222 protein-coding genes, 1 tRNA gene, 1 other RNA gene, 4 pseudogenes and 1 riboswitch (1 of these 229 cut by a window edge) are annotated in these 225,022 nt (G+C 60.3%); of the genes and pseudogenes, 94 read left to right on the top strand and 134 right to left on the bottom strand.

The features are described 5' to 3' along the window. The 3 genes from KX928_RS07245 to proS all read right to left on the bottom strand — a co-directional run. Nucleotides 1-416, bottom strand: partial view of a lipoprotein-releasing ABC transporter permease subunit gene (locus KX928_RS07245; RefSeq protein WP_219500550.1) — the 5' portion only. It extends 871 nt beyond the left edge of the window; the window shows 416 of its 1,287 coding nt (coding positions 1-416); the start codon lies at nucleotides 414-416; its stop codon lies off the left edge, out of view. 51 nt (nucleotides 417-467) lie between these two features. Beyond that, a complete protein-coding gene (locus KX928_RS07240; protein WP_219500548.1) occupies nucleotides 468-965 on the bottom strand; it encodes a DUF2937 family protein in 498 nt (165 codons plus the stop codon). A 69-nt stretch (nucleotides 966-1,034) separates the two neighbouring features. Continuing rightward, complete coding sequence (gene proS / locus KX928_RS07235) at nucleotides 1,035-2,429, bottom strand: proline--tRNA ligase (RefSeq protein ID WP_219500546.1); 1,395 nt, start codon at nucleotides 2,427-2,429, stop codon at nucleotides 1,035-1,037. 253 nt (nucleotides 2,430-2,682) lie between these two features. On the opposite strand from proS, the gene KX928_RS07230 reads away from it, so the two are divergent. The 5 genes from KX928_RS07230 (at nucleotide 2,683) to KX928_RS07210 (ending at nucleotide 8,992) form a co-directional block, all read left to right on the top strand. Beyond that, nucleotides 2,683-3,198 carry a fasciclin domain-containing protein gene (locus KX928_RS07230; RefSeq protein ID WP_219500544.1) on the top strand — a complete coding sequence of 172 codons (516 nt, stop codon included), beginning with the start codon at nucleotides 2,683-2,685 and terminating at the stop codon, nucleotides 3,196-3,198. 172 nt (nucleotides 3,199-3,370) lie between these two features. Further along, on the top strand, nucleotides 3,371-4,438 hold the full coding sequence (locus KX928_RS07225) for an AI-2E family transporter (protein ID WP_219500542.1): 1,068 nt from the start codon (nucleotides 3,371-3,373) through the stop codon (nucleotides 4,436-4,438). Between the two features lies 1 nt (nucleotide 4,439). Beyond that, nucleotides 4,440-5,114 carry a P-loop NTPase family protein gene (locus KX928_RS07220; RefSeq protein ID WP_219500540.1) on the top strand — a complete coding sequence of 225 codons (675 nt, stop codon included), beginning with the start codon at nucleotides 4,440-4,442 and terminating at the stop codon, nucleotides 5,112-5,114. Nucleotides 5,115-5,154: 40 nt separating this feature from the next. Continuing rightward, complete coding sequence (locus KX928_RS07215) at nucleotides 5,155-7,329, top strand: RNA degradosome polyphosphate kinase (protein WP_219500537.1); 2,175 nt, start codon at nucleotides 5,155-5,157, stop codon at nucleotides 7,327-7,329. Nucleotides 7,330-7,423: 94 nt separating this feature from the next. Further along, nucleotides 7,424-8,992, top strand: coding sequence for a Ppx/GppA family phosphatase (locus tag KX928_RS07210; RefSeq protein ID WP_219500536.1), 1,569 nt, complete (start codon nucleotides 7,424-7,426; stop codon nucleotides 8,990-8,992). Between the two features lie 9 nt (nucleotides 8,993-9,001). Here the strand turns inward: KX928_RS07210 and KX928_RS07205 are convergent, their stop codons facing one another. The 7 genes from KX928_RS07205 to KX928_RS07175 all read right to left on the bottom strand — a co-directional run bounded on the left by KX928_RS07205 (nucleotide 9,002) and on the right by KX928_RS07175 (nucleotide 15,472). Further along, a complete protein-coding gene (locus KX928_RS07205; protein ID WP_219500534.1) occupies nucleotides 9,002-9,328 on the bottom strand; it encodes a hypothetical protein in 327 nt (108 codons plus the stop codon). Between the two features lie 37 nt (nucleotides 9,329-9,365). Continuing rightward, complete coding sequence (locus tag KX928_RS07200) at nucleotides 9,366-10,370, bottom strand: endonuclease/exonuclease/phosphatase family protein (protein WP_219500532.1); 1,005 nt, start codon at nucleotides 10,368-10,370, stop codon at nucleotides 9,366-9,368. Next, nucleotides 10,370-11,050 (bottom strand): molecular chaperone DjiA, encoded by a 681-nt coding sequence (locus KX928_RS07195; RefSeq protein ID WP_219500530.1) that lies wholly within the window; start codon nucleotides 11,048-11,050, stop codon nucleotides 10,370-10,372. Before KX928_RS07195 ends, KX928_RS07200 begins: the two co-directional genes overlap by 1 nt. A 52-nt stretch (nucleotides 11,051-11,102) precedes the next feature. After that, nucleotides 11,103-11,582 carry a GNAT family N-acetyltransferase gene (locus KX928_RS07190; RefSeq protein ID WP_219500528.1) on the bottom strand — a complete coding sequence of 160 codons (480 nt, stop codon included), beginning with the start codon at nucleotides 11,580-11,582 and terminating at the stop codon, nucleotides 11,103-11,105. Next, nucleotides 11,579-12,190, bottom strand: coding sequence for a VOC family protein (locus KX928_RS07185; RefSeq protein ID WP_219500526.1), 612 nt, complete (start codon nucleotides 12,188-12,190; stop codon nucleotides 11,579-11,581). The genes KX928_RS07190 and KX928_RS07185 overlap by 4 nt, the downstream gene beginning before the upstream one ends. 248 nt (nucleotides 12,191-12,438) lie before the next feature. After that, nucleotides 12,439-14,568 carry a methylmalonyl-CoA mutase gene (gene scpA / locus KX928_RS07180; RefSeq protein ID WP_219500524.1) on the bottom strand — a complete coding sequence of 710 codons (2,130 nt, stop codon included), beginning with the start codon at nucleotides 14,566-14,568 and terminating at the stop codon, nucleotides 12,439-12,441. Further along, nucleotides 14,531-15,472 (bottom strand): hypothetical protein, encoded by a 942-nt coding sequence (locus tag KX928_RS07175; RefSeq protein ID WP_219500522.1) that lies wholly within the window; start codon nucleotides 15,470-15,472, stop codon nucleotides 14,531-14,533. The genes scpA and KX928_RS07175 overlap by 38 nt, the downstream gene beginning before the upstream one ends. Between KX928_RS07175 and KX928_RS07170 the strand changes: the two genes are divergently transcribed. After that, the gene (locus KX928_RS07170) at nucleotides 15,443-16,093 is read left to right on the top strand and encodes a DUF4174 domain-containing protein (RefSeq protein ID WP_308342258.1); all 651 of its coding nucleotides are present in this window, start codon (nucleotides 15,443-15,445) and stop codon (nucleotides 16,091-16,093) included. The genes KX928_RS07175 and KX928_RS07170 overlap by 30 nt on opposite strands. 37 nt (nucleotides 16,094-16,130) lie before the next feature. On the opposite strand, the gene KX928_RS07165 is transcribed toward KX928_RS07170, so the two are convergent. From KX928_RS07165 to KX928_RS07135, 7 genes are all read right to left on the bottom strand, one after another. Further along, nucleotides 16,131-18,131, bottom strand: a complete 2,001-nt coding sequence (locus tag KX928_RS07165) for an acetyl-CoA carboxylase biotin carboxylase subunit (RefSeq protein ID WP_219500520.1) — start codon at nucleotides 18,129-18,131, stop codon at nucleotides 16,131-16,133. A 110-nt stretch (nucleotides 18,132-18,241) separates the two neighbouring features. Next, nucleotides 18,242-18,448 (bottom strand): hypothetical protein, encoded by a 207-nt coding sequence (locus tag KX928_RS07160; protein ID WP_219500519.1) that lies wholly within the window; start codon nucleotides 18,446-18,448, stop codon nucleotides 18,242-18,244. 298 nt (nucleotides 18,449-18,746) lie between these two features. Then, complete coding sequence (locus tag KX928_RS07155; protein ID WP_219500517.1) at nucleotides 18,747-19,094, bottom strand: hypothetical protein; 348 nt, start codon at nucleotides 19,092-19,094, stop codon at nucleotides 18,747-18,749. Nucleotides 19,095-19,160: 66 nt separating this feature from the next. Beyond that, entirely contained in the window at nucleotides 19,161-19,301 is a 141-nt protein-coding gene (locus KX928_RS07150) for a hypothetical protein (RefSeq protein ID WP_219500515.1), read from the bottom strand. Between the two features lie 214 nt (nucleotides 19,302-19,515). Next, nucleotides 19,516-19,899 (bottom strand): DUF6497 family protein, encoded by a 384-nt coding sequence (locus KX928_RS07145; RefSeq protein WP_219500514.1) that lies wholly within the window; start codon nucleotides 19,897-19,899, stop codon nucleotides 19,516-19,518. Nucleotides 19,900-20,014: 115 nt separating this feature from the next. After that, on the bottom strand, nucleotides 20,015-20,413 hold the full coding sequence (locus tag KX928_RS07140; RefSeq protein ID WP_219500512.1) for a RidA family protein: 399 nt from the start codon (nucleotides 20,411-20,413) through the stop codon (nucleotides 20,015-20,017). A 13-nt stretch (nucleotides 20,414-20,426) separates the two neighbouring features. Then, complete coding sequence (locus KX928_RS07135; RefSeq protein WP_219500510.1) at nucleotides 20,427-21,959, bottom strand: acyl-CoA carboxylase subunit beta; 1,533 nt, start codon at nucleotides 21,957-21,959, stop codon at nucleotides 20,427-20,429. 182 nt (nucleotides 21,960-22,141) lie between these two features. Here KX928_RS07135 and KX928_RS07130 point away from each other — a divergent pair, with 182 nt between their 5' ends. After that, nucleotides 22,142-23,362, top strand: coding sequence for a multidrug effflux MFS transporter (locus KX928_RS07130; protein ID WP_219500508.1), 1,221 nt, complete (start codon nucleotides 22,142-22,144; stop codon nucleotides 23,360-23,362). Between the two features lie 122 nt (nucleotides 23,363-23,484). Next, entirely contained in the window at nucleotides 23,485-24,885 is a 1,401-nt protein-coding gene (locus tag KX928_RS07125) for a helix-turn-helix domain-containing protein (protein ID WP_219500506.1), read from the top strand. A 16-nt stretch (nucleotides 24,886-24,901) separates the two neighbouring features. Here the strand turns inward: KX928_RS07125 and KX928_RS07120 are convergent, their stop codons facing one another. From KX928_RS07120 to KX928_RS07090, 7 genes are all read right to left on the bottom strand, one after another. Next, a complete protein-coding gene (locus KX928_RS07120) occupies nucleotides 24,902-25,516 on the bottom strand; it encodes a thermonuclease family protein (RefSeq protein WP_257883621.1) in 615 nt (204 codons plus the stop codon). 116 nt (nucleotides 25,517-25,632) lie between these two features. Further along, entirely contained in the window at nucleotides 25,633-27,291 is a 1,659-nt protein-coding gene (betA, locus tag KX928_RS07115) for a choline dehydrogenase (protein WP_219500504.1), read from the bottom strand. An 87-nt stretch (nucleotides 27,292-27,378) separates the two neighbouring features. Then, on the bottom strand, nucleotides 27,379-28,836 hold the full coding sequence (betB, locus tag KX928_RS07110; protein WP_219500500.1) for a betaine-aldehyde dehydrogenase: 1,458 nt from the start codon (nucleotides 28,834-28,836) through the stop codon (nucleotides 27,379-27,381). Nucleotides 28,837-28,883: 47 nt separating this feature from the next. Continuing rightward, nucleotides 28,884-30,392, bottom strand: coding sequence for a choline-sulfatase (gene betC / locus KX928_RS07105; RefSeq protein WP_219500497.1), 1,509 nt, complete (start codon nucleotides 30,390-30,392; stop codon nucleotides 28,884-28,886). Then, nucleotides 30,389-30,964, bottom strand: a complete 576-nt coding sequence (betI, locus tag KX928_RS07100; protein WP_219500494.1) for a choline-binding transcriptional repressor BetI — start codon at nucleotides 30,962-30,964, stop codon at nucleotides 30,389-30,391. Before betI ends, betC begins: the two co-directional genes overlap by 4 nt. 77 nt (nucleotides 30,965-31,041) lie before the next feature. Then, nucleotides 31,042-31,947 (bottom strand): DMT family transporter, encoded by a 906-nt coding sequence (locus KX928_RS07095; RefSeq protein WP_219500492.1) that lies wholly within the window; start codon nucleotides 31,945-31,947, stop codon nucleotides 31,042-31,044. 39 nt (nucleotides 31,948-31,986) lie between these two features. Beyond that, entirely contained in the window at nucleotides 31,987-32,583 is a 597-nt protein-coding gene (locus KX928_RS07090; protein ID WP_219502039.1) for a LysE/ArgO family amino acid transporter, read from the bottom strand. Nucleotides 32,584-32,676: 93 nt separating this feature from the next. Between KX928_RS07090 and KX928_RS07085 the strand changes: the two genes are divergently transcribed. Both KX928_RS07085 and KX928_RS07080 read left to right on the top strand, forming a co-directional pair. Next, the gene (locus tag KX928_RS07085) at nucleotides 32,677-33,588 is read left to right on the top strand and encodes a LysR family transcriptional regulator ArgP (protein WP_219500490.1); all 912 of its coding nucleotides are present in this window, start codon (nucleotides 32,677-32,679) and stop codon (nucleotides 33,586-33,588) included. 82 nt (nucleotides 33,589-33,670) lie between these two features. Continuing rightward, nucleotides 33,671-33,928, top strand: a complete 258-nt coding sequence (locus KX928_RS07080) for a hypothetical protein (protein WP_219500489.1) — start codon at nucleotides 33,671-33,673, stop codon at nucleotides 33,926-33,928. A 78-nt stretch (nucleotides 33,929-34,006) separates the two neighbouring features. Here the strand turns inward: KX928_RS07080 and KX928_RS07075 are convergent, their stop codons facing one another. The 4 genes from KX928_RS07075 to KX928_RS07060 form a co-directional block, all read right to left on the bottom strand. After that, the gene (locus tag KX928_RS07075) at nucleotides 34,007-34,747 is read right to left on the bottom strand and encodes a YebC/PmpR family DNA-binding transcriptional regulator (RefSeq protein ID WP_219500486.1); all 741 of its coding nucleotides are present in this window, start codon (nucleotides 34,745-34,747) and stop codon (nucleotides 34,007-34,009) included. A gap of 67 nt (nucleotides 34,748-34,814) precedes the next feature. Beyond that, nucleotides 34,815-34,979: a hypothetical protein gene (locus KX928_RS07070; protein WP_219500484.1), complete on the bottom strand. Its 165-nt coding sequence runs from the start codon at nucleotides 34,977-34,979 to the stop codon at nucleotides 34,815-34,817. A gap of 101 nt (nucleotides 34,980-35,080) precedes the next feature. Further along, entirely contained in the window at nucleotides 35,081-35,485 is a 405-nt protein-coding gene (locus KX928_RS07065; protein WP_219500482.1) for a helix-turn-helix domain-containing protein, read from the bottom strand. Between the two features lie 85 nt (nucleotides 35,486-35,570). Then, complete coding sequence (locus tag KX928_RS07060; RefSeq protein ID WP_219500481.1) at nucleotides 35,571-36,077, bottom strand: hypothetical protein; 507 nt, start codon at nucleotides 36,075-36,077, stop codon at nucleotides 35,571-35,573. A 53-nt stretch (nucleotides 36,078-36,130) separates the two neighbouring features. Between KX928_RS07060 and KX928_RS07055 the strand changes: the two genes are divergently transcribed. After that, nucleotides 36,131-37,903 (top strand): SLC13 family permease, encoded by a 1,773-nt coding sequence (locus KX928_RS07055; protein WP_219500479.1) that lies wholly within the window; start codon nucleotides 36,131-36,133, stop codon nucleotides 37,901-37,903. A 115-nt stretch (nucleotides 37,904-38,018) separates the two neighbouring features. On the opposite strand, the gene KX928_RS07050 is transcribed toward KX928_RS07055, so the two are convergent. From KX928_RS07050 to KX928_RS07030, 5 genes are all read right to left on the bottom strand, one after another. Continuing rightward, nucleotides 38,019-38,183, bottom strand: a complete 165-nt coding sequence (locus tag KX928_RS07050; RefSeq protein WP_219500477.1) for a hypothetical protein — start codon at nucleotides 38,181-38,183, stop codon at nucleotides 38,019-38,021. Between the two features lie 120 nt (nucleotides 38,184-38,303). After that, entirely contained in the window at nucleotides 38,304-40,085 is a 1,782-nt protein-coding gene (locus KX928_RS07045) for an SLC13 family permease (RefSeq protein ID WP_373274791.1), read from the bottom strand. 51 nt (nucleotides 40,086-40,136) lie between these two features. Beyond that, entirely contained in the window at nucleotides 40,137-41,048 is a 912-nt protein-coding gene (locus KX928_RS07040) for a DMT family transporter (protein WP_308342256.1), read from the bottom strand. Next, on the bottom strand, nucleotides 41,045-41,857 hold the full coding sequence (locus KX928_RS07035) for a TIGR00282 family metallophosphoesterase (protein WP_219500475.1): 813 nt from the start codon (nucleotides 41,855-41,857) through the stop codon (nucleotides 41,045-41,047). Before KX928_RS07035 ends, KX928_RS07040 begins: the two co-directional genes overlap by 4 nt. A gap of 62 nt (nucleotides 41,858-41,919) precedes the next feature. After that, nucleotides 41,920-42,444 carry an ankyrin repeat domain-containing protein gene (locus KX928_RS07030; protein WP_219500471.1) on the bottom strand — a complete coding sequence of 175 codons (525 nt, stop codon included), beginning with the start codon at nucleotides 42,442-42,444 and terminating at the stop codon, nucleotides 41,920-41,922. 136 nt (nucleotides 42,445-42,580) lie between these two features. On the opposite strand from KX928_RS07030, the gene KX928_RS07025 reads away from it, so the two are divergent. Further along, complete coding sequence (locus KX928_RS07025; protein WP_219500470.1) at nucleotides 42,581-43,414, top strand: SDR family NAD(P)-dependent oxidoreductase; 834 nt, start codon at nucleotides 42,581-42,583, stop codon at nucleotides 43,412-43,414. On the opposite strand, the gene KX928_RS07020 is transcribed toward KX928_RS07025, so the two are convergent. After that, entirely contained in the window at nucleotides 43,411-43,974 is a 564-nt protein-coding gene (locus KX928_RS07020) for a 5-formyltetrahydrofolate cyclo-ligase (protein WP_219500468.1), read from the bottom strand. The two genes, KX928_RS07025 and KX928_RS07020, sit on opposite strands and share 4 nt — an antisense overlap. Next, nucleotides 43,971-45,362 (bottom strand): magnesium transporter, encoded by a 1,392-nt coding sequence (mgtE, locus tag KX928_RS07015; protein WP_219500466.1) that lies wholly within the window; start codon nucleotides 45,360-45,362, stop codon nucleotides 43,971-43,973. Before mgtE ends, KX928_RS07020 begins: the two co-directional genes overlap by 4 nt. 108 nt (nucleotides 45,363-45,470) lie before the next feature. Between mgtE and guaD the strand changes: the two genes are divergently transcribed. After that, a complete protein-coding gene (guaD, locus tag KX928_RS07010) occupies nucleotides 45,471-46,784 on the top strand; it encodes a guanine deaminase (RefSeq protein ID WP_219500464.1) in 1,314 nt (437 codons plus the stop codon). Between the two features lie 25 nt (nucleotides 46,785-46,809). Here the strand turns inward: guaD and KX928_RS07005 are convergent, their stop codons facing one another. From KX928_RS07005 to KX928_RS06985, 5 genes are all read right to left on the bottom strand, one after another. After that, nucleotides 46,810-47,235, bottom strand: a complete 426-nt coding sequence (locus tag KX928_RS07005) for a CAP domain-containing protein (RefSeq protein WP_219500462.1) — start codon at nucleotides 47,233-47,235, stop codon at nucleotides 46,810-46,812. Further along, nucleotides 47,232-48,572, bottom strand: a complete 1,341-nt coding sequence (locus KX928_RS07000; RefSeq protein WP_219500460.1) for an 8-oxoguanine deaminase — start codon at nucleotides 48,570-48,572, stop codon at nucleotides 47,232-47,234. The genes KX928_RS07005 and KX928_RS07000 overlap by 4 nt, the downstream gene beginning before the upstream one ends. Continuing rightward, nucleotides 48,569-49,387 (bottom strand): histidinol-phosphatase, encoded by an 819-nt coding sequence (gene hisN, locus KX928_RS06995; RefSeq protein ID WP_219500458.1) that lies wholly within the window; start codon nucleotides 49,385-49,387, stop codon nucleotides 48,569-48,571. The genes KX928_RS07000 and hisN overlap by 4 nt, the downstream gene beginning before the upstream one ends. Nucleotides 49,388-49,484: 97 nt before the next feature. Beyond that, the gene (locus tag KX928_RS06990) at nucleotides 49,485-49,856 is read right to left on the bottom strand and encodes a helix-turn-helix domain-containing protein (RefSeq protein WP_219500456.1); all 372 of its coding nucleotides are present in this window, start codon (nucleotides 49,854-49,856) and stop codon (nucleotides 49,485-49,487) included. A gap of 523 nt (nucleotides 49,857-50,379) precedes the next feature. After that, the gene (locus KX928_RS06985) at nucleotides 50,380-51,255 is read right to left on the bottom strand and encodes a LysR family transcriptional regulator (protein WP_219500455.1); all 876 of its coding nucleotides are present in this window, start codon (nucleotides 51,253-51,255) and stop codon (nucleotides 50,380-50,382) included. A gap of 118 nt (nucleotides 51,256-51,373) precedes the next feature. Here KX928_RS06985 and KX928_RS06980 point away from each other — a divergent pair, with 118 nt between their 5' ends. Continuing rightward, nucleotides 51,374-51,589, top strand: coding sequence for a DUF1127 domain-containing protein (locus KX928_RS06980; protein WP_219502158.1), 216 nt, complete (start codon nucleotides 51,374-51,376; stop codon nucleotides 51,587-51,589). A gap of 177 nt (nucleotides 51,590-51,766) precedes the next feature. After that, nucleotides 51,767-52,504 (top strand): Bax inhibitor-1/YccA family protein, encoded by a 738-nt coding sequence (locus tag KX928_RS06975; protein WP_219500453.1) that lies wholly within the window; start codon nucleotides 51,767-51,769, stop codon nucleotides 52,502-52,504. A gap of 177 nt (nucleotides 52,505-52,681) precedes the next feature. On the opposite strand, the gene KX928_RS06970 is transcribed toward KX928_RS06975, so the two are convergent. The 5 genes from KX928_RS06970 to KX928_RS06950 are packed head-to-tail and all read right to left on the bottom strand — an operon-like array spanning nucleotide 52,682 to nucleotide 59,114. Then, nucleotides 52,682-53,263, bottom strand: a complete 582-nt coding sequence (locus KX928_RS06970; protein ID WP_219500452.1) for an amino acid synthesis family protein — start codon at nucleotides 53,261-53,263, stop codon at nucleotides 52,682-52,684. Continuing rightward, nucleotides 53,256-54,101: a UPF0280 family protein gene (locus KX928_RS06965; protein WP_219500450.1), complete on the bottom strand. Its 846-nt coding sequence runs from the start codon at nucleotides 54,099-54,101 to the stop codon at nucleotides 53,256-53,258. The genes KX928_RS06970 and KX928_RS06965 overlap by 8 nt, the downstream gene beginning before the upstream one ends. Then, entirely contained in the window at nucleotides 54,098-55,531 is a 1,434-nt protein-coding gene (locus KX928_RS06960; RefSeq protein WP_219500448.1) for a 6-hydroxynicotinate reductase, read from the bottom strand. Before KX928_RS06960 ends, KX928_RS06965 begins: the two co-directional genes overlap by 4 nt. Next, entirely contained in the window at nucleotides 55,528-58,263 is a 2,736-nt protein-coding gene (locus KX928_RS06955) for a molybdopterin-dependent oxidoreductase (RefSeq protein ID WP_219500446.1), read from the bottom strand. Before KX928_RS06955 ends, KX928_RS06960 begins: the two co-directional genes overlap by 4 nt. After that, nucleotides 58,260-59,114, bottom strand: coding sequence for an FAD binding domain-containing protein (locus KX928_RS06950; RefSeq protein ID WP_219500444.1), 855 nt, complete (start codon nucleotides 59,112-59,114; stop codon nucleotides 58,260-58,262). Before KX928_RS06950 ends, KX928_RS06955 begins: the two co-directional genes overlap by 4 nt. A gap of 68 nt (nucleotides 59,115-59,182) precedes the next feature. Here KX928_RS06950 and KX928_RS06945 point away from each other — a divergent pair, with 68 nt between their 5' ends. Continuing rightward, entirely contained in the window at nucleotides 59,183-59,614 is a 432-nt protein-coding gene (locus KX928_RS06945) for a MarR family winged helix-turn-helix transcriptional regulator (RefSeq protein ID WP_219500442.1), read from the top strand. A 3-nt stretch (nucleotides 59,615-59,617) separates the two neighbouring features. On the opposite strand, the gene KX928_RS06940 is transcribed toward KX928_RS06945, so the two are convergent. The 6 genes from KX928_RS06940 to KX928_RS06915 form a co-directional block, all read right to left on the bottom strand. Continuing rightward, nucleotides 59,618-60,313, bottom strand: a complete 696-nt coding sequence (locus tag KX928_RS06940; protein ID WP_219500440.1) for an ABC transporter ATP-binding protein — start codon at nucleotides 60,311-60,313, stop codon at nucleotides 59,618-59,620. Next, the gene (locus KX928_RS06935; protein WP_219500439.1) at nucleotides 60,307-61,005 is read right to left on the bottom strand and encodes an ABC transporter ATP-binding protein; all 699 of its coding nucleotides are present in this window, start codon (nucleotides 61,003-61,005) and stop codon (nucleotides 60,307-60,309) included. Before KX928_RS06935 ends, KX928_RS06940 begins: the two co-directional genes overlap by 7 nt. Continuing rightward, nucleotides 61,002-61,946, bottom strand: coding sequence for a branched-chain amino acid ABC transporter permease (locus KX928_RS06930; RefSeq protein ID WP_219500438.1), 945 nt, complete (start codon nucleotides 61,944-61,946; stop codon nucleotides 61,002-61,004). The genes KX928_RS06935 and KX928_RS06930 overlap by 4 nt, the downstream gene beginning before the upstream one ends. After that, nucleotides 61,943-62,869 (bottom strand): branched-chain amino acid ABC transporter permease, encoded by a 927-nt coding sequence (locus KX928_RS06925; RefSeq protein ID WP_219500436.1) that lies wholly within the window; start codon nucleotides 62,867-62,869, stop codon nucleotides 61,943-61,945. Before KX928_RS06925 ends, KX928_RS06930 begins: the two co-directional genes overlap by 4 nt. Before the next feature lie 48 nt (nucleotides 62,870-62,917). Next, entirely contained in the window at nucleotides 62,918-64,198 is a 1,281-nt protein-coding gene (locus KX928_RS06920; protein WP_219500434.1) for an ABC transporter substrate-binding protein, read from the bottom strand. 145 nt (nucleotides 64,199-64,343) lie between these two features. Next, nucleotides 64,344-65,720: a hypothetical protein gene (locus KX928_RS06915; RefSeq protein ID WP_373274790.1), complete on the bottom strand. Its 1,377-nt coding sequence runs from the start codon at nucleotides 65,718-65,720 to the stop codon at nucleotides 64,344-64,346. A gap of 29 nt (nucleotides 65,721-65,749) precedes the next feature. Between KX928_RS06915 and KX928_RS06910 the strand changes: the two genes are divergently transcribed. Genes KX928_RS06910 through KX928_RS06900 form a run of 3 tightly spaced genes read left to right on the top strand, consistent with a single transcriptional unit; the run spans nucleotide 65,750 to nucleotide 70,266 of the window. Then, nucleotides 65,750-66,523, top strand: coding sequence for a copper chaperone PCu(A)C (locus KX928_RS06910; protein WP_219500429.1), 774 nt, complete (start codon nucleotides 65,750-65,752; stop codon nucleotides 66,521-66,523). A gap of 48 nt (nucleotides 66,524-66,571) precedes the next feature. Continuing rightward, the gene (locus tag KX928_RS06905; RefSeq protein ID WP_308342254.1) at nucleotides 66,572-68,623 is read left to right on the top strand and encodes a hydantoinase/oxoprolinase family protein; all 2,052 of its coding nucleotides are present in this window, start codon (nucleotides 66,572-66,574) and stop codon (nucleotides 68,621-68,623) included. Continuing rightward, complete coding sequence (locus tag KX928_RS06900; protein ID WP_219500425.1) at nucleotides 68,620-70,266, top strand: hydantoinase B/oxoprolinase family protein; 1,647 nt, start codon at nucleotides 68,620-68,622, stop codon at nucleotides 70,264-70,266. Before KX928_RS06905 ends, KX928_RS06900 begins: the two co-directional genes overlap by 4 nt. A gap of 120 nt (nucleotides 70,267-70,386) precedes the next feature. Here KX928_RS06900 and rpmG read toward each other — a convergent pair whose 3' ends face one another. The 9 genes and pseudogenes from rpmG to KX928_RS06855 form a co-directional block, all read right to left on the bottom strand. Next, nucleotides 70,387-70,554, bottom strand: coding sequence for a 50S ribosomal protein L33 (gene rpmG, locus KX928_RS06895; RefSeq protein ID WP_011454349.1), 168 nt, complete (start codon nucleotides 70,552-70,554; stop codon nucleotides 70,387-70,389). A gap of 173 nt (nucleotides 70,555-70,727) precedes the next feature. Further along, the gene (locus KX928_RS06890) at nucleotides 70,728-71,909 is read right to left on the bottom strand and encodes an ammonium transporter (protein ID WP_219500423.1); all 1,182 of its coding nucleotides are present in this window, start codon (nucleotides 71,907-71,909) and stop codon (nucleotides 70,728-70,730) included. A gap of 185 nt (nucleotides 71,910-72,094) precedes the next feature. Then, nucleotides 72,095-72,280: pseudogene (locus KX928_RS06885) on the bottom strand (SDR family NAD(P)-dependent oxidoreductase); the annotation flags it as partial. A 45-nt stretch (nucleotides 72,281-72,325) separates the two neighbouring features. Next, nucleotides 72,326-72,729, bottom strand: an RNA gene (rnpB, locus tag KX928_RS06880) — RNase P RNA component class A. Between the two features lie 95 nt (nucleotides 72,730-72,824). Continuing rightward, nucleotides 72,825-73,490: an N-acetylmuramoyl-L-alanine amidase gene (locus tag KX928_RS06875; protein WP_219500421.1), complete on the bottom strand. Its 666-nt coding sequence runs from the start codon at nucleotides 73,488-73,490 to the stop codon at nucleotides 72,825-72,827. 5 nt (nucleotides 73,491-73,495) lie between these two features. After that, nucleotides 73,496-74,212, bottom strand: coding sequence for a hypothetical protein (locus KX928_RS06870; protein WP_219500419.1), 717 nt, complete (start codon nucleotides 74,210-74,212; stop codon nucleotides 73,496-73,498). A 39-nt stretch (nucleotides 74,213-74,251) separates the two neighbouring features. Further along, nucleotides 74,252-75,739, bottom strand: coding sequence for an Asp-tRNA(Asn)/Glu-tRNA(Gln) amidotransferase subunit GatA (gatA, locus tag KX928_RS06865; protein WP_219500417.1), 1,488 nt, complete (start codon nucleotides 75,737-75,739; stop codon nucleotides 74,252-74,254). After that, nucleotides 75,739-76,026 (bottom strand): Asp-tRNA(Asn)/Glu-tRNA(Gln) amidotransferase subunit GatC, encoded by a 288-nt coding sequence (gene gatC / locus KX928_RS06860; RefSeq protein ID WP_219500415.1) that lies wholly within the window; start codon nucleotides 76,024-76,026, stop codon nucleotides 75,739-75,741. The genes gatA and gatC overlap by 1 nt, the downstream gene beginning before the upstream one ends. Nucleotides 76,027-76,061: 35 nt before the next feature. After that, nucleotides 76,062-76,712 (bottom strand): ceramidase domain-containing protein, encoded by a 651-nt coding sequence (locus KX928_RS06855; protein WP_219500413.1) that lies wholly within the window; start codon nucleotides 76,710-76,712, stop codon nucleotides 76,062-76,064. 98 nt (nucleotides 76,713-76,810) lie between these two features. Between KX928_RS06855 and KX928_RS06850 the strand changes: the two genes are divergently transcribed. Then, nucleotides 76,811-77,500: a metal-dependent hydrolase gene (locus tag KX928_RS06850; protein ID WP_219500411.1), complete on the top strand. Its 690-nt coding sequence runs from the start codon at nucleotides 76,811-76,813 to the stop codon at nucleotides 77,498-77,500. 134 nt (nucleotides 77,501-77,634) lie between these two features. Here the strand turns inward: KX928_RS06850 and KX928_RS06845 are convergent, their stop codons facing one another. Next, nucleotides 77,635-78,084, bottom strand: a complete 450-nt coding sequence (locus KX928_RS06845) for a nucleoside deaminase (RefSeq protein WP_219500409.1) — start codon at nucleotides 78,082-78,084, stop codon at nucleotides 77,635-77,637. A gap of 62 nt (nucleotides 78,085-78,146) precedes the next feature. Between KX928_RS06845 and KX928_RS06840 the strand changes: the two genes are divergently transcribed. The 15 genes from KX928_RS06840 (at nucleotide 78,147) to KX928_RS06770 (ending at nucleotide 94,674) form a co-directional block, all read left to right on the top strand. Beyond that, nucleotides 78,147-79,007 (top strand): pseudouridine synthase, encoded by an 861-nt coding sequence (locus tag KX928_RS06840; protein WP_219500407.1) that lies wholly within the window; start codon nucleotides 78,147-78,149, stop codon nucleotides 79,005-79,007. A 286-nt stretch (nucleotides 79,008-79,293) separates the two neighbouring features. Beyond that, nucleotides 79,294-80,181: a 5-bromo-4-chloroindolyl phosphate hydrolysis family protein gene (locus tag KX928_RS06835; RefSeq protein ID WP_219500406.1), complete on the top strand. Its 888-nt coding sequence runs from the start codon at nucleotides 79,294-79,296 to the stop codon at nucleotides 80,179-80,181. A gap of 28 nt (nucleotides 80,182-80,209) precedes the next feature. After that, complete coding sequence (locus tag KX928_RS06830; protein WP_219500405.1) at nucleotides 80,210-81,406, top strand: toxic anion resistance protein; 1,197 nt, start codon at nucleotides 80,210-80,212, stop codon at nucleotides 81,404-81,406. Nucleotides 81,407-81,415: 9 nt separating this feature from the next. Continuing rightward, nucleotides 81,416-82,360, top strand: a complete 945-nt coding sequence (locus KX928_RS06825) for a DUF2927 domain-containing protein (protein ID WP_308342253.1) — start codon at nucleotides 81,416-81,418, stop codon at nucleotides 82,358-82,360. Nucleotides 82,361-82,386: 26 nt separating this feature from the next. Next, complete coding sequence (locus KX928_RS06820; RefSeq protein ID WP_219500403.1) at nucleotides 82,387-83,502, top strand: SPFH domain-containing protein; 1,116 nt, start codon at nucleotides 82,387-82,389, stop codon at nucleotides 83,500-83,502. A 70-nt stretch (nucleotides 83,503-83,572) separates the two neighbouring features. Continuing rightward, complete coding sequence (locus KX928_RS06815; RefSeq protein WP_219500402.1) at nucleotides 83,573-84,106, top strand: cytochrome b; 534 nt, start codon at nucleotides 83,573-83,575, stop codon at nucleotides 84,104-84,106. 6 nt (nucleotides 84,107-84,112) lie between these two features. Further along, entirely contained in the window at nucleotides 84,113-85,216 is a 1,104-nt protein-coding gene (locus tag KX928_RS06810; RefSeq protein WP_219500401.1) for a TFIIB-type zinc ribbon-containing protein, read from the top strand. Next, nucleotides 85,213-85,884 (top strand): nitroreductase, encoded by a 672-nt coding sequence (locus KX928_RS06805; RefSeq protein WP_219500400.1) that lies wholly within the window; start codon nucleotides 85,213-85,215, stop codon nucleotides 85,882-85,884. Before KX928_RS06810 ends, KX928_RS06805 begins: the two co-directional genes overlap by 4 nt. After that, the gene (dtd, locus tag KX928_RS06800; RefSeq protein ID WP_219500399.1) at nucleotides 85,881-86,327 is read left to right on the top strand and encodes a D-aminoacyl-tRNA deacylase; all 447 of its coding nucleotides are present in this window, start codon (nucleotides 85,881-85,883) and stop codon (nucleotides 86,325-86,327) included. The genes KX928_RS06805 and dtd overlap by 4 nt, the downstream gene beginning before the upstream one ends. Nucleotides 86,328-86,342: 15 nt before the next feature. After that, nucleotides 86,343-87,452 carry a glycerate kinase type-2 family protein gene (locus tag KX928_RS06795; protein WP_219500395.1) on the top strand — a complete coding sequence of 370 codons (1,110 nt, stop codon included), beginning with the start codon at nucleotides 86,343-86,345 and terminating at the stop codon, nucleotides 87,450-87,452. Between the two features lie 45 nt (nucleotides 87,453-87,497). Beyond that, a complete protein-coding gene (locus KX928_RS06790) occupies nucleotides 87,498-89,489 on the top strand; it encodes a CocE/NonD family hydrolase (protein ID WP_219500393.1) in 1,992 nt (663 codons plus the stop codon). Between the two features lie 114 nt (nucleotides 89,490-89,603). Beyond that, the gene (locus KX928_RS06785; protein WP_219500389.1) at nucleotides 89,604-91,196 is read left to right on the top strand and encodes an ABC transporter substrate-binding protein; all 1,593 of its coding nucleotides are present in this window, start codon (nucleotides 89,604-89,606) and stop codon (nucleotides 91,194-91,196) included. A gap of 15 nt (nucleotides 91,197-91,211) precedes the next feature. Continuing rightward, entirely contained in the window at nucleotides 91,212-92,231 is a 1,020-nt protein-coding gene (locus tag KX928_RS06780) for an ABC transporter permease (RefSeq protein WP_219500387.1), read from the top strand. Further along, nucleotides 92,228-93,040 (top strand): ABC transporter permease, encoded by an 813-nt coding sequence (locus tag KX928_RS06775; protein ID WP_219500384.1) that lies wholly within the window; start codon nucleotides 92,228-92,230, stop codon nucleotides 93,038-93,040. The genes KX928_RS06780 and KX928_RS06775 overlap by 4 nt, the downstream gene beginning before the upstream one ends. Next, nucleotides 93,037-94,674, top strand: a complete 1,638-nt coding sequence (locus KX928_RS06770) for an ABC transporter ATP-binding protein (protein WP_219500382.1) — start codon at nucleotides 93,037-93,039, stop codon at nucleotides 94,672-94,674. The genes KX928_RS06775 and KX928_RS06770 overlap by 4 nt, the downstream gene beginning before the upstream one ends. A 12-nt stretch (nucleotides 94,675-94,686) precedes the next feature. Here the strand turns inward: KX928_RS06770 and KX928_RS06765 are convergent, their stop codons facing one another. Next, the gene (locus tag KX928_RS06765; protein WP_219500380.1) at nucleotides 94,687-95,178 is read right to left on the bottom strand and encodes a thioredoxin family protein; all 492 of its coding nucleotides are present in this window, start codon (nucleotides 95,176-95,178) and stop codon (nucleotides 94,687-94,689) included. Between the two features lie 253 nt (nucleotides 95,179-95,431). Here KX928_RS06765 and KX928_RS06760 point away from each other — a divergent pair, with 253 nt between their 5' ends. Then, nucleotides 95,432-96,268: an alkaline phosphatase family protein gene (locus KX928_RS06760; RefSeq protein ID WP_219500378.1), complete on the top strand. Its 837-nt coding sequence runs from the start codon at nucleotides 95,432-95,434 to the stop codon at nucleotides 96,266-96,268. On the opposite strand, the gene KX928_RS06755 is transcribed toward KX928_RS06760, so the two are convergent. Together KX928_RS06755 and KX928_RS06750 are read right to left on the bottom strand one after the other, a co-directional pair. Continuing rightward, a complete protein-coding gene (locus KX928_RS06755; protein WP_219500375.1) occupies nucleotides 96,269-98,164 on the bottom strand; it encodes an acyl-CoA synthetase in 1,896 nt (631 codons plus the stop codon). Between the two features lie 199 nt (nucleotides 98,165-98,363). After that, nucleotides 98,364-100,175 carry an ABC transporter transmembrane domain-containing protein gene (locus KX928_RS06750; RefSeq protein ID WP_219500373.1) on the bottom strand — a complete coding sequence of 604 codons (1,812 nt, stop codon included), beginning with the start codon at nucleotides 100,173-100,175 and terminating at the stop codon, nucleotides 98,364-98,366. An 873-nt stretch (nucleotides 100,176-101,048) separates the two neighbouring features. Here KX928_RS06750 and KX928_RS06745 point away from each other — a divergent pair. After that, nucleotides 101,049-101,366, top strand: coding sequence for a hypothetical protein (locus KX928_RS06745; protein ID WP_219500371.1), 318 nt, complete (start codon nucleotides 101,049-101,051; stop codon nucleotides 101,364-101,366). 343 nt (nucleotides 101,367-101,709) lie between these two features. Here KX928_RS06745 and KX928_RS06740 read toward each other — a convergent pair. Continuing rightward, a tRNA-Gly gene (locus tag KX928_RS06740) sits at nucleotides 101,710-101,783 on the bottom strand. Nucleotides 101,784-102,741: 958 nt separating this feature from the next. Next, nucleotides 102,742-103,411 (bottom strand): annotated as a pseudogene (locus KX928_RS23965) (transposase); the annotation flags it as partial. Nucleotides 103,412-103,474: 63 nt separating this feature from the next. On the opposite strand from KX928_RS23965, the pseudogene KX928_RS23960 reads away from it, so the two are divergent. Beyond that, nucleotides 103,475-104,486, top strand: a pseudogene (locus KX928_RS23960) (integrase core domain-containing protein). 13 nt (nucleotides 104,487-104,499) lie between these two features. Here KX928_RS23960 and KX928_RS23955 read toward each other — a convergent pair. From KX928_RS23955 to KX928_RS06705, 5 genes and pseudogenes are all read right to left on the bottom strand, one after another. Beyond that, nucleotides 104,500-104,692 (bottom strand): annotated as a pseudogene (locus KX928_RS23955) (IS3 family transposase); the annotation flags it as partial. Nucleotides 104,693-104,914: 222 nt separating this feature from the next. Beyond that, the gene (locus KX928_RS06720; RefSeq protein ID WP_219500364.1) at nucleotides 104,915-105,601 is read right to left on the bottom strand and encodes a S1 family peptidase; all 687 of its coding nucleotides are present in this window, start codon (nucleotides 105,599-105,601) and stop codon (nucleotides 104,915-104,917) included. Nucleotides 105,602-105,758: 157 nt separating this feature from the next. Further along, nucleotides 105,759-107,471 (bottom strand): ShlB/FhaC/HecB family hemolysin secretion/activation protein, encoded by a 1,713-nt coding sequence (locus KX928_RS06715; RefSeq protein WP_219500361.1) that lies wholly within the window; start codon nucleotides 107,469-107,471, stop codon nucleotides 105,759-105,761. Further along, entirely contained in the window at nucleotides 107,471-111,193 is a 3,723-nt protein-coding gene (locus KX928_RS06710; RefSeq protein ID WP_219500359.1) for a beta strand repeat-containing protein, read from the bottom strand. Before KX928_RS06710 ends, KX928_RS06715 begins: the two co-directional genes overlap by 1 nt. 270 nt (nucleotides 111,194-111,463) lie before the next feature. After that, a complete protein-coding gene (locus KX928_RS06705; RefSeq protein ID WP_219500358.1) occupies nucleotides 111,464-113,098 on the bottom strand; it encodes a tetratricopeptide repeat protein in 1,635 nt (544 codons plus the stop codon). 273 nt (nucleotides 113,099-113,371) lie between these two features. Here KX928_RS06705 and KX928_RS06700 point away from each other — a divergent pair, with 273 nt between their 5' ends. From KX928_RS06700 to KX928_RS06630, 15 genes are all read left to right on the top strand, one after another. Next, nucleotides 113,372-115,450: an MBL fold metallo-hydrolase gene (locus tag KX928_RS06700; protein WP_219500356.1), complete on the top strand. Its 2,079-nt coding sequence runs from the start codon at nucleotides 113,372-113,374 to the stop codon at nucleotides 115,448-115,450. Between the two features lie 161 nt (nucleotides 115,451-115,611). After that, nucleotides 115,612-116,451, top strand: coding sequence for an SDR family NAD(P)-dependent oxidoreductase (locus KX928_RS06695; RefSeq protein WP_219500355.1), 840 nt, complete (start codon nucleotides 115,612-115,614; stop codon nucleotides 116,449-116,451). Nucleotides 116,452-116,474: 23 nt separating this feature from the next. After that, the gene (locus KX928_RS06690) at nucleotides 116,475-117,056 is read left to right on the top strand and encodes a hypothetical protein (RefSeq protein ID WP_219500354.1); all 582 of its coding nucleotides are present in this window, start codon (nucleotides 116,475-116,477) and stop codon (nucleotides 117,054-117,056) included. Nucleotides 117,057-117,178: 122 nt separating this feature from the next. Beyond that, nucleotides 117,179-117,619: a group III truncated hemoglobin gene (locus tag KX928_RS06685; protein ID WP_219500353.1), complete on the top strand. Its 441-nt coding sequence runs from the start codon at nucleotides 117,179-117,181 to the stop codon at nucleotides 117,617-117,619. Continuing rightward, the gene (locus KX928_RS06680; protein ID WP_219500352.1) at nucleotides 117,616-118,083 is read left to right on the top strand and encodes a hypothetical protein; all 468 of its coding nucleotides are present in this window, start codon (nucleotides 117,616-117,618) and stop codon (nucleotides 118,081-118,083) included. The genes KX928_RS06685 and KX928_RS06680 overlap by 4 nt, the downstream gene beginning before the upstream one ends. Further along, the gene (locus KX928_RS06675; RefSeq protein ID WP_219500351.1) at nucleotides 118,070-118,828 is read left to right on the top strand and encodes a DUF2189 domain-containing protein; all 759 of its coding nucleotides are present in this window, start codon (nucleotides 118,070-118,072) and stop codon (nucleotides 118,826-118,828) included. The genes KX928_RS06680 and KX928_RS06675 overlap by 14 nt, the downstream gene beginning before the upstream one ends. 4 nt (nucleotides 118,829-118,832) lie before the next feature. Further along, complete coding sequence (locus KX928_RS06670) at nucleotides 118,833-119,126, top strand: TehB-like domain-containing protein (RefSeq protein ID WP_219500350.1); 294 nt, start codon at nucleotides 118,833-118,835, stop codon at nucleotides 119,124-119,126. Next, the gene (gene ccoN / locus KX928_RS06665; RefSeq protein ID WP_219500347.1) at nucleotides 119,123-120,748 is read left to right on the top strand and encodes a cytochrome-c oxidase, cbb3-type subunit I; all 1,626 of its coding nucleotides are present in this window, start codon (nucleotides 119,123-119,125) and stop codon (nucleotides 120,746-120,748) included. The genes KX928_RS06670 and ccoN overlap by 4 nt, the downstream gene beginning before the upstream one ends. A gap of 4 nt (nucleotides 120,749-120,752) precedes the next feature. Then, on the top strand, nucleotides 120,753-121,484 hold the full coding sequence (gene ccoO, locus KX928_RS06660; protein WP_219500346.1) for a cytochrome-c oxidase, cbb3-type subunit II: 732 nt from the start codon (nucleotides 120,753-120,755) through the stop codon (nucleotides 121,482-121,484). Beyond that, nucleotides 121,481-121,642 (top strand): cbb3-type cytochrome c oxidase subunit 3, encoded by a 162-nt coding sequence (locus tag KX928_RS06655; protein WP_219500345.1) that lies wholly within the window; start codon nucleotides 121,481-121,483, stop codon nucleotides 121,640-121,642. Before ccoO ends, KX928_RS06655 begins: the two co-directional genes overlap by 4 nt. Further along, nucleotides 121,639-122,508, top strand: a complete 870-nt coding sequence (ccoP, locus tag KX928_RS06650) for a cytochrome-c oxidase, cbb3-type subunit III (RefSeq protein WP_219500344.1) — start codon at nucleotides 121,639-121,641, stop codon at nucleotides 122,506-122,508. Before KX928_RS06655 ends, ccoP begins: the two co-directional genes overlap by 4 nt. Nucleotides 122,509-122,658: 150 nt before the next feature. Then, entirely contained in the window at nucleotides 122,659-124,761 is a 2,103-nt protein-coding gene (locus KX928_RS06645) for a heavy metal translocating P-type ATPase (protein WP_219500342.1), read from the top strand. Next, nucleotides 124,758-124,952 (top strand): cbb3-type cytochrome oxidase assembly protein CcoS, encoded by a 195-nt coding sequence (ccoS, locus tag KX928_RS06640; protein ID WP_219500341.1) that lies wholly within the window; start codon nucleotides 124,758-124,760, stop codon nucleotides 124,950-124,952. The genes KX928_RS06645 and ccoS overlap by 4 nt, the downstream gene beginning before the upstream one ends. 61 nt (nucleotides 124,953-125,013) lie before the next feature. Continuing rightward, a complete protein-coding gene (locus KX928_RS06635; RefSeq protein WP_219500339.1) occupies nucleotides 125,014-125,190 on the top strand; it encodes a hypothetical protein in 177 nt (58 codons plus the stop codon). 163 nt (nucleotides 125,191-125,353) lie between these two features. Next, nucleotides 125,354-125,797 carry an RrF2 family transcriptional regulator gene (locus KX928_RS06630; protein ID WP_219500337.1) on the top strand — a complete coding sequence of 148 codons (444 nt, stop codon included), beginning with the start codon at nucleotides 125,354-125,356 and terminating at the stop codon, nucleotides 125,795-125,797. An 82-nt stretch (nucleotides 125,798-125,879) separates the two neighbouring features. On the opposite strand, the gene KX928_RS06625 is transcribed toward KX928_RS06630, so the two are convergent. Continuing rightward, nucleotides 125,880-127,271, bottom strand: a complete 1,392-nt coding sequence (locus KX928_RS06625) for a mechanosensitive ion channel family protein (protein WP_219500336.1) — start codon at nucleotides 127,269-127,271, stop codon at nucleotides 125,880-125,882. A 280-nt stretch (nucleotides 127,272-127,551) separates the two neighbouring features. Here KX928_RS06625 and KX928_RS06620 point away from each other — a divergent pair, with 280 nt between their 5' ends. Continuing rightward, nucleotides 127,552-128,529 (top strand): DNA topoisomerase IB, encoded by a 978-nt coding sequence (locus KX928_RS06620; RefSeq protein WP_219500335.1) that lies wholly within the window; start codon nucleotides 127,552-127,554, stop codon nucleotides 128,527-128,529. 98 nt (nucleotides 128,530-128,627) lie between these two features. Here the strand turns inward: KX928_RS06620 and KX928_RS06615 are convergent, their stop codons facing one another. Together KX928_RS06615 and KX928_RS06610 are read right to left on the bottom strand one after the other, a co-directional pair. After that, complete coding sequence (locus KX928_RS06615; protein ID WP_219500334.1) at nucleotides 128,628-129,029, bottom strand: SpoIIAA family protein; 402 nt, start codon at nucleotides 129,027-129,029, stop codon at nucleotides 128,628-128,630. A gap of 61 nt (nucleotides 129,030-129,090) precedes the next feature. After that, nucleotides 129,091-129,888, bottom strand: a complete 798-nt coding sequence (locus KX928_RS06610; RefSeq protein WP_219500333.1) for a PRC-barrel domain-containing protein — start codon at nucleotides 129,886-129,888, stop codon at nucleotides 129,091-129,093. Between the two features lie 607 nt (nucleotides 129,889-130,495). Between KX928_RS06610 and KX928_RS06605 the strand changes: the two genes are divergently transcribed. The 3 genes from KX928_RS06605 (at nucleotide 130,496) to KX928_RS06595 (ending at nucleotide 133,463) form a co-directional block, all read left to right on the top strand. Further along, nucleotides 130,496-130,915, top strand: a complete 420-nt coding sequence (locus KX928_RS06605; RefSeq protein WP_308342294.1) for a CreA family protein — start codon at nucleotides 130,496-130,498, stop codon at nucleotides 130,913-130,915. 112 nt (nucleotides 130,916-131,027) lie between these two features. Continuing rightward, a complete protein-coding gene (locus KX928_RS06600) occupies nucleotides 131,028-132,101 on the top strand; it encodes an AI-2E family transporter (RefSeq protein WP_257883620.1) in 1,074 nt (357 codons plus the stop codon). 186 nt (nucleotides 132,102-132,287) lie between these two features. Next, the gene (locus tag KX928_RS06595; protein WP_219500332.1) at nucleotides 132,288-133,463 is read left to right on the top strand and encodes a DUF2254 domain-containing protein; all 1,176 of its coding nucleotides are present in this window, start codon (nucleotides 132,288-132,290) and stop codon (nucleotides 133,461-133,463) included. Between the two features lie 107 nt (nucleotides 133,464-133,570). Here the strand turns inward: KX928_RS06595 and KX928_RS06590 are convergent, their stop codons facing one another. Then, a complete protein-coding gene (locus KX928_RS06590; RefSeq protein ID WP_219500331.1) occupies nucleotides 133,571-134,299 on the bottom strand; it encodes a Crp/Fnr family transcriptional regulator in 729 nt (242 codons plus the stop codon). A gap of 213 nt (nucleotides 134,300-134,512) precedes the next feature. Here KX928_RS06590 and KX928_RS06585 point away from each other — a divergent pair, with 213 nt between their 5' ends. Further along, on the top strand, nucleotides 134,513-134,755 hold the full coding sequence (locus tag KX928_RS06585) for a hypothetical protein (protein WP_219500330.1): 243 nt from the start codon (nucleotides 134,513-134,515) through the stop codon (nucleotides 134,753-134,755). A 276-nt stretch (nucleotides 134,756-135,031) separates the two neighbouring features. Next, nucleotides 135,032-136,024: an aldo/keto reductase gene (locus KX928_RS06580; RefSeq protein ID WP_219500329.1), complete on the top strand. Its 993-nt coding sequence runs from the start codon at nucleotides 135,032-135,034 to the stop codon at nucleotides 136,022-136,024. A 29-nt stretch (nucleotides 136,025-136,053) separates the two neighbouring features. On the opposite strand, the gene KX928_RS06575 is transcribed toward KX928_RS06580, so the two are convergent. From KX928_RS06575 to gstA, 3 genes are read right to left on the bottom strand one after another with little or no spacing between them, the layout of a single operon-like run. Next, nucleotides 136,054-136,275, bottom strand: coding sequence for a tautomerase family protein (locus KX928_RS06575; protein ID WP_219500328.1), 222 nt, complete (start codon nucleotides 136,273-136,275; stop codon nucleotides 136,054-136,056). Nucleotides 136,276-136,278: 3 nt separating this feature from the next. After that, nucleotides 136,279-136,659 (bottom strand): nuclear transport factor 2 family protein, encoded by a 381-nt coding sequence (locus KX928_RS06570; protein ID WP_219500325.1) that lies wholly within the window; start codon nucleotides 136,657-136,659, stop codon nucleotides 136,279-136,281. Next, a complete protein-coding gene (gene gstA / locus KX928_RS06565; protein WP_219500323.1) occupies nucleotides 136,656-137,267 on the bottom strand; it encodes a glutathione transferase GstA in 612 nt (203 codons plus the stop codon). The genes KX928_RS06570 and gstA overlap by 4 nt, the downstream gene beginning before the upstream one ends. Before the next feature lie 110 nt (nucleotides 137,268-137,377). Here gstA and KX928_RS06560 point away from each other — a divergent pair, with 110 nt between their 5' ends. After that, nucleotides 137,378-138,259 carry a LysR family transcriptional regulator gene (locus KX928_RS06560; RefSeq protein ID WP_219500321.1) on the top strand — a complete coding sequence of 294 codons (882 nt, stop codon included), beginning with the start codon at nucleotides 137,378-137,380 and terminating at the stop codon, nucleotides 138,257-138,259. A 75-nt stretch (nucleotides 138,260-138,334) separates the two neighbouring features. Here the strand turns inward: KX928_RS06560 and KX928_RS06555 are convergent, their stop codons facing one another. The 3 genes from KX928_RS06555 to KX928_RS06545 form a co-directional block, all read right to left on the bottom strand. Continuing rightward, on the bottom strand, nucleotides 138,335-138,877 hold the full coding sequence (locus tag KX928_RS06555) for a carboxymuconolactone decarboxylase family protein (protein WP_219500319.1): 543 nt from the start codon (nucleotides 138,875-138,877) through the stop codon (nucleotides 138,335-138,337). A gap of 67 nt (nucleotides 138,878-138,944) precedes the next feature. Continuing rightward, nucleotides 138,945-139,313, bottom strand: a complete 369-nt coding sequence (locus KX928_RS06550) for an SPW repeat domain-containing protein (protein WP_219500317.1) — start codon at nucleotides 139,311-139,313, stop codon at nucleotides 138,945-138,947. Nucleotides 139,314-139,484: 171 nt separating this feature from the next. After that, nucleotides 139,485-140,417 carry an AraC family transcriptional regulator gene (locus KX928_RS06545; protein ID WP_219500315.1) on the bottom strand — a complete coding sequence of 311 codons (933 nt, stop codon included), beginning with the start codon at nucleotides 140,415-140,417 and terminating at the stop codon, nucleotides 139,485-139,487. Between the two features lie 137 nt (nucleotides 140,418-140,554). Here KX928_RS06545 and KX928_RS06540 point away from each other — a divergent pair, with 137 nt between their 5' ends. After that, nucleotides 140,555-141,082, top strand: coding sequence for a DUF4142 domain-containing protein (locus tag KX928_RS06540; RefSeq protein WP_219500312.1), 528 nt, complete (start codon nucleotides 140,555-140,557; stop codon nucleotides 141,080-141,082). Beyond that, a complete protein-coding gene (locus tag KX928_RS06535) occupies nucleotides 141,070-141,432 on the top strand; it encodes a cupredoxin domain-containing protein (RefSeq protein ID WP_219500310.1) in 363 nt (120 codons plus the stop codon). Before KX928_RS06540 ends, KX928_RS06535 begins: the two co-directional genes overlap by 13 nt. 71 nt (nucleotides 141,433-141,503) lie before the next feature. Here KX928_RS06535 and KX928_RS06530 read toward each other — a convergent pair whose 3' ends face one another. The 8 genes from KX928_RS06530 to gspG are packed head-to-tail and all read right to left on the bottom strand — an operon-like array spanning nucleotide 141,504 to nucleotide 147,642. Continuing rightward, nucleotides 141,504-142,298, bottom strand: a complete 795-nt coding sequence (locus KX928_RS06530; RefSeq protein WP_219500309.1) for a DUF4198 domain-containing protein — start codon at nucleotides 142,296-142,298, stop codon at nucleotides 141,504-141,506. Further along, a complete protein-coding gene (locus KX928_RS06525; protein WP_219500307.1) occupies nucleotides 142,291-142,950 on the bottom strand; it encodes an anti-sigma factor in 660 nt (219 codons plus the stop codon). The genes KX928_RS06530 and KX928_RS06525 overlap by 8 nt, the downstream gene beginning before the upstream one ends. Continuing rightward, nucleotides 142,947-143,537 (bottom strand): sigma-70 family RNA polymerase sigma factor, encoded by a 591-nt coding sequence (locus KX928_RS06520; protein ID WP_257883619.1) that lies wholly within the window; start codon nucleotides 143,535-143,537, stop codon nucleotides 142,947-142,949. Before KX928_RS06520 ends, KX928_RS06525 begins: the two co-directional genes overlap by 4 nt. A gap of 8 nt (nucleotides 143,538-143,545) precedes the next feature. Continuing rightward, nucleotides 143,546-145,444, bottom strand: coding sequence for a type II secretion system secretin GspD (gspD, locus tag KX928_RS06515; RefSeq protein WP_219500305.1), 1,899 nt, complete (start codon nucleotides 145,442-145,444; stop codon nucleotides 143,546-143,548). A gap of 5 nt (nucleotides 145,445-145,449) precedes the next feature. After that, nucleotides 145,450-146,316, bottom strand: coding sequence for a type II secretion system protein N (locus tag KX928_RS06510; protein WP_219500303.1), 867 nt, complete (start codon nucleotides 146,314-146,316; stop codon nucleotides 145,450-145,452). Beyond that, on the bottom strand, nucleotides 146,313-146,687 hold the full coding sequence (gspI, locus tag KX928_RS06505) for a type II secretion system minor pseudopilin GspI (RefSeq protein WP_219500302.1): 375 nt from the start codon (nucleotides 146,685-146,687) through the stop codon (nucleotides 146,313-146,315). Before gspI ends, KX928_RS06510 begins: the two co-directional genes overlap by 4 nt. A 5-nt stretch (nucleotides 146,688-146,692) precedes the next feature. Continuing rightward, on the bottom strand, nucleotides 146,693-147,169 hold the full coding sequence (locus KX928_RS06500) for a prepilin-type N-terminal cleavage/methylation domain-containing protein (protein ID WP_257883618.1): 477 nt from the start codon (nucleotides 147,167-147,169) through the stop codon (nucleotides 146,693-146,695). After that, a complete protein-coding gene (gene gspG, locus KX928_RS06495; protein ID WP_219500299.1) occupies nucleotides 147,166-147,642 on the bottom strand; it encodes a type II secretion system major pseudopilin GspG in 477 nt (158 codons plus the stop codon). The genes KX928_RS06500 and gspG overlap by 4 nt, the downstream gene beginning before the upstream one ends. A gap of 86 nt (nucleotides 147,643-147,728) precedes the next feature. On the opposite strand from gspG, the gene gspL reads away from it, so the two are divergent. The 7 genes from gspL to gspK are packed head-to-tail and all read left to right on the top strand — an operon-like array spanning nucleotide 147,729 to nucleotide 154,386. Next, nucleotides 147,729-148,898 carry a type II secretion system protein GspL gene (gene gspL / locus KX928_RS06490; RefSeq protein ID WP_219500297.1) on the top strand — a complete coding sequence of 390 codons (1,170 nt, stop codon included), beginning with the start codon at nucleotides 147,729-147,731 and terminating at the stop codon, nucleotides 148,896-148,898. Continuing rightward, the gene (locus KX928_RS06485; protein WP_219500295.1) at nucleotides 148,895-149,335 is read left to right on the top strand and encodes a type II secretion system protein M; all 441 of its coding nucleotides are present in this window, start codon (nucleotides 148,895-148,897) and stop codon (nucleotides 149,333-149,335) included. The genes gspL and KX928_RS06485 overlap by 4 nt, the downstream gene beginning before the upstream one ends. Beyond that, entirely contained in the window at nucleotides 149,332-150,795 is a 1,464-nt protein-coding gene (locus tag KX928_RS06480; protein ID WP_219500292.1) for a GspE/PulE family protein, read from the top strand. The genes KX928_RS06485 and KX928_RS06480 overlap by 4 nt, the downstream gene beginning before the upstream one ends. 2 nt (nucleotides 150,796-150,797) lie before the next feature. Beyond that, on the top strand, nucleotides 150,798-151,988 hold the full coding sequence (locus KX928_RS06475; protein ID WP_219500290.1) for a type II secretion system F family protein: 1,191 nt from the start codon (nucleotides 150,798-150,800) through the stop codon (nucleotides 151,986-151,988). Nucleotides 151,989-152,018: 30 nt separating this feature from the next. Further along, nucleotides 152,019-153,086 carry a penicillin-binding protein activator gene (locus KX928_RS06470; protein WP_219500288.1) on the top strand — a complete coding sequence of 356 codons (1,068 nt, stop codon included), beginning with the start codon at nucleotides 152,019-152,021 and terminating at the stop codon, nucleotides 153,084-153,086. After that, nucleotides 153,083-153,571: a PulJ/GspJ family protein gene (locus KX928_RS06465; RefSeq protein ID WP_219500286.1), complete on the top strand. Its 489-nt coding sequence runs from the start codon at nucleotides 153,083-153,085 to the stop codon at nucleotides 153,569-153,571. The genes KX928_RS06470 and KX928_RS06465 overlap by 4 nt, the downstream gene beginning before the upstream one ends. Next, nucleotides 153,568-154,386 (top strand): type II secretion system minor pseudopilin GspK, encoded by an 819-nt coding sequence (gspK, locus tag KX928_RS06460; RefSeq protein WP_219500284.1) that lies wholly within the window; start codon nucleotides 153,568-153,570, stop codon nucleotides 154,384-154,386. Before KX928_RS06465 ends, gspK begins: the two co-directional genes overlap by 4 nt. Before the next feature lie 71 nt (nucleotides 154,387-154,457). On the opposite strand, the gene KX928_RS06455 is transcribed toward gspK, so the two are convergent. Continuing rightward, on the bottom strand, nucleotides 154,458-154,688 hold the full coding sequence (locus KX928_RS06455; protein WP_219500283.1) for a hypothetical protein: 231 nt from the start codon (nucleotides 154,686-154,688) through the stop codon (nucleotides 154,458-154,460). A gap of 25 nt (nucleotides 154,689-154,713) precedes the next feature. Then, nucleotides 154,714-156,321, bottom strand: a complete 1,608-nt coding sequence (locus tag KX928_RS06450) for a DUF4331 domain-containing protein (protein ID WP_219500275.1) — start codon at nucleotides 156,319-156,321, stop codon at nucleotides 154,714-154,716. Nucleotides 156,322-156,553: 232 nt separating this feature from the next. Between KX928_RS06450 and KX928_RS06445 the strand changes: the two genes are divergently transcribed. Then, nucleotides 156,554-157,006: a prepilin peptidase gene (locus tag KX928_RS06445; RefSeq protein WP_219500273.1), complete on the top strand. Its 453-nt coding sequence runs from the start codon at nucleotides 156,554-156,556 to the stop codon at nucleotides 157,004-157,006. Here KX928_RS06445 and KX928_RS06440 read toward each other — a convergent pair. The 5 genes from KX928_RS06440 to KX928_RS06420 all read right to left on the bottom strand — a co-directional run bounded on the left by KX928_RS06440 (nucleotide 157,003) and on the right by KX928_RS06420 (nucleotide 160,310). After that, entirely contained in the window at nucleotides 157,003-157,497 is a 495-nt protein-coding gene (locus KX928_RS06440) for a cupin domain-containing protein (protein ID WP_219500271.1), read from the bottom strand. The genes KX928_RS06445 and KX928_RS06440 overlap by 4 nt on opposite strands. Nucleotides 157,498-157,517: 20 nt before the next feature. Then, complete coding sequence (locus tag KX928_RS06435; protein WP_219500269.1) at nucleotides 157,518-158,060, bottom strand: RNA polymerase sigma factor; 543 nt, start codon at nucleotides 158,058-158,060, stop codon at nucleotides 157,518-157,520. Between the two features lie 105 nt (nucleotides 158,061-158,165). Next, the gene (locus KX928_RS06430; protein ID WP_219500267.1) at nucleotides 158,166-158,705 is read right to left on the bottom strand and encodes a hypothetical protein; all 540 of its coding nucleotides are present in this window, start codon (nucleotides 158,703-158,705) and stop codon (nucleotides 158,166-158,168) included. Between the two features lie 95 nt (nucleotides 158,706-158,800). Then, nucleotides 158,801-159,592, bottom strand: coding sequence for a molybdopterin-dependent oxidoreductase (locus KX928_RS06425; RefSeq protein WP_219500266.1), 792 nt, complete (start codon nucleotides 159,590-159,592; stop codon nucleotides 158,801-158,803). A 1-nt stretch (nucleotide 159,593) separates the two neighbouring features. Next, nucleotides 159,594-160,310 (bottom strand): cytochrome b/b6 domain-containing protein, encoded by a 717-nt coding sequence (locus KX928_RS06420; protein WP_219500264.1) that lies wholly within the window; start codon nucleotides 160,308-160,310, stop codon nucleotides 159,594-159,596. A 160-nt stretch (nucleotides 160,311-160,470) separates the two neighbouring features. Between KX928_RS06420 and KX928_RS06415 the strand changes: the two genes are divergently transcribed. Further along, on the top strand, nucleotides 160,471-161,022 hold the full coding sequence (locus KX928_RS06415) for a fasciclin domain-containing protein (RefSeq protein ID WP_219500262.1): 552 nt from the start codon (nucleotides 160,471-160,473) through the stop codon (nucleotides 161,020-161,022). Nucleotides 161,023-161,107: 85 nt separating this feature from the next. Here KX928_RS06415 and pdxR read toward each other — a convergent pair whose 3' ends face one another. Then, nucleotides 161,108-162,550: a MocR-like pyridoxine biosynthesis transcription factor PdxR gene (gene pdxR / locus KX928_RS06410; protein ID WP_219500260.1), complete on the bottom strand. Its 1,443-nt coding sequence runs from the start codon at nucleotides 162,548-162,550 to the stop codon at nucleotides 161,108-161,110. Between the two features lie 60 nt (nucleotides 162,551-162,610). Here pdxR and KX928_RS06405 point away from each other — a divergent pair, with 60 nt between their 5' ends. Then, nucleotides 162,611-163,264, top strand: coding sequence for a pyridoxamine 5'-phosphate oxidase family protein (locus tag KX928_RS06405; RefSeq protein ID WP_219500257.1), 654 nt, complete (start codon nucleotides 162,611-162,613; stop codon nucleotides 163,262-163,264). A gap of 41 nt (nucleotides 163,265-163,305) precedes the next feature. On the opposite strand, the gene KX928_RS06400 is transcribed toward KX928_RS06405, so the two are convergent. From KX928_RS06400 to KX928_RS06380, 5 genes are all read right to left on the bottom strand, one after another. Then, a complete protein-coding gene (locus tag KX928_RS06400; RefSeq protein WP_219500255.1) occupies nucleotides 163,306-164,601 on the bottom strand; it encodes a TRAP transporter large permease in 1,296 nt (431 codons plus the stop codon). Further along, on the bottom strand, nucleotides 164,598-165,161 hold the full coding sequence (locus tag KX928_RS06395) for a TRAP transporter small permease (protein ID WP_219500253.1): 564 nt from the start codon (nucleotides 165,159-165,161) through the stop codon (nucleotides 164,598-164,600). Before KX928_RS06395 ends, KX928_RS06400 begins: the two co-directional genes overlap by 4 nt. A gap of 96 nt (nucleotides 165,162-165,257) precedes the next feature. Beyond that, a complete protein-coding gene (dctP, locus tag KX928_RS06390; protein WP_219500251.1) occupies nucleotides 165,258-166,250 on the bottom strand; it encodes a TRAP transporter substrate-binding protein DctP in 993 nt (330 codons plus the stop codon). Between the two features lie 76 nt (nucleotides 166,251-166,326). Then, nucleotides 166,327-166,983, bottom strand: a complete 657-nt coding sequence (locus KX928_RS06385) for a GntR family transcriptional regulator (protein WP_219500249.1) — start codon at nucleotides 166,981-166,983, stop codon at nucleotides 166,327-166,329. Further along, nucleotides 166,980-167,843 carry a dihydrodipicolinate synthase family protein gene (locus KX928_RS06380; protein WP_219500247.1) on the bottom strand — a complete coding sequence of 288 codons (864 nt, stop codon included), beginning with the start codon at nucleotides 167,841-167,843 and terminating at the stop codon, nucleotides 166,980-166,982. Before KX928_RS06380 ends, KX928_RS06385 begins: the two co-directional genes overlap by 4 nt. Nucleotides 167,844-167,976: 133 nt before the next feature. Here KX928_RS06380 and KX928_RS06375 point away from each other — a divergent pair, with 133 nt between their 5' ends. Further along, the gene (locus KX928_RS06375; RefSeq protein ID WP_219500245.1) at nucleotides 167,977-168,855 is read left to right on the top strand and encodes a PfkB family carbohydrate kinase; all 879 of its coding nucleotides are present in this window, start codon (nucleotides 167,977-167,979) and stop codon (nucleotides 168,853-168,855) included. A 55-nt stretch (nucleotides 168,856-168,910) separates the two neighbouring features. Further along, nucleotides 168,911-169,807 carry a dihydrodipicolinate synthase family protein gene (locus KX928_RS06370; protein WP_219500243.1) on the top strand — a complete coding sequence of 299 codons (897 nt, stop codon included), beginning with the start codon at nucleotides 168,911-168,913 and terminating at the stop codon, nucleotides 169,805-169,807. A 46-nt stretch (nucleotides 169,808-169,853) separates the two neighbouring features. Here KX928_RS06370 and rbsK read toward each other — a convergent pair whose 3' ends face one another. Genes rbsK through KX928_RS06355 form a run of 3 tightly spaced genes read right to left on the bottom strand, consistent with a single transcriptional unit; the run spans nucleotide 169,854 to nucleotide 172,266 of the window. Next, nucleotides 169,854-170,756 (bottom strand): ribokinase, encoded by a 903-nt coding sequence (gene rbsK, locus KX928_RS06365; RefSeq protein ID WP_219500241.1) that lies wholly within the window; start codon nucleotides 170,754-170,756, stop codon nucleotides 169,854-169,856. A 3-nt stretch (nucleotides 170,757-170,759) separates the two neighbouring features. Beyond that, nucleotides 170,760-171,206 (bottom strand): RbsD/FucU family protein, encoded by a 447-nt coding sequence (locus tag KX928_RS06360; RefSeq protein WP_219500239.1) that lies wholly within the window; start codon nucleotides 171,204-171,206, stop codon nucleotides 170,760-170,762. A gap of 25 nt (nucleotides 171,207-171,231) precedes the next feature. After that, nucleotides 171,232-172,266, bottom strand: coding sequence for an ABC transporter ATP-binding protein (locus tag KX928_RS06355; protein ID WP_219500237.1), 1,035 nt, complete (start codon nucleotides 172,264-172,266; stop codon nucleotides 171,232-171,234). A 217-nt stretch (nucleotides 172,267-172,483) separates the two neighbouring features. Here KX928_RS06355 and KX928_RS06350 point away from each other — a divergent pair, with 217 nt between their 5' ends. Continuing rightward, the gene (locus KX928_RS06350) at nucleotides 172,484-174,112 is read left to right on the top strand and encodes an extracellular solute-binding protein (protein WP_219500235.1); all 1,629 of its coding nucleotides are present in this window, start codon (nucleotides 172,484-172,486) and stop codon (nucleotides 174,110-174,112) included. Between the two features lie 117 nt (nucleotides 174,113-174,229). On the opposite strand, the gene KX928_RS06345 is transcribed toward KX928_RS06350, so the two are convergent. Beyond that, nucleotides 174,230-174,598: an NIPSNAP family protein gene (locus tag KX928_RS06345; RefSeq protein WP_257883617.1), complete on the bottom strand. Its 369-nt coding sequence runs from the start codon at nucleotides 174,596-174,598 to the stop codon at nucleotides 174,230-174,232. A gap of 423 nt (nucleotides 174,599-175,021) precedes the next feature. On the opposite strand from KX928_RS06345, the gene KX928_RS06340 reads away from it, so the two are divergent. Both KX928_RS06340 and KX928_RS06335 read left to right on the top strand, forming a co-directional pair. Beyond that, a complete protein-coding gene (locus KX928_RS06340) occupies nucleotides 175,022-176,128 on the top strand; it encodes a carbohydrate ABC transporter permease (protein ID WP_219500233.1) in 1,107 nt (368 codons plus the stop codon). Further along, nucleotides 176,125-177,039, top strand: a complete 915-nt coding sequence (locus tag KX928_RS06335) for a carbohydrate ABC transporter permease (protein WP_219500231.1) — start codon at nucleotides 176,125-176,127, stop codon at nucleotides 177,037-177,039. The genes KX928_RS06340 and KX928_RS06335 overlap by 4 nt, the downstream gene beginning before the upstream one ends. Nucleotides 177,040-177,252: 213 nt before the next feature. On the opposite strand, the gene KX928_RS06330 is transcribed toward KX928_RS06335, so the two are convergent. The 3 genes from KX928_RS06330 to KX928_RS06320 are packed head-to-tail and all read right to left on the bottom strand — an operon-like array spanning nucleotide 177,253 to nucleotide 180,634. Beyond that, nucleotides 177,253-178,743: an FGGY-family carbohydrate kinase gene (locus KX928_RS06330; RefSeq protein WP_219500228.1), complete on the bottom strand. Its 1,491-nt coding sequence runs from the start codon at nucleotides 178,741-178,743 to the stop codon at nucleotides 177,253-177,255. Beyond that, on the bottom strand, nucleotides 178,743-179,837 hold the full coding sequence (locus KX928_RS06325; RefSeq protein WP_219500225.1) for a M42 family metallopeptidase: 1,095 nt from the start codon (nucleotides 179,835-179,837) through the stop codon (nucleotides 178,743-178,745). Before KX928_RS06325 ends, KX928_RS06330 begins: the two co-directional genes overlap by 1 nt. Continuing rightward, nucleotides 179,834-180,634, bottom strand: a complete 801-nt coding sequence (locus KX928_RS06320) for a BtpA/SgcQ family protein (protein ID WP_219500223.1) — start codon at nucleotides 180,632-180,634, stop codon at nucleotides 179,834-179,836. Before KX928_RS06320 ends, KX928_RS06325 begins: the two co-directional genes overlap by 4 nt. A gap of 147 nt (nucleotides 180,635-180,781) precedes the next feature. Between KX928_RS06320 and KX928_RS06315 the strand changes: the two genes are divergently transcribed. Beyond that, complete coding sequence (locus tag KX928_RS06315; protein WP_219500222.1) at nucleotides 180,782-181,624, top strand: amidohydrolase family protein; 843 nt, start codon at nucleotides 180,782-180,784, stop codon at nucleotides 181,622-181,624. Here the strand turns inward: KX928_RS06315 and KX928_RS06310 are convergent. From KX928_RS06310 to KX928_RS06295, 4 genes are read right to left on the bottom strand one after another with little or no spacing between them, the layout of a single operon-like run. Beyond that, complete coding sequence (locus KX928_RS06310) at nucleotides 181,609-182,454, bottom strand: PfkB family carbohydrate kinase (protein WP_219500221.1); 846 nt, start codon at nucleotides 182,452-182,454, stop codon at nucleotides 181,609-181,611. The genes KX928_RS06315 and KX928_RS06310 overlap by 16 nt on opposite strands. Continuing rightward, complete coding sequence (locus KX928_RS06305) at nucleotides 182,451-183,437, bottom strand: TIM barrel protein (RefSeq protein ID WP_219500220.1); 987 nt, start codon at nucleotides 183,435-183,437, stop codon at nucleotides 182,451-182,453. Before KX928_RS06305 ends, KX928_RS06310 begins: the two co-directional genes overlap by 4 nt. 59 nt (nucleotides 183,438-183,496) lie before the next feature. Continuing rightward, nucleotides 183,497-186,238: a protein-arginine deiminase family protein gene (locus KX928_RS06300; RefSeq protein WP_219500219.1), complete on the bottom strand. Its 2,742-nt coding sequence runs from the start codon at nucleotides 186,236-186,238 to the stop codon at nucleotides 183,497-183,499. Nucleotides 186,239-186,241: 3 nt separating this feature from the next. Further along, nucleotides 186,242-189,205 carry a hypothetical protein gene (locus tag KX928_RS06295; protein WP_219500218.1) on the bottom strand — a complete coding sequence of 988 codons (2,964 nt, stop codon included), beginning with the start codon at nucleotides 189,203-189,205 and terminating at the stop codon, nucleotides 186,242-186,244. A 326-nt stretch (nucleotides 189,206-189,531) separates the two neighbouring features. Here KX928_RS06295 and KX928_RS06290 point away from each other — a divergent pair, with 326 nt between their 5' ends. Then, complete coding sequence (locus tag KX928_RS06290) at nucleotides 189,532-189,933, top strand: YbaN family protein (protein WP_257883616.1); 402 nt, start codon at nucleotides 189,532-189,534, stop codon at nucleotides 189,931-189,933. An 8-nt stretch (nucleotides 189,934-189,941) separates the two neighbouring features. On the opposite strand, the gene KX928_RS06285 is transcribed toward KX928_RS06290, so the two are convergent. Beyond that, on the bottom strand, nucleotides 189,942-190,853 hold the full coding sequence (locus tag KX928_RS06285; protein WP_219500216.1) for an AraC family transcriptional regulator: 912 nt from the start codon (nucleotides 190,851-190,853) through the stop codon (nucleotides 189,942-189,944). Nucleotides 190,854-190,980: 127 nt separating this feature from the next. Here KX928_RS06285 and KX928_RS06280 point away from each other — a divergent pair, with 127 nt between their 5' ends. The 6 genes from KX928_RS06280 to KX928_RS06255 all read left to right on the top strand — a co-directional run bounded on the left by KX928_RS06280 (nucleotide 190,981) and on the right by KX928_RS06255 (nucleotide 197,416). Next, nucleotides 190,981-191,808: a cysteine hydrolase family protein gene (locus tag KX928_RS06280; RefSeq protein WP_219500214.1), complete on the top strand. Its 828-nt coding sequence runs from the start codon at nucleotides 190,981-190,983 to the stop codon at nucleotides 191,806-191,808. A 449-nt stretch (nucleotides 191,809-192,257) separates the two neighbouring features. Then, entirely contained in the window at nucleotides 192,258-192,926 is a 669-nt protein-coding gene (locus tag KX928_RS06275; protein WP_219500211.1) for a cupin domain-containing protein, read from the top strand. Nucleotides 192,927-193,011: 85 nt separating this feature from the next. Continuing rightward, entirely contained in the window at nucleotides 193,012-194,079 is a 1,068-nt protein-coding gene (locus KX928_RS06270; RefSeq protein WP_219500210.1) for a flavin monoamine oxidase family protein, read from the top strand. Nucleotide 194,080: 1 nt separating this feature from the next. After that, nucleotides 194,081-194,647, top strand: coding sequence for a TetR/AcrR family transcriptional regulator (locus KX928_RS06265; protein ID WP_219500208.1), 567 nt, complete (start codon nucleotides 194,081-194,083; stop codon nucleotides 194,645-194,647). 323 nt (nucleotides 194,648-194,970) lie between these two features. Further along, complete coding sequence (locus tag KX928_RS06260; protein ID WP_219500206.1) at nucleotides 194,971-195,633, top strand: GNAT family N-acetyltransferase; 663 nt, start codon at nucleotides 194,971-194,973, stop codon at nucleotides 195,631-195,633. Continuing rightward, nucleotides 195,626-197,416 (top strand): adenylate/guanylate cyclase domain-containing protein, encoded by a 1,791-nt coding sequence (locus KX928_RS06255; protein ID WP_308342249.1) that lies wholly within the window; start codon nucleotides 195,626-195,628, stop codon nucleotides 197,414-197,416. Before KX928_RS06260 ends, KX928_RS06255 begins: the two co-directional genes overlap by 8 nt. A 16-nt stretch (nucleotides 197,417-197,432) precedes the next feature. On the opposite strand, the gene KX928_RS06250 is transcribed toward KX928_RS06255, so the two are convergent. The 4 genes from KX928_RS06250 to KX928_RS06235 form a co-directional block, all read right to left on the bottom strand. Beyond that, a complete protein-coding gene (locus KX928_RS06250; protein WP_219500202.1) occupies nucleotides 197,433-197,930 on the bottom strand; it encodes a pentapeptide repeat-containing protein in 498 nt (165 codons plus the stop codon). A 76-nt stretch (nucleotides 197,931-198,006) separates the two neighbouring features. Continuing rightward, a complete protein-coding gene (locus tag KX928_RS06245; protein ID WP_219500200.1) occupies nucleotides 198,007-199,263 on the bottom strand; it encodes a gluzincin family metallopeptidase in 1,257 nt (418 codons plus the stop codon). Nucleotides 199,264-199,338: 75 nt separating this feature from the next. Beyond that, on the bottom strand, nucleotides 199,339-200,112 hold the full coding sequence (locus tag KX928_RS06240) for a TfuA-like protein (protein WP_219500198.1): 774 nt from the start codon (nucleotides 200,110-200,112) through the stop codon (nucleotides 199,339-199,341). After that, entirely contained in the window at nucleotides 200,109-201,335 is a 1,227-nt protein-coding gene (locus KX928_RS06235; RefSeq protein WP_219500196.1) for a YcaO-like family protein, read from the bottom strand. The genes KX928_RS06240 and KX928_RS06235 overlap by 4 nt, the downstream gene beginning before the upstream one ends. A gap of 218 nt (nucleotides 201,336-201,553) precedes the next feature. Then, nucleotides 201,554-201,641, top strand: a riboswitch (glycine riboswitch). Nucleotides 201,642-201,764: 123 nt separating this feature from the next. Here KX928_RS06235 and KX928_RS06230 point away from each other — a divergent pair. Then, a complete protein-coding gene (locus tag KX928_RS06230) occupies nucleotides 201,765-203,018 on the top strand; it encodes a D-amino acid dehydrogenase (RefSeq protein WP_219500194.1) in 1,254 nt (417 codons plus the stop codon). Nucleotides 203,019-203,099: 81 nt separating this feature from the next. Here KX928_RS06230 and KX928_RS06225 read toward each other — a convergent pair whose 3' ends face one another. The 9 genes from KX928_RS06225 to phnG form a co-directional block, all read right to left on the bottom strand. Next, nucleotides 203,100-204,638 (bottom strand): ankyrin repeat domain-containing protein, encoded by a 1,539-nt coding sequence (locus KX928_RS06225; RefSeq protein WP_257883615.1) that lies wholly within the window; start codon nucleotides 204,636-204,638, stop codon nucleotides 203,100-203,102. Nucleotides 204,639-204,939: 301 nt separating this feature from the next. After that, complete coding sequence (locus KX928_RS06220; protein ID WP_219500193.1) at nucleotides 204,940-206,085, bottom strand: alpha-D-ribose 1-methylphosphonate 5-triphosphate diphosphatase; 1,146 nt, start codon at nucleotides 206,083-206,085, stop codon at nucleotides 204,940-204,942. 64 nt (nucleotides 206,086-206,149) lie between these two features. Further along, complete coding sequence (phnN, locus tag KX928_RS06215; RefSeq protein WP_219500191.1) at nucleotides 206,150-206,695, bottom strand: phosphonate metabolism protein/1,5-bisphosphokinase (PRPP-forming) PhnN; 546 nt, start codon at nucleotides 206,693-206,695, stop codon at nucleotides 206,150-206,152. Continuing rightward, nucleotides 206,695-207,375 carry a phosphonate C-P lyase system protein PhnL gene (gene phnL / locus KX928_RS06210; RefSeq protein ID WP_219500181.1) on the bottom strand — a complete coding sequence of 227 codons (681 nt, stop codon included), beginning with the start codon at nucleotides 207,373-207,375 and terminating at the stop codon, nucleotides 206,695-206,697. Before phnL ends, phnN begins: the two co-directional genes overlap by 1 nt. 4 nt (nucleotides 207,376-207,379) lie before the next feature. Then, nucleotides 207,380-208,150: a phosphonate C-P lyase system protein PhnK gene (phnK, locus tag KX928_RS06205; protein ID WP_219500179.1), complete on the bottom strand. Its 771-nt coding sequence runs from the start codon at nucleotides 208,148-208,150 to the stop codon at nucleotides 207,380-207,382. Then, on the bottom strand, nucleotides 208,147-209,016 hold the full coding sequence (locus tag KX928_RS06200) for an alpha-D-ribose 1-methylphosphonate 5-phosphate C-P-lyase PhnJ (RefSeq protein ID WP_219500177.1): 870 nt from the start codon (nucleotides 209,014-209,016) through the stop codon (nucleotides 208,147-208,149). The genes phnK and KX928_RS06200 overlap by 4 nt, the downstream gene beginning before the upstream one ends. Next, on the bottom strand, nucleotides 209,013-210,095 hold the full coding sequence (locus tag KX928_RS06195; RefSeq protein ID WP_219500176.1) for a carbon-phosphorus lyase complex subunit: 1,083 nt from the start codon (nucleotides 210,093-210,095) through the stop codon (nucleotides 209,013-209,015). Before KX928_RS06195 ends, KX928_RS06200 begins: the two co-directional genes overlap by 4 nt. Further along, entirely contained in the window at nucleotides 210,086-210,655 is a 570-nt protein-coding gene (phnH, locus tag KX928_RS06190) for a phosphonate C-P lyase system protein PhnH (RefSeq protein WP_219500175.1), read from the bottom strand. The genes KX928_RS06195 and phnH overlap by 10 nt, the downstream gene beginning before the upstream one ends. Further along, the gene (gene phnG / locus KX928_RS06185; protein WP_219500174.1) at nucleotides 210,655-211,107 is read right to left on the bottom strand and encodes a phosphonate C-P lyase system protein PhnG; all 453 of its coding nucleotides are present in this window, start codon (nucleotides 211,105-211,107) and stop codon (nucleotides 210,655-210,657) included. Before phnG ends, phnH begins: the two co-directional genes overlap by 1 nt. A 104-nt stretch (nucleotides 211,108-211,211) precedes the next feature. On the opposite strand from phnG, the gene phnF reads away from it, so the two are divergent. Together phnF and KX928_RS06175 are read left to right on the top strand one after the other, a co-directional pair. Then, nucleotides 211,212-211,922 (top strand): phosphonate metabolism transcriptional regulator PhnF, encoded by a 711-nt coding sequence (phnF, locus tag KX928_RS06180; RefSeq protein ID WP_219500173.1) that lies wholly within the window; start codon nucleotides 211,212-211,214, stop codon nucleotides 211,920-211,922. A gap of 67 nt (nucleotides 211,923-211,989) precedes the next feature. Further along, the gene (locus KX928_RS06175; protein ID WP_219500172.1) at nucleotides 211,990-213,183 is read left to right on the top strand and encodes an alpha-D-ribose 1-methylphosphonate 5-triphosphate diphosphatase; all 1,194 of its coding nucleotides are present in this window, start codon (nucleotides 211,990-211,992) and stop codon (nucleotides 213,181-213,183) included. Here the strand turns inward: KX928_RS06175 and KX928_RS06170 are convergent, their stop codons facing one another. From KX928_RS06170 to KX928_RS06145, 6 genes are all read right to left on the bottom strand, one after another. After that, nucleotides 213,184-213,798, bottom strand: coding sequence for an LbetaH domain-containing protein (locus tag KX928_RS06170; protein WP_219500171.1), 615 nt, complete (start codon nucleotides 213,796-213,798; stop codon nucleotides 213,184-213,186). Continuing rightward, nucleotides 213,798-215,087, bottom strand: coding sequence for a phosphonate ABC transporter, permease protein PhnE (phnE, locus tag KX928_RS06165; protein ID WP_219500170.1), 1,290 nt, complete (start codon nucleotides 215,085-215,087; stop codon nucleotides 213,798-213,800). The genes KX928_RS06170 and phnE (KX928_RS06165) overlap by 1 nt, the downstream gene beginning before the upstream one ends. Next, complete coding sequence (gene phnE, locus KX928_RS06160) at nucleotides 215,084-215,905, bottom strand: phosphonate ABC transporter, permease protein PhnE (protein WP_219502021.1); 822 nt, start codon at nucleotides 215,903-215,905, stop codon at nucleotides 215,084-215,086. Before phnE (KX928_RS06160) ends, phnE (KX928_RS06165) begins: the two co-directional genes overlap by 4 nt. Nucleotides 215,906-216,022: 117 nt before the next feature. Further along, complete coding sequence (gene phnD, locus KX928_RS06155) at nucleotides 216,023-216,931, bottom strand: phosphonate ABC transporter substrate-binding protein (protein ID WP_219500168.1); 909 nt, start codon at nucleotides 216,929-216,931, stop codon at nucleotides 216,023-216,025. 52 nt (nucleotides 216,932-216,983) lie between these two features. After that, entirely contained in the window at nucleotides 216,984-217,778 is a 795-nt protein-coding gene (phnC, locus tag KX928_RS06150; protein WP_219500166.1) for a phosphonate ABC transporter ATP-binding protein, read from the bottom strand. 278 nt (nucleotides 217,779-218,056) lie between these two features. Beyond that, entirely contained in the window at nucleotides 218,057-219,154 is a 1,098-nt protein-coding gene (locus KX928_RS06145; RefSeq protein ID WP_219500164.1) for a mandelate racemase/muconate lactonizing enzyme family protein, read from the bottom strand. Nucleotides 219,155-219,489: 335 nt separating this feature from the next. Between KX928_RS06145 and KX928_RS06140 the strand changes: the two genes are divergently transcribed. Genes KX928_RS06140 through larB form a run of 4 tightly spaced genes read left to right on the top strand, consistent with a single transcriptional unit; the run spans nucleotide 219,490 to nucleotide 223,346 of the window. Continuing rightward, nucleotides 219,490-220,785 (top strand): nickel-dependent lactate racemase family protein, encoded by a 1,296-nt coding sequence (locus tag KX928_RS06140; RefSeq protein WP_219500162.1) that lies wholly within the window; start codon nucleotides 219,490-219,492, stop codon nucleotides 220,783-220,785. After that, a complete protein-coding gene (larC, locus tag KX928_RS06135) occupies nucleotides 220,782-221,936 on the top strand; it encodes a nickel pincer cofactor biosynthesis protein LarC (RefSeq protein WP_219500160.1) in 1,155 nt (384 codons plus the stop codon). The genes KX928_RS06140 and larC overlap by 4 nt, the downstream gene beginning before the upstream one ends. Then, nucleotides 221,929-222,702, top strand: a complete 774-nt coding sequence (larE, locus tag KX928_RS06130; RefSeq protein ID WP_219500157.1) for an ATP-dependent sacrificial sulfur transferase LarE — start codon at nucleotides 221,929-221,931, stop codon at nucleotides 222,700-222,702. Before larC ends, larE begins: the two co-directional genes overlap by 8 nt. Beyond that, nucleotides 222,654-223,346 carry a nickel pincer cofactor biosynthesis protein LarB gene (larB, locus tag KX928_RS06125; protein ID WP_219500155.1) on the top strand — a complete coding sequence of 231 codons (693 nt, stop codon included), beginning with the start codon at nucleotides 222,654-222,656 and terminating at the stop codon, nucleotides 223,344-223,346. The genes larE and larB overlap by 49 nt, the downstream gene beginning before the upstream one ends. Before the next feature lie 12 nt (nucleotides 223,347-223,358). Here larB and KX928_RS06120 read toward each other — a convergent pair whose 3' ends face one another. Continuing rightward, nucleotides 223,359-224,051: a DUF899 domain-containing protein gene (locus tag KX928_RS06120; protein ID WP_219500154.1), complete on the bottom strand. Its 693-nt coding sequence runs from the start codon at nucleotides 224,049-224,051 to the stop codon at nucleotides 223,359-223,361. Nucleotides 224,052-224,176: 125 nt separating this feature from the next. Between KX928_RS06120 and KX928_RS06115 the strand changes: the two genes are divergently transcribed. Continuing rightward, complete coding sequence (locus KX928_RS06115; protein ID WP_219500153.1) at nucleotides 224,177-224,500, top strand: ArsR/SmtB family transcription factor; 324 nt, start codon at nucleotides 224,177-224,179, stop codon at nucleotides 224,498-224,500. Next, nucleotides 224,493-224,972: an SRPBCC family protein gene (locus KX928_RS06110; RefSeq protein ID WP_219500151.1), complete on the top strand. Its 480-nt coding sequence runs from the start codon at nucleotides 224,493-224,495 to the stop codon at nucleotides 224,970-224,972. Before KX928_RS06115 ends, KX928_RS06110 begins: the two co-directional genes overlap by 8 nt. The last annotated feature ends 50 nt before the right edge of the window (nucleotides 224,973-225,022 follow it).

The following is a 225,022-nucleotide window of genomic DNA, read 5'->3' as shown; positions in this document are numbered from 1 at the left end:
ATCAGATCCGGTGGTGCAATCCCGTAGACCTCGGCGCCCGCATTGTTGCCCTCGAACGAGGCCATCACCTGACCGCGCACGAGCGGCGCTGCCCGGGTCACGCCGGGTACCTCGGCCAGCCGCGCAGCCATTTCCTGATAATCTGCAATCGTCCGGTCGACGCGCCCCTGCGGCGTCACCTCGCCCAGTGAGTAGACCGTGACATGGGCATTGGCCCCCAGAATCGTGTCGACGAACTCCGCGCGAAATCCCGACCGCACCGCAAGGGTCGCGATCAGGGCAAAGACCGCCAGCGTGATGCCGATCAGGCTGATCCACGTCATGACGCTCACGCCGCCCTCCGCGCGACGCGCGCGCAGGTATCGCCAGGCGATCATCCACTCGAAATAGGCAAAAGGGGCAGTTGAGGTGGCCATAAATCGTCCCGCGTAAACTCGGCTGCAACCTGAGGCTTCGACACGAAAGCGTCAAGCAAGCTTTGGCTTGCGGCGCGCGGGCCAGCGCAGCACCGCAAGGATAAGACCGGACAAGAACGACGTGGCGACGAACCCGGCGATCGCGAAGAGCATTGTTGCCATGGTCAGCGGAAAGGCCGGCTGGAAGGCCTGCCAGGCACCGCGCGCGATCTCAGCATCCGAGAGACGCCGCAGATGATACGCCCGCATGAAAGGTCCCTGGCCCTGCAAGGCCTCGAAATCCGCCCGCAACGTCTCGTAGCGATTGAGCGTGCGTGTCATGTCGCTGCGACGCCGCTCAACAAAGGCCGTGCCGCGCATTTGGGTCAAAGCTTGCTGTCGGCTCAGCCCTTCAGCGGCGGCAGAGGTGTCGAAATCAACGACAACCTGCTCCAGCGCGTCCACCGCGCCGCCAAGCCGTTGCAGATACTGTTGAGAATAGGCAGGGAATTGCGCGGCTGCGAAAGCCCCTGCCAACCCTGCTGTCAGCGCCACTGTGCGAAGGATCATATCCTGCTCCTGCTCGCCCCCCGGCAGCATGGAAAGCAGTGTATCAGAGCGGACCTGCGCCGCAAAGCGTCAGATATAGGTGTGGAACGACCTGTTGCCCATCATCGGCACATGTTCGCTTGCATGGTGCCCGCGATAGATGTCGGCGATCTTTTTGACGGCCTCTTCAGGCGGCACTTCCTCGCTCTCGCCCGTGCGTCGGCTGGTCAGTTCGACCACCCCGTTTTTCAGCCCGCGCGGACCCACCGTGATCCGCCAGGGCAATCCGATCAGATCCATCGTGGCAAACTTGCCGCCCGCCCGTTCGTCACGATCATCATAGAGCGGGTCAAGCCCCAGCGCGGTCAGTCCGGCATAAAGGCTTTCGCATGCCGCATCCGCCTCGGCGTCCCCTTGCTTGAGGTTGACGATTCCGCAGTGGAACGGCGTTACGCCCTCAGGCCAGATAATGCCCTTGTCGTCGTGGCTCGCCTCGATGATCGCCCCGACCAGACGGCTCACGCCGATGCCGTGGCTGCCCATGTGCACCGGCGTCGGCTTGCCGTCCGGCCCTTGAACGGTCGCACCCATCGCGTCGGAATACTTGGTGCCAAAGTAGAATATCTGTCCAACCTCGATGCCCCGCGCCGTGCGGCGGCGCTCTTGCGGCACCTGCTGTTCAAAGACCGTCTGATCATGTGTCTCATCCGTACGGGCGTATTTGGAGGTGAATTCCTCCAGTACACCGGCGCATTGCGCGACGCTGTCGTAATCAATCTCGCGATCGCCGAAAGTCAGATCGGTGACGGCGCTGTCGTAGAACACCTCCGACTCGCCCGTCTCGGCCAGCACAAGGAACTCATGCGTGTCATCGCCGCCAATCGGCCCTGAATCGGCCCGCATCGGGATCGCCTGCAGGCCCATGCGCTCATAGGTGCGCAGGTAGGTGACCAGATGGCGGTTGTAGGCGTGCAGCGCGTCCTCCTTGCTGAGGTCGAAATTGTACCCGTCCTTCATGAAGAACTCCCGCCCCCGCATCACCCCGAAACGGGGGCGCATCTCGTCGCGGAACTTCCACTGAATGTGGTAGAGCGTGAGCGGCAGGTCCTTGTAGCTGCCCACGTGACTGCGAAAGATATCAGTGATCATCTCCTCATTGGTCGGGCCATAAAGCATGTCGCGGTCATGCCGGTCGCGAATGCGCAGCAACTCGTCCCCATAGGCGTCATAGCGCCCGCTTTCGCGCCAGAGATCGGCCGATTGGACTGTCGGCATCAGCATGGCGATATGGCCGGCGCGCGCCTGCTCTTCGTGCACGATGTTTTCGATCTTCCGCAGCACTTTGAAACCCAGTGGCAACCACGAATAGATCCCCGCAGCGTTCTGCTTGATCATGCCCGCGCGCAACATCAGGCGATGGCTGACGATCTGCGCCTCCGCAGGGGTTTCGCGCAATACGGGCAGGAAGAAGCGGCTCAGGCGCATGGGAGGGTCCTTTGGTCAAAAATCCACGTGCTGTCTGATTATGGCAAACGGCTGCGGCCCGCAATCAGGCATTGTGCGCCGGCCCTGGGCGCCGCTCCCGCTGCCATGGACATCACCGCAGGTCGCTTGGTCAGAGTTTCAGAAAACTGACATGCGTTCACGGAAACGCGAGCGATGTGATCCATCGCCCGCGTCCCTCCGTACCTTCTGCACATGTCAAAAGGCATGGATGCACACAACAAAGGTATGAAACATGACAACTTTTCGCAAGATTGCCGCGATCACAGCTACGGCACTTACCTTCGGCAGCGCCGCACAGGCCGCAGACATCGTTGAAATCGCGTCCGGTGACGAACGCTTTTCCACTCTCGTGGCGGCTGTGTCTGCTGCGGGTCTGGTTGAAACCCTGCAGGGCCCCGGCCCCTTCACCGTCTATGCCCCTGTGAACGATGCATTCGCTGCCCTGCCGGAAGGTACTGTCGAGACACTGCTGAAGCCGGAAAACAAGGGCCAGTTGACCGATGTACTGCTTTATCACGTGGATGACCGCAAGCTGACGGCGGAAATGATCCCCAACGGCTCCACCTACTTCAAGCCCGTGCTGGCCTCCGAACGTCTGTGCATCAGCAAGGGCGCGAATGGCGTCTCAATCGCTGACGGCACCGGAGAGACCGCCAACGTGGTCATCGCCAACATCGAAGCCGACAATGGCGTGATCCATGTCGTCGACAAGGTGCTGCTGCCCGGCACGCGCCCCGACTGCCACTAAGGCGCCCCAAAGACCACCACGAGGCCTCGCAATCAGCGGGGCCTTTTTTTTGCAGTCTGTTGACCTTCCGCCCCCCCAAACGGGCGCGATCTGTGCATGGAATCCCTCAATTCACTTGAAAGACCGGCGCGCATGCGCGATGTCACTTTGACACGACGTTCCGGAGAATTTGATGGCCCTGCCCGTTCACAAGCAACTGACCTACTGGAGTATTGCCACCGCGATTTTCCTGATTGTCTTGTGGTTTCTGGGGCATGTGCTGCTACCCTTCGTTCTGGGCGGCGCGATCGCGTATTTTCTGGACCCTGTTGCCGATCGCTTCGAACGCATGGGCCTGAGCCGGATCGCGGCGACCGGGATCATCACCATTGCGGGCATACTGGTGTTCGTCCTGATGGCCCTGCTGGTGATCCCGACGCTGGCCAACCAGGCGCTGCAGCTTTTCAACGTGGCGCCGGACTACGCCAAGAGTGTGACGAGCTTCCTGACAGAACGCTTTCCCTCGTTACTTGACGAAGGCTCGACACTGCGCCAATCGATCAACTCCGTGGGTGAAACCGTGAAAAGCCGCGGTGCCGAAGTGCTTGAAACCGCGTTAAGCTCCGTCGCCTCGCTGCTCAACGTCGTGGTTTTGCTGGTCGTCGTGCCGGTGGTTTCTGTCTATCTTCTGCTGGACTGGGACCGCATGGTGGCCCGCATCGACGAGCTGCTGCCCCGCGACCACGCGGACACGATCCGTGAACTGGCGCAGGAAATCGACGCGACACTGGCATCGTTCATCCGGGGCATGGGCACCGTCTGCCTTATCCTCGGCAGCTATTACGCCATCGCGCTGATGCTCGTGGGCCTGCAATTCGGCCTCGTGGTGGGCTTCGTGGCCGGGCTCGTCACCTTCATCCCCTATCTTGGCGCGTTGATCGGCGGTCTTTTGGCCATCGGCCTAGCGCTCTTTCAGTTCTGGGGCGATTGGGTGTCCATCGGTCTGGTCGCGGGCGTGTTTGTCATTGGGCAGGTGGTGGAGGGCAATATACTCACACCCAAGCTGGTTGGCAGTTCGGTTGGCTTGCACCCGGTCTGGCTGATCTTTGCCCTGTCGGTCTTTGGCGCGCTGTTTGGCTTTGTCGGCATGCTCGTGGCCGTCCCCCTCGCCGCCGCCATTGGTGTGATCGCCCGTTTTGGCGTCGCCCAGTACAAACAGTCGCTGCTGTACCGCGGATTTTCCGGACACGACGAGGGCTGAAATGTCTGAGCAGTTGAGTTTCGATCTGCCAAGTGTCCCGGCACTGGGCCGCGCTGATTTTCTGGTCGCCCCCTCCAACGCCGTCGCGGTCGCGATGATCGAGGCCCCTGAGGTGGACAAGCTTGTGCTGACCGGGCCCGAGGGAGCCGGCAAAACCCACCTCGCACATGTCTGGGCCGCGAGGTCGGGCGCGGCAATCGTTGCGGCGACCGACCTGACCGAAGCCAATGTGCCGGCGCTTGCCGCCCGCCCTGTCGTGGTGGAGGATGTGCCGGAAATTGCGGGCGATACAGCCAGGGAAACGGCGCTTTTCCACCTGCACAACCTCGTCCTTGCCGAAGCCCATGCTCTGCTGATGACCGGTCGGGGGCCTGTGCGCGGCTGGGGCATCACCCTGCCCGATCTGGCCAGTCGGATCGCCGCGGCCCGAAGTGCGGCTCTGGAGACGCCGGATGACACGCTTCTCGCGGCTGTTCTGGCCAAGCTCTTCGCGGACCGGCAGCTTACGCCAAAAGCGGACCTCATACCTTATCTGGTCGCCCGGATCGACCGCTCCTTTGCCGCGGCACGCGACATGGTAGCCCGGCTGGATGCGGCTTCGCTGGCGCAAAAACGCCCTGTATCACGGATACTTGCCTCTGGCTTGCTGGACAAAGACACCGCTGACACGCGATAATTGTCACATATAGTTTACACATCAACGCCACAAGGCCAGCATGACCCAAGCCGATTTCCTGACGTCCGAGTTTCCGCCCGCCACAGAAATGCCCGACCTCGACACGGAGGGGTCCGCGCGTTTCTTCAACCGAGAGCTCAGCTGGCTGAGTTTCAACTGGCGCGTGGTGGAAGAAGCGGAAAACCCCCGGGTGCCGCTGTTGGAACGCCTGCGGTTCCTGTCGATCTCGGCGACCAACCTTGACGAGTTCTACACGGTCCGCGTGGCGGGCCTGAGGGAATTGGCTCAGGCTGGCAACACGACCCCGGCGGCGGATGGGCTGACCCCCGCCGAACAGCTTGCTTTGATCGACGAAAACGCACGCCGCCTGATGGAAACCCAGCAACGCGTGCTGGTGACCCTCTTTAAAGAGATGGAGGCCGAAAACATCTCCGTCCTGCGGCGGGGAGATCTGACGGAGAAGGATAAAGCATATCTCGAAGACGTCTTCCTGACGCAGGTTTTCGCGGTTCTCTCACCGCTAGCGATCGACCCCGCGCATCCCTTCCCGTTCATTCCGAACACCGGGTATGCGCTTGCGCTGCAGCTGGAACGCAGGGCCGACAAACGGCCCCTGCAGGCGCTGCTGCCCATTCCCGCGCAGATCGACCGCTTTATCGCCCTGCCTGCTGAAGACGGGCAATCGCGCTTTCTGCCGCTGGAAGAGCTGCTGGTGCTGAATATCTCGGGGCTGTTTCCGGGTTACAAGCTGACGGCGCATTTCGAGTTCCGGGTGCTGCGCGACAGTGATCTTGAAGTCGAGGAGGAAGCCGAAGACCTCGTGCGCGAATTCGAGGTTGCGCTGAAACGGCGCAGGCGCGGAGAAGTCGTCCGTCTGACCCATTCATCAGGGGCACCCGAGAAACTCAAAGCCGTGATCATGGAAGAGCTGGATGTCGACCAGGAGGAGGTCATCGAAATCGACGGGATGATCGGGTCCGCCGATCTCAAGGAACTGGTGCTCGACAGCCGCCCCGACCTTCTGTGGCCGATGTTCACACCGCGAATCCCCGAACGTGTGACCGACCACGACGGGGACATGCTTGCCGCGATCCGCTCCAAGGACATGCTGTTGCATCATCCCTATGAGACCTTCGACATGGTCGTCCGTTTCCTGCAGCAGGCCGCGCGGGACCCCCAGGTGGTGGCGATCAAGCAGACCCTTTACCGGACGTCGCGCGACAGTTCGATTGTCGAGGCGCTGTGTGAAGCCGCCGAAGACGGGAAGTCCGTGACCGCCCTCGTGGAATTGAAAGCGCGTTTTGACGAGGCGGCCAACATTCGTCAGTCACGCAGGTTGGAGCGCGCGGGCGCACACGTCGTCTACGGGTTTCTGGACCTGAAAACACACGCCAAGATCTCAACCGTGGTGCGCCGCGAGGGCAACCAGCTGGTGACCTACACCCATTACGGCACCGGCAACTACCACCCGATCACCGCGCGCATTTACACGGACCTGTCGCTGTTTACCTGTGATCAGCGGTTGGGGCGCGATGCGACCAAGGTCTTTAACTACCTGTCCGGCTACGCCCAGCCCGAAAGCCTCGATAATCTGGCGATTTCTCCCACGACGCTGAAGCCGCGGTTGCTGGAACTGATCGCTGCGGAGGCGGACCACGCCCGCGCCGGAAAACCGGCGGCAATCTGGGCGAAAATGAATTCGCTGATCGACAGCGAAGTCATCGACGCGCTCTATGCCGCCAGCCAGTCGGGCGTCAAGATCAGCCTTGTAATCCGAGGCATCTGCGGATTGCGCCCAGGGGTCAAGGGCCTCAGCGACAACATCCGCGTAAAATCCATTGTCGGCCGCTTTCTGGAGCACTCGCGCATCGTCTGCTTCGGCAACGGGTTCGGGCTCCCGCACAAGAAGGCGCGGGTCTTCATCTCTTCCGCCGACTGGATGGGGCGCAACCTCAACCGGCGCGTGGAAACCCTGGTGGAAATTGAAAACGCCACTGTCAAAGCCCAGATTGTCAGCCAGATCATGGCGGCCAACCTCGCTGACGTGGCGCAAAGCTGGGTCATGGGTCCTGACGGCGGCTTCGAGCGACCGCCGTTGCCGGAAGGCACCTTCGCCTTTAATTGTCATCGTTTTTTCATGGAAAATCCGTCGCTGTCCGGGCGCGGTTCCGCCGGTGCTTCCGATGTGCCGAAACTCACCCACACAGAAGACTGAGGGCACCCGTGCAACCGCGGATTTCTTCCCACGCATGGATTGACCCATACGTAAATATTTCACAGGGTGTCGCGGCAATAGTCCGGATGTCTGCATGAGCCAATTGAGCGAACGCACCGCCCTCAACCAAGCGGAGGTCGCCCACCCGGATGTGGGCTTCTTCGGCAGGCCCCTTTTCGAAGACCCAAGCGCACGTGCCCTCTCCCGGGTCGGGGTCGTGGACGTCGGATCGAACTCCGTTCGCCTCGTGGTTTTTGACGGCGCCGCGCGGTCTCCTGCCTATTTCTACAACGAAAAGATCATGTGCGCGCTCGGAGCAGGGCTGTCCGACAGCGGCGTGCTCAACCCCGAGGGCCGTGTCAGGGCGTTAAGTGCCCTGCGCCGGTTTCAGCATCTTGCGCGTGGAATGGGCCTGCCCGAGTTGACCGTTGTCGCAACCGCTGCCGTACGCGACGCCAGCGATGGCCCGGACTTTTGCGCCGAGGTGAAACGGGAAACCGGCCTGCGCATCTGGGTCATTGACGGCGAGGAAGAGGCGCGGCTGTCCGCGCAGGGTGTGCTGTTGGGGTGGCCCGGTTCATACGGGCTTGTCTGTGACATCGGCGGGTCATCCATGGAACTGGCAGAGATATCGGGCGGGCGCGTGGGGCGGCGGGTCACGTCCTCGCTGGGTCCGCTGAAGTTGCGAGAGATCAAGGGCGGCAAAAAAGGCCGGCAGGGGCATATCAAGCAGACAATGGCCGATCTGCAGGAAGTCATGGGCCCCCAGCGCGACCGGCTGTTCCTGGTGGGTGGGTCCTGGCGCGCCATCGCCCGGATTGACATGTATCGCCGCGGCTACCCGCTGCATGTGCTGCATGAGTATCGCATGACGGCCCGCTCCGTCAGCGCGACGGTCAAATACATCCAGTATTCGGATATTGACGAATTGCGCAGCGCCTGTGGCATCTCGTCGGCGCGGATGAGCCTTGTGCCCCTGGCCACCGAAGTGCTGAGCCGTCTGGTCAAAACCTTCAAACCCAAAGACATCGCCATTTCCAGTTACGGCATCCGCGAAGGCATGCTTTACGAACAGATGCCGCAGCGCCTGCGTGATCGCGACCCCCTGATCGAATCCTGCCGCTTTGCAGAGGCGAAAGACGCCCGCATGCCCGGGTTTGGCAAATCGCTTTACGCCTTCATCTACCCGATCTTCAAATCCGTGCCCATCGCGCGGCGGCGCCTGATCAAGGCGGCGTGCCTTTTGCATGATGTCAGCTGGCGGGCGCATCCCGATTACCGCGCGGAAACCTGTTTCGACAATGCGACACGCGCCAACCTCGGCGGGCTCAAGCATTCAGAAAGGGTATTTCTGGGGCTTGCCCTGCTGCACCGCTATTCGAACAAACGCAACGGCACCCGTTTCGAAGAGCTGTACGACCTGATTGACGACAAAACTAAGCTGGAAGCCGAGATCCTGGGCAAGGCCATGCGCTTTGGCGCCATGCTGTGGATGACGCAGGACGCGGAACGCGGAACGTTGCGCTGGTTTCCGAAAAAACGGGAACTGCACCTGCGCCTTACCCCGGACATGGTACCGCTTTTCGGCGAGGTGGCGGAGGCCCGGCTAATGTCGCTGGCGTCCTCTCTAGAGGCTGAAGTCACCATCAAAAAAGTGCGCTGAGGCCGGGGATCAGAGGTCTATCTGAGGCTGAACCTCGGGCACCTGCTCTGTCTCTTTATCCGGCTTGCGGCGAATGATGATGTCACCGTTCGGCAGAATTTCCGGCGCTTCATACACCGACCAGTCGTCGATTTTTCCCATCAGGTCAGTCAATGCGGGGCCCATTTCGTCAATGAACCCGCGCATACCCTCCAACGCCGGTTCCATCTCCAGCAACAGGCCTTCCAGAAACTGTTGCGCGCCGCGCTCCATCATGGACGGCGCGTCTTTGTCCTGCGCGGCAACAGGTGCGGCACAGAACAGACAGGTGATCAGACCGGCGGATATGCGTTTCATGGACCCAATATAGGTGAGCCCGCGCGATTCTTCGAGATCAGATGTCCAGGTCAACGGTGACGGGGAAGTGATCCGAGGCGGTCAGCAAGGCGTCCCGCAACGCCGCATTTCCCCAACAGTCCGGGTCATCTGTCGGGTGCCAGATCCGCCATGACGCACCGCGATCCTTCAGGTCCGGGGTGACCATGATGTAATCCAGCATGGCCTGGAGGTAGCGTTTTTCCGGTCTGATCCAGAACCGTGCAGAGGTCGGTGCCGGCCCAAGGCGACGGGTCAGCGCCTGCCGCGCATGGGGATCAAAGAGATCGCCCGCTGCCCCGTTCATCACGATTTCCACAGAGGAGCGACCAAATAATCCCTCGAATTCGTCCAATCCGGGGCCATCGTTGAGGTCTCCCATCACGATCAGCGGCGTTCCTTCGGCAAGGTGCTGATCGATCCGCGCCCGCAGCCATATCGATTGGGCCAGCTGCTTGCGCCTGTTGGCAATCGCAAGCTTCATGGCATGGGACGGGTTGCGGGCACCGTGAGGCGCCTTTGATTTCAGATGTGCCCCTATGATGTGGCAGGCGAACCCGGCCGCTGTGACTACGTCCAGCTCCAGCGGCGGCTTGGAAAAGGTGACCCGGTCCTCGGTTGCGTCGATATCGAGATCAATCTCGTAAACGCCGTCAAATCGCGGCACCTGGGTCGTCCCCGCCCGCGGCGCATGAGTCGCGGTCATCACGTCCGGATCATAGAGCAGGGCGATTTCCTGCTGGGTGTCATTCATGAACCCCATTGTCGCCGCGCGGGTGCGCAAACCGAAGTGCGCGGCAAAATCCTCCAGCGCGGCGACGGTGTTTCGCTTGCCACTGGCGTCAGGCGCTTCGACAACCATCACGGCATCAGCATCGAGGGCGTGAAACACCAAGCCCAGTGCGTCGGCCTGTTCACGCCGTGTGATCTTGTAGCGCGATGACCACTCCCCATCCGACAACAGTCGGCTTTCGTGATCGAACAGGCTGGTGAACCATTCTATGTTATACGTCGCCAGCCGCATCAGGCGTGCGCACGTTCAATTTCGTCCCATGCGCGATTGATGTCCGACATGCGCTTCTGCGCCAGCTGCATCGCTTCTTCCGGGACCCCACGGGCCATCATCGCATCAGGGTGGTTTTCGCGCACCAGCCTGCGCCAGACCTTGCGGATCTCATCATAGGGGGTATCCGGTGCAACCCCGAGCACCGTGTATGGATCCTGCCGCGCCTCGGGTGCGAAGCGCATGCGCAGCCGGTTGAATTCCGCCTGGGGCAGATCGAAGATTTCCGTCACACGCTCCAGAAACGCGTCTTCGTTGGGATGATAGAAGCCATCCGCCATCGCGATGTGAAACAGCCCTTCCAACAGGTCGCGCAGGGTGTCTGGCTGGTTGGAAAACATCGATTTGATTCGCTGGGCATATTCCTCGTATCCCGCGACATCCTGCCGGGCCAGATTGAAAACCTTGGCCGCCCCGGCCTCATCTTTTGCCGCGATATGAAAAACCTCGCGAAAGGCGGTAACCTCATCGCGTGTCACCTGCCCGTCCGCCTTGGCCATTTTCGCCCCCAGTGCGACCACCGCGATGGCAAAGGCCACAGACCTTTCCGGCGGCGAGCGGAGGCGATCGAACAGCTGTGACAGCCCTTCACCGGCAGTGAGCGCGGAAAGCGCTTCGGAAATGCGTGACCATATCGACATCGTGCAGACTTTATCGGTTGCGCGCGGGCATGTCAGGTGACGAAGCGACGCGTCAGAGGATTTTCTGCATCAGGACCAGATCCAGCCACTGGTCAGCCTTGCGCCCTACCTGCGGCAGGCGTCCCACTTCGACGTAACCCAGTTTTTCGTGAAAGCTCTGGGCCGCATCGTTGGTATGGCTGATCCCCGCGATCATCACGTGGATTTGACGGGCGCGCGCGGCATCCTCGGCCGCGGTCATCAACGCGCGCCCAACCCCCTTGCCGTGCGCCTTGGGAGTCACGAGAATCGTATGTTCCGCGGTGGCCGCATATCCGGGGCCGGACCGAAAGGGTCCAAATGTTACGAACCCGGCAAAGCGGCTGTCCCTCTCCGCGATCAGCAGCGCTCCCCGCCGCTCCCTTATCAGGTCAGCAATCTGCGTTTCGGCCTTTTCAACCGACGTGAACGTCGACGTCGTGTCGCGGATCATCACGTTCCATAGCGACGCGATGGCGGCGGCATCCTGCGCAGTGGCCAGACGGATCGTCACCTCAGAACCCTTGAACCATGCGGGGTGCTAAAATCGGCCGTCACCGCAGCTGGCCCGGTTTCATACCGGATGCGGTCGTCATGCAGATGCGGGGCCAGCATGGCCGTCAGGTCGGCCGCATGGGGATGTTGCACGGTCAGGCGCCGCAACCGCACGCCGGAGCGCGCAAGCCGTGTTGCCGGATGCACGCTGGTATCCCACTGGATCAATGCGGGCGCACAGTTACTGAAAGGCAGAATACCCGTTGCCGGTACGGCCATGCGCCAGCGCAGATCACCCCGTTGCAGGGACACAGGCGCCCCCATCCCGTCTGGCAGTGTCATCAGGGCCGCCTCGATATCATCGGTCCGGCAGATCCAGTTCGTCAGGCGGGGCGCGCCGCTGAAACGATCCAGGTCGAACCAGCGAGGGCGGGTCGGTGTCTCTGCATGCGGGTCGATGGCGATGGCTTCCAGATACAACCCTTCCTCAAGCCCCAACAACGCATTGTGGGTGAAGAACACATCGTGCCTGCCACCGGGTTGCAAACTGACACCAAGGCACTTCTCGACATAAGTGCGCGCCTCATCCAGCGTTTCGCCCGCGATCGCTATATGGTCAAACTGCATGACGTCGCCTTTTGTGTTCTCGCATCCTTCCCGCCAAAAAACCGAAGATGGTCAGACCCGCGAGACAAGGTAAGGGATTCCTGCGCCCTCTCATCACATGAAATCAAGACCCTGCGGGTTTTCAAGGCTCTGATCCGCATTGTTTCGCGGCTCAGGACAGCCACGCGAGGCCATGGCGCTGCCTCACCCCGCCCGGTTGTCCAGAGTGATCGGCGAACACCACCCGTCATGCCGGATTGTCCTGACCGTCAGGTCCGGGTTTCACGTATCAGTTTGAGTATATCCTGAGCCGCATTGGGGATGTTCGTACCCGGTCCAAAGATCGCTTTTACCCCCGCGTCATAAAGAAACTGGTAGTCCTGTTGCGGGATGACACCGCCGCAAATCACCAGAATGTCCTCCGCTCCGGCTTCCTTGAGCGCGGTCACCAGTTGCGGCGCCAGCGTCTTGTGACCCGCCGCCTGAGAACTGATACCGATCACATGCACGTCATTATCCACCGCATCCTGTGCCGCCTCCGCCGGTGTCTGGAACAGGGGGCCGACATCAACGTCGAAGCCGATGTCCGCAAACGCCGTTGCAATCACCTTCGCACCCCGGTCATGGCCATCCTGACCCATTTTAACAACCAGCATGCGCGGGCGGCGCCCTTCGGCCTCGGCAAACTCCTCGACAGATTTCTGGATCGCCGCGAAACCTTCGTCGCCCTCGTATGCCGCGCCGTAAACACCCGCGAGCGTTTTGACTTCCGCGCGATGACGCCCGAAGGTTTTTTCCATGGCCATGCTGATCTCTCCCACTGTGGCGCGCGCACGCGCGGCCTCTACCGCTGCTTCCAGCAAATTCCCCCCTTCCGAGGCCCGGCGCGTCAGCTCGGCCAGGGCCGCGTCGCAAGCGGTGCCATCCCGGCTGGCGCGGATATCCTCTAATCGGGCAATCTGGCTTTCCCGTACCGCGGCATTGTCGATGTCCAGAATGTCGATCGGGTCTTCCTGTGCGCGGCGGTATTTGTTCACACCGACAATCACCTCGGTGCCACGGTCGATGCCCGCCTGGCGGGTTGCCGCCGCTTCTTCGATGCGCAGCTTGGGCATGCCGGAACCGACGGCCTTGGTCATCCCGCCCATCTCCTCGACTTCTTCAATCAGCTTCCATGCCGCATCCGCCAGATCGGCCGTCAGCTTTTCGACGTAATAGGAGCCCGCCAGAGGGTCGACCACATTGGTCACCCCTGTTTCTTCCTGAAGGATCAACTGGGTGTTGCGCGCAATCCGGCTGGAATTCTCCGTAGGCAGCGCAATCGCCTCGTCGAGTGCGTTTGTATGAAGAGACTGGGTTCCTCCCAAAACCGCGCTCATGGCTTCATATGCCGTGCGAATGACGTTGTTGTAGGGGTCCTGTTCCTGAAGGCTGACCCCGGAGGTCTGGCAATGCGTCCGCAGCATCGAGGATTTGGGGTTTTTCGGCTCAAACTCCTGCATGATCCGGCTCCAAAGAAGCCGTGCCGCCCGCAGCTTGGCCGCCTCCATGAAAAAATTCATGCCAATCGCAAAGAAGAACGACAGACGACCGGCGAATTTGTCCACATCCATGCCGCGCGCGATCGCCGCACGGACATATTCCCGACCGTCCGCCAGGGTGAAGGCGAGCTCCTGCACGAGGTTAGCGCCGGCCTCCTGCATGTGGTAGCCCGAAATCGAGATCGAGTTGAATTTCGGCATATGATCGGAGGTGTATTCGATGATGTCCGCGATGATGCGCATCGATGGCTCGGGCGGATAGACATAGGTATTGCGGACCATGAACTCCTTGAGAATGTCGTTCTGAATGGTGCCGGACAATACGGATTTGTCGTGGCCCTGCTCTTCTCCGGCCACGATGAAACTGGCGAGGATCGGGATCACCGCCCCATTCATCGTCATGGAAACGGAGACCTTGTCCAGCGGGATACCGTCAAATAGGATCTTCATATCCTCGATACTGTCAATCGCAACACCAGCCTTGCCGACGTCGCCCTCAACCCGCGGGTGATCGCTGTCATATCCCCGGTGTGTCGCCAGATCGAAAGCCACCGAAACACCCTGCTGTCCGGCGGCAAGCGCCCGTCGGTAGAAGGCATTGCTTTCCTCGGCAGTGGAAAATCCGGCATATTGGCGAATGGTCCACGGGCGGCCGGCGTACATGGTCGCCTTCACCCCGCGCGTGTAAGGCGCTTCCCCCGGGACCGAACCCAGATGATCCAGGCCCGCGATGTCTTCTGCGGTGTATACCGGCTGAACCTCGATGCCTTCGAGGGTCTGCCACGTCAGATCATCCAGTGTCTTGCCGCGCAGTTCCGCCTTAGCCAGGTCGCGCCACTTGTCTGTCTTCGAACTCATCTCCGTGTCCTTTTATCTGGGCACCGGGTGGCAGGGTTTTCCCTGCTCTTCTCCGGTCTTGATCCTCTGTCAGCGTGGCGATGCCATCCGCACCGGCGGTCAGCCACATCATGTCGTCTGCATAGACTTCGCGCAGGGCCGCATGGTCTTCTGTCGTGAAGGGTTTCCAACGGTCCATGCCAAACGGCAGGACGTTGCTCGCATCCCCCCGGTCCGCAAGAACGCGGCGCAGTTCGGGCAATTTCGGCGCGCGGTTGAGCCAGTGCCGGTCCGTGTCCATCGGCGCATCCACGCCAGCCCCGCGCGCCAAAAGCACCTCCGGGCGACCACAGAACGTCTCGAACGGCATGACCCTGATGTGGACGCCGGGGACCGCACAGCCGAGATCCGTGATCACGTCACGCCACCCCCGGCGCGATTGCGCGATGGTCCTGAGCTTGTCGCGATCCGGCACCGCGTATCCGCGGGCAACGCCATAGGACAGCGCCGAGCTCCAGTAGAGCTCCAGGCTGCGCGGGCTGATCATGATCGTCGATACCTGCCCTTCGAAGGCGCGGGCAAAGCGGGCCATCCGCTCGCCAATGCCGGGATAAAGACGGCCCGTCCGCAGGTTTTCCCGCACCGTTCCGATCATGTTCGCGTCACTGACGACAAGGGTTTTCAGCCCACGCGCGCGCGCCGCCGTCAGCTGGAGCTGTACGCGCCCCTCTGCGCGCCGGCGCAGATCCCGACCCGTACAGACTTCCGGCCGTGGCACGATGCCGGAGAACAGACCGCGCCGCGTCCGGCCGGGGCCCCAGTACCCAATTTGCGCCTCCGCCAGCGGTTCCGCGTGGCGATGCATGTAATCCTGGAAACTCGTTGTCCCGGTGCGATGAGCACCAATATGAAGAATAACGTCCATGACGCGTCTGACCCGATGAGCAGCGACCGCCCCGACCGGCCTGTAAGATGGGGAGAGCGTCATCATAGCACCCAACCCCTTGCCGCAATTTTAATGGTAAATATGCGCGTATTGCCCATCGCATATCCTGCACACCGCCTTATATTGGTCCTAACAGGAGACGCGATGAAACGAATATTACCCCTTGTTCTGGCGTGTTTTTTTGCCAATGCACCAGCCGCGCAAACAGCCGAAGCGGAGTTGCCCGAAATGCTGTTCGTGACCATGGAAGACGCCGATTTAAAGCAATTTATTTGGAAAAAACGCCCCGTTGTGGTCTTCGCGGACAGCGAAAACAACCCTGCATACATCGAACAGATGCGGCTGTTGCACGAGCGGGAGGAAGAGTTGGATGCCCGCGACGTGGTTGTCATCACCGACACCGACCCGGATGCGAAATCCGATTTGCGGCAAAAGCTGCGTCCGCGCGGCTTCATGTTGGTGCTGATCGGCAAAGATGGCGGCGTGAAACTGCGCAAACCCTTCCCGTGGGACGTGCGTGAAATATCCCGCAGCATCGACAAGATGCCCATGCGCCAACGCGAAATCCGAGAGCAAAAAGACCGCGCGATCGGGCGGTAAGGCAACTGCGAGGTTTCAGCGGCGCGGGACATGGGCGTTATTCGAACTCCAGTATCACGTCATCCACGGCGAGGCTGTCGCCCGCGGTTGCATTGACCTTCGACACCACGCCTTTTCGTTCAGCACGCAGGATGTTTTCCATTTTCATCGCCTCAATGGTGCAGAGCGCTTGCCCGTCCTGCACTTCGTCCCCAACGGCTACGTCCAGCTTCACGATCAGCCCCGGCATCGGGCACAGCAGCATCTTGGAGGTATCGGGCGGCAGTTTTTCCGGCATTTTCCGCGCAAGCTCTGCCTGACGGGGCGTGCGCACATGCACTTTCATATCCGCGCCCCGGGCCCGGATGCGAAAACCGCCGCTGATTTTGCCCACTTTCAGGACAAGAGGCGCATCGCCCACGGTCATCAGCGCCAATTGATCGCCCGGCGTCCAATTGCCACTCACACGCAAAGCCGTGCCGCCCTCGAACGTGACGGTAGAGCCCTCCTGATCCGCCGCGATGCTCACGTCATAGGATTGTCCCTGCATCGACACGTTCCAGTCCGTGCCGACCTTGCGCTCGTGATTGTCCATGCGTCCCGACACCCGGGCGCGTCGTATCTCGGCTACCCTGTGCATCGCGGCACAGGCAGCGGCAATACGGTGCAACTCCGCATTATCGAGTTGAACCCCCTCGAACCCGTCGGGATATTCCTCCGCGATAAAGGCCGTGGTCATATCGCCGGACACGAATTTCGGGTGATCCATCACCGCTGAAAGAAATGGCAGGTTGTGCCCGATCCCTTCGACCTCGAAACTGTCGAGCGCCACACGCATGCGTTCAATCGCTTCGCCCCGAGTCGGCGCCCAGGTGCACAGCTTGGCAATCATCGGGTCGTAATACATGCTGATCTCGCCGCCCTCGTAAACGCCCGTGTCATTGCGCACCACATGCGTGTCCTCGGTCACTTCCGCAGGCGGCCGGTAACGGGTCAGACGCCCGATGGAGGGCAGAAACCCGCGATAGGGGTCCTCCGCATAAAGCCTGTTCTCAATCGCCCATCCCGTCAGTTTCACGTCGTCCTGCGTGATCGAGAGTTTTTCACCATCTGCAATACGGATCATCTGTTCCACGAGGTCGACTCCGGTGATCAGCTCCGTGACAGGGTGTTCCACCTGAAGGCGTGTGTTCATCTCGAGGAAGTAAAAATTCTTACTCCCGTCGACGATGAACTCGACAGTGCCGGCGGAGGTGTAGCCTACCGCCTGTGCAAGGGCGACGGCCTGCTCCCCCATCGCCTTACGGGTTGCTTCGTCCAGGAACGGGCTGGGCGCTTCCTCGACAACTTTCTGGTTGCGCCGCTGGATCGAGCATTCCCGCTCGCCCAGATAAATCCCGTTGCCATGGGCATCGCACAACACCTGGATTTCGATGTGCCGCGGCTGCGTCACAAATTTTTCGATAAAAATCCGGTCGTCGCCAAAAGAACTGGCAGCTTCGTTCTTGGAGGATTGGAAGCCCTCGCGGGCCTCCGCGTCATTCCAGGCGATACGCATCCCCTTGCCACCGCCCCCTGCAGAGGCCTTGAGCATCACCGGGTACCCTATTTCCGTGGAAATTTTCACCGCTTCGTCGGCGTCTTCGATCAGCCCCATGTACCCCGGCACGGTGCTGACGCCAGCCTCCTGCGCGATCTTCTTGGAGGTGATCTTGTCCCCCATCTTTTCGATCGCGCCCTTGGGTGGCCCAACAAATGCGACGCCGGCATCGGTCAGGGCCTCGGCAAACTTGGCATTTTCGGACAGGAACCCGTACCCTGGATGCACAGCCTGCGCGCCAGACGCGCGGATGGCCTCCATCACCTTGTCAATCACGATATAGGACTGGTTTGCGGGTGGTGGTCCGATGCGCACAGCTTCATCGGCCATCTGCACGTGCAGCGCCTGCTTGTCCGCATCGGAATAGATCGCGACCGTTTCGATCCCCATCTTTCGGGCTGTTTTGATGACGCGGCAAGCGATCTCGCCGCGATTGGCGATCAGGATCTTATTGAACATGGGATGTCCTTTTGGCAGTGCGATTGAGAGGATGTATCAGACATAAAAAACGCCGCGCGTGGGCTGCACGCGCGCCGGGTCTGTTAGCGAAAACTCTGTAGCGAGTGGCTTTAGTTACACTTGCTTGGGTAAAGCTGGCAGTACGCGACGTTGCCTGCAGCCCCGACGGCTGCCCCTTGCAATGCGCTGTGTCCGGTGACAACGGCCGTGCCGGCACCGATGGCCGCGCCGCCAACCGCCTGTTCACCAAGCGTGTCGCCACAGGCTGCGAGACCTGCGCAGGCAGTAAGGGCAAGTATGAAACCTTTGATAGGCATTTTGAACATCCTTTGTTTTTGACCACTACCACGGGATTAACGCCCCGTGGACTTTCAGGTTCCGTCGCTGTGCAGTACCCCATCAAAAAGGCGGGCAGTGAGAACGCATGCGCGTCGCACTGCCCGCCAGGGGAAGGGGTACGAATAGTGTACACAGACACGGTGCGGGGATATTCGCGCGCGGCTGCAAACACCACAATACCCGTGTGAGTTGAATTATCTACCCTTTTTCGGCATGACAGGCTCTCATGAGCCATGCCCCGCCTGTGGTGTCCGGTTTCAGGCAAGAACACGCCGATCACCCCTCGAATGCTTCGGGAAATGACTGCCGTGCCACCCGCTCGTCGATTACCAGCAGGGCCGCGTAGTCGGCAGGATCGAAGGAATCTTCGGCGGGAATCACTTCGCGGCCGAACAGCCACGACAAGCGGCCTGCATCGAGGTTGCCGCGTTCGAAGGGTTCGGTGCCGAAATGCTCCCACAACGCCTTAAAGAATGCAGCGTCCGCCCGCCGGTCGGCGGGCTTGCGGTCCTTGAAGCGCGCGCGCTCGGTCAACGGCGTGACGCCGCGCGGATTAAACCTGCGAAGTGTGAACTGGTAATCTGTGCCGGCCAATCGACCCGGGAACCCGCGGTGTTTCAGCATATCGTCCCCCGCCGCGATGGGACGTTTGTGGTCGGGACAGGCCGCAGGGCCTGCCCCGTCGTCATCCTACTTATATTTGCCGGAATAGGTCGGCTCTGTCGAGATCGGCTCAGGGTCGACCACAACGAATTCTTCCTGCTCGTTCGCGCAAGCAGCCACGAGGGCAACAAAGCCCAGTGTTGCCAACAGTTTGATGCTCTTGGACATCGGTTTCTCCTGTCACTTTCAGTGCTGGGCAATTGCGGAAAATCCCTGCAATTGACCGGTTCTTTGTCGAAGATGCCCTTCGGCACCCTCTCCGTCACCATACGATGATTGCGCTGCAAGGGAAATGTTAACAGCGCCAATCCGCCACCCTGTGCCCAGAAAGCCGCAAACTTCCGCTTGCATTCACTATGCTGCGCAACATGTTGTGCTACAATCATAATCCCTCCCAAATGCAAGATCCGGAAGTGACCCGAAAGACATCGATGAACTGTGTCGCATCGGGGTCGGACTGACCAAATTCAACCGGTCGGTCCAGCAACGTCACCGCAACGACATCCGCGGAGAGCGCGAATTCCGACAGGTACGGCAGAGCAACCTGCGCGCATAGATACGCCAAATCCCCCTCGGCATCGGCAAAGGAAACGGTGCCGCCGAGCCTCGAAATATCAGGGGCCAGAAACCTGAACCGCACCCAGGCCTCGGCACCAACCTCGTCAACCAGCACCTCGTATAGCTCGAGTGGCTGGCCCGATGGCACCTCGATCACCGGGTGCACCGCGAAACTGGCCGTAAAGGCAAATGCTGCCACGAAGCTCACGGTGCCACCTGAGTGCTGAGGTCGCGATCTACAAAGACAGGCCGCAGCCGCACGCCGTTGACCGCGCCCGTCTCAGCATACGGAACTGTGAACGCATGATTTTGCCGAACCCGGGTCATGACGCGTCTCTTCGCTTGGCAAGGCAATCGATCTCGACCCGCGCGCCCACCGCTAACGCCGTCACCCCGACCGTCGTGCGCGCAGGCAGGCGGTCGGGTGGAAAGAAGCTTTTGTAGGTCATGTTGAAAGCATCGTAGTCCTGCTCGAACGCCGTCAGGTAACAGCGGCACTGCACAACATCGCCGAGGTCCAGATCCAGCCCGGCCAGAACGGTTTGCAGATTCTGCATGACCTGCCGGGTCTGTGCCGCGATTCCGTCAGCCAGCGGCGCATCCGGCGCCCCCGGTACGGTCGGCATCTGACCCGTCAGCATGACCCAGCCACCGGCCTCGACCGCATGCGAAAACGGCGCCACATGTGTCGGCGCGGTATCGACGTTATGAAACACGGGCATAAGCAGGCATCCTTCAGAGCGGGATATTGTCGTGCTTCTTCCACGGCATCTGCCCCTGCTTGTTGCGCAGGGAGGCAAAAGCGCGGGCGATCCGCTTACGCGTTGTCCGCGGCATGATCACCTCGTCCACGAAGCCCCGCTCGGCCGCGACGAAGGGGTTGGCAAAGCGCTCCTCGTAATCCGCCGTATGTTTGGCAAGCTTCTCCGGATCGCCCAGATCGGCGCGGTGAATAATCTCTGTCGCGCCCTTTGCCCCCATCACTGCGATTTCGGCAGTGGGCCAAGCATAATTGAAGTCTGATTTCAGGTGTTTCGAGGCCATCACGTCGTAGGCACCGCCATAAGCCTTGCGGGTGATGACAGTTACCATGGGCACGGTGGCCTGCCCGTAGGCGAACAGCAGTTTCGCGCCGTGTTTGATCACGCCGCCGTACTCCTGACTGGTCCCGGGCAGAAAACCCGGCACGTCAACAAGTGTCAAAAGCGGAATCTCGAAGGCGTCGCAAAACCGCACGAAGCGCGCGGCTTTGCGCGAGCTGTCGATGTCCAGACATCCGGCGAGAACCATGGGCTGGTTTGCCACCACCCCGATCGTACGCCCTTCGAGCCGGATAAATCCGGTAATGATGTTGCGCGCGAAATCCTCCTGTATCTCATAAAAATCACCCTCGTCACCCAGCTTCAGGATCAATTCCTTCATGTCGTAAGGGGTGTTGGGATTTTCCGGAATCAGCGTATCCAGCGATGCCTCCGCCCTGTCAGGATCATCAAAGAACGGGCGCACGGGAGGTTTCTCGCGGTTACTGGAAGGCAGGAAGTCGACGAGCCGGCGCACTTCGGCGAGCGCCTCGACATCATTTTCAAATGCCGCATCGGCCACGGAGGATTTCTTGGTATGCGTGCCCGCACCGCCAAGTTCTTCTGCCGTGACCTGTTCATTCGTGACCGTTTTGACCACGTCCGGCCCCGTGACAAACATGTAGGAACTGTCCTTGACCATGAAAATGAAATCGGTCATCGCCGGGGAGTACACCGCGCCACCGGCACATGGCCCCATGATGACGCTGATCTGCGGGATAACGCCGGAGGCCATGATATTGCGCTGAAACACCTCCGCGTAGCCCGCAAGACTGGCGACACCTTCCTGAATGCGCGCGCCGCCGGAATCATTGATCCCGATCACAGGTGCGCCATTCTGCACCGCCATATCCATGATCTTGCAGATTTTCTGCGCATGGGATTCCGACAGCGACCCGCCAAACACCGTGAAATCCTGACTGAACACATAGACCAGACGTCCGTTAATCGTGCCCCAGCCGGTCACAACGCCATCGCCCGCAGGTTTTTGTTTTTCCATCCCAAAGTCGGTGCAGCGATGGGTCACGAACATATCGAATTCTTCAAAGCTGCCCTCGTCAAGCAACAGGTCCAGCCTTTCGCGCGCTGTCAGCTTGCCGCGACTGTGTTGCGCGTCAATTCGCCGTTGACCACCCCCCATGCGGGCCGTCTCGCGGCGTTCTTCGAGCTGATGTAAAATATCTTTCATGGCGCCCTCGCTTCTTGGTTAAGGTGCAGCATACCCAACGAAGCTTGCGGATCGAAGGGCTTTTTGGAATATTTGCAAATCCTTTGCACACATCGCGTTGCAAATTGAATAATTGCAAACTCAGCCTGAACGCATAGCTGGTATGCGTGGACAACAAAACCAACCTACCCTAACTAAGGCAGATGAACACCGCGCCCGTCATTCGGTTTCTGGACCGAACCACCCCACCACATATTGCAACGCTCATCCTTCTTGCAGGCATGTCCGCAATGGTCATGAACATGTTCCTGCCGAGCTTGCCCAATATGACGGCGTACTACCAGACCGATTACGGGCTGATGCAGTTGTCGGTGGGGCTGTATCTTGGGATCAGCGCGGTCTTGCAGATTTTCATCGGCCCGGTGTCAGACAGGTTCGGACGCAGACCCGTCATCCTGTGGGGCATCGGCATCTACCTGATCGCAACCATCGGCTGCATCTTCGCACCCACCGCCGAAATCTTCCTGGTCTTCCGCATGTGTCAGGCAATGGTGGCCGTGGCCATGGTGCTGAGCCGCGCGGCGGTCAGGGATATGTTTGATCAGGATCAGGCCGCCTCGATGATCGGATATGTCACAATGGGCATGGCCATCGTGCCCATGATCAGCCCGATGTTCGGAGGTATCCTTGACGAGTTATTCGGCTGGAGAGCAAATTTCTGGGCGTTACTGGTGCTGGGAGCGCTGGTCTTGTGGCTGACATGGGCAGACATGGGGGAGACCGCCGTAAAGAGCGACAAGAGCCTGACCCAACAGTTTGCAGAGTATCCCGAACTGCTGGTCTCGCCGCGCTTCTGGGGCTACTCGCTGGCCGCCAGCTTCTGTTCCGGCGCCTTCTTCGCCTACCTGGGGGGTGGGCCGTTCGTGGGCTCCGTTGTCTTTGGGATGTCGCCCTTCTGGGTCGGTATTTTCTTTGGCGCGCCAGCGGTCGGCTACTTCTTCGGCAATATGTTCACCGGGCTGCTGGCCCAAAAAGTCGGCATCAACAAGCTGGTGCTTATCGGTTGCCTGATCAACGCGACCGGCGTTGCGCTGTCGCTGATCATCTTTCTGCTGGGCGTGGGCAGCCCGCTCAGCTTTTTCGGCCTGATGACATTTGTCGGTCTGGGGAACGGTCTGGTCATCCCCAACGCCACAGCCGGCATGCTGTCCGTGCGCCCGCATCTGGCTGGCACCGCATCCGGGCTGGGTGGCGCCATCATGATTGGCGGCGGCGCTGCCCTCAGTGTCCTGGCCGGCGCCTTGCTGGGGCCTGATACCGGTGCCTTCCCCCTGCTGTACATCATGCTGGCCACGTCGCTGTCCGCAGTGGTGTCGATCCTGATGGTGTATCGTCGCGAACGTCGCCTTGCGCTGCAATCGTAAGAAAACCGGCGGCCGGTTAGGAATGCATTAACCAAGAGACTTCACCTTGCCCAAAGATATTTGCAAATGTAGGTGTCGCGAATCTGCAAAGTTGCAAAGCCACCGGGGAAGGGCAGCGGACCATGGCCACACAAAAACTCTACGCGGGCACCAAACTGCGCGAAGTGCGTACACGGCTGGGTCACACGCAAAAGGATTTTGCCGCCAAACTGGGCGTGTCCCTGCCCTATCTGAACCAGATGGAGAACAACAATCGGCCCGTCTCCACCACTGTTGTCCTTTCGCTGGCACAGGAGTTCGGCCTTGATGTGACAGAGCTGAGCGCGGGGGACAGCGAGCGGCTGGTCAGCGACATGCGCGAAGCCATTGCCGACCCGCTTTTTGCCGACGTTCTGCCCCCCGTCGCCGATCTCAGGCTGGCGGCATCAAATGCCCCGGCATTCGCGCATGCCTTTCTGGAACTGCATCGCAGCTACCGCCAGATGCAGGAACGCCTTGCCTCCCTTGACGAAGCACTCGGGCGTGAGGACGCACGCGCCACTCCCAGCCCATGGGAGGAAGTGCGCGATTTCTTCCACTACTGCGACAACTATATTGATGCCGTGGACCGCGCCGCCGAGCATTTCGCGGGCAAGGAGGGTGCGCCCCGCAACATCCGTGTCGCGGCCGTATCCGCCCTGGGTAACAGCGGCGTCTCCGTAAGCTTCACGGATACGGACAGATTGCGCAGTTTTGATGAAGACACCGGCGCGTTGACGCTGTCCAGACGCGCGCCGCCCGAAAGCCAGACCTTCCAGCTGCTGCTTCAGGTCGCGCTCGTCAAACAGGATGCCCTGCTGGAGGCGACACTCGATCTCGCCCGGTTCCAGTCCACCGAAGCGCGGGCCATCGCAAAGATCGGTTTGGCCAACTATTTCGCGGGGGCCGCCTTGATGCCCTACACGGTTTTTCAGCAGGAAGCGCGCGATTGCAGGCACGATGTCGAAGCGCTGGCCGGGCATTTCGGCGCCTCAATCGAGCAGGTTGCGCATCGCTTGTCCACACTGCAACGGCCCGGCGCAAAGGGTATTCCCTTCTTCTTCGTCCGCGTTGATCAGGCCGGAACAATCACCAAACGCCACTCCGCGACGCGGCTGCAGTTTGCACGGTTCGGCGGCGCCTGTCCGCTGTGGAACGTGCACCGCGCCTTTGAGCAACCGGGCAGGTTTCTACGCCAGCTGGCGGAAACGCCCGATGGTGTACGCTACATCAATCTGGCCCGCGACGTCTCGAAACCGGCGGGCAGGTTTGGCGCACCGGTCAGGCGGTACGCCATCGCACTTGGATGCGAGGTCCGCCACGCGCGCGATCTGATTTACGCCGACGGCATGGATCTGGGTCGCGACGGCGCGTTTGAGCCCATCGGTATCTCGTGCCGTATCTGCGAACGCGCCCAGTGTCACCAACGAGCGGTGCCACCGCTGGAGCGCAAACTGCGTGTCGATCCGAACGTCAGGGGTTTGCTGCCCTATCAGGTGGATTAGGCGACCCCCCCTGCACTTACCTTTTTGAACGACGCCACCCGGCTTTTGACGCGGCCTCGGCCGAACAGAACCAGCGCTCACCCTTGCCGACGTGAATATGCGTGCGCGCATAAAAATGCTGGCCGGGACTGTGATAAATCAGCGCGCCACTGCTGGCGACGTTGCCCTTGATATCGCAGCCGGTTTCCGATGGCTCCCGCCGGGCGGCGCGTGTCTCGCGAAAGTGCGACGGCGCCTGCACGCGGCTGGCGCGCAACCCGAGGGCCTGCACCGCGGCACCTTTCTCCGCCAGAACATAGTCCTGCGAATAGCGCTGATAGGCAAAGGCCAGGCCCGCGCTGACCAGAACATCGGCGATGTCCTGCCCCTGTATGTGGCAGCGGGCAACCGTGCGTCCGTAGCGATCAACCGCCAGAGGCTCGCAAGTCGCGGTGCGACCGCCGAACACCCGCTCCACTTCCGACGTGACCCAGGCGCCGCACCGCCACCGGGTGCCCTGGGCCGTGGTACATTGCTGGTCAGCTTCGGGCGCGTCGATGCCGAACAACCTGATGCGGGTACCTCCCACATCCACCGTGTCGCCATCAATCACGCGCAGCGGTCCGGACAGGGTTTCCCCTGCCTCAGACAAGGACGGCCCCCAGCAAAGCACAACCAACAACAAGAGGTATATCATACGCATGCGGCCGATATGACGCACGGCCGGTGGCGGAACAATGGCATTTGTTAACCTTGGTTACCCGATGGTTACCGTTGGGAGGTTTTCCAGTCGGGATGTATCCACGGTCTTTCATTGGAGCGCGGCAAGGCAGGTTTGCCCAGAAGATGATCCGAAACCTTCTCCCCGACCATGATTGACGGTGCATTCAGGTTCCCGTTGGTGATGCGCGGGAAGATACTGCTATCGGCCACGCGCAGGCCCTCGACCCCGATCACGCGGGCTTCTGGGTCCACCACGGCGTCAGGGTCATCCGCGCGCCCCATCCGGCAGGTCCCGCAGGGGTGATAGGCGCTTTCCGCGTGTTCGGCGATGAAGGCATCCAGTTCGGCGTCCGATTGCACCGCTGCACCCGGCTGGATCTCATGTTTGACAAAAGGTTTGAACGCATCCTGGGCGAAGATCTCGCGGGTCAGCCGGATGCAGCGCCTGAAATCCACCCAATCCTCGGGCGTGGACATGTAGTTGAAGAAAATCCGGGGCGGGTCAGCAGGATCCGACGACGCCAGCGTCACCGTCCCGCGGGATGGCGAGCGCATCGGGCCGACATGCGCTTGGAATCCGTGCCCATCCGCTGCAATCTTGCCGTCATAGCGCACCGCGATTGGCAGGAAATGATACTGGATATCCGGATACTCGACGCCCGCTTGCGACCGGATGAATGCGGCGCTTTCAAACTGGTTGGACGCCCCCATGCCGGTCTTTGTAAAGAGCCATTGCGCGCCGATCAGACCCTTGGAAAAGAGGTTCCAGTGCTTATAGAGCGTGATGGGCTGGCTTGCCGCCATCTGCATGTATAGCTCCAGGTGGTCCTGGAGGTTGCGCCCGACGCCCGCCCGATCGGCGACCACATCGATACCATGCTCTGCCAGATGTGCGCCCGGGCCGATACCCGACAGCATCAGCAGCTTGGGCGAATTGATGGAGGACGCAGCAAGCACCACCTCGCGCGTTGCGTGAATGATCTCGCGACGCCCGCCCTGGAGGATTTCAACCCCCGTCGCCTTGCCGTCTTCGATCACGACCCGCTGCGCCAGCCCGTTGACAAGGGAGCAGTTCGGCCGTTTCAGCGCGGGGCGCAGATAGGCGTTTGCCGCCGACCAGCGTCGCCCCTGCCACACCGTTTGCTCCATGGGGCCGAAGCCCTCCTGCTTCTGACCGTTGTAATCCCCGGTTGCTTCGTAACCGGCCTGCTGCCCGGCATCGACAAAGGCCTTGAAAAGCGGGTTTTTTCGCGGGCCGCGGCTGACATGCAAGGGACCATCCGAACCCCGCCACGTGGTGTCACCTCCATGCCCACCGTCGTGCCAGGTCTCCATCCGTTTGTAATAGGGCAGGACATCCGCGTAGGACCACCCGAGCGCGCCCTCTTTCGCCCAATGGTCGAAATCCCGGGCATGCCCGCGCACGTAGACCATGCCGTTGATACTGGAGGAGCCACCGATCACCTTGCCTCTCGGACAGGCAAGACGCCGGTTGTTCAGATGCGGCTCGGGCTCGGACGTGAACCCCCAGTCATAGCGCTTCATGTTCATCGGATATGACAGCGCGGCCGGCATCTGGATAAAGGGCCCCACGTCCGAGCCGCCATGTTCGATGACAATCACCGATGCTCCGGCCTCGCTGAGCCGGTAAGCCATTGCGCAGCCCGCGCTGCCCGCCCCTACAATTACAAATTCCGCTTGCATTATCTCGTCTCACTCAGCCTCAAAGCGCCGCGCGGCACGCGCATGAAAAATGGCGTGCGCGAACGCGCTCCTTTGGATCACATTCATTCAGAAAGGCGCTTCCAGATCGCCCATGCGCACATAGACAGATTTCAGCTGGCTATAATGCTCGATGGCCGCCTTCGAGTTTTCCCGCCCGATACCCGAGGCTTTTGATCCCCCGAAGGGCGCCTCAACCGGCGCATCGTTATAGGTGTTGATGTAGCACGTGCCCGCTTCGAACCCTGCGGCGATACGATGCGCGCGCGCCAGATCACGCGTAAAGACACCCGCCGCCAGTCCAAATTCTGTATCGTTGGCGCGCCGCAGGACATCGGCTTCATCGTCGAAATCCAGCACCGCCATCACCGGTCCGAAAATCTCTTCGCGCGCAATGGTCATCTCGTCGGTCACATCCGCAAACACCGTCGGCTGGATGTAATATCCATCCCGTTCCATCTGCGCCCCGCCCGTCACCAGACGCGCGCCTTCCGACTTTCCTGTCGCGATGTAGCCCAGCACGATATCCTTCTGGCGCTCGGAGACCATCGGACCGAAGCTTGTGTCGGGGTCCATCGGGTCGCCGATACGTGCATTTGCAAGCCGCTCGCTGAGACGTTGCAGGAAGGCGTCCTTGATGTCCCGATGCACAAAAACGCGGGTGCCGTTCGAGCACACCTGACCCGACGAGTAGAAGTTCCCCAGAATAGCACCGCTCACGGCGTTCTCGATGTCCGCATCCTCAAAGACGATCAGCGGCGACTTGCCGCCCAGTTCCATGGTCACGTGTTTGATACCGTCGGCGGCGGCAGCATATACCTTGCGCCCCGTGGGAACCGAGCCGGTGAGCGACACCTTGTCGACACGCGGATCACTGACCAGCGCGCCCCCAACCTCGCCCATGCCCTGAACGACATTGTACAGACCCGCGGGCAAACCCGCCTCATGCAGGATTTCAGCCACTTTCAGGGCACAAAGCGGTGTCGTTTCAGAGGGTTTGAAGATGGTGGCATTGCCGCAGGCCAAGGCCGGTGCCCCCTTCCAGCAAGCAATCTGCGTGGGATAGTTCCAGGCACCGATTCCCACGCAGAGCCCGAGCGGTTCGCGCCGCGTGTAGACCCAGTCTTCACCGAGCTGGATGTGCTCTCCTGTGAGCGTGGCGGCCATCCCGCCGAAATATTCCAGCGCGTCCGCCCCGCTGGTGGCATCCACCACGCTGGTTTCCTGGTAAGGCTTGCCGGTGTCATAGGTTTCGAGAACCGACAGCGCGTGATTGCGCGCGCGCATCATGTCGGCGGCCCGTCGCAAGATGCGGCCCCGCTCTGTTCCGGTCATGGCTGCCCATGCTGTTTGCGCGGTCCGGGCGCTGGTCACAGCCTTGTCGATGATTGCTGGCGTGGCGGCGTGGACTGTCGCGATCACCTCGCCCGTCGCGGGATAAACAACATCAATCGGCGTGCCGGCTGTATCTTCGACATAGGCACCGCCGATAAAGTGGCTGGCCGTGGGTTGGGTTGGATAGGTCATTGGTTTTCCTGCCTCCGGCGGGGATATTTTAAAACCAGAGAAGCGGTTCATTCGCCTCTGGGGAAACGTTTGCTGTCTTCGAGAATGTTGAGGTCCATATGGTTGCGCATGTACTGTTCAGACGCGTCACGCAGGGGTTGGTAGTCCCACGGGTAATATCCGCCCTGGCGCAAAGCATCGTAGACAACCCAGCGACGCGCCTGGCTTTTCCGGACATCTGCATCAAAGCGTGCGAGGTCCCATCTGTCCTCGGATTTTGCCCGCAGTGTCTGCACCGTGCCTTGATGCCGGGCCACATCCGCAAGATTTTTCAGCTCATGGGGATCAGCATCGAGATCAAAGAGCTGATCGGGGTCGAGAGTGCAGCGGTTGTACTTCCATTTTCCGTATCGCAACGAGACCATCGGCGCGTAGGACGCTTCGGCGGCGTATTCCATCGCGACGGGTTCGGTGCGCGCCTGTCCCTGTCCCATGGGCACAAGCGATATACCCGTCGTCCAGTCCTTCACCTCGTCCATCGACACGCCTGCGAGGTCGCAGAGCGTCGGGCAGACGTCGATGTTGGAGACAGGCGCGGTCTGCAGGCCCGGGGTCATCTGCGGGGCGGAGATCATCAGCGGAACCCGCGAAGAGCCCTCGAAGAAGGACATTTTGAACCACAGGCCACGTTCGCCCAGCATATCGCCATGGTCCGAGACGAACAGGATGATGGCTTCTTGCCGGGTGTCGTCCAGCGTCTGCAGGATGTCGCCGATCTTGTCATCCAGATAGCTGATATTGGCGAAATAGGCCTGACGTGATCTGCGGATATCTTCCTCGGTGATCTCGAAACTGCGCCAGTCATTGGCATCGAAAATGCGTTGGCTGTGCGGGTCCTGGTTCTCATAGTCGAAGGCCGGGACGTCGGGCAGCAGATGTTCGCAACCCTCGTAGATATCCCAGTATTTCTGGCGTGCGACATAGGGATCATGCGGATGCGTGAAGCTGACGGTCAGGCACCAGGGGCGCGTATCCGCACCCCGCGACAAATCGTACAGCTTGCGCGTGGCGTTGTAGGCGACCTCGTCGTCGTATTCCATCTGGTTGGAGATTTCCGCAACGCCGGCGCCGGTGACCGACCCCATGTTGTGATACCACCAGTCGATCCTTTCGCCCGGCTTGCGGTAATCGGGCGTCCAGCCGAAATCGGCCGGGTAGATATCCGTGGTCAGACGCTCCTCGAACCCGTGCAATTGGTCCGGGCCGACGAAATGCATCTTGCCCGACAGGCATGTCTGATATCCTGCCCGGCGCAGATGGTGCGCGTAGGTCGGCACGGACGATGGAAATTCGGCCGCATTGTCATAGACACCGGTTGCCGAGGGTAATTGCCCCGACATAAAAGCGGCGCGTCCCGGAGCACAGAGGGGAGAGGCCGTGTATGCGTTGCGAAACCGCGTTGACCTTGCCGCGAGCTTCTTGAGGTTGGGCGCGTGCAGCCAATCGGCCGGGCCATCCGGAAACAGCGTGCCGTTCAGCTGATCGACCATCAATATAAGGATGTTCGGGCGGGTCACCGGTCGACCTCCAGCAAGGTGTTCAGCGCGTTGAGCGCCCGTTCCCGCGCCGCGTCCGGACTATGCGATTGTGACAAGGCTGCGCGCAGGTACAGCCCGTCAATCAGCGCCGCCATCGTTTCCGCCACGGTTTCGGCATCACCGCTTAGCGGGCGCAGCGCATGGCACAGGTTGGATTGCAAACGCCGCTGATAAAGATGCAGCAACCGCGACATCTGCGGGCTCGTCGGTGCTTGCGCATAAAGGGTCATCCAGGCGCTTACGGTATCCGGAGAGAAACAGGTGGGCGAGAAGCTTGCTTCGATCAGGGCAACGGCGCGGGCCTTTGGCGTGCGCGCCGTTGCCAGCTCGCGCCGAACTTCACTGCCGAAGTCGCGCAAAATCTGGCGCATGGCGGCGAGAAAGATCTGATCCTTTCCGCCGAAATAGTGATGGGCGAGTGCCGAGGACATGCCAGCGCGTTTCGCGATCTGACCCACGGTCACGTCCAGCGATCCCTTGGAGGCCAGTTCCGCTATTGTCGCCTCTACGAGAGCCGTCCGGCGAATGGGTTCCATTCCGATTTTTGGCACAAGACTCACTCCCTGGCAGCAGCGCTGCATCAGATAGCGGGTTTTTTATTGACTAGTCAATCAACAAAAATCGAGCGTCAGACCTTGGTTGCGTGCACCGCTGGGGTTGTTTCGCCGCGCTTCAATGCCGCCTCGCGCCACGTGATGAAAATAACCGAGCCCAGGATCACCAGGCCGCCGAGCAGAACCCAGATATCGACCGCTTCGTCAAAGACCAGATAGCCCAGCAGAACCGCCCAGACGAGCTGTGTGAATGTGACCGGTTGGGTCACGGTCAACGGGGCCGCGGCAAAGGCCAGTGTCATCGTGTAGTGCCCGGCAACGGCAAAGCAGGCGACGCAGAACAACAGCGCAAGATCAGAGAGTGTCGGCGTCACCCATTGCATCAGTGCAAATGGTGCCAGCACAATGGTCACGAATATCGACAACATCGCCACCACAACGGCGGGTTTGACTTCGTCGGCCATCACTTTTGCGGTCAGATACGAACCGCCGAAGACAATGGCGGCGAACAACATTGCAAGATGGCCGCTGCTGACCTCGCGGAATCCCGGGCGCAGGATGATGAGGGCCCCGATCAGCGCCGCAACAACGGCCGCGATCCGGCGAAAGGCGAGTTTTTCCCCCAGAAAGAGCGCCGCGCCGATCGTGACATAGACTGGCGCCAAGTAGTTCATCGCGGTGACATCCGCGATGGGGATGCGCACCATCGCATAGAACCACAGCATCACACCGCAGCCATGGACGAGACCGCGCACGCCAAAGAGCCGCCACTGGCGGGCGCTGAGACGTGCCGTGCGCAGGGAGCCTACGGCCGGCACAAGAAACACCAGCCCCAGCAGATAGCGCAGGAAAGCCATTTCCACCGGCGGCAACCGTGGCCCCATGTATTTTACAAGTGCTGTCACCGCCACGAAACACAAGCCTGTCACCAGCATCCAGAAGATACCGACAATCGGGCGGGAAGATGTGCGGATGACCATGCGCCATAGACAGCCTGTTTTGCCCCGGACCGCAAGGGGTTATGCGACCACAAGGCCCGCGGCGATGGTCCACATCGTCAGCGCAATCAATCCATCGAGAACCCGCCAGCTGGTCGGGCGGGCAAAGAGCGGTGCCAGCAGCCGCGCACCATACCCAAGGGCAAAGAAAAAGCTGATGCTGGCCAGCACGGCGCCGCCCCCAAAAAGCAGTCGGTTATCGTATTGCGCCGAAATCGAGCCGATCAACACAACGGTATCGAGGTAGACGTGCGGATTTAGCCAGGTGAGCGCAAGCAACGTCAGCAGCGTGGGCATCAGCGGTCTGCCGGTGCCGTTGTCAGCCCGCAGCACATGGCCGCCCTGCCAGGCGGATCGCGCGTTGCGCCAGCCGTACCACATCAGGAACGCTGCGCCGCCGTAGCGCATCGCCCCCTCGAACCAGGGCACGCTCTCGGCAAGCGCTCCAAAGCCTGCCACCCCCGCAGAGACGAGAATGGCATCAGACGTGCCGCAGGTCATGCACACCCAGAATACATGTTCGCGTCGCAGTCCCTGCCGCAGTACAAACGCGTTTTGCGCGCCAATTGCCACGATCAGGGACAGGCTGAGCACATAGCCCGGCAGAAACGTATCGATCACAAGGTGCCTCCGACTGCATGGAGCGCATTGACTAGACAGGTCAGGCGGCTTAATCAAATTAAACAGATGATGCTAACTTAAGCGTTGCTTATGTCACTCGATCCAAACCAACTGGCGGCGCTGTCCGCGATCGTGCGGTACGGCAGTTTCGATGCGGCGGCGGCACATCTGAACGTCACCCCTTCGGCCATTTCACAACGCATCAGATCGCTCGAAGACCGCATGGGAACGGCGCTGATCTATCGCGGGCACCCCTGCACCGCGACGGAGGCCGGCACCAGGCTCGCGCGGCATGCAGAGGACGTGGCGCTGATGCAGGCCCACGTTCTGCGCGACATTGCGCCCGCAGCCGGACCGTCAGCCGCGCGGATCAGGATCGCCGTCAACGCTGACAGCCTCGCAACCTGGTTCGTGCACGGACTGTCGCAGGTTGATGACATGCTCTTTGAACTCGTGATCGACGATCAGGACCATTCGACGGACTGGCTGTTGCGGGGGGCGGTCAGTGCGGCGCTCACAGGTCAGGCCAAGGCCGTCTCCGGCTGCAACAGTGTGACCCTCGGCGCCCTGCGCTATGTCGCAACCGCGAGCCCTGACTACATGTCCAGATGGTTTGCGGACGGCGTGACGCCGGATGCTTTGGCCCGGGCGCCGATCATGACGTTCAATGCCAAGGATGCACTGCAACACCGATGGATCACTCATGCGACCGGTCAAAAGCTGTCGCCGCCGGCACATCATATACCCTCCACCCACGCCTTCGTGGATGCCGCACTGGCCGGTATCGGCTGGGGCATGAATCCGTTGTCGCTGGTTGCGCATCATCTTGAACGCGGAACCCTTGTGGCACTGGGACCGGACCGCCCTCTTGACGTGCCGCTGTACTGGCAGACAAGCCGCCTTATGTCATCGGCCCTTGAGCCCTTGAACCGGGCAACACGGGACGCGGCGCGGCGCCATCTGGTTCAGACTCCCCACGAAAACGTGATGCAGAAAAAATAAATCACAGAAATCTTATTCAAGATGATTGGCGTATCTACTTTTGTTCCCCATATGGTGGGAAGGTAACAAGGATACGCTTCGGATGCTGGATGATACTCATAATCTCGACCTGACGGCGAAGGACATCGAATTAATCGAGGCTGCGCTTCAGACCCAGAAGAAGATCTTGTCGGTTCAAAGTCAGGCAGGCGGTAGCGGCGCACGGCGAAAGCTGACCGACCTCAAGCACCTGATCAAACGTATCAACCGAAGTTCCCGGCGGGAGCCGGACCAGCAGCCCATGGCGTGGGGCTGGTTTTTGCGGTCCCTGTTCTGCACTGATTGCAATCAACCACGCTGACGTTTCCCATACCGGTTGACGTACAAAAGCCGCCCTCGTATCCGGGGCGGCTTTTCCATGTCCTGCCGCGGCACGGGATCAGAGCTGTTCCATAACCTCGTCCGTCGCTTCGAAGTTGGTTGTAACGCGCTGCACGTCATCATCGTCTTCCAGCGCATCTATCAGCTTCATCAGCTTTTGCATGCCGTCGAGGTCCATGTCGGTGGTGGTCGTGGGCTTCCACACCAGCTTGGTGCTTTCACTTTCGCCAAGTTCCGCCTCCAGCGCTGTCGCCACATCATTCAGATCGGTATCCGCGCACCAGATCACATGCCCGTCCTCGGAGCTTTCGACATCCTCCGCCCCGGCCTCGATCGCCGCCATCATCACGGTATCCGCATCGCCCACATCTGCGGGATAGGTCACTTCGCCCTTGCGGTCGAACATGAAGCCGACACTGCCGGTCTCTCCCAGGTTGCCGCCGTTCTTGGTGAAGGTCGACCGCACGGTGGAAGCCGTCCGGTTGCGGTTGTCGGTCATTGCCTCGACAATTACCGCCACGCCATTCGGGCCATAGCCTTCGTAGCGGATTTCTTCGTAATCATCGCCCTCGCCCGCCTGCGACTTCTTGATCGCGCGTTCGATCACATCCTTGGGCACAGATTGCGACTTCGCTTCCTTGACCGCCAGTCGCAGGCGCGGGTTCTTATCCGGGTCCGGGTCGCCCATTTTGGCGGCCACCGTGATCTCCTTGCTCAGCTTGGAGAACAGCTTGGCCCGCACGGCGTCCTGTCGCCCCTTGCGGTGTTGGATGTTTGCCCATTTTGAGTGTCCGGCCATTGGAACTTTCCATTCTTTGATTTTGCCGTTGTTTATCGCCGCCGCGCGAAACGCTCAACCCCTTGGCCTAGACTGTCCGGAATGCCTGCAGGATCAAAAAGAGCCGCAGCAACAGACCTAGGGTCAGCGCTGCCAGCATCCAGTTTGGCATGACCCGGGCAAAATCCTGATAGTAACGTGCCTCCTCGCGCCGCAACTGGACAAGCTCCGGGTCCACGCCATCACGCGCCATTCGTTCCGCACAGATTTCATGCCAGCGTGAGCGCACCAAACGCGAACAGGCCCAGATTGCGGGCCCCAGGATCAAAATGTCCGAAATCAGGCCTGTGAGGGTCACTTTTTGACGGCGTTCAGTTCAATCCGGTACCCCAGCGCTTCGGCCAGCGCATAGACCTTCCACAAGGTTGGGCCGGTTTTGGAGTCACCCCGCGCGATCCGCGACAGCGCGCTGTGATCAAACCCCAGCCTTGCACCGATTTCCCGCCCGCTGAGCGGGGTATCATTGAGCATCTGCGCAATGACCCGTGCCCCCAGGGTACGCGCCAGTTCCTCGCCCATCTCCCGGAATACCGCATGTTTTTCAGACGCATCAAGCGCTTCAAACGCCTCGGCATAGGCATCTTCATCCAGCAATGCGAGCGGGTTCTCTGATGTCTTCACCGTCCGCACAGGCTTGCGCGTCGCCGCCCTTTTGGGCGATTTCGACCCCGCGCCTGCGTTGATCTGTACGTTTGCCATAAGTCACCCTGTCCGGTTTGGAGCGCAAGGCGTACGTTGCCTTGCAAGACAACACTTAAGCAATATTGCGCGTGATGTCAAGATTTCAGCGTACGCGGCGCTCGGGCTTGGGTAACGCACGAACCTCCGAGATCAGCTGCCGCGCCGCCTGCCGGTCGGCCATGGCCGCCAGTTTGCGGTTACTGTCCGCCAGCGTGCCGACGGACAGGAATACCAGCCGCCGGTCCGGCTGTTCCACGTAGACGACAAAACACGCCAGCTCGAATTTGCGTGACCGAAAGCGCGCAAAATACCCTTGTGGATCGGGATCATCCAATCCCTCGATCTTGTGAAACAACAGCGGTCTCTCCAACCCTGCGAGGAAGGCTCCAAATTCTGCGGGCGGGTAGTCCTTTTTGACATGATGCGCTTGTTCGACGTGGCTCCATCGCAAATGATCCGCGTCCGACCAGCTGTTTTCGACCCCCCGCAAATACTTGATAAGCCCGAAGATGCGTAATTTAGCCTTCGACGCCGCCCGTGGCCCCAGTTTCCCGGCCTGTTCCAGTGCAATTGAAAATCCGTTGGTGATTAAAAAGGTCAAATCAGACATAACGACAGTTGAGGCAAAAAAGACCCGCAGATCAAGAGTATGGAGCAGCCCAATTGACGTCTGACCAGATAATCCTTTTTACCCTGTTCGGAGCCGTGTTCGGGCTGCTGCTCTGGGGTCGCTTTCGGTATGATATCGTTGCATTTTCCGCGCTCATGATCGGTGTTGTGGTCGGCGTTGTTCCCACTCAGGATGCCTTCTCGGGCTTCGGTCACCCGGCGACTCTGGTTGTCGCCCTCGTCCTTGTGGTGTCGGCCGGGCTGGTACGGTCCGGCGCCGTTTACCTGATCACCCGCACATTGGTGGATGCGTCCCGATCGCTGGGGGCACATATCGCGCTGATGGGGGCCATTGGCGGCGTCCTGTCTGCCTTCATGAACAACGTCGCGGCCCTTGCGTTACTGATGCCCGTGGATATCCAGACCGCGCGCAAGGCCGGGCGACCGGCGGGGTTAAGCCTGATGCCGCTGAGCTTTGCCACGATCCTCGGCGGCATGGCGACCCTGATTGGAACACCGCCCAACATCATCATCGCCGCGATCCGCGAAGATGCGTTGGGAGAGCCCTTCGCAATGTTCGATTTTGCGCCGGTGGGCGGTGCCGCGGCACTTGCCGGCCTGATATTTGTTGCTGTGATCGGCTGGCGCCTTATCCCGCAGAGCAACGGGGCTGATAGCCCGGTGGCGGAGATTTCTCAGTATATTGCCGAACTCACTGTCCCCCAGGGTAACAAACAGATCGGCAAGCGTGTCGCCGAACTGTCCGACGCCGCGGAAAAAGCCGATGTCGCCATTCTGGGGCTGATCCGCGACGGCAAGCGCCGGTACGGACAGTCGCGCAACGCCATTTTGCAAGCAGGCGACGTACTGGTGCTCGAAGCCACGCCGGAAGCCCTCGACGAGCTGCGCTCCAGTCTTGATCTGGCCGTTGCAGATGCCAAGCGTGAAGAAGCGCTCAGAGCGGATGGCGACGGCGTTGAAATCATCGAGGTCGTGGTTCCGGAAGGCGCCCGGATCAACGGCAAGACGGCCCAGTCCATCGGATTGTCGTGGCGACAGCGCACGGTACTTCTCGGGGTATCGCGGCAGGGTGAGCAGATTGTCAGGCACCTGCGCACGACCGAAATCAAAACCGGTGACATTCTGCTGTTGTTGGTGCCCCGCGACACCGGTGTGGACGTCACGGACTGGCTGGGGTGCCTGCCCCTTGCGGATCGCGGTCTCGCCGTCACCGAAAACCGCAAGGTATGGCTGGCAATCGGTCTGTTTGGCGGCGCTGTTGCCGCGGCCAGCGTCGGGTTGCTCTATTTGCCCATTGCACTGGGTTTGGTTGTCGTGGCCTACGTGCTGACCCGGATCGTGCCGCTGGCAGAGATCTATGACCAGATCAACTGGCCCGTTGTTGTGCTGCTGGGCTCGATGATCCCGCTGGGGGCTGCACTGGAAAGCTCCGGCGGCACGGAGCTTATTGCCGGCGCGCTTGTCTCGTGGACAAACGGGCTGCCGGCATGGGCCGTCCTGACCGTCCTGATGATCGTGACGATGACCCTGTCCGACGTGCTCAACAACACGGCGACTACCATCGTCGCAGCCCCCGTCGGTATTCAGATGGCCCAATCGCTGGAGGTTTCTCCGGATCCGTTTCTGATGGCCGTCGCGGTGGCGGCGTCAAGCGCCTTCCTCACACCCATCGGCCACAAGAACAATACGTTGATACTGGGTCCGGGTGGGTACAAGTTTGGCGATTACTGGCGCATGGGCCTGCCGCTGGAGGTCATCGTGGTCGCGGTATCAATTCCGGTGATCCTGATCGTCTGGCCGCTGTGAAACACCGCTTCGCGATCACCCGACAACAAAACGCCCGCGTCCTGATCCATCCCTGTCGGGGGCCAGAACGCGGGCGGGAATTTCTCGGTGCGTCCTTAGGACGCCTGCAGACCGTTTACCGGCCGTAGACGTGGCGATAAGCCACTTCGTATGCATCTTCAGGGAACATTCCCAGATCCCATGCCACGGTACGCGACATCGAGCGAAGCTCGTTGTAAGTGCGGTTGAACTGTGCGCGTTTCGCAGCAGCTGTCTTGAGTTTTGTCATCATATTTGTCATCTGACTTTCCTTTCATCAAAACCGGATGTCTTGATAGCGCAAACATGATACCCAATCCCTTAATCTTCAACGTACAAAAACGAAAAGCAGGCCTGCAGATGCTGCATAGCAGCATGCAGATCAAAGCGGCCAGATCATCGGAATGATCATCGACACGATCACCGCCGTTGTCAGGTTCAGCGGCACGCCGATGCGCATGAAATCAGTGAATTTGTAGCCCCCCGGACCGTATACCAGCGTGTTTGTCTGGTACCCGATGGGTGTGGCGAAGGCGCAGGAGGCGGCGATCATCACCGCCACCACAAGCGGTCTCGGGTCCAGCCCGAGTGCAGCCCCGAGCCCGATGGCCAAAGGTGTCATGATCACCGCCACGGCGTTGTTGGACACGACTTCGGTGAAGGTCGATGTCATGATGAACACCACCAGAACAATCACAGGGGGCGGCATCGTCGTCAGCGCCGGTGAGACGGCATCCACGATCAGCGCCACCGCGCCGGAGTGTTGCAGGGCAGCCCCGACAGAGAGCATGGCGAAGATCAGGGCCAGCAGACGTCCGTCGATAAAGGAGAATGCCTCGTCCGCGTCAATACACCCGGTCACCAGCACGAGCGCCACGGCCAGAATGGCCAGCAGCAGAATGGGTGCAACGTTAAATGCTGCCAGCAGAACAATGCCGCAAAGCGCCACGATGGCGATCGGGGCGTGGCTGCGGCGAAAGGCACGCGCGGACGGGTGAGAGACATCGACCATCTCCATATCCGCCGCCAGCCGCTGGATGTCTTCAGGAGCACCTTCCAGCAATAGCGTGTCCCCAATGCGGACAACCAGATCATCGAGCTGGCGGCCGATGTTCTGGTTGCGGCGGTGGACGGCCAGCGGATAGACACCGTAGCGCCGCCGCAAGCGCAAAGACCCGAGCGAGCGACCGACCATTCGGCACCCCGGCGTGATCAGAACCTCGACCGTGGTGGTCTCGACCGCGGACACCTGGTCAACGCGCTTGAGCTCCTTATTTGCCTGCAAACTCAGCAACTCAGTCATCTGGGTGCGCAACACGACGCGATCCCCGACCTGCAATTCGACGCCCTGCAGGTTGCGCCGCAACGATGCATCGCCCCGGATCACATCGACAAGCCGGACCCCGTCGCGCTTGAACAGCTGTACCCCCAGCACGTCGCGGCCCACCAGATTACTGTCCGGCGGGATGACGGCTTCGGTGAAGAATTTCATCTTGGAGCGGTCAGAAAGCATGTTTGCCATGCTGTCCCGGTCCGGCAGAAGGCGCGGTGCCAGCACCGACATGTAGAGCAGCCCCCAGACGCAGACCACCAGGCCAATGGGCATGATCTCGAAAATGGTGAAGGGTGCCAACCCCTGCCCGCGCGCCACGCCGTCGACAAGCAGGTTGGTCGAGGTGCCGATAAGTGTGAGGGAGCCGCCCATGATCGCGGCATAGCTGAGAGGGATCAGGAACTTCGACGCCTTTGCCCCCAGCGTCTGGCTGAGTTGTACGACAACCGGGATCATCACGACGACCACCGGTGTGTTGTTCATGATCGCCGACGCGCCCATGACGGAGAGGATCACCCCGGCCACGGCGGATCGCGGGTGGGTTTTCGCGTAGCGTTCAGCCATCCGGGTCAAGACTTCCAGGGCCCCTGTGCGCACCAGCGCGCCCATCACGATGAACATGGCGGCAATCGTCCAGGGCGCCGGGTTCGAGAGCACCGCGAGCGCATTTTCGTATGGCAAGACCCCCAGCAGCAGCATGAGCGCCGCGCCGGTGATGGCCACCACCTCGGTCGGGTAAGTCTCGCGGACGAAAAGGATAAACATGATCGCGACCACGGTCAGGGTCAGCACGGCGCTTACGTTGGGCGAAAGTTCAATAAAGGGTATCACCTTGATCCTGCCTGTGCCTTCGTATCACCGGAGGCCAGTTTCGCCCATTGATCAGGCAGGGGCAAGCGCCGCTTTCAAACGCGGCTGCACAAGATACATCCCCGCGAACATCAGCATCAAAGCCAACCAGATGCCCGCGGAATAGGCTTCGTCAAGGATCACTTTTGCCCAGATCACACCAAACCCGGTGACGAGGTAGCTCACCTGAACGGCAAAAACCGAGCCCGCACGCCCCACCATCCAGACATAACCTGCATAGACGAGCACATGGATGATGGATGCGAGCACCAGTGCCTGCCCTTCGGTTGTCAGCACCGCAACGGGGGCAATCCACTGGTCTGACAGCACGGACACCGGCAGCATGATGACCGCCCCGATCAGGGAGGCGCCGTAGAGCACCTGAAACGCATCCAGGCCCGCCGTGCCGAATTTGGCCACGAGGTTGCCTTCCACTCCGTAACACAGACTGCTGATAACGCCGATCATCACCCAGAAAACCGACAGGTTCAGCGCTGATGCCCCGGGCGCGGCGATCATGAGAACCCCACAAAGCCCCAGAAGCAGACCGGTAAATCGTTTCCAGGAAAACTGGTCCAGCCGCATCATCAGCGCGATCGGGAAAGCCCACATCGGCACCATCGACAGCAGGATCGACATGATGCCCGCCGGCAGGTGCACGGCCGCCTGATAGGAGGCGGTATTCGGAATCATCGTCCCCACCAGCGCAATCATCAGGCAAACACCGATCTGTTGTCGCCCACGCGGCAGAGGCTTGCCGCGGAGGCCACAAATTACCGCCATGAATGCAGCGCCAATCACCAATTGCCAGAAAATCAGACCGAAATGCCTGTACCCCGACGAGACCGCGATTTTCGTCAACGGCAGGGTCATACCCCACCCCGCGCCCAAAACGATCAGCACGGCGGTGCAAATAAAGATGTCACGGCGTGCCAGAGGGGTCACGGAACGGCGGCCTCCAGCAGCCCGCCGTTGCGCACCATGGCAATGCGCGTGGCAACGCCCGTGCGGTCATCGGTCTCCAGGTAGACGCCGGACAAGGTGGCATCGCCGTTCGCGGGTGTGAAACGTTCCTTTGGCATGCCCGTCAGAAAGCGCCGCAGGGGCTCTGCCTTATCCATGCCGATGACGGAGTTATAATCGCCGCACATGCCCGCGTCGGTCAGATACCCGGTGCCCCGGGGCATGATCATCGCATCGGCGGTGGGCACATGTGTATGTGTGCCAACAACAAGGCTGGCACGGCCGTCACAGAAATGGCCCATCGCCATTTTCTCCGACGTCGCCTCGCAATGCACATCGACGATCACCGCCTGCGCCATGCCGCCCAATGGATGCGACTTCAGCATCGGTTCCAGCGAGGAGAACGGATCGTCAAACGGGCGTTTCATGAAGACCTGCCCGAGCACCTGCGTCACCAGTACCTTGCGGCCATTCCTGGAAGTGAAGAGACGCGCGCCCTTGCCCGGGGCGGCCTTGGAGAAGTTCAGCGGCCGGATTACCCGTGGTTCCTGCTCGATGAACCGCAGCATATCCTTCTGATCAAAGGCATGGTCGCCCAGCGTCAGGCAGTCGATACCCGCCTCCAGCAGCGTTTTGGCATGGGCCCCGCTCAACCCCGCGCCCGACGTGGCGTTTTCGCCGTTCACAACGACGAAATCGAGCTTCCACTCCGTGCGCAGCCGCGGCAGGTTCTCCACGATCGCCCGCCGCCCGGCGCGGCCCATGATATCTCCGAGAAACAGTATCTTCATATGCGATGCCTAGGCTTCGGAATGGCGCAGGGCAAGGGCCAGTCTCAGATTAATGCGCGGATCTAGGCGTCAGCGCTGCCTGTGTAGTCGGCCAGAAATGCGGCTGCAGCCTGTTGGCCGAGCATGCGCGCTTCTTCTTCCGGCGTCGCCAGATCGTCGATGCGGGTCTTGCGCGACCGGTCCGCGCCGGCATCAAGCAACAAGCGCAGCGCCTTGAGGTCGTTGGCGGCAGCGGCCTTGTGCAGCGGTGTCCAATCGTTAAACCCGTGTGCATCGACATCGGCACCCCCCGCAATCAGCCGCTCCATCACGGCATAGCGCAGCGGCTCATCCAGTTCGAGTGCTGCGAGTATAGGGGTATAACCGCATGTGTCACAGACAGACAGCGGCACGTTTCGGGCAATCATCCAGTCAAGACCCGCCAGCGCACCGGCATTGATCACGTGGTGCAACCACTCCTGCTGGGTTTCGGGATCCAGTGACGCGAACTGAACGCAATGCGCGACGTCAAGATCTGCGATCTGCACCGGGTCATTGCCCGACAATATCGCCAGCAGAGCATTCCCGCGGCTTTGCGCATTCGTCATCTTTTGGCGTCCTACTGATTGGTACCGGGCAGGTTACCTGTGAAACGGACCAGCACAAGTCATTTGGCGCGAATTGCCATAGGGATCGGACGCACGGCAGGCTACACTGCGATCACAGCTAAGGGAGAACAATGACATGGCGTGGGACGACATTGAAGCAGCAGGTGGTTTGGCCGTTATCACGGGTGGTGCAAGCGGCGTGGGTTTCGCCTCCGCGCAACATCTTGCCAACAAGGGGTTTGACCTGCTTCTGGCCGATGTCGACGACGCCGCCTTGTCCCGCGCCGCAGCGGATCTGTCAGACGCGGGCGCCAAGGTACACACGCATGTGACCGATGTCTCCGATGCCGCTGCGGTAAACGCTCTTGCCGACAGGGCATTTGATCTGGGCGAGGTCGCCGTGGTCATGAACAACGCAGGCATCGGGATCAGCTCTTCGACATGGGAAAACCCCGATGCCTGGCGCAAAACATTTGATGTCAATTTCTTTGGTATTCTGAACGGCGTTCAGGCTTTTGTGCCCCGTATGATCGCTGCCGCGCGCCCCGCAGCCGTGATCAATACCGGCTCCAAACAGGGGATCACGACGCCACCGGGCAACCCGGCGTATAACGCGGCCAAGGCCGCGGTGAAGGTACTGACCGAACAACTGGCGCATGAGCTGCGGGAAGCAGGCGCATCCATCGACGCTCATTTGTTCGTCCCCGGTTTCACCTATACCGGCATGATCGCCGCCATCATGCCTGAAAAGCCGCAGGGTGCGTGGACCAGCGAAGAATGTGTGAGCTACCTCTTTTCGCGTGTCGCCAAGGGAGATTTCTATATCCTCTGTCCGGACAACATGGTGACCGAAGCGATCGATGCGCGGCGGGTGCTGTGGAGCGCGGGAGACATCGTCGAAAACAGGCCGCCCCTGTCACGGTGGCACCCGGATTGGGCGGACACATTCGCCGCCTTCGAAAAAGGCTAGCGGCGCAGATCGATCACCTCGACCTCGGTGACGATCATATCCAGTTTCTGATCGGTCGCCTCCAGCGGCAGTGCCTCGGCCTCCTGCGTGGCATAGGCAAAGCCAACGGCCAGCGTGGGTCGTTTCGCGCGAAGCTGCTCCAGCGTGCGGTCGTAAAAGCCGCCACCGTATCCCAGACGCCCTCCCGTCGCATCGAAGGCCACAAGCGGCACGATCAGAATCTCAGGCTCGAAAAATACCGGCTTTTCCGGAATGCGGGCACCGAAAGGCCCCTCGACCAACGGCATGTCCGGCTCCCATCGCGCGAACCGCAGCGGCTTACCCGTGCCCGAGATGACGGGAATACCAACCGGGCCGTGGGCCGCAGCCTCGGCCATGGCAGGAATGGGGTCAATCTCTGTTCTGATGGGCATGTATCCCGAGAGCGGCACACCGCGAAATCCTGCCAGCAAACCGGACAAGATGCCCGCGCCAGTGCCGATGTCTTCCGCATGGGCGGATTTGCGACGGGCAAAACCCGCCTTGCGCGCCGCGTCCTTGATGTCCGGAAGACCGGTCATAACAGCACCGCCGCCGCCAGCCCCAGAAAGGCAAAAAAGCCAACGACGTCCGTCACGGTAGTGACAAATGCCCCCGATGCCAGTGCCGGGTCAACGCCCGCACGGTCCAGCACAACGGGAATGACTGTCCCCGCAAGGCCCGCCACAACAAGGTTGATCACCATCGCCGTCGCAATCACGTAGCCGAGCGCCGGGGAGCCAAACCAAATGAGACCGACAATGCCCATGATCACGGCAAAAATCATGCCATTGATGAGACCCACGAGCACTTCACGCCGGATCACCCGCCAGACGTTGGCACCGGTCAGGTCCTTGGTTGCAATGGCGCGCACGGCGACAGTCAGCGACTGGGTTCCGGCATTCCCGCCCATGGAGGCAACAATCGGCATCAGGACCGCAAGCGCCACGATCTGGGCAAGAGCAGCTTCGAACTGCGCGATCACGAGACTTGCGGCAATGGCCGTCACAAGGTTGACCGCCAGCCAGGGAAACCGCTGCTTGGTGGTGTCGATCACCCGATCAGACAGGGATCCTTCGCCAACACCGGCAAGCCGCAGGATGTCCTCTTCATGCTCTTCATCCAGAACGGCCATCGCATCATCAATGGTGATCACACCGATCAAACGCCCTTCGTCATCAACCACAGGGGCCGAGATCAGGTGATACTGGTTGAACGCATAAGCAACGTCGGATTCGTCCTGCAGCACCGGGATGATCTGAAAGGTTTCCTCCAGCAAATCCATCAGCCGCGTCTCGCGTTTCGAGCGCATCAGCTTGCCCAGCGTGACGTTTCCCACCGGATGCAGGCGCGGGTCAACGATCACGATGTGATAAAACTGGTCCGGCAGCTCTTCTTCGGGCGTGCTGCGCAGGTAATCGATGGCCTCGCCCACTGTCCAGTGCTCCGGCGCCATGACCACTTCGCGCTGCATGAGACGACCGGCGGAGTATTCAGGATAGCCAAGCGCCTGTTCCACGGCGGCCCTGTCGACATCTTCAAGCGCGTCCAGAATGGCTTCTTGCTGGTCGTCCTCGAGGTCTTCGACAAGGTCGACCACGTCGTCGCTGTCCATGTCGCGCACGGCCTGTGTCAGGACCTGTGGCGTCAGAACCGCGATGACCTCCTCGCGGATGGCCTCATCAAGTTCCGACAGGATTTCACCGTCGAATTCACGGTCATAAAGGCGCACCAGCCGCGACCGGTCAAAGGCGTTGATCTGTTCCAGCAGGTCAGCGATATCCGCCGCGTGCAACGGCTCCATCAGCTCCGTCAGCTTGGCCTGATCTTCGATATCCACCGCGTAGAGGATAGCGGCAATCGCCTTGGGACCGAGGACATAGGCGTCGTCTTCGGTCTCTGTCTGCAGCTCTGTGGTCTGATCTGACATCGGCGCCCTCCCCTTCGTATGGCCGGACCATAAGCGGCACCATGGCCGGATACAATGCCGCCCCGCTTGTCCGTTGCCGTGCAGGCCCCAAGCGCCTAGAGAGATGGCATGACACAGCAAACGCTCCTTCTCGGCCAGACTTTCGAGGCCCGTGGCAACCCGATGACCACGCCCTGGGAGGAGGTTATCACCGTCAACTCGGGCGGTGCGGTGCTTATCGAGGCGGGCCGGATCTCCGACCTTGGCGACGCGCGGCTCCTGCGCCGGGCATACCCCGATGCGACGGTGCATGATTACGGGCACCACCTGATCTGCCCCGGGTTTGTCGATGCCCATGTGCACTACCCACAGACGGCCATCATCGCCAGTTGGGGCAAGCAGCTGATCGACTGGTTGAACACCTATACCTTTCCCGAGGAAATGCGGCTGAGTGATCCCGCATATGCGCAGGCCATCGCCGCGCGGTATCTTGAACTGGCTCTGGATCACGGCACGACAACAATGTGTTCCTATGCCACCATCCATCCGGGCAGTGTCGATGCGTTTTTCACTGCGGCAGGGGCGCGGGGCTTGCGGACAGTCGCGGGCAAGACCTGCATGGACAGAAATGCACCGGAGGGACTGCGCGATACGGCGCAATCGGCCTATGATGACAGCAAGACGCTTCTGGAGCGATGGCATGGTCAGGGGCGCGCCAGCTATGCAATCACGCCACGTTTTTCTCCCACGTCAACGTCGGAGCAGCTGAGCGCACTTGGCGCATTATGGGCCGAGCATCCCGATTGTCTGATGCAGACACATCTGTCCGAGCAACTGCCCGAGATCGCGTGGGTGCGGGATCTCTTCCCCGCAGCGCGAGACTATCTGGACACCTACGAGGCGCATGGGATGGTCGGGCCACGCGCGGTTTACGGGCATGCAATCCACCTCGAACCCAGAGAGAAGGACCGCATCGCGGAGGCCGGTGCCGCGCTGGTACACTGTCCGACCTCCAACACCTTCATCGGGTCGGGGCTGATGGACGTGGCAGGCCTCGCCGCGCGGCGCATCCCACTGGGGCTGGCAACGGACACCGGGGGCGGGTCGTCGTTCTCGATGCTGCACACGATGGCGGCAGCCTACGAAATCGCACAGTTGCGCGGCACGGCGCTGCATCCTGCGCAATTGCTGTGGCTGGCCACCGCAGGATCCGCCCGCAGCCTGCACCTGCACGGTCAAATCGGCACGCTGGTGCCGGGACAGGAGGCCGACATCACCATTCTGGATCTCGCCTCGACGCCCGCGATTGCGCAACGCAGCAGCGCGGCGAACGACATCTGGGAGGCGGTGTTCCCTACGATCATGATGGGCGATGACCGCGCAATTGCGGATGTCTGGATCAAGGGCGCCAAACGCGTCGCGATGGAACCGGCGCCGGGTTAACGCGGCGGCTGCAGGGGCAATCTGATCAGCAGCCGGGGGCGGCAAGCACCATGACCCAGATCCGCCCCGGTGCCTCGACAAGCGCGAACTCTGTGACCTCGCGCGACAGCATGTTCCGCCTGTGACCGCGGGAATTGGCCCAACCGGACATCACCTCTTGCAGTGTCGCCTGCCCCTTGGCAATATTTTCAGCAACAACACACCATCTGTACCCGGTGCGCGACACCCTTTGCGCCACGTCCGACCCATCGCTGCCGCGATGATCGAAAAACTCCCACGCGGCCATGTCGCGCGCATGCCGCAGCGCCGCGGTTTCCAGAAGATCAGAGTAGCTGAGCGCAGCACGGTTGTTGGCGGCTCGAAAGCTGTTCAGGGCCTCGGTGGCGGCCGTATCCGCCGCCCCGGCACCGGCGCCACCCAAAAGGATCAGAGCGATCAGAAGCGCTTTCACATGGCCTCCCGCAGTGCGCGCGCCATGCGGTTTTGCCGTGCCACCACCGACGACAGGTTCAGGGTGGTGATCTGCCCGTCGCGCACCACTGCGCGGCCTTCGACTATCAGGTCGCGCACGGTTGTCGGCCCGGCCAACAACAACGCCGCCGGGTCCCAGCTGCCCGCCGCCGTGACCCCGGACACGTCCCAAATCGCGATATCGGCGCGGCACCCCACGGCGATCCGTCCACATTCCGGGCGGCCCAGGACATCGGCACCGCCCCGCGTGGCGATTTCCAGCGCCGTGCGGGCACTCATCGCCTCCGCGCCCTGTGCCACCCGCTGCAGCAACATGGCCTGTCGCGCCTCCAGCACCAGATTGCCTGCGTCATTGCTGGCCGACCCGTCCACGCCAAGCCCCACGGGCACGCCCGCCGCACGCATGGATGTGACCGGCGCAATGCCACTGCCCAAGCGGCAGTTGGAGCACGGGCAATGCGCGACACCCGTCCCGGTTTCGGCGAAGAGCGCAATCTCTGAAGGGTCCAGTTTGACACAATGGGCGTGCCAGACGTCCCGCCCGACCCAGCCCAGCTCCTGCGCATATTGTCCGGGGCGGCAGCCGAATGTTTCGAGCGAATAGGCAATATCCTCGTCGTTCTCAGCCAGATGCGTATGCATCATGACCTTCTTGTCCCGCGCCAAAAGCGCCGCATCGCGCATCAGGTCCCGACTGACCGAGAACGGCGAACACGGTGCCACCCCAACCCGGCACATCGCATCGGGCTTGGGGTCGTGGAAGGCGTCGATAACGCGGATACAGTCCTCAAGAATGGCAGTTTCATCTTCGACCAGGACATCCGGCGGCAACCCTCCCGCGGACTGGCCGATACTCATGGCCCCGCGAGTTGGATGGAACCTTATCCCAAGCTCCGCCGCTGCGTGGATGGTGTCTTCGAGCCGTGCTCCGTTCGGAAAGAGGTAGAGGTGATCGCTGCTCATCGTGCAGCCCGAAAGCGCCAGTTCCGCCAAACCGACCTGTGCGGAGGTGAACATATGCTCCGGCGTGAACTGTGCCCAGATCGGGTAAAGCGTCTGCAACCAGCCAAACAGCAAGGCATCCTGACCGCCCGGAACGGCCCGCGTGAGCGATTGGTAAAGGTGGTGATGCGTGTTCACCAGACCGGGCGTCACAACACATCCTGAGGCATCAATGACCGGACCATCATGGGACAGATCGTGACCGATTTCTGCAATGACCCCGTCCCTCGTCAGTACGTCGGCACCCGTCAACTCACGGCGGGCGTCGTCCATGGTCAGCAGATGCGCGGCGCCCCTGATCAAGATCGCGGTCATCCGAGGGACGCCCGCAGCACGTCCAGCGCCTTTTGATGGATGTCCCTGTTTGCAGCGGCAATGGCGCGACCGCCAGCGTGCGCGGGGCCACCCTGCCAATCTGTGACAATGCCCCCGGCAGCTTCCACCAGGGCAATTGGCGCATGAATGTCATAGGGTTGCAGACCGGCCTCGATCACCAGATCAATCTGACCGGCCGCCAGCAAGGCATAGGCATAACAATCCATGCCGTACCGCGTCAGCTTGACATGCTCGCAGACAGCGCGAAACGCCCCGCCTTCTTCCGAGGTGCCGACCTCCGGAAATGTCGTGAAAATGATCGCCTCGGAGAGATGCCGGGTGGACCGCGTCTTCAGCAGCACCTCGCCGCGTGGTCCGGAAACGACGGCACGGTCCTCCGCACCGATGAAACGCTCGCCGATATAGGGCTGATCGATCATTCCGTAGATCGGACCCGCCTCGGTGGAGACCGCGATCAGCACGCCCCAGGTCGGCGTGCCGCTGATGAAGCCACGGGTTCCATCGATCGGATCGAGCACCCAGGTCAGGCCGGATGTGCCGGGCGTGCTGCCGTATTCCTCTCCCAGAATCGCGTCTTGGGGGCGCTGCTCGGACAGGATTGCGCGCATCGCCCGTTCCGCCGCCCTGTCCGCCTCCGTAACCGGGTCGAAGCCCTCGGCAAGCTTGTTTTCCGAGGCAAGACCGGAATGTCTGAAATAGGGTAAGATCACCTCCCTGGCGGCATCGGCCAACAGCCGCGCCGTTCGGTCAATATCGGAAAGGTTCACTGCAGCAGGATGAAGGGCGTCGGTCATTTACAAGAGGTGCCAGCATGATGCGACAGAGGCAAGCGCTGCGCGCAGCGAATTTCGCTGCGCGCCCAAAGTTTCTTCAGTTGGAAAGAGTGGCGGATCAGGCGACGTCGCTCAGGACGCGCGCCAGTTCAAACAAACGACGTCTCTGGTTTTCGGGGATCGCATAATAAGAGCGCACAAGATCCATTGCCTCTTTGTCACCCATCATATCAGCGGGTACCGCATCTTGCGCAGCCGCTTCCGCGTCATCGGTTTTCAGACCCTCGAAGAAAAACGCAACGTCCACTTCAAGGGCATCTGCGATGTCCCACAGGCGGGACGCACTCACGCGGTTCGCTCCAGTTTCGTATTTTTGTATCTGCTGGAATTTGATCCCAACGCATTCTGCAAGTTTCTGCTGTGTCATTCCAACGAGCCACCGGCGCTGGCGAATTCGCTTTCCAACATGAACATCAACGACATGTACCATCTGATTAATCCTTGCATTTACCTTGTCAAAAAAGGTGACCGTTCGATCCTTCGGTCCTTCAGCACAACCTAGCCGCGATCACCACAAAACTGTTACGTACACAAACAATAAAGAAAATCGGTCTTCGATCAATAACAATCCCATCCCAATACTTTGAAGCTATCTGTGTTTATTCAAATGAGAGCTCTTCTTATCCTGCCTTTTCAGTGATTTTGCTGTTTCGCCAAGCGAAACGTAATTTCATCTAAAATTTTTCATAAACACTGTAATACGATCATTTAAACACACCCACTGGTTGTATTCCAGAAATTTTTTCAGAAAATGCCGCGAAACGTCCCTCAACCCATTTGCAAAATATTGCACGTAACGCGGCGAAATCCATCGGCGGAAACCATCAGATATCCGAAATTTTTGGCAAGATATCGCCGATCCAAAGCAAATTATTGAGACCAATGCGTGCACAGGCTGGCCGGCTCACCCGAATCCGAGCAGCCGGTGATGCGCTCTTCGGACCGCGCGGGCCTTAACCCGCTTTCAGACGGATCGCCTCGGCCCCGCAGAACGCGCGCCGTAAAAAATCCGCCAATGTGTCATGCACCAGATCTTTTTTCGATTGGGCGCCGTAAAGGTTGATCAACTGCATGGGCAGGTCGGGCAGCGCGCCCGCGTGCTCGATCCGTTCCAGATGCGGCGGCTCGGTGCCTTCGATCATGGTGTGGACGGCCAGATCGGCGCTTACCGTGGCTTCGATTGTCCGGTCGCTTTCAGTTTCGACAATCACGTCCCAGGGAATGCTGGCGTTGTCGAGCGATTCAACAACCCGCGGTCTGAAGGTGCACAACCGGCCAAACGCAAGCTTCAGCGGTCTCTGACGCCACGCGGCGCCTCCCGGGGCGCCAATCCATCGCAGAGGTTTGCGGCACAGCGTTTCTGCACCCGGCTCCACGGCAGCTTCCGTTGTCAGGATCAAATCACATTCACCGCGCCCGAACTGTTCTTTCAGCGCGCGCGTGTAAGACGATACCAACTGGACTTTGACCCGCGGAAAGGCGGTATGAAACTGTTTAAGGACCTGTGGAATCGCCGGGTAAACAATGTCATGCGGCACGCCCAGAACGATCTCGCCCTCATAGGCCTGGTCGGTCAGGCGACCGATCACCTCGTCGTTCAGCGCAACCATGCGCCGCGCGTAGACCAACAGCTGCTCCCCGGATGCCGTGAGAGCGATTGTCCGCCCCGTGCGGTCCAGCAGTTCCAGGCCCAGCAATTCCTCCAGCCGTTTCAACTGCATCGATACGGCCGACTGCGTGAGGTGCAAAAAACCCGCGGCGCGGGTCACGCCGCCGGAGTCCGCGACCGCCACAAAGGATCGCAACGTCGTAATATCCAGATTTCTCATATCAACATCCTTGATGCGATCATTCACAAACATTCGCTTTTAAAATGATACCTGCTTTGCCAGATATATCAAGTAATTTGATGAAGACCCGAAAATGCATCACGAAAGGACTTGCACCATGGCACTGATAGACCACTTCACCCTTTCCTGGCCGAAAACCCCCGGCACCCGATTTGTCGGTTTCGGCGCATTGCTCAAGCTGTGGCGTTCCCGCAAGGCGCTCGCCAAGCTGGACAAGCACCAGCTGGATGATATCGCCGTCACGCCCGAGGCGGCAGAACGCGAAGCTCACAAGCCTGTCTGGGACGTCCCGAACACGTGGAAAAACCTATGAAATCTGGTGGGATGGGTGTCCGGAGTGTTGCATTGTTAACGGTTCGTTAGCCAATTCGCATCAATCGGACATGTTCCTGACCGAAAAACCTTGAAATAACCTTCACCGCCACCGATATTTACGCCAGAGCGCGCAGAAGGTCTGCAGCGCATAAAAAAGTTTCTATTGGAGGTCTTAATGGCTGACGTGAATACAATCCGGTCTGCGGCCGGATCCCGCGCCGCCCAGATTGATGAGGGTCTGCGCACCCATATGAACAAGGTCTACGGCACGATGTCCGTGGGCATGTTGATCACATTCGCCGTGGCATGGGCCGTCGGTACGGCACCTGCGCTGCTGTCTGTGTTCCGTGATCCGATCACGCTGCAACCCAATATCCTGGGCTGGATCGTGATGTTCGCACCGCTGGGCATGGTCTTTGCCTTTGGCGCTGCCATCAATCGTCTGTCGGCGGCTGGCGCCCAGCTGTTCTTTTACACCTTCGCGGGCGTCATGGGCCTGTCGCTGTCGTGGATCTTCGTGGCGTTCACGGGCTTTTCGATCGCACAGATATTCCTGATCACGTCGATCGCTTTTGCCGGTCTGTCGCTCTGGGGTTACACCACCAAGAAAGACATTTCCGGCTGGGGCAGCTTTCTGATCATGGGCGTTATCGGCCTGGTTGTCGCGTCCATCGTGAACATCTTCCTTGGCTCCCCTGCGATCATGTTTGCGGTGTCGGCAATTGGCGTTCTGATCTTCGCGGGTCTCACGGCCTATGATACGCAGAACATCAAAAACACCTACCTGGCCCACGCCCATCACGGCGACCAGGAATGGCTCCAGAAATCCGGTATCATGGGCGCTTTGAGCCTGTACCTGAACTTTATCAACATGTTCATGATGTTGCTGCAACTGTTCGGAAACAGGGAATAACAGCAGCCCTGACTGCAACGACACAAAGCCCGCCAAACCCGGAGTTTGGCGGGCTTTTTCTTTGCCATATCCCTTGATCCAAGCGCTGATGCGACAGATCAGCAGCATTGTGACTCGCCAACCACCCTGGGTGGCGGCCGATGTCAACCATTGTCGGCGGGGGCTGGCCCGGCTGGATCAGCGTAACCCGTCTTTCCCGGTCACGTCCCATGCTTCCAGCCCGCCCATGCGGCTGTGCACACGGCCACCGCAGGACATCGCAAGGGCAAACACTACTTCGTCTGCTTTCGGACCATCGGGCAGGCCGACTTCGATGCCATCGAAATGACTGCGCACATAAGCCGCGTTGATATGCCCCAGCGGAATGTCCAGCCGCGTCCCGACACCACCCCGTTTCATGCAGGAGGGCACGATGGCGTTGGATTGCCCCAAGAGGCCGCGCATCGCGTAGCCTCCGGGAACGTGCCACAAGGCCGCGTGTTCCAGCTCGCCCGCCTCGCCGACAATCGCCCCCTTGCCATACCCATCAACCGCTGCCTTGCCCCCCAGCGCCGCGATCAGTCGCTCGCTCATTTCGGCGCCCAATGGCTTGAGGCTGTCCATTGCAGACTGCAAATCAGGCTCGTAAACGCCAGCGAAGGGGTTCCTCACGCATGCAATCATCGCGCCAAGGCGGCGCGGTGCATCGGGCGCAGGCCCGCCATCGTGATGAACGTCTTCGACGATGAGCTGCATTTTACGAACCGGGAAATCAGGCATCGGCCAATCCTTTTGTTACTGTGGTGTCTGGAACCCCTTGCAGCCCGACGCAGCGCCCTTGCAGCAACAGGCTCGCATCGGCGATAAGCCCCCGCCTGTGAAACTCCCTTGCCGCGGTCAGTCCGGAATCCAGCGCCTGCCGTTTTTCACTTTCAGACAAGGCGGGGACGGCGACGGTCACCGGGCGCGTGCCCAGATCGCTGTCCGGCGCGAGATCGCTGGCCGGGAGGCGCTCGATTGCGCGGTGGGAGGGTATGTCAACGGCATTGGCAATAAGCGTCGCCGCCACATCGGCCTGTGCCGCGCAGTCAGCCACGACCGTAACCGCATCTGCAATGCCCAGCGAGTGACTGCGGCCACGCCAGCCCGACGTGGCCACCCCACGGGCAGGGTCCCTGTCCGTAACGATGATCTTTCCTGCCGGGCTGAGCGATGTAAATGACTGCGCGCCCGCGATGTGAAAGGCGATATCTCCGCCATTGTTGACATACGCCTTGGACACCGCGCGGCCCCGCAGCATCGCGCCGAGAATCTCATCGGCCACGGCCCCGGCAACGGCGGCCATCGGGGTCACGAACGCATCGCCAAAGGGGGCGACAGCCGCAGCCATGCGCCGGGCCACCGGATCGGTAAACCGGCTGTTCGCCCCACCCGGGCGGCGCAAGAGCGGCAACTCGGACACCAGCCCGGTGAGAATGCTTTCGAACCTCTCAATCGCAGCGGCGTAGCAGGCGGTGCGCTCAGGCCCCCATACCTCGATGATCAGGTCTATCGGCCCATGCTGCAAATGCAGGCGTTTCTTGTCCGGCAGCAGTGCGATCTGCGGTGCTTGCGTCATCGCGATGTTCCCAAGACCCGGCTGTCTGCGCCATAGTCGCCACCGCTTGACAGCACGTCCTTGAGATCCCGTATCGCGGCCTCGTGTCCGCCCAGCGAAAGATAATCGTCCCGTGTAGCGGTAAACTCCAGGGGCGCAACTAGCGCCGGTGTCGGCACGTAACCAAACGCGCCATCGGGCAGCACCGATACATCCACCATGATTGTGATGCCGCCTCCCGGCCAGACGTAAACCGGCGCGCCGCCCACTGTCACGCGGGTTTTTTCCGCATGTACTGATCGGGTAAGATGGATCGGATTTTGCGTCACACCGGACCGCAGCGACCCGCCTGCTCCCCCCATGAACAGGACGGTACAGCGTGCAGGTTCGCAGTTTTGCGCGATGAGATCGACCGAAGGTTGCAACTCTGCGGGCATCGGATGCGCCACCGGCTCCAGGTCTTCGTTCAGGACAAAATATCCAAAATGCTCTCCGGTCGTGGACACCATGAGCAAACTCAGACCGGCGCGCGCGCCTTTCGGGCCCCGCCACGGACCCAGGATGGTGAGCGGATCCTTGATGTCCGTGCCACCCCAGCCCATGCCCGGCCCGGCAACCCGAAAGTACCGCCCGGGCGTGGAGCGATGTCCGAGGATACGGATACCCGTCTCTGGCCAGTTGATGACCTTGCCGGCCTGATGTTCTGACACAACCCCGGTAATGTGATCGTCAACGACCACAACCTCGTCCACCAGCCCCCGCCATTGCGAGGCAAACATGCCGATCGTCGCGGACCCGCAACCAACCCGCATGCGTTCTTCTGCCGCGCCGTCCACGATCGGGGGGGCATCGGCCTGAACCACGACGGCAGAGCCCCCATCCACGGTAAGCTCGACCGCTTCCTTGTTGCACAGCCGCAAAAGCGCATCGCAGGTTTTGCGGCCTTCCGCTTTTGTCCCGCCGGTCAGGTGATCCACGCCGCCAAGCGACAGCATCTGCGAGCCATATTCCGAAGTCATGACATGGCCAATGTTCTCGCCCTCACAGCGCACGGTGGCAGCCTCGCGTCCAAGATGCCGATCCGTGTCGATCTTCACCTTGACACCGCAGTAGGAAAAAATCGCCTCGGTCACAACGGTGACGCAATCTACCCCGTCGATCTTCCGGCTGACGATGAACGGCGCTGGCTTGTAATCCGGATAGGTGGTGCCGGCACCGATGGCCGAGACGACAACGTCCTCTCCGGAGGCCATGTACCCATCCCAGTCCGCCGTCAGAAACGGTTTGATCTCGTCGCCTTTTTCAATCCGGCGGTCGAGGATGGTCAACGGATCGCAGCGGATGATTTTCCCGCCCTCGTTGGCATAGCGATCACAGGCACCGGCCTGACCGTCCGCAATGTAGCACATCACGGGACAGGCATCGCAGCGGATTTTTTCGGGGCGGCTCATGATCTTTCCCGAAGCGCGGCAAGCACCCGATGCGGCAAGGCGGGCGGGTTGGTGATCCGGGCGCCCGAGGCATGCCGGATGGCGTTCAAAATCGCCGGGGCGGTTGGAATGAGCACATGCTCGCCCAACCCTTTTGCCCCCATTGGTCCTTCCGGATCAGGTTTTTCAACAAGGATCGAGACGACCTCCGGCATATCGCCAATGGTCGGGATCAGATAGTCGTGCAGGTTCTCCGTGCGGCCCGGAATGAATTCCTCCATCAGGGCAAGCCCGAGCCCCTGTGCGATCCCCCCTTCGATCTGGCCTTCGGCGAGCAGCGGATTGATCGCGCGCCCCAGATCATGCGCAGCCGTGATCCTGAGCACGCGCGTTGTGCCCAGTTTCAGATCGACCTCCACCTCGGCCATCTGGGCACCGTATCCGTAAACCGCGTAGGGCGTGCCCTGGCCGTCTTCATCCAGCGCAGTTGTCGGCGGGTCGTATGTTTCCTCTGCCCGCAAAGCATATCCGAATGCGTCCACATCAAGATCAGACAGGGTGACCGTGCGGCTCGACCGCCCCTCGGTGACGCGCACCTCACCCGGTGCAACGATGATTTGAGCTGCCTCCGACAGGTTGGTCAGTCGAAGGATCTCGGCGCGCAGTGCGCGGCCGGCCGCCTCCGCCGCCCTGCCGGTGATGAAAGTATGCCGCGAGGCGGAGGTTTTGCCGCAATCAGGCGTCATCCCTGTATCCGGGCCGACAATTTCGACCCGGTGGATGGCAACACCAAGCGCATCCGCCGCGATCTGCGCGATCACCGTATTTGCTCCCTGCCCGATGTCGGTTGCACCCTGATGCAGGCGCAGGGCGCCGGCGGGTGTGATGCCAAGTCGAATGGTTGACGGATTGGGCAGTGCCGTATTGCCACAGCCGTACCAGCACGACGCAATACCCACGCCGCGTTTCCTGTCATCAGAGCCTGCATTGAAGGATGCCGCGTCTTTACCCGCGCGGTGCCAGTGTGGTTGCAGCGCATCGAGGCACTCTTTGATCCCAACGGCGTCGAGCTTCTGTCCGCAGGGTGTCGTGTCACCATCCACCAGCGCGTTGCGTTTGCGGAACTCCAGTCGGTCCAGCGCACATTTTTCCGCCAGCTCGTCATACAGCATCTCCTGGCAGATTGCGGCTTGCGGGACGCCGAAACCTCTGAACGCACCTGCTGTCGGGCCATGCGTGTGGATCGCCCGGCTGGTCGCGCGGTAATTGGGCGTTTTGTAAGGACCACAGGCGTGTACCGGCACCCGCGTGGCCACTGTCGGCCCCCAACTGGCATAGGACCCGGTATTGAAATCGCCGTGGAAAGTCATCCCGGTGATCTTGCCCTGTTCATCGGCACCGATTGTCGCGGTCATCGTGCCGGGGTGTCGCTTGGTGCTGGACCGCATGGATTCATTGCGGGAGAACACCATCCGACAGGGCCTTTTGGTCTTCAGAACAGCCAACCCGATGAGAGGTTGCACGGACAAATCGAGCTTTGCCCCGAATCCCCCACCCGCAGCGGCCGGAATGATACGAACCCGTTCAGGCGGCAAACCAAGAACTCTCGCCGTGTCGTCCCGGTCCATCACCGGTGCTTGTGTACAGGCCTGAATGACAAGCGTGTCGCCTTCCAACCACCCCACACCGGCCTCCGGCTCGATGTAGGCGTGCTCGACATAGGCGGTCCGGAACTCTCCTGTCACCCTGTGCGCCGAGGCGCGCAAGGCCTCCTGCGGTGCACCGGAAACGACCCTGCCACGGATGAGGGTGTTTTCTGGCCGGTGAGCGTGGAGCTGGGGTGCCTGCGCGCCACCTGCCTCTGCTTCGGTCAGCACATGTGGCCTGGGCGACCATGTTACCGGAAAATCCCCAAGGTCGAGGGCTTCGACGCGGGCCGCGTCCCCGACCACCAGCGCCACCGGCTCTCCCAGATAGCGCACGGTGCATTCCGCCAGTGCGGGTTGATCCGCGAGCGGAGGTATGACGCCAAAGGCATTGACCCCTGCAATGTCGGCAGATGTCATCACCGCAACGATGCCGCTGCGCGCCGCCGCCCATGCGGTCACGTCGCCCAACACGAAATCAGCATGAAAATGCGGGGACCGCACCGCTCTGATCAACAGGGTGCCCTCGGGGGCGTAGTCGGCGCCAAAGATTTCCGACCCATCCACCTTGGGCTGCCCGTCGAGGCGAGGCAGGCGCGCGCCCACGGACGCGCCCGGCAGGGGGCGCACGCTGTCCGGCAAGGTCCTGTTTGTCGCCACGACCGCCGTGACGATCTTGCGGTACCCCGTGCACCGGCACAAAACGCCACTAAGGGCTGTTTCAACCTGAGCCTCCGTCGGCAGCGGTGTGATCTGCAACAGTTCCATCGCAGCCATCATGACGCCGGGCGTGCAAATCCCGCATTGCGCGGCCCCGTGGGCAAGGAATGCCTTCTGCAACCGGCTTCGCAAGTCTGGTTCCGCGGTTTCAAGCGTTTCGACATTGCACCCGCTGATCTGAGCGACCGGTATAAGGCAGGCGCAGTGCTGCCTGCCATCCACCAGCACGGTGCAGGCCCCGCAGTCCCCCGCGTCACAGCCAACCTTGACACTTTTCAGACCAAGATGGTCACGCAAGACTTCTGACAATCGCGCGCCCGGTGAGGCAAAAACCGCATGTGGCTGCCCACCGACCGTGAAGGCGATATGCTGTTCGTGCGCGGTCATGCGGCCTGATCAACCTGTGTTCCCAGATCATCAAGAACACGCCGCAGCAATTCGGTTGCGGAGTGGATACGGTAGGCGACATCTGCCCGAATGTCGCTGGTCGGCGCAAGCACGGCTGCAACCTTTTCCTGCGTGACCACATGGCCTGATGGCGGGTGCCCGATCAGTTCGCCTTCGAGGTCCGGCAAACGGGTGGCAACGGGCCCACAGGCGCCAACCGACAGCGCCGCAGCAGTGACCGCCCCCTCGACGACCTCGACACGTGCGGCCACCATGACGATGGAGATCACGAGGTACTTGCGGGCTCCGAGCTTGAGAAAAGCACCCCGCCCGCTCAGGGCGGCACGCGGGATGAATACATGCGTCAGAAGCTCGTCGGCATCGCGCATAACGCGCCGGGGACCAACAATGAAATCCCGCAAAGGCACCTGCCGTGTCCCGCGGAGCGAGGACAGAACAACCTCCGCATCAAGGGTCAAGAGCGGGGGCACACCATCAGCCGCGGGCGATGCATTGCACAGGTTTCCCGCGATGGTGCCCCTGTTTTGTATCTGCAAGGCGCCCACTTCACGCGCCGCAAGCTGCAAACCGGCAAGGGCAGCTGGAAGATCGGCCTCGACGATATCGCGCCAGGTGGTGGTGGCGCCAATCCACAGACCCGCGTCCGACATCCGGATGCCCCGCAGCTCTGATACACCTGTCACGTCGAGAATATCGCCCGGCAATATCTTGCGTTCGGTTGCCGGGAACAGGTCGGTGCATCCTGCCGCAATCGTCAGATCATTCTGCTTCAGCGCCTGTAGGGCGTGCTGCACATCCGATGGTCTGAGGTACTTTGCGGGGTGCGTCATGATTCACCGAGATTGCTCGTATACAAACAGATGTTGCGGCAGGCCGCGCAAGCTGTCAATAAAATCACATGAGCACAAAACCGACCGACATTGATGCCTACCGCTTATCGGAACAGGCCGGGTTCAATCTGCGGCGTGCAAACCAGCGGCATGTGGCTATTTTTTCGCGCCTGGTCGAGGGGCTGACACCCACGCAGTTCGCGGCTCTGGCCCGCCTTTATGAATTCGGGGCATTGTCGCAAAATCGGCTGGGTCGGCTGACAGCAATGGACAGCGCAACGATCAAGGGTGTCGTGGAGCGACTGAAGGCAAAAGATCTTGTGAGTTCGCGTGCCGATCTGTCGGACCAGCGCCTGCGGCTGGTCGAGTTGTCAGACAAGGGACGCGAGGTGTTCGAACGGGCGCTTGGCGGCGCATTGGATGCGCGGGTCGAAACTCTTTCCCCCTTGACGGAAGAAGAAGCGAGGGCCTTCGAAGCCTTGCTTGCCAAGCTGGTCTAGCTCTCAGACCCCGACGTATTTCTTGAACAAGGCCGAGGTGCGATCCAGCGTTTTGGTGTCGACCACCTCCCTGCTGCGGCCGTTTTCGATGAACGCGACACGGTCAGAGAGCGTCAGAACCGCTTCGATACGCTGCTCCACCAGAACAATGGCAACCCCCTCGCGCCGCATCGCCTCGACCGTTTCGCGGATCAACCGGATCATCGATGGCTGCAAGCCTTCGGTCGGTTCATCCAGCAACAGGACCGAAGGCTCCAGACACAGGGCCCGGGCCGTGGCGAGCATCTGCTGTTCCCCCCCCGACAGGGTTTCGGCCCGCTGCGCAAGACGTTCCCGCAGCCTCGGAAACATCTCCAGAACCCGGTCACGGGTTGCAGGTCCCTTGTTGCGGGTCATCAGCCCGATATCGATGTTTTCCGCAACCGTAAGTTCTGCAAACAAGCGGCGCCCCTGCGGGACATAGCCAATCCCCTGTTTCGGCACATCGTGAGCCGGCAATGCGCTGAGGTCGTGACCATTCAGCGAAATCGCACCCGCGTGCAGCGCAAGCAACCCCATGATCGCCTTGAGCGTTGTCGTCTTGCCCGCACCATTGCGTCCCAGCAAGCACAGCACTTCACCCCGCTGCACCTCGAGATCGACACCGTAGAGCACCTGCACGGGCCCGTAGCCGGTACTGACCCCTTCCAGCTTCAGCATGTTTCACGTCCAAGGTAGGCGTCCTGCACCAAGGGGTCGGCGCTCACGGTTTCCGGGGTGCCGGAAGACAGCACACGCCCCTGTTGCAACACGGTGACTTCATCCGCCAGAGACATCACAACGTCCATGTTGTGCTCGATCAACAAGATCGTTGTTTCACCTGCGAGACTGCGGATCAGCGTGTTGAAACCGGCAATCTCGCTTTCTGACAGACCCTGCGTCGGCTCATCCAAGATCAGCAGCCGCGGCGATTGCGCCACACCCATTGCGAATTCCAGAAGCCGCTGGTGCCCGTAGGAGAGATCGCCGGCCAATTGATCGAGGCGCTCATCCAGACCCACGCGGCCCAGGGCGTCGAGGGCCGCGTCCTGATCGCGCATTCCTTGCGCCAGCGCGATGTTTTCGAACAGGCTGAGGCGGGCGTAAATGGCGGTGATCTGGAAAGTATAGGCCATGCCCAACCGCATCCGCTTGTGGGCAGGCCACGCGCTGATGTTCTGCCCGTCGAACCAGACCTCACCCGAAGTGGCGGGAGTGCGTCCTGACACCATGCCGACAAAGGTGCTCTTTCCTGCACCGTTAGGTCCGATCAGCGCATGGACAAGCCCCTGCCGCAACGAAAAATCAACCGCTTCCACCGCGGTCAGGCCCCCGTAAATCTTTGTCAGCAGCTTCGTTTCAAGCAACATCATGGCAACCACGGCGCCCAGCGTCTGCGCACCTCGCCCATGATCCCGGCACGGGCAAACAGGACGAGCAGCACCAATGCCAGCCCCGCGATCAGCATATAGGCATTTGTGAAGCCGCTCGAATAGTCGATCAGGTAGAACATGAAGACTGCTCCGACCAACGGCCCGATTGTTGTTCCCGCCCCGCCCAACAGCACCCAGAGGAGGGGAAAGATGGAGTATTGCACGGAAGCGAAGGTCGCGCCGACATAGCCGAACAACAACCCGTATGCGGCCCCTGCCGCGCCCGAGATGCTGCCGGAAATCAAGACGGCAAGAAACTTGTGACGGAAAACATCATAACCCAGCATTTGGGTACGCTCTTCGTTTTCCCGCACCGCGATCAACACGCGCCCGAAACGCACCTGCATCATCCGCGCGGTGATCAGCAATGCGGACGAAAAGAGCAGCAGGGCCGCAAGATACCGGATCAGCGGGTCCGTCAGGTCCATCCCGAGGACCTGGCGCGCGGCCTGCGGGATGACAAAGCCTTCGTCGCCCCGTGTCCATGTCCCGAAGTATAGGATGATCAGGAAGACCGATTGCGCGAACATCAGCGTCACGATCATGAACGCCACACCAATCGTTCGCAGCGCCAATACGCCCACAACGACGGACAGGACAGCCGCAGTGAGTATCCCGACGGCGAAAGCGGGTACCGGGGACATCCCGCCGTATTGCATGGCCAATCCGAGCCCGTACATCCCGGCAGCAAAGAACATCGCGTGGCCAAGGCTCAGCAGCCCCGTGTAACCGAAAAGAACATTGTATCCAATGGCATAGGTTGCCAGCACCATGATCCGCGCAAGATTGCCTTGATGGTAATCCGACAGCGTGAAACACAAGACAAAGAGACCTGCGATCACACCCAGATGTAACAGGAAGGACCGCGCTGACGGGCTCATGCGCGCTTCTTTCCGTAAAGCCCCTGCGGGCGGAAAACCAGCACCAGTGCAACCAGCAGCGTCGCGAGGATTTTCGCCAGCGTCGGGCTGAAAAAGACCGAGATGATGCCGTCCGACATCCCGATCAGCAGGGCGGCGACAACCGTGCCGCGCAATGACCCCAGACCACCGATGATCACGACGATGAAGCTCAGCAGCAGCGGGTCCGCCCCCATCAGGTAGTGCGCCTGCTGGATCGGCACGATCAGGACCGCGGCAAACGCCGCCAAAGCGGCCCCCAATCCGAAAACCAGCGAATAGACCCGCTCCACCGGGATGCCAAAGGTCAGGGCGGTTTCCCTGTCAAGCTGCGTGGCCCGCATGATCAGGCCAAAGCGGGAGCGGGACAGGAACAGCGCAAAGGACACCAGAATGACGGCGGCGGCGGCAATAACGAAGAGCTTGTAGGATGTTGTGCTCAGACCCCAGGGATAAAACAGGTTGAAGCCGTTTTCACCATATTCCAGCCATGGCAGCGGGATACGTGTGTTAAAGGGCGGCGCCACCGGACGCGCCTCTGGCCCGAAGGTCATCAGGGCGGTCTGCTGCATGATGTAGAGAATGCCGATCGTCGCGACGATCGTGGCTTCGGGGTCATAGTGCAGGCGTTTCAGGACCAGCCGATCCGCCAGAATCGCGACAAGCCCGGCCATCGCCGGCGCGATGAGAACCGCCGCCATGAAACCAAATGCGGGGTGGGCAGACATCGCGCTGGCCACGAACCACGCAACAACCGCGCCGAGCATATAGAATTCCCCATGCGCGACGTTCACGACCCGCATCACGCCGAAGACAAGCGACAAGCCCAGAGCGGTCAGCGCCAGCACAGCCGCGCCGACAGCGCCTTCCAATGTGGCGAGAAGGAGATGAGGACCAAATTCCATGAAGTCAGCGAGGCATCCTCCTCGAAGGCGGATGCCCCTGTGCGCTCCTCAGAATGCCATTGTGGTATAGTCAACCTCGTCCGGGTACAGCGTGTCCTCGACGGAGGTCGAATGTACGCGGGTCAGTTTACCGTTCTCCACGCGGCTGATGTACTGCCTGCCGAAAACCTGATGGGTTTTGCCATTGAACACTTTCGGCCCCTGCGGGTGCGCATCGCTTTCGGCCATGTCCGACATCGCCTCCACGGCCTCGATCAGCTTTTGACGATCCTGCGGACCCTGATAGTCTGCCGCCTCCATTCCGGCCTTGATGACGTGCAGCGTCTCCCAGCACCCGAACATATGCGAGTACGTGGAAACATCCGACGGGTCTGAAACCGACGCGCCATTGTCATCGACGCCCACCGCGGCGCGGAAATTCCTGTCAAAGCTTGTCTGGTCGGGCTGCGCATAGCGCGGGTTGCCTTCCCAGAAATACGTGCCCTCCAGAAACTCAAGACCGGGTGAGCCGAGGTCGACGGCTTCCAGAGAGTCGATGAAGCCGAATATCTCGGGGCTGGAGGGGCCGAAGAACTCGCCCAGTTCCTTCACGAAGGTCAGCACCGCCGGCCCCACCATCACGTGGTACAGTACCTCGGTATCACGCGGAATTTTCGGGAAGTACTTGGTGAAGGATGTCTCGGTCGGCGGGATCGCGATATGTTCGAGAACTTCACCGCCCTGCGCTGCGATAGCTGCCGTAAAAAAGTCGCGGTGATCATGCCCAAAGGCAAAATCGGGGAAGATCATCGTCACTTTCTTGCCGAGGTTTTCGCTGACATATGGGGCCATCGCCTGCACCTGGCTTTTGACGTCCGTGATGCCGGGCTGCAGCGTGTAGCGATTGAGTTTGCCGGACGCGACGTGATGACCCTCCGACACAACAAAATAGGGGATTTTCTGCTCACCAGCCGCCGGCGCGGAGCCGTAGACCACGTGACTGAAAAGCGTGCCGAAGGCGACGTCGGCACCATGCTGATTGGCGAATTTCTCCACAACCTCCGCACCGCGTTTCGGGTCTGTGCCATCGTCTTCGGCAATGATTTCCACGGGCCGCCCGTTAATGCCGCCCGCGTCATTGATCGCCTTTGTGGCGGCATCGGTGGTGCGCCCGTACCAGCGTCCGTAGGCCGCTCCGATACCGGTCGAGTGCTGTTGGAAGCCGATTTTGATCGGCGCAGAGGATTGCGCACTGGCAAATCGCGATACCAGAGGCGAGGCCGTCAACAGCCCGCCGGCCGCGGCGCCCTTCAGCAAACTACGCCGGCTTGTGATCAGTTTTTGAGTCATCTCAACTCTCCCTGTTGGCAGCATTTGGTTCGGGCCCCGTTCCATGCAGGACCTCGCTTTGACTGACATCAATGATTGTTTGCATACATGTGACTTGTCCAGAAATTTATTTCACACGTCTTTTGAGCGGAGCGCTCGACTTGCTTTATGCTCCTTTTGGCGCCGCCAACAACCACAATCCCAGAAAGGTATAGGCTATCATGAACAAAGACAGCGGCAGCGTGGCCAAGGCGGCGCGCCGACTGCTGCCAAACAGATCCATCGCGATGCGATGCGCCAGCAGGATCGACCAGACGTGACCCAGCACCACCAGACCTGCCTGCGTGATCCAGATCGCCCTTACGGTCGTTATCTTGTTGAAGAAGCCGGTTGTCACCCGAAAGGGCTGCAGCCCGAGCAGGTCCGCTCCCCGGGCGAAGGGATCGCTCAGCGCGGCCAGAGTGTACTGGATATTCACCAGGAAGGAGGTCAGGTAATGCGCAATGTGGTAGACCAAGGCGATCGGCAGCACGCTGAGCGCCAACCAGCCAAATGCATGCATAAAACTCACCTCTTCCCGGCTGATCCTGACCGCGAGCCACACGGCGAGGGCAAAGATCGCAACAAGCGCCGCAATCGCGGCGATCAATCCGAGCACGGTTGGGGCGACAACCGCCGATCTGCCAGGAAACTCCAGCGGGTTCACGCCGATCCTGGCCAACCACCAGAACGTCTCGTTTATCCCGTCAAAACTGCCGATCCCGAGGAGGATCAAGGCAAAAAGACCGGCGAGCCGAAGGTCCGCCGGTTCCAGAATTTGCCATCCCGGCCCGCCCAGACCGCCCGGTGCGCGCATCCTGACCGGGGCCAGTCGCCCATAGGCCCCGAAAATCCCGTGCCCGAGTTCGCAATGTTTCAGCCACTTGGGGCCGAAAATCAGCAACCCCACCATCGTGAGACACCAGTAAGCCAGCGCGAAGCGGGCAAGACGCGTTGGGTCATCAGGCGCGATATCCGCCAGCAGGAAGGCGCCAAATCCGATCAGAAGAGCAATTGCAGGCCACAGATCCAGCCTGTCCGGGAGCGTCGCGAGCGGTTGAGGGCGCCCCAGCAGCCGGTACATTCCCGTCCATGGGTTGAGCCACGCCCAGAGGTTCCCGAAAAACCCGGACAGGCTGATCAGCACCACCCACCCGACCGTCCAGAAACCAAGCGGCATCAGGTTCGACAGTGGATCTCGCGGCCCGAACAGACCAAGGTAGAGAGCAAAGGCAAAGGCCAGAAAGGCGGCAAGGCTGGTCATGTCCCGGCACAGCGCACAGGAGGGAAAGGTCGCTTTGCGGACACTGAAAAGGCGGCAGACAACCCTCCCGGGCACGGCAAAGAGCGCTAGAACCGTAAGAGCCACCACCGACACCCCGGCCATCATGTAAACATCGGTCGGCAACAGCAGGACAAAACCCTGTTCCGACACATGGGCACCCGCAACCGTTGGGCCACAGAGCGCCAGCTTGACGCAAAACAGAAAACTCCGCACTCTCATAAGCGCATTAATAACCGGGAACGTCATCGATGAAAGGTCTGCGTGTTACTGGCATCCTGTTGCTGATCTTCGCCGCTGGCTGGGCTGTCATTGCACGCGAGGATCCTGCCTCTGATATCCTGATCGGTCAGGCGGTGATGCGTCCACTGGACGATCGGCAGCTGGGCGCTTTCCTCAGCATCGACAACAGAGGGGACCCCGACAGGCTGCTGGCAGTCAGCAGCGCATCAGGGCGCGCGACGCTGTATAACCCTGCCGCCGACGGCGGATTGCCCGTTCAGACCGGTGTGTCATCACTGGCGCTGGACGGTGCGCATATTCGCCTGGGCATCACACCGGGCATCCTTTCTGATGGTGCGTTGGTGCCGCTGACACTGACATTCGAACATGCCGGGCCCGTTGTCGTGAAAGCACGGCTGTCAGACCCGGCAACGCCGGGACAGGCCGCAGATGTCGGGCTCTTTGGTGTCGGCGACATCTGCATCGTCGGCGAGGGTGAGCCTGCACCACGGATCAACCTAACCGTTGAACCTGACGGCCAGGGCTGGAAAGTACTTGTCACCGCGGTCGACTTCACATTCTCGGAAGACCTGGTCGGCCTCTACCATGTGCCCGGCACCGGTCATGGGCACATCTACGTCGGAGGCATGAAGCTGGGCCGGTTGTATGCTCCCCAAGCGCATGTCGGTGCCCTGCCAAAAGGTACACATGAAATACGCGTCACGCTGAACACGAACGACCACCGTGCCTATGTGGTCGATGAAGACCCTGTCACGGCGTCAGCGATGATTGTGGTTGACTAGCTCATTTCGCAAACGCTTTACTTGTACACAAGCAATCTCGCATGAGGGTTGGATTTGGCACGCGGCGGAATAATCGGGGTAGATGTCGGCGGGACCTTCACGGATCTGGTCATGGTGGATGAGACACACACCGGCCTGCGCTTTGCGAAGACCCCGACGACGCTCGACAATCAGGCCTTCGGGGTTCTGGCCGCGCTGACCGAGGCAGAGGCGGATCTGGCGCAGATCGATCTGATCGTGCACGGCACCACGACCACAACCAATGCCGTGCTCGAACGCAAGCTCGCGCGCACCGGTCTGATCACGACACTGGGGTTTCGTGACATACTCGAACTGGGGCGCAGAACCCGACCGCAAGCCTATGGCATGAAGGGGCAATTCAACCCGATCATACCGCGCGATCTGCGCCTCGAAATCCCGGAGCGGATGGATGCGCAGGGCACGATCCTGACGCCACTGGACGAGGCTGCCCTGCGTCGCGCCGTTGAACAGCTGCGATCAGCAGGCTGCGAAGCGCTCGTGATCCACTTCCTGCACGCTTACGCCAACCCGGCGCATGAGATCCGCGCTGCCGAGATCGCCGCGGAGCTCTGGCCCAATGGATACATCACGACCGGGCACAGCCTGCTGTCGGAAACGCGCGAGTATGAGCGCGGGGTGACCGCGGCGGTCAATGCCTCGGTTCAGCCGCTGTTGGAAAGATACCTGAAAAGGCTGCGCGATGAACTGGCGCATCAGGGGTATGACGGCGACGTGCTGGTGATGAACGGGAACGGCGGCATGGTGTCGTCCCGTCTTGTCGCCCGCGAGGCCGCGAAAACGGTGATGTCCGGCCCGGCCTCGGGCGTTATGGCGGCAGCCTACACCGGACGGCGCGCAAACGAGATGAACTTGCTGACCTACGATATGGGTGGCACCTCAACGGACGTGGCCCTGATACGCGGCGGACATCCGCCCGTGTCCAACGAGATCGACGTTGAATACGCGATGCCCATCCACGTTCCCATGGTGGATGTGCGCACGGTAGGCGCAGGTGGCGGTTCCATCGCAAGGGTCAATGCCGCGGGGCTGTTGGAGATCGGGCCTGAAAGCGCGGGCGCGGACCCCGGCCCCATCTGTTACGGCAAGGGGGGTCGGCAACCGACCATCTCGGATGCCAACCTGCTGCTGGGGCGGCTTGATCCGGAGAAACTGAAATCGGTTGAGGGCGGTATCGACCCCGATGCGATCCGCGATGTCTTTGACCGTGATCTTGGGCGGCCCCTTGGGGTCGATGGCATCGCAGCGGCAGAAGCGGTGATACGGGTCGCAAACGCAAAGATGTCGGGCGCCATTCGAATGGTGTCCCTGTCTCTGGGCGCCGACCCACGTGATTTCGCACTCTTTGCCTTCGGGGGGGCCGGGCCTCTGCACGCGGCAGCGCTGGCCCGAGAACTTGGCGTGCCCCGCGTTATCATCCCGGCGCGCCCCGGTCTGACAAACGCGCTTGGCTGCGTTGTGGCCGACCTGCGGCACGACTACGTCCAGACGGTCAACCAGCCGTTGCACGCAGCCGACATGGATATGTTGCATGCAACCTTCGCGCAGCAGGCAGCTGCCGGCGCAGGCGCGCTCGCACAGGAAAAAGTCACCATCACCGAGACTCGTCAGGAATTCAGCGTCGATATGCAGTTTGTCGGCCAAAGCCACGTCGTGCGCGTCCCCCTGACCAGCGGCACCCCGACCCGCCCTGAGCTACAGGCCCGGTTCGAGGAGGTTTACTGGAACCGTTTCAAAGTGGAACTCAAGGAAATCCACGCCCGCATCGTGACGCTCAACTGCTCGGTCATCGGGCTGTGTGAACCGCTTGATCTGTCGCGGCTGATGGCCCCGGAAACCCGGCAGGCAGTAGCCACGCCAACCGCGTCGCGCCCGGTGGTTTTCGATGGCAGGCCGCATGAAACGCCGGTTTACTGGCGGGATTATCTGCCCGAAGATGTCTCGCTTAGCGGTCCTGCCGTTATTGAACAGGCCGATTGCACCATCCTGATCCCGCCCGGCGACGTGGTAAAAGGGGGTGCCGACGGAAACCTCTTCATTCATATCGGGGGACCGGCATGAGCATCGACCCGATCACCCTGTCGGTTATCCAGGCCGGTCTGCAGCAGGTTTGTGATGAAATGGACCTCAGCTTTTCGCGCGCCGCCTTTTCTCCGGTCATCGCAGAGGCCAACGACCGGTCGGACGGGATATATGCAGCCGACGACGGATCGCTTATTGCGCAGGGCGCGGGAGGGTTGCCGGTCTTCGTCGGCACAATGCAGTATTCGACCCGCACGCTGATCGAGATGATCGCCGCCGGGACCGTCGCCGCCCCGAAACCCGATGACATCTACATCGTGAATGACCCCTATCTGGGGGGCACGCATCTGATGGACGTCCGCTTTGCCCGCCCCTTCTACCGAAACGGCGGCATCTTCTGCTGGCTGTCAAACACCGGCCATTGGCCGGATACCGGCGGGTCCGTTCCCGGTGGCTTTTCCGCCTCTGCAACAGCCGTTGAGCAGGAAGGGCTGCGCCTGCCGCCGGTCCGCCTCTTCAAGGAAGGGGTCATGGATCAGGAGATCTACAGCATCATCTGTTCCAATATCCGGGTGGCCGACCAGCGCATTGGCGACGTCAAGGCGCAGGCTGCGGCGCTGATGGTGGGCGAGGATCGCCTGAACGTGCTGCTGGACCGGTACGGCGATGATGTGGTGCGCGAGGCCATTTCCGAACTGCGCAGACGGGCTACCGACCAGATGCGCAGCCTGATCAATGAAATACCCGACGGGGATTATACCTCTGTTGCGTGGATCGACAGCGACGGCGTGATCAACAAACCGCTGGCCATCCGGCTGCGGATCACGAAAACACCCGGTCGATTGCAATTCGATTTCTCGCAGAGCAGCCCACCGTGCCTCGGCCCGATGAATTCGGTTCTCGCAACCACGCTGTCATCGGTTTATCTCGCCATCCGCCATATCTTCCCCGAGGTGCCGATCAGCGCGGGAGCCTTTGAACCGCTCGAGGTGATCCGGCCCAGCGGCACGTTTCTGGACGCGGAGTATCCCCGGCCCGTGTCGGGCTGTGCCGCCGAAGTCAGCCAGCGCATCGCCGAGGCGGTTTTTGCCGCCCTCGTCAAGCCCCTGCCCGATCGCGTCACCGCGGCGCCCGCGGGCACCAGCGGGAATTTTGCGCTTGGCGGGCATGATCCGGCGGTTGGACGCGATTACGTGATGTACCAGCTGTCAGGCGGCGGATACGGCGGCAACGCCGATCACGACGGGTTGGCAAACGGATGCTCAACCATCGGCATTTCCAAAGCCCCGCCGGTGGAGATCATGGAACAGAATTTCCCGGTGCTATACCGGCGGTACGCGCTGCGGGAAGGATCGGGCGGCGCGGGCCGACACCGGGGCGGTCTTGGCCTCGACTACGAGATCGAGTTGCGCCGGGGCACTGCCCGCGCCAGCTTTGTCATGGATCACGGCAGATTTGGTCCGCAGGGCGCACTTGGCGGCGCGGATGGTGCGCCAAACGAGGTCGAGGTCTGGCGCGACGGCAAAAAATACATTCCCGAGCATTTGTCCAAGGAACAGGATATCCAGTTGCAGCAAGGCGACAGCGTCCGGGTGAGAACACCGGGCGGGGGCGGCTATGGCGATCCGGCGGAGCGCGATACTGACCTGATTGCGGAAGACACGCGGTTGGAGCGGAATTGACGGTCAAAATGCGTGGCACGCTATTCCACCGGCGCCCATCCGGCGTCACGATCAAGGCTCCATAACGGAAAAAGCCGCGCATGATGCCCGGCTTTTCGCGTGACTTGCCAGCTGAAGATCTTACTTGATCTTGCCTTCTTTGTATTCCACATGCTTGCGCGCAACGGGGTCATACTTACGCACGACCATCTTCTCGGTCATGGTGCGGGCGTTTTTCTTCGTGACGTAGAAATGGCCTGTCCCCGCCGAGGAGTTCAGACGAATCTTGATCGTGGTTGGCTTGGCCATGTTAAGTCTCCTGCTGCGGCCCGGCTCCGGTGAGGGGCTGCGTGAATCCTGAAGCCCGGCTTTTACCCGGATGTTGTGCTGAGTCAACCGCAAAAGGCGCAATTTCGACCTTTCGTCAGGGGCCGGATGAAAAAGGCCGGAACGCAGACGCGCCCGGCCTTTGTCCATTGCGGCTAGGACGTGATATCATAGGCGCGCTCGCCATGCGCGCTCAGGTCCAGACCGTTGGTTTCGTCTTCGTCGCTTACGCGCAGGGGCATGATCATTTTCACCACCAGAATGATGATAACGGTTGTAACCAGCGTCCAGATACCGACAACCGCCAGGCCGCCCAGCTGCGCCACCCAGTCGGCATGGCCGAAGACCGCCAGCATGGTAATGCCGAACATGCCGCCGACGCCGTGCACCGCAAAGACATCAAGCGTGTCGTCGATCTTGAGCACATTCTTCACCACGCCACACAGTTCCTGGCACATCACGCCTGCAACCGCACCGATAAACAATGCCTCGACCGGCCCGACAGAGCCGGAGGCCGGCGTGATCGAGGCAAGGCCCGCGATTGTCCCGGTTACCATGCCGACAAGCGACGCCTTGCCGTAGCGGAGCTTCTCCCACCCCGCCCATGTCAGCGAGGCCGCCGCCGCAGAAATATGCGTCACGGTCAGCGCCATCGCGGCCCCGCCATCCGCGGCAAGCTGCGACCCGCCGTTGAAACCAAACCACCCGACCCAGAGCATTGCGGCCCCGATCATCACCATCCCGGGGTTATGCGGTGGCACAGTCTTGCCCTTGCGCGGCCCCAGCATCGCGGCCAGCACAAGGGCTGCGATACCTGCCGTCTGGTGCACCACGATGCCGCCCGCGAAATCGTTCACACCCGCAGAAAAGAGCGACCATTCGGCACCGGCCAGCAAACCGCCGCCCCATATCCAATGGGCCACAGGTGCGTAACAGATCAGCATCCAGAGGCTGGAGAACAGCAGCACGAAACCGTATCCGATACGTTCCACGTAGGCCCCGACGATCAGCGCAGGCGTGATGATCGCAAAAGTCATCTGGAAGGCGAAGAAGAGGACTTCGGGAATGGTGCCCGCCAGCGTGTCGGCGGTCACCCCGTTCAGGAATGCCTTGCCCAATCCGCCCCAGTAGGCGTTGCCGTCGCCGAAGGCGATGGAATAGCCCGCCGCGAGCCACAGAATGCTCATCAGACAGGCAATCGAAAAACACTGCATGAACACGCTGAGCACGTTGCGCGCCCGCACCAGCCCGCCGTAAAACAGGGCTAGTCCCGGTAATGTCATGAATAATACCAACGCCGTGGCAACGATAATCCAGGCTGTGTCTGCTCCACTCATGATTTTGTTCTCTCCCCCTAACCGTGATTGCCAGCGGGGGTGGCGGAAAGACATGCCGAAATAAAGAGCACCTTGGTGAAAAACCGCCCAAGAAGCGGGCGATTCTCATATCGCCTGAAATTTGAGCGGCATTTCACCAGCCGTGGTTAAAAACTAGCCGCCACGGAATCGCGCAAAGGGCTCTGCTAGAGTTCGATGCGCACGTCGTGCATCCACAGTTTGGGCGGGCGCGACAGCATGAAGACAACAACATCCGCCAGATCGTCCGGCTCGGTGAACAGGTGGTTGGGCACCTCTTCGCCTGCCTTGGCGAACATCGTGGTATTGGTTCCCGACTGATACAGCCCGGCCACGCGCACCCCCGCTGACGACCACGACCTTGTTTTCGAGCTGCATGACATGTCCTTCCAAATTCTGCGCGCGGAGGGCCTGTAAGCCGGATTCTGTCCCCCAGGGATGCCCCTGGATCGATGACCATTCCTCTTGCCCCGAAGTTGCCTCCAGAGCTCTAGCTGCCAACCCGGATCTGCTGGGGCAAAAGCAGCCCTGTCTTGCGACACGCGATCCCTATTTGGCATTGCTCCCGGTGGGGCTTGCCGTGCCGCCGCTGTTGCCAGCGGCGCGGTGGGCTCTTACCCCACCGTTTCACCCTTTCCCGCCATCGGTTTCGGTTGCCCGACCTGATGACAGGTGGTTTCATTTCTGTGGCGCTTTCCGTCAGGTTGCCCTGCCCGGGCGTTACCCGGCACCGTTGCTTTTTGGAGTCCGGACTTTCCTCCCCGCCGGGTCGCCCCGACGCAGCGGCCATCCAGCCTTCCGCGCGGTCATGGCATGCGCCGAAATGGCGGGCGGGTCAATGGGTTGCAAGCGATGGGAGCCTCCGGCGGGGATATTTGACAACCAGAGAAGAGCGGATCAGCGCGCCGGGATCGCGTGTTGCAGGGCTGAGACATCGGCGGCGGTAAGCGGGCCCGTTGCATATGGCCTGAACCGCAGGCGGACCGCGGCCAGCAGAGCGTCATCATCCACATCCGCGGTGTAGCCCGCGCGGCGGGCCTTTGACCGGAACTGCCCCGGCGTCGGATCTTGCGATCCCGTGTCACCGCCGGTGCGTGCTGCCAGCCCCTGCCGCGCGAGCCGCGTCCAATCGAACCGCGGACCCGGGTCGCATTTGCGCCCCGGAGCCATATCGGAATGGCCGATGACATCCTCCGGAGACACCGGCCACCGTGACAGGATGTTGCCAAGGAGGGTTTCCAGCATGTGCATCTGCGCTTCGGGAAAAGGATGGCCACCGGCGTTGTCCAGTTCGATCCCGATGGACCGGGAGTTCACATCTGCCTGGCCGCGCCACTCGCCCGCGCCGGCGTGCCAGGCGCGAACCTCCTCCGGCACCAGTTGCGTCACTATGCCGGTGCGGGCGATAACGTAATGTGCGGACACTTCGGTCCGGGGGTCACACAACCGGTCTATCGCGGCGTCCGCGCTGTTCATCGCGGTGTAGTGTATCACGATCACAGACGGCGTCTGCCAATTCCGGCGCGGGCCGCAATTGGGCGAGGGGTGTTGTACCACGCGCATGCGTGTCAGCCGTTCGACGCCTTGCGGAACGGGGCCGGATCCCAGCCACAGGCATAACCGTCACCATCCGGGTCAAGACCTTTGCGATCCCGTGTCGGCCCGCCGCGTGCCAGAAAATCGATCTGCGCCTGATCGGGCGACAGGTAGGCGGCACAGTTGCGCCGCGCGCGATCTTCCCCACCGAAGCCCGCGCGGGCATACACACTTTGCCCTTTGGGATGTCTGGTCGACAGTGCAAAGGCCACGATATTCGGTTGGTCGCTGCCGCTGCGCTCCGGCAGGGCTTCAGGCTGAACAATCTCGTATTGCGCGGCATTGCTGGCAATGCGCTGTGCATCGCTTTCGATGGTCTGACGCTCCGCGACCGCATCAAAATCATTTTCGTCGGAGATGCCCGGATTGCCCAGGGTCACGGGCGCCGGATTGGCGGGGCTGGCCTGCACCGGCGCCACCCCGGAATTGAGAGCGGCACCATCGGGCGCAGCGGGGCGCGTCGCCGCCAAAATACGGGTGGTTTCGGCGGCTGTAGCTTCGGCAGATCCGTCGGGCGGCAACACGGTATCGGGCACCCTATAGGTGCCCTGCGCCAGCGCGGCCTCACGTTGTTGTTGCGCCTCCAGCGAGTTGTCGAAACCCACGCCCTGCCCGCTGTCGGGCACCTGGGGAGCGCAGGCTGAAAGCACCGCAAAGGCCAAGCCTGCAATTAAGACGCGCTGTGTCATCGGTATGTCTGCCTGTCGTTGCTCTTGTTGCGCACCAGATTACCACCATTTCGCGGGCTTGGCCACAAAGCCTGCCGCGGTTTCCAGCACATGCGCGGTGTTGAGCAGATCGGCCTCGGCCCAGGGCTGGCCGATCAGTTGCAGGCCCAGCGGCAGCCCCTGCTTGTCGAGACCGGCAGGCACTGCAATACCCGGCAAGCCCGCAAGGTTCACCGTGACCGTGAAGACGTCATTGAGATACATCGCCACCGGATCCGCATCCGTCATCTCTCCCAGACCAAAGGCCGCCGATGGGGTGGCTGGCGTCAGGATCGCATCGATGCCCTGCGCAAACACCTGTTCGAAATCGCGCTTGATCAGGGTCCGCACACGGCGCGCGCGGTTGTAATAAGCGTCGTAAAACCCGGCAGAGAGAACATAGGTGCCGATCATCACGCGGCGTTTCACCTCGTCGCCGAAGCCCTCCGCGCGGGTCTTCTCGTACATTTCCGTGATGCCGTCACCCTGATCGAGCTTGGCGCGGTGACCATAGCGCACCCCGTCATAGCGCGCGAGGTTGGAGGACGCCTCCGCCGGCGCGATCACGTAGTATGCCGGCAGCGCGTATTTTGTATGTGGCAGCGAAATGTCGACGATACTGGCGCCCGCGTCTTTCATCATCGCGATACCGTCCTGCCAGAGCGCTTCGATCGCATCCGGCATACCGTCCATGCGATATTCCTTTGGGATGCCAATCTTCTTGCCCCGGATATCGCCGGTCAGCGCCGCTTCGAAATCCGGCACGGGTATATCTGCCGAGGTGCTGTCCTTTGCGTCATGGCCGCACATCGCTTCAAGCATGATCGCAGCGTCACGCACCGATTTCGTCATCGGTCCGGCCTGGTCCAGCGACGATGCAAAGGCGACGATGCCCCACCGCGAACACCGCCCGTAAGTTGGCTTGATCCCGACGGTGCCGGTAAAGGCCGCCGGTTGCCGGATCGACCCGCCGGTATCCGTGCCGGTTGCGGCAAGGCAGAGATCGGCGGCCACAGCGGAAGCGGACCCGCCGGAGGACCCCCCGGGGGTCAGTGCCGTATCATCGTTGCCGCGACGCCATGGGTTTACCGCGTTTCCGTAGACAGAGGTTTCGTTGGACGATCCCATCGCGAATTCGTCCATGTTCAGCTTGCCAAGCATCACCGCCCCCGCATCTGCAAGATTTTGGCTGACGGTGGATTCGTACTCCGGCAGAAACCCTTCAAGGATGCGCGACCCGGCCTGGCTGGGAACCCCCTTGGTGCAGAACAAATCCTTGATCCCGATGGGCAGGCCGCACATGGCCGGCGCATCGCCCTGCGCGATCCGGTCGTCGGCCGCAGCCGCCCGCGCCAGCGCCAGATCCGGGGTCTGGTGGACAAATGCATTCAGCGCCCCCGCGGCCTCGATGGCTGTCAGACAGGCCTCGGTCAGATCCTTGGAAGTTGTCTCTCCGGCACGCAAGGCATCCCGGGCGGCACTCAGGCCCAACTCATTCAGTCTGGTCATTATTCCACCACCTTCGGCACGGCGAAAAACCCTTCTCTGGCATCGGGCGCATTCGAAAGGATCTTGGCCTGCTGGTCGCCTTCACGCACCTCATCGGCACGCCGCTTCAGCCTTTGCGGGGTGACCGAGGTCATCGGCGCCACACCGTCAATATCCACCTCGTTCAACTGCTCGATAAAGCCCAGGATGGTATTGAACTCCCCCGCCAGCGCCGGCAGCGCCTCCGGTTCCACCTTGATCCGGGCCAGCTTGGCCACCCGGGCGGCTGTGGTCTCATCAATCGACATGACTTTTCCTCATCTGCTTGCCGCGCCGTTTATCCTTATGAAGGGTTCTTGCCAAGCCTTGCACGCAGGTAAACCTCGATCATCCAGCCCAGCATCACCGCGTTGAGCAGATGCCACATGAAATGCGTCCCCATCGGAACTCGGTCGCAGAGCGGCGCATCGAGCGTTCTGAACGTCAAAGAGACAATCAGAATGCCGGCGCCGATGGTCAATCCGACCGCCAGGTCGGGCGCTCTTTTACGCAACAAGACCGCGTAGATCACGATGAGAAGCGGCACCGGCGCATATCCGGCAGACCCGCCCAGCGCGTCAAACCTTTGAAACAGAGGCACAGTCAGCCCTGCATAGGGAAAAAACAATGCGGTGACGCCAAGAGCCCTCCATGGCGACAGTTTCCACGCCTGCCGGTTGATCGCGAATATGTAGATCAGGATGAAGAGCAGGATCGGCACGGTATCCGCCAGCGCCGCCCAGACCTGCGCATGCGTGTGAAAAAGGAAACTGCCGATACCAATGATACCAAGTACCGCGCTCAGAAGTCGCGCCCATCCCTCATCGGCACTGCGCCGCCACATCACCAGCGCGGCCAGGATGAAGGCCAGATTGGTCAGGGCATTTATCGGCTCCGCCCAATAGGCAACCCCGACACGCTCGCAATAACCGTCTATGGCCTGGTACCATCTCACTGTCGTCGCCTCTCTGGTTCAAAAATATCCCCGCCGGAGGCTCCCACATTCGCCAAAAGCCCGCTAGTTTGCAGGTATTGCACAACGGGAGATGTTCAATGGAAATTACATGGCTGGGACATGGCAGCTTTCGCATCAACATGGCGGACCAGGTGCTCCTGATCGATCCGTGGCTCACCGGCAACCCGATGCTGCCCGAAGAGCAACACGATGCGGCAACGCAGGGGGCGACACATATCCTGATCACGCACGGGCATTTCGATCACTCGTCGGATGTCGTGGCCTTGTCGAAATCCCTCTCCGCTCCGGCGGTCGGCATGTACGACCTGATGACCTATTTCGAGGAAACCGAGGGGCTCTCGGTCATCGGGTTCAATATGGGGGGCACTGTTCAACTGGGAGATGTCGCGGTTTCCATAGTCCCCGCCCTGCATTCCAACACCCTGTCCAGCGCACCGACATCACCTGCAGGCCGCGAGGCCGGATTCATTCTGCGCGCAGAAGGCCACACGGTCTACCTGTCCGGCGACACCGGCATCATGGCCGACATGGAATGGATCGGCGACTATTACAAGCCGGACATCGGCATTCTAAGTGCGGGCGGACATTTCACCATGGACATGGCCGGGGCGGCCTATGCGGCCAAGAAATACTTCGATTTCAACACCCTGATCCCCTGCCATTACCGCACCTTTGAGTTTCTGGAGCAATCCGCGCAAGTACTGATTGACGGGCTGCCATCGGTTCGCGTGATCGAGCCGGAGGTGATGCGGTCCATCACGCTCTAGGATCGCCGGAACCTGAAACTCCGTGCGCCCGGCAAAGGGTGCCCGGTCATGAGGATCGCAGCCACCACTGCAATGGCTCCGGTCCTTCCGAAGATCGCCGCGGGTCATTCGGATGCAGCGGAGCGATCGCACGGTTATCGCCGTGCGCTGAAGAACGCCCGCAGGTATGCCTCGGACTCTTGCGCCGCAATGCCGTCAAAAACCTCGGGAACGTGATGGCTTTGTGGATGCGAAAACACCCGTGCCCCCTGCGCTACGCCACCCGATTTCGGATCGCTCGCGCCATAGTAGAGCCGTGCAATACGTGCTGCGGCGATGGCCGCCGCACACATCGCGCAAGGCTCAAGCGTAACATAGAGCGCGTAGCCTACCAGGCGCTCCGACCCCGCCGCTGCACAGGCCGCGCGCAGGGCGACGATCTCCGCATGCGCTGTGGGATCCTTCAAAGCGCGCGTCTGGTTTCCAGCCGACGCCACAACCTCGCCTGCCGGGTTCACCACGACAGCACCCACCGGCACCTCGCCACGTTTGGCCGCGGCGCGGGCCTCGGATAGCGCCTGCTGCATGTGTGAATTGAATTCCATACCTCCAAATGCCCGCAAAGCCCGCTCTTTCGCAAGCCCCGCAAACAGGTTAAGGCAGGCGCATGTCCCAGCCAGTTTCCAAGCCGCCCGAGGGCGACCGCATCGCCAAAGTTCTCAGCCGCGCCGGTATCGCCAGCCGTCGCGAAGCAGAGCGGATGATCGAGGCAGGCCGGGTTGGCGTGAATGGCAAGCAAATCTCGTCACCCGCACTGAACGTGACGACGCAGGATAAGATCACCGTCGACGGCAAGGAGATTTCAGCGCCCGAGCCGCCGCGCTTGTGGCTGTTTCACAAGCCAACCGGTCTGGTCACCACCGATCATGACGAAAAGGGCCGCGACACGATTTACTCCGCCCTGCCCGAAGACATGCCGCGGGTGATGAGCATCGGACGGCTCGACCTCAATTCCGAGGGTCTGCTGCTGCTCACCAACGACGGCGGAGTGAAACGCAAGCTTGAACTGCCCGCAACCGGCTGGCTGCGCCGCTACCGTGTGCGCGTCAACGGCAGACCAACGGAGGACAGCCTGGAACCGCTGCGCAAGGGCATCACGACCGGGGGAGACCACTTCCAGCCGATGACCGTGACCCTGGACCGTCAGCAAGGGGCGAACGCCTGGCTGACCATCGGGCTGCGCGAGGGGCGCAACCGCGAAATCAGACGGGCGATGGAGGAAGTCGGCTTGTCGGTGAACCGCTTGATTCGCATCAGCTACGGCCCCTTTCAGCTGGGGGATCTGAAACCCGGCGCCGTTGAAGAAGTCCGGCGCAAGCTGGTGCGGGATCAATTGGGCCTTGTGCTTGACGATCCAAGTGGCACAGCAGTTAAAAAACCCGCGAAAGTCAGCCGGTCGCGCACACCGCAACGCGGCAAACCGGTCGCGAAACCGACGCGCAGGACCCCGCCCGGCAAAGCACGCTGATCTGAAAAATGACAAATCGGCGGGTTTTCTCCCCCTCGTTTCTCTTGGACACTGTCATCAAATAATCGTGTAACGGCGCGAAAAGTGGAAAAAAGTCGCGCAAAGCCTGCAAGCCTCTGTTGAAGGCGCCGAAAACTAGTAAGCTGCGCATCATGCGCGTATATTCGACCTAATGTCAGTCCCGGGGAGCACATGACGCCGACGAATTTCCAGAAAATTGCCTTCGTGGCCCTGATCGTGCTGATGACGGGTGTCGCCGCCGGCATTTTGGGCGGGCTTTAACTCGATGGCAAAGAGGTACGGCGGGAAATACAGCCCCGATGGCACTCCCAAAACCGATCACGCGCCCGCGCGCGGCCCCTATTCGGGCGCGGCTGTCCACCCGGTAGGCGCGCGCGCCAATCTGATGTTCCTGCCCGCTGTCGTGCTGGCGTTCATGTCGTTGACCCAAGGCGCGCTGGGACTGGCCATCGGATTGACCGGCGCGGGACTTTTTTGCCTTGCCGCGTGGCTGCTGCGCGGCGGTCTGGTGGCCGAAGCGGCGTATCACGACCGCAAGGTGGCGCGCCGCCCTGCCCTGCCCCGCAAGATGCTGGCCGCCTGCCTCGCCGGGGTCGGTACCGCCATCGCCGCCCTCAGCCATGACGGCGGCGTGATCGCATCGGCGCTGCTCGGCGCTGCGGCCGGCGGATTGCATCTGGCAGCCTTCGGGATCGACCCGCTGAGCGATAAAGGGATGGAGGGCATAGACACCTTCCAACAGGATCGGGTGGCCCGCGTGGTCGATGAGGCCGAAGCGCATCTGGCCGGGATGAACGACGCGCTGAAACGTGCAGGGGACCGGACGGTTGCCACCCGGATGGAGCAATTTCAGAGCATTGTCCGCAATATGATCCGAACCGTGGAGGAAGATCCACGTGATCTGACCGCCGCGCGCAAATACCTTGGCGTCTACTTGCTGGGTGCGCGGGACGCGACGACAAAATTCGTCGATATCTACGCCCGCACGCATGACGCACAGGCAAAGGCAGACTATCTGTCTTTGCTTGACGACCTGGAACAGAATTTCGCCAACCGCACCACCAAGCTGTTGCTGGATGACAACAACGATCTGACCGTCGAAATTGAGGTTCTTAGGGACCGACTGCAACGAGAGGGTGTGCGTCTGGACTGACGCCGCCGACAAGAAAGGACCCAACAGGATGACCGAGACTACACGCGCCAAGGCCGCTGAAAGCCTGAAACTGGTGGAGGAAGTGACGGCTGTCGTTCTGCCCGAACCCGCAGACGCCAATGCCATCGTGCCGTTGGCGCAGGCTGACGCACCCGTCAGTGCTGAGATTTCCAAGCGCATGGCGGAAATCGATATGGAAGACACGCAGTCCATCGTGTCGTTCGGCTCGCGGGCGCAGGTCGAACTGCAGGAAATATCCCAGGCCATGCTGGGCGGCGTGCGCAACAAGGACGTGGGCCCCGCCGGGGACTCCCTGCGCAATATCGTGACCACGATCCGGGGGTTCTCGATTTCCGAACTGGACGTGCGGCGCAAACGCAGTTTCTGGGAAAAACTGATGGGGAAGGCCGCGCCCTTCGCCAAGTTCACCGCCAAGTTCGAGGAGGTTCAGGACCAGATTGACCGGATCACGGACGACCTGCTCAAACACGAACACACGCTGCTGAAGGATATCAAATCCCTCGACATGCTCTACGACAAGACGCTGCAGTTTTACGATGAACTGGCGCTCTATATCTCGGCGGGCGAAGAGAAACTGCGCGAACTGGATGAAACCGTCATCCCCGCCAAGGCTGCCGAAGTCGATAAGGCGGAGGAAAGCGACCAGGTCATGGTGGCGCAGGAGTTGCGGGACCTGCGCGCCGCACGGGACGATCTGGAACGCCGGGTGCATGATCTGAAACTGACCCGACAGGTGACCATGCAATCCCTGCCCTCGATCCGGCTGGTGCAGGAGAACGACAAATCGCTGGTGACGAAGATCAATTCGACGCTGGTGAACACGGTCCCGCTGTGGGAAACCCAACTGGCACAGGCGGTGACCATTCAACGGTCCGCCGAAGCTGCCAAGGCAGTGCGCCAGGCCAACGACCTGACCAACGAGCTTCTGACCGCAAATGCCAAGAACCTGCGCGAAAGCAATAAGATCGTGCGCGAGGAAATGGAGCGCGGTGTCTTTGACATCGAGGCCGTGAAACAGGCCAACGCAGACCTGATCGGCACCATCGAGGAATCGCTGCAGATTGCCGACGAGGGCAAGGCGCGGCGGGCGGCGGCTGAAACCGAATTGCAGGAAATGGAAGCGAAACTGCGCGACACGCTGGCATCGGCCAAAGCGCGCGGCGACGGCGTGGGTGATACCTCTGGCACGGCCGTGCCCGGCTGATCCCGCGTGGTGGTACGACGGAAATTTCTGCGCTGGTGCGCGTTGGGCATTGTCGGGGCGGCGCTTGCCGCCTGCGATCTGGTACCACCCCCAACGACCGTGGCGACACCGCGCACGAGACCGGCACGGCCCGTTGAAACCCAGTTGCGCCCCACCTCCGAAGAAAGCGCCGCCCTGCGCAGCTACCTCGTTCAGGTGCAGGGCGCACAGCTCAGTCAGGGTCTGTTGCGCGACGACGGGGGTGGGCAGGACACACCCTTCACCGCTGATATGCTGGCCCGCAACTTCGAACGCATCGTGTTCTTCAACGAATACGCCTCGGCATTACAGGGTCGCGGTGGCGAGAGCCCGCTGCGCAGATGGACCTCGCCGGTGCGCCTCGGCCTGATTTTCGGCCCCAGCGTGCCACCGTCACAACGCGCCGAAGACAGCGCCGCCATCCGTGGCTATGCCCGCAGGCTCGCGCAGATTACCGGGCATCCGATCAACAGCTTTGGCAACCCCAATTTCATCGTCATCGTTGCCAGCGAGGATGATCGCGACGAGGCGTTGAATGCGGCCGCCGACAGGGTCCCGGGCATTACACGCAACAGCCTGAACGCCCTGCGCAGCCTGTCGCGCGATACATACTGCGCCGTTGCCGCCTATGCGGCGGGCGCGAATGAGAACACCTATACTGCCGCCGTCGCCGTGATCCGCGCAGAAAACCCCAGCCTGCTGCGCCTGAGCTGCATTCACGAAGAACTGGCGCAGGGCCTGGGCCTTGCCAATGACAGCCGTGATGCGCGCCCGTCCATCTTTAATGATGACGATGAATTTGCCTTGCTGACAAAGCATGACGAGCTGCTTCTGAAGATGCTCTATGACCCGCGCCTGAAGGCCGGGATGACCGCATCCGAAGCAGCGCCCATTACCCGCATCATTGCGCGTGAACTCAAAAGCGGGCCACTTTAGGCCAGCGATCGTAAAGGACTGACACCATGGGTATTTTTGATTTTCTTTCCGGCGAATTCATCGACGTCATCCATTGGACGGACGACACCCGCGACACGATGGTCTGGCGGTTCGAGCGCGAAGGCCACGAGATCAAATATGGCGCCAAGCTCACGGTGCGCGAAGGTCAGGCGGCGGTCTTCGTGCATGAAGGGCAGTTGGCGGATGTCTTCACCCCCGGTCTCTACATGCTTGAAACCAACAACATGCCCATCATGACGACCCTGCAACACTGGGATCATGGCTTCAAAAGCCCGTTCAAGTCAGAGATCTATTTCGTCAATACGACCCGGTTCAACGATCTGAAATGGGGCACGAAAAACCCGATCATCTGCCGCGACCCGGAGTTCGGGCCAGTGCGTCTGCGCGCCTTCGGCACCTATTCGATCAAAGTCTCGGACCCCGCGAAATTCCTCGTTGAAATCGTCGGGACCGATGGCGAATTCACCATGGATGAGATCAGCTTTCAGATCCGGAACATTCTCGTCCAGGAATTCTCGCGCACGCTGGCCCGGGCTGGCATTCCGGTGCTGGACATGGCCGCCAATACCCGCGAGCTGGGTCAACTGGTTGGCAAGGAAATCGCCGCTCAGCTCTCCGAATACGGATTGAGCATGCCCGAGCTGTACATTGAGAACATCTCGTTGCCGCCTGCGGTCGAAGAGGTGATGGACAAGCGGTCCTCCATGGGGGTGATCGGAAACCTGAACGAATACATGCAGTTTCAGGCCGCTGAAGCGCTCGGCCGCGACGGTGCCGGGGCGGCGGCGCTGCAAACGGGTCTGGGCGCCGGACTTGGCATGCACATCGGCCAGCAGGCCGCAGCACAACAGGGCCCCTGGGGTGCCAGAACCGTGAATGCACCGGCGGCTGTCCCACCGCCGCCCCCGCCGGTTGAACATGTCTGGCACATAGCCGAGAATGGCGCGACCACCGGTCCGTTCTCCAAGGCTGCATTGGGCCGGATGGCGACGCAGGGCACCGTTACGCGCGATACCATGGTGTGGACCCCCGGACAGGACGGCTGGATGCGGGCGGAGGATGTGGCCGAACTGGCGCAGCTTTTCACCGTGCTGCCGCCGCCCCCGCCGCCCGCGGCCTGACGCCTGTCTGAAACCATCGCGCACCGCGGATCGTATTTGAGAGGACGAAGCTCTTTGCAGAGGAAGCCCCGTGAAACGCCACAGACGCACCTATCTGAAGTGGCTGCATTGGAGCCTTCTGCCCCTGGTGGTCTGGTTCACGCTGGTCCAGCCCCGCGACATTCGACCCCTGGGCGATGCCGCTTTCATGTTTCATTCCGTGCTGGGGTTGATTTTCGTCACGCTGGCGCTGCTGTGGACCGCCGACCACCTGCGGCACGGGCTGGCAAGCCGCCCGGGACCGAAGCTGACGGGATGGATGCGCCGATTGCACAGGGCGATGCATCTGACGTTGATCTGGGGGCTGTTCTGCGTCGCAGTCTCGGGCTTTCTGCTGGGGCTGACGTCAACGGTGCTGCTCTGGGCCGGTGGCATTGTCCCGATTGCACCGCCGCTGGGATTGCCCCGCGCCAACGACCTGGTGGGAAAAATCCACGCCGCCGAATTCTACCTGCTTGCCGGTCTTGTCGGAGGTCACGCGATGTTCCACCTTTGGCGGCACGTGCATCTGCGCGACAATGCTCTGCGCATCATGGTGCCTCGTCTGTTCCACAAGTACCTGTGAGCGATCATGCAAGACACTGAGACCAACGTGGCGCAACACCATTTCCCCTGTGACAATTGCGGCGGGGATATGCGGTTTGAACCACGCGAACGCCAGCTTGTCTGTGAACATTGCGGCAATCGCGACCCCATGGACACCGGGCCGTGGCGTGCCGCCGCGATCCGGGAGCTGTCCTTTGAACAGGCGGTGGCGCATCAGCTGCCCAGCATGGACATGGAGGAAACCCGCGTTTCCAAGTGCCCCAATTGCGCGGCCGAGGTGGCATTCGACCCGGATATTCATGCCACCGAATGCCCGTTTTGCGCCACACCGGTGGTCGCGGACACGGGGACCCACCGGCACATCAAACCACGTGGTGTGTTGCCGTTCACACTCGATGAAGCATCCGCGAGAAAGGCGATGACGCACTGGCTAGGCGGACTGTGGTTTGCCCCCAACGGGCTCAAGGACTATGCCCGCAAAGGTCGGAGAATGCAGGGGATTTACGTCCCTTACTGGACCTTCGATGCGGATACTGCGTCGAGCTATTCAGGTGAACGCGGCACCGTATACTACGAAACCCGCACGGTGATGCGGGACGGCAAGCCCAAACGCGTCCGCGTTCAGAAAATCCGCTGGCGCCCGGCCCGCGGCCGGGTCACCCGGTTCTTCGATGATGTCCTGGTATTGGCCTCCCGGTCACTGCCCAAAGCCTATACCGACGCGCTGGAACCGTGGGACCTCTCCGGGCTGGAGCCCTATACGCCGGAATACCTGGCCGGGTTCCGCGCCGAAGGTTACGCGGTCCCGCTTGAAGACGGGTTTGTCGAGGCACGTCGGATCATGGACAACACAATTGCGCGCGATGTCCGGTTCGACATCGGCGGCGACCGCCAGCGCATCCATCAGGTCAACACGGATGTGCGGGACGTCACATTCAAGCATATTCTGCTGCCGGTCTGGCTGGCGGCCTACAAGTACCGGGGTGAGACATACCGGTTTGTCGTCAACGGCACGACGGGCAAGGTGCAGGGCGAAAGGCCTTATTCCGCCATCAAGATTGCGATTGCCGTGATCATCGGCGCACTGGTGGCCGCCGCCATAGGATACGGAGTGGCCCTGAACCAATGACCCAGTTCGAAGCACTCACAGACCTGCTCAAGACGCGGTATTCCTGCCGGGCCTTTCGGCCGGATCCGGTGCCGCAGGAAACGATCGAGCGCATCGTCTCCGCCGCGCGACATGCGCCATCATGGTGCAACGCCCAGCCATGGCAAGTCACGGTCGCAATGCCCGGGGCAACGGACCGATTTCGCGATGGCCTGCAAAGGGCGGTCAGGGATGATGCACCCAAGCTGGATCTCGCAGGACCGGACGGGTACCCCGGTGTTTACGGAGAGAGGCGCCGCGCCTGCGGCTGGCAGCTTTATGATGCCGTTGGCGTGCAAAAAGGCGACCGAAGCGGGTCGGGCGCACAGATGATGCGTAACTTTGCGCTGTTCGACGCGCCCCATGTTGCAATTGTCTCCAGCCCCCGCGCGCTTGGCGGTTACGGAGCGATGGACACCGGTGGGTTTGTCACCGCCTTTACGCTGGCGGCCACGGCCCTGGGTGTGAGCAGCATAGCGCAGGCCGCGATCGCCTCATATGCCGGTTTCGTCCGCGCGCATTTCGACATTCCCGAGGAACGCCTGATCCTTTGCGCCATTTCCTTTGGATACGCGGACCCGGATCATCCTGCGAACAGCTTTCGCACCGATCGGGCGGAGATTTCCGACATTGTGGAGTGGCGCAGATGAGGGCACTGATCCAGCGCGTTGCAGAGGCGCGCGTCACGGTTGACGAGGCCTGCGTCGGTCAGATCGGGCCGGGCCTTCTGGTCTTTGTCTGTGCAATGCCCGGTGATGATGCAATGACGGCGGAAGCTCTGGCCGCCAAGATCAGCAAGCTGCGGCTTTTTCGCGACGGGGCCGGCAAGATGAACCTGAGCCTTGTCCAGACCGGTGGCGCGGCCTTGGTGGTCAGCCAGTTCACCCTTGCGGCTGATACGTCGCGTGGCAACCGGCCCGGATTTTCCGGCGCGGGCGGGCCGGAGGTGGCGAAGGTGCTGTACCTGCATTTTGCACAGGCATTACGTGACTTGAACATAGCTGTGGAAACAGGGCAGTTCGGAGCGGAAATGTCCGTCACCCTGACCAACGACGGCCCGGTGACCCTGTGGCTGGACACCGAAAACCCGTGAACGAAAAGGCCTGCAATGCACACCGATGATCCCTTGAAAGAGCTTTTTGATGCCGGCGTGGCCGCGGTCCGCGGGGACAGCGCCGTATCCAAGGCGCTTACCGAATTGACCTGTGCGGTGCCGGATCAGATCATCGCGGTGGGTAAGGCGGCAACGGCGATGGCGACGGCGGCGCATGCGCGCTACCCCGAAGCACCTTTGCTGATCGTGACAAAATATGCGCATGCGGAGGGTGCACCCGAGGGCGCGGAAGTCATTGAGGCGGCGCATCCGGTGCTGGACGAAAACAGCCTGCGCGGTGGGGCACGGCTGGGCGACGTGGTGCGCGGTATGGCGAAAGGCAGCACGCTGATGATGCTGGTCTCCGGCGGGGCCTCTGCCCTCGCCGAAGATCCCGAGGACGGGCTGGATCTGGCCGATCTCAAGACACGAGCGCAGGATATGCTGGCCTCCGGGGCGGACATCCACGCGATGAATGCGGCGCGAAAGCAGATGAGCCGTATCAAGGGCGGCAAGTTGCTGGCAGGGTTCGCCGGGGCCACGGTCGTGACCCTTGCGATATCGGATGTCGAGGGTGACAGCCTGGCGGTGATCGGCTCCGGGATCGGGGATGCACCGGCGCGCCACTCATTCGATTTCGACCCGCATATTGTCGCCAGCAATGCGATTGCGCGAGAGGCCGTCGCCGAATGCGGCCGGGCAATGGACACAGCCGTTCAGTCGAACGCCGAAATCCTCTACGATGATATCACCGCATTGGCCCCGCGGATTGCCGAACACCTGAAAATCGGTCCGGCGGGTCTGCATGTGTTTGGCGGCGAGCCCACCGTCGTTCTGCCGCCAGACCCCGGACAGGGCGGTCGCAATCAGGCGTTGGCCTTGCTGATTGCGCGCGAAATCGCGGGCGCGCGCGGGTTGCGCGTGCTGGTTGCCGGCACCGATGGCACCGACGGACCCACAGATGCCGCCGGGGCCGTCGTTGATGGCACGACCTGGGACCCGTCGGGTCAGGACGCGCTGGACAGGGCGGATGCCGGTACGTGGCTTGGCGAGCGCGGCGCGCTTCTGAAAACCGGACCGACAGGCACCAATGTCATGGACTTGGTGATCGCGCTGAAATCCTGACGTGGATGCTTGACAGAATCTCTGACCGGAGCAACCGTGCGCCCCATGACCACGCGCAATTCCCTTCGTGACATCGAAGAAGACCCGGACTTTGGCATAACGCTGAGCGACGGGTGTCGCCTCTCGGCCCGTATATGGCGCCCGAGGGACGCAGATGACGACCCGGTTCCGGTGATCCTTGAATATCTGCCTTACCGCAAACGCGACGGCACCACCGCCAGAGACGCCCTGACCCACCCGTGGTTTGCCGAACGTGGGTACGCCTGTGTCCGCGTCGACATGCGGGGCAATGGCGACAGCGAAGGATTGATGCAGGACGAATACACGCCGCAGGAACTGTCGGACGCGGTGGAGGTGATCAGCCAGCTGGCTGCCGCGCCCTGGTGCAATGGCAACCTGGGCATGATGGGGATCAGCTGGGGCGGATTCAACGGGCTGCAGGTGGCCGCATTGGCGCCCGCGCCGTTGAAGGCCGTGATCACCCTGTGCTCGACAGTCGACCGCTACGCGGATGACATCCATTACAAGGGCGGGTGCCTGCTGAACGAAAACCTTGGCTGGGGTGCGACTATGTGGTCCTATTCCAGCCGCGCGCCGGATCCGGCCCTGCGCGACAACTGGCGCGAGATGTGGTTGCAGCGGCTTGAGAATGAACCCTTCCCGCCCGGCATCTGGCTGCGCCATCAACATCGCGATGCCTATTGGCAGCACGGATCGGTGTGCGAGGACTATTCCAAAATCAAGGCAAAGGTTCTGGCCATTGGCGGATGGGGCGACGCCTACAAGAACGCCGTCCCCCAACTGGTCGAAGTCTTGCCCGGTGCCAAAGGCATCGTTGGCCCGTGGGTTCACAAGTACCCGCATTTCGCGGTGCCCGAACCGCGCATCGGCTTCCTGCAGGAAGCCCTGCGCTGGTGGGATCACTGGCTGAAGGGCGAGGCAACGGGCGTTGACGCGGACCCTGATTATCGCGCTTACCTGATGGACGGTGCACGGCCCGCACGATGGTACGCAGAACGGCCCGGGCGCTGGATTGTCGAGGCTGATGGCGCAACCTCGCATATCCCGCATCGAACGTTGCACCTGACGGACCGCGGGCTTTCAGACACCCCGGGCAAACTGACGGCCACGGTCGCCTCGCCACAGGACTGCGGTGCGGAAAGCGGAGAATACTGCGCGATCTGGCTGGGGCCTGAAATGCCCGGCGACCAACGTCACGACGATGCCCTGTCGGCCTGTTTTGACACCGGCCCCCTGGATCACGATACCGATATTCTGGGAGCGCCGCGCATTGTCCTGCACCTGTCAGCCGACCGTCCGCAGGCGCAGATTGCGGTGCGGCTCTGCCACGTGCATCCCGACGGCGCCTCGACCCGCATCACCTATGGCGTGCTCAACCTGTCGCACCGCAATGGTCACACGTCACCCACGCCACTGGCCCCCGGTGCCGCCTGCGACGTCGCGCTTGAGCTCGACCAGATCGCCTACCGTGTGCCGCAAGGTCATCGCCTGAGGGTATCCATTTCAAACGCATATTGGCCGCTGATCTGGCCCGCCCCGGAAACCAGCGCACTCTCTCTGGACCGCGGCGAACTGCAATTGCCTGTAAGGCGCACCGCACGTGGCGCGGAACACAGCTTTGAGGCAGCAACCGCAGCCGCCCCGTCGCAGACCGAAACCCTGCGCGATGCGCACAACAGCCGCAAGCGGGATGTGGACATGACAACCGGGGTCGTGACGCTGACAATCGAGGATGATTTCGGCAAAGTGAAAGATGTCGATCACGGCCTTGTCTCCGGGTCGGTTGCGCGCGAAATCTGGTCCATTCACCCCGATGACCCGCTGTCGGCACGGGGCAGCTGCCACTGGACAGACGAATTGGAACGCGACTCCATCGCACTGCGGACCGAAACAACCTGTTCCATGTGGTCGGACGCGCAGCATTTTTACCTGAGCGCACGGCTGGAGGCCTACGAGAATGGCGTGCTGATTTACGAGCGCGATCATTCAGACCAGATTGCACGGGATCATGTCTGAAACTGGACTTATGGATTATCCTGAATACCCCTTGCGACATGCCCCGAAATGCGCAAGCCTGCCCTATAAACTAAGAAATGCGCAAAAGACGCACTATTCAACTGGGAGAAACCAATGAACGATCAACTCAAACATCTGTCCGAACGCGTGACGAAAGGCCTGATGACCCGTCGCGAATTTGTCGGACGTGCGGCCGCGTTGGGCGTGACAGCAGCTGTTGCCAACTCGATGCTCGCGACGGCCGCCAAGGCGGCGGGCCCGGTGAAGGGCGGCACCATCAAGCTGGGCGCCTCGGGCGGCGAAAGCACGAACACGCAGGACCCGGCGCTGACGGCCTCGGAAGTCCCGCTCTACAACCTGCGCCACTGGGGTGAGACACTTGTCGATGTGGCCGCGGACGGCAGCATCGAATACCGCATGGCCGAAAGCGTTGAAGGCTCCGCAGACGCCAAGAAATGGGTCTTCAAGATCCGCAAGGGCATCCCCTTCTCGAACGGTCAGGATATGACCCCTGACGACGTCCTGAAAACGATGCAACGCCACTCCAACGAAGACAGCCAGTCCGGTGCTCTGGGCATCATGCGGGGCATTGAAAACATGTCCGTGGATGGCGACAATTTCGTGGTCGAACTGGCTGCCGGCAACGCTGATCTGCCCTACCTGATGTCTGACTATCACCTGATGATCCAGCCCGGCGGCGGCATGGACAATCCGGGCGCGGGCATCGGGACAGGCCCCTACACCATCGAATTCGACGAACCCGGTGTGCGCCATGGCTTCAAACGCCGCGACGACTATTGGGATTCCGAGAACCGCGGACATGCCGAATTTTCCGAACAGATCGTGCTGAACGATGCAACCGCGCGCACCGCGGCCCTGCAATCCGGTCAGGTTCACATGATCAACCGGGTTGATCCCAAGGTGGCGGGGCTGCTGGACCGCGCGCCTAATCTGACGGTGAAATCCGTTGCCGGACGTGGCCACTACGTCTTCATCATGCACATCGACACCGCCCCCTTCGATAACAATGACCTGCGTCTGGCGCTGAAATACGCGATCAACCGCGAGGAAATGGTGGACAAGATCCTGCGCGGCTATGGCACGGTCGGGAACGACATGCCGATCAACGGTGGCTACCCGCTCTTTGACGACACGATCCCGCAGCGTGAATTCTCGCTGGAAAAAGCGGCCGAGCACTACAAGAAATCCGGCCATGACGGATCGCCGATCATCCTGCGCACCGCGGATGGTGCCTTCCCGGGGGCGGTCGATGCGGCGGCGCTCTTCCAGCAATCCGCGCAGGCCGCGGGTATCCCACTGGAAATCAAGCGTGAACCAAATGATGGCTACTGGTCCGAGGTCTGGAATGTGCAGCCCTTCTGTGCCAGCTACTGGGGCGGACGCCCGGTTCAGGACCAGATGTATTCCACCGCGTATCTGTCGACCGCGGACTGGAACGACACCCGCTGGAAAGTACCCGCATTCGACGAAATGCTGCTGGCCGCGCGGGCGGAAATCGACGAGGCCAAGCGCAAGGAAATCTATTCCAAGATGGGGCGGATGCTGCGTGACGAAGGCGGCCTGATCCTGCCGATGTTCAACGATTTCGTGGGCGCTGTCGCCAACAATGTCGGCGGCTACGAAGACGATCCCAACGGTCCCTTGATGAACAACAAGGCTCCGATCAAGTGCTGGATCAACGCGTAAGGGTCGGGTCAGCACATGCATCCGATCGTAAAACTGGTTGCCCAACGCCTGGCGTTGGGCCTCCTGTTGCTCTTCGCCGCCTCGATCCTGATCTTTGCAGGGACATCCATCCTGCCCGGTGACGTGGCACAACAAATCCTCGGACAATCCGCGACCCCCGAAGCGCTGGAAAACCTGCGCCGGGAACTGGGCCTGAACGAGCCTGCGATCACCCGATATTTCTCCTGGCTGGGGGGCGTGATGCAGGGCGACCTGGGCACCGCCCTGACCAACGGGCGTGACATTGCCGAAAGCCTTGGGACACGTCTGTCCAACACACTTTTCCTGGCCTTCTGGGCGGCCGTGATCGCGGTGCCGCTTGCCATCACGCTGGGCCTGCTGGCCGTCCGCTACAAGGACCGCTGGCCGGACAAGGTGATCTCGGCCGTGACGCTGACCACCATTTCAATTCCGGAATTCATGATCGGCTACGTGCTGATCTTCTTTTTGTCCATCCAACTGCCGCAACTGATCAACGGAATGGAATTCCTGTCTGACGGCGTGCGCAACTGGATGCTGTCGAACCTGCGATTTTCATCCGTAGCCCTGATGAATGACAGCATGACCCTGATCGAAAAGATCAAATCCATCACCCTGCCGATCATGGTGCTGACCCTTGTGGTGCTGGCCCACATGATGCGCATGACCCGCGCGGCCATCCTGAACGTGATGCAATCGGCCTATATCGAAACCGCCGAGCTCAAGGGCCTCGGTATGCTCAAGATCATCCGCAAGCACGCCTTCCCCAATGCCATCGCGCCCATCGTCAACGTTGTGATGATCAACCTCGCCTACCTCGTCGTGGGCGTTGTGGTGGTCGAGGTAGTCTTTGCCTATCCGGGCATGGGGCAATACCTCGTGGATCACGTAGCCAAGCGTGACATTCCGGTGGTGCAGGCCTGCGGGCTGATCTTCGCCGCCGTCTACATCGGTCTGAACCTCGTCGCGGACATCGTGTCGATCCTGGCAAATCCAAGATTGAGGCATCCGAAATGAGAATACCTCTCGCAGCCCTTATCGGGCTTTTCTTCACCGGCCTCTTCTTCGCCGTCGCCATCTTTGCCCCCTTCATCGCCCCCTACGGGATGGCAGAGGTGGTGGGCGATGTCTGGGAGGCGCCCTCCGACCGGTTCCTGCTGGGCACCGACAGCATCGGGCGCGATTTGCTCAGCCGCATGATCTATGGTGGACAGACGACGATCTTTATCGCCACGGCCGCAACCGCGCTCAGCTTCATCACAGGCTCCGTTCTCGGCTTCTTCGCGGCCGTTTCAGGCGGCTGGGTCGATCAGGCGATCTCGCGGTTCGTGGATCTGATCATGTCGATTCCGTCGCTGATCTTCGCGCTGGTGGTTCTGTCGGTCATGCCCACAACCATCACCATCCTGATCGTGCTGATGGGCCTGCTTGATTCCACCCGGGTCTACCGGCTTGCCCGTGCCGTTGCCGTGGACATCACGGTCATGGACTATGTCGAGGCAGCGCGTCTGCGCGGCGAAAAGATTGGCTGGATCATCTTCCGCGAAACCCTGCCGAACGCGCTGTCGCCGCTGGTGGCCGAAATGGGACTGCGCTTCATTTTCGCGGTGCTCTTTGTCTCCACCCTGTCGTTCCTTGGCCTTGGCGTTCAGCCGCCGCAGGCCGATTGGGGCGGCATTGTGAAAGAGAATAAGGAGGGGATCAACTACGGTGTCTCAGCCGCTCTCTACCCGGCGTATGCCATTGCGGTGCTCTGTATCTCGATCAACCTCGTGGCGGATTGGATTCTGAACCGAACCACCTCGCTGAAAGGAGGTCGCGGATGACCGACGTTTTGCTCAAGGTCCGGGGCCTCAAAATTGGCGCGACAATCTACCCGCCCGGGGAAAAATCCCGCGAGATCGAAATCGTGCATGGCGTGGATTTCGATCTGGCACCGGGTAAGGTACTGGGGCTGATCGGCGAATCCGGTGCCGGGAAATCCACCATCGGGCTTGCCTCGATGGCCTATGGCCGCGGCGGTGTTGAAATCACCGGCGGGACTGTCGAGGTCAACGGCCGCGATATCCTGTCCTCCGGTCTGCGCGATGTGCGTCGCCTGCGCGGGGCCGAGGTCACCTATGTTTCGCAATCGGCTGCGGCCTCGTTCAACCCGGCCAAACAGATCATGGAACAGGTGACCGAAGCCGCGATCTTTCAGAACAAGTTTTCCAAGAAGGAGGCCGAAGAGCGCGCGGTAGAGCTCTTTCGCAAACTCGGACTGCCCGATCCCGAAAACATCGGCAGCCGTTATCCGCATCAGGTCTCGGGCGGCCAGTTGCAGCGCTGCATGACGGCGCTTGCGCTCTGTCCACAACCTGACCTCGTGGTTTTCGATGAACCCACAACCGCCCTTGACGTGACAACGCAGATCGACGTTCTGGCAGCGATCAAGGAAGCCATACACGACACGGGCGTCGCGGCGCTCTATATCACCCACGATCTGGCCGTTGTGGCGCAGGTGAGCGATCACATCATGGTGCTGCAACAGGGCGCCATGGTTGAATACGGCACCACCGATCAGATCATCAATGCGCCGAAGGAGGAGTACACCAAGGCGCTGGTCTCGGTCCGGTCGATCGATCATGAAGAAAAGCAGCCAACAGACACCCCGGTTCTGAAGGTTGAAAACATCACCGCGCGTTACAAGGGCACGGATTTCGATGTGCTCAAGAACATCAGTGTCGAACTGCATCCGGGTCAGACGCTGGCTGTTGTCGGTGAATCCGGCTCCGGCAAATCGACGCTGGCGCGGGTAATCACCGGGCTGCTGCCACCTTCTCAGGGCAAGATCACCTTTGACGGGCGGGAACTGACACCTGACCTGCCGACAAGGCCTCTCGAAGATCTGCGCGAATTGCAGATGATCTACCAGATGGCGGATACGGCGATGAACCCGCGCCAGACGGTCGGGACAATCATCGGGCGCCCGCTGGAATTCTATTTCGGGCTGAAGGGTGCCGAAAAGCAAAAACGCATTCAGGAACTTCTGGACGAGATCGAACTGGGGGACGGCTTTCAGGACCGATATCCGGCCGAGCTGTCGGGGGGCCAGAAGCAGAGGGTGTGCATCGCCCGCGCACTTGCGGCCAAGCCCAAGCTGATCATCTGCGACGAGGTCACCTCGGCACTGGACCCGCTGGTCGCGGATGGCATCCTCAAACTGTTGCTCAACCTGCAAAAGATCGAAGACGTCGCCTATCTCTTCATCACCCACGATCTGGCCACGGTGCGCGCCATTGCAGATAGCATCGCCGTGATGTTCCAGGGCGAGGTCGTGCGATACGGGCCGAAATCACAGGTTCTTTCCCCGCCCTTCGACGATTACACCGATCTGCTGCTCAGTTCCGTGCCGGAAATGAAGCTGGGCTGGCTGGAAGACGTGATCGCCAATCGCAAGATGGAAAGTGCCGGTAACTAAAGCCCGCGGTGGTTATGAAACGGTCACCGCCCCATGATGAGCCTGGAAAATAGCGTCCAGTTGATTGCTATCGTGCAGCCCCTGCACCGTCTGGTGCAAACCGCCCTGCCCGTCGAACAGAAGCAGGGTCACATTGCCAACGCCATGACGCACGGCGAACGCGCGGCCTTCCGGGGTCGTAATATCGGCAATGAGGTAGACCAGATCGCATTCGCCGAAGGATTTGAGCGCCCGGCGCGCCTGTTTCTGCAAAGCTGTGCAGGTGGGGCATTGCGGATCATGCACTTGTACCACGACCGGTTTGCCCTGACCCAAGCGCGTCAGATCATGCTCTGCGGCATAGGCCTGAAACGACCCCAGGGCAAAGTAACCGCCTCCTGACACCAGCACCGCCCCGATTGCGCCATTACGCGCCAGTTTCAGCATGTCGCGCCGCGCCAGCCCCGGCGCGGCGGCGGGGGTGGTCTTGGATATGCGCTTGCGCGTCTTGCGGGATTTGCTCATGGCACCCTCCTTGCAGCCTGTTGGCCGCAGGTTAGGCACGGCACCGCTATCCGGGCAAAGGCTTTCAGGTTCGGTCCCTGTCACAATCGCGTCACCCTACCGTGATCGCCCGAACCACCGGGCAAGCGAGACGCGTTCCGCCGCGCGCCAGGCAATGGGCGCCAACCGGCAAATCTTTGTCACAGACCGCAATCGGCGTTGCACGTGCGCTGCGGTTGGTTTCAGATAGCTGCAGGCGGACCGGGAGAGACTCATGGACAGCAAACTGCTTCTCATCATCATCGACGGGGTGCCATGGCGAAACTGGCGACGGCTGTTCGGCAATCTGGAGGGCTGGGTTGCCAGCGGCGAGGCCCGTGTCTGGAAACATCGTTCCGTTCTTCCGTCGACATCCGCCAGTTGCTACGCGTCGATCCACACGGGCGTTGTCCCGGCGGAGCATGGGTGCACCGGAAATCACGATGTCCGCCGTCTGACGCACAACGACATTTTTTCGCAGGTTCGAATGGCGGGCGGGACCACCGGTGCCGTGGCGCATTCCTTTTGGTCAGAGTTTTTCAACCGCGCACCGTTCGACCTGGTGCGCGACATCGAATACGACGAGCCGGAGAGCGCCACGATCAATCACGGGCGTTTTCACACAATGACCGGCTATAGTCTGATCAACCAGATGACGCCATCGGACGCCGACCTGTTTGCAACGCTCACCCGGCTTTGCGAAACGTTCGACCTCTCCTACGGTATGCTGCACACCTGCACGTTGGACAGTATGGGACACCGCTTTTTCCACGATTGCCAGGAGATGGATCAGGCTTGTTTCATGATGGACGAGATGCTCGCCCCCTTTATCCGGCGCTGGCGCGCCAGCGGGTATGACGTGATCGTCACGGCCGATCATGGGCAGGACGCGCGCGGCCACCACGGCGGCCAGGATGCATTGCAGCAAGAAGCGGCGCTTTACTATTTCGGCGATGCCGATGGCCCCGGCGCCGGGGACGTTATCGACCAGGTGCAACTGGCGCCGACCATCCTGTCGCTCCTGGGGGCGCCAATCGCTGATACGATGACGGCGCCCGTTTTCCTGACCTGACTATTCCGCCACAACCGCACTGTTCGCCAGTTCCCACGGGCGCACGAAAGCGCTGAGCGCGCCTGAGATCGCTTCTTCGCTTGCACCATTGGGGTCGATTTGCGCAACCAGCCCGCGTTTCTTGTCATCTACGACGGCCACCACCCGCGCAGCAACGCCTGCGTCTTCAAGGGCAGCATTGTAAATCCGCGTGATTGCCATCTTGCGCAGGTCCGGTTTGAAAATCTTGCCCACGGCGGTTTTCGGAAGCTCGGGCATGATCGTCATGTGCTTTGGCTGTGCGGCGCGCTCGTGCACATGCTCCTTGCAGAACTTCAACAGTTCCTCTTCGGAGACCGTCGCCCCCTCGACAAGCTCAACAAAGGCGCAGGGCACTTCGCCGGAATGTGCATCCGGCTGGCCGATCGCCCCTGCGAATGCAACAGCCTCATGATGCAGCAGCGCTTCCTCGATTTCCGCCGGGTCGATGTTGTGACCGCCGCGAATGATCAGGTCCTTCGCCCTTCCGGTAATCCACAGATACCCGTCCGGATCGACGCGCCCAAGATCGCCCGTGCGCAGATAGTCCCCGTAGTACAGATCCTTGTTCTTGTCAGTTTCCGTATACGTATTGCCGACATAAACACCGGGATTGGACACGCAGATCTCGCCGATCTCATCGACATCGGCCTCCACCGGACCTTCAGGCGTGCTCTTGTAAATCATTACGTTGCAATAGGGGAACGGTACACCGATGCTGCCCACTTTCTTCTCGCCATCCACCGGGTTGCACGACACAAGGCAGGTGGCCTCGGTCAGGCCGTAGCCCTCTACCAATTTGACACCGGTGGCCGCTTCGAACCGGCGGAAGAGTTCCAGCGGCAAGGGCGCTGATCCTGAGAACGCCGTTTTCACCGTGCTCACATCGGCATTGATCGGGCGCTGCATCTTGGCAGAGATCGCGGTGGGCACGGTGATGATGAAGGTGATTTTCCATCGCTCCACCAGTTTCCAGAAGTTGTCCATCACGCCTTCGCCCCGATACCCCTGGGGTGTCGGAAAGACCACATGCGCGCCTGACGTCACCGCCGCCATCAGGATCACGTGACAGGCGAATACATGAAAGAGTGGCAGGGGACAGATGATGTTGTCGACTTCGCTGAACAGCAGTTCTGTTCCAATCCAGCCGTTGTAAATCAACCCTGAATAGCGATGCTGCGCGACCTTGGGCATGCCCGTGGTGCCACCGGTGTGGAAGTAACAGGCAACACGATCTTCCTGCAGGTCATCAAAGGCCAGCGATTTGGGTTGTTTTGCCAGTTCGGCGCGGAAATTCAGATATTTGGCCTGGTTCTGCACGGTGCGTTTCGGACGGATCAGCGGCACGATCCAGGATTTGGGTGGCGTCAGATAGCGCAGCAGGTCGACTTCGAGCACGGTTTTCACGTTGGGGGCAAGCGCTACCGCCTCCGCCGTTTTGTCGGCGACATCCGTTTTGGGGAAGGGTTTCAGGGTCACCACGACCTTGGCATTGGTTTCCCGCAGGATCGAGCCAATCTGCTCCGCATCCAACAACGGGTTGATTGGGTTGACGACACCTGCCACGGCCGCGCCGAGCAGGGCCAGCACCGTTTCATTGGCATTGGGCAGGATGTAAGCCACAACGTCGTCCTTGCCGATGCCCAGCGATCTGAACAGGTTTGCCGCCTGCGTGACCTGATCCTTCAGCGCAGACCACGTGAGCGTCTCGGCTTTATCCGACGCCCCCGAGAAAATCTGGTAGCTGACCGCGTTGTGATTTGGGAATTTTCCAGCGGTCTCGCTCAGCAAACCGTAGAGCGTCTTCGGCAACGGGCGCTCGGCCCACTGCATCTCGGCCTCGATCGCATTGCGGTCGTCAATACCGGCAAAGGTCATTCAGTTCCTCCCAGAACGCCCGTTTTCGGGCTTGTTATCAGTGGCAGAGAGGATGCGGTGAAACAAGCTTATGTTCAAGCTTTTCAACCTGCCCTGCCCCCGGTTGGACGCTGCGTCAGAAAATGTGACGTGGGGGCACGGGAATTCCGGCTGTCTCCGCCGTGTGGGCGCGATGGCAGATACGGGCCGGGGCGACGCCCTATTCGGCGGCAATGCCGTCGGTGAACTGCAACCGAGCCAGGCGGGCGTAAAGCCCGTCTTCGGCGACGAGGGCGTCATGCCCGCCACTGGCAACGATGCGGCCCTGATCCATGACCACGATGCGATCCGCCTTTTTCACCGTCGCCAGACGATGCGCGACAATGAGGGTTGTCCGGCCCTGGCTGAGCGTATCCACCGCGGCCTGTACCGCGCGTTCGCTTTCGGCATCCAGCGCGCTGGTGGCTTCGTCCAGCAGAAGCACCGGCGCGTCGCGCAGGATGGCACGTGCGATCGCGATCCTTTGTTTCTGGCCGCCCGACAGCATCACGCCGCGTTCGCCAAGATAGGCGCCGTATCCATCCGGGAGCGCAGTAATAAACTCATGGGCAGCAGCTGCCTTGGCGGCGGCTTCGACTTCCGCATCCGAAGCGTCAGGTCGTCCGAACCTGATGTTATCGAGCGCCGAGGCGGCGAAAATAATCGGATCCTGCGGCACCAATGCCACGGATTTGCGAAATTCATCGCGGCGCAGCGCGCTCAAATCGATCCCATCGAGAGTGACCCTGCCGGACGTCGGATCGTAAAACCTCAGGATCATCTGGATGATCGTCGTTTTGCCCGCGCCAGACGGCCCGACGAATGCCACGGTCTCACCCGGCTCGATTTGCAGGCTCACACCGTCCAGCGCCATGGTGTTTGGACGCGCCGGATAGGCAAATGTCACGTCCTCGAAGGCGATCCGCCCCGTCACCGGTTGCGGCAGTGCTTGCGTGATCTCTGCGTCCTGCACGGTGTCCCTGGTATGCAATAATTCGACCAGACGTTCCGTTGCACCGGCCGCGCGCTGAAGCTCTCCCCATATCTCGGACAGTGCAGCGACACCGCCGGCGACCATAACCGCATAGATAACGAACTGGACAAGTGCCCCCTGCGACATGTCGCCCGCACGCACGTCCCGCGCGCCGATCCACAGAACGCCGACGATGCCTGCAAAGACCAGAAAGATCACGATCACCGTCATGACGGCCCGCGTGAAGACCCGGCGCTTCGCCGCGTCGTAGGACAGTTCGGTAACCTCCGAGAACTGACGACGGCTGGCGGCCTCATGTGTGAAGGCCTGCACGGTCTGCACCGCACCAAGCGTTTCCGATGCGTTCCCGGAAGAGGCTGCGATCCAATCCTGGCTTTCCCGGCTCAGCACGCGCAAGCGCCGACCGAGGACGAGAATCGGAACTATCACAGCAGGCACGATCAGCAGCACCAACCCGGTGAGTTTCGCCGACGTCAGCAGCATCAGGATCAGGCCACCGATAAAAATCAACAGGTTCCGCAGGGCAATCGACACAGACGACCCGATCACCGACAGGATCAGGGTTGTGTCCGTGGTGATGCGGCTGAGCACCTCGCCGGTCATGACCTGTTCATAGAAGGAAGGGCTCATGCCGATGACGCGGTCGAACACGGCCTTGCGAATGTCGACGACCACGCGTTCTCCCAGCCGGGTGACCAGCGCGTATCTCAGTCCCGTTCCAATCGCCAGCAACCCGGCGATGCCCAGTGCCGCCGCGAAATACTGATCGAGGATATGGGCATTTTCGGTGTCGAAGTTATCTACCACGCGCCGCACGGCCAAGGGCAATGTCAGCGAAATCAACGCCGTAGACACGAGCGCCGCAATCGCTGCGAACATCAGTCCGCGATAGGGCCAGACGAAAGGGATCAGCGCACCCAAGGCTCCCAAGCGTCGCGACTTTTCGCGTTCATCTGTTTTTCCCGGTGCCGCGGGTACCGGAGGCTTTGACCCTGCCATAGTATTTCCTTCGTCGTCTCCCCCTGTCATGGCGGGCCACGTGCCGGGGGTCAAGGCGTCCAGCCACCCGGCCAATGCAAAGGGGGTCAAAATGCCGCGACCCTACAACACAGTACCAAACAGCTGAAACCCGTGATCGGGCACCCTCAAGGGGTGGTCGCAGCCATATCGCCGGGCGGAAGAATATGCGGAAGGCACCTGCCGCAAGGGCGAGCGTCGCCCCAGATACCAGACGCTGAAACCAGTCGCATCGTCAGTCAGTTAGGACGGAAACAGTTGTTGGAGCGGGCGGTGAGTTTCGAAACCGAACCACATGAGCTCTTTTTTCATTATATTTCAGATTCTTAATTAGATCTGGCTTTTTGAAAGTTGCGGGATTGTTAACCTAACCTTCCACATGTCGCTGCGCGACCCTCGCTAGAGGCCGTGAGATGCTCCTAAAATGCTAAGAAACGTTGATAGAAACATCAAAACAAGCGAACCTTGGAGTGCACCTGCGATACTTGTCCACCAGCTATGGACAAAAATATTGCCAGTGCTCGTGGCTTCAATATTGCCAGTGCTTGTGGCTTCGGGCGTCTTCGGGTTCGTTGCATCAAAAATGCCGATACTTGCAGAACAAGGATGGCCGGTTTACGTGTTCTTTGGTTTGCTAGGGGCGTTTGGTCTTCCCGGTTCTGCTTCTTTCATAGCAAACCTAAGACACAAATAGAGCGCGTCGAAAGACCTTGCACAGGGAATCAAATGGAATGATGCCCAAAACTCTCCGTTTTCGGTCATCGACGGGGTACTCATACCGTAGCTGAGATATTCGGTAAGGACCATGTGAGGTCGCGTGTCGTTTTTCGAAATTGCACGATTGAAGGGCCGGGTGTGATAGGTCTTTTCGACAGCCAAATCGAAAAATGTGACATTGCCGGTGTTCCGGTTCCGATTGTAATTCACATCAATGATGATTTATCGGAAATCGGGAACTTCGTTCCAACTGCGCACAAGTGCCAATTCATCAATTGTACTTTTTTCAACGTCATTTTGGTTGATCAACCTTTTCGTCAACAGTCGCATGCAACACACCTATTTGCCTCGATCACGCGGTTAGAGACAAACCGTTCTGAAGGTGAACAAGCCGATCTGACGGGCAGTGAGTCTTCTGTTGGTCAAGAGCAAGGGCAGAAAAAAGACGCTGAGTAAGTACGACACACAAAACTGTTTTGCAGAGTCCAAGCGTGTTCCAACTATTCTGAGGGCAGCGGCAAACTGCCTACAGCGTCAATTCAGCAAGCCAAGTTCTGTCGGTAAATCTCCGCCGAAATCCGTCTTTCAGCGGGTCCAAGTGAGATCGTTTTCGGCGCTCTAAATTCAGGCTGAATCCACCAGTCCTGGTCCGAAAATACACATCTACGTTGCGGAATTTAACTGAAGACGTGTTGCGGGATTTGTTTAGTGATCCCGCAACAAATCATGGATAAAAGGCAATAAAAACAGATATAAGTGCCAATTTTTAGAGACTTTTTCGCGAAAATGATGCCATTTCTGGAGCGGGCGGCGGGAATCGAACCCGCATCATCAGCTTGGAAGGCTGAGGTCTTACCATTACACAACGCCCGCTCAATGATTTTGGTAGTATTTCATACTCGTGCGGGCGTCAAGCAGACCTCTCACGGGGCTAGCTCCAAAGAGGCGTATTGCCACTTTCGACCCATCCCTGCCATTCATCTTCGGCTCTGCTGCTGCGGTACGACCCCACATCGCGAAGACCACCTCATTGCTTGACCGGATGACCTGAGACCTGCCTTCCCTCCAGTCTTTGGAAGAATCCGTCGGTTGGTTTCTGGCCCTATGATCCTTGGATTCCCGTCGGATTATCTTACAAATTCCTGCGGCGTGGGATGGCCGCGGCACGAGTGGGGTCTGTTTCGCGCCAAATCGCCATAGTAAAAAAGCGCTCCAAAAAGCTTGAACCAATTGATCTGTACGAGCCCATCAAAACTGCGAGTGAGGCACCCGATCTTAACAGTGGTTTCGGGCGTCGAAATGAATTGCAGCGGCGTGTTCTGGTACGTTTTCGGACGAGGTAACGGGCACCCTTCACATATGTAATCACGGGTCATTTGCTTCCAGATGTCGAAGTCATTGTTAACCTGAACTGTGGTTTCCTAAACAACCAAGGCGTCACTCATGCGATGCTGGACGGGCTGCGTCGTACCTATCGGCGAACATTCGTGGATTTGGGTCGCCCTATCAGCTGATCCGCGCATTCGGGCTAACCTTCAGCATCATCGCACTGACAGGAATACTCGGTTGGGACTGGTTCGATCATCCTGAATTAGTAGATCCCTTTTTTCCAAGGTTTTTGAAGCTGGCGTAGCAGTTGACGATCAGATGGTTCAAAGTGGCAAGATCAAAGGTTTTTGTGAAGCGGCGACGCTTGTACCGTTCTTGACCGGGCCCAAGTTCCGAAGGGTGCGCTTGTTCCACGGTTCCTGTGCCTCGGACCAGATTTTGAGTTCAAAACACGGATGGCATTGCTCTATGCGGGAAACGTTCCATTCAGCATCAATGACCGAATATGCGGCGCGATCTTTCGCTTCGCCAAACAGTCCAGCATCGGGCCCGAACCATAGGCCTTGTTCGCAATCAGGCGTCCGGGGCGCACATCAACCCTTGCACTGACCCGGTTCAGCTTCGTCTTGGTTGACGCGATTTCAGCCTGCCGGATTGAGCATGTGGCTTCAAAGGTCGACGATCACACCTTGATCGGTGTCGATCAGATGGTTGTCGGAATAGCTGAAGAAAGCCGGACCGTCGGGTGCCGCTGTCCATTGGCCCTCAGGATCAGAGAACGACGTGAACTTGGGTTCGACGGTTGAGGTTGCCCCAAATGCCTCATCGTCCGACGCGTTCGAATATTCACGAACAGCGCGGAGCGCAGCGTCCGCATCGATCCGCGCCCTGTCCCATTCGTGATTTGGAGAAGCGTATTGATTGTTTGCGTCGGCCCCGATCACGCTGGCATCAACAGCCTTACGCTGTTCATCCACAACGCTCCGCGCAACTGTCGCCTCAAACCGATGGCGCAGCAGCTCGCTTTGCCGATAGTGCCAAAGCCGGGTACTTGAGGAGGTGGTTCGGTCGGGGATAACGTCGTTTAGACCCAGGCGGCAGAACCAACGATATGCAAGGTTCAGATGCATCTCTTCCCAGTGCAGCCGCTAGGATCGGATGCCAAAGCAATACCTGAGACCTGTTTCTTCGTCCGGTTTGAGGCCGAGTCCGTCCCAATGGAGGAGACGAACGGAGTGAAGAGATCACGGTTCAGGGAAGAACAGATCATCGCAACCTCAAGCGGCAGAGGAGCGGCGTCGCAACAACGGATGTGCGTTGCGAGCATGGGATCGGTTCTGCAACATTGCATAAATGGAAGGCCAAGTTGGGCGGGTTTGAAGTTTCAGATGCTCGCATGTTGCAGGCGCTGGAAGAAGAGAACGCGAAGTTGAGGAAGCTGTTGGCCAAGCAGATGCAGAACAATGCCGTGCTGAAGGATGTCGCCTCGCGAAAGTGGTGACGCCCGGCGCAAAGCGGGAAGCTGTGGCGCGCCTGTGCAGAGAACGCGGGGTGAGCCTGCGACGGGCGTGTGCAGTCCTTGGTATGGACCGGTCAAATGGGCGATATCGCAGCGTTCGTCCAACCGGTATTGATCTGCGCAAGTCAATGAAGGCGGCGATGGCTCTGTCGCGAGGAGAGGCTGCAGGTGCGCAAACGCGGCGGTCGCAAGCGCGTTCTGGGCTCACGTACGTCGATACTGGTGCCGGAAAGGCCGGGTGAACGCTGGAGCCTGAACGTCGTCTCGGCAGCTGTCACTGATGGACGTCGGTTCCGGGTGCTCGCCATCATGGATGACTTCAGCCGCGGGTGCCTGGCGCCGGTCGCAGATACGTCGCTCTCTGGATTGCGGGTGACGCGGGAACTGCCGGCGATCATGGCGCAGCGCGGACGACCCGAGACCATTGTCAGCGACAACTGCACGGAACTGACCAGTATAGCCGTGCTCAGATGGTGTCAGGAGACCGGGTTCGACTGGCACTACATCGCGCCCGGGAAGCCGGCGCAAAACGCCTTTGTCGAGCCCTTCAACAGCAGCTTCCCGGACGAAAACCGCAACGACACCCTGTCACGTCGCTGGCCGACGCCCACGAGAGGATCACTGCCTGGAAGGAGGGCTACAACCGCAGCTGACGTCACTCATCCCGCTGCAATCCCACGCCGCAGGAATTTGCAACCAAATCCAGACGGCGAACCAAGAGCGCCTAGAAACCGGCAAGCCCGCCAAGATCAGCCTGTCAAGCGTCAAATCGGAGACTGCCTTGCGCACCCGTTCCCTCTTTCGGCAGACGTTTCAGTTCGTTCAATTGGTCTATGCCCGTTCCACCGTAATTCTTCTTGCAACCGTAACAGGTCTGTTCCGCCACACCGATCTGCCGGATCGCATCAAGACGTGATGTAACTTGCCCGGCCAGAACCTCACCTTGTCATAGATTTGCGGCAATCCCTTCCGTCGTGGCTCGCCTCTTTGCCATGTGTCGCCTCCGTTTCCTAAACACAGCGGAGGACCATTTCAGGAGGAGATCAGCATCAGGGGCGCGCGCGACCGTTACAATAGCAGGCGTCACCCGGCACATGGCTGCCAGTCGCTTCACGCGCATAACGAAGCACCATCAACGATCACGGGTTTCGCAATATCAACGTGCCACGAGACGCCCAATTTCTGCACGAATTTCTTCGGCCGAGAGGATGAATGCCTCCCGGGTTCGGCCATTGGCCTGCTCACTGTCCCGCAGCGCAGTCACCATCCCGACGAGTTGCCCGCTCCTGTCAAAGACCGGCCCACCTGAAAAGCCCCGTCGAATATCTGGCATCGTCGCGATCACACCACGACCGAAAGGCGCAAGCGACCGCCTGTCGGATGCCACGGTGCCCTGGATGATCAACCGACGCCGGGGATTGGCGCTGTTTGCAACAATACCGACCGCGTAAACCGGCTCTCCGCGCTGCGCGCGTGCCGGTCCCGCTGGGGTGATCGGCAGTACCCCCTCTCGCACGGCCAGTATCGCAAGATCAATACGCTGACTGACCGCAAGCACCTGCACCGCAACCCGGTGTTTGCCACGAGTTGACAGGATAACGGTGTCCCCCGGCGCGCGTCCTTTGACGACATGGGCGTTCGTGATTGCCAGACCATCGGCGATCATGAATGCCGAACCGACAATGGCGCCGTTGAACAGCGTCGCATGATACGACAGCGACCGGGGGGGCTCCGCAGTGTCAACAGGCTGACTGCACGCCAGCACGAACACCGCACTAAAGACGACCCGCCGAACAAAGACCATCGCCCGTGCACGCGCACGGACAATCCCATTCAGGAACATAACACACTCCGACCCATACCAGTCGATACCGACCGGCCCATCGTCAAAGATGCGCCCAGCGAGTTAAGAGGCCGCTAACGGCATTGCAGGCGTTTTGGAGGTTTTTAGTCGATCTTGACTCAACGCAGGGAGTTGCCTGCCGGACAGGCAGCCGGGGTCAAAACCGTGCGACGGCCCCCACAATGAAACGGGTTTCCTGTGATGGGTCGGATGTGTCGCGGGGGGTGCCACTGATCTGTCGGATGATCTGCGGGGTCACCGACAGCCAGGTGTTCAGCGATATCTGCGCCCCGACCCCTATGGAACCGAGGTTTTCCCATTGCTGCCCGTCCCGCGACAAAGACCGGTCGTAGGCGCGGCCATAGTCGATGAAGGCATAGACATTGGCAGCATCGGCAAAGGTTCCAAGGGTTTGCGGATTGATCGCACGCCGCAATTCGGCACGACCCGCGTAGCCGGAATCACCCGAAGTATTACCCGGCGCAAAACCGCGGCCAATCGATGCACCGCCCAGATAAAACCGTTCGGAATTCGGCTGGACGCCGCTTGCCAGTTGCCCCGTAATCTCACCAAAGACAGACCACGAGCTGCTTCCCAACGCCTGCAGGCGCGACAGGGTGAACTGCGCCGCAGTGAAGTTGATATCTCCTGCCGCAGGCCCTGTTGCCGAAACCTGCGCCCCCGCAACATCGATCCCCTGACGGAGCGACAGGTCCACAAGACTGATGCCGCCAAGGCGGTCGGCGATGTCCCAGGTGACACCTGCTTCGACGATGGCGAGCCGGTCTTCTTCCACCGTTGTGAGCCCTACAAGCGCGGTTTCCGTTTCGCTGTCGCGCAGGGTAAACCCGATGCGTCCGAACAGGTTCTCCGACCGTGCCCGGACAAAGGGCACCACAAGCTGGGCAGTCAGCTCGGTCTGATCCGATATCGAGGACAGCCCCGTTGCGGCACCGGCCTCGGCCAAATCCGGGTCGCCACGGAAAACGTTGCCGCCAAATCGCAGCCGCGCGCCATCGAGAAGGGTGTTGCTCAACCCGCGCAGCGGGATGTCGGCGGAAACGGATGCGAAGGCCAGCGCGGTATCTTCAGGCGCCAAAGCGATGTTGCCGTCCAGTGTTTCGTTAAACCCAAGCGCGTTGAAGGACCGCACCCCTGCGCCGAGCGTCCAGTCCCCGTACAAACGTGAGCCACGGTTGTCGATGGAAAAGTACCCCGAAATCGGCTGCTGTTCGATCTGCACGTTCAGATCGGCGGCCCCAAAGGTATCCGGGGACGGCCCTAGAACCGTCTCGACCGACCCGGCATTTACGCTGCCGACGGCATCGCGCGACAACAGCACGCTGCGTTCAAGGGTGGTCAGCTTGAGCGGCCTTTCCTGCGCCACGGGATCGAAGTACTCGGTTACCAGCTCCTGCTGGTTCGTCGCGCCACCTGAATATGAGATCTGGTCAATAAAACCTTCGACCACGACAATTCTGACGAGCCCGTTGTCCACCGTCTGCGCCGGCAGAATAGCCTGCGACAGCACATAGCCGCGTGCGCGGTACGCCGCGCTGATCTGGCGGGTGATGTCGTCAAGTGTTTGCACGGTCACGCGCGCGCCGATCAACCCCTCCCAGATCGGGCTGATATCTGCCTGATCAAGCGCCGACAGCCCTTCCAGTACAATCCCGTTCAGGACAAAAGATGGGCCGTTTCCGGTTGTTGTAACCGCCCCTGCTTCCACGCTTGGGCGGGGTGGTTCGACCTGGCGCGAGGTGTCGGGTGCCGTTTCGGGCAACGGCGGCACCTGAGGAGCCTGCGCGCTGGCCGCCACAGGAAGCATCACGCAGAGGCCAGCACTTAGCAGAAGGTTGAGCGCCCGCATTACTGCTGATCCCAGAAGGATTCAGTGACCACAACGCTGACACAGCCATCGCGCCCCGCACCGCCCAGGTTAGCCGATACGCCGCAATCCCCCGTCGCTTCCGGCTCCAGCCCGCCGGCCGCCGGGACAAACCCCTCCGATCCATCCTGCGACGCTGGCCTGAAGGCGATGACTTCCCCAAGCGAGTAACTGAGCGCGAAGGGATCCGCAGCAGCAAGCCCGATATCGCGCTCCGATGTGCGGAAGGCGGCGTCTCCCGGGGTGACGGGCGACGCTCTGAACCCGCCCCGGCGCTGTGCGATGACACCCCCTTCGGTGAGGTCAGTGACCGCGCCGCCCTCGGTAAAGACGGAGCCCACTGTAAGCTCGCCGTCCACGAAGGAAATCGCATAATTGGTGCTGGTCACACCCGCTGGTGTAATCGCGAAGGTGCCCGCGGGGCTGGCAACCGTTGCCGGAGTTGTCAGCAACAGGCTGCCGGAGAGGTCGGACAGGGTTTCACCCAGAACAAACCCGGCGAATTGGGCGCCAAAGGCCGGGTTTGGGTCACCCACGGCGCGGCTCGCATCATTCGCGGTAATCGTCAGCGATGCCGGATCGATGGTCAGAGTGCCATTTGCCGCGGTGACGTTGTAGCCCTGTGAAGAGGCTGCTGCGGTCACGGCGATCGTGTAGGGGCTGCCGGCAACGGCGGCATTGGCCGCGCTGCCTGTGCTGGAAATGCTGACGGGTCCGGCCAGGGCCGAGGCCTCGCTGTCGCCTGCGCGCAGACCGGTCAGGTTATAGGTCAGTGTGCCGGTCACGTCGTCGCCATAAGTTTTTGTGCGCGAGACCGCAGTCACCGTAAGACCGGGTTGTTCGCCATAGACAATGCGGTTGCCCGCAAAACCACTCAGAGAAGAGGGCGGGTTTGATGCAAAGGGTCGGTTGTAGAGATCGAAGCTGCCGGATGCAGGCGCGGTGCCGGCGAGGCTCGCGAACTGGTTCATATAGAGCAGCCAGCGCCCCGACGGATCCGGCGCCTGAAGGGCCGCCGCGCCCGCGTTGTTCTCAAATCGGTTACCGGCCGCGATGACCACGGCATCACCCGCCGCTGTCCCGGTGATCTGCGCCCCGCTGCCCAAGGTTACGCCCGTATCGGATTCAAGCGTGACCTGAGGGGCCTGAACAGTGCCGTCGACCCCGATAGAACCGCCTGTGGTGGTGACCTCCAGAGGCACGCCCGTCGCCTGGAAGCTGCCTGTCGCATTCCCGACATTGAGGCTGAAATCCGCACCATCCACCAGATCAAAGACGGGCCGCACGCTTGCCGTGATATCACCGATCAGGGTGACGTCGCCACCGCTGGCACCGCTGCCACTGGCGCGCACCAGTCCATCCCATGTTTGCGTCGCCGCATCGAGCGTGAGCGTTGCGCCATTGAGCGCCTGAATGCTGGCAAGGGCATTGGCATCACCTGTCTCAATGTCAATCTCGTCAGCGTCGATACTGATCGATCCGCCACTGCCCGCGATGATCTGCGCGGTTCCCTGCGACACGGTATCACCGGCAATCACCGACACTTTTGGCGCGGTCAGTGAAATATCCGACATGTCGCCCGAACGCCCGATACGGACAAACTGGCGGTTGGCTTCGCCCCCTTGCAGCTTGATCTCCGTCCCGGCCGTCAGGGCGATATCACCGGCGCTGGCATATATCTGCGTGTTTCTCTGGCGTGTGTTGGTGCGTTGCAGAACAATACTGCCCGTGGTCGCCTCGACGGTCACGTCGCCGCTGTTCGTACTGATCCGCTGGTGTCCGTTGGAGCCCCCCATGCGGACATCGCCGTTGGCTGACCGGATGCTCACGTCGCCCCCTTGGGTCGCGATCACATTGTTGTTGATCGTTACGGAATTCTGCGCCCGCAGGATCAGATCGCCCGCATTCGTGGTGCGCAGGCGCCGGTCAACCACGATGGTGTCACCGGCAACAAGGGTCAGGTCGCCCGACCCCGAGATCTGGGTCGCCCGGTTTACAAGAACGGACGCGTCCGCTGTTGCCGTCACGTTCCCCGCGCCAGTTGAAAAGACAGGTCTGTCAAACCTGATGTCCGCACCCGCGTTGACAAAGATGTCACCGGTGCCGGACGTCTGAACGCTTTGGTTGACATCAACCGTATCCCCGGCGGTCAGGGTCAGGTCGCCCGCGCCGCGGGTCTGTATGTTGCGGTTCACGACGATCGATCCATCGGCGTCCAGTGTCAGGTTGCCGCTACCGTTCCAGCGCAGCGCCGTTGCGACGGTGATGTTGCCCGCGTCCGAGGATGCTGGTTGATCGGTGGTGATGACCACGTCCGAATTGCCATTCAACGCCGCCACGATGGAAGGACCACGGATCTGGAATTCGCCCGCACCTGATGGCGGGTTGGTGGTGCCTGCAGAGACGTTCGTGCCGGAGGCAGCAATCCGGACGTTCCTGGGATCAAGCAGCCAGGTGCCGCCGTTGCCTGCCGTTACGCTCGCGTTGTCACCTGTGCCCAGGTTGATTTTGCCGGAAGTCTCGACCAGCCCACCCGAGATTGCGCCAACGGTGCTGATGCTACCGTCGAACCATGTTGACTCGTCCGACCAGATGACCACTGTGCCGCCACGGCCCGAGGTGCCATCCGCTGTTACGACAGAGCCCATGTTCAGCACCGTCTTAGTCGCCCGCCGCAGATCGCCGGTGCCCTGAAACCCGCCGCCGATCAGAACCTCTCCACCGGAAACCGCGCCGCTTGCGTCCACCTCGGCGGATCGCGCGAGGTTAACGGTCTCCCCGGTGATCCGTACCGAACCACCTGTGCTCTGGCCGGTGGCTTCAATGGCACCCGACACGTTGACCTGACCGCCGCCGCGCCCGATCAGCTCGACCCGGCCGCCGGCATCTGTGCCCGACGCGGCCCGAATTATCCCAGACGTGTTGATCACCGTATCAAGCACGCCCGCCGCACCGCCCGCCGAAATCAGGACGCGGCCGCCCGATACGTCGATGCGACCGGCATTGGTGGCGCGACCTGCCTCTGGCGTGCCGGAGACAGCAATTTGAAACACACCGTCGCCCGCGAGGTCGATGGTTGTGGTTTCACCCGATGCAAGGGCCACCGTGCCCAGATGCGCGACAATCGTACCCGCATTCCCGACATTGCTGCCGACGAGAGCCGCCAAGCCTGCGTCGCCGATAGAAAACGTGCCCTCGTTCACAACGCGGGCCCCCGGCCGCTCGCCGCCGCCGATCCTGAAATTGCCGCTGTTCATGAAATGACCCGGGTCGACCAGTTGGCTGGACGCAACCAGACCACCGGTATCGATTTGCGCATCACCTGTGAACAACACGCCGGCCGTATTCTGAATGACAACGGTTCCCGGCGCGTTTATCGCCCCCCGGATCACGCTGGCGCTGGCCGAGTTGACCCGGTTCAACGTCGCCGAGGACCGCCCCGGCTGATTGAATGTGACCGTGTGATCACGCCCGACGTCGAAGCCCTGCCAATCGATGACCGCGCGTTCAGTTGTCTGGTTGATGACGGACTGCTGAGCGGTCTGCGCAATACTTGCCGACCCGCTTGCAACCACGCCCCCTTGCGGGGACTGCGCCCCGGCGGACTGCGCCGCCAGCAAAAACCCCGACAGCACCGTCGTGACCAGTAAATCCCGCATGACGGACAGGTGTTGGCCTTGGCCTTTTCGTACCCAGAAAATCATTGCCACACACTCCAGCCAATCAAACGATGCAGATGTTGTTTAGTACCTCTAAAAATTTACTCAATATTGATTCTAATAATTGGTGAACGTCGTGTTGCAAATACCATAGGCGACGGACCGGCCAGATGAGCGAGTTCCGGATCGTGCTCGCGCGGTGGATTTACCGGGCGATGTCTGCATTGCTATGATGAGTGTTGCGCCCACCCGACCGACCGACCAGTCGGGTCAGGCTATCAAACGGTCCGGCGCGCCAAGCTTGGATGCTGCGCGCTACGGATCGACATAATCGTGATAGCTTGCGCTTTGTCGATACCTCGGATGCGTTGACTGGAGCTTCACATGCGCCTGCCGGGCCTCTTTGGTCCGCCCGAGTTTCTCCAGCGTAAACATCTCGTAAAGTGCAGTCGGCAGGAAATTCGGATTTCTCCGGATGCCCCTGCGGAACTGCGCCAGTGCGGCTTCGAAGTCGTTCTGAGCAAAGTAGGCAAATCCAAGAGCGAAAATATACGTGACACTGTAACTTGGGTTGAGCTCAAAGCCCCGATCGATGGCCTCCACTGCACCTTGACCCTCGTCCATCGACGACAGGATCAGGGACTGCCAGAGGAATCCGTCGGCAAAGTTCGGATCCAGTGCAACGGCCTTTTCCGCTACTTCGGCGGCCCGTTCCAACTGACGATCCCACCTCAAGGCCCAGGCCAGATTGGCATGCGCCATGGGCAAGGCGGCATCAATCTCGATCGCCTTTGCCGACAGCGCCAGTGCCCTGTCCACCGTTTCAAGCTTGGAGGGCATATAGCCGGCGATGAATGCAAACGTCAGCGCACGGGCCTGCCAGGCATAGGCCTCCGCATAACCGGGATCGGCTTCAGTAGCCCGGGCAAACAGGGCAATTGCCTCGCGCACACCGGATGGATCAAACCCATAAAAGCTTTCCTGCCCGCGCAGGAACAGATCATGTGCTTCCAGGCTCCTGGTATTTCTGTGGACAAGCCTTTCCGCCTCCTGATCGCTCAACGCGATCTCCAACGCGGCGATGACCCGCGCTGATACCTCGTCCTGTATCTCGAAGAGATCGGTCAAATCACGGTCGAACCGCTCCGCCCAGACATGGGCTTCCGTCTCCACGTCAATCAGCTGTGCATTGATCCGCAACCGCCCGGCATCGCGCCGGACGCTGCCTTCCAATACGTAGTGAACACCGAGGTCAGATCCGATCTCGCGAATGCTTGCCGGACGATCCTTGTATACGAATGTGGAATGCCGCGCGATCACCCGCAGGTTCGACAGCACGGACAGATCGGTGATGATGTCTTCCGAGATACCGTCGCTGAAATATTCCTGGTCCTCGTCCGTGCTCATATTATCGAACGGCAGCACCGCGATCGACGGTTTGCCAGCGCCGGCGTCCTGTGGCGGGTTGCCGGGCGGCGCGCTGGTGCCATAGAACCACGCCCCCATCGCCAACCCGGCCACAACCAGCGCAGCGAGGACGGGTCGCGTCAGGTCGGACAGCGCTGAAGGCCGATCAGGTCGTGTCTCTGGCAGCTTCATCCTGGTTGGCACAAACTCGATCATCGGTGCGTAACCGCCCTTGGGCAGACTGATGATCGTCCGGTCATTCAGCCCGGGATGAGCATAATATTCGGCCAGTTTCGACCGCAGCCGCCCGGCTTCCACGCGCACAATGGAATCCGTTGTCGGATCGAACGTCTCGTTCTTGTCGAACACGTCGATGCCGACGGCATACTGGCTGAGCTCACGCTCTCTTCCCTCCAGTGCTGCTTCCACGATATAGCGCAGAAATCGGCTCTGCCGTTCGCCATGGGCAAAGACGTCACTGTCGAGGATCCGGTGAAGCTGATCCCGAATGGTTTGCGAGGTCGACTGGTCCCAATTTGACATGTCAGGTCCCTCCCCCAATTCGGATGACTTTACGGCATCGCAGAACACCCGTCCATTTCAACTCGGCCCGCCGCCGTGCGCCGTGGGTAACGCTGCCATCAGTTCCTGATCTGGTGCGCGACGCTGCGGTTTTAAACCCCTGACCCAAGACGTTTTTTCCCCGCAAGCCCGGCGTTGCGGCAACGTTACTAACCGTAACCAACTCCCATCCGCGGATTGCAGACAGCATTGTTGGCGGACCAACCAAAGGCAGACACCATGCAATCAGCACCCTTGATACCTCCTCTCCCCCGTACCAGCCCTCGAACCACGCACCGTTCCACGCTGCCGGCTGCCCGCCGCTTCCAAAGCCTTCGGCAGGGTGCGGCGGCCGCGCTGATCGCGGGCGCTTGTCTCGTGATGCCCGCCCAGGCGTCCGAGACCAGGATAGCAGGCCTGACCACATCACTGGCCCCGGCGGACGGGTTTGCCGAGTTCGGCGATACCGGCACTGATCGCAGTTTCCACTTCGAGATCAGCTTTCTGGAAACGGTTCTGTCTTATGGCCCAAGCGATGACGCCCGTCCGGTTTTCCTTCTTGCCAACGCATACATTATCGCAAGTCAGCAGAACCACGGGATCGCGTTTTTTGACAGGCAACTGGTGCAATTCGGCGCCCGGATGTCCGATATCACCCGGTCCTCTTACCTTGCCGCGCAAAGCCTGTTGCGGGCAACCTATGCCGACAGGGTGCCCTTGCTCAAACGCATCAGCTGGGTGAATGCCACGTTTCGCACTCTTGAAACCGCCGAGACGCTTTCAGGCGGAAAGAACCCGCTCGTCAAGTGGTCGGCCGGGCTAATCTATGCGCAGGTACCGGGTATTTTTGGCAAACGAGAGGCGGCAATTGACGCACTCAACTGGCTGGTGGACCACCCGGAGACCGAGCCGACACCGGGATTTTTTCGGGAGGCATATAGATACCTTGCCGAATTGCTGACCGAAGATGGTGATGCACAGCTTGTGCAGATGCTGCGCCAAAAATCAGGTTATCACGGACAACCGCCCGCAGTTCCCTTCACGGGGTGGTTTGCGTCATCGTCAGACAGCGGCCTGCTGTTTGCACCAACACCATGGATCGAAGAGGTGGTGCCCGACAGGGTTTTCGCGATACGCGGTTTCGGGTTTTCAGACTTCCATTTCGTGGTGTCGGCGAACGGTGCCAACCTCATCTCGATCGATGCTGGAACACAGCCCTTCAGCGCCGAGGCCGCGCTTGCATTCCTGGCCGAGCACCGGCCAGATCTGCCGCCCCTGACCCATGTTCTGGTGACCCACGCGCATTGGGATCACATTGGCGGCCAGTCGCACTTCCGGTCGTTGTCGCCGCAGCCGCTTTTCATCGGTCACGACAACTTTGCCCATACGATTGCCAAGAACACCTCGCGTGTTCCCCGGTACCAGCAGTTTCGCAGCCGTCACTGGGAAGACGCATGGGTTGCATCCTATCAACCCGATGTTGCGATCCGCGGGGCGACAGAAATGGAGATCGGCGGTTCGATCATACGCTTCGTGCCCACGCAGGGAGGGGAAACCGAAGACGCGCTGCTGATCGAATTCCCAGCACTTGGCACGCTCTTCATGGGTGACGCCCTGATGCCATTCTTTGGTGAACCCTGGGAGGAGGAAGGCAGCGTTGACGGGGCCATCGAGTCAATTGACGCAGCATTGGCAATGAACCCAGAGCGGATCCTGCATGGCCATTACGGGATCACAATCATCTACGACGCCCATCAACTGCCCGCGTTTCGCGATGCACTCGCCTGGCTGGCGGAAGAAACCCGCAGGCACATAAACGTGGGCTACGCGGCGGCGGACGTCGTCAAGCTTAACCTCATCCCACCGGGTATCGAGCGTCATCCGGAAGTCTTTCTGGGCTACCTTGCCGCGTATGAGGCAGCAATCGGGCGCATCGCGGACAGCATGACCGGGATCTGGCAGGAAGATGTGACCGGTCAAGCCCCCTCGGGTCTCGATGTGGTGGGATCGGTCGAATACGGCCGCATGCTGGTTGAATATCTTGATCTGTCGCCGAGGGAGATTGCGACGGGTCTGCGGAATATGCTGAATGGCGGTGACAATGCGCTGGCGTTGAAGATGGCAGTCGCCGCTGTCAACGCCGATCCCGCAAACGCCGCAGTTCGCGAGTTGCGGAACGAGGCTGCCGACCGGTTGCGAAGCGCAAATCAGTATTTCAACCCGTTCAAGTTCGCCACCTACACGGAGCTGCGCGACACCGAACACTTGCCGATCCCACGCCATGACAATGGGGACACCGACGACATGGCAACGGCGCTTAAAAACGCTGAATGACCCGCAAAGCCAGATCAGACGCAGGATGCGACATCCGCGCGGAGACCACACCCAACCGTCAGCTGGCCACCACCTGACACGTCGCGCGCGATGCCCCCAGCGGGCCGCTCCTGCCGCCCCTTGGACATCGCGCGTGGCCCTGCCCGAAAAGGATACCCAAAATGCGCACCAATTCAGACTTTACATCGACCTATGGGCCATGGGCCGTTGTCACCGGCGCCTCCTCCGGTATCGGTGTTGCAACGGCCTATGCGCTCGCGTCGCAGGGGCTCAACGTGATATTGGTCGCACGTCGGCAACTGCTGTTGGATACACTGGCTCAGGACCTCGCACACCGCTTCGGAGTTGAGGCGATCGTTGTCGCGGCAGACCTGACGACGCCGGAAGGGGTTGCAGCCGTTCGAACCGGGACAGCCGACTATGACGTCGGATTACTCGTCAACAACGCCGGTCGTGAAGACAGCGGTCATTTTGTTGGGAGCGATGCGCAGAACGCCCTGCAAACCATCGACCTGAATATCCGGGCACCGTATCTGCTGGCACATCATTTCGCGCCGAAGCTGGTTGACCGAGGACGCGGCGGCCTTGTTTTCCTGTCCTCGATCGTGGCCTTGCAGGGTGTGCCTTACATCGCGAACTATGCAGCCACCAAGGCTTATGATCTGGTATTGGCAGAAAGCCTCGCAAGCGAACTGGAGCCCAGAGGCGTTGACGTGCTGGCCGTAGCGCCGGGGTTCACCGCGACCAATCTGTCTCCTGATTTTGATTTCTCGGGTATGAGCATCAAGCCCATCAGCCCTGCCCTTGTCGCAAGCCACATCCTGAGGGACCTGGGGCGGCGCCGTCTGTCCGTTCCCGGGAAGATGAACCGGTTTCTGGTAATCATGGGCAAACGTGTCTTTTCCCGCCGTCAGAACACGCAGACCTTCGGCAAGGTATTCCGCAAGGTCCTGCGCCGCAAATTATCCGCGCGCCCAAAACCAACCCGCACCGCCGCGTGATGCGACACCACAGAGAGGCCCGCGTGAAAGTGGCCACCCCTCGAAATCCATCGAACCTGTCCGTCGCGCTCAGGCTGGTCATTCTGGCTGTTGCGATCCTCATGAACACGCACGCCGGGGACACCGGCGGGCTCGACCACATCCCTGCGGGGGGAGGTCACAGGCACGGTGTTCAAAGCCTTGAGAGCACCTGGATTGGGCAAACATTTCATCTGCCACCACACCTGTTTGTCGGCTCCATTCCGGGCAGACCGGGTGCCGGGCGCAGTCTGTCGGCGGCGGAAGTGGCGATGTACCGAAAGCCCTCTGAAACCCTCGGAAGCTGTCAGCCAACGCTGGTCTGGTCACGCAAGATGCCCATGGCCGGCCAGCCCGCCGATGTCGCGGCAGAGATCAGCGCCCACGGCGAGTTGTTCTGCAACTCCGATCTGCCGAAACTGTCTTTCCACACTCCGCCGGGCGCTTTGATGCCACCGGCAATGGCCACGCTGGTCATTGCACATGCGAAGAACCTCGCGGCCGTCGATCTCGGCCCGGGACACCGCAATCTACAGGAATTCAAGCCCCACCGAATTGAAGCCGAACTGGCGAACTTATTGGAATAATTTCAAAAATAAGGCGCCACGGCCTGCCCGGACTTCTGCCGCGAACCACATCTTTACAATAACAAGTATTTTATATACCAATTAAATCCGAAATGGAATCGCCTATCGAAAGGACCGACATCATGAGCATGGAGCTTCTCAGGCATGGCGAGTTGAAGCGTCGGCAGCTCCAGCATGGTGCAGCCGCGATCGGCATCACCGAGGAGTTCATCACCCACGTCGTCGCCGACTTTTACACAAGGATCAGACGGCATCCGGTCCTTGGGCGCATCTTCGATGCGCAGGTTGGCGACAACTGGGATGAACATCTGGCAACGATGCGGCGGTTCTGGTGCTCCGTGGCGCTCAATACCGGAACCTATTCCGGCAAACCGGTGATTGTGCACACGGCCCTGCCGCAGATTTCACCAGCCCACTTCGACATCTGGCTGGGCATCTTCGAACAGACGCTCGATGCGCGCGCTCCCACGACCGCTGCCAAGGAGCACATGATGATCCGCGCGCAGCGCATCGCCAGGAACCTGCAACTGGCCATCGCCACCAGAGACGGACAACAGGGATGAAAACCGTGACTGTCAGAGCATTCGTGGCCCTGTCGTTCCTGTGGGCCGGTGTCTCGCTGGGCGGCAATCTGATTGCCGCGCCTGCGAAATTCACCGTCGAGACGCTTCCCCTGCCTCTCGCCCTGCAGGTCGGGCGGGCACAGTTTCACTGGCTCGGGTACGCTGAGGTCATCCTGGCACTGATGCTGGTCGCCATGTCGCCGCGGATCACCAGACGGTCAGGCCTGACCATGCTTGTGGCACTCTGTGCGCTCGCTGCACAGCAGGGCGTTCTGCTGCCGCAGCTCTCCGCACGCACCGACCTGATCGTCAGCGGCCAGACCCCCGCTGGCACGTCCCCGCATCTGATTTTCGTCTGTGCCGAAGCAGTGAAATTCGCAGCACTCATCGCGACGGGATGTTTTGCACTCTCGCGCGCTGTCTCCCCTCCTTCTTATCGGAGATCACAGCATGCAAACCCCTGAAAACACACTAGCCTCCAGCAAGGCGCGTATCGTTGACGCACCAATCGGCGGGGTTGTCAGCCGGTGGTTGCGCTGCGCCTTACGTGACTTTCGCACCTACCCGCGGCTGTCGGTCGCCTATGGCCTTGGTCTCTTCATTGCGGGGTGGGTTTTGCTTGTTGCGCTCTGGCGTTTTGGACTTGGCTGGATGATCCTGCCAACGCTGGCGGGCTGTATGTTGGTGGGCCCCGTTGTCACCATTGGCCTCTACCGGATCAGCAGACGCGCACAGGGCAGCGGCGGTCGCGGGGTCGCATCCCCGGGGCAGGTCTTGCTCGCTGGCACGATCCTCATGGTGTTTGCCCTGACATGGCTGCGCGCCGCCACCCTGATTTTCGCGGTGTTCTTTGGCCTGCTGCCTTTCACAGGCCTGCTTGAGACGCTGATCACATTGCTGTCCACGCCGCGGGGCATCGCCACCGTCATCTTCGGCACGATCACCGGTGGCCTTTTTGCGGCGCTCGGGTTTGCGATATCGGTTTTCTCCATTCCGATGCTGATCGACCGGGAGGTCGACTGCTTCACGGCCATGGCGCTCAGCTTCAATGCCACGACCCATAACTTTGGTCTGATGATCGTCTGGGCGGCACTGATCACGGCATCTGTCACGCTGGGCGTGCTGACCGGACTGCTCGGCCTGATCTTCATTTTCCCGATCCTCGGCTTCGCGACATGGCACGCCTACTGCGATCTTTTCAAAGGATAATCCGATGACCGCCTCCCCGCCCGATAACCTCCGCAAATACGCGGAAACCAGGATATTTACGAAAGAGACGATCCCCGGGGTGTTGTTGAAAAGCCATCGCACAAACCCGGAATCCTGGGGGCAGATCGTTATTCTGAGCGGGGCGCTGCTCTACATCCGCGCGCACCAGCTGCCCCAGCGTATTGTGCCGGGCGCTCCGGGAACAATCGTGCCCAATGAGCTTCACCGGGTTGAAACCGCGGGTGCGGTGACCTTCCGGGTGGACTTCTACCGCGCGTACCGGGAGGCAGCGAAATGAGCCGGTCCGACAAGATCGAAGGCGCCGTCAGCGCGCTGATCCTCATCTGTGTCTTTCTGCTGGGTGTCGCCATTCTCGGGTGGGGGCGACAGGCCGGGTACGTTCTGCACGGTTGGCTGATCGCGGCGGCGGCAGCTTGCGGCCTGCTCTACTTGCTGAGGCTGTTTTCAGATCCCCCGCGTGACATCCCGCTCGCCTACAAGGATGACGTCATCAAATGGGGCGTTCTGCTCTGCTTTGTGTGGGGTATTGTCGGCTTTACAGTGGGCGACGTGCTCGCGTGGCAACTGGCGGTCCCCTCCCTCAACGGCGACATGGGGTGGAGCAACTTCGGTCGCATGCGCCCTGTCCATACCACGGCCGTGCTCTTCGGTTTCGCCGGCAACGCCCTGATCGCCACGTCGTTCTACGTGGTCCAGCGCACCTCCCGCGCGCGCATCGCCAGCGAGACCGCGCCCTGGATGGTTCTGGGCGGCTATAACCTCTTCGTGCTGCTGGCCGTCACCGGGTATCCGCTTGGCATCACGCAATCGCGCGAATACGCCGAGCCGGAGTGGTACGCCGATCTGATCCTGTTGTTTGCATGGGTCAGCTACCTGGTGCTTTACCTGCGCACGCTCGCCCGCCGCGCCGAGCCGCACATCTACGTCGCCAACTGGTACTTCCTCGCCTACATCGTGGTGATCGCGATGCTGCATACGGTCAATAACCTCGCCGTGCCGGTCTCCATCGCCTATCCCAAAAGCTACGCGCTTTTCTCCGGTGTTCAGGACGCCATGACCCAGTGGTGGTACGGCCACAACGCCGCGGGCTTCCTGCTGACATCCGGGTTTCTTGGCATGATGTATTACTTCCTGCCCAAGGCCGCCGGGCGCCCGATCTATTCCTACCGCCTGTCCATCATCGGGTTCTGGGGCATCACCTTTCTGTATCTGTGGGTGGGGTCGCATCACCTGCATTACACAGCCCTGCCCGACTGGGTGCAGTACCTTGGCATGACGATGTCGGTGATCCTGCTGGTGCCAAGCTGGGGCACCGTTTTCAACGGTATTTTCACCCTGAATGGCGCGTGGGACAAAGTGCGCACAGACCCGGCAATCCGGTTCATGATGGTGGCTGTTCTGTTTTACGGACTGACCACATTCGAGGGATCGTTCCTCGCGATCCGTCCGGTCAACACGCTCAGTCACTACACGGATTGGACCGTGGGCCACGTCCACGCAGGCGCGTTGGGCTGGGTCGCTTTTCTGACCTTCGGTGCGATGTACAAGATGGTGCCCTGGATCTGGCACCGCGACGGGGTCTACTCCCTGCGACTGGAAGCCTGGCACTTCTGGCTCGCGCTGTCCGGCACGCTTATCTATGTCGGCGCGATGTGGAACAGCGGGATCACCCAGGCGCTGATGTGGCAAACATACGACGCCAACGGGGCCTTCGTTTTTGCCTTCATCGACACAGTGGACGCGATGCGCCCGTATTTTTTTGCACGCGCAATCGGCGGGTTCCTCTACCTGCTGGGCGCCTGCATCGGCGCGTACAACATCTACCGGACAGTGACCGGGCCGCGCCGGGCGCCGCTTGGCACCGATGAACGCCCCCTGACCCTAAACGCCGGAGAATAGCACAATGGGCACCCGACATCAGAAACTCGAACGGCATTCCATCGCATTTACCCTCGTGATCCTCTGTGTGGCTTCGCTGGGCGGGCTTTTCGAGATTGCGCCCTTGTTCACCATCGAAAACACCGTTGAGAAAGTGGACGGCATGCGCCCCTACACTCCGCTGGAACTGGCCGGGCGGGACATCTACGTGCGCGAAGGCTGCTATGCCTGTCACAGCCAGATGATCCGCACCCTCAAATCGGACGTCGATCGCTACGGGCACTACAGCCTTGCCGCCGAAAGCATGTACGACCACCCGCATCAATGGGGTTCAAAACGCACAGGCCCCGACCTTGCGCGCGTGGGGGGGAAATACTCCGACGCATGGCATGTGGCGCACCTGCGCTCACCGCGTGAGGTTGTCGCCGGATCGGTCATGCCGGGGTATAGGTTCCTGTCCGACCAACGGCTGAATACCGACATTCTGCCTGCATCGCTGCGCGCAAACCAGCGCGTCGGTGTTCCCTACTCCGCAGAGCAGATCGAGCACGCGTCCGAGGATGCCCGCTGGCAGGCCGACCCCGAAGCGGGCTTCGAGGATGTGTTGACCGGCCGCTACGGCGACAAGATCAACATTCGCGACTTCGACGGCCAGCCGACCCGCGTTACCGAAATGGATGCCCTCGTCGCTTACCTTCAGGTGCTCGGAACACTCGTGGATTTTGCCACCCTTGATGCGGAGGACGCCGCGCGATGACACATGATGCTGTTTTGTATTTCTCGAAAACATGGGGCGCGCTCTACCTCGCGGTCGTGTTCTGTCTAGCCGCGCTCTGGATCTATTGGCCGTCGCGCAAACCGATCTACGACGCTGCGGCAGTCTCCCCCCTGAGCGATGAGGAGATTGAGCGGTGACATCTGAAATCGATCAGGCAAGTGGTCAACCGACAACCGGCCACGAGTGGGACGGCATCCGGGAACTGGACACGCCGGTGCCCCGGTCAATGTCCCTCTGTATGTGGGTCAGCATCGCGGCCAGCGCCGTGCTGTGGGTCTTGTACCCGGCATTCCCCTTCATCAATGACTACACGCGAGGCGTGCTGGGCTACTCATCGCGCACAACCGTGACCCAGAAGGTGAACCAGGGAAATGCAGCAAGGCAGGCCGCGTTCCGCATCTTTGCCGACAAGACGGTAACCGAGCTGGCGCAGATTCCGGACCTGAAACACCGGTTTGGTGAAGCAATCGGCGTGCTCTACCGGGATAACTGTTCGGCCTGCCATGGCCGCGACCTTGCAGGGCAGGCCAATTTCCCGAACCTGGCGGACGCGCACTGGCTCTGGTCCGGAACGCCGGACGACATCGAACTGACGCTACAGCACGGGATCAACCATTCAAGCGAAGATACAAGATACGCCGAGATGCCCGCATTCGGGCGCGACGGGATGCTTGAAAAAGACGAAATCGCGCAGGCGGTCGAGTATGTACTGAGCCTCTCCGGCAGCGATCATGATACAGGGCTGGCGGAAATCGGCGCAGGGGTCTTCGCCGACAGCTGCGCCGCCTGTCACGGTGACGCGGGCACCGGGGGGCTGGGCAACGGCGCGCCCAGCCTTGCCGACGGAGCCTGGATCTACGGCGGGTCGCGTGATGCTCTGCACGAAACGCTTCGACATGGTCGTGCGGGCGTCATGCCCGGGTGGGCAAACCGCCTGTCACCCGAAGAGATCAGGATGCTCACCCTCTACGTCCTGTGGGCAGGTCAAGATGACAAGCCATAGCGAGAGAGAACCGCGGTTTCGAAACAGAATGTACCTTTTCATGCTCCTTTTGTTGCTGGCCTATATGGGCATGAAGGCATGGCACGTCAGCATCGCCGTTTCCGCCTTTGAAGGCCAGGTTCTTGAGGGCAACACGCCGGGAGCCGCAAAATGACGCAGGTGGCCACAACCGACAGCCTGACCTGCACGCTGGAAGGGGCAACCTGCGCAGGATGCATTGCGAAGATCGAAGCGCTGCTGAACAGGCAAAACGGTGTCATTCTCGCGCGCGGCAATGCCTCGCTGAAACGCATCCGGCTGGTGTGGGACCCTGCCTTGCAGTCCCCGGAGAGCCTGATACGGATGATCGGCGACGCCGGTTACAAAGCGTATCCATTTCTGGCGGGCACGGCTGCGCCCAAAGAGCCGATGCTGCTGCCGCATCTGGGCGTGGCCGCTTTCTGCATGATGAACATCATGGTTTTATCCTTCTCCGTCTGGACCGGACATGCGACCGACATGGGGCCGGGAAGCGTTCAGTTCATGCACTGGATTTCCGCTGCGCTGGCGACACCGGTTGTCCTTTATTCGGCGTCCGTGTTCTACCTGCCCTCTCTGCGCGCGCTGAAAAAGACCGCCATGACGATGGACACGCCCATTTCCCTCGCCATCATGATTACCTACGCCGCAAGCCTTGCCGAGGTGTTGCGAGGCGCGCCGCATGTCTATTTCGATGCGGTGGTATCACTGGTCTTCTTCCTCCTCATCGGGCGTGTGCTGGAACGCTCCCTGAAACGGCGATCTGACGATGCGGCTGCAAACCTGCGCCAACTGATGAACACGCGAGCACAAAGACAGACTGCCGCCGGAACCCTTGAAGACATCGACGCAAACGCGCTCGCGCGCGGCGACGTCGTTGTCGTGGAGACCGGGGAACGCGTCCCGGCGGACGCGGTTTTGATGTCGGACACCTCGCAAATCGACGAAAGCATCATCACCGGAGAAACCCTGCCGCGCACCTTGAGCAGGCACGACGCTATCGTCGCAGGTTCCATTGTCTACGCTGGCCCCGCCGTCATGCGTGTCACCCATGTCGGCGATGATGCGCAGATCGGTCAGATTACCCGGATGATCGACATCGCCAGTACCCACAAGAGCCGCTCCCAACTCCTCGCGGATCAATTTGCCGCCGGTTACATCCCGATTGTCCTGATTGGCGGGCTGGCAGGTTTTGCGCTTTGGTATCTGCTGCTGGGGGCCAGTTTTGCCGATGCGGTGATGGTTGCCGTCGCGGTCCTTGTCGTCACCTGCCCCTGTGCCGCCGGGCTTGCGACGCCGGCCGTGTCATCCCGCGCGGTGAACCACCTCATGAAGATCGGGATTGTTGTCAAGTCGGGCGACGCGCTGGAGCGGCTGGGCGACGCCACGTCGGTGATCTCGGACAAGACCGGGACACTCTCGACGCCGCTGCCGGTTCTGGTCGACACGCGGCACACGCTGGAACTGCACCAGGCATCGCGCCTTGCCGCAGCCAGCAGGCACCCCCTTGCCGCAGCGCTGTGCCAGGACCGGAATGCGCAACCGCTGGACGGCCTTGTCGAGGTACCGGGGCATGGCATGAAAGCACCCGATGGCAGCCGCCTGGGATCCGCCGGGTTTGTTGGTGCAAGCGGCAAAGCTGTGGACGGGCCCGCGTTGTGGTTCAGGTCGGCGGAGGGCAAGACCACCCGGTTCGATTTCAGCGAAGCACCCCGTCCCGAAACCGAAGGCTTTTTGATCGGTCTGCGTGATCTGGATATCCCCGTCTGCCTGCTCTCCGGTGACACGCCACGATCCGTTCGGAAGTTCGCAAGGCAGATCGGCGTGCCCGAATGGCGCGGCGGCGCACAGCCGCAGGACAAGCTGGACGTTCTGCGGGCCGCAAAAGCCTCGGGTGATAAACCCATTATGTTCGGCGACGGTATCAACGACGCGCCGGCGCTGAGCGCGGCGCATGTCTCCGTCTCCTTTGCGAGCGCAACACAGGTCGCTCAAGTCGCAGCAGATGTGGTTCTGACCCGGCCCGCGCCGGACCTGCTGCCCGTTGCCATTCGCATCGCCCGAAAATCCCGCGCGCTGATCCTGCAGAACCTGCGGTTCTCCGCCACCTACAACGTGGTAACGGTACCGCTGGCCCTCGCCGGATATCTAAGCCCGATGATCGCGGCCATCCTGATGTCCACTTCATCGATTATCGTGCTGGCCAACGGGCTGCGTCTGAAGGTGCCGGAATGACCGCGATCATATTTCTTATTCCGATTTCGATCGGGCTGGGCATCATGGCATTGGCGGGTTTTGTGTGGTCGGTGGCGGCGCGACAGTACGAAAACATGGACAGCGACGCGCACCGCATTCTGACCGCCGAGGATATCCCGCTGAGCGAGGCTGAAAAGGCCATGCTGAACGACCCGGATGTGCAATGGTAAGTGCCCAAGACCATAAAAATGGTCTTGCGGGCAAAGCGATGGGGACGGACCCAAGGCGTTTATGCCGCTGCCTCTTCGCGCCCTGCAAGGCGGCATGGTCATTCATCGACAGCAGCGCGACGAAAAAACGGTCATATTGGCGACGGAATGCTCAGGCCCGCAGGCGACAAATGCGCCAAGGCAAAACCGGATGATCACGATCTTCGCCACCTCGTTGCGGATGCACGATCCGCTCTAGATCGCAAAACACACCAGCGTCAGCGCAAAACTGACCAGTGACTTGGTGAGGCGCATTTTGCCTGTCGCGCTTTGTAGGTGGAGACCCGCTCTTAACTGAGAAAAAAATGCTAATTGAAATTGGTACTGTTAATACCATTAATTCCTGTTTATCTGTTCTTGCCATGCAACTGTCCAAATTTACCGATTATGCCCTGAGGACACTGATGCATCTTGCAGTGGCTGAAGGTCATATCCTGACAACCCGCCAGATCGCTGAAATTCATCAGGCGAAGTACAATCATCTCGCAAAGGTGACCCAGTGGCTGGTGCGCGAGGGTTATGTCGTCTCTGTCCGCGGCCGGACGGGCGGCATCCGGCTGGCGAAGCCGACGTCGGAGATAAACATCGGGCGGCTGGTGCAAAAGCTTGAAAGCCAGTCCGAGCTTGTGGAGTGCATGCGAGCCGACGGGGGCAATTGCATTCTGGCCCCCAAATGCGGGCTGACCGGCGCGCTGATCGCCGCGCAGGATGCGTTTTACGCGTCGCTCGGGCAACTGACACTTGATGATCTGAGCAATAAAAACCCAGGCATGCACAAGATCCTGAGCAGATTGAACGCAGGCTAAGCCAAGCCCCGGCCCGATAGCTGCCGCAGACGCTTGGCAATGCGCCTCCCCGCGTGGTCATTCCAGCTTGTCGCGCCCGGCATCAGGTGCCGTTGCGCGTCAGCAGATCCTCCTCCCCCTCCTCGACACGCGCCGTGACCTGCTGTTGCAGATCTTCCGTCTCGTTTGTGAGATCGGCGTCGATCTTGGAATGGGCTGGTTCATGCGCCTGTGGCGCGGAATCCGTGATCGTAACCGGTCCGCCGCTTGCTGTTGTTGCTTCTTCTTGCGCATTGATGATCGGGATCCCCTGCGGAAAGATAACCTCGCGGGCTTCGTCAGGCATCGAAATGCCACCTTCGGTCAGCGCTTTTTTCGCCTGTCGCAGCAAAGCAGACTTGAGCTTGAGCGGCGAGAGCCTGGAAAAGTCGTACCAGTAGTAGACTTTGATGTTGACGGTCGAGGCACCAAGCGAGTCCACCAGAACCATGGGGGGCGGGTCGTCATAGACCGTTTCGTTTTCCGTCAGCAAATTGGTGATGATCTGCTGAACCTGTGCGACAGATGCATCATAACCGATCCCGATATCAAAGGTGGCGCGCCGCTTTGCAGCCGCGGAGAAGTTCTCAATCGTGTTTTTGAAAACCGCGGAGTTCGGAATTTGAATATGGTTCCCCTCGCCGGAGATCAGAACCGTGCTGCGGGTATTCATGCTTTGCACCAGGCCTTCCTGACCATCCACACGAATCCAGTCACCCCGCATGAAAGGTTGGCGGATGCTCAACAACAGGCTGGCGAGAAAGTTCTCGGCGATATCCCGAAACGCGAAACCGATCACGATACCCAGAACCCCGGCCCCGCCCATCACCGATAGCGCCAGCTGTGTCAGCCCCGCCACCTGAAGCACTAGGTAGAGCCCCAGCAGGAAAAACGGAAAGGAGATGGTCCGCGCGATGATATCTTTCAGGAAGGGCGAGCCTACGCCGTCACCCATCATCCAGCGGGCAATGCGCGACACCAGACGTGCCAGCATCCATGAAAGCGGCAGGATGAACACCGACAACAGAACCAGCGGCATCGCGGCGATGGCCTGTTGCATGAAGTGTCTCAACTCACGTCTGGCCGGATCGAGCGTCCAGGACACCGTCTGCTCGACCTCCAGCCTGTTGACCACCGCGACCACACCATCCGTTTTCGCCGCAAGATCGCGCGCCCAGGACCGGTGATCAGAATTGGCCACCGTCCCGTCCAGAAAGGCCACACCCTCCTGCACGCGCACGGTCGGGTTCCCGAACCAGTTCGTGGCCTCAAAGATATCCTGAATGCGTTCCGCTATCCGCGTGTCACTGGCCGTGGGTTCCAGAGCAACCGTCTGATCCGGGGCGGATATCTCCGGGTCCTGTGTTTCCTGCGCGACAGCCGTTGTGCCTATGAAAGCGCCCAGCAAAAAACCTGCGAGGAACCGGCGAAAATGGTGCATTCTGAAACTGGTCATCTGATTTCCTGATTTACCGCCGCCACGGAGGAAGACGGTGCAAGTATAAGACCGCATTTGCGCGGGCCGCCCTGGGGCATGAAACCCATGCGGTCATTCCAGACAACGCTAGCAGCCGGCGCGCTGTATTATCCATCAAAACCAACAGCTCATGGAGATTTTTTGTTCCCGCTCGCTCCTGCAATCGATTCAGAGGAACCGATGACAAGTGTCGCGCGTTTGATCAGCACGTCAATCGGACCCGAGAGTCCCATCAACCCGGTCAAGGTGAGAATCCGATATGAGCCTCACATATTACCCAGACTCGATGCCCGGCATAAGACGTCATCGGCGGGGCCGCGGTTTCACCTATGTCGCACCAGATAACACGCGCATCGATTGCGCAACCGAACGGGCGCGCATCGCGGCCTTGGCCATCCCGCCCGCCTATGACGACGTCTGGATATCGCCGATTGAGAACAGTCACCTGCTGGCAACCGGCAGAGACGCACGATCGCGCAAGCAATACAGATATCACCCGGAATGGTCGGCGGAAAAATCAGCAACCAAGTTTTCCCAACTGGTTGAGTTTGGCCGGTCCCTGCCCGCTTTGCGCCGCAAAATCGCAGCCGGGTTGCGCGGCGAGGCCGGTGACAGCGCATTGGCGATTGCTGCGGTTCTCGCGCTGATGGACCGCGCTTCCCTGCGTGTCGGCAACCCGGTCTACACCCGGGAAAATGGCAGCTACGGCGCCACGACTCTGAAGTCGAAGCATCTGTCGATCACGGACGGGACCATCCGCCTCAGCTACACGGCAAAGGGCGGCCAGCCGGTGCGCAAAAAACTGAACGGTTCAGCCTTGCAGCGCGCGCTGCAACGATGCCGGCACCTGCCCGGAAAGAACCTGATCACATGGCTTGACGACACCGGCACGCCGCAGAAGGTACGTTCTGACGAGGTCAACGCATGGATCGAGGATATCTGCGGAGAGGGGATGACGGCAAAGTCGTTCCGCACGTGGAACGGATCGGTCGCCGCCTTTAACGCGGCTTGCGCACAGGGGCCGGTCACCATCAAGGATGTAACGGAGACTGCGGCCGAAGAGCTGCATAATTCGCCCACAATCGCCCGCAACTCCTACATTCATCCACAGGTACTTGAGCTGGCGCAGATGCCGGATGCAGAACGCCACGCGAAACTGGATGGCCTTGACGACGTCGAAAACGCCTTGTTCCGCGCGGGCGAAGGCCGGCTGCTCGCATATCTGCAAAGCGGATAGACACCTGTTACGCCGCAGGAACGCCAACCCCCGTGGCCACACAATGAGGGCTGCGGAAAGATCTGCGCGGCCCAAACCGATGCTACCTTGCCATAGGGTTACGAGGCTTCCGCCGATTTGGCCCCCACGAAGGTCCAGGCGTCCGAATAGCCCGACACTTCGAAAGCCTTCGCCTCGACCGGGATAATCTTGTCCATCAAACCGATCATCTTCTTGGCCCGATCAGGCGCGCCGATGACCGCGTATCGGTCGACGTGTTTCAAGGCCCGGAAACGGGATTCCAGAACATCGCCATCGAGCATGGCATCCCAGTCACTGCCCGTGAAGGCGGAAAGGTCCATCAACATGTTCACCTTGTCCTGCCGGTCGAACACGTCGTTCATGAATTTCGCCAGCGCTTCGGAGGCATCGTCGTCAACATGCCCTTTGATCCGAAATGCATAGACGTTCGGCGATGTTGTGGGGATCTGTGTGATTGGCCCATAGGAAAATCTGGTCATAGCTTCGGCACTCCCTCGATTGAAAAAAGGCCGGGGGACACCCCCGGCCTTTGCCTGAAGATCAGCCCTCGTATTCCGGCTGGCCTTCGAGCGATTTCTGGCTGGCGTCGATGTACACACGGACGTTGCCATCTTCGCTGCGCACGATCTGCAATTCGTCGAAAGTCACGGCCACGGGACGTTCGCCCAGACCAAGGAACCCGCCCACGTCAATCACGGCGCGGTCCAGCTTGCCCGCGTCCGTCAGGAGCAGTTGATCAATCTCGCCGACATCTTCATCGCCCGGTCCATAGACCCGTGCGCCTGTCAGGTCTTCGGTGGTCAGATCATCGGCTTTCACGGTGCTGTACCCGTCACGTTCCACACTGGGCGCCGTCAGCATCTCGCGCTTGTCATACCCCATGGCCGACGTTTCGGTGGCAGAAGTTTCCGGAGCTTCATAGGCGGGTGCTGCCTCAAAATTGGCCACGCTCGCATTGACAACGAGAAAGTATTCGTCTGCGTCCTCGCCGTCACTGATGAATTTCAGTTCCGACATGTCGATTGCCACGTCTTTTTCACCGATGCCTACAAAGCCACCGACGCCCACAATGACGGATTCCACCGACCCTTCGCGGTTGAGAACAATGTCGTTGATCTCGCCGATATCATCCCACTGCTTCTCGCCATCCGCTTCGACGGTTGTCGTGGCCGACAGATCAGTTTCGGTGACATACACACGCGCACCCAGGATGTCGGATGCACTTACATGCATGGCCTTATCAAAGGTCAGTTCAAAGAATGCGCTCGAATGCGCGTCTGCGAAAGCCGCTGTCGACAGAACGAGAGCTGTTGCGGTTGATGCCATAAGTTTCTTCATTTTTTTCTCCTGATTTTGGGCCGATACAAGCTCGGCGGTATGGATCACAAACAGCACCAGTCCGGGATTGGTTCCCGACAAAATCGAGCTGCGGCAACAAAAGTTGTATCGTGGCAAATTTCTGTTTTTAAACGATTTATCCCGGAACTATGCGCCCCTTCAAACGTTTTCCTTCGTTTGGATCCAGCACCCCGCCCGTGGTCACTTTCCGCGTGATCAGCACGGTCCGCGCACCGCATGCCGAACGGCATCTGCAAAACCTCCAAGGGGCCCCCTGATAGGCTGATTTGTCGGTCTCGGCGCTGGCAGCATTTAGATATGTGCTTGAGCCCGTGACGACCTTCGCACCCGGGCGCGCGCTGAGATCAAAAAATCCGTCGGGAACAATTTCCAGTGTCGCCGGTTAATGACTCAGGCGCGGGACAGGCAGTTGATGTCGGTTGTCGCGCCCGAAGGCAATCAAGGAAGGTATGCTCATGAACCGCGTAATTTACATCATTGGACTCATCGTCGTGGTCTTGGCCATCCTGTCCTTCCTGGGTCTGCGGTGAGCCGAGGCAAGCCGGTGTCTTCGTGCCGGGCCGGCGCGGCGGCCCTTTGCGCCCTTATACTGGCGACCTCCGGGGCACGCGCTGAACAGGTTGGGAACGTCGATGTCGACTGGCTGGGCAATGATATCGTCATCGAGGCATTCGAGGACCCCAAAATCCAGGGTGTCACCTGTCACGTAGCCTATTTCGACCGGGGCGTTATTGACCGGTTGCAAAACGGCAACTGGTTCGAAGACCCGTCAAATTCCTCCATCGCCTGTCGTCAAACAGGACCCATTGTCGTGGGTGACATCGACCGCTCCGATGAAGGCGAAAGTGTTTTCTCCGAAAGACGCTCCATCGTCTGGAAGAGCCTCAACGTGAAGCGCATTCTTGACGCAAACTCGCAAACCCTGATCTACATCGCCCATGCACGCGAAGTGCAAAAAGGATCTGCCAAGATGTCGATCTCTACCGTGCCACTTTTCCAGAAATGATGATATGTGCCCGTCGACGTGCGTTTGAAACTCGGGCATCAGCCCAATTATGACAGGCACCGGGTCCGCCGCGCGTGTGAGCCCGGACGTCTAAAGCAGAGAAACTGGTAACATGCGCAGCGATATCAAATCACTCAGGCGAAGCCTGACCATTCTCACGACCATCGCGATCTTCGCGGTGGTCTATTTCGCCCGCGATCTTGTGCTGCCTGTCATGCTCGGTTTTCTCTTTGCTCTGACGCTGAGCCCGATCAACCGATATCTGCAAAAATTTGGGCTGCCCGCGGCAGTTTCCGCCGCATTTTTGATCTTTCTGTCTGCATTGAGCATCGGCGCTGTCGTGTTTTTTGCCGGGGACACGGTACGCTCCTGGACAGAGGACGCGCCGAGTATTGCGCGGGAACTGAAACACAAGCTGAGCGGCGTGACAGAGGCAATTGACGCGGTGAAAGATGCGTCTTCGCAGGTGGAGGAAATGACCGCGGCGCCGTCCGACGGACCGCAGGAAGTTGTCGTTCAGCAACCGGGCTTGCTCAACTCGGCCGTAACGGTTGTCGCCAGCAGCGCCACGTCGATTGGGGTGGCGCTCATTCTCGCGTTGTTTCTGCTCTCCTCCGGGGATCTTTTTTACATCAAGCTTGTCAGGGCCTTCCCGAAACTGAGCGAAAAAAAGAAAGCGCTGGCCACCGTCTATGACATTGAACGTCAGGTTTCGGGCTACCTGCTGACGATCACCGCGATCAATGCGGGCCTGGGAGTATCGGTCGGGGTCGCTCTATGGCTGATCGGTCTGGAATATGCCTACGTGTGGGGCATTGCCGCCTTCTTGCTGAATTACCTACCCATATTGGGCGGTATTGCGGGCACACTCCTCGTTGCGGTGCATGCTATCATTTTCTTCGACAGTTTGTCGTTCGCTCTGGTCGCGCCACTTGTCTATCAAACACTGACGTCCATCGAAGCGCAGTTCATCACGCCTTACCTGATTGGGAAGAGACTGAAGCTGAACATCGTTGCGGTCTTCCTGACCGTCGTCTTGTGGGCGTGGTTGTGGGGGGTCGCCGGCGCCCTTGTGGCCGTGCCATTCCTGCTGGTGTTTAAAATTATCTGTGACAAGATCGACGAATTGCATATCATCGCCAATTTTCTGAGCGCCGCTGAAAACAATGCCAGGCTGAGCGGCTGACCAAAGCATTGCCCAGCCATTGGCAAAGCGACCCCGGGCAGGTTTAAATGCACCGAGGTTTGTTGAAAGCTGCCACTTATCAAAGGGACACTACTTGAGAATTTCCCGAACGCAGATTGTCCCCACCCCCAGACGGGCAGCGGTGCCTGACAGGTGGCATGCAGGCGATGCACGGGGCTCGCGCTTATGAGAAACCGTGCCCTTTTTCTGAAGCTGGCACAGGATATCCGCGCCAGTTATTGGTTTATTCCCGCCGCTCTGGTGCTTGCGGCGCTGGCCTTGGCGCATGCATCCGAATGGGTCGATCGTCACACCGGCATGCTGCCGTTTCAACTCCCAGCCGCTTTCATCGACACACAGGTCGATGGCGCGCGCAGCACCCTGTCCACCATCGCGACCTCGGTGATCGGCGTCACGGGCGTGATGTTTTCAATGACGGTTGTCGCTGTGTCCTTTGCCGCAGGCAACTACGGACCACGGCTCATCGGCAACTTCATGCGGGACCGGGGCAATCAAATCAGCCTCGGTATCCTGATCGCCACGTTTGTCTATGCGCTCTCGATTCTGCGTGCTGTTCAGGATCCTTCAGAGGCCAGCGGTGTTGATGCCTTTGTGCCGCAGTACTCGATGCTGATTGCAATGATCGGCTGCGTTATTGCCGTCTTTGCAATGATCTACTTCGTGCACCATGTCCCCGAAACGATCAACGTGTCCAACATCACCGCCAATCTGGGGCGACAGCTGGAACTCGAAGTTACCAAGATGATCGAAGCGGATGCGGAATTGACGTCATCCTCTGCTCCCGAGGTTCCTGACAGTGACCCTGATAACACGGTCTCATTGTTGACGGCAGGCTACATCCAGACGCTGAATTACGATCAGATCGAGGCCTTGAGCACCCGCGAAAACTGGACAATCCGGGTGGACAAACTGCCTGGTGACTTTGTGACCCGTTATACCACGGTTGTGTCGGTCTGGGCCGGCGACAGCCTCAGCGACCAGCAAGTGACCGAACTGCGGGACTGCTACGCCGTTGGCACCAGCCGCACCGAACACCAGAACGTGTTGTTCCTGGTCGACGAACTGGTCGAAATGCTGGCGCGCGCCCTGTCGCCTGGTGTCAATGATCCCTTCACGGCCATTAACTGCCTGAACTGGATGCACAACGCGCTGAAAGTCTCGCAGTTTCAGGGCGATGGAATGGTCGAGGACGGCGCCAGAAAGCACCTGTTCCAACCCAAAATGACCTATGACACGCTGTTCCAACGAAGCTTTGAAGCGTCGCTGCCCTATTGCGAAGGCGACCATCTTGCACACGCGCATTACAAAATGCTGGTCGCAGACCTGCAAGGAAAAGCATAACGCGATTCCACGCAAACTGTGCCCACTCACATCGTTGCAGGTCCGCCCCTGATCTCTGCTCCCGGAACGCCCACCGCGTCCGACCGGGCGCAGCCAGTCGGTGCCGCTCAGATGAGCGGGCGCACTTTCACGGGTTCTAGTTCCAGATCGGCCACACCGGCCAGTTCCGCCAGATCGTGAATTTTCAACTGGCCATCGGCCCAGACCACAAGCTGACGTTCGCGCAACCGGGCGAGAGTTTTGTTGGTGTGTACCAGAGACAGCCCCAGTGCATCGGCGATGTCCTGTTGCTTGAATGGCAACGGCATCATTCCGTTCTGTACCAATCCCAGCGCATCCGCCCGCTGAAAGATGCGTACCAGCGCCCAGGATACCGCGCTCAGGGCGTCACGCTGCCCGACCGTGGTGAGCGTATCGCCGAGGAAGTGCTCTTCGGTCGCCGCGAGCCACGTAATGTCGAAAGCCCGCGCCGTGGAGTTGCGAAAGAAATCAAAGAAATCGCTTCGGTCAAAAACACAGAGCGTCATATGGGTCGTCGCTTCGACGGAGTGCCCCATCTCGCCCAGCATGCTGGCCTGCAAACCGATAAAATCGCCCGGGAAAATGAAGTTGATAACCTGCCGGCTGCCATCAGCAAGGGTTTTGTACCGCAGCCCCATGCCCCGCAGCGCAGTATAGAGCTGTGGCGCGTTCGACCCTTCCATCAGGATCGGCGTCCCGGGATCCACCGCCAACTCGCCCGATTTGAAGCGCCGTGTCTTTTCCAGCTCGTCCGCCGTCATCTCCTGGAAGATGGAATTTTTGCGCAGCGGGCAGGACTTGCAATCGGTGACCATAAAAAAACTCCTTGCTATGTCATAGTTTAATGCGAGACAGCCCAATCGGTTCCATACTGGCGCATGGAACTGAGGATCATGCCAATGAAACAGGCGCTGTTTGTCGGAATCGTGGTGAGTGACCCGTTCGTATCTCAGGATATAGCCGATATTTTTTCTTTCTGGCGTTCAGCGTCCGTTTGCAGGATTTTCAACTCCGTCAAGGAGGCACGCATGACCCCGCGTGCCTCCTTCGATCCAGACCTGATTGTGGTCGCCGCAGATCGTGGGGGCGCGCTGAATGCCGATCCCGATGACAGCGAGTGGCTTCAGAAAAGATCGGTGATCACGCTTGACCTGCGCCAGACGGACGATCATCCGCAGTGGCAACATCTGACGCGCCCCTTCACACAAACACAGGTGATCGAGGCAGCGGCACGGTTGGTCAAGACATGCTGTTCCGGGGTCAGCAACTAATCCGTCACTTCTGCCGACGCGCGCAGAACGCCAAGCGCCGGTCGGCTGCGGCATGCGCATCGCGAAAACCGTTTCCTCGTTGCGCTCAGCAGCCCCGCGCGCCCTGCTGGCCGACAGCGCAGGGGGAGCGCGAAAATCGGTTGACCCCCAGCCTGCGCATTGACCTTTTCTGCTGATCGAAGAAACCTGTCCCGGGTGGTGGTCTTCAGCGCGCCACTGCGCCTGCATCGACAGCGTGCGCCATCTGGTGAAACGACACTCCCGGGGAGACAGATCATGAAACAACGGCAGATCCGACAAGACGGAAAACTGGTTTCAGAAATCGGATTGGGCTGTTGGAGCTTTGGTGGCTCTTACGGACCCACGACAGAGAAAGAAGCACACAGAACTCTCGCCGCAGCCCTTGATCTTGGCGTGGATTTTCTGGACACGGCCAACGTTTACGGCATGGGTGTTTCAGAGAAAATCATCGGGTCATTTCTGAAGGGCGACACCAGCCGGTTCACAATCGCCACCAAGGCGGCGATCTGGCGTGATCCGGACACCGGCAAACGCGGCTTCAACAACAAGGCGGATTATCTGCGCGACGAGCTTGAAAAATCGCTCACGCGACTTGGGACCGATCATGTCGATCTCTACTACATCCATCGCCGCGATCAGGAGGTCGAAGTCGAAGACCTGATGGAAACGCTTCTTGGCCTCAAGGCAGAGGGAAAGATCGGCGGCATCGGTTTTTCCGAAATCTCCCCCGCCACGCTAAGGCGCGCCGTCGCCGTGGGGAGCGTGGATGCCGTTCAAAGCGAGTATTCTCTCTGGACCCGTCAGCCGGAACTTGGCATGATCCAGACCTGCGCGGAACTCGGCGTGGCCTTCGTTCCGTTTTCTCCGCTCGGGCGCGGCGTCTTTGCCCCGGTCCCGCCCGATCCGGCTACTTTTGAAGACGGGCATTTCAGAAAAGGCACACCAAGGTTTTCCGAACCGAATTTCACCTACAATCTGCAAAAGATCTCGGAATTCAAGGCCCTCGCCGCCGATCTGAATGTTTCCCCCATCACACTGGCCGTTGCCTGGTGTCTGGCGGGTGGTCCGCATCTTATTCCCATTCCCGGCACGCGCACGGCCGGACATCTTGCCGAATGCGCCGCTGGCAGCGCGTTTCCGATGACATCGGAGATCATGGGCAAAATCGAAGGGGTCCTGCCAGTCGGCTGGGCGCATGGGGATCGCTACACCCACGATCAGTGGGTCGGTGTCGAAGGGTACTGCTGAAGAACTTTCAACACCGACCTTTGCAGGTTTCATGAGGAGTGTTTGCGATAATCCAGTACCGGCAGGCCACCAATGCCCCAGTCCGGCAGGGCGACCTCGTCAATCACGACAAAGGTCGTCGCCGGGCTTTTGCCCAGAACGTCCTGAAGAAGCTCCGTGACGCCCGCGATGAGGCGCGCTTTGTCCGTGTCGGACGGGCCGGTCCCATTGGCGCCCCCCTCGCGGGTAATCTTGATGTTCACATAGGGCATGTGTCAGTCCTTTTCCGGCAGATATGAAAATACTTTGGTCACGATGCGCCAGTCGGCGCCCTCGCGAACCAGAGTGAGAAAATCCAGGTAATCGCGCCCCATCATGCGCATCCGCGCCGTCACACGCGCCAGACGATCAGATCCGAACGCGATCTCGAGGATGGCCTCGTCGCGCGGATCTCCGCGCTTGGCGGGCGGTTCCCGGTCATCCACCCGCAGCATGTAGCTGTCGAGATCCAGGAACAGCTCGTCACCGTCAGTCGCGCAGACATAGGCCAGTTCCTTGTGAAAGACCTGACGCAAGATCGTACTGTCCGCGTGATAAAGCCCTTCGAAGTACCGGTTCATGAGCTCCAGAACCTCCTGGTGGTCACCGGGGGTCACTGGATCACCCCTTCGGCCCGCATCGCCGCCTGCGCCGCAGGGCGCGCTGCAACACGCTGGACGAAGGCGTCAAGCTTTGGCCAGTCCGACAGGTCGATGCCGGTGAAGTTCGCCCAGTTGCAGACCACGAAGAGATAGGAATCCGCGACAGAAAACTGGTTTTCCACCAGCCAGGTACGATCGTCCGAAAGAACCGCCTCGATCAAATCGAACTTGCCCGAAACAGCGGCCCGCGCCGCCGCTTTTTCTTCCTCGGTCGAGCCCTCGCGGAACAGTGGCCCAAAGGCCTTGTGGCATTCCGTGGCCGTCCAGTTGAGCTGTTCCTGCAGTCGTGCCCGCGCCATGGAGCCTGCTGCCGGCGCTAGACCCGCGGCAGAGTGTGTGTCGGCCAGGTACTGAAGAATAGCGGCGCCTTCGGTCAGAACGGCACCATCGTCCAGCCGTAGCACCGGCACGTAGCCCTTGGGATTGATCTGGCGAAAATCGTCACCGCTTGCAGTCTCGCCCGTGACCGTATTCACCGCTTCGATTTCAAAGTCGGTACCGATTTCGTGCAACGCGATATGGCTGGCGAGGGAACAGGCACCGGGTTTGTAGTAGAGTTTCATCGATAGTCTCCTGATGGTTGACAGGCTCATCAGGTATCAAGAGAATCAATCGATTGATAATATCGTTATTTCATGATTATGATTAACTTAGTCGATCATGATGAATCCGTATGAAACACGAACAACTTGTCACACTCGAAGCCATCGTCACCTCGGGGACCTTTCGCGGTGCGGCGGAGCGATTGCATAAATCCCAAAGCGCGATCAGCCATGCCATCAAGCTGCTCGAAGAGGAACTGGGTGTCATCCTTCTCAGCCGGGAAGCGTATCGCCCCAAACTGACGTTGGAGGGGGAGGTGTTTTACCGCGAAGCCTCACGCGTGTTGCAACAGATGCGCGCCCTCAAAAGCACCGCGTCACGTCTGCGCGCCCGGGAAGAGGCCGAATTGCGCATCGCGGTGACAAACACCCTGCCACTGGAAACAGTTTTGACAGTGCTCGCCGAGGTCGGGCGCGCGTTTCCAGCGACGCATATCCGCCTCACCACGGAAAGCATGGGAGGGCCGGTTGCCCGATTGATGGAAGAACAAACAGATCTGGCCATCGCAACGTTGGACGGCGTCTCGCTGGCCGAAGTCGAAGCCCGCCCGGTGGCAGAGGTCACGATCCGACCTGTCGCGCATCCGATGCTTGTCGCGGGTTTCGCGGATAGTGTTCTGCCCATCGCCGCCATGCAGGGCCTGACCCAGATTGTCGTTGCAGGAACGGGAGGACCGGCGCACGATCAGAGCCGTGATGTCTTGCCCGGTGGCCTGAGGTGGACTGTCTCCGACTTTACAGCCAAGAAACAGGTCATCCTTGCGGGTCTTGGCTGGGGCGGGCTTCCGGATCACCTGACAGTTGCGGAAAGACAGGCAGGTACGCTTGTACCCATAAACGTCGAAAGCTACCCGCCACGGCATTCGGTCTTGCATGTCATTCGGCGCAGGGACGTTCCCGTGGGGCTGGTCGCCAATGACCTGTGGGAGAAGCTGTCAACTCTCAGCAGGTGACCGAACTGCTTGGAGTTTCGATGGATGAGCCTTGGGACGACAGCGCCTGAAGCGCTATCGTCCGCCGCCACACCGTCAGGCCGCAGTTGCAGATTTAACCGGGAAGTCGATATCTGTCTGGGCAACGTGGTTGAGATAGTTGGTGAAGATATTCGCCACCACATTTGCCACGACCTCCGTGATCTCCCCATCGTCCAGGCCACCCGCACGTGCGGCGGCGACGGCATCGTCACGGACCTGACCCTGCATGCTCACGATCTCGGTTGTAAGCGTCAGGATGGCGCGGAGTTTCGGGTCTGCTGATTGTCCCGACAAATGAGCGTCGATCTCTGCATCCGACACTTTGAGCGCAGCGGAAATCGCCGAATGCGCGGAGGCGCAGTAATCGCAGGAATTCGCGCCCGCAACGGTCAGCGCGATGGCTTCGCGCGTTCTGGCATCGAAGACACCAGTGGAAAGCGTGTCGTTGAGGCCCAGCAGCCCCTTCAGCACCGCAGGTTCATTCGCGGCAACGCGGTAGAGGTTGGGCACCATACCGATCTTGCCCTTGATCGCGTCAAAGACGGCAGCAACTTCTGTCGAGGCCTGGGCATCGGACACTTGGTTCAAACGGGACATTGGGTTTCCTTTCTTGGGAGAATGTGCGTCGATCCTGACCTGGATCAACGCGGGTTGATTGATGCGCTCAGGCGGCAGCCGATGTCATTTCCGGTTTGTGCAGTCCGATCACGGTCACGACGGCGGCACCGTTCAACCAGTAGTAGGCGGCATCCAACCCGGCGAAGCCGAACACGAAAGGTGCGGCCAGAAACACGAGGCCGACGATCAGGTCTACGGCCAGATGCAGTGAATACGGCAGCACCCGGAAAGCCCCCAGATGATGATCCGTCAACAAGGTCAGCACGAAGGCCGCGACACCAGTGACCGTTGCCAGCCAAAAGGCAACTGGCGAGGACTGGCCAAGGCGCAACAGCGTCGGCATCAGCATCAAGCTGATGGCCACCGGGTAATCGAGATAGGCGTGAATGGATTTGGTTACGAAACGTACACTCATGGAATAATCTCCTTCAGTTTCTCAGTGTGAGGCGCCCATGTTTGGCGCTTGAAGAAGAATTAGGAGTGTATTTCGGAATGATCTATCCCAGATAATTCGCGATACTGTGCAGATCGTACAGAATACCGGACGATTGTCGCATCACATCACACCGATTGCCCTCGCGGCAGATCAGTTGAGCGCACGGTAGGCCGCCGGAGAGACGCCCACCTCTTTCTTGAAGACCCGAGAGAAGGACGATTCAGACGCGTAGCCCGCCATCTCGGCGACATCCGAAACATTGAGCCCGCGCTTGGTCAAACCTTCCCGCGCGATCTGCATCCGCCACGACGTCAGATATTGCATTGGGGTTTGTCCGATCTTGCTGGCAAAACTCTGCGCGAATCCGGTACGCGACATCCCCGCTTCGCGCGCGAGGCTTTCAACAGTCCATGTCTTCGACGGGTCTTTGTGAAATGCCCTGAGTGCTCTGGACAAATGCGGATCGGCGAAGCCAGAAAGGGAATGCGCATCCCGGCTCTGTTCGATATGAGCGCGAATTGCCTGGGCAAAAATCGCCTCCGACATCTTGAGCGCGATCAGATCGCCGCCCAACCGTGCGCCGCCCGCCTCGGAACCGATGACGCGCAGGGTTGCATCCATCCACGCACCGGCCGCCTCGCCGTAATTCGGGATATGAATAAAGGGCGGCAGGCGATCGAAGATCATGTGCCAGGCACCGGGCGCAAAGGAAAAATGCCCGCAGATCAACTGGGTTTCCCGGTTGCCGCCATCTCCGCCATGGACAAGGACACCGTTGCCGTCATACCCCGATACCTCCAGAACATCATCCAGCGGCAGCGCCTCGTCTGGTGCGGTTTCCCGACAGAAAAGCGCGTGGGCCACCCCATGTGGAATGATGACAAGATCGCCCTGGGTCATGTTGGCAACCTCACCCGTATCACTGAGACGCACCTGACAATCGCCGCGATGCACGAAGTGGAACCGGGCGACATTTTCGAAGGCAGGCACCTTTATCCCCCAGGGCTCGGTGAAGCTTGTCCGAAAGTACAACGTGCCCTTTACCGACAGGCGTGTGAGGATATCGCTCAATATGTCCAGCATGTTCACATCATATAGGCCAAAGCACACGCGTCCAGTCATCTGAACGAATTGTCAAGTTTTGCGAACAATCTGGCATTCACAGTTCGGGCTTCCTGCCGTCATCTGATGCCATTCGAAGCAATTGGAGACTAATCGACATGAAGAAACTTGCACAAATCGCGGCTGTATGCACCGCAATGACGGCCGGCGCGGCCTTCGCCGGCGACGCTATGAACGATCTCGAAATCGCGCATACCGCCTATACCGCGGGACAGCTGGACATCCGCTATGCGCATCTTGCACTGGCCATGTCAGAGTCAGAGGCAGTCCGCAATTTCGCGCAAACAATGATCCGCGACCACAGCGCGGTGAATGAGGCGGCGGGGGCTTTGATCACCGAACTGAACGTCGTGCCGCAAGACAACGATCTCAGCCGCGCGCTGGTGCAGGGGGCTGCTGACAAACGCGCCGAACTGGCCGGGCTGACGGGCGCTGCCTTCGATTGCGCTTATGCGACAAACGAACTCGGGTACCACCAGGTCGTCAACCAGACGGTGGAAAACACCTTCATTCCGGCTGTCACAGTGGCACCGCTGAAATCCCTTCTGGAAGAGGCACTGGTCACCTTCAAACAACATGAAGGACATGCGGAAATGATGGTCAAGGGACTCGAATGCGCGTCCTGAGGACATTGAACCGCAGACAGTTTGGCGTTGTTTTCAGCGCCAAACTGCTGGCAGTTGCGGCCGCACCCGCCGCCGGTTCCGTCGGCACGCCTGCGCGGCACCGCGTCACGATCACATCCTTTCAGTTCGAGCCGCAGTACCTGGAAATCAACGTGGGGGATACCATCGAGTGGACCAATCAGGATCTCGCACCCCACACGGCGACAGGCACCGACCTTGACTGGGATACCGGAACTCTGGCGCGCGGGATGTCCGGATCGGTCACGCCCGCAACAGAGGGCGTTCACGACTACTTTTGCAAGTTCCATCCGCACATGACGGGGCAGATCAAGGTCACGGCAGGCGGGTGACGCAATCGCCGTCCAGATTGCTGTAATCGGTGACGAACGCGCCCCATGCGCGATGCGCTTTGGCGGCGCGTTCAGTTGGAAAACTCACCGGCTCCCGCAGCAGGCTCGGTGTGCAGGAAAAGGGAGACCCACTCGCTTGTCAGATCGCTTTCGGCGCCGTCAAACCCGATGAAGACGGCGTTCAGCAGGCATTCTCCGTCACGCGGCACCCGAGGATGCACGACGCCCTCTGCGTCGGTTTTCAGATCTTGCCGCGTGACCGGCCTATCCTCGCCGCGCTGCCGGCAATGCACCTGCACGGGATGATGCCCGGCTACAGACGGTCCATCGAAAAGCCTGAACCCGGAACCCAGTGCAACCCACTCCCGATCAGCACCGATCCGGCGGTCGACCCCGATGACAGAGCCGAAATGGACGAGGAGCTTGGACGATCTTCTGTAGCGCTCGGAGATATTGGTTGTCGGCAAATCGCGCCCGGCATCCGTTGCAACAAGATCAGCCTGACCCACAGACGTCAGAAAATGCAGCAAGTCGCCGGTCGTGTCATGGGTAAGGGCCTGATCATATGACGCAACGGTCAGGCTGTGCAGGCCGTCACCGATTGCGACCATCCCGCTTTGCCTTGCACGCACGGGCACGAGGCTCAGATCAAAGTCCCCCTTGGGGCCAGACCACAACGCGTATTTATACGCCCTCGGATCAAAAGGATAGCTCTGGCCATCAAGGGCCTCCCCGATCCGCACGGTGACGGTCAGCGCGCTGCCGGGCATCGGACGAAAGCTGTCCGGCTCAAGCCAAAAATCATGTGCCCGTGCAGGCGACATTGCCAGCATGACCAGCAGCAGCGCGGCAAGATATCTAGACATTGTTCAACACTCCTGCGGAGAGAACCGGGCCTGTCGGTGCGCCGGTTGGCGATCCTCCCGGCGGCTCCAGGCTGACGGCAAGCGTCACACCCTTGGTCAGTTGCACGCGACCCTGTAGGGACAGGCGACCGGATGCAGCCAACACTCCCAAGGATACCGGGGCCGCATCGTCGGCAATGGCCCAGATTTCGTACACCCGGTCACCGGGCGCCACGCCGTTAACCACCGTCAGGGTCAATGCATCCTCGTCCCGTGCATAGCGGGCCTGAAAGGCGTATCCCGGCTCCACACTGTCCAACTGCGCGACGAGGTTCGGCATGCCTTCGTCAAATCCGACCGCGACCAGCAGAGCAGCGACAGCAAGTCCCGCCGCCAGCATGCCGGACAAATAAGACAACCGGTGCGACCACCGTCCCTGCCGGGATGACGCCCCGAAAAGCCTCTGGTCGATCGCTGTCTTGACGGCACCGGGTACGTCCACCGCCTGATATTCCTCATCCAGTGGCGCAAGGTGGTTTTGCCAGTCCAGTACTCTTTGGGCCAATGCTGCATCAGAGCGCAGACGCCTGACAAATGCTTCGCGTTCTGCAACCGGCATGAGGCCGACAACATACTCGGCTACTGCAATCTGCTCCCTCTCAGCGTCAGTCATAGCGCATTCTCTTTCAGGCACTCACGCAGAGACAGAAGGCTGCGGCGCAACCATGTCCGCATCGTATTCAGCGGCAACTGAAACCGGTCGGCCAATTCCTGATAGCTGTACCCTTCGACATAGGCCGATTTTACCGCCTCTGCCCTGCGTGCGTTCAATTGGCTCAAACAATGATCCAGACGCGCCCGCTCCAGTGAATGGGCGGTCATGGTTTCAGGCCCCGGCGCGCTATCGGCCACATCGCTGGCGTCGGTGATCGGCACGGCGGGTGGTTTGCGGCGCCTCAGGCGATCAATCGAGAGGTTGCGGGCAATGGCGATCAGCCATGACATCGGCTGTGCCTGCCCGGGCCTGAAGCGATCGGCCTTCTGCCAGATACGCACATAGACTTCCTGAATGGCGTCTTCCGCTTCGGCAGGATCTTTCAGCATGCGCAGCGCCACGCCGAAGAGCTTGCGGGAGGTCACCTTGTAAAGCTGATCAAAGGCTTTGCGATCCCGCAATGCCACACGGCTGATCAAATTTGACAGATCATCATCGATCTCGCCACGCGCATAGCCCGCTGCGCGTCCGTCCGCGGCCATCATGTATCTCATCAATAAAGCCCCCCAATTTCCAGCCGCACAGGCGCGCGGTTGCTTTTCGACCCGCCGCGCTGTTCCGCACGGGCGCCGCTCAGCGCTTTCAGGCGCGCATCATATGTTTTGCGAATATCCGGAGCAGACCGAAGGATCGTCGGCTTGAGGAAGACAAAGAGCGTGCGACGGTTCTTTGTCGTGCTGCGCGATCTGAACAGGTTCCCGAGAAGCGGAATATCGCCCGCACCCGGCACCTTTTGCAGGCTCTCCAGATCGTCGCGCGTAATCAGGCCGCCCAAAACGATTGTTGCGCCATCGTCCGCCAGCACGCTGGTCTGAATGGAGCGCCGGTTGGTAATCAGGTCAGCCGCCCCCTCCAGATTGGCATTCACCAGCGACGACACCTCCTGACTGATATCAAGACGCACGACGTCGCCCGCATTGACGCGCGGCAGGACATTCATGGTAATGCCGACATCGCGCCGCTCAATGGTTGTAAAGGGCTGCACGGTATTTCCGTCGGTGGCGAAGGAGCCGGTTCTGAACGGCACATTCTGACCCACCACGATGGAGGCGGCCTGATTATCCAGCGTCGTCAGTGACGGCGTGGACAGCAGGTTCGCCTTGCTGGTCTGGTTCAGCGCCTGCAACAGCAAACCGAAATTGTCATTGCCGATGCTGAAAGTGCCCCCCGGCGGTGCAAGCGATGCATTCGGCACGCCAATGGCCGACAGCACCGACCCCAGAGAGACGCCACCATTGCTGAACGACGTGGCCGCCAGCCCGCCCGGCGGGGCGAGATCACCAAACCCCAGTTGCGCACTCAACCGCTGCGCAACATCGCCCGACACTTCGACAATTGCCGCCTCGATCAACACCTGTGCCCGCCGCTGATCCAGCCGGGTGACCAGGGCAACGACCTCGCGGATTTGTGCATTAGTGCCACGCACCACAACGGCATTCAGTTCCGTCGACGCCTGCACGGACACCTCCGGCGTGTCTGCGGATGCCGCTACGCTCTGCAAGCTGTCGTTCTCCAGACTGTCGGCCACAGGGTTGGTAAGGCCCGCGGAACCTTCCAGCGTCGCCCGCACCAGCTCTGCCACCTGCGTTGCCTCGCCAAATCGCAGGCGGATCACCTCGGTATTGAGCGCGACCTGAGGGTTCTCTTCGGGCGGAATGTCCATGGACCGTGCGAGCGCTTCGATCTCTTCAAGGTCCTCGGGCAAGCCTCTGACAAGCAGCGTGTTTGACCCTGGGTCGACGGACAGCCGTGCGCCCGTGGGATCCGGCCCAAGCACTTCGGCGATGGCCACACCGATCACGCCTGCTTCGGCATATTTGAAACGCAGGACACGTGATTGCCGCATATCTTCCTGATCCAGGTCCGCGACGAGTTGCATGATCTTTGCCGTGCTTTCAAAGGTATCTGTGATGAGCACGGCGTTGGGTTCTTCCAGCGCCTCGATAGAACCCGACGCGGCCACAAGGGGGCGCAAAACCCGCACCGCCTCGCTGGCCGGTAACCGGTTCAACGGCACCAGCCGGGTCACGAAATCCTGGCTGCCGGGTTTCTGCGCACCGCTGACGCGTGATGCCGTGCGCGCGGCATCAAGCGGTAACACCTGCCAGATCGCCCCACTTTGCACAGCCTGAAAACCACGCACCCGCAGGATCGACTGGAACAGCTCCCATGCACCTTCTGCATCAAGCGGGTCGGCTGACACGACCGTGATCTCGCCCCGCAGATCCGGATGAACGATCAGGGTACGGCCACTGATCTCGGCCACCTGTTCGGCCAATATCGTGATCTCCGTATCGCGCAAATTTATGACGAACTCCTCTTCTGATGCCTGTGCAAACAGGGGTGACACCATCAAGAAGCCGGCAATCAGTGCTAAACCAAACCCTCTCATCCCGATCACCTCAGCGGAAAGGAAAACGTGAGGATTTTATCGCCGCGTTGTACTTCGAGCCGCGCCTGACCGGAGGCCGCAATCGCGTCATAGGCGCGACGATCCTCGTCTGGATTACCGACTGCGCGACCATTGACGCTGCGCACCAGATCACCCGCCTGCAGGCCCGCCAGCCTTACGCCGCGGTCGTGCTTCTGAGCAATCCGGTAGCCGTCGCCCGCGGCTTCCAGCCCGATCTGATCCAGAACCGCCTGCGGGTTCTTGCGGATCTTCCGACGCCAGTAGCTGATGTATTCAGCGGTTGTTTCAGGAGGACTCGTGCGCGCAGACCGGTCAGCCACCACCGTTGCCGCGCGCAGGCGGTCATTGAGTGACACTTCCGTACCTTCATCCCGGGCTTCCCCGTCGTCTGCCGAGGGAACTTCGTCAAACAGCAGTTGCAGGGGCCGCCCATTCGCCCGGATCATCACGTGATCTCTCGCCACAGCTTCCACCTGAATGGTGTCGGACAGCGGATCACCGGCCCGGTATAATCCCTGGACGTCGGCCACCGCGATCAGCGCAATGGATGCATCCTCCTGGGCCGCAGACAGAATGCCCTTCAGCGCAATATCGGGCAGCGCGGCGGCAGGTGCGCCCGCCGCGGCGTCGGCCGAGGGTGCGGCGCGTCCGAAGGGGGCCAAAGCGAGAACCGCCGATAAATCCAGCGCCCTCGCCTCAGCCTCGGGTTCCGCTTCTTGGGTGGGCGTGGATTTCTCCACCATCACGACGCCCAGCGAATGCCGGATGACCGGTGGCGCCGCCCAGCCAAGCGATCCGATCACAGCCGCTGCAATGCCCAATTGTACCGCGAACCACATATCGATTTTCACACGCCACCCGCCTTCCGGATTTCCACAAATCCGGTCAGCAGCGCCGCCGCACCCTGCGCGCGCGCATCGCCCGGAACCACCCGGATATCGACCCGCTCCAGTGTCGGATCCGCTGTTTTCGACCGCGCGGTTCTGACGTGCCAGTTACTGCCCAACATCGTGACTTCATCCGGCAAATCCGTCATGCCCAGTTCCAAGGCAACCAGCCGGTTTTCGGCCACCCAGAGGGCGGTTCCGCGGTCGGCAATATCGCGAATGCGGGTTGTATGCGTTTGGGTGACCGCAAGCAGAAAAACGGCGGCGGTCGACAGGATGCCAAGAGCCACAAGGGCTTCGATGAGGGTAAATCCAGCCTCCTGATCTCTTTGCATCCTGTCTAGTCTCCGCCTGCAGGAACAATCCGCGCGGTGATCCCGTCAAAGATCACCTGTTGCGCAAAGCTCCCCTGCCCGAATGATACCTGCCACGGTGGATTGCCTTCCGGCACCAGATGTCGCGACACGGCAAAGACCACATTGTCATGGTCCTGCATCGAGATACGCAAGGAGCTCGGAAAAGGTTTCAGATCTCGCAAGGCGGAATGCGGATGCGGCCCCCATCCATCGGTGCCCTCAACCACAAAGCGGTAACCTTCTGACCCCGCCAGCACGCCGAAACCCTGCTGGTGACTCAGGGAATATTGCACGGCCCGGCGCAGATCGGCGACCAGCTTGAGAGATATCAGTTCCGCGGACGCGCCCTTGGGTTTTGGGGCGAAGGATATGGTGACAGCGCCTGCCATGATCCCGATCACGACAAGCATCACCAGCATTTCGATAAGGGTCACGCCACCATTGCCCGGCCTTGACGTCATCGGGACTGAACGGCGGCCTGCCGCCCATCCAGCGAGATGTCCGATGCCGTCCCCTGGCCCCCGGCTGTTCCATCCGCGCCCAGCGACATCAGGTCAAATGCGCCGACAACTCCTGGCGACTGGTACACGTACGCATTGCCCCAGGGATCCTGCGGCAAAGTCGTCAGGTATCCGCCCTGCGCCCAGTTGCGCGGAACCGGCGGGCTGACCGGCTGCGCCACCAGTGCGGCAAGCCCCTGGGACGTGGTGGGATAGGTACGATTATCCAGACGGTAAAGCTCAAGTGCGCTGGCGATGGATCGCAAATCGGTTTGCGCGACGCTGGCACGCGCTTCATCCGGCCGCCCGATCACATTGGGAACGATGATGGCCGCGACAACCGATATCATCACAAGCACAACCATCATTTCGATCAGTGTGACGCCCGCGTCCCTTGCGCGGGTGGGGCGGGTTTTTCCTGCAAGTTGGGTCATGAAACCTTTTCCTTATGAGTCTCGTAATTCTGAGTACATAGGCACAAAAGATCGTGCTGAAAAGACATTTTATTGTGGAAAAACAAATGTTTACACAATTCGATGACGGCTGCTCGGCATCCGAAGGCTGCGCGGCCGACACACCCTCGCGGGCGCTTGTCGCACGCCCTCGCCGCGCTGTCTCGCCCTCCGTAGCTGCGGCTCTTGCCCGTCGCATTACCGACTGTGCCTCGCAGAAAAACCGCCCCACACCCATCGTCGTTCCCGGTGCCAGCGTCTCTCTTCTGAGTGTCGCCCTGCCGCTCAAGTCACATCGGCAACGTGCGCGGGCCGCGACATTCGCCGTGGCAGGTCAGCTTTGCGACACAACGGGAAACGCGCATGTCGCGGTGGGCCCCTGCCTTGGGTCTGATCGATATCTGGTGGCCGTCTGTGATGACGCCGTGCTTGCCGAGGTGGTGCGCGACCGGGCGCACCCGGGGATCGTTCTTCCGGATACGCTGGGCATCCCGAAACCCGTGGTGGACAAACCAGCATGGAACCTGTGGGAGGCGGAAGGTATCGTTCATGCGCGCGCCGCCGATGGCACCGGTTTTGTCTGCCATGCCGATGAACTGACAGCCCTTTGGCGCCTTGCTGGCAAGCCTGATCTGTATTCACTCACAGGCCCGGTCACCAACGGACCGGCGGTGGTTGACCTGTCCCACCAACCGCCGGCCGTCGACCCCGACGATCTGCTGTTGGATCTGCGGCATGGGCCGTACCTGCACCGACGAAGAGCGCCGCGTCGGGTTCTGCGGCTGGCAATCGCAGCAACATTCGTTGCCGGGTTTGGACACATGTCGCTACTGGCCGCAAACACCCGCGCTCTGACGCAGATCGCTGACGACCGGATGACCGATATCGCAACACAGCTTGATCACCACGCCCCCGGCCTGTCGCCGGATCAGCCGCTTCGCCTGATAGCAGCACAATTCGCGCGCAACGGAGCGCCCCGGCAACAGGATCCGTTCATGACAATTCTCGCACATGTGTCCCAAGCTCTGAAACCTCAGCTTGGCATGATAACGTTTCGCGAACTACGGTACGGTGCCCGAGAGGGGGTTCTGACCCTGCTGGTCCAGGGTACCGAATTCGAACCCCTGCAAGCCGCCGAAGCGGCCTTGATGGCCGCGGGACTGGAGGTCACCAGCGGCACCGCCACCGCAACCGACGGAGGCGCCGAAGTGCTTATCCAGGTGCGCGACAGACCATGACCCGCACGCTGACAAAACGCGAAAAACAGCTTCTGTCCTGCAGTGTAGTCGCGCTCTTGGGCTGGGCGGTCTTAAGCCTCGCGATCCTGCCTCTGCGTGAGGAAAAGGATGACAGTCTGACACGGATTCGCAAAGCGAATGCAATCGCTGATCTGCTTGCCAGTGAATCTGTCGCGGACATCCCTGAACCGGCGCAACAACCCCTCTCCTCTGTTTTGACCCGGCGCGCCGACACTGCCGGCATCGGTATTCGGCGCCTTGAACCCGTGGGCGAGGCCATAACGGTCACGCTGGATGACGCGCCCTATGCCTCTGTCATCGGATGGATGGCCACGTTGACCGAAGAGGACGGCTTGCGCATCGCCTCCGTTGACATGGCTCGCCGTACGGCTCCCGGCACTGTCGCGGCGCGGCTCACCTTGGAGCCCACCCGATGACCGGCCCTGTTCCTTACGCATTTGCCCGTGATCACAATCTGGTCGTGCTGGAAGACGGTGAAACCTGCCTGATGACCGACAAGACGCCGGTTGCGGCGGTGATCGAAGCACAGAGGTATCAAAGCAACCTGCTGCGGCTACGCAAGGTCTCGTCGACTGTTCTCGCCGATCACATCGAAAAGCAGTATCGCGACAGCGCACATGATGCAGCCGGCGCGGCGGCCAGCGCCGATGCCGAAGGCGTGGACCTTGCGGAGCTGGCCAACAGCGCCGCTGCTGTCGATGACCTGCTCGATCAGCGCAATGACGCCCCGGTTGTCCGTCTGATCAACGCGCTTTTGCTGGAGGCGATCCGCGAAAACGCCTCCGACGTTCACATCGAGGTCGAGGAAAAGCGCCTCGTGGTCCGGTTTCGCATTGATGGCGTGATGCGCGAAGTGTTGGAGCCCTCTCGGGCGCTGGCACCACTTTTGTCCAGTCGTATCAAGGTGATGGGGCGGCTGGACATCTCGGAAAAACGTATCCCGCAGGATGGGCGCGTATCCCTTCGGGTTGGTGAGTACGAATTGGACGTTCGGATTTCAACTCTGCCGGCGCAATATGGCGAACGTGTAGTGTTGCGCCTGTTGGATCGGGGCCAGACCCGCGCCGGCGTGTCGAGCCTTGGCATGAGAAGACAGGCCCGCGACGCATTCAAACGCATTCTGCACCGCCCGGATGGGATCGTTCTTGTCACCGGCCCAACCGGGTCGGGCAAGACCACGACCCTATATGCGGCGCTGGACGCCCTGAACGACCGTCAGCGCAACATCATGACGATCGAGGATCCGATCGAATATGCCTTGGCAGGCGTTGGCCAGATGCAGGTGAACGCGGCGACAGAGCTGACCTTTGCACGAGGCCTGCGCGCCATCCTGCGCCAGGACCCTGACGTCATCATGGTCGGCGAAATACGTGACGGCGAGACGGCGCGGATCGCGGTTGAAAGCGCAATGACCGGGCACCTCGTGCTTTCCACGCTGCACACCAACACCGCTGTCGGCAGTATTGCGCGGCTGGTTGACCTCGGCGTTCAACGCTTCTTGCTTGCCCCTATGGTGCGCGGGCTTGTCGCGCAACGCCTTGTCAGGCGTATCTGTCCGGGCTGTAGTGCGCCACGAGCACTCACACCCGCCGAGGCAACATCGCTTGGCGCATCCGGGGACGAGGTCACGCACCAGGGTGCCGGGTGCTCTGCCTGCGCTCAGTCCGGCTACCGCGGGCGCGTTGCGCTCTATGAGGTGATCGAAGGAACTGGCGAACTGGAACGCGGTATCGTCGATGGTCTGTCCGAGGCGCAACTCGTGACGATAGCACGCAAAACCTCTCACGGCCTGATCGACGACGGGATGGACAAGATTCGCGCCGGGCTGACAACACCGCAGGAAGTTTTGCGCGTCGCTTATGAGAGCGGGGCCTGACAATGCCCGGGTTCCAGTACACCGCTGTCTCGGAGACCGGGCAAACCCGTCGCGGCAAAGTCGCGGCGCCGGATGTTCAATCAGCCGCGCAGATCCTGCGGTCACAGGGGCTTGTTCCGCTGGACGTCCGGTCGGCAGGTGCCCGCATCAAACTGAACCTGCCCGTCCGGCAGTCGTTGTCGCAAGCCGAATTGGCGGTGATGACGCGCCAACTGGCAACGCTGCTGGACAGTGGGGTCCGGGTGGATGACGCCCTGACCGCCGTGGCCCGGCAATCCGGCGCCAGACTGACCGCCATCGCGGATGATTTGCGGGCGGGTATCCTCGACGGGCAGAGCTTTGCTGCCAGTCTCTCCAAGCATCCGAAAACCTTTGACACATTCTACACCGCTTCTGTGCGCGCAGGCGAAACCGCCGGACGGCTGGGCGCGGTGATGGGGCATCTTGCAGATCATGTCGAAACAAGGTCCCAGAACCGGAACAGCGTACAGCTCGCCCTGATCTACCCGGCTATTCTGGCGCTGGTCTCTTTGGCGGTTGTGACCGCGCTGCTCGTGTTTGTCGTGCCTGACATCGTCCGTGTCTTCGCAAGCCGGGGCGCAGACCTGCCCGGCCTGACCAGAGGGCTGATTGCCCTGAGTGACGGCCTGATCGTCTGGTGGCCCTGGATGATCACGCTGCTGACTGCCGCCGGTGCCGGTATCTGGCGGGCGCTTGAGGTGCCCGAAGTGCGCCTGTCATGGCATCGATTCCTGATCCGTAACCGGATCCCTCGACAGATCGCGTCGGCACAGTTCTCCGGGACCCTCGCGACCCTGACACAAAGCGGTGTCACCCTGAACGACGCCCTGGAGGCTGCCTGCGGGACCGTGAGCAACCTGTCATACCGCGCCACGCTGAGAGAGGTTGCAAGTGCCGTGCGGGATGGCGCGGCGCTGTCGCAGGCGCTGGCGCGTCACACCGTCTTTACGCCCATGATGATCACGATGATCGCCAGCGGCGAGGCAGGCGGCACCCTGCCGCGCACCCTCGCGCGCTATTCCGCGGACACTGCGCAGTCACTTGAGGCGATGATCAAGGCGCTTGTCGGACTGGTGGAACCACTGGTGCTTCTTCTCATGGGGGGCATCGTCATGTTGCTCGTCCTCGCCATTTTGCTGCCCATTGTGAACCTCAACAACCTTGTGGGCTGAACCCGCTCTTTATGCTGAAAGGATCTGAAAATGCCCGGTCACGCTTACTCCCGCCGCTCTTTTCTGGCGCGTCTCGCAACGGTCGGAGCCTTGCCGATCCTGGCGGGGTGTGCCACCTCCGATCCTGCAAACGCTCCGGTCTCACGCCCACCGCGAACGGCCATGCTGCTGCCCCTGTCCGGCCCCCGCGCCGACCTCGGTCAGACCATGGCGCGGGCGGTTTGGTTGGTCGAAGATCGCAGTGGCCTGCCGCAGCGGGTGGAGATCTTTGATACCGGGCCTTCGCCGCAAGGTGCTGCGACCGCCGCCGCCCAGGCCGTTGCCGCTGGCGCCGAGGTAATCGTCGGCCCGCTTTTCTCCGATCACACGACAGCCGTGTTGGAGAGCGCGCCAAAAGCCCGGATCATGACCCTCTCCAACAATGACCGCTTGGCCGCGTCGGGGGCATGGGTGTTCGGTGTAACCCCGGCGCAGTCGGCAAAGGCCGCTGCCGGTTTTGCCGCAAAGCAGGGCGCACGCAGCATTTCGATACTGCAACCAAGCGGCGATTTCGGGGGCCAGTCGGCCGAGGCACTCGCCCGCGCGGCGAAGGCCAACAGGATGACCGCCATTCCGGCTGTAGGAATGCAGGACACCGACAACCTGCTGGCGGCGCTTCGGGCACGGGGCGCGGGGCAGCTGCCTGACAGCCTCTACTTACCGACATCTGACGCGACCAGCAGGCGTGCCGCGCGCATTGCCGCGGACGCGGGGATCAGCGTCATCGGCTCATTGCAATGGGCCGATGCCCCATCCGAGGCGTTGAAGGGAATCGAAACCCTCACATTTGCGGGCCCGGACCCGCAGCTTTTCACCAGCCTGTCCGCGACATACCGCAGTGCACTGGGCGAAGAGATGGGTATCATCTCCGGGCTTGCCGTGGACGCTGTCATGTTTGCCAGCGCCCTGCCGCGGGACCGCAATGGACGGGTTCAGATGACCGCGCGAGAGCCGCTCGACGGGCTGCTGGGGCAATGTGCCTTCCGCAAGGACCGGACCTGCGCACGGGACCTCGCCATGCTTCAGATGAAAGGTGGCCAGCTCCGCAAGGTGGCATGAGCGTGCGCGCACCCGAGGCCGGTGTCACGCTGATCGAGATGCTTGTCGCGATGTCCGTTTTCGCCCTGATCGGCCTTGCAGGTTACAGTGTTCTGGACACGATTGTGCGGACCGATCGTCAGACGTCCGGGCGTTTGGACAGCTACGCCGGGATTGGCCTGGCCTTGCGCGTTTTCGAGCTCGACGCGCTGCGGGCGCAGGGCGGACATTCGCAGACTGAAACCGGATTTTCCTTTGCGACCGGTGATGGCCGTATCACGTACAAATCGGGTGCAAACGGGGTGATGCGACAAATCAGGAAACCTGATCGCCCCGCTTTCAATCAGCAGCTTCTGCCGCCCCCGGCCGCGATGCGCTGGCGCGTCATTGCCCCGGGCAATGGCGCGGATGCCGCGGTGGAGGTTCTGTTGGCCCCCACGGGCGATACCTCGGTCGCGGTTTCCAAGCTGGTTGCGCTGACGCAGATCCCGCCGGTGTCGGAATGACACGCCGCCCGGGCGAGCATGGCGTGGCCCTCGTCAACGTTCTGATGGTCATGGCGGTGTCCGCAGCCTTGGTTCAGGCAATGCTGAGCACGCAAGAGACGGCCATCGACCGGACAATTGCAGCAAGGGACAGGGCGCAGGCATTCGCATTGGCGAAGGGCGGCGTGGCCTCTCTCCGATCCGCCCTGCGGCGTGACGCGCAGGAAACACCCGCCAGCGACCATCTGCAGGAACCCTGGGCGCAGATCGCGCAGGAACCGGTTACCTTCGACTTCGGCACCTATTCCGTTCGCGTCAGCGACGCGCAGGGGCGTTTCGACCTCAATGGATTGCAGCCGGGCGCCATTGCGCACCAAAGGGTTTTCTCGGCCCTTCTGGAGGTATTGGAACTACCGCCGGATCTCGGCAGACAGATCACTGAGATCGTGAAGGCCAAGGGGCCGCTGACCTCTGCCGCCAGCTTGCGTAAATTCGGGATTGCCCCCCGCCTTGTCGAGGCCCTCGATCCATATGTCACGGCGCTGCCCGCTGGCGCGTCGATCAACCTCAACACCGCGCCAGAGCCGGTGCTTGCCGCGGTCTTTGCAAATGCCGTCGTGGCCCGCAGCCTGAGCGCGCGCCGGATGAAACAAGGCTTCCTGACACGGGATGATCTCGCATCCCTTGGGCTGGTGCAGCCGGCACTGGCGGGCTGGCGCTCCGATGTCTTCGACGTTCAGGTGTCCGCTGTCGTCGGTCAGACGTCTGTCGGCTATGATCGCAGGCTGCTGCGTGATCCGAAAACCGGCCTGATAACGGATCTGCCCCGCCCGTGATGGCGCAAACGAATGACGCCGCCGGAATGCTCCGGCGGCGTCCTCGTTCGACGATCGTCTTGGGTTAGTGATCAGAACTCGAACGGTTCCGCTGTGCGGTTCAGGGTCAGTGTGGCCAGATCAACGTTGATCGGTGCATCGTTCCGACCCTGGTTGAACGCCATCTGGAAATCGCTGCCCAGAGCCGAGAGAGCAGCAGCAAGACCAGTGGCGCCATTGCCACCCCCGCCGCCCCCGCCACAGGCGACAAGGCCTGTCGCAAGCAGCATGAGGCAGGCGGTGCGAAGTGAGAGTTTCTTCATGTGAAGGTCCTTTCCCGTTGCAAGATCAGTTGGGCGATCCGGGGATCGGCGAGTTCAGGTACGGAAAGCGGTTTTGCAGCTCCGTTGCCGCAATCGGCGCCCCGTCAGTGAAAGCCGCTGTGCCGACCGGTGCATCTTCCTCGGCACACAGACCGAGATTGATCAGATCGCTTGCTTCACCATCGACGGCGCCCTCAACGCCAAGTTCTGCGCCCAGCGGTACCGGATGGCACAACGCGCCCATCGCAACACGCAAGGACACATCAATGATGTCATCACCCGGACGGCGCCCGTTCGGGAAACCTGCCAGGTCCTCTGCAACAACCCCAAGCGTGTGCTGATCGGCACGCGGGGTCGGCGCAATGGCCGTGTTCAGACGCAGCATCTCACCCTGCTGGACATTCGCAGGCTGGTTCAGCCCGGGAAAGCCGGTCAGATAAGTCGTGACAAGGTCCTGACGCGGAAAGTTCGACGGGGCGATGTTGTCGGATGCGCCAAGCGGCGTCCGGAACAACAGATCCACAAGCGCCGGGAACGATGGATTGGTCACATATGTGGCCAGATCGACATCATCAATCGGCTCGGACCCGTTGAAACGGTCCTTGTCCGGGATGCCAATAACGATCTCGTTCACCAGCGGCGTCGAAATCCGCGACTGCTGAACCCAGGCACCGCCGATCCTCGACGTTTCCTCATAGCCGGGTGTCGCGTCTTCCAACTCGGCCTGTGCAAGGCTCGAAGTTGTCCAACCACCGATCACGGTTTCATCGCCGGAGGTCAGGCAGGAAATCGGCATCTCCAGGGCGATGGTGGAAACGTTGACCTTGCCGAACACGTCATCGTTGTCGCGGCTTTGCGTGATACCACCGTCCTGACCGCCACCGTCGCCTGCGCCGGGGGCGCTGTCGCCTTCGATGGGCACGAGATTGATCAGGTCAAAGACTTCGCCGAGGTTCAGGGCAAAACCGTCCGAACGCTGCCCCACGAAGGCGCGGCCCGGCATGTCACATCCAGGCACGTCGATGTCGTAGATGTATTGATCCGCATAGGCGTCATAGTCGGGCAGCGTGTTGACACCGATGTGGTCGAGAGGTTTGACGAAGGAGGCATTTGCCGATCCGGCGCGGGTCACGACACTGCGCACACCGCTGCGACGGTCGCCTTCGACCAGGGTAATGCCATAGCTCTCGGATTCGTTGAGAAGCGATTGGTCATTCGGCAGGATTTTCCCGGCGATTTTCAGCGGAATGGCCACCTGCTCACCGTCGATATCCAGCCCGATGCCGGCACCACCGTTAGCAAGCTGGTTGTCGAATTCGAACTGGAACGTGAGGTCTTCGATCGCGTCACCATCGTTGTCAATGTGAATCTCGTAAAGCGCGTCCGCATCCATCGTGTAGTAGCTGGGGCCGCCGTAGTTCACCTGCAAAGGTTGGTAGTTGGCCAGCAGGGTCACATAGTCTTCGCGACCGGGCTCATAACTGCGGAATATGTAAAAGTCGGTGCCGTCCACTTTCGGGTGCTCGGTGATCGCCGGCGCCTCCCGGTGAGAGGACGCGCCCACGGGCGCGGCTGCGGCCATGATGGCGGCAGCAAGCAGGCTGCTCATTGCTAGGGGTTGTTTGAATTTCATTTTCTTTCCTCACGTTTGTTCCACGCAAAGCTTCTCCGTTGGCAAAAGATGCGTCTTTTGCCTGGGCTCTGCGCGACAGCGGTTTCAGTCCGGTCGCGGGGTTTCCGCTGTGGGAATATTCAAGCTGTATTCACTAAAACGGGGCGCTTCAGAATTTAGTTTCAGCCTTTGCAACAAATTCCCGAAGCGCGCCGTATTGCTGTGTAAGACGACATTTTTGCGGAGTATGGCCATGATCGAACACCCGGACCCGGTGCAGATTTTTGCGACGATCTGGCTCTTGGCGCTGCTGGGCTGGGTGAGCCTCTATGACCTGAGATATCTGCGCATTCCAAACGCAGCGAACGCACTACTGGCGGTGTCAGGCATCGTTACCGCGATGATCACGACAGCCGAGGTTCCGCTTGCACATGTCTGGGGGGCGCTCCTCGGGTTCGGGGTTTTTGCCGCGCTCGGCGCATATTATCACCGCCGCACCGGCGACGACGGCCTGGGTCTTGGCGACGCCAAGCTGCTCGGCGCGGCTGGCGCATGGTTGGGATGGGCCGCCCTGCCCGGCGTTGTCGCGCTCTCGGCGCTCTCGGCCCTCGCCTATGCGCTTGTTCTGAAACGGCGAAAGCTGGCCTTCGGCCCGTGGCTGTCGGCCAGCTTTTTGCTGCATTGGATGGTCTCGCTGCCGGGTTAGGCGCTGACGAGAACGAGGCATCCGTTCGGCATCGTGATCTCGTGATGCTCCGTGCCCGGCAAGGAACACTGCGCATCGCCTGCCATGAACAGCTTGCCGTTCATCCAGAATTCGCCCTCAATTATGAACAGGTGTTCGGCACGCCCATGCACATGCGGCTTGATCCGGGCACCGGGAAGGCAACGCAAAAGATACATGCAACGCCCACTCTCCGGGTCACGGGTCAGTATCTTTTTCCAGATCAGGTCAGCGCGCTGGACCCACTCGCCCTCATCAGATCGCTGCACATGGGTGGGCTCCTCCGGTTCCGCATCCAGCTCGGCCTCAATTGACGCCAGCAGATCCGCGGGCGGCGCGACGTCGGGCAGGGATTGTGTCAGCGGAGCAAGCTGCGCGAACAGGTCATCCGAACCGTCCCCAAATTGTGGCATCGTGCCGGGAATGGCCGGAATCGTGTTGAAGTTGCTTACCATTTTATCCAGTGAACGCATTATGTTGTCGGTGTCCTGTGTCATTCCATTGCCTCTCGCAAAGCTGCCAATCCACGTCGCACCCAGCTTTTGGCAGTCCCGACCGGTATGTCCATCACACTTGCAAGTTCGATGTAGGTGTATCCCTGAAAATAGCAAAGCATAAGCGCCTTGCGGTGGTCCGGGCGCAGATCGGCAAGCAGGCGACGGATCACGAGGCTGTCCAGCGTGTGACTTGCGGGATCAACCGGGTCCGATAGTTCGGGAACATCATCGGTAAATTCGACAAACCCGCGCGTTCTTTCCGATCGCAGGCGGTCAATGGCGCAGTTGCGCGCGATGGTGCCGATCCAAGACAGCGGATTGCCACTTTCCGGGCGATACTGATGCGCCCTTTTCCACATCCGCACAAAGGCTTCCTGGGCCACTTCCTTGGCGAGGTCGTGATCTCGCATGATGGCGAGGATGACCCCGTATACATACCGCGCGCTCAGATCGTAGAACCTGCGAAACGCAGCCCGGTCGCCCTCCGCACAGGCCGCTAGCAACTGCGCCAGTTGTCGGCATTGTTCTGTCGCAGCCATAGGCTTCGTTTCGCTCTTCTCAGATTCCGAGGCGGGCACCAGTCTGGTTACTCCCACGATAGTCTCCCCGTTCTATTGGCATCAAGCAAGGACGGGAGCGGAGCGCTAACGGATGCACCCCATCATGATTTTTTCCTGGGCGGTCATCACAGGTTTGGTCTCAATCCCACCGACCCGTGGCGAATTGCGGGAGTTTTCCTTTTCAAGATAACCACTTAGATTGATCACCAGATGCGATTGCCCACGGCATTTGCTTGCAACAAAAGTTCGTAGCGCATCACCGTGCAACGACACGCTGCCAAGCGGCAGCCAGTTTTCCTCTTGCGAGGGGCGCAGGATAATCTGCGGGTCATCCCGAAAAACCACATTGCCCGCGACGGTCAGAAGAGCGGCGGTGACAATCCCGGCCGCGAAGTACAGGACTGGCGCGGCTGTTACTCCCAACCGCTTCGAACCGATCGCTTTTCGTCCCGGCACCGCGTTGAGCTCGGACTCGATGTTATCGAGCAAGCCCTGACCGGGCCGGGCTTCTTCCAGCAACTCAGACAGGGGCGCAAGCAGACGCAGGTCTTCCGGTGCGGGTTCCGCCGCCTCACTGCCGCGCTGCCGGCGCAGGAACGATAGCATGTGCAATCCGAGGTTCATTTTTGAGCGTCATCGTCACAGGTTATGGGTGCTGTTTCCTTGCAGGACGGAGCCGGGCCGCCAACGGATGCAGTTAACCCCGCGTCAGCACGCGGTCAGATTCCGGCGTACCATTCATAGCCACGGTCTTCCCAATAACCGCCACGTCCGCGACCGATGGCGCTGAAATCGTCTATCACTTCTATCGCCCGTATGTATTTGGCCATCTTGTATCCCAGTTGCCGTTCCACACGCAGTCGCAAAGGCGCTCCGTTCGGAACCGGCAGCGTCGCCCCGTTCATCCCGTATGCGAGGATGGTCTGGGCGTGCATCGCGTCGACCATGTCAATCGTCTCGTAGTATTTGACGCCGCCAGACAGGCTGCGCTCGATGGTGTCGAAGCAATGCAGCATAATGTATTTCGCGCCCGCCTCGACACCGGCCCGCGTCAGGACTTCGGATAGTGGCACACCGGTCCACTGTGCAATGCAGCTCCAGCCCTCCACACAGTCGTGCCGCGTGATCTGTCGCCGGGCCGGCATTGCATGGAGATCTGCCAGGGACAGGCTTTGAGGTCGCGCAACCCGTCCGCTGACCACCAAGCGGTAGTTGGCAAAATCGGTGGAGACATGTTCAAGATACGCCGCATCCTGCGGGTTCGTCACGCCATTGGGTCGCTGCGGCTGACGTATGTCCGATGCGGTGAATTCCCGGGCAAGCGCGTCGCGGTCCAGCAAACCGCGCTGCGCGGCAAACGTCAGCTGATTGGCCCGCTCCATGTATTGCCGGACGGGGTTCCCGAGATCGCTGAGACTGTCGAGCACCTTGCATCCGCTCATCGACGCGGTCGCAAGCCCGGCACCCGCAAGACGCAGGGCGCGCCGCCGCGTAAGGATTTTCCGCGTCATGTCATTCTCCTTCATCAAGCTTGTACCACCCGGTCAGCATCGACCGCATTTCATTGACCGGCCCGGCCAGCAGCACCATCACGACGTGAACCAGAATGAAGAGCACCACTCCGGTCGCCGCTGCAAAGTGCAGTGTTCGTGCGGTCTGGCGGCCACCCAGTATCTCCGGCAGCCACGGAAATGCAGCGTTCATCGCCGGCGACATGGCCAGCCCGGTGGCGACAATCAGCGGAAACAGACCGAAAAGCACCGCACCGTAGCTGAGCTTCTGCAAGGGTCCGTAGCGGCGCCGATGGTGAAACCGCAATTGCGCGTGTTGCCGGATGTCCCCCGCGAGTGATCGCAGGTCAGCCCGGCGCGGCATCAGGTCGTGCCACATGTGGCCAGACGCGACTGCGCCAACGCACCAGACCAGAAACGCGACGACAAAGACCCAGGCAAAGAAGAAGTGAACCACCCGGCCCGTCGCCAGATCCACACCGCTTGGAATGGTTGCCCATCCTGGCAGGGCCCTGCCCTCGCCGGCCAGCGAGAAAACCGTGTTGTCGAAACCAAACCCGGATTGGTCTCCGAAATAGAGAACCGGATGCGCGTTGAAAATCTGGGCGCCGGACCCCATCAGAAAGAAAACGGACAAGGCCCATATCCAGTGGGTGATGCGTGTGGTGCGCGTCTGTCTCTTTACCCAGCGCCCTCGTTTGTCGGTTATTGCCGTCACCTGCGTCCCTCCTGCCTGATGCCCAAGACTACGTGTCCGGTTCCCGCAGAGTTTCAGCGGCGGCGTTTTTGTGGCCCGTGAAACTTTCCTGAACGACCTCGCGTCTCTTGGTCAGTCCCTCGCCATGCAGAGGGGATGATCAGAAATGAAAGGAACTCAAATGATCCGAACACTTAGACTGTCTTCCACCGTCGCCGCGCTTGTGCTGGGCGGCGTCGCCTTTGCGGCCAATCCCGATGTTGGCGGTGCACCGATGTTCGCGGACAAGAACATTGTTGAAAACGCTGTGAACTCTGCCGACCACACAACGCTTGTGGCCGCTGTGAAAGCCGCGGGCCTAGTTGACGCGTTGATGAGCGACGGTCCGTTCACGGTATTTGCGCCGGTCAACGATGCCTTTGCTGCCTTGCCGTCCGGCACTGTCGAAACGCTGCTGAAGCCGGAAAACAAGGGGACACTCACCAAGGTTCTGACGGCGCATGTTGTCGCGGGGAAACTGTCCGGTCCGGAATTGATGTCCAAGGCACGGGCGAGCGCTGACGGCTTCTTTCATCTGGACACCCTGTCGGGAGATGCCCTGTCCGCTCAGGTCAAGTCCGGCACGCTCTACATCTACGACGAAAGCGGGAACGCAGGGCGCGTGACCATCGCCGACGTGAACCAGTCAAATGGCGTCATTCACGTTGTCGACACTGTTCTTCTGCCCAAGTAACCAGGTTGACCCAGCGCGGGCCGAAGGGGGCGCTGCTCCCCTTCGGTCGATCTCGCCCCGGGGCAGCGCTTTCCTGACGCCTCCGTCACCTGACGTGCACCTGTCGGATCAGACCCGTCAGAACCTCGGCACTTTCGCGCAGCGCGTCCTCATCGAAAGCCGCGTATCCGAGCAGGACACCCTGCGGCGGATCAGGCAGCACCGCATGCGATGACAAGGCCCTGACGGTCAGCCCATGTGCCGCGCCAAGCTCGGAAACATCCTTGTCGGTCGCTATGTCCGCAAGCGCCGGAGCCAGCGGGCAACACAGGTGCATGCCCGACGGGTCCGGCGTGACAACAAGGTCATCGGCAAGCGGCGCCAGCGCCGAGACAAGACAGGCCTGCCGCTTGGCATAGGTCCGGCGCATGCGGCGCAGATGGGTTGCGAACTCGCCACTGTCCATAAAGGTTGCCAGCGCCGGTTGCGGAACCAAAGAGGCGCGGGACCCCGTCAAGGACAAGTAGGATCTGACCGGGTCGATCTGTGCTGTCGGCACAACAAGGTATCCGATCCGCAATGCGGGGCTCAGCAGTTTGGAAAAGCTGCCGAGGTACAGCGTGTTCCGGAGACCATCCAGACCGGACAGCGATGGCAAAGGTTGCCCCTGATACCGAAATTCGCTGTCGTAGTCATCCTCGACAATCAGCGCCCTTGTGCTCCGCGCCCAATCCAGAAGCGTCACCCGTCGCGCCAGAGACATCGAGACACCGGTTGGAAAATGTCGCGAGGGCGTAACCACCGCCGCCGCGATATCCCGGGCGATGTCATGCGCATCAAGCCCGTCGGTACCAACACGGATCGGCACGGGAGTGATGTCTGATCGGGTCAGCATGTGGCGCAGCGGCGACCACCCGGGATCCTCGACCGCCACATTTTGCCCGGGTGCAAGGATGGCCCGGAACACGATGTCGAAGGCGTCCCATGCGCCGCCCGTGATCACCACCTGTTCGGGATCACATTCCAGCCCACGCCAGGCCGAGAGGTGCTCGCTGATGGCGGCACGTAAGGGAAACCATCCCAGCGGATCCGGTTGTGCCAGCAATCCCGGTGCCGGCGCTCGCCACGACCGTTCCAGATGTCTCGCCCAGATGCGATGCGGGAAAAGAGCCCAATCGGGCAGGCCCGGTTGGAACGGACGCCAGTCGGCTGACCGCTGAGGAAGACGCGGTTTTACCCCGCGTGGCGGCGCAAGGTGTGGCAGGTGGTCGGCCACGAAAGTGCCCCCGCCGCGTCGCGCCGAGAGGTATCCTTCGCCGAGGAGCTGATCATAGGCGGTGGTGACCGTCATGCGCGATACCGACAGCTCACCCGCAAGACCACGACTGGCCGGAAGGCGGGCCCCCGACAGTGCCCCGCCGCTGAGGATAATGTCACGCAGGGCATCGGCCAACTGCAGGTGCAAGGGTTTCGGTGCACGCCTGTCGAGCGTAAGCGCAAAGAGCTTCGCATCCAGATTGGACTGTAATTTTTGTTCTATATTGGCCATTTTATCATATCCAATACCGCGCTAGGGGTCGTGCCGCAACACAGAACGCAGGACCTCCCAATGACCCAGAGCTTACCGATCACCAACCGTTCCCGCCTGCGCCGGCTGCATCAACGCGGGCATTTTGACAGGGAAACGGTCAACGCCATTCTGGATGCCCAACCGATGTGCAGCGTAGGATACATCATCGACGGCAAACCCTATGTCACGCCGACGCTGCAATGGCGCGAAGGCAATCACATCTACTGGCACGGATCGTCTGCCAGCCGGGCCCTGCGCGCGTCCAGAGATGCGGATGTGTGCCTGACGGTGGCTATTCTGGATGGTCTGGTTCTGGCGCGCTCCGGCATGCACCATTCTGCAAACACCCGCTCCGTCATGTTGTTCGGAACTGCGGTCAAGGTCGAAGACCCCGAGGCCAAGCTGGAAAAACTCGGTCGCTTCGTGAACGGCCTTTTTCCCGGTCGCTACGAAATGCTGCGCCCTGACCACGCGCAGGATCTGAAAGCCACGATGGTGCTTGGCATGAAGATCGAGGAGGGCAGCGCCAAGATCCGCACGGGCGGAGCGATCGACGAGGAGGAAGACTATGCGCTGCCGATCTGGGCAGGGGTCATTCCGGTACGGACTGAAATCGGCGCGCCGGTGCCGGACCCCCGAAACATCGAAGGTCTGCAGGTGCCGCGCCATGTGACGGACTTCAAGATGGGATGAGGCGGGTCCTGTCGCATGGCCCCCGATCAGGCCGTTGGTCGCTATCCTGCATATCCGAAGAGCCGTGGCAGCCACAGCACAAGGTCAGACCAGACAACAAGGCCCAGCAGCGCCACCAAAAGCGCCGCGAGAAAGGGCCAGATTTCGCGGATGATTTCAGACAGCGGGATGCGGGTGACAGCGTTCAGAACAAACAGCAGTATCCCGTAGGGTGGCGTGATCAGGCCGATCATGCAATTGACCACGGCTACGACGCCGAAGTGGACCAGATCAATGCCAAGCTCCCGGCATGTCGGCAGGAACAGCGGGATGATTACCAGAATGATCGTCGTGGCATCCAGCACGCACCCGAGCAGCAGCAACAGGATATTGATCCCCAACAGGAACAGAAGGGGGTCAATCTCCAGACCGACAAGGCGGGCGGCCAGCAGGCTGGGAATGTTTTCGGACGCGACAACGTAATTGAGGATCAGCGCACCGCCGATCACGAGGCCAACCGCGGCCGAAGACCGCGCGCTTTCCACCAATATGCTGTAAAGCGCACGGAAACTGAGGGCCCGGTAGAACAGCGATGCCAGCAGGAGTGCGTAGAAGGCGGCAACGGCGGCGGCCTCGGTCGGGGTGGTGACACCGCCGTAGATTCCATAAAGCAGGATGGCAGGCATCAGAAGCGCGGGAAACGCGTTCACCGTGCGTCCGGGAAGTGCCGACAGGGGCACGGGATCTTCCAGCGCAAACCCGCGCCGGTGCGACAGAAAGGTGTTCATGCCCATCAGCACAAGCCCCATCAAAAGCCCCGGGACGATGCCACCAAGAAACAGGTACCCAATGGACGTATTTGACACCAACGCGTAAAGGACCATGGGAATAGAAGGTGGAATGATCGGGCCTATTGTTGCCGACGCCGCCGTGATTGCTGCTGAATATCCACGTGTGTAATGGCCGCTTTTGGTCATCATCTCGATGATGATTTTCCCGATGCCCGCCGCATCCGCCACGGCAGAGCCGGACATGCCCGAGAAGATCAGTGAGGCGACCACGTTGACGTGGCCAAGCCCGCCGCGAAACCGGCCCACAAGCGCGACGCAGAAGCCGAGCAGGCGATCACTGATCGTGCCTGCATTCATGATGTTGGCGGCAACAATGAACAAGGGCACCGCCAGCAGGATGAAGCTTTGATACAGCCCGTCCATCAGGACTTTGCCGGCGATGCCGATACCCTGCCCGGCGATGGCAAGGTAGCCGAGCGACGCAATCAGAATGGCATAAGCGATGGGCGCGCCAATTCCCGCCAGAAAGAACAGCGTCGCAATGCAGACGAAAAACTCGACGCTCATTTCTGCGCGTCTCCGACGCTCTTGGGTGTCGGCGCCTCGACACCGTGTCGCGCGGCGCGGTAGACCGCCCAGGCATACCGCAGGGAGACGGCGACCAGAAACAGAATGTAGACCGCATAGATGTCGCGCATGCGAATCCAGTCACCAAATACGCTGGACAGCGTCGCGGTCTTTTTCAGCCGGAGGATGTAGAATTTCGACCATGTGGGTTCTATCGACAGGGCCAGCCCAACGGTAATGGCCAATCCCGACACGATGATGAACCAACGCCGCACCGCTGGCCGCACCGCGAGGAACAGAATATCGAAGGTGACGTGGTCCTGATCGCGGACAATAAACGCATTGCCCCAGAAGATCAGCCACACCCACAACAGCAGACAGAATTCCAGCGTCCACCCGTACAGCGAGGGTTCGAGAAAGGGAAACTGTTCCGGCACCCACTCAAGGCGTGCGGAATACCGCACCGCGATCTGCAGCACGAAGGTCAGGAACATGAGCGCCATCATGGCCGCCGCGATCGCCCTTGCGAAATGCCCCAATGCGGAAAGAAGTTTGGTCATGAACGGGCTCACGCACAAAAGACCCGGGCGAAGATACACCCCGCCCGGTTATCGAGGGGCGTCGTCCAAGCGCCTCTGTGCTGTTGGATCAAGCGATCAATTCCCAAGCGCGTTGATCTTGTCCAGCACACCATCGGGCCAGCTCGCCGCGAGGTCGGACCCTGCGTATTGGGCCTGCACGTGGTCGCGAAACGCCTTGAGATCGGGCTCGTAGACCTCCAGACCCTGCTCCTTGAGGAAGGACACCAGATCAGCCTCTTTTTCCAGTTGCTTGACCCGCCCGCTTTCCGCGGCGGCCTCGGCCGCGGCCTGAACGGTGGCCTGCTGCTCTGGCGAGAGCTCATCCCAGACAGCCTTGGAAAAGGCGACGTAGTTCAGGTCGACCAGATGCGACGTCAAGGCAATCTGCTTGGTCACTTCGTAGAACTTCGCGTCCACGACAGTTGGCAACGGATTGTCCTGGCCGTCCACCGAGCCGGTTTGCAGGGCGGTATAGACTTCGGTGAACGACATCGGTGTCGGGTTTGCGCCCAGCGCCTTGCCAAGGAATTGCCATGCATCCGTGCCGGGCATCCGCAGGTTCACACCTGCCAGATCCGATGGCGTCATCACGGTCAGTTCATCCTTGGTCTGGCGCAGGTTCACGTGGCGCCGCCCCAAATACATCACCGCCAGCAATTTGACGCCCAGTTCATCCTCCGCTTTCTGTTTGAAAGGCGCCATCAGGGGATCGTTGAAAACGGCAACCTGATGCGCGGCGTCCTGATGCACGTAGCCGGTCGCGAAGATGGAGAATTCGGGGAAGAACTGCGCCAGTTCCTGCGCCGACGCAATCGACATTTCAAGGTCTCCCGAAGCAATCGCTTCCAGTTCGGAACTCTGCGCAATCAACGATCCATTGTAGTGCGGCTCGTAGGTTGCAAAATCCGCAACCGCGGGCGCAAAGACTTCGGCAAGTGCCACCGAGCGCTGATCGGTTTCTGATGCGGGTGTCGACATGCGCAGCTTGATCTTGTCCTCGGCGTAGGCGGGGATGGCCAGCAAGGCCGCGGTCACCGCCATCAGAGCACGTCTGGTAAATGGGGTCATAATAATGTCTCCTCCGGTTGTAGTGCGGCCTTGATGCCGCTTGTTTTTCCACGGGTCGGCCCCGCGAAATGCTTAGCTAAATTCCTAGTGCACGTCTCTTTGCGCTGTCGATATGTGCATGAATTGCCCTGACGGCCTCTGTGCAATTGCGGTCTTTCAGCGCCGCGCACACCGCCAGATGCTCGGTCAGCACCGGCACAACGAGCTCCGGCAACATCCGCGTGTCCGAATTGCGGATCAGCCTGATCTTGATCGCGTTCACCCGGTGAATGTCCGAAATGATCGGGTTGCCCATCGCATCGATGATGAGGTCATGAAACGCCCAGTCGGTTTGCTGTGCCCGCTGCAGAACGGCGGGCGTCATGTTGGCGGTGGCCGCTTCTCGAATGTCGAAATGTTCTTGCGTCAGGCGGTCGATGTCTTCGGCTGGCGCCTGCGCGCAGAAGACAGCCACCGCCTCGCCTTCGATAATATGGCGCAGCTGGAACGCATTGCGCACCAGATCGAGATCAATGGACAGCACCTGAAGCCCGCGCTTCGGCACTGTTTTTATCAGCCCATCGGCCTCTAGCCTCGGGATCATTTCCCGAATAGCGCCCAGCGGCATGCCCGTCAGTTCCACCAGCTCGCGCTGCGACACGATCTGACCGGGGCGAATGTCACGCGCCAGCAGTTTCTGAGTGAAGTTGGAGTAAGCGTGGTCTCGCAGGCGCGGTTCGGGGGCCGTGATCATGCCGTGACCTTTCCGGACATCCCCGCCATGATTGCAGCCCGCGCCTGGCCGGACAGCGCCTGCAACGGGGGTCGCGTATTCTCCCAGTCCGCGTGCCCCGTTATGCGCGCTATGATCAGCTTGAGCGCGGGGATCACGGGGACCGATACGATCCGGTCCACCTCAGCGCAGAGATCGGCATCCTCCTTATGCGTTTCAAACACCTGCAGCAAGCGCCGGGGATAGAGGTTTGCCATGCCGCAAATGGACCCCGCAGCCCCCAGAGCGGCGGCCTTGTGCAACAAACGTTCGTCTCCGACGAGGACGGGAATATCCCGGTGCTTCAGCAATGCCTGCGTGTTGGCCCAGTCGCCTGAACTGTCCTTGATCGCCATCACCCGCTCTGGAAACGCCCTGCGCAATCTGTGGACCAAGTGCACAGACAGCGGTACGCTGGTCACTTGCGGGATGTTGTAAAGGATGAACTTCGCGCGGGCGTCCGCGTCGCGAAACAGCTGCGCATTCCAAGCGAATACTCCCGCGTCATCCAGGCCCTTGAAGTAAAACGGCGGTGGCAGCAGAAAATCGGTGATGCCAGAGCTCAGGCCCTGCCCGACCTGTGCCAGCACGTCCGGGATCGCGCAGGCACACAGGCCAAGGGTTATTCCTGTCGGGGCAACACCGCTGTCCACCACGGTCGCGATCGCCTCTGAACGCTCCGTGAAACCGATGGATGCTCCTTCACCTGTGGTACCGAACAGCGTCACACGGGTCAGGCCATCATCCAGCAAACCGGTTGCATGCGCCCGCAGCATTGCCCGATCAATACTGCCATCCGCGCAAAATGGCGTCAGCAGTGCCGCTGAAATGCCAAAGCTCACGAGGACGCGTCCGATGGGTGGAAAGACAGTTGTACCATACCGTCATGTTAGTGGCTGCGCGTTGACTGTCAATCTGACATGTTAGATATAACTCTAAAAGCACAACCGGCAGCCGGCGGAGGAGTGACCCCAGATGCCACGAATTCTCTGCGCCGGGCTGATCGCGGTCGACATGGTTTTTGACATCGAAAGCTACCCCGCCGTGGGAACCAAGACCCGGGCATCCGCAGCACAGATGATCACCGGCGGCGGCGCTTTGAACGCGGCAACCACAATTGCCGGGCTCGGTGGGCAAGCCTGCGTGGCAGGCGCAATCGGCGCTGACGCGCTTGGGGATTTCCTTCTGGCAGAAATGGCCCGCCGAGAGATCGACACGACACATCTGCAAATTCTGCCGGACGCACCAACATCGCTGTCCGCGGTGCTGATCACGCCGGATGGCGACAGGACCGTCATCAACCGGCGGCATCAGGTGCCAGCCTGCCCGCATCTCGATCCGTTCCGCTTCGACGCAGCCCTTGCGGACACACGCTGGCCGGACCTGGCCGCCGTGGCCATGAACGCGGCGCGCAAAACGGGGAAGCCCGCCGTCCTCGACGCGGAAGCACCGGTAAAACCCGCTTCAGACGCCCTCGGGATTGCAACCCATGTGGTCTTTTCCCAGCAGGGGTTGCGTGATTTCGCAGGTGCCTGCGACGCGGCAGCACTCTCGAATAGCGCGAAAAAAATGCGGACGTGGTGTGCAGTGACAAGAGGCGCCTCATCTGTGCTGTGCCACGATGGCCAGACATTGAGCGAAGTACCGGTGTTTCCGACGCAGGCCGTCAATACCCTGGGCGCCGGGGATACCTGGCACGGCGCCTTCACCCTGGCCCTGGTCCGTGGGATGCCCGAGATCGAAGCGGTTCGCTGGGCGAATGCGGCCGCAGCAGTTAAGGTCAGCCGCCCGTGGGGCAGCACCGCGCCACCAACCCGCCCAGAGGTCGATGCGCACCTAAAAAAGACCCGGTAAATGCGCAACCGGCGTGCCGCAGTCAGAATGGCTGGTTCAGAGGGAGAAGATGGATATGCAGGGCATTGTTCCGAGCCTCAACACACCTTTCGACATCAGCGGCGCGATTGATCACGACGCGCTGCGCAAACTGGTCCATCACACCATCGACGCAGGTTGCGGCGGGATGCTAGGGCTGGCAGTCGCGGGCGAGGCTTCCACGTTCAGCTTCGACGAGAAAACTGACGTTATCGCGACCGTAAGCGACGCAACGGCGAACCGCATCCCGTTCATCGCGAGTGTTACCGCGCCACAGATATCCGAGAGCCTGGAGCTCGCCCGGTTCGCCCGGTCGCACCGTGTTCCCGGTATTTGCATCCAGTTGCCGCGCGAACTCGCTGGGTCCGGCAGAAGGGATTTTTTGCGCGAACTCGGCACCGCCGCACCGGACATCGTGATGGTGCAGGATCTGGACTGGACAGGCAGCGGTCTGTCCGTTGATGAGATCGTGGCATTGCACGGATGTATCCCGCGGTTTTCATGGCTCAAGATCGAAACCCAACGGGCAGGTCCGAAGTATTCTGCGGTTCTGAAGGCGACGAAGGGCGCGCTGAATGTTTGCGGCGGATGGGCCGTAACACAGCTGATGGACGCCATGGCGCGGGGCGTTCACGCCTTCATCCCCACCGGCTTGGAACATGTCTATGTAGCAATCTATCGGCATTACAAATCAGGCAACATCACGGACGCCCGAAAGCTGTTTGAAAGGGTGTTGCCGATTCTGAATTTCTCGAACCAGGACGTGAACATCAGTATCCGGTTCTTCAAAGAGCTTCGGAAAGCTCAGGGCCTTTTCGGCACGAGCAAGTGCCGTATCCCGGGTGCCTGCTTCGATCCGGTGCAGCAAGTCGAAGCCGACGTCGCGCTGGATGCGGCCCTGCGGCTCGAACATGAGATCGCGCGCCGGTCCTGACGCGGCCCGCTTTCCATCTACACCGCCATGTGCGGCGGGAAGGGCATCACATCAGCGCGTCAACTTCAGCCCGGCGCGGCATGGACGGCGCGGTCCCCGGTCGCGTCACCGAAATACCTGCTGTTGCCGCGCCATATCGCACGGCCTCCAGCGGCGATTTACCCTCTGACAGGGCGGCGGCAAAAGCACCGTTGAAAGCATCGCCCGCGCCGGTCGTCTCCACGACCGGCCCCGCGTTCACGGCCGACACGAGCCCATGGCCAAAAAGATACGCGCCCTGCTCACCCATCGTGATGATCGGCGTGCGCACCCCCAAATCGCACAAGGCCTTGCACGCCCTCTCTGCATCTTCGGCGCTCTGCACGGCGACGCCGGTCAGGGCCTCGCATTCGGTCTCGTTCGGGGTCACGTAATCGCACAGCGCCAGCATCCCCTCCGGCAGGGTTGCCGCAGGTGCCGGGTTCAGGATCGTGGCGACCCCTGCGCGCCGGGCAATCTCCAGCCCCCGCCTTGCTGCCTCGATGGACTGTTCCAGCTGCGTGACGAAAACATCGGCCCCGGCAATCAGGTCCTCATGGGCATCGATATCGGGGGCTTTGATCAATGCCGCCGCGCCGGGAGCTATGATGATCGCGTTGTCGCCGGAACTTTCCTCGATAAAGATAAAGGCGGCACCCGTATAGCTGTCCTCACGCTGCTGGACATGCGGCACAACGCCCGCCTCTGCCCACGTCTCAAGCGCCAGCTTGGCGAAATCATCCTGACCCAGCATCGATATCATATGCGTATCGGCGCCCATGCGCGCGCAGGCCACGGCCTGATTGGAGCCCTTGCCCCCCGGGCCGAGGGAAAAGGTGTTCCCCATGAGGGTCTCGCCCATCACCGGCATCCGGTCCGCGCGATACGCGGTGTCTGCAACGAAAACACCCAACACGACGACTTTACCCATTGATCACTCTCCGTCCGGTGGGACGACGCCCTTTCGCAAGGCAAAGCAGCCGTAGAACCGGCGCTCACCCGTCTGGATCACAGCATATGCCTGCTTGGCGCGGTCGTAAAATGCAAAGCGTTCGATGCCGAGCAGTGTCGGCCCGCCAACCGCGCTGACTTCGGCCTGTACCTCTTCCATCACCGGCAGGATCGTTTCAGGCTCATCGACGACTTCCATGCGGGCGGCCGCATCATCCACGAAGGTGTCGATGGGATAGACCGACAGCACCGCTTTCACCACTTCCGCGGCAGGCCGGTCAATGCGCAGAACCTTACCCAGAACGGTATCCCGCCCGACACTGTCCGACGGAAAATTCGTGTCGGCAATGATGAGATCGTCACCATGACCCATTGCACGCAACGCATAAAGCACGTCGGCGTTCAGGATCGGGTCAATTCCTTTGAGCATGTCAGCCCTCCTCTTGTTCGGGATGTCAAAGTCGCATGCCCGTCTCGGCGTCGAAGAAATGCAGATGATCCGGATCGGGCTTAAGATGAACGGTCGATCCACTCTCGAAAGCATGGCGTTCCCGGAATACGGCCGTCACATCCTGCCCTTCGAACCGCAAAAAAACCATGGTTTCCGAGCCGGTCGGCTCAACAACCTTGACCTCCATCGGCAGCCCGTCGTCGGCAAGGATCAGATGCTCCGGGCGCACGCCAAGCAATTGCTTTCCCGCGCCGCCCGGCCCGGCGAATTGCCGCCCGCCCACCTGAACCTGCCCGCCTGCCGCGTGCCCGGCCAGAAGGTTCATGGAGGGCGCGCCGATGAAAGTCGCCACAAATGCGTTCGCCGGGTTGTCATAGAGCTCAAGCGGCGTGCCTACCTGCTCGATCCTGCCGCCCTGCATGACCACGATCCGGTCCGCCAGCGTCATGGCTTCGATCTGGTCATGGGTGACAAAGACGGTTGTGGTCTTAAGCCGCTGGTGCAATTCCTTGATCTCCGTGCGCATCTGAATGCGCAGCTTCGCATCGAGGTTCGAAAGCGGCTCATCGAACAGGAACACCTGCGGGTCACGCACAATGGCCCGGCCCATGGCCACGCGCTGCCTTTGCCCACCGGACAGGTGCCGGGGCTTGCGGTCAAGATATTCGGTCAGGCTCAGGATCTCGGCGGCTTCCTTCACCCGCCGGTCAATCTCAGAGCGATCCGCCTTGGCCACTTTCAGGGCGAACCCCATGTTTTCGGCCACGGATTTATGCGGGTAAAGCGCGTAGGTCTGGAACACCATCGCGATGTCCCGCTCGGCTGGCGGCAGGTTGTTCACGACCCGGTCGCCGATGGCGATGGTGCCGCCATTGATCGGTTCAAGCCCGGCGATCATGCGCAGCAAAGTGGATTTCCCGCAGCCGGACGGCCCGACCAGGGCCACGAATTCTCCATCTGAAATGTCGACATTTACACCATGAATGACTTCGGTCGCCCCGTAGGATTTTCTGATGTCCTGAATTTTGACGCCTGCCATTCGCAGCTTTCCCCCGGTTCCGATTTTTGATGCTAGAGAAAGGTATTTACGTTGTCCACGCCCGCCTGACAGCTTTTATTGACTTAACGTAAATCTCGATCATAGTGAGGTTTCGTGGGAGGATCACGGGGCGCAACTGTCAAATAATAGATAAAAAACATGCGCCCACTCACCTGCCCATGGACGAAACGTATCACCATGTCCCGGGAGGATGGAAATGAAAGTAGACCTTTATAATTATATCGTAGCGGCCCAGAAGATGAGCCGCCGACAGATGTTGAAAGGCTCGGCTGCATTGGGTGCCGTTGCGATGATGCCCAAGGCCGCCGCACGTGCGGATGGGCACGCCAGCGTCCGCGCAGAAATCCTGAAAATTCCGGGTGTTGGTGCCGGATCTCCGACCGACAGCGATTGGCAGAAGGTTGGCGAAATGTGCCTCGGCGCGACGAAGGAAAACGTCGCCGAGGGAGAATTTGCCGGCGTGGAACTGACGTTCATGGGGCTTAACAACCAGAACCTTCACAACTTCCTGTTCCGCGGCTTCCTGAAACCATGGGAGGCCTACACAGGCGCCAAGATCAACTGGATCGACCTTGCGCAGGCCGACTACAACGCGCGTCTGCAGCAGTCCATCGCAACCGGTACCGTCGACTTCGACATCGTCGAAATGGGTGCCCCCTTCGAGGGTGACGTGCTGGGCCGCGGCATGGCGTCCGAGATGCCCGACTGGGTCAAGGACCAGATCGACATGGATGACTACGTGGACTACCTCAAGGCGCCCGTGGGCACCTGGGACGGCAAAACCTATCGCGTGTCCATCGACGGCGATTGCCATACGTTTGCGTATCGTAAGGATTACTTCGGCGAGGGTTCGGTCACCGGTCGGGACGTCCCCAAGACCTGGCAGGAGATCAACGCGGTCAGCAAGGAACTCATCGGCAAGGAAGACCCGCTTACCGGGTTGCCCGCACATGGCTATCTCGACCCGCTGAAAGGCTGGGGCGGCTTCGGCTTCTATTTCCTGGAAAACCGCGCTTCCGCCTATGCCAAGCACCCCAACAGCCCGGCGTGGCTCTTCGATCCTGAGACGATGAAGCCCATGGTCAACAACCCGGCATGGGTGCAGGCCATTCAGGACGTGATGGACCTGATCGAGGCGGGCGCATACCCGGCGGATCAGATCAACGCCGACCCCGGCACAACCGCGTTCCAGCAGTTCCTGGCCGGGACCGGATCCATGCTGATGTGGTGGGGTGACGTCGGTTCCAGCGCGCGCACATCCGACACATCCGTTGTGGGTGACGTGGTGGGCTTCGGGATCAACCCGGCGTCTGACCGCGTCTACAACGCCAAGGACGGTGCATGGGAAGATACCATGAACGAGGCCCCGAACATGGCTTACATCGGCTGGGGTGTCTATGTCATGGCCACCGTCGAAGGCGACGCCAAGAAGAAGAAAGCCGCATGGTCCGCCGCGGCGCATCTGGGCGGCAAGGACCTGTCGCTCTGGGCGTCGGCCTATCCGTCGGGCTTCCAGCCTTACCGCCAGTCACACTTCCAGTTCGAGGAGTGGGAAGAGGCCGGCTACGACCGCGCCTTTGTCGAGGACTACCTCGGCTCCAACGCGGACAGCTACAATCATCCCAACGCGGCGATTGAACCGCGTATCCCGGGTATCTTCCAATACTACTCGGTGGCCGAAGACGAACTCGCCAAAGGCTATGCGGGTCAATACGGATCGGCCCAGGAAACGGCGGATGCGATTGCCGCCGCCTGGGAAAAAATCACCGACCAGATCGGGCGCGACAGCCAGATAGCACTCTACAAGGCGTCACTCGGTCTGTGATCCGGGACAGGTAAACAGAAAAACGCGGCACCCTTTGCGCGCCGCGTTTTTTGCTCCGCCGCAATGTCGCCAAGCGGGACTTAGCTGTCATTTATTCTCTAAGGTGAAACGACTGCATTAGGCTAGCGCTTTGCTACCGTCGAATGTTTGAAAATCTGTTGTCGTTTCCGTCAACTCCGCCGCCATCTGATCAATCATAGACATCGCTACAGGCTCGATTTGTTTGTTCCAAACGGGTCCATCGTAGAATGAGCCTTTGAGCTTTTCACGCTCTTCCATTGACGCAAAAGCTCGAATCCAATGAACTTTGTGCTGATGTTCAAGGTCACGAAGTGGTCCGAAGACCAGCATTCCTGCGTCACGAAGCGCCCGCCGATTACTTTTCTCAAAGAACTCGATGAACTCTTCCCGTCGCCCTGCCTTAATTGTGTAGTGACGAATTTCCAAAATCATCGCCCATTCTCCAAAACTTGTTCCTTCGGACATTCGCTGCGTCACATCAATTTTGCAAGATGGGCTCATTACAGCCGTAAAGCAGGCGCGCTGCGTCGGTTGATCTGGGCACAAACTGAACGATGCTGTGTTTTCTTTTGCTGCCACACGCCCGGAACACGCCATTAATCCCCGATGAACTTTTCCATACTGTGCGCGGTCTTAATCAGGCGAAATCGCCCGACGGCACACTTTGCGGTGCACAGGTTGTGCAAAGGTGGTGTACGGTGTGTCACAGGACCGTTTGCCCTTGTGATGCAGGCGTTAACCGCCTCCCGCATATCCGACCCCCGGACCCTGCGGAGAGCCGTTGCGCGTGCGGCGCGTTAACCGCCGCGCGCGGGCTTGCAGCACGGCAGAAGATGTCTCTGCCTTTTCCATCTTAACAGCCGGGCACATCATCGTTAACGTCGAGGCATGAGTACCGAAGGCGACCTCCTGCACACTGTCACGGCTGACAACATTTCCGAAAGTCGCAGGCGCCTCGGCCGCATGATGGTCTGGGGATCGGCAGCCGTTTTCTTTCTCCTCGCCGCCATGCAGTTCCTGCACGATACCGGACACAGCGATATCGGTTTCGCGACATGGCGGCCGGTGCTGTTTGCCTATTTGCTCTGGGCGACGGCGCTCTGCGGGGCACAGGTGGTCGTAAATGGCGAAAAAGGCAAACGTACGCTCTTCGTGCTCCCCGCAGCACTTTTCGTGATCAGCCTCGTGGTCTTCCCGTTGCTCTTTGCGCTCTACGTGTCCTTCACCAACTGGAACCTCGCCTCTCTCAACGGGCCGCAACCCAATGGCTGGGATAACATGCGCCAGATGTGGAGCGATGCCTTTTACTGGAACGCTCTGAAAAACATGGTGTATTACGTGCTGGCGGTCAGCGTGGAATACGTGATCGCCTTCGGACTTGCCCTGCTTCTCAATGCCCAGATACGGGCGCGCAAGTTCTTCCGCGTGGTGTTTTTGCTACCGCTTATGCTAAGCCCGGTTGCCGTCAGCTGGATGGTCGGCAAATCGATGATGGAGATACGCTTCGGCCCGCTGGCGCGGTTGGCCCGTGATCTGGGCTGGGACAGTCCGAGCTTTTTCGGCACACCGGAAATGGCGCGCTTCATGATCATGGCGATGGACGCATGGACCTTTATTCCCTTCATGATGATCATGCTTCTTGCCGGTCTGCAGGCGCTGCCGCGCGAAGTGATCGAAGCCTCGAAGGTCGATGGCGCGTCAGGATGGCAAAGCTTCAAGGAAGTCATCTTCCCGCTGATGCTGCCGGTCTCCGTCACGGCCATCGTGATCCGCATCATCTTTAAACTGAAGCTTGCCGACATCATCATCAACATCACCTCCGGCGGACCCGGGGGGGCGACGGATTCGGTCACCAGCTTCATCTTCCGGGAATATCGTGACCGGTCGAACGTGGGTTACGGCACGCTGCTGGCAATGGTCTATCTGGTGCTGATTGTCATCTTCATCACGCTGCTTCTGAAAGCCGTCAGCCGGTTCATGGAACGTCCGGCATGAGCGCCATTTTCAAGGATCATGACGCCGACCGAAAAGTGCGGGTGAAATGGTGGAGCAGCCGAGTGGCCATCTATGCGGCCCTGATCACATGGGCGATCATCTGCCTGTTTCCCATCTACTGGACGCTGACCACATCGTTCAAGCTGGCCCCGGACGTCATGCGCGGCAACATGATCCCCTGGTGGGATTACACACCAAGGTGGAAAGGCTGGGAGTCGCTGGGCCTGTCACCGCGATTGATTGGCGAAGTATCGACGGTGCGCGAAGAGTTTCTCAAGAGGTTCTACAACTCCGCCATCGTGGCGGTCTCCGCCTCCATGCTGGCGGTGATCCTCGGTTCGCTGGCGGCCTACGGGTTGTCCCGCTTCAATTACCGTTTCGGCTTCATGCGCAACTCCGATATCTCGTTCTTTTTCCTCAGCCAGATGATACTGCCACCGGTGGTTCTGGCGCTGCCATTTCTGGTACTTTACAAATCCCTGGACCTGCTCGACAGCCGGATCGGTCTGATCCTGCTCTACACGCTGATGGTCCTGCCCATCGTCATCTGGATCATGCGCGACCAGTTTCAGGGTATCCCGGTTGAGCTGGAAGAGGCAGCGCTGGTGGATGGCCTCGGAATCTGGGGGGCTTTCGTGCAGATCGTGCTGCCAATTGCCCTGCCCGGCATGGTCGCGGCCTTCATCCTCAGCTTGGTATTGTGCTGGAACGAATACTTCTTTGCCGCCCTGCTGACCTCCACCGACGCCAAGACTCTGCCCGTCATGGTGGCCTCGCAAACCGGTTCGCAAGGCATCAATTGGTGGTCGATGGCCGCGCTGTCCTCTGCTGCGATCATGCCGCTCGTCGTGGTCGCGATATTCCTTGAGAAATACATCATCAAGGGCATGGCTGCAGGAGCGGTGAAATAAGCCACCCCGATGGCTTCGGGGAGATTGTCCTGAGTAACCGCTTCATCACGGTTCGCTTTTCACTCAATCAAAGCATCAGCAGGACAAACCCCGAGGTCACCAATTTAACAGCACCACAGGTTAGGGGAAAAACTGCGGTAACCGCGTGCCCTTTCACATCACAATGACACAAGGCGGAACGCGGATTTTCCGATGTCTTGGCCTGCCATCCGATCAGCTGCCGAGCTCGGCCGCGATGTCTTTGGTTTGTTCGTAAAGCCGCCGAAACAAGTCATAGTTCTTTTGATACGCCGCATCAGGCGTCGCCCGGATGGTCTCAGCCACCGGATTCCACGCGGCAATGTCGCCGCGCCGGACCGCACCTATCGCCAGCGCGGCCATGAAGGCGTCCCCGTAACTCGCTCCGGTGGTCTTTTCACAAACCAACTGATCTATTCCGGTGATGTCAGAGGTCGCCTGCAACCACAGCCGGTTCCGGGTCCCGCCACCGACTGCCAGCAGACGCGACGGTGTCTGGCCGAGATCGGCGAAAGTATCGGTCACATGCCGTGTGCCATAGGCAATGCCCTCGATAAGCGCGCGGTACATGTCGCCGCGGGTATGGGTCAGGTTGAGGCCAAAAAATGCGCCCTTGGCATCCACGTCATGGATCGGTGTCCGCTCTCCCGAAAAGTAGGGTAACAGCAGCACGCCGGTTGCGCCCGGCGGCGAGGCTGCGGCCTCCCGGGCCAGATCAGCAAAGGCTGTCTCTGTCGGGAGATCACGTGCGAACTGGTCGCGGAACCAGTGGGTTAGCGTGCCGGACGTCGCCAGCCCCGCCATGGACGCGTGTTCGCCTTCAAAGAGCCAGGGCGCGTACCAGATGCGCGGATCGCTGACCTGCGCTGCGGCCCGCAAGATGATGAAGATAGTCGAGCCGTACATCATCATCATGTCGCCCGGCTGGTCGACGCCCACTGAAAACGCCTCGGCGGCCGCATCGATTGTTCCGGCCGTCACCGGGGTGCCTGCGGCCAGACCGGTTTCTGCCGCAGCGCTTGAAGTGACCTGACCGGCGATTTCGTGCGACCACAAGAGGCGCGGCAGCTTGTCCAATGGCAAAATATCATCCGCCAGATCATCCACCCAGCTCTGCGTCTGCACGTCATAGAGCGGTGAGAAATTGGCCGCGGTATAGTGATCGATCACCACCTCACCGGTCAGACGCTGCACCAGGAAACTCGTCGATGTCAGAACATGCGCCGTCCTGTCGTAGATATCGCGACGCTGATTTTTCAGCCAAAGGATCTTAGGCCCCACCGACTGCGAGGTCAGCGCATTGCCACAGCGCGCAATGATCGTCGCCTCGCCGATGCGCGCCGTCAGCTCGCGCACCTCCGCTTCGGCCCGGCCGTCGACGCCGTAGAGCACGCCGTTCATCAAGGGGGCGCCATCCGCGTCAACGGGCAACATGCAGGGGCCGATCGCACTGCAGGCAACCGCCTTGATATCCTGCGCATCAATGCCGCTTTCATTCAGCAGCGTTTGGCAAACAAAGACGAAATCGCCCCACCAATCCTCTTCGGGCCGGTGCTCCGCCCAGCCCGGCTGCGGCACCAGCATCTTGTGCGCCCGGGCGGCCTGAGCAATCACCTGCCCTTCAAGATCGACCAGAACACCCTTGGTTTCGTAAGTGCCGATATCAATGCCAAGCGTGTAAGCCATCAGGTGTAATCATCCCTGTCGAGAGAGAATTGCGGCGTGATCCCGGCCAGGGCTGCCTCCAGTAGCCGGGCCAGCAAAACCAGATCCCCCAGATCGCACATCTCTCGTGCCGAGTGGGAGTAGCGCATGGGAAATCCCATATCGATGCTGGCCACACCCTCCCCGACAAGCTGGACATACGACAGGTCCGTCAGGACACCCACCTGCGCGCTGCGTTGAAGCGGAATGCTTTGTGCCTTGGCCGTGGTTTCAAAAAGGTGAACCATCGCCGGATGCGGGATGACGCCGTTCAACGTGCCGCGCCCGTGAAACGAATAGAGACTCATACCCGGCCCGCCGCCAAGCGTAAGATCGCCGCGCATGGCCATATCAGGCGTGTCGGTTGCCAGCATCAAATCCAACTGGATCGCAATATCCGGCATCAGTTTCTGCGCCAGCGGTTGCGCCCCACGCAGATTGAATTCTTCCTGCACCGTGAAGGCCAGATGCACGGGCGGCCCGTCGGTGCGTGTTTTCAGCACGCGCGCGATCTCCAGCAACACCGCACAGCCGGCGCGGTCATCCACGCTGGTCCCGGCCACCCGGTCATTGATCATCTCCGTCGCGTGCGGTGCGTAAACAACCGGCGAACCGATACGGATGCCCGCGGCCTCCACCTCGGCGGCGGACGCCATGCCGGTATCGACATAAAGATCGGCATAGCGGGTAACGGTGTACTTCTCATCCGGCCCGGTCGCGTGATGGCTTTTGGTGGCAATGATTGCGGGGATGTCTCTTCCCTCGCCCACGCAGATCAGCACTTGCTGTGCCGCCAGAGCCCGCTCTGGCACGCCGCCCAGACGCTCCAGCCGGATCAGCCCGTCTGGCTCGATCCGGCGCACGATAAATCCCAACTGATCCATGTGCGTAAACAGCATCACGCTGGGGCCCTCGCCGGGAAAATGGGCCACCAGGTTGCCCAGACGGTCGGCGTCGCTTGCCACGCCGATCTCTTGCAGATGAGATTGGATACTGCGCCTGACGCGATCCTCGTGGCCGGACAGACCGGGGATGCGCATCAGGTCCATCAGGTTGCGTTTGATCCGGTCTTTCATGCGCGCGCTTTCCGGGCGGTCTCCATAAAGGCCTGAGCCCTCTCGGGGTCTACCGCGTTCCAGGTGTCGCCATCGAATTTCAACGATGATCCGACGATACATCCGTCGGCAATCGCCATAACATCGGCGACGGTCTCCTGTTTCACGCCGGTATTCGCCATCACCGGTATCGCGGGCAGCACCGCCTTCACCGCTTCAAGGTCGGACAGGGCCGCGGCCTCCCCGGTGATCTGACCTGACACCAGCACTGCATCCGGAATAGAAGAGAACACCGCGCTTCGGGCGCGGTCGGGCAGCGGGCGCTGATCGAGCGAATGGGCAAATTCCGCAGAGACATTGTAGAGCATCGCCATATCCGACCGCCCCAACCTGTCACGGTAGCGCATTGCCTTGCCTGCGTCCGGTGTCCAGGGGCCCATATCCGACGCGTAGGTGCCCGTGAAAATCTCGCGGACGAAGGCGGCGCCGGTTGCCACCCCCAAAGCAATGCTCGACATCGGGTCCCACAAGAGGTTGACCCCGAACGGCACTGTGATGTCGGATTTCAAGGCACCTATCAGGGCCGCCATCGTGGCGGTCGACGCCGTGTCGACCTGGAATTCATAGGGGCGGTCGTTCTCGTTGCCGAACATGACCGCATCGAAACCGGCCTCTTGCAGCGCCATCAGATCAGCGCGTGCCTGCGCCACCAGATCGGCGGAGGGGTCATGCAGGGGCGATCCGGGCAGGGCACCGATATGCACCATGCCGATGACGGGCTTCGTCTCCCCGAAAACCTGCCTGAAATTCTTCGTCATAAAGTGCCCTCCCCGACCAACACTAGGATTGCCGGACTGTTCACGCAAAGAGAAACTGGATTATGCTCGCAGCGATCAGGACGCGTTGTCCCCATTGCAACCAGACGAAGGAAACGTGACAGTGGGCCAGGACGGAAAGTGACCACCATGAAGATCGATGCACATCAGCACTTCTGGCAGCCCGCACGCGGCGATTACGACTGGATGCCGAAGGACAATGCCACTTTGAACCGTCCCTATGCGCCGGACGATCTGGCCCCCAAGCTGACCCGGCACGGCATAGATGGGACCGTTCTGGTGCAGGCCGCGGCCACCGTCGAAGAGACGGAATACATGCTGGGACTGGCCGACGCGACACCGAGCATCAAGGGGGTTGTCGGCTGGATCAACTTCGAAGACCCGCGCCAGTTGTCGCATCTGACCCGGCTGACCGCTCATCCAAAGTTTCTGGGCGTGCGCCCGATGATACAGGATATTCCTGACATCGACTGGATGCTGCGCGATGATCTCCAATGGGCCTACCGCGCCATCGTCGACCTGGACCTGACCTTCGATGCATTGGGGTTTCCGCAACATATCCCTAATTTCCTGACCCTGATGAAGCGGTATCCGGACATGAGGGTTGTCTACGATCACTGTATGAAACCGCACATCCGGGATCAGCGCGCAGGCAAAGATGCGTTCTCCGACTGGGCGCGGGGCATCTCGCGTCTTGCAGAGGAAACAGAAGGGTACTGCAAGCTGTCCGGATTGGTCACCGAAGCGGACGATGGCTGGCAGGCCGACGATCTCCGGCCCTTTGCCTTGCACATTCTGGGTGCCTTCGGGGCCGGGCGCGTGATGTGGGGGTCTGACTGGCCTGTTTGCAAACTACAGGCGACATATGACGACTGGCATGACCTCGCCACCCGTTTTACGGCGCATCTGACACCGGATGAACGCGCCGATGTCTTTGGCGGGACAGCTGCCCGGTTCTACCGTCTGGGCTGAGTTTCCATAAACTCAAACACCCGTTCCGGCGCGAGGCGCGCCCGTTCCTCCAAGCTCGAAGATACGTGCAGCGCAGCGGCGGCTTGCGCAAAGCCGATTGCGGTATCCAGTTCCTCGCCCCGCACCACCTCTGCCGCCAAAGCGCCCACGAACATATCTCCGGCACCATGCGTCGACACCACGTCGACAGCGTAGCCGGGAGAGTGACGCCCGTCATATCGGACGCCGTCTGAACCCAGTGTCGTCAGACATGTCACGGAGTTTGGCAGCGCGCCATATGCCGCCGCCTCCACCCGGTTCACGATCAGCATGTCCACGAGGCTCAGAAGCGCGCTTGAAAGGGGTCTCGCAGGCGCCGCGTTCAGCCAAAGGCGTGCACCAATGCTGCGGGCATGCGATGCAACGGCCAGGTTGACCGCTTCCGGTATCTCATTTTGCAGCAAGACCAGGGAAGTGCCATCGGGAATTCTGACGCGGCTCGTGTCTATCCGAAGGTTGGCCGCCGATACGATGACAGCGCCATAGTCGCCATTATCGTCGACAATTGCCGTGCTCATGCCGCTCGCCCCGTCGTCTTCCTGAAGCAAGGTCGTGTCCACGCCACTGTCCGCAAGGGTCGCACGAAGGATGGTGCCGAAAGCATCGCTGCCCGCGCGACCCAGAAACGCAGCATCCGCCCCCATACGTGCAGCGGCGACCGCCTGATTGCCGCCCTTCCCGCCAAAGACATAGTCCACTCCGGTCCCGGCGACGGTTTCATCCAGCGCGGGCAGATGTGGCGCGCGCACGACGATATCAAGGTGCAGCGACCCCGCGACCAGCAGCCTCATGCCAGCACCGCTGCCTGCACGAGCCGCATGGCCGTCGGCGCGTCCTGCCGGGCAATCGCCGCTTGCAGATTCGCGTCTGCGACAAGGCGCGATGCGGTCAGGCGCAGTTTTTGCACCACTTCGATGTTCGCCCGCGCCTCGGCAACCGGATCGAGGCCCGAATGATCGGGAAATGTGTCGAAATATAACGTGCCATCGTATCCGGCTCGCTCCAGCTCAACGAGCAACTCGACCGTCTGAACGGGATGCACCGCGCCGACCATCAGACCGTTGTCCCACTTGCCATAGCCATCGTTCAGATGCACCCCGAGAATGCGCGAATGGCGTGAAACGAGAGCGGCGGCAAAGGCGGGCATTTCATCGGCGTAAAGCACATGCGCGAAGTCCAGTGTCACGCCGGTGTTGCTGCGCCCGATTTCGTTTAATGCCAGCAGTGTCGTGGCGGCATCCGGCATCAGCGCAAAGGCGCGCGGTTCATTGGGCTTGTATTCCAGCGCGATATCAATGTCGGGATTATGATCGCATACCTCGATCATAGCGTCGATGGTATCGCCCCAGGCACGCGCGTAATCCATCTGAAACGAATAATCGAATCCGTCCTGACCCATCCACAGTGTCATCAACCGGCCGCCCATGCCCGCCAAAACGTCAAGACCACGTTTCGTTTCATCAATCGCCGCACGGCGCACCGCGGCCTCCGGATGGGTAAAGGCTCCCAGCTTGTAGCCCGGGTCGGTGTAGTAGCGCATTGCCATGCCATTCAGGACCATGCCACCGTCATCCATCACACGCAGAAGCTGCGTCGGATCATCGTCCACAAAGTGGTCGGGGTAGTTCAGATCGGCGGCGGTCAGACCCGCCGTAGCAGCGCGCGTCAAAAGATCCGCTGTCGTGATCTTGTTTTTTCCGGGCCAGTAGTCTGCAGCGCCGATCTTGAAAGCGTTCAGGCGCGCCGCGAAACGGGGAGTGGAGGTGGTATTCATACCGCGGAGCCTAGCCCGCCACTGCCCGGAAACGCAATTGGATCTGTCCCACGGGCGGATCAACCGATCCCGCGCATCTCCGCGTCCCACCACCGTGGGGCATGGCGCGGCGCGCGGCGCAAGACATTCGTGCCGCAGTGAATCTCACCCAGCCGGATATGATAATACCACGTGTCGACAAAATGGACTTTCAACCCAAGCGCCTCTAGCCGCGTCTGGATGAAAGCCTCAAAGAGATCGACAGTGCCCTCCGGGATCAACAGCCGGCGCCACCCCTCTTTCAGATCAGGCAGTTCATCCGCCGGGTTCGGCCGGGACGAGAACGCGCCTTTGTTGGCCTTGATGATCGCCTCGCGCACCTCCGCTTCGGTCATGTCCGCGAACCCATCCGCAAACTGCGCCGCAATACGTGCGGAATCGGACCCGCTGGCGCCGGGAAAGATCGGGCGCTTGATCCAGTGGATCAAGCGATCCAGACCCCGGCGCCGGAACGTTTCCGCGTCAAACAGGCTGGCCTGCGACGGCACCGCGCGTTTGAGAATGCGCGCAGCCACATCGGGCGCCGCGCGCGGCCCGTAGGGTCGTGGCACCAGAACATGATGCCCCAGTATCTGCATGTTGACCCCGTTCGGCAGGAAGGCGGAGGTTTGTTCATTGTCGAAATCGGGCCCGATTTCCTTGGTCTGCTTGTCCTCGATCCACGTGACCTCGTCATAAAGCACCGGGATCTCCAGCCGGGGCAGATCGGGAAAGGCACCTGACAGGGTGCGGTGCAGGTCAGTCAGTTTATTTTCGGCCAGCCAATCGTTGGTGAACCGGCCAAAATATCGAAACTCGCGGATCGACATCGAGGCATTGTAGTTCCTGTCACGCCCCGGTTCCGAGTTGTAGGCAATCACCTCAGAATCGTCCTGCTGAAGATGGAAATCCACCGGGTAGTGCCGGACCATGTCCCTGTAAATCAGGGGGGGTTCAATCGTCGCGAAGGCGTCCTTTGGCAGATGGTGCAACCAGTAGCGCCCGCGCAGCATACGGGTCACAGGCGCGTCGCCGTCGGTTGTCTTGTCACGCAGGGCCGGATGCAGCGCGTTTTCGTCGTTCCCCGCCGCCACTGCCATCGTGCCCCCGCCTTCCATGTAGACGCCAAAGGCCGCGTCCACGATGGCCATCGCCAGCCCGGGCGAGGCCACGGCGATTACGGACCCCGGCTTTGTGGAGGGGGCGGGCACGAAGGCCATCACTTCATCCACATGGGCCACGTCGAGCCATGCAGTTTCAATGTCCACAACCGGCTGCGCGCCCTGGCTTTCCAGAAAATGCACGAGGTCCGGATCGGCCCCCCGCGTATCGCTGGCGGCATTGGCACCGAACGCGATTTTGCCGAAGGGCGCATCCTTGAGGGGTGGTGACACCTCAAGATTGCCGCCAAAATTCAACGAGCCGTGTTTTCCGATGAGGTTCTCGTCAAAGTCATCGATTTCCCGGGCCGTGAAGACCAGATCGCCAAAGGCGTCTGTGGGCACGATGATCTTTCTCTCGTCGCGCCGCAGGATCAGGGTCTTCTTCACCAGCGTCAGGCGCAGCGACAACAACGCGCGCAATTGCGCCATTGCTTCTTTCTGACCATCCTTCACCGCCGCGCTGGCGCGACGATCCAGCACGCGCCGCACACGTCCGACCGCCCGCACCACGGCTGCGCGCGCGTCGAAAAAGCCTTGCGTGTTCAGGAGCAACAGCTGTTCTTCCAGCTTTTTGTCCTGCGCCGTCTTGTGCAGATCGCGCACGAAATAGGCGGAGCGGATTAACCCCCAAAGGCCCCACAGGCGATCGAGACGCCGCGACAGTTCAAAACTGTCCTTGAAGAGGAACGTACGCGCGCGGCCGGATGCGTCCGTTGCTTCGCCCACGGGTCGCAGGTAAAAATCCTGCAAAAGGCCCAGATCAGCGCTTGGGAAATGCGCCGGGGTCATGGTTGAAAGGTTTGCGCCGATACCATCCTGCGACACGTTGGAGCGCAGGCGTGGCAGGTGGCAGATGGCGCGCAGGGACGCGCGGGGCGCGTGACAGGCCCCCAGCTGGAACTGATCCTGTATCCAGGCATCCCCGTTGTTCACAGCATGGGGGATTGGCAAAAAGGTTACGCCGCGCAGTCTTTTGACAAGCGCGCTGACCTCCTGAACGCTCGGGTAATTGCCCCGCTCGATAGGGTCGTCTTCATCGATCTGGCACATGTACAGTCGCTCTGGCACCGCCATGTTGTCGATGATCAGCCAGGGCGCAACCGTGCCGGTGAATGTGTCCGAGGCCAGCATGGTGCCGTCTATTGCCAGAGCGGAAACCGTCACGTTGAACCGACCGGGATCAGCGCTTCGCGCAGCTGCGCCCAACAGCGGGGAGCCGCGCAGACTGATGGCCTCGACACTGAACTTGTAGTCGCCCACCCCGGTGATCGGCGCCTCAAACCGGTTTGCGGTGACGTGCAGCAGGCGATGCCGTCGGTCGGTGAACCGCAAGAACTCCTCGCCGCCCGCATCAACCTCGAATTGCAGGCTGCGGGCCTCGCCGTCGGACACGGCCACGACAAGCGACGCTCGCTCGTTGTCCGCACCGCTGCGGGTGCGCGTGTGATCCAGCGCCACGGGTTTTGCGGGTGCCACCTTGCGCGGCAGCCTGCGCCCGTCGGCGTCAATATTGGGCAGAACCACGAGACCGGGAAACGCATTTTTCAGATCCTGTTCGCGCGCCTTGCGGGAAATCCTGCCGTCCTGGTCAAAGTCGCCAAAGACTGTGAGCGGTGCCATGGATCAGTCGGATTCCGGCACGGGTATGAACTCACCCGTGTCCTCGTCACGCTGCCACTCCGGCAGGCTGTTACCCGGGCGAATGCGTACCAGCGTCGTGTACACCGGAATTTCCCACGGGTCGCCAACAGGCACCTCTTCAGCCTCTGTTTCGGTTTCTCTGCGGTCCCTCAGGTCATCAAGGAATGGCGCATACCTGGGGTTCGTAATCTCGGGAGGTTCCGAGCCCTGCCAGATCAGGCCGGTATCCAGCCAATGCATCAAGGCGGCTTCAAACCCGGGGCGCACGGGCAGGTTCACATCGGCATATCCACATTTCAGGAACTCGGAATGCAGTGGATCGACATCCTGCAACAGTAGTTTTTCCTTCCAGGTCGACCGCCTCCCCCAGAAATACGGCAAGAACTGATACGTCATGTTTTCCCATTCAAAGCAGTTCATGAAGAAGCGGGCATAGCGCGCTTCGGGAACAGCTTCTTCCGCATCGATGCGGCCATCCATGAAGCCGAGGATGGCGTCGAATTCCTCGAAATTCTGGCCGGTGATCATCGACAAAGCGGTCCGCGTCAGCTCCGTCCGTTCCAATAAACGGTTTTCCAGCGGATTGCGCCCGCTGATGACAATCCCCTCCTGCGCTTCCAGTTCCGCCTTGCGTTCACGGTATTCCGCCATCATCGCCTGATACCGTGCGACAATCGCATCGTAGGTTTTCAGCTTCCACTCGTTCATCGCGTGCCCGGTGCGCAGCAATGTGATCTGAATACCGATCACGTAGGACTGGATGTTGCGCGCATGCAGGCCGATCATGATCGACCCCGTCTCGTTATCCAGAGCCTTGTGATAATTGCCCTTGATGGCGCCCGACTGATCCCACAGAAAGCTGGTGTAGGATTCACCGATAAAAACGGTGACACCGCTCAGGATGCCGCCCGGGACCGTGGTTTCCCCATGTTTGGGGCGACCACGCTGCGAAATAATATATGCCTCTACCGCCTTGTATCCATTGGGTATTCCCATTTCGAGGCTGTTGGTCATCTCCTCCGGTGCCGGTTCGCTTTGCGGCGCTGCGGATTCCGGGTACCGAAAAACCTTGGACAATATACGCTTTGCCGGCGGCGGTGGTTCAATGCCATCCACCTGATATTTGCGCACATATTTCATGTAGTTGTCTGATCGCAGATGACTGGGCGAAAAGTCGATCGGATCCGGCTCCACCAGATCCGCCAGAGGACCCTTTTGCTTTTTCAGCGTGTTAAGGAGAAAGAACTGAGGTTCGGGCACGGGAACGTTCACGAACAGACGGGCACCGTAGTCATAAACCTGCGCGCTGTAGACTTTGACGAGCCATTGGAACATCGCCGCGATGTGCTCTTCGGTCTCGTTTTCAAACCCGTGCTGATTGGTTTCCTCGAACTCCTGAATTGTCCGGACAATCTCCTCGCGCCGCACCCGCTCACTGATGCGCAGCGCGGTTTTTTCCAGCAGTTCGCGGGCAAAAGTCGATGCGGTCCGGTTGATCGCCTCCGCCGAGCTCTCCGTCGAAAACTCCGTGTCCACGCTGACCTCCACCGGGCCGTAACTTGCGGAAACCGACGCACCCAGCTTGAACTTCTGGTCTTCTTTCAGGGTCAGTTGTGCATCGCGCTGGAACAGGGTGCGTTCGGTTGTCTGCAGATCGCGCTCTTCGTCGCGAATGGTCTCTTCTTCGCGCGTGACCGTGTCTTCGGTTCTGCGCAACCTGCGGGTTTCGCGATCCTTCGTCTCGCCGATGACGACATTTTCGACATGGGCGATTTCCTCTGCCTCATAGCGCAGGATGTGTTGCTGCGTCTTGCGCAATATCCCGATATGCGTGGGCCGTATCATGCCGACACTGGTCGGCACACGTGGCGGTTCCGGGTTGGCAAGGGACCCGCCCGCAGGAAACGCGGGCACATTCGTCGGGATGGTCGATGTCCCGATGCGCAGAAACTGCGGCGGATCGGGTTGTTCCGTCAAACGCGCGAGGCGCGCAGCGACCATGGTTGAGCGCCCTTCCAGTTGCCCAAGCGTTCCGCTCAGTGATACCGGCTCATTGGTGATCCCGACCGTCGCCAACACTCTGCGTGTCGGCGCAGACAGGGCATCAAGGCTGCTTGCACGCAACAGGACGCGGCTGTCGGGTTCAAAATTCTGCACTGGCGCGGGGAGCAGTGCTGCCAGCTCACGCGGCGCGGCAAGATCATCAATGCGCGGACGCGTTGCGGTCTCGCGACCTGGTTCCAGATCAGGGGTCGGGCCAAAAGCCTCAAGGTCATGCGCGCCAAGGGTCAGCACCTCTTCGGTTGCGATCTCGAGGTCCTGCAGTTCTTGTGACAGTGCGGCGATCTCGTCCGCGCTCTCATCCGGTTGCGGCTCAACCGCATCGGGCTGGTCTGCAGGCAGCGGAAAGATTTCCGCCGGCAATTCCAGAGTACTGCGCAACAGCCGACGCGACGTTGTCTCGTTCAGGGCCGCGTCCCCTTCTGCAATTCTTTCCAGAATGGCAATTGCCCGCTGCAGTTTCACGTAACGGTTCAGGCGACCGAAATGCGTATCAGTCACCAGCTTGAGAGAGACAAGCCTGTCAAAAACCCTGTCGCGAAACGCATCAAACACCCGGTCTTCCAGCAGATCCTGCGCACCGCGACCGAACACCTCCGAAACCAGGTTGGCGTAGTCGGACAGCGTCTGGGGCGACTGATCAGCCAGCATATCGCAAAATTGCGTCAGCAGGGCGGCAAATTCGCGATCACCGCGATCTTCATCGACACCGGTCTCCTCGATGAAGTCTCGTGCGACGGCCAAGACGGCCGACCCCGAACCGCTTTCGCGGGCATCCAGAAGTCGCCGGCCGAAGGGCGTTATCCGAAAATCCAATGCGGGTGAAATCTGTCTGGGCCGGGGCCCGACCAGTTGAACGAATCTGAAGCTTTCTTGTTTTGCCATGGGGGTTATCCGTAATAATTATTCAAAAATAGGGGTCTTGAAGACATAAAATATTCCCCAAGCTACCACTTCAGGTAGTACTTCCCAAAATGGTTAATCGGGCCGGGGCCAAACTGGCGAAAATCAACCGATCCCGGGTGACCGTAGGGCGCCGGTCGCTTGTGTCGGAAGAACCGCAATTCAACTCTGCGATGAGGCCGCCATCAGGGCGCACGCTTACGAAACCCGGGCGCAGGAATTTTGCTGTAAGAGTGGTGATTGAGACCTACATTTGACGGAATCAACGTTCTTGAAAGGAGCGACCTTGGCAGGGGCCACGCTCGGAAATGATGCTCGATAAATCCGGTAAAATGCCGGTGCCCGGCTTGTGGCGTCCGATCTGGTTCGGCATCGGCATCGCCGCATTGATCGCAGGCGCGATCGGCGCCGTGCTGCCCATTCTGCCGACGTCGCCATTTGTCATTCTTGCGGCCTTTGCCTTCGGCAAAAGCTCTCCGCGTCTGAAATCATGGCTGGAACAGAACAGTGTTTTTGGGCCGATGATTGCGGAATGGCAACAATATGGCGCCATTGCCCCCCGATACAAAGCAATGGCACTGGTCATGATGGCCGCGGCCCTTGGCCTCAGTGTTGCCCTTGATGTCCGTGGGACAATCCTCATCGTGCAGGCAGTTTGCATGACACTGGCCGCTGGCTTCATTCTCACTCGTCCCGGCGGCCCAGAGTAAAACTGCCGTCACTTCTCTTTCTGCGCGGCGCGGAAGGCACGCGGCGATTGACCGGTGGTGTTTTCGAAGGTTCGGGTAAAAGCGCTGCGCGACGAAAATCCCACCAATTCGGCGATGCGTTTCACCGGAAGGTCCGATCTTGTCAAAAGTACGCCTGCCCGCCGCATGCGCAGATCGCGCAGCAGTTTCATCGGGCCCGAGCCATAGGCATCCGAGAACCGTTTGGCAAAAGCGGAACGGCTCATCCTCACGCTTTGGGCGAGGCTGTCCACAGAATGGGCGTCGTCGGGTGCGTCCAGCATCTGGCGCAGGGCATTCCACACGGACGGATCGGACAGGGCGGCCATCCAGTGCAATGAGCCATCTTCGGCGCCCAGCCTTTTTCGCAGCATCTCGATCATGCATTGCATCAACAGCACACGGATCATGGCCCGGCTGCCCAGACCGGGGTTTGCCACCTCTTCAAGCAGTGTCTGCATTGCGGATCGCATGTGACGCGCCCGCGCTACATGCTCGATCAACGGCATGCGCACGAGGTCCACAATGTCCGCGATCCCGCGCAGCCCGACGGTGACGTGAGCGCATAGAGCGATCATTTGCCCATCGACCGCAGTGTCGGACATCGCCAGAAGGCGCGACAGATTGAGCGCGGCAGGCTTGCATTCAGGCAGGGGCTCGCCGCGCGTCCCGAAACTGTGCAAGGCGTGGCTTTGCATGGCCGGAACCAACACCAGCGTGCCGTTGGTAACCTGCAGCGGCGGCCTGCCATGCAGGCGGATCTCACCCTCGCCGGCCAGAATGTAATGCAGTGTTGCGGATGCATCCCTTCCAAGACCAAGGTCACAAGCGCCCCGCAGTTCGCACAATGCAAAAGGGTCGGTCGAAATTTCCAGTTCATCGAATATATGCTCATATCCCATCTGGAAATCATCGCCGATTCCGGACGAAAGGGAACGCAAAAGTTCAAATCAGGTCAAATGCCGGACGAAAAGGCACATTTGATCTCATATGTTTTCGACACTTCCGACACTCAGAGGAGCAAAAAACATGTGCAATTGCGACAACCAAGATCACGGAAAGATTTCAAGACGCGCGGCATTGCGCGGCGGCATTGCAGCGACCACCGCCGCCGCAGCTGCAGCGATTACCCCGCAAACGGCATCGGCTCAGGAAACCAGCCCCTACGCGCCACCGGCTGAACCCGCGCTGCCGCCATCTACCATGAAGCTGGACCTCAGCCGCGCCGCGCTGGTTGTGACAGACCCGCAGATCGACTTCCTGCATCCGGACGGGGTGACATGGGGGGTCATCGGCGCCAGCGTCACCGAACATAACACGGTCGAAAACATTGAAAGCCTGTTCAAAGCGGCCAAGGCGGCGGACATCCCGGTCGCGGTGTCGCCCCATTATTACTATCCTACGGACCATGGCTGGAAATTCGAAGGCGCGCTTGAAAAGCTCATGCACAAGATCGGCATGTTCGACCGCAAAGGCCCCACCAATCTGGACGGGTTTGAAGGGTCTGGCGCAGATTTCATGCCTCAGTACAAGAAATACATCCACGATGGCAAAACCATCGTGACATCCCCGCATAAGGTCTATGGCAACGACACCAATGATCTGACCTTGCAGTTGCGCAAGCGAGGGGTCGATCAGGTGATCCTGGCCGGGATGTCGGCTAATTTATGCACAGAAAGCCATATGCGCGAATTGCTGGAGAACGGGTTTGAAGTTGCGGTGGTGCGCGACGCAACCGCGGCCGCGATGCTGCCCGAAGGTGACGGCTATCTCGCCGCGCTTATCAACTTCCGCTACATGGCCAACGCTGTGTGGAGCACTGAAGAAACCGTCGAGTTGATCAACGCCGCCGGATAAGAACCGAAGCGTGGCCGCCCCGCCTGTTGTGAGGCGGCCACACATCTATGCCCACCAGGCGCACGGGCAGCCTCACAGGACATCTTCTTCTCTGCGTGTCTATATCTGTGCGAAGATGATCCCTGATTTTCCATGAGACCTGCGCATTGATCCCCAAGTGGTCACAGGCGTGTGAAGGGTTGGCGAATATCCAAATCTCATATTGTAAAATCCTCTACCTACTAGTAGGTATCTACATATGATATTCGTGGTGTGGTCTCAATGCGAAACTCCAGGACATGAAAGGTTGCCCCAACCCTTCGCATCACTCGTGCTGAATAAATCCCGTCTGATCAGGTCACGCTCGCGTCGAAACGGGCGCATCCAGCGGCATGGCACGCCACTTTTGCAGGCCCCGGGCCCGCGTAGGACAACAGGAAAGCCCCTCTCGTGACGAAAGAAGCAAGATTATGGAACTGAACGCAGACTTCTCAAAGCGCGTCCTTGTTCACTCGGATGACCTCGACTGGCAGGCGTCTCCCATGCCCGGTGTAGACCGACGAATGCTGGACCGTATCGGCGGCGAGGTCGCCCGTGCAACCACAATTGTCCGCTATGCACCCGACAGCCACTTCTCTGCCCATACCCATACAGGGGGCGAGGAATTCATCGTGTTGGAAGGGGTATTTCAGGACGAGAACGGCGACTTTCCCGCAGGCACATATGTCCGGAACCCGCCAACCACACGCCACACGCCAGGCTCTGCCCCCGGCTGTACGATCTTCGTGAAGTTGTGGCAATTCGACCTGCAAGACCGGAACCAGTTTCGAAAAGACATGGAAAAGGAACTGGGCACCGTGCAAAATGGCGTGGCTGAAGCCACGTTGCATCGTGATGAACGTGAAAAGGTGACTTATTTCATGGCCGAACCCGGCGCGACGCTCAGCATCGCAGAACCGGGCGGGATCGAACTGCTTGTGATCGACGGAACACTGTCCGAAGGGGGGGATGAGATGCGCAAGGGGTCCTGGCTCCGTTTGCCGGATGGTCAGAACCTTGCTGCCACAGCAGGTGCCGATGGTGCAAAGATCTGGATCAAGACGGGTCATGTCGCCCACGCCAGACCGCCTGCGGTCTAATGCTTCATGGTGATGATGTTCGTGAGCGACCTTCGTTGCTATCCGACCGATGGGATGCGCCTTTGGCCGGATCAGGAGCCGCTGAGTGGACGCTGACATCCTGATAGTCGGCGGTGGTCTGGCGGGGCTGGCCATCGCGGCGCACCTGTCCCATTCAGGGCATGATTTCCAACTGGTGGAGGCACGCCACAGGCTTGGGGGCCGCATCAAGACCGAGGCTGTCGACTCGGCAGCGTTCGATATGGGCCCCGCGTGGTACTGGCGCGGTCAACCCCGCGTGGCCGCTTTGGTTCAGAGCTTGGGGCTGGCCCCCTTTGAGCAGCAGTATCAGGGGCTATCGGCTTTTGAAGACGAGACCGGGCGGGTTCAGCGCGGGCGCGGATTTGCCTCGATGCAGGGATCTTACAGAATAGCGGGCGGGATGGCTACCCTGACCGGTGGTCTTGCCGCAATGATAGCCGACGACCGCACACACCTCGGCACATCCGTCACCGCGCTGGACCGCAAACCCGGCGGCGTTCTGGCCACGCTTTCGACCGGCCAAAGATGCGCGGCCCGGCAAGTGATCCTTGCCCTGCCGCCACGTCTGGCGGTGGATCGCATCCGCTTCACTCCCAACCTGCCGGAGCACCAGTTGCGGGCCATGCGCGAGACAGCCACGTGGATGGCCGGGCAGGCAAAGGGTGTTGCCGTGTACGACCGGCCATTCTGGCGGGAGGCCGGTTTGTCCGGTGATGCCAGCAGCCGATGCGGTCCGATGATCGAAGTGCATGACGCATCGCCTGCCGAGGATGGTCCTTATGCGCTTTTCGGGTTCATCGGCCTGCCGGTAATAGCCCGTCGCGATCCTGAGCGGCTGACAGCGGACATCCTGACCCAGTTGGGACGATTGTTCGGCCCGGAAGCCGCCGTCCCCCGGCAGATCTTCCTCAAAGACTGGGCGCTGGATCACTGGACAGCCACCGGGCTGGACCACGCACCGCTATATGCGCACCCCGACTACGGCCGGTCGCACAAGCTGGCAGGCGCTTGGGAAGATGTGCTTGTTCTGAGCGGTACGGAGACGGCGCCACAGTTCGGCGGTTATCTGGAAGGCGCATTGGAAGCTGCGGAAAACACGTTAAAACACATTGACATACGATACGAGAGATAAGATGCCCACGGACACCAGAACTGCGTTGCTGAATGCCGCGGAGCGCGCGGCCCGGACCCGGGGAATCGACGGTTTCAGCTATGCCGACCTTGAAAAGGATGTCGGCATCCGCAAGGCCAGCATTCATTACCATTTCGCCACCAAGGCAGCATTGGCGCTCGCCTTGATGCAGCGATACCGGGTGACACTGGAAAGAGCCTGCGCCCGGATTGATGAAACCTGCGCCACCGGCGGTGATCGTCTGCGTGCCGTGATCGATGTCTACCGACAGGCGCTGCACGGTGGCAAAAGCCTTTGTTTATGCGTGTCATTCTCGACCACACGGGCAAGCCTGCCGCCGGAAGTCATTGCTGAAGTCGGACGGTTCCGCCGGATGATGGTCGGATGGCTCGAAACGGTATTCGAGACCGGAAAAAAAGACGGCACGATCAGCGCAACAGAAATCCCGGCACTGGAGGCGGCAGCGACCCTGTCGTTGCTGGAGGGCGCTCAACTGGCGGCCCGTGCCGGGGAGGACATGGCGCTGTTTGAGGAAGCGCTGCATCTTCTGATCCGTCGGGTGCCATGATGCCGGGCGCATGCTTGCATTCACCTTTGTCTGACCGCGGATGTGGGAAAAGATCGGCGAGCCATGTCTGAGCGCCTGCCGACGCGCGCTTTCACGCAGATGTCTCCGGTTTCCGGTCCTTGTTGAAACGCGCGAAAAACCACCCCGATACAGGCGAGGGCCGACCGGCACAAAGACGGCATTGCGACCGGCAAGGCCAAACCGAATTCTAGTATTAGGCGTGCAAATTCATTGCTTTTCACGCGGGTACGGTAGTAAGAATTCTTGTTAACCAGTTAATTGTACTTTTTTGGCCGAGCTCATTCGCCGCCGTTCACAAGCGCTTGGCGATTAAAATTCAGAACTCGGTTGGTAGGATATTGAAAATGGCGAATAGAATTTCAGGTGCGATCACATGGCGCCCTCTCGGACTGGTTGACATTCCCCGGATCGAAAACTGGTTCTGGAATTTCGCGGATGTGGCGCTTTTCGACAGAACACTCCCCGTCCCGCTGAGCCCTGATTCCTTGCAAAACAGCTGGCGCAAATCGCTGGAGCACGATACCCCGCCCTGCGCCTACTGGTTCATTGCCGAGGACACGAGCGGCACGCCTCTTGGAATTGCCGGGCTGGATTCGGTCAACTACATTCAGGGGGACGCGGTTCTGCCGTTCTTTGTGGGCAGGGATCACCGCAAGCAGGGGTTGGCGACCGCGATGACCATTTCCGTACTGGATCTGGCATTTTCGCAACTGCGCCTGCACCGGGTGTCCACATTCTACAGAGACGACAACACGGCCACGATGCGCGCTGTAAAAAAGATTGGTTTTGCGGAAGAAGGACGCTTTCGTGAGGGCTGGTTTGTAAACGGCGAAAGAAAAGATACCGTAGTAGCTGGTATTTTGAGCGCGGAATGGTTAGCCACGCGGCATCAGGTCATTGAAAAAGTGGCAGATTCCTGCAAGCTGTCGTTTGCACCTACGTGTTGGAAAGAGGGTTGTGGATAGTACCGCTCAAAAATCAGGTTCCGGAAGAGGCCTGAGGCGTCGCCTTGTTGCGATCGTTTTTGCTGATGTGGCCAATTTTAGCAGCATGATGAGTGTTGATGAAGTGGGCACAACGATTTCTGTCACGAACCGTCTGGAAAAATTTCGCGACGCGATCAATTCATATTCCGGCGAATTCAAGGGCTCCGCGGGTGACAATGCCTTCATGCTATTTGAAAGCGCCGTCGATGCGGTGACCTTCGCCGTCGAAATGCAAAAAATCCTCGCTGATGAAAACGAAGGGCTGCCGGACGACGAGAAAGTCTGGTTCCGTTTCGGCATCAACTTGGGCGAAGTACTGGTGAGCGGCGACGAGATCACCGGGGAAAGCATCAACATCGCGGCCCGGATCGAAGCCTTTGCGGCCCCCGGGCAGGTCTGCATCTCCGGCGCGGCCTATGATCACGTGTGCAACAAGCTGAAGTACGGCTACGAGTACCTTGGCGGTCAGGATTTCAAGAATATCGGCCGGACAATCGACGTTTTCCAGGTTCATGAAAATCCTACCACCGCGGCGATGACCCCGGGGTTGCGCCGCAATCTCGAAAACTCGGCGGAATTCAAGGAACGCCCGATTGCCAATCAGTCCATCGTCGTGTTGCCCTTCGGGTTCCAGGGCAGTGATCAGGACGACCAGTGGTTCGCGGATGGTCTGACCGAAGACGTGACAACCAACCTGTCACGCTTCCAGGAGTTTTTCGTCATTGCCCGCGGCTCTGCCAACATGTTTTCCGACAGATCGAAATCCCCGGCTCAGGCGGCGCGCGAACTGGGTGTGCGCTACGCAGTCGACGGGACGGTGCGAAAGGCAGGGTCGCGGATACGCATCACGCTGCAACTGCTGGACGCGCTTCAGGACAGAACGATCTGGGGCGATCAGTACAATCGCAACGTCGAAGACATTTTTGATCTGCAGGATGAGATCACCCAGATCATCGTGTCGGCAACGGCCGCCCGGATCGAGGCCACGGAGCGCGAGCGGATGCGTTTGCTGCCTCCGGCCAACCTGATGGCTTACGGCTTTGTTCTGAAGGGCCACAGACATGTGCTCAAGTACACTCAGCCCGAGGTCCGCCAGGCGCGTGACCTTTACGAACACGCGATCGGCAGCGACGCGCGATACGCCCGCGCCTACGCCGCCAAGTCCCGCACCTTCAATCTTGATTGGCGCTATGACTGGGCGGAAAAGCCCGAAATTGCATTGGACGATGCCCTGAGTTTTGCGCGCGAAGCCATCGATCTTGACGAATCCGATGCCCGTGGGTTCGGTGAGCTGGGCTTTGCCCATCTCTATCGCAAGGAGCATGACGCCGCGATCAATGCCTACGACCGCGCGCTGAAGCTCAATCCGAATGACGCTGACCTGATGTCTGATATGGCCGATGCGCTTGCCCATATGGGCCGGTCGGAAGAAGCGGTCGAACTGCTGCACAAGGCGATGCGTCTCAACCCCTTTTACCCGGACCAGTACATCTGGCATCTGGGCGGCGCTTACTTCAATCTCAAACGCTACGAAGAAGCGATCAATACGATCCAGAAAATGCAGAATCCGACCGAAGGCAGACGGATTCTTGCCGCCAGCTACGGGCATCTGGGAAAACTGAAAGAGGCCCGCGCACAAGCCGAACTTGTGCGGCAGGCTCATCCGAATTTTTCAGTTGATCGTTGGGCCTCGGTGCAGCCCGACAAGTTCGAGGAAGATGTGCAGCACTTTCTGGACGGGTTGAAACGCGCCGGTCTGTAGCGGCTGACTTGCCAGTCTAGTCGCTGGCATCTCCCCGTGCACCGCTGATCCGCGCGCCGGAGACACGTGCACCCGACACCCGCGCGCCGGACACCCGGGCACCGGATACTCGGGCACCAGAAACACGTGCACCCGAAACACCGCTTACGCCATCGCCCAGCATGCTCAGCAGCATGTCCTGGAATTTGCCCTGATCCACGTCGAGCCGAACCGTGTCTTCGGATTGTTTCACTTCCCAGGCCAGCAGGCTGGCGAAGAATTTCGCTTCTTTCGGGTTCGGGCCGGGAAGGTCAATTGTGCTCGCCTTCTTCCCCTTGCCCTTTACCATGAAGAGCACCGGGGTCGGAATTTCGTAATACACGCCGTCGTAGGTAAAGCCATAGATGCGCGCAAATTGCTTGTCTTCTTTGCTGAATGTAGTGGCCGTGGACAAACCCTTCTTGATGACGGCCAAGTCGTCGACTTCGCGTCCGAATAATACGATGGATGCGGATGCATATAGTGATTCTGACATAATATTTGATCCTTTGAAGAGCGTAATTCGCTCCCGTTCAGTCGGTTGTAATTATTTGTTAACGCATTATTCTTTTTCAGTCCATTGGAACCATGGTCCGCACGGAGTTTGCGTGACTGTCTTTCCCAAGCGGTTCCAACTGTGGGCCCACTTCGACAAAACCGATGTCGCGCAAATCGAAGTTTCCGCGGATCAGGCGTTCAAATCGCCCACCCGTGTGCTCTTGATCCACTTCCAGAAAAATCTCCGCGACGTCCACAAAGTTGAGATCACGCCGGTTTATCTTCTGCCAGGTGTCGGCAAGATATGTGCCCAGAATATCCCGGGCGTCCAGCAGTGCCATCTTGAACTTTTCCGGATGTGCGGCATACGCGTCATCAAACAGTTCCTGCATGACCGGCGCATATTCAGATGTGGCCAGCAGCTGATCCGACAGATCCTCCATTTCCGGCGAGATCGCCCCATAATCAAGCAGCATTTCGTGGAACAGATCCACGAGGATATCGAAAAACGCGCCGGTCAGGGGTTGTGACAGGTGGTGCTCCTTCACCCATCCCTTGGCAAACTCGCCCAGGCGTTTGTCGTTGGCGGCAATCCTGATCTGCTTGTTGTCGGAGAGTTCCGCAATCCGGTTGACCGCATTCAGCATGTAGAGATTGCCGCGCGTGTTTTCGAGCAGCAGATCAACCAGCGAATTGAAATGAAGCGACGATACCAATGCCACCAGATCGGCCGCACTTTCATGAAAGCCGAAATACTCCCCGGTCACGTTCTGCGGATCAGGCACCCCAACCTCCGAATAGATGATCGCGTGACCCAATTCATGCGCGATCACATCGAAATTCAGGCTGAACGGTTTGTAACCGCCATTTTTGCGATCACCGCCCATTTCGATGAAGCCATAGCCGGAATAGGCATTCTCAAGCGACGGCAGGATGGTCAGTTCCAAACGATCATGCGTCTTGTCGCTTTGCCACGGAATGACCCTGCCGAAGTAATCCTCCCAGATGTCCATTACAAACCGGACCGTGCCGAACAGATGTGCGGTCTCGAACTGCGGCGTGCCCGGTTCCAGATAGTCAAAATGTCCATCTGCATCCGGAACGGCGGGGGCTTCGACATCTCCCGACCACGGCGGCGCTTGCACGTCAGACCCGTCCGGGGAGATGCCGTAGGGCTGTTTCTTGCCAATCGGAAAGATGGTGTACATCCGGTCATCCGACGGACCCGGCCCAAGCGAGCCCGCCACGGAGGATACAACTACCGTCTCAGGCTCTGCATAACTGTCCAGAAACTGTGGCTGAGGAAACAGCTTGAAACGCGTTCCTTCCATGACGTCGACCCCGCAATCACCTGTTGGCCCGATATGGCTACAGCAAATCTTCCGACCAGTCTATTCGCCGATGGCTCATAACCCACCCAGCAAACTGTATCCGGCTCTCTCGGTCTCGGGTTCTGTGTGACGTCTGCGCCGCCAAGTGTGTGTCGCTGTGATCCACAGGTCCGTTTCTTCAAAATGAAAATCGACGCTTGAGGACGAAAACGCCCCGTCAGAGAGCTGCGTCAACAGATCCGCCGCGTCCAGCTTCTTTTGATCAACCTCGTTTTCTCCAAGCCAGCTGCGCAACGCGGTATTCGCATCTTTTGGCAAGTCTTGAATGTTAATTTCCGCCAGGATGCTGTGCCATGTACGAGATTTGTAAAACTGCGATTTTGCGACATCCTTCAGAAGCCCAGCCTGTCTGGAGGTAACGATGCCGTCAGTCCGGGCTGCATCGACCGTTGCCCGGACATTGACCATCGCAAGCGACAGACCCGGGTATCCAAGCTCCGCAGGACCGTGCAAAAGAGCAACCTCGTCGTCATCCTCCAACACGCCATCCCGGTAAGCTGCGTATATTTCTCCCGTCCCGCGCATGCCGAAGCTGTCGAGTTCGGCGGCACGCAAGGCCCCCATGCTGGATGCGCCACAGACCGCAATGCCCCGAGACAATGCCCAAAGAATTTCCTTGTGCCAGACCGAAGGGACGCCTTCGAAATACCCGTCGATAATGCCGATCACCAAAGGCTGATCGAGCGCGGCCAGAAAGACATCGCCCTGCTGAGCCGGCGGGCGGAGATCAAAACCGTCGGTCAGGGCAGGGTCAATTCCGGCAATCGAGGGACCTGCGAAAACGATCACTTGGCCATGCCTTGATCCTGCAGGCCGCGCACCCTGAGGCCCGGCACATAAGCGTCATCATCGTGCGGCGCTTCCAACCCGGGTATGATCACCCGAACGACCGGAATTTGACAGTCTTCCCGCGTGAGATCGGCAACCGCCACTTCGGCGACACCTGCTGCGCGCAATCGGTCCTTGAGCCACTCAAGATCCTGACGCAGGTCCCTGTTGGCAACACCCGCAGTGGCCGCAAAGGGCCGCACATCCTGCTGCGCGCCAAACAGGTGGGAATACGCCGCCACCTTCTGATCGCGGCCATCCGCTGAGTACTCGATGTGAAACAGGTCCTCTCGCGCGCCGGAAATGTAGTTGAGCCGGGTCTGTGCGGCCTCGTTCAGCGCCCGGTGCAACGCGACCTTTGGGTTCGGATGCGTCCCGGACCCAAGGCCGAGATGCTCCCCCTGCGATGCCGGATCGGTGATCACGCAGAGGAAAGTTGCGACGCCCACATCCGAGGTCACGTCCCAGACAGCGCAATCGAGACCTGCCGTTTCGACCTTCCGCAGGGAGGTAATGAGTTCCACGTCCTCGATAGAGGACAAATCGATGCGCGAGGCCCTTTGTATTTCTTGCGGCTGATGGTGCCAGACCGCCAGGGCGTCCCGCTCAATAACTTCGCAAATGGCGTGGCAAACCGCTTCCAGAATGTGGTTGCCCGACGCAAGCCCGTTTGTGCTGGCCGGGAACACTCCCGCATCGGTCGATACGGGATGCGTGTAATCGGCATGCACCATCTCCAGCGGGACCAGTTTTTCCTGCCCGCTCATCAGATCATGCGCCATAACCCAATGCATTCTCATTGTTCTCTTGAAGGCCTTGTCGGGGGTCGCAGGCAATCTGTCGAGGTCGACAAAACGATATTTGACGGCGAGGTCGTCGGCACTTGCGAAATACACCTCGCGGTCGACATGTTCCGCGTGCCAGATTTCAATGGCTTCCATAAGGGCGGAAGCCTTGGCATGCGCCAGCGTCGTGCCTTTACCCTGCGAAATCGCGATGGACCGGGCATTTGGGCGGATGGCCATGACAACGGGCAGAAATATCCTGTCGAGACCGGTGACATTCGCCACCCGCGTAATGCCGAACTTATGCTTGATCGGCAGAATCCGCGCCAGTGTTTCTTCAGCGGAACAAACCCGCTGCAAGCCTGATCCCGCAATCTTCTCACCGCCAGAGAAATCCATCGTCACCCCGTCTGCGCCACCTTCATCCCCTTCAAATCACACTTGGCATCAGACAGGAACGGTATTGTGGCCCTGCGCCCGCGCGGCTTGTCGTAGCCGCACCCGTTTCGATGGTGGCAAAAATGCCAGAATTCCGCCCATCACGTGAAGTTCACGACGGGGGCAGAACAAATCTGTTGCACGAATCGTCATAGGCCCCTAACCGCAGCTTCATAGTGAAGGCTATGCCGGGAGAAGGCGGGTGACACCGCCGCCGAAGGAGCAACCGCCCCGGAAACTCTCAGGTCCCAGGACCGGCATGGTTTTAACACTCCGGAAAGCGGCCCGAACGGCCCACCGTAGGAGAAAGCCCGCAGATCGGGTGAAACTCTCAGGTTCCACGCACGGAGGGGGCTCGCGGCATCCGCCGCATGTGCAAGGAGCCATATTATGTCCAAAGTTGCTGTTATCGGTGCGGGTGTCACCGGCTTGACCACGGCCTATGAACTGCTGGATCGCGGTTTCGAGGTCACCGTTTTCGACCGGCATCGCTATGCCGCAATGGAAACCAGTTTTGCGAACGGGGGGCAGCTCTCGGCCTCGAATGCCGAGGTCTGGACGCAATGGGGCACCGTTCTGAAGGGCCTCAAGTGGATGCTGCACGCGGATGCACCCTTGCTGGTCAACCCTGCTCCTACATTGCATAAGATGCGTTGGATGGCTGAGTTCCTGTCCAACATCCCCAACTACAAGCGCAACACCATCGAGACGGTGCGCCTGGCCATTGCCGCGCGTGCCGTCCTGTTCGAAATGGCCGACCGCGAAGGTATCGACTTTGATCTTGAGCGCCGCGGTATTCTGCACTTCTACAGCCACGCGAAAGACTTGGCACATGCCCGTAAAGTCAACACGCTTCTGGCCGAAGGGGGCCTGTCGCGCCGGGAATTGTCGCCCGAAGCCATTCGCGAGATTGAGCCGGCCCTGCAGGGAGACATTGTTGGCGGCTTTCTGACGGACTCCGACAGCTCCGGCGACATCCACAAGTTCACCATGGGCCTCGCCCGCGCATGTGCGCGACGCGGTGCCCTGCTGCGGTTCGGCGCAAAGGTCGATGGCCTGTCAGCTGAAAACGGCGTCGTGCGTGTCACCGAAGGCGGACGTGACGAGGTTTTTGACGCCGTTGTCGTCAGTGCCGGCGTTCAAAGCCGCGATTTTGCGCAGCAATTGGGGGACCGGGTCAACATCTATCCGGTCAAGGGGTATTCCGTCACTGTCTCGCTTGATGATGCGGAAAGCCAGGGCGCAGCCCCCTGGGTCAGCCTGCTGGACGACCGGGCAAAAATCGTTGCCAGCCGCTTTGGGGCAAATCGCTTTCGGATTGCGGGAACGGCGGAATTCAATGGCGCGAACCGCGACATCCGCGCGGACAGGATCAAGCCATTGACCGATTGGTGCGAAAGGTACTTCCCCGGCATCTCCACTGAAAACGTGACGCCATGGGCTGGGCTGCGACCGATGATGCCGTCCATGTTGCCGCGCGTCGGGCGGGGTCGCGCGCCGGGCGTCTTTTATAACACCGGGCACGGACACCTTGGGTGGACATTGTCGGCAGCGACGGCGCAAATCGTGGCCGGGTCGGTTGCAGAGACCTTGAAACCGGTCGCGGGGCATGCGCCACACATGCTTCGGGCGCGGGCTGCATAGACAGCGCTTTGCAGGCATCCGATCCCCGCATGCACTATGGGAGCAGCCCCTGATCAGGGGCTGCTACCTTTTAAGAGACCCTTAAACCGCACCACCCTCGACAACCCGATCCGGGTGGGTGTCACACCAGTCCGCCAACATCTCGGCCAGTTCGGGGACGCCTGCCACTTCCGGCGCGCGCCGTGGCACCGGAACCCCGGCCTGCAACGCCAGCCGCAGGCATTTCACATGGTCTCGCGACGCCCGCATCGGTGCATTTTCCGAGCCGTGCAGGATCGTGGAGAGCAGGCTGCCGCCATAGCCGTTTTGATGCGTCAGATCGGGACCAAGGCTTAACAGAAAGGCCATGACATCCGGCAGCCCCTCCCATCCGGCCACCTGCACGGGCGTCAGCCCCTCGCTGTCCGGCGCGTCGAACTCAAGCCCCAGTTCGACGAGCTTCCTGATATGATCCAGCTTGCCCGGCAGGTGCAGGATCGAACGAATGATGGTTCGATACGCGGGCGGCAATTTCTCCGGGACGACCCGCGCAGGCCCGACATCGCGCCCATCGGCTGCCATGGCCAACAGGCGTTCGTCCGACGTGAGCGCGGGCGCAACACCGCGTTGCTCAATTGCTTTCGATAACACCTGATTGCCGAAAACACGCGCAAATCCATATGCCGTGCAGCCTTCAAAGACAGCCGTGGGATCAGCACCGGCATCCAGTAGCAGCGTGATCATCTGCTGGTCTGACATGCGACGTGCGGCCTGATGCAATGCGGGCACCACCCACGGCCTCTCTCCGCCCACATGCGCGCCGTTGAACTCATCCACCTGCGCGCCCGCTGCGATCAACAGCGCCACTGCGGTGTGATCGTTGAAATCCATCGCGCGCAACAAGGCATTCGTGCCTGTCGGATCGGCACCATGCTGCAAGAGCATTTTCAACCCTTCATGATGGCCAAGTTCTGTCGAATGATAGAGCGACTCGCCGTCATTCGGGTTGGCGCCGTGTTCCAGCAACCATCGGGCCAACGGCATATTGTTGGCATGTCCAATTGCACCGTAGAGCGCGGAAAGCTGATGATCATTGTCCGGTGCGACGGCAACCGAGGCATTCGGGTCGGCCCCCAGCGCCAGCAACCGGTCGGCGATCTCCAACATGTCCGACGTCAGATCCGAGCGCATGTGAACATACTTGGAAAACGCCAGATGGCAGAGGGGCGCCCTGCCCCCGATATCCCGCGTCGCCGTCGCCGGGTCCTGCGCCAGTGTCTGGAAAACCGCGTCCCGGCGGTAAAGCGCGATTTCCAACCCAAGGTGGCCCGAAGCGGGGTCTGGATCTTCCGACAACAATTGCTGCACGACGTGTGAGTGGCCGTTGAAAACCGCCGTTTTCAGGCGTTGGCGGCGCCCGGCCAGATCCAGCCCATCCAGTTCCACCGCCCTTTTCAAAGCGGGCCAACTGGCAAAGGAATTCTCCCGCGCGATAACATGCAGATAATCAGCATGCTTCAAGAGTGTCCCTTCCGCGCGTGGCGGATGATTTGCGACTCTTTGACGGGCGTGCAGGTCATTGGCCTCGTAAGCCTTTTTCAGAGCCTTGGCATCGCGACGTAGTTGTTCAAGAGGTTTCATAATTGGTTTCCTCATCTTTGCGCCCAACGGTTCGCTAGTCCGGGCTTGAGAAACACCAAAAGAGGGCTTCGAAGTTGCAAGGGGGCTGATGACAGCTTTCCGCGAACCTGGATGCCGCCCTTAACGGCAGGCGCAGGGTAGCCGGATGCACCGAGCCTCGCAACGATTCATCCGCCTTGATCACGGCGTGCAACGCGCGGATAGTCCCCGCGCAGGTCAGGGTCGCGATATCTGATCGACCGACACCGCAAGCTGACCCATCGCGACGAAATGCGGAAAAGCGCTTGTTTGTCGCTGTCCTTCAGGACACCCGCTCACCCTGTGACCAGACGCTCTTGATGAGCGGCGCCGTTCCGATGGCCGAGAACCGCACCAGATCGCCACGCTTTCCGACGGCGATGTCACCCCGGTCATCAAGACCCACGTGCCGGGCCGGGGCTGCGGTCACGGTGGCCATCGCCCGCGCCAGATCGCCCCAGATATCCGATAGTTTCAAGGCCCCCTGCAACAATGACGCAGGCACATAATCCGACGACAGGATGTCGAGCGTTCCTTCTTCTGCCAGCTCGCTGGCCGCCACATTACCCGAATGGGACCCGCCGCGCACCAGATTGGGCGAACCCATGATTGTCGCGATCCCGGTTGACCGACAGGCCGTTGCAGCCTCCCGGGTTGTCGGAAACTCAGCAATGGAAACACCGTGGTTTTTACTGGTCCGAACCTGTTCGACCGTCGTGTCATCATGGCTGGCAAGGGTGGCTCCGTAACGCGCTGCGGCCCCAACCGCCGCCTGTTCGTGCGTTTCGCCCAGCCTTTCCTGAAGGGCGTAAAGAAATTCAGTGTATTCAGGAAAGCCTTCGCGCGACAATCCGTTTTTGCCGCAGACATAGTCTTCGAATTTCTTCAGGTCGCGGAACTGACGCTGACCCGGTGTGTGATCCATCAGGGACACGATGCCGACCTTGTCGTCCGGCCCGAATTCATCCAGTTCCTCGATCAGTGTTTCGGAACAAATCTCGGCGCGCAGGTGGATGTGGTGACTGATCTTGAGGGCGTTGCAGTCGCGCATCTCAAGTATCTCATCCGCCATCCGGCGCGCATATTTGCCGTATCTCTTCCGTGTGTTGGATGTGATCGACCCCACGCGGATCGCATCAAAGACCGTTGTAATTCCAGTCCCGGCGAGTTCCCTGTCATGGGCAATGATCGCCGCGCGGTGTGGCCAGTCGATCTTGGGGCGCGGGCTCATGTGCCGCTCAAGATTGTCCGTGTGCAATTCGATCAAGCCGGGGCTCAGGTAATCGCCTGCGCAATCGATTGCGTTTGTGATCGACACGACACCTTCCGACACGTCCGAGATCTTACCATTTCGCAGAACAACAGTGCCGAGGACAACTTCGGTGGGAAAGACCAGCCTGGCATTCGTAAGAACAGTTTCTTGCGTCATGATGTTTCCGGACCTGAGTGCTGCGGCTTGTACCTGCGTGGTTTCGCGAAACGCCTTGCTTCCATCATCCCGCCCTCGCCGGGTTAAGTGCCGCCACTACCTGCGAAACCGTCTCCTCCAAGGGACCGCTGTTGTCGACCTCCATGCACGGGATATCCATCGGGAACGATCCTGCCGAACGGGCGAGGCGTTTTTCTATTTGATCCGCGTCTTCCCTGCCCCGCGCGGCGAGGCGGGATTTCAACACCTGCGTGTCAGCGGTCAGGGACAGAACCCGAAAATCGGCGAACCGGTTCTGCGCCTGTCGTAAAACGGCCCGCGACAGATTGACCAGCAGCGATCTGCCCGAGGCCAGCGTTGCATCGACCTCGACCGGAATGCCATAGCACAGACCGTGCGCGTGCCAGTCCAGCGCAAAGGCACCTGCGGCCCTGCGGGCGTTAAACTCTTCCCTGGTCACCCCTTCAAACGTCTCCCCGCCGGCATCGGTGGGCCGCGTGATGACGCGTCGTACCGGGCGCAACCGCGGGTCACGTGCCACAATCGCCTCGATCACCGTGTCCTTGCCCACACCGGACGGGCCGACAACTGCGATCAGAACACCCGCCATCAGCTCACTCCCGGAGTGAATTGGGTGACATCGATCTCCCGATCACAAACTGCGGCGCGGGCCGCCTCATCGTGGAAAATCCCGACAATGGCCGCGCCGCGCTGCTTGGCTTCGCGGATCAGAGCCAAGACGGCTCCGCGGTTTTGCGCATCCAGACTGGCTGTTGGCTCGTCCAGCAAGAGCGCCGGGTAGTCGTAGGCAAACCCCCTGGCAATGTTGACCCGCTGCTGTTCGCCGCCCGAGAATGTCGTGGGGCTTAGTGACCAAAGCCGTTCGGGAATGTTCAGCCGCGCAAGCAGCGCCTTCGCCCGTTCACGCGCGCTGGCGAAATCACTGCCCGTCACTAACAGAGGTTCGGCGACGACATCCAGCGTCGAGACCCTCGGCACCACCCGCAGGAACTGGCTTACATAGCCAAGCGAGTTTTTGCGCAAGGCCAGTATCTCTCTCGGCTCCGCGCTGGCGACGTCAACCGCGCCGATCCGAATATGTCCGGACGCCGCAAGGTAGTTGCCATAGAGCATCCGCATTAACGTCGACTTGCCCGCCCCGGATGCGCCAATCAAGCCAACACATTCACCCGGGCCGACGAAGAAGCCCGCCCCCTCCATCACCGAAATCACGGCCGCATCCTGATTGTGCAAAGTGAATGATTTGGAGACGTTTTCAACGGATATCATCGGTTCAGACCTGCAAGACAGAGGAAACAAGAAGCTGGGAATAGGCGTGCTGCGGATCGTCAAGCACCTGATCCGTCAGACCCGTCTCGACCACATGGCCATCTTTCATGACCATAAGCCTATCGGCCAGCAGCCGCACAACGGCCAGGTCATGGGTCACAATAATCGCGCTTAATCCCATCTCGCGCACCAGACCGCGCAGCAAGTCCAGCAGCCGCGCCTGAACACTGACGTCCAGCCCGCCCGTAGGTTCATCCATGAAGACAAGGCGCGGGCCGGTGACAAGGTTACGCGCGATCTGGAGACGCTGCTGCATCCCGCCGGAAAAGGCTGTCGGGCGGTCGTCGATACGGTCTTCGTTAATCTCGACGCGTCCCAGCCAATCGGTCGCCGCCTCCCTGATCTGTCCATAGTGGCGGGAGCCAACTGCCATCAACCGTTCACCGACGTTGCCACCGGCACTTACATTCATCCGGAGCCCATCGCGGGGGTGCTGATGGACAAAGGCCCAATCGGTGCGCGACAACATCCGTCGCTCGGGCTCGCTCATGGTGACCGTGTCGCGCAAGCCATCCGTTCTGGTGTCGAAGCGTACCGCGCCCGTGTCGGGTGTCAGATGCCCGGCAAGGCAATTCAGCAGGGTCGACTTGCCGGACCCGCTTTCCCCGACAATGCCCATCACCTCGCCCGCATAAAGGTCGAAGGATATATTCGAGCAACCAATGCGCTGACCATAAAACTTGGACAGGCCTTCGACCTTCAACAGCGGCGTCATGCTGCATCCTCCCCATACGGAATGCCCTGAGCCCCGACATGACCCTCCCTGCGGCGCGATGAGCAGAAATCAGTGTCCGAACACATGAACAAGCGTCCGCCCTTGTCATCGACAATCAGCTCATCGAGATAGCTGTCTTCGGCACCGCATACATCACATGCGTGATCGGCCTTGGACGCCTCGAAGGGATAATCGTCGAAATCAAGGCTTACGACCTGTGTATAGGGCGGCAATGCGTAAATGCGCTGTTCACGGCCGGCACCAAAAATCTGGATCGCGGCCATCTCCAGCTTGGGGTTGTCGAACTTGGGAATGGGCGACGGGTCCATCACGTAGCGCCCCTCGACCTTCACCGGGTAGGCATAGGCCGTCGCGATCGCGCCATGCTTTGAAATATCTTCGTAGAGCTTTACATGCATCAAGCCGTATTCTTCGAGGCTGTGCATTTTGCGGGTTTCGACCTCCGAAGGCTCCAGAAAGCGCAAGGGTTCCGGGATCGGCACCTGATAAACCAGGATTTGATTCTCGGTCAGAGCCTCTTCGGGAATTCGGTGGCGCGTCTGGATGACGGTTGCCTGCCGCGTTGCCTCTGTTACCGCGACGCCAGCCGTTTTTTCGAAAAACCTGCGGATGGAGACGGCATTGGTGGTATCGTCGGCACCCTGATCGATCACCTTGAACGTGTCATCGGGGATCAACACCGCTGCCGACACCTGCACGCCACCCGTACCCCACCCATAGGGCATCGGCATTTCGCGCGACGCAAAGGGCACCTGGTATCCTGGAATGGCCAAGCCCTTCAGGATCGCGCGGCGGATCATGCGTTTTGTCTGTTCGTCGAGATAGGCGAAGTTGTATTCGGTCATTCCGCGGCCTCCTGCGTGGGCATTGCTTCGCGGCGCAGCTTGCGGATCAATTCCAGTTCGGATTGAAAATCCACGTAATGCGGCAGCTTGATATGTTCGAGAAAGCCCGTCGCCTGAATGTTATCAGCGTGATAAAGCACGAACTCTTCATCCTGCGCCGGGGCGCCGACGTTGTCCTCGCCCAGTTCTTTCCAGCGCAGGGCGCGATCGACCAGCGCCATTGAAATGGCCTTGCGCTCGGACATCCCGAAAACCAGTCCGTATCCCCGCGTGAACTGCGGCGGTTCGGTTTTAGATCCCTTGAACTGATTCACCGTCTCGCATTCCGTCACCTCGATGTCGCCGATCTCGATGGCAAATCCCAGCTCGGGTATCTCCATCTCTACCGGCACGGTACCGATCCTGAGTTCGGCGACAAAAGCATGGTTGCGCGCGTAGCCGCGCTGCGTCGAATAGGCCATGCCCAGAACAAAGCCCTCGTCGCCGCGTGTCAGCGATTGCAGCCGCAGCGCCCGGTCGGCGGGCAGTTCCAGAGGTTCGCGCGTCAGATCGGGCGGCGTTGCGTCAGAGGCATCCTCTTGCTGGACTAACCCCTCGCGGTCCAGAAAGCTCATGATATGTGGCGTCGACGCCGTCTCTGCCCGGGCCTCGGGAGCTTGGGGAGCCTTGCCTTCTGCTGCCAGCTTGAAATCCAGAAGACGGTGCGTGTAATCGAAGGTCGGCCCGAGAACCTGCCCCCCCGGTGCATCCTTGAACGTGGCTGACACCCGTCGGTCGCACGCCATATCATCGGTTGCCACGGGGACAGAAGCGCCAAACCGTGGCAGTGTCGTGCGATATGCCCGGATCAGGAATATCGCTTCGATCAGGTCGCCGCGCGATTGCTTGATCGCCAGCGCGGCAAGATCCGCGTCATAAAGCGACCCCTCCGCCATCACGCGGTTGACCGCGAGCTTCAGTTGTTCACGAATTTGCGCCACGGAGAGCTCGGCGACGGCGGTATCCCCGCGCCGCTCCTCCGCCAGCCAGGCGTGGGCGTTGTCTATCGCCCGTTCGCCGCCTTTGACAGCTACATACATGTGGTCACCTGTGTGGTTCGAGGCAGCGCAGCCAATTGATCTTTATGTGTAAAAAAGTAGTCCAAGCCCAGGGGAAAGCGGGCTGCGTTGCGCTGAAAAGCGGCTGTTTCTGGTAAGGACAAGGCGGATGCGGTCTTGATCCCGGGACCCTTCAGCACCGCACCGCTGGCCGCAAGCGGCCCGCTTTCCACGATCAGCGTCGCGGACCGGTCGGGAAATTCCGGTGTTCCGATCGGGAAGTCATGCGCTGTCAGTTCCGGCCACGTCCCAACCGCAAACTGCGCCCTGTCCGGAGCAACAAACGGCGCGCCGGTGTGAAATGTCACCCAGGCTCGAACAGCCGGCACATCGACCGATGGCGCAAGATAGATCGGCGTTTCCGGATCGCACAATGTCAGGATCAGTACACTGGCCGCCTGCGACAGGGGTGCCGGGCCGCGGGCGCCGTCCAAAGCGGTAATGACCCCGGGACGCGCCATCGCGGTCATGATCTCGCGAAAGGCGCGTGCTGACTGAACCGGTGCATTGCTGAATCCACCCTCAAGTGTTTGCGTCTGCATCAGTCTTCACCCCGCACCATTGTGAAGAAATCAACCTTGGTTGCTGCGGCTTTCGAGGCGCGCGCTTGCTGACGCGCCTGTGCCAGTTCTTGCAACGGGTCCAAGATGATCGCCCGGACCGATGCCGATGCTGTTGATTGCATCAAGGCATCGACGAGGGCGCAGTGCAGCGCCTTGTCAGGATCGCGCCCTTGCACGTAGGCATGACCGTCCTCACCGGTTTCAAGCTTGACCGAGCACCGGGTGATGGTCATCTCCCCCAGGTTGAAGGCTGATCCGACGGCACCGCTGCGACCGCGCACCATCACGCTGCCAACTTCCGGCGCACGCAGGATGCTGTGGCCCGGTGTCGCCCCATAGGCCGACCAAAGCCGCTTCAAATCAGGCGCGCGACATTTCGCCAGCAGGCTCATCCACGCTTTGCGCTCCGCATCCGGATCTGTGCTCATCATCTAGACACCTTGTCGATTTGTCTACTTTACTATACAACTAGACAAATCATCGGTGATTCCGTTGAAAGACGCAAGCCCGGCAACTGTGAATTTTTGGTGACAACATGGCCCGCACACCCATTTGGAAATCGATCACCGAAGCTCTGAAAGCAGAGATCGCAAAAGGACAATACGTGCCGGGTGACAAGCTCCCGACAGAAGCCACCCTGTCCTCGCGGTTCGGCGTGAACCGGCATACGGTCCGGCACGCGCTCAAATCGATGTCGGACGAGGGGATCGTACATGCCCGACGCGGCGCCGGTGTCTTCGTGACGCAAGTCCCGACCGACTACCCGATTGGCAAACGCGTGCGCTTTCATCAAAACCTGATCTCCGCAGGGCGGGTGCCGGCAAAGGAAATCCTCTCGCTGGAGACGCGGCTGGCAAATCCGACCGAGAGACACACCCTGCACCTCGGCGCAGACGACATGGTGCATGTTTACGAAGGCCTGTCCCTGTCCGATGGTCAGCCCGTTGCGGTTTTCCGCAGTGTGTTTCCCGCCCGGCGGTTTCCGAACATTCTTTTGCATCTGCAGCAAACCAAATCGGTGACCGAAGCCGTTCGCAGGGCTGGGGTGACGGATTACACGCGCGCCTCGACCCGGTTGAAAGCCAAACGCGCGACGGCGACACAGGCATTGCATCTGCGGATCAGCGAAGGCGCGCCGATCCTGCACACAACCGGTGTAAATGTCGATCTGGACAACCGGCCCATTGAATTCGGGGAAACCTGGTTTGCCGGGGACCGCATTACCCTCACCCTCGACGCGGATTAACCTTCTCGTCACATGGCCGATACATCCAGCTGCTAAACACACCGGAAAACAACTGTGAGCAGCAGAAATGAAACAGCATGTCCAGCCTTTGCGCCTGATCGGCGCTCACGTCCTGCGCGATGGCGACATCGCCTCCGGTGAGATTTGTATCGAGGAGGGTCGGATTCGCGATCATAGCACCTCGGCCCGGTCGCAAACGCTGACCCTGTCCGGATATTACTTGTTGCCTGGCATCATTGATCTGCATGGCGATGCGTTTGAACGCCATATCGCGCCACGACCGACGGCCCCCTTCCCGCTTGAGATGGGGCTGGTCGGAACGGATCGCGACGCGGCGACCAGCGGTGTCACAACGGCCTGGATGGCGCAAAGCTGGTCATGGGAAGGCGGGATGCGCGGGCCCGATTTTGCAGAACAGTTCCTGACGGCACACCGGGTATACAAAGCGCAGATGCTGACCGATCTACGGGTGCAGCTGCGCTGTGAAACGCACACGATGGACACCCGCGCACGGCTGATCGAGGCCGTGAAGCAACATGGTGTGGGATATGTCGTCTTCAACAACCATCTGGACGAAGCGACCACACTCGCGGCCACGCATCCGGACCAGATCCGCGATTGGGCCAAACGCGCCGGGCGAACACCGGAAGAGCATATGGCATTGGTCAACGGCATGCAGGCGCGGTCGGCGGAAGTGCCAAGGTATCTGTGTGACCTGGCGACCGCGTTTGACCAGCAGGGGGTAAAATACGGCAGCCATGACGACCCGGATGCGCGGACCCGCGAGCGCTACGCGATGATCGGTGCGAAGATCTGCGAATTTCCAACCCATGTCGATGCGGCGGCGGCTGCGAAATCCTGGGGCGATCCGGTGCTGATGGGGGCGCCCAATGTGGTGCGCGGCGGCTCGCAGGCTGGTAACATCAGCGCGATGGTCCTGATCCGCGAAGGCCTGTGCACGGCACTGGTGTCGGACTTCCACTACCCGACGCTTGCGCGCGCCGCCTTCCGCATCGCCGACGATGGCGTCCTGCCGCTTGCCTCGGCCTGGGCCCTGATCTCGGCCAGACCGGCGCGGATCATGGGGCTGGAAGACCGCGGAGTGATCGCCGAAGGCAAACGGGCGGACCTCACGATCATCAATGCCGAAACACGCCAGATTGAGGGCACGATGGCGGCCGGGCGCTGGTCCTACATTTCGGCAGAACTCGTCAACCGCCTGTCGCATCCGCAAAAGCCACATCGAATTGCCGCCGAATAACTACGCGTATTTTTCCAGAAATGAGACTGCGGAAAGGGTGCGGAAATCCTCCAGCGCCGCCCGCAGACGGTCATGCGGCCAGTCCCACCACTCAAGCGTCTGCATCGCACCGGCAACCTCTTCCGGAAACCGGCGGCGCAGGGGCTTGGCGGGAATACCCGCGACAATCGTGTAGGGGGCAACATCCTTGGTCACGATCGCGCCACCTGCCACAACGGCACCGTGACCAATCGTCACCTCGGGCCGTACCTGCGCGCCGTGCCCGAGCCATGTATCATGCCCGATGGATGCGCGGCGCCTGCGCCGATGCGCGAACCACTCGGTATCGGGGGCCGCGTCATCGAAATAATCTCCGGAACGGTAGTGAAAGTGATGCAGGCTGGCTTTCTCCATAGGGTGATCGGTTGCGCCGATCCGCACGTAACTCGCGATGTTCGAAAACTTGCCAATCTCGGCATTGGCGATATCCGCATATCGGTCGCAATAGGAATAATCTCCTACCTCTGAATAGGCGACCCGGGAACCCCGGCCAATTTCCACGAAACGGCCGAAGTGGCTGTCTGTAATGTCACAGTCAGGGTGCAAAAATGGGGCAGTGTCACTCAGTCGTGGCATCAGTGACCACCCGCGCCGCCCTTGATCAGCTTCCCCCTGAGCCATCCGGAGAATGTGTCCATCGCCATGACCATCAGGATGATCAGGATGATGTAATATGTCACCTCTTCCCAATCCTTTTGAGTGATGATTGCCTGCGTCAGCAACAGACCGATGCCGCCGCCCGTGATCGCGCCGATAATGGTGGCCGACCGCGTGTTGCTTTCGAGGTAGTACAGGACCTGGCTCAACAACACCGGCGTGATCTGAGGGATGACGCCGAACCGATGACGCTGCATCGGTTTCGCGCCGGTCGATGTGATCCCCTCGATCTGTTTGCCATCCACGTTTTCCAGCGCTTCGGAAAAGATTTTTCCGAATGTGCCGGTATCGGTCAACATGATGGCGAGCGACCCGGTCAACGGTCCGGGTCCGAAGGCGCGGCTGAGGATGATGGTCCAGATCAGCCCGTCAACGCCCCGCAGGAAGTCAAACAACCGCCGGACTACGAAACGCGCACTGCCAAGTGGTGTGAAATTCCTCGCCGCCACAAAAGCGACGGGCAAGGCGATCATCGCCGCCCCAAAAGTCCCCAGGAAAGCCATCAGAACAGTCTCGGCCAAGGCCCATGCCACGTCTGAATGACGCCACATCTTGTTAGACCAGAACTCCTGCCAGATCGCGGCATATTCTCCCGATGATACAAGCTGGGCAAAGCTCTTGCCATGGAACGGACTGTCGAGCGTGAAGAAGAAGAGCTCCCACCCGGTGAAGTACCGGAAGACTTCGGTCCGGTTCCGGGTGATCGTGAGGCGCCCCGCGTCGGTTGTTATCGAGATCCGGTTTTTTGATGCATTGATCCACTCAGGCGTCTCGCCGGCAGGCAAAACGGCATTGACGCCGCGCTTGCCCGGCGTTGCGGAAATAACCCCATAGCCTGGCACCGTGTAGCTCACATCCGGGCCAAGGGTCACAATATGCCCGTCGCCAAGGTCGACGGAAGTGTTATCGCCGAGCTGAACCCAATCCGGGCTGTCGCCCTGCGCGTATCTTCCCTTCTTTTCGCCCTCGATCGCGATGGTGATGTTGCCGGTCCGGTTATCCTGGGTGACATGGGTTTTGTAGCTGTAAGTGTCGCTGACCAGCGTTGTCATGTTCGACACGCTCACCCGGTCTTTCAGACCCGCCATGTCGAAGGCTACGAAGACATAGGCCAGATAGGCAAAGATCGCTGCGGGCAGGGCAAAGGCCTGCAGGCGTTTTATCACGAACAGCCGACCGGTTTGCTGCTTGATCACCAGGGCGCTCATTGTCTGGCTCCCTTCACCCGGGCTCCGTGTGTCAGGCGATCTCGCAGATGGCTGGATAACTGATCGACAAGGACAATCGTGGCGAACAGCAAAAGGAAGATGGCTGCGGCTTCGTCAAGCTTGCCCTGCCCCCACGACATCGTGTTACGCAGATCATACCCGATACCGCCTGCCCCCACAAAGCCGAGGATTGCAGACGCGCGGATGTTGATTTCAAACCTCAGCAGCGCGTAGCTGAGGTAATTTGGCGCAACCTGCGGCACAACACCGAGGAACATCCGTTGCAGCCATGACGCACCAACTGATGCCAAACCCTCAACCGGTTTGAGCGAGGCGTTCTCATTCACTTCCGAAAAGAGTTTGCCCAGGGCCCCCACCGTGTGCAGCGCGATTGCGATCATTGCCGGTACCGGGCCGCCTCCGAGCAGGAAAATAAGGATCAATGCAATCACGATCTCCGGTACCGCGCGCAGAATGTCCAACACGCGACGCACCGGTCCCGTGATCCATCCCACCGGCGCCAGACCCCGCGTCGCGAGCAGCGACGCGATGAGGCCGAGAATTGCGCCCAGAAGCGTGGCCGCACCCGCGATGTTGATTGTCTCAAGGAGCGAGGGTGCGTATTTCAGAAAATATCCCGGAAGCAGATGCGCGCGCGTGACGGCCTCGCTCACCACGTCGCCGGGGAAATCCAGAATATTGTGCCAACCCTGCCAGAAGCCACCCGCGTTACGCGCATCGGCGGTATAAAACCCCAGCATCATCAGGGCCACGAACAGGATCAGGAGGATCATGTTCATGACGCGTTTTGCGCGCATCTGCCCAAGGTAGTCCGTTTGAATCTGTGCTACGTTTTCCGCCACTGTCGCGCCCCCAACATGATGCAGGCCCCGGCAACACACCGAGGCCCGCAGATTATTATTCGTCGCGAAAAATCAGTTCGATTTTGCCTTGCGCGCTTCCACGATGGACACATAGGCCTCATGTGTGATCGGATCGAAACCCAGGCTCTCGCCCGCTGCCACGCCGTAGGCACAGTCAGCATCGGCTTCGTAAAGACCATCAACCAGCGCGGTCATCTTGGCCTTGACCTCTTCGGGCAACACGGACCGCAGCACGACAGGACCTTCCGGGATCGGTTTGGAGCGCCAGATTTCAACCAGGTCGTTCATATCGACGAGACCGGCATCCACCGCCTTGCGCAAGGCACCGGAGTTATACCCGTCTTCCCACTCGCCCTGGCCGTCAGCCCAGGTGACGCCACCGTTCACATCGCCGTTGTTCACCGCGACGATGGTCTGCTCGTGACCGCCCGTGAACTTCACTTCGCCAAAGAAGTCGCCGGATTCCATGGTGGCCCCCGTCGTCTGCGGAATCTCGATGGAGGGGATCAGATAGCCGGATGTGGAGTTGGGATCGCCGAAGCCGAAGACCTTGCCCTTCATGTCATCGAGAGAGGCAATGCCACTGTCCCTGCGGGCAAAACCGATGGAGTGATACCCGTAGGATCCATCAAGGTTGATTTTCACCAGAACAGGCTCAACCGCCTCCGGGTCCTGAATGTGCACGGCGGCATAGCTGGAAGCGCCAAGCCACGCCATATCGATGGTACCGCCCAGCAGGCCCTGGATTACGCCATTATAATCGGCCGGCGCAAAGAGCTTGGTTTCTACGCCAAGGGCCTCGGATGTGTAGTCGGCCAAACACTGGTAGCTGTTCAGACGGTCTTGAGCGTTTTCACCGCCCAGGATCCCGATGCGGAATTCCGTGATGGCACCGCCTTCTGCCACGGCAGAAGTTGCCAGCGCAGACGTGGTAAGAGCAGCAGCAAGGATGTGTTTCATGTTTTTCTCCGTTTGAAACAAAAAAGCTCTGCCATCGGGCAGAGCGGGGAATTCAGGCGTATTCGCGATCCAGCGTCTGGATTTCCGTCGACGTGGCCGCCTCCGAAAACGATGTATCGGCGCCGTAAATTTCGCGGGCCATGGAGGTGGTCAGCTGCTCGGGCGTGCCGTCGAAGACAATTTTGCCGTCCCGCATGCCAACAACCCGGTCGCAATAGCGACGCGCGGTGTCCAGCGTGTGCAGATTTGCGATTACCATGCGGCCGTCTTCTTCGTGGATGCGCCTCAGGGATTGCATGACAACCTGAGCATTCATCGGGTCCAGAGACGCAATAGGCTCGTCCGCGAGGATGATCTTGGGGTCCTGCATCAGCGCGCGGGCAATCGCCACGCGCTGCTGCTGACCGCCCGACAAGGCCTCGGCGCGTTTCGGAGCATGCTCGGCAATGCCCAGCCGGTCCAGAATATCGATCGCCTTATGCACATCGGAGGCCGGATACATGTTGAACATCGTCGCTAGCGTCGAACGGCGGTTCAGCGTGCCGTGCAGCACGTTGGACACGACATCCATTCGTGGCACAAGATTGAATTGCTGAAAGATCATCGCACATTGGGATTGCCAGTTGCGCTTGGCCGCGCCGACCAGCGCCGTTACGTCATTGCCTTCGAAAACGATCTGGCCCGAGGTTGCGTCCGTCAGCCTGTTGACCATGCGCAGCAGCGTCGACTTACCAGCGCCGGACCGTCCGATAATCCCGATCATCGACGGTTTTGCTACCTGCAAATTCGCGTCCTGGACCGCCTTGTTCCCGCCAAAAGACTTGGTCAGATTCGTGAGTCTCAGCATACAACCCTCTTTCAATTGCGGGCTGTGTAGAGTTCGTGTTCTTCAGATTTGTATCAAAAAAACGAAGGTTCTATGACATGTCACCCATGCTGACCTGTTAGCTTATTCGTCGTCATGGTTTCAAAAGTCGCAAATAAATCCCGGCATGGGTCCTGCGAAGGGCTCGCAGGGCGCTGAAAGCACCGCAGACGAAAGAGACGCCCTGCACTATTTTACAACGCTCAGGATTCTGTTGAACCAGTTTCGATGCTTAATTCCCTTTTGCCCGGCGCCGGGTCCTACGATGTAAGCAGGTTCTCCGTCTCCAGCCTGTGCCAATCGAAAACGACCCCCGTACCCGGAATTTCGGGCGCGATTGCGCGGTGATTTTCGACAACAAGGGGGCGCTCGGTGTACTGATCAATCGGGAATGAATGCACTTCGATCAGGCCGGCGTTTTTGCGCCCCGAAACAAGGCTCACATGAAGTTCCTGCATGCCGTGGCTACAAATCGGCAGCCCGTGTTTTTCAGAGAGTGCGGCCACCTGCAGAAAGCCGGTGATCCCACCGCAGTTGGACGCGTCAGGCTGAATATAGCTCAGCTTGGCCTGCTCGAACGCATATTGAAACTCATGGATCGTGTGCAGGTTTTCACCCATGGCAAGGGGCATGCCTGTCGCTTCGGCGATCTTGGCAAACCCCTTGTAATCGTCCGGAATCGTTGGTTCCTCGAACCACAGCAGATTAAATGATTCAAATGCCCGGGCGGCTGAAATCGCCTGATCCACCGAGAAGGCGTAATTGGCATCCACCATGAAATTCACAGCCGGACCAATGAGGTCCCGCACCGCCGCAATGCGTGATACGTCTTCGTCCAGCGACGGCAACCCGATCTTGATCTTCACGCCGTCAAAGCCGCGCTCCAGATATCCCTGAACGCTGGTCAGCAGCTTGGGCAGATCAAACCCAAGATCAATGCCGCCGCAATAGGCCCGACAACTGCGCGCAGCCCCCCCGGCCATCTGCCAAAGCGCCTGTTCGCGCCGTTTGCCGCGGGCATCCCACAGGGCAATATCCACCGCGGAAATCGCGAAGGATGCGATGCCACCCCGCGCAACGTAGTGTACATGCCATTGCATCGCCTCGTACAACGCCTCGACGTCATCACCGTTCTGTCCTTCCAGAAACGGTTTCAGATCGTGATCGATCATCGCGGCAATCGCATGCCCGCCCTTGCCGCCCGTATAGGTGTAGCCCGTTCCGGTGCTTCCGTCATCAAACCGCATGGTGACAGTGATCAGTTCAAAGAAATGGTGGTCGCCATGTTTGGCATCCACCAGAACCTCCGCCAGCGGCAGTCTAAAAAGGCGCGTCTGAACCTCAAGGATCTTGATCATCTTCAATCTCTTCCAGTGTGGCGCAGGATGAATTCCACGTGACGTCACCCGTCCCGACGGCTCACCCGACAGCATGCAGTCACTGTTGCGATGAAACGCGGTTTTCGCAAGGTGGTGATGCCCTGGGTACGGCGCAGATCTTGCGCCACACCGCCACATCCTTGCGACCGAAAAGGGCGCGCTTGTCAGCGACTTGTCCGAGATCATTCCCCTTGAGGTCATGCTGCATCGCCCGCCAAGCGTCCGGCTGGATTGTTGACAGTGCCCGCAAGGTTCAGGCAGAATTTTCGAACACCCTCATGCGTCGCCCGCATGGTACAGATAAGTGAGCCCATATGCAGATAGAATTACTCTACGGACGTGATGGGCTAACACTGGAAATGCCAGCCGGGGCTGACACGCACCTCATCGAGAAACCAGCCTTTCCGAAGGCAAAAAAGCCCGGTGAACAGATTGCCGACGCCTTTGAAAACCCCTATGGCTCAGCGTGTCTTGCCGATTTGTGCAAGCATAAGTCCTCTGCCTGCATCCTGATCTGCGACATCACGCGCCCGGTTCCCAATCACCTGTTCCTGCGGCCTATGATTGAAACCATGGTCGCGAACGGCATTCCCCTGCCCGCCATTTCAATCCTGATCGCCACCGGGTTGCACCGCCCGAACGAAGGCGCCGAAATGGCCGAACTGGTCGGTGACCCCTGGGTGTTGGACAATGTCCGCGTCGAAAACCATTTTGCCCTCGTTGATGCGGACCATGTGGACCTCGGCATCACGGAAGGCCGCGGTGTGCCGATCAAACTTGACCGCCGGTTTGTGCAGGCCGACCTGAAAATTGCCACGGGACTGGTCGAGCCCCATTTCATGGCCGGATTTTCAGGCGGGCGCAAAGTCGTGGCCCCCGGCGTGGCGCATCACGAAACCATCCGCACCTTTCATTCTGCCCGCTTCATGGAGGATCCGGCGGCGCGTGAATGTAATCTCGCAGGTAACCCCCTGCACGAGGAGCAGTTGGAAATCGTGCGCAAACTCGGGGAGGTCTTCGCGCTCAATACGGTGATCGATGACAAGCGAAACCTCGTGTTCTGCAGCTTTGGAGAAATCATCGAAAGCCATCTGGCGGCAGTGGAGTTTGTTCGCGGATACACCGAAATCCCGGTGGGCAGGAAGTTCAAGACCGTTGTCACCTCATCGGCCGGCTACCCGCTGGACCAGACCTATTACCAGACTGTCAAAGGGATGGTGACCCCGCTGGACATTCTGGAAGACGGCGGCACACTGATCGTTGCATCCCACTGCGCCGAAGGAATTGGATCGCAGCATTTCCGGGCCGCGCAGGAGCGTCTTGTGGCACTTGGCCCTGATGCCTTTCTGCAAACGCTGATGGCCAAGGACTTTGCGGATGTGGATGAATGGCAAACGGAAATGCAGCTCAAACCCATGCGCGTGGGTCGGATCCAGCTTTTCACCGAGAACCTGTCGGACGATGATTTCAGGATCACAGGGGTTGATCGCGTATCTGATTTATCCACAGCCATTGCCAGTAGCATGGCTCAGCATGGTGACAAAGCCGTCGCGGTCATCCCCGAAGGCCCCTACGTCGTGCCGAAATCGGAACCGGCGCGACAAGCATGAGCGATCACATCCACCTCGATGTCACGGGCGGTATCGCGGGTGACATGTTCCTCGCGGCGATGCTGGCTGCGTTTCCGCACATGCGGCAGCAGATGGAAGACGACCTGCGCGCCGCAGGCGTGTGGGCGCAGGTGACCATCGCGGTCGAAGACGTCCGCGAGATGGGCTTTGCCGCAACGCGTGTCACCGTACAAACGGCTGGCTCCGCGCCGCCGACATCTCATTGGCGGGACATACGGGCCTTCATAGAAAACAGCAGGCTGCGCGCGGCCGTCAGCAAACGGGCTGTTGAAATCTTTGCCGAACTGGCGGCAGCTGAAGCAACATGCCACGGGGTCGCGCCAGACGACGTGCATTTTCACGAGATCGCTGATTGGGATTCCCTTGCAGACATCATCGGCGCTGCGTCTCTGATCGAGCAGGCCGGTGCGCCGCGATGGTCGGTGAGCGCATTGCCGCAGGGCAGCGGGCGTGTCAAAACCCGGCACGGCCTTGTGCCGGTTCCACCCCCCGCCACCGCTGAATTGCTGCAGGGATATTCGTTGTTCAGCGATGGCGTCGACGGCGAGCGGATCACGCCCACGGGGGCGGCAATCCTGAAATATCTGTCCCCGAGCCAAGGCGCATTGGGGCCCGTGGGCACGCTCGGCCACAGTGGAACGGGTGCGGGACACAGGCAATTGCAGGGCATCCCGAACATTCTGCGGCTTCTGGTCTTTGACGCCCCGGCAATGTCCGGCGACACGGTACACCTGATCCGGTTCGAAATCGACGACATGACACCCGAAGAAATTGCCGTGGCGCTTGACCGTATCCGACTGGAAGCAGGCGTGCTGGATGCCAGCTACACGATCGGGTATGGCAAGAAAGGTCGGGTTCAGTTCAGCCTGTCCGTCATCTGTGCGCCGCCGATGCACGACCGGGTCGTTGAAACCTGTTTCTCGGAGACGAGCACACTCGGCCTGCGCCTTGAAACTGTCGCCCGCTACAGACTGAACAGGCGCAAGGACACGATCTCAGGACTGCCGGTCAAATCGGTCGATCGGCCTGCTGGTGCGACCGCCAAGGTGGAAAGCGACGCCTTGGCACGGACGAAAACCCTTAAGGCGAGGCGCGCCCTCGCGGCGGAAGCGGAACACGACCATGACTGATCCCTCGGCCCGGCTGGACGGGCACCTCAGATCCATCAGCAAGCTCACCATAGCGGTCAGTGGCGGGGTTGACAGCCTGACGCTGGCATATGCCGCGTCGCGATGCATCGAGGATGTCGCCTGTGTTCACGCAGTGTCGCCCGCAGTGTCACCATCGGCGACAGACCGGGTCAGGGCACATGCCGACAAACACGGCTGGCACCTTGACATCATCGACAGCGGAGAATTTGCAGATCCATCCTATCGCGCAAACCCGCACAACCGGTGCTATTTCTGCAAGTCGAATCTCTATGGCACGATGCGCCGGGTAGTCGACGGCCCCATCGCGGCTGGCACAAACACCGATGATCTGGGCGAATATCGCCCCGGACTGATCGCGGCGGATGACCATCACGTCGTACATCCCTTTGTTGACGTGGGGCTGGCAAAAAGCGACGTGCGGGCCATCGCCGGTCACTTCGGTTTGTCAGACATCGCGGAACTGCCCGCACAGCCTTGTCTGGCCAGCCGGATCACAACCGGGATTGCCATTGAGGTTTCCGACCTGCGATTTGTCGACCGCGTCGAGGGGATGCTCCGAAAATCCTGCGGTGTGACGGATGTGCGCTGCAGGATCACCGAGACAGGCGTTGTAATCCAATCCAACGTACCTTTGCCCGAGGCATCGCTTGAAAAAGCCCGACAGCTTTGCCTGGCGACCCGGCGGAGATTCGTTGGATGGCAGCCCTACCGGCGCGGCAGCGCTTTTGTTGTGCCAATTTCCTGATGGAGCGCCACACGATCTTTGACTGGTCCCGCAAGGCGCGCACGGGCATTCCGGAAGCGGTTTTTGCCGAAAGCAAATCCGATGCGCAGCTTCGCGACATCATTCAGGCGCATCAGGAACGTAAGGTGCCTCTGCTTGTCACCCGGTTGTCCGGCGATCAGATCGAGGCCTTGAGTGACCTTCCCCTTAATGTCGACCCTCTTGCCCGCACGGCAACGCTGCTGAAATCCGCACCACCGCCGCAAGCACCGCAGATCATGGTCGTGACGGCTGGCACATCCGATCTCGCCGTAGCACGAGAAGCGGCAAACAGCGCCGAATTCATGGGGCTGCGGGTCAGGATAATCGCGGATGTGGGCGTCGCCGGCCTGTGGCGGTTGGAAAAACACCTGCCGGACCTCGCCCGCGCCCGGCTCATCGTGGCCGTTGCCGGGATGGAGGGTGCCTTGTTTCCAGTGGTGGCGGGACTGGTTGCGGCACCGGTTATCGCGGTGCCAACCTCTGTCGGCTACGGGGTGGCCAAGGATGGGTCCGTCGCGCTTGGCTCTGCCCTCGGCACCTGCGCGCCCGGTGTTGTCTGCGTCAATATTGACAACGGGTTTGGTGCCGCTGCCGCCGCGGCAAAGATCCTTCTGGCCCCCTGAAACCCTTAACCATCAGGCATATTCGTCATGCCGCCGTACCCAGGCCTGCGCATATGGCAAATCTGCCTCGTCGCGACCGTTTGGCGTCAGATCCAGCAAATTATATGCGCCGTTTAAGATGTCCAGCCCCCGACCGTAGGTGGAATAACTATGCGCCACGCGCCCGTCGTTCAGTTTGTAGAAAACGCTCAAGCCCGGGCTTTCGCCAGCGTAAGGTTTCTTTCCGTAGTTATAGGAGTTTCCATCCATATCTGCTTGCGTTGGAAAGCTGACGCCAAAATCCTCGCCAAAACTGGTGTTCAGCGCGGAAACCCATGGAATGGTCCACCCCATACGCGCGCGATAGGCCTCAAGCGTTGCAAGCGGCGCGTTCGAGGCGAGCACCAAAGCCGTGTTGCGCGCGGCAAGATGCGTTTCGATTCCTTCGAAATTATCAACAAAGAAGGAACAGCTCGGGCAACCGCTTTCCCATTCAGGACCATACATGAAATGGTAGACCAAAAGCTGCTCTTTATCGGCGAACAAATCCGGCAGGGACTTCTCCCCCTCCACCGTCGCAAACCTGTAAGGCGTGGTAATTTCGACCATCGGGAGGTCGCGGCGTGCATGTGATAGAGCGTCGCGGTCCCGTGTGAAGTTTTTCTCCTTTTCCAGCAGCTTCAAGCGCTGCGACAGCCAGTTTTCACGGCTCACAAGATTTGGCATCGGGGCAACTCCTTCTTAGGATGGCAGAGATCGCGGACTCTGTGCATGTCAGTTACTCAACAATTGTGTTGACTATTTCATCGCAACCACTTAGTCAACATAAATGTTGAGTATTGCGAGGTAATATGACTGATCTGAACGCTGTTTTCTCCGCTCTGGGGGACGAGACGCGCAGGGCGATCCTGATGCGGCTGGCCGAAGGTGAGCTACCCCTGTCCCGCATTGCCGCGCCCTTTGACATGTCCCAGACCGCCGTGACCCGGCATGTGCATGTCTTGGAGGACGCGGGCCTTGTGACCGTTGAAAAGCGCGGGCGGGTACGCCATTGCGCATTGACTGCCGCACCGATGAGCGATGCAGTGTCCTGGCTGGAAAGCTACCGGCCATTCTGGGTGGAGCGCCTCGACACTCTGGCGCTTATGATTGCACGAGAGACAAACAATGATTGACCTGCTGACATCACCGGCCGGTAAAAACCCCGTTGTCATCAGCGCTGTTTTTCCTGCCTCCTCAGAAAGGCTTTTTGATGCCTGGACACAGGCGGACGATCTGCGGCGATGGTTTGGAAATGATCCCTCCGATCTGTCTGCCATCGAACTGGATTTGAAAGTTGGTGGGCTCTGGCGGTTCCACATGCGCACCACCTCCAACAAGTCGGAATGTCTCGAAGGCCACTATATCGAAATCCGGCGGCCCCGGAGGCTTCGATTTAGCTGGACCCATGTGGTCGTGACCCATGATGATGTTGTGAAACACACACCGCCATCGCAGGTGGATGTCCAGTTTGAGCCGATGGGCGCCGCCACCCGTCTGACGTTGGAGCATAAAGAGATTTCGACCCGCTCTGGCCGGCTCGGGGTTGGCACCGGATGGCACAACAGCCTGAAGGCGCTGTCCCATCTGTTGGGCGAAACGGTCTGACCTGCTCCCCTGAAAAGTCCTTCATTTATGGGTAGCCTGTTCTCCAACAG

Source organism: Roseobacter insulae (genome assembly GCF_019375555.1).
Classification (GTDB): domain Bacteria; phylum Pseudomonadota; class Alphaproteobacteria; order Rhodobacterales; family Rhodobacteraceae; genus Roseobacter; species Roseobacter insulae.
Note: the sequence above shows the minus strand (reverse complement) of the source record. Positions and strands in the feature narration are given on the sequence as shown.

Excerpts from the sequence above, each read along its gene's own strand:
- KX928_RS06290 (WP_257883616.1), top strand. The coding sequence starts at position 189,532 with ATGATGCTCGATAAATCCGGTAAAATGCCGGTGCCCGGCTTGTGGCGT.
- KX928_RS07220 (WP_219500540.1), top strand. The coding sequence starts at position 4,440 with ATGTCTGAGCAGTTGAGTTTCGATCTGCCAAGTGTCCCGGCACTGGGC.
- KX928_RS06140 (WP_219500162.1), top strand. The coding sequence starts at position 219,490 with ATGCAGATAGAATTACTCTACGGACGTGATGGGCTAACACTGGAAATG.
- KX928_RS06765 (WP_219500380.1), bottom strand. The coding sequence starts at position 95,178 with ATGAGCAAATCCCGCAAGACGCGCAAGCGCATATCCAAGACCACCCCC.
- KX928_RS06890 (WP_219500423.1), bottom strand. The coding sequence starts at position 71,909 with ATGAGTGGAGCAGACACAGCCTGGATTATCGTTGCCACGGCGTTGGTA.
- pdxR (WP_219500260.1), bottom strand. The coding sequence starts at position 162,550 with ATGGCCAATATAGAACAAAAATTACAGTCCAATCTGGATGCGAAGCTC.
- betA (WP_219500504.1), bottom strand. The coding sequence starts at position 27,291 with ATGCAAGCGGAATTTGTAATTGTAGGGGCGGGCAGCGCGGGCTGCGCA.
- betB (WP_219500500.1), bottom strand. The coding sequence starts at position 28,836 with ATGACCTATCCAACCCAACCCACGGCCAGCCACTTTATCGGCGGTGCC.
- KX928_RS07135 (WP_219500510.1), bottom strand. The coding sequence starts at position 21,959 with ATGAAAGATATTTTACATCAGCTCGAAGAACGCCGCGAGACGGCCCGC.
- KX928_RS06450 (WP_219500275.1), bottom strand. The coding sequence starts at position 156,321 with ATGAAATTCAAACAACCCCTAGCAATGAGCAGCCTGCTTGCTGCCGCC.
- KX928_RS06305 (WP_219500220.1), bottom strand. The coding sequence starts at position 183,437 with ATGAATACCACCTCCACTCCCCGTTTCGCGGCGCGCCTGAACGCTTTC.
- KX928_RS06280 (WP_219500214.1), top strand. The coding sequence starts at position 190,981 with ATGTGCAATTGCGACAACCAAGATCACGGAAAGATTTCAAGACGCGCG.
- KX928_RS06145 (WP_219500164.1), bottom strand. The coding sequence starts at position 219,154 with ATGATCAAGATCCTTGAGGTTCAGACGCGCCTTTTTAGACTGCCGCTG.
- KX928_RS06535 (WP_219500310.1), top strand. The coding sequence starts at position 141,070 with ATGCGCGTCCTGAGGACATTGAACCGCAGACAGTTTGGCGTTGTTTTC.
- KX928_RS06285 (WP_219500216.1), bottom strand. The coding sequence starts at position 190,853 with ATGGGATATGAGCATATATTCGATGAACTGGAAATTTCGACCGACCCT.
- KX928_RS06790 (WP_219500393.1), top strand. The coding sequence starts at position 87,498 with ATGACCACGCGCAATTCCCTTCGTGACATCGAAGAAGACCCGGACTTT.
- phnH (WP_219500175.1), bottom strand. The coding sequence starts at position 210,655 with ATGCAGACGCAAACACTTGAGGGTGGATTCAGCAATGCACCGGTTCAG.
- KX928_RS06245 (WP_219500200.1), bottom strand. The coding sequence starts at position 199,263 with ATGGAAGGAACGCGTTTCAAGCTGTTTCCTCAGCCACAGTTTCTGGAC.
- KX928_RS06775 (WP_219500384.1), top strand. The coding sequence starts at position 92,228 with ATGAGAATACCTCTCGCAGCCCTTATCGGGCTTTTCTTCACCGGCCTC.
- KX928_RS07095 (WP_219500492.1), bottom strand. The coding sequence starts at position 31,947 with ATGGTCATCCGCACATCTTCCCGCCCGATTGTCGGTATCTTCTGGATG.
- KX928_RS06220 (WP_219500193.1), bottom strand. The coding sequence starts at position 206,085 with ATGACGCAAGAAACTGTTCTTACGAATGCCAGGCTGGTCTTTCCCACC.
- KX928_RS06540 (WP_219500312.1), top strand. The coding sequence starts at position 140,555 with ATGAAGAAACTTGCACAAATCGCGGCTGTATGCACCGCAATGACGGCC.
- KX928_RS06975 (WP_219500453.1), top strand. The coding sequence starts at position 51,767 with ATGGCTGACGTGAATACAATCCGGTCTGCGGCCGGATCCCGCGCCGCC.
- KX928_RS06935 (WP_219500439.1), bottom strand. The coding sequence starts at position 61,005 with ATGATGTTGCTTGAAACGAAGCTGCTGACAAAGATTTACGGGGGCCTG.
- KX928_RS06355 (WP_219500237.1), bottom strand. The coding sequence starts at position 172,266 with ATGGCAGGCGTCAAAATTCAGGACATCAGAAAATCCTACGGGGCGACC.
- KX928_RS06870 (WP_219500419.1), bottom strand. The coding sequence starts at position 74,212 with ATGACACAGCGCGTCTTAATTGCAGGCTTGGCCTTTGCGGTGCTTTCA.
- gspI (WP_219500302.1), bottom strand. The coding sequence starts at position 146,687 with ATGCAAAGAGATCAGGAGGCTGGATTTACCCTCATCGAAGCCCTTGTG.
- KX928_RS06960 (WP_219500448.1), bottom strand. The coding sequence starts at position 55,531 with ATGAGCCGCCCCGAAAAAATCCGCTGCGATGCCTGTCCCGTGATGTGC.
- KX928_RS06750 (WP_219500373.1), bottom strand. The coding sequence starts at position 100,175 with ATGGCAGGGTCAAAGCCTCCGGTACCCGCGGCACCGGGAAAAACAGAT.
- KX928_RS06850 (WP_219500411.1), top strand. The coding sequence starts at position 76,811 with ATGGAAATTACATGGCTGGGACATGGCAGCTTTCGCATCAACATGGCG.
- KX928_RS06875 (WP_219500421.1), bottom strand. The coding sequence starts at position 73,490 with ATGCGCGTGGTACAACACCCCTCGCCCAATTGCGGCCCGCGCCGGAAT.
- gspG (WP_219500299.1), bottom strand. The coding sequence starts at position 147,642 with ATGACCCAACTTGCAGGAAAAACCCGCCCCACCCGCGCAAGGGACGCG.
- KX928_RS07075 (WP_219500486.1), bottom strand. The coding sequence starts at position 34,747 with ATGGCCGGACACTCAAAATGGGCAAACATCCAACACCGCAAGGGGCGA.
- KX928_RS06115 (WP_219500153.1), top strand. The coding sequence starts at position 224,177 with ATGACTGATCTGAACGCTGTTTTCTCCGCTCTGGGGGACGAGACGCGC.
- KX928_RS06350 (WP_219500235.1), top strand. The coding sequence starts at position 172,484 with ATGAAAGTAGACCTTTATAATTATATCGTAGCGGCCCAGAAGATGAGC.
- KX928_RS06770 (WP_219500382.1), top strand. The coding sequence starts at position 93,037 with ATGACCGACGTTTTGCTCAAGGTCCGGGGCCTCAAAATTGGCGCGACA.
- KX928_RS06465 (WP_219500286.1), top strand. The coding sequence starts at position 153,083 with ATGAGCGTGCGCGCACCCGAGGCCGGTGTCACGCTGATCGAGATGCTT.
- KX928_RS07050 (WP_219500477.1), bottom strand. The coding sequence starts at position 38,183 with ATGACAAATATGATGACAAAACTCAAGACAGCTGCTGCGAAACGCGCA.
- KX928_RS07170 (WP_308342258.1), top strand. The coding sequence starts at position 15,443 with ATGAGCACCAATATGAAGAATAACGTCCATGACGCGTCTGACCCGATG.
- KX928_RS06455 (WP_219500283.1), bottom strand. The coding sequence starts at position 154,688 with ATGAAGAAACTCTCACTTCGCACCGCCTGCCTCATGCTGCTTGCGACA.
- KX928_RS06480 (WP_219500292.1), top strand. The coding sequence starts at position 149,332 with ATGACCGGCCCTGTTCCTTACGCATTTGCCCGTGATCACAATCTGGTC.
- KX928_RS06655 (WP_219500345.1), top strand. The coding sequence starts at position 121,481 with ATGACACATGATGCTGTTTTGTATTTCTCGAAAACATGGGGCGCGCTC.
- KX928_RS06720 (WP_219500364.1), bottom strand. The coding sequence starts at position 105,601 with ATGTTCCTGAATGGGATTGTCCGTGCGCGTGCACGGGCGATGGTCTTT.
- KX928_RS06910 (WP_219500429.1), top strand. The coding sequence starts at position 65,750 with ATGAAAGGTCTGCGTGTTACTGGCATCCTGTTGCTGATCTTCGCCGCT.
- KX928_RS06170 (WP_219500171.1), bottom strand. The coding sequence starts at position 213,798 with ATGCCACGACTGAGTGACACTGCCCCATTTTTGCACCCTGACTGTGAC.
- KX928_RS06950 (WP_219500444.1), bottom strand. The coding sequence starts at position 59,114 with ATGACGCACCCCGCAAAGTACCTCAGACCATCGGATGTGCAGCACGCC.
- KX928_RS07160 (WP_219500519.1), bottom strand. The coding sequence starts at position 18,448 with ATGCCTATCAAAGGTTTCATACTTGCCCTTACTGCCTGCGCAGGTCTC.
- KX928_RS06900 (WP_219500425.1), top strand. The coding sequence starts at position 68,620 with ATGAGCATCGACCCGATCACCCTGTCGGTTATCCAGGCCGGTCTGCAG.
- KX928_RS06615 (WP_219500334.1), bottom strand. The coding sequence starts at position 129,029 with ATGACCAGATTTTCCTATGGGCCAATCACACAGATCCCCACAACATCG.
- KX928_RS07020 (WP_219500468.1), bottom strand. The coding sequence starts at position 43,974 with ATGACCGGTCTTCCGGACATCAAGGACGCGGCGCGCAAGGCGGGTTTT.
- KX928_RS06225 (WP_257883615.1), bottom strand. The coding sequence starts at position 204,638 with ATGAAACCTCTTGAACAACTACGTCGCGATGCCAAGGCTCTGAAAAAG.
- KX928_RS07085 (WP_219500490.1), top strand. The coding sequence starts at position 32,677 with ATGTCACTCGATCCAAACCAACTGGCGGCGCTGTCCGCGATCGTGCGG.
- KX928_RS06425 (WP_219500266.1), bottom strand. The coding sequence starts at position 159,592 with ATGACGCGGAAAATCCTTACGCGGCGGCGCGCCCTGCGTCTTGCGGGT.
- KX928_RS06200 (WP_219500177.1), bottom strand. The coding sequence starts at position 209,016 with ATGACCGAATACAACTTCGCCTATCTCGACGAACAGACAAAACGCATG.
- KX928_RS06785 (WP_219500389.1), top strand. The coding sequence starts at position 89,604 with ATGAACGATCAACTCAAACATCTGTCCGAACGCGTGACGAAAGGCCTG.
- KX928_RS06360 (WP_219500239.1), bottom strand. The coding sequence starts at position 171,206 with ATGCTCAAAGGAATTGACCCGATCCTGAACGCCGACGTGCTTTATGCG.
- KX928_RS06330 (WP_219500228.1), bottom strand. The coding sequence starts at position 178,743 with ATGGCTTACACGCTTGGCATTGATATCGGCACTTACGAAACCAAGGGT.
- KX928_RS06415 (WP_219500262.1), top strand. The coding sequence starts at position 160,471 with ATGATCCGAACACTTAGACTGTCTTCCACCGTCGCCGCGCTTGTGCTG.
- phnE (WP_219500170.1), bottom strand. The coding sequence starts at position 215,087 with ATGAGCGCCCTGGTGATCAAGCAGCAAACCGGTCGGCTGTTCGTGATA.
- gatC (WP_219500415.1), bottom strand. The coding sequence starts at position 76,026 with ATGTCGATTGATGAGACCACAGCCGCCCGGGTGGCCAAGCTGGCCCGG.
- KX928_RS06755 (WP_219500375.1), bottom strand. The coding sequence starts at position 98,164 with ATGACCTTTGCCGGTATTGACGACCGCAATGCGATCGAGGCCGAGATG.
- gspD (WP_219500305.1), bottom strand. The coding sequence starts at position 145,444 with ATGAGAGGGTTTGGTTTAGCACTGATTGCCGGCTTCTTGATGGTGTCA.
- hisN (WP_219500458.1), bottom strand. The coding sequence starts at position 49,387 with ATGACCGACGCCCTTCATCCTGCTGCAGTGAACCTTTCCGATATTGAC.
- KX928_RS06645 (WP_219500342.1), top strand. The coding sequence starts at position 122,659 with ATGACGCAGGTGGCCACAACCGACAGCCTGACCTGCACGCTGGAAGGG.
- KX928_RS06985 (WP_219500455.1), bottom strand. The coding sequence starts at position 51,255 with ATGAGAAATCTGGATATTACGACGTTGCGATCCTTTGTGGCGGTCGCG.
- gatA (WP_219500417.1), bottom strand. The coding sequence starts at position 75,739 with ATGACCAGACTGAATGAGTTGGGCCTGAGTGCCGCCCGGGATGCCTTG.
- KX928_RS06710 (WP_219500359.1), bottom strand. The coding sequence starts at position 111,193 with ATGATTTTCTGGGTACGAAAAGGCCAAGGCCAACACCTGTCCGTCATG.
- KX928_RS06590 (WP_219500331.1), bottom strand. The coding sequence starts at position 134,299 with ATGGTCACCGATTGCAAGTCCTGCCCGCTGCGCAAAAATTCCATCTTC.
- phnC (WP_219500166.1), bottom strand. The coding sequence starts at position 217,778 with ATGCTGAGACTCACGAATCTGACCAAGTCTTTTGGCGGGAACAAGGCG.
- KX928_RS06835 (WP_219500406.1), top strand. The coding sequence starts at position 79,294 with ATGGCAAAGAGGTACGGCGGGAAATACAGCCCCGATGGCACTCCCAAA.
- KX928_RS06955 (WP_219500446.1), bottom strand. The coding sequence starts at position 58,263 with ATGACCGCGCACGAACAGCATATCGCCTTCACGGTCGGTGGGCAGCCA.
- KX928_RS06550 (WP_219500317.1), bottom strand. The coding sequence starts at position 139,313 with ATGAGTGTACGTTTCGTAACCAAATCCATTCACGCCTATCTCGATTAC.
- KX928_RS06400 (WP_219500255.1), bottom strand. The coding sequence starts at position 164,601 with ATGAGCGTCGAGTTTTTCGTCTGCATTGCGACGCTGTTCTTTCTGGCG.
- KX928_RS06445 (WP_219500273.1), top strand. The coding sequence starts at position 156,554 with ATGATCGAACACCCGGACCCGGTGCAGATTTTTGCGACGATCTGGCTC.
- KX928_RS06610 (WP_219500333.1), bottom strand. The coding sequence starts at position 129,888 with ATGAAGAAACTTATGGCATCAACCGCAACAGCTCTCGTTCTGTCGACA.
- phnE (WP_219502021.1), bottom strand. The coding sequence starts at position 215,905 with ATGCGCGCAAAACGCGTCATGAACATGATCCTCCTGATCCTGTTCGTG.
- KX928_RS06925 (WP_219500436.1), bottom strand. The coding sequence starts at position 62,869 with ATGGAATTTGGTCCTCATCTCCTTCTCGCCACATTGGAAGGCGCTGTC.
- KX928_RS06315 (WP_219500222.1), top strand. The coding sequence starts at position 180,782 with ATGAAGATCGATGCACATCAGCACTTCTGGCAGCCCGCACGCGGCGAT.
- KX928_RS06110 (WP_219500151.1), top strand. The coding sequence starts at position 224,493 with ATGATTGACCTGCTGACATCACCGGCCGGTAAAAACCCCGTTGTCATC.
- KX928_RS06795 (WP_219500395.1), top strand. The coding sequence starts at position 86,343 with ATGCACACCGATGATCCCTTGAAAGAGCTTTTTGATGCCGGCGTGGCC.
- KX928_RS07080 (WP_219500489.1), top strand. The coding sequence starts at position 33,671 with ATGCTGGATGATACTCATAATCTCGACCTGACGGCGAAGGACATCGAA.
- KX928_RS06830 (WP_219500405.1), top strand. The coding sequence starts at position 80,210 with ATGACCGAGACTACACGCGCCAAGGCCGCTGAAAGCCTGAAACTGGTG.
- KX928_RS07030 (WP_219500471.1), bottom strand. The coding sequence starts at position 42,444 with ATGACGAATGCGCAAAGCCGCGGGAATGCTCTGCTGGCGATATTGTCG.
- KX928_RS07025 (WP_219500470.1), top strand. The coding sequence starts at position 42,581 with ATGGCGTGGGACGACATTGAAGCAGCAGGTGGTTTGGCCGTTATCACG.
- KX928_RS07060 (WP_219500481.1), bottom strand. The coding sequence starts at position 36,077 with ATGTCTGATTTGACCTTTTTAATCACCAACGGATTTTCAATTGCACTG.
- KX928_RS06555 (WP_219500319.1), bottom strand. The coding sequence starts at position 138,877 with ATGTCCCGTTTGAACCAAGTGTCCGATGCCCAGGCCTCGACAGAAGTT.
- ccoN (WP_219500347.1), top strand. The coding sequence starts at position 119,123 with ATGAGCCGGTCCGACAAGATCGAAGGCGCCGTCAGCGCGCTGATCCTC.
- KX928_RS06695 (WP_219500355.1), top strand. The coding sequence starts at position 115,612 with ATGCGCACCAATTCAGACTTTACATCGACCTATGGGCCATGGGCCGTT.
- KX928_RS06920 (WP_219500434.1), bottom strand. The coding sequence starts at position 64,198 with ATGACTCAAAAACTGATCACAAGCCGGCGTAGTTTGCTGAAGGGCGCC.
- ccoS (WP_219500341.1), top strand. The coding sequence starts at position 124,758 with ATGACCGCGATCATATTTCTTATTCCGATTTCGATCGGGCTGGGCATC.
- KX928_RS06235 (WP_219500196.1), bottom strand. The coding sequence starts at position 201,335 with ATGGATTTCTCTGGCGGTGAGAAGATTGCGGGATCAGGCTTGCAGCGG.
- proS (WP_219500546.1), bottom strand. The coding sequence starts at position 2,429 with ATGCGCCTGAGCCGCTTCTTCCTGCCCGTATTGCGCGAAACCCCTGCG.
- KX928_RS07065 (WP_219500482.1), bottom strand. The coding sequence starts at position 35,485 with ATGGCAAACGTACAGATCAACGCAGGCGCGGGGTCGAAATCGCCCAAA.
- guaD (WP_219500464.1), top strand. The coding sequence starts at position 45,471 with ATGACACAGCAAACGCTCCTTCTCGGCCAGACTTTCGAGGCCCGTGGC.
- KX928_RS06485 (WP_219500295.1), top strand. The coding sequence starts at position 148,895 with ATGACCCGCACGCTGACAAAACGCGAAAAACAGCTTCTGTCCTGCAGT.
- KX928_RS06385 (WP_219500249.1), bottom strand. The coding sequence starts at position 166,983 with ATGATCACGGCCCCCGAACCGCGCCTGCGAGACCACGCTTACTCCAAC.
- KX928_RS06520 (WP_257883619.1), bottom strand. The coding sequence starts at position 143,537 with ATGATGGCCGCGGACGGACGCGCAGCGGGCTATGCGCGTGGCGAGATC.
- KX928_RS06310 (WP_219500221.1), bottom strand. The coding sequence starts at position 182,454 with ATGAGGCTGCTGGTCGCGGGGTCGCTGCACCTTGATATCGTCGTGCGC.
- KX928_RS06915 (WP_373274790.1), bottom strand. The coding sequence starts at position 65,720 with ATGAGAGTGCGGAGTTTTCTGTTTTGCGTCAAGCTGGCGCTCTGTGGC.
- KX928_RS06120 (WP_219500154.1), bottom strand. The coding sequence starts at position 224,051 with ATGCCAAATCTTGTGAGCCGTGAAAACTGGCTGTCGCAGCGCTTGAAG.
- gstA (WP_219500323.1), bottom strand. The coding sequence starts at position 137,267 with ATGAAACTCTACTACAAACCCGGTGCCTGTTCCCTCGCCAGCCATATC.
- KX928_RS06805 (WP_219500400.1), top strand. The coding sequence starts at position 85,213 with ATGACCCAGTTCGAAGCACTCACAGACCTGCTCAAGACGCGGTATTCC.
- KX928_RS07200 (WP_219500532.1), bottom strand. The coding sequence starts at position 10,370 with ATGCGGCTGGCGACGTATAACATAGAATGGTTCACCAGCCTGTTCGAT.
- KX928_RS07205 (WP_219500534.1), bottom strand. The coding sequence starts at position 9,328 with ATGAAACGCATATCCGCCGGTCTGATCACCTGTCTGTTCTGTGCCGCA.
- phnL (WP_219500181.1), bottom strand. The coding sequence starts at position 207,375 with ATGATATCCGTTGAAAACGTCTCCAAATCATTCACTTTGCACAATCAG.
- KX928_RS06500 (WP_257883618.1), bottom strand. The coding sequence starts at position 147,169 with ATGACGTCAAGGCCGGGCAATGGTGGCGTGACCCTTATCGAAATGCTG.
- KX928_RS06470 (WP_219500288.1), top strand. The coding sequence starts at position 152,019 with ATGCCCGGTCACGCTTACTCCCGCCGCTCTTTTCTGGCGCGTCTCGCA.
- rpmG (WP_011454349.1), bottom strand. The coding sequence starts at position 70,554 with ATGGCCAAGCCAACCACGATCAAGATTCGTCTGAACTCCTCGGCGGGG.
- KX928_RS06530 (WP_219500309.1), bottom strand. The coding sequence starts at position 142,298 with ATGTCTAGATATCTTGCCGCGCTGCTGCTGGTCATGCTGGCAATGTCG.
- KX928_RS06680 (WP_219500352.1), top strand. The coding sequence starts at position 117,616 with ATGAAAACCGTGACTGTCAGAGCATTCGTGGCCCTGTCGTTCCTGTGG.
- KX928_RS06405 (WP_219500257.1), top strand. The coding sequence starts at position 162,611 with ATGACCCAGAGCTTACCGATCACCAACCGTTCCCGCCTGCGCCGGCTG.
- KX928_RS06780 (WP_219500387.1), top strand. The coding sequence starts at position 91,212 with ATGCATCCGATCGTAAAACTGGTTGCCCAACGCCTGGCGTTGGGCCTC.
- KX928_RS06625 (WP_219500336.1), bottom strand. The coding sequence starts at position 127,271 with ATGACCAGTTTCAGAATGCACCATTTTCGCCGGTTCCTCGCAGGTTTT.
- KX928_RS06370 (WP_219500243.1), top strand. The coding sequence starts at position 168,911 with ATGCAGGGCATTGTTCCGAGCCTCAACACACCTTTCGACATCAGCGGC.
- KX928_RS06335 (WP_219500231.1), top strand. The coding sequence starts at position 176,125 with ATGAGCGCCATTTTCAAGGATCATGACGCCGACCGAAAAGTGCGGGTG.
- KX928_RS06585 (WP_219500330.1), top strand. The coding sequence starts at position 134,513 with ATGACCCCGCGTGCCTCCTTCGATCCAGACCTGATTGTGGTCGCCGCA.
- phnG (WP_219500174.1), bottom strand. The coding sequence starts at position 211,107 with ATGATGAGCACAGATCCGGATGCGGAGCGCAAAGCGTGGATGAGCCTG.
- KX928_RS07070 (WP_219500484.1), bottom strand. The coding sequence starts at position 34,979 with ATGGCGCGTGATGGCGTGGACCCGGAGCTTGTCCAGTTGCGGCGCGAG.
- KX928_RS06810 (WP_219500401.1), top strand. The coding sequence starts at position 84,113 with ATGCAAGACACTGAGACCAACGTGGCGCAACACCATTTCCCCTGTGAC.
- KX928_RS07225 (WP_219500542.1), top strand. The coding sequence starts at position 3,371 with ATGGCCCTGCCCGTTCACAAGCAACTGACCTACTGGAGTATTGCCACC.
- mgtE (WP_219500466.1), bottom strand. The coding sequence starts at position 45,362 with ATGTCAGATCAGACCACAGAGCTGCAGACAGAGACCGAAGACGACGCC.
- KX928_RS06990 (WP_219500456.1), bottom strand. The coding sequence starts at position 49,856 with ATGGTACATGTCGTTGATGTTCATGTTGGAAAGCGAATTCGCCAGCGC.
- KX928_RS06250 (WP_219500202.1), bottom strand. The coding sequence starts at position 197,930 with ATGTCAGAATCACTATATGCATCCGCATCCATCGTATTATTCGGACGC.
- KX928_RS06575 (WP_219500328.1), bottom strand. The coding sequence starts at position 136,275 with ATGCCCTATGTGAACATCAAGATTACCCGCGAGGGGGGCGCCAATGGG.
- gspL (WP_219500297.1), top strand. The coding sequence starts at position 147,729 with ATGTTTACACAATTCGATGACGGCTGCTCGGCATCCGAAGGCTGCGCG.
- KX928_RS06475 (WP_219500290.1), top strand. The coding sequence starts at position 150,798 with ATGCCCGGGTTCCAGTACACCGCTGTCTCGGAGACCGGGCAAACCCGT.
- KX928_RS06295 (WP_219500218.1), bottom strand. The coding sequence starts at position 189,205 with ATGGCAAAACAAGAAAGCTTCAGATTCGTTCAACTGGTCGGGCCCCGG.
- KX928_RS06175 (WP_219500172.1), top strand. The coding sequence starts at position 211,990 with ATGAAACAGCATGTCCAGCCTTTGCGCCTGATCGGCGCTCACGTCCTG.
- KX928_RS06560 (WP_219500321.1), top strand. The coding sequence starts at position 137,378 with ATGAAACACGAACAACTTGTCACACTCGAAGCCATCGTCACCTCGGGG.
- larB (WP_219500155.1), top strand. The coding sequence starts at position 222,654 with ATGGCAGCCCTACCGGCGCGGCAGCGCTTTTGTTGTGCCAATTTCCTG.
- KX928_RS06760 (WP_219500378.1), top strand. The coding sequence starts at position 95,432 with ATGGACAGCAAACTGCTTCTCATCATCATCGACGGGGTGCCATGGCGA.
- larE (WP_219500157.1), top strand. The coding sequence starts at position 221,929 with ATGACTGATCCCTCGGCCCGGCTGGACGGGCACCTCAGATCCATCAGC.
- KX928_RS07155 (WP_219500517.1), bottom strand. The coding sequence starts at position 19,094 with ATGCTGAAACACCGCGGGTTCCCGGGTCGATTGGCCGGCACAGATTAC.
- KX928_RS07000 (WP_219500460.1), bottom strand. The coding sequence starts at position 48,572 with ATGACCGCGATCTTGATCAGGGGCGCCGCGCATCTGCTGACCATGGAC.
- KX928_RS06325 (WP_219500225.1), bottom strand. The coding sequence starts at position 179,837 with ATGAAAGACCGGATCAAACGCAACCTGATGGACCTGATGCGCATCCCC.
- KX928_RS06820 (WP_219500403.1), top strand. The coding sequence starts at position 82,387 with ATGGGTATTTTTGATTTTCTTTCCGGCGAATTCATCGACGTCATCCAT.
- scpA (WP_219500524.1), bottom strand. The coding sequence starts at position 14,568 with ATGAGTTCGAAGACAGACAAGTGGCGCGACCTGGCTAAGGCGGAACTG.
- KX928_RS06840 (WP_219500407.1), top strand. The coding sequence starts at position 78,147 with ATGTCCCAGCCAGTTTCCAAGCCGCCCGAGGGCGACCGCATCGCCAAA.
- KX928_RS07175 (WP_219500522.1), bottom strand. The coding sequence starts at position 15,472 with ATGGACGTTATTCTTCATATTGGTGCTCATCGCACCGGGACAACGAGT.
- phnD (WP_219500168.1), bottom strand. The coding sequence starts at position 216,931 with ATGAAACACATCCTTGCTGCTGCTCTTACCACGTCTGCGCTGGCAACT.
- phnN (WP_219500191.1), bottom strand. The coding sequence starts at position 206,695 with ATGGCGGGTGTTCTGATCGCAGTTGTCGGCCCGTCCGGTGTGGGCAAG.
- KX928_RS06595 (WP_219500332.1), top strand. The coding sequence starts at position 132,288 with ATGAGAAACCGTGCCCTTTTTCTGAAGCTGGCACAGGATATCCGCGCC.
- KX928_RS06715 (WP_219500361.1), bottom strand. The coding sequence starts at position 107,471 with ATGCGGGCGCTCAACCTTCTGCTAAGTGCTGGCCTCTGCGTGATGCTT.
- KX928_RS06340 (WP_219500233.1), top strand. The coding sequence starts at position 175,022 with ATGAGTACCGAAGGCGACCTCCTGCACACTGTCACGGCTGACAACATT.
- KX928_RS06940 (WP_219500440.1), bottom strand. The coding sequence starts at position 60,313 with ATGCTGAAGCTGGAAGGGGTCAGTACCGGCTACGGGCCCGTGCAGGTG.
- KX928_RS06970 (WP_219500452.1), bottom strand. The coding sequence starts at position 53,263 with ATGCCTGATTTCCCGGTTCGTAAAATGCAGCTCATCGTCGAAGACGTT.
- KX928_RS07150 (WP_219500515.1), bottom strand. The coding sequence starts at position 19,301 with ATGTCCAAGAGCATCAAACTGTTGGCAACACTGGGCTTTGTTGCCCTC.
- dtd (WP_219500399.1), top strand. The coding sequence starts at position 85,881 with ATGAGGGCACTGATCCAGCGCGTTGCAGAGGCGCGCGTCACGGTTGAC.
- KX928_RS06345 (WP_257883617.1), bottom strand. The coding sequence starts at position 174,598 with ATGTCCGAAGGAACAAGTTTTGGAGAATGGGCGATGATTTTGGAAATT.
- KX928_RS06620 (WP_219500335.1), top strand. The coding sequence starts at position 127,552 with ATGAGCCTCACATATTACCCAGACTCGATGCCCGGCATAAGACGTCAT.
- phnF (WP_219500173.1), top strand. The coding sequence starts at position 211,212 with ATGGCCCGCACACCCATTTGGAAATCGATCACCGAAGCTCTGAAAGCA.
- KX928_RS06600 (WP_257883620.1), top strand. The coding sequence starts at position 131,028 with ATGCGCAGCGATATCAAATCACTCAGGCGAAGCCTGACCATTCTCACG.
- KX928_RS07185 (WP_219500526.1), bottom strand. The coding sequence starts at position 12,190 with ATGCAGTTTGACCATATAGCGATCGCGGGCGAAACGCTGGATGAGGCG.
- KX928_RS06230 (WP_219500194.1), top strand. The coding sequence starts at position 201,765 with ATGTCCAAAGTTGCTGTTATCGGTGCGGGTGTCACCGGCTTGACCACG.
- KX928_RS06670 (WP_219500350.1), top strand. The coding sequence starts at position 118,833 with ATGACCGCCTCCCCGCCCGATAACCTCCGCAAATACGCGGAAACCAGG.
- KX928_RS06195 (WP_219500176.1), bottom strand. The coding sequence starts at position 210,095 with ATGTATGTAGCTGTCAAAGGCGGCGAACGGGCGATAGACAACGCCCAC.
- KX928_RS06430 (WP_219500267.1), bottom strand. The coding sequence starts at position 158,705 with ATGAACCTCGGATTGCACATGCTATCGTTCCTGCGCCGGCAGCGCGGC.
- KX928_RS06525 (WP_219500307.1), bottom strand. The coding sequence starts at position 142,950 with ATGACTGACGCTGAGAGGGAGCAGATTGCAGTAGCCGAGTATGTTGTC.
- KX928_RS06685 (WP_219500353.1), top strand. The coding sequence starts at position 117,179 with ATGAGCATGGAGCTTCTCAGGCATGGCGAGTTGAAGCGTCGGCAGCTC.
- KX928_RS06300 (WP_219500219.1), bottom strand. The coding sequence starts at position 186,238 with ATGGCACCGCTCACAGTCTTTGGCGACTTTGACCAGGACGGCAGGATT.
- KX928_RS06265 (WP_219500208.1), top strand. The coding sequence starts at position 194,081 with ATGCCCACGGACACCAGAACTGCGTTGCTGAATGCCGCGGAGCGCGCG.
- KX928_RS06375 (WP_219500245.1), top strand. The coding sequence starts at position 167,977 with ATGCCACGAATTCTCTGCGCCGGGCTGATCGCGGTCGACATGGTTTTT.
- phnK (WP_219500179.1), bottom strand. The coding sequence starts at position 208,150 with ATGACGCCGCTGTTGAAGGTCGAAGGCCTGTCCAAGTTTTATGGTCAG.
- KX928_RS06435 (WP_219500269.1), bottom strand. The coding sequence starts at position 158,060 with ATGGCTGCGACAGAACAATGCCGACAACTGGCGCAGTTGCTAGCGGCC.
- ccoO (WP_219500346.1), top strand. The coding sequence starts at position 120,753 with ATGGGCACCCGACATCAGAAACTCGAACGGCATTCCATCGCATTTACC.
- KX928_RS06965 (WP_219500450.1), bottom strand. The coding sequence starts at position 54,101 with ATGACGCAAGCACCGCAGATCGCACTGCTGCCGGACAAGAAACGCCTG.
- KX928_RS06705 (WP_219500358.1), bottom strand. The coding sequence starts at position 113,098 with ATGTCAAATTGGGACCAGTCGACCTCGCAAACCATTCGGGATCAGCTT.
- KX928_RS07165 (WP_219500520.1), bottom strand. The coding sequence starts at position 18,131 with ATGTTCAATAAGATCCTGATCGCCAATCGCGGCGAGATCGCTTGCCGC.
- KX928_RS06635 (WP_219500339.1), top strand. The coding sequence starts at position 125,014 with ATGCCGCTGCCTCTTCGCGCCCTGCAAGGCGGCATGGTCATTCATCGA.
- KX928_RS06580 (WP_219500329.1), top strand. The coding sequence starts at position 135,032 with ATGAAACAACGGCAGATCCGACAAGACGGAAAACTGGTTTCAGAAATC.
- KX928_RS06675 (WP_219500351.1), top strand. The coding sequence starts at position 118,070 with ATGCAAACCCCTGAAAACACACTAGCCTCCAGCAAGGCGCGTATCGTT.
- KX928_RS07210 (WP_219500536.1), top strand. The coding sequence starts at position 7,424 with ATGAGCCAATTGAGCGAACGCACCGCCCTCAACCAAGCGGAGGTCGCC.
- KX928_RS07230 (WP_219500544.1), top strand. The coding sequence starts at position 2,683 with ATGACAACTTTTCGCAAGATTGCCGCGATCACAGCTACGGCACTTACC.
- KX928_RS07215 (WP_219500537.1), top strand. The coding sequence starts at position 5,155 with ATGACCCAAGCCGATTTCCTGACGTCCGAGTTTCCGCCCGCCACAGAA.
- KX928_RS06845 (WP_219500409.1), bottom strand. The coding sequence starts at position 78,084 with ATGGAATTCAATTCACACATGCAGCAGGCGCTATCCGAGGCCCGCGCC.
- dctP (WP_219500251.1), bottom strand. The coding sequence starts at position 166,250 with ATGACCCCATTTACCAGACGTGCTCTGATGGCGGTGACCGCGGCCTTG.
- gspK (WP_219500284.1), top strand. The coding sequence starts at position 153,568 with ATGACACGCCGCCCGGGCGAGCATGGCGTGGCCCTCGTCAACGTTCTG.
- KX928_RS06440 (WP_219500271.1), bottom strand. The coding sequence starts at position 157,497 with ATGCGTTCACTGGATAAAATGGTAAGCAACTTCAACACGATTCCGGCC.
- KX928_RS06630 (WP_219500337.1), top strand. The coding sequence starts at position 125,354 with ATGCAACTGTCCAAATTTACCGATTATGCCCTGAGGACACTGATGCAT.
- KX928_RS07140 (WP_219500512.1), bottom strand. The coding sequence starts at position 20,413 with ATGCCCGTGTTTCATAACGTCGATACCGCGCCGACACATGTGGCGCCG.
- KX928_RS06395 (WP_219500253.1), bottom strand. The coding sequence starts at position 165,161 with ATGACCAAACTTCTTTCCGCATTGGGGCATTTCGCAAGGGCGATCGCG.
- KX928_RS06980 (WP_219502158.1), top strand. The coding sequence starts at position 51,374 with ATGGCACTGATAGACCACTTCACCCTTTCCTGGCCGAAAACCCCCGGC.
- KX928_RS07125 (WP_219500506.1), top strand. The coding sequence starts at position 23,485 with ATGGCCACACAAAAACTCTACGCGGGCACCAAACTGCGCGAAGTGCGT.
- KX928_RS06545 (WP_219500315.1), bottom strand. The coding sequence starts at position 140,417 with ATGCTGGACATATTGAGCGATATCCTCACACGCCTGTCGGTAAAGGGC.
- KX928_RS07130 (WP_219500508.1), top strand. The coding sequence starts at position 22,142 with ATGAACACCGCGCCCGTCATTCGGTTTCTGGACCGAACCACCCCACCA.
- KX928_RS06930 (WP_219500438.1), bottom strand. The coding sequence starts at position 61,946 with ATGAGCCCGTCAGCGCGGTCCTTCCTGTTACATCTGGGTGTGATCGCA.
- rbsK (WP_219500241.1), bottom strand. The coding sequence starts at position 170,756 with ATGGGTAAAGTCGTCGTGTTGGGTGTTTTCGTTGCAGACACCGCGTAT.
- KX928_RS06945 (WP_219500442.1), top strand. The coding sequence starts at position 59,183 with ATGAGCACAAAACCGACCGACATTGATGCCTACCGCTTATCGGAACAG.
- KX928_RS07195 (WP_219500530.1), bottom strand. The coding sequence starts at position 11,050 with ATGTCGATATGGTCACGCATTTCCGAAGCGCTTTCCGCGCTCACTGCC.
- larC (WP_219500160.1), top strand. The coding sequence starts at position 220,782 with ATGAGCGATCACATCCACCTCGATGTCACGGGCGGTATCGCGGGTGAC.
- KX928_RS06320 (WP_219500223.1), bottom strand. The coding sequence starts at position 180,634 with ATGACGAAGAATTTCAGGCAGGTTTTCGGGGAGACGAAGCCCGTCATC.
- KX928_RS06275 (WP_219500211.1), top strand. The coding sequence starts at position 192,258 with ATGGAACTGAACGCAGACTTCTCAAAGCGCGTCCTTGTTCACTCGGAT.
- KX928_RS07240 (WP_219500548.1), bottom strand. The coding sequence starts at position 965 with ATGATCCTTCGCACAGTGGCGCTGACAGCAGGGTTGGCAGGGGCTTTC.
- KX928_RS07035 (WP_219500475.1), bottom strand. The coding sequence starts at position 41,857 with ATGAAGATACTGTTTCTCGGAGATATCATGGGCCGCGCCGGGCGGCGG.